This is a genomic window from Salinicoccus sp. RF5 (assembly GCF_020786625.1).
Taxonomy (GTDB): domain Bacteria; phylum Bacillota; class Bacilli; order Staphylococcales; family Salinicoccaceae; genus Salinicoccus.
In genome coordinates this window covers 1-230,686 of the sequence record NZ_JAJGRC010000004.1, presented here as the reverse complement: position 1 = coordinate 230,686, position 230,686 = coordinate 1, and the positions used below count along the sequence as shown (strand labels likewise).

At 47.8% G+C, this 230,686-nt stretch carries 226 protein-coding genes, 2 tRNA genes, 1 rRNA gene, 1 other RNA gene, 1 pseudogene and 3 riboswitches (1 of these 234 cut by a window edge); of the genes and pseudogenes, 108 read left to right on the top strand and 123 right to left on the bottom strand.

What is annotated here, in order from left to right; genetic code table 11:
* The 7 genes from rplB to LLU09_RS11985 all read right to left on the bottom strand — a co-directional run.
* On the bottom strand, window positions 1-832 hold the 5' portion of the coding sequence (gene rplB / locus LLU09_RS12015) for a 50S ribosomal protein L2 (protein WP_228311927.1). It extends 2 nt beyond the left edge of the window; the window shows 832 of its 834 coding nt (coding positions 1-832); its start codon is at window positions 830-832; only part of the stop codon is in view: it crosses the left edge, with 1 base visible at window position 1.
* Between the two features lie 30 nt (window positions 833-862).
* Window positions 863-1,135 carry a 50S ribosomal protein L23 gene (rplW, locus tag LLU09_RS12010; RefSeq protein WP_040105346.1) on the bottom strand — a complete coding sequence of 91 codons (273 nt, stop codon included), beginning with the start codon at window positions 1,133-1,135 and terminating at the stop codon, window positions 863-865.
* Window positions 1,135-1,758: a 50S ribosomal protein L4 gene (rplD, locus tag LLU09_RS12005; RefSeq protein ID WP_040105347.1), complete on the bottom strand. Its 624-nt coding sequence runs from the start codon at window positions 1,756-1,758 to the stop codon at window positions 1,135-1,137. Before rplD ends, rplW begins: the two co-directional genes overlap by 1 nt.
* 29 nt (window positions 1,759-1,787) lie before the next feature.
* Entirely contained in the window at window positions 1,788-2,450 is a 663-nt protein-coding gene (gene rplC, locus LLU09_RS12000) for a 50S ribosomal protein L3 (RefSeq protein WP_094907278.1), read from the bottom strand.
* A gap of 25 nt (window positions 2,451-2,475) precedes the next feature.
* Window positions 2,476-2,784 (bottom strand): 30S ribosomal protein S10, encoded by a 309-nt coding sequence (gene rpsJ / locus LLU09_RS11995; protein ID WP_031547042.1) that lies wholly within the window; start codon window positions 2,782-2,784, stop codon window positions 2,476-2,478.
* A gap of 317 nt (window positions 2,785-3,101) precedes the next feature.
* Window positions 3,102-4,436: an NCS2 family permease gene (locus LLU09_RS11990; protein ID WP_228311926.1), complete on the bottom strand. Its 1,335-nt coding sequence runs from the start codon at window positions 4,434-4,436 to the stop codon at window positions 3,102-3,104.
* 34 nt (window positions 4,437-4,470) lie between these two features.
* On the bottom strand, window positions 4,471-5,109 hold the full coding sequence (locus tag LLU09_RS11985) for a YczE/YyaS/YitT family protein (protein ID WP_228311925.1): 639 nt from the start codon (window positions 5,107-5,109) through the stop codon (window positions 4,471-4,473).
* 145 nt (window positions 5,110-5,254) lie between these two features.
* Here LLU09_RS11985 and LLU09_RS11980 point away from each other — a divergent pair, with 145 nt between their 5' ends.
* Window positions 5,255-5,878: a PepSY domain-containing protein gene (locus LLU09_RS11980; RefSeq protein ID WP_228311924.1), complete on the top strand. Its 624-nt coding sequence runs from the start codon at window positions 5,255-5,257 to the stop codon at window positions 5,876-5,878.
* A gap of 38 nt (window positions 5,879-5,916) precedes the next feature.
* Here LLU09_RS11980 and LLU09_RS11975 read toward each other — a convergent pair whose 3' ends face one another.
* On the bottom strand, window positions 5,917-6,594 hold the full coding sequence (locus tag LLU09_RS11975) for a phosphotransferase (RefSeq protein ID WP_228311923.1): 678 nt from the start codon (window positions 6,592-6,594) through the stop codon (window positions 5,917-5,919).
* A gap of 119 nt (window positions 6,595-6,713) precedes the next feature.
* Here LLU09_RS11975 and LLU09_RS11970 point away from each other — a divergent pair, with 119 nt between their 5' ends.
* From LLU09_RS11970 to LLU09_RS11955, 4 genes are read left to right on the top strand one after another with little or no spacing between them, the layout of a single operon-like run.
* Window positions 6,714-6,884 (top strand): SE1832 family protein, encoded by a 171-nt coding sequence (locus LLU09_RS11970; RefSeq protein WP_175288171.1) that lies wholly within the window; start codon window positions 6,714-6,716, stop codon window positions 6,882-6,884.
* A gap of 12 nt (window positions 6,885-6,896) precedes the next feature.
* Window positions 6,897-8,048 (top strand): MFS transporter, encoded by a 1,152-nt coding sequence (locus tag LLU09_RS11965; RefSeq protein ID WP_228311922.1) that lies wholly within the window; start codon window positions 6,897-6,899, stop codon window positions 8,046-8,048.
* Window positions 8,045-8,359, top strand: coding sequence for a membrane stabilizing protein MspA (gene mspA, locus LLU09_RS11960; RefSeq protein WP_040105354.1), 315 nt, complete (start codon window positions 8,045-8,047; stop codon window positions 8,357-8,359). The genes LLU09_RS11965 and mspA overlap by 4 nt, the downstream gene beginning before the upstream one ends.
* Before the next feature lie 19 nt (window positions 8,360-8,378).
* On the top strand, window positions 8,379-8,654 hold the full coding sequence (locus LLU09_RS11955) for a hypothetical protein (protein ID WP_228311921.1): 276 nt from the start codon (window positions 8,379-8,381) through the stop codon (window positions 8,652-8,654).
* Between the two features lie 56 nt (window positions 8,655-8,710).
* Here LLU09_RS11955 and LLU09_RS11950 read toward each other — a convergent pair whose 3' ends face one another.
* Both LLU09_RS11950 and LLU09_RS11945 read right to left on the bottom strand, forming a co-directional pair.
* Entirely contained in the window at window positions 8,711-9,505 is a 795-nt protein-coding gene (locus LLU09_RS11950; protein ID WP_228311920.1) for a transporter substrate-binding domain-containing protein, read from the bottom strand.
* 176 nt (window positions 9,506-9,681) lie between these two features.
* Window positions 9,682-10,950 carry a lipid II:glycine glycyltransferase FemX gene (locus LLU09_RS11945; protein ID WP_228311919.1) on the bottom strand — a complete coding sequence of 423 codons (1,269 nt, stop codon included), beginning with the start codon at window positions 10,948-10,950 and terminating at the stop codon, window positions 9,682-9,684.
* A gap of 56 nt (window positions 10,951-11,006) precedes the next feature.
* Here LLU09_RS11945 and LLU09_RS11940 point away from each other — a divergent pair, with 56 nt between their 5' ends.
* Window positions 11,007-11,252: a hypothetical protein gene (locus LLU09_RS11940; RefSeq protein ID WP_228311918.1), complete on the top strand. Its 246-nt coding sequence runs from the start codon at window positions 11,007-11,009 to the stop codon at window positions 11,250-11,252.
* Here LLU09_RS11940 and LLU09_RS11935 read toward each other — a convergent pair.
* From LLU09_RS11935 to LLU09_RS11880, 12 genes are all read right to left on the bottom strand, one after another.
* Window positions 11,237-11,923, bottom strand: a complete 687-nt coding sequence (locus LLU09_RS11935; RefSeq protein ID WP_228311917.1) for a VOC family protein — start codon at window positions 11,921-11,923, stop codon at window positions 11,237-11,239. The genes LLU09_RS11940 and LLU09_RS11935 overlap by 16 nt on opposite strands.
* A gap of 90 nt (window positions 11,924-12,013) precedes the next feature.
* Window positions 12,014-13,180 (bottom strand): ABC transporter ATP-binding protein, encoded by a 1,167-nt coding sequence (locus LLU09_RS11930; protein WP_228311916.1) that lies wholly within the window; start codon window positions 13,178-13,180, stop codon window positions 12,014-12,016.
* Window positions 13,181-13,192: 12 nt separating this feature from the next.
* Window positions 13,193-14,161: a sugar phosphate isomerase/epimerase family protein gene (locus LLU09_RS11925; protein WP_228311915.1), complete on the bottom strand. Its 969-nt coding sequence runs from the start codon at window positions 14,159-14,161 to the stop codon at window positions 13,193-13,195.
* Between the two features lie 11 nt (window positions 14,162-14,172).
* Window positions 14,173-15,204 carry a Gfo/Idh/MocA family protein gene (locus tag LLU09_RS11920; RefSeq protein WP_228311914.1) on the bottom strand — a complete coding sequence of 344 codons (1,032 nt, stop codon included), beginning with the start codon at window positions 15,202-15,204 and terminating at the stop codon, window positions 14,173-14,175.
* 9 nt (window positions 15,205-15,213) lie between these two features.
* The gene (locus tag LLU09_RS11915; RefSeq protein WP_228312039.1) at window positions 15,214-16,245 is read right to left on the bottom strand and encodes a Gfo/Idh/MocA family protein; all 1,032 of its coding nucleotides are present in this window, start codon (window positions 16,243-16,245) and stop codon (window positions 15,214-15,216) included.
* Window positions 16,242-16,955, bottom strand: coding sequence for a ThuA domain-containing protein (locus LLU09_RS11910; protein ID WP_228311913.1), 714 nt, complete (start codon window positions 16,953-16,955; stop codon window positions 16,242-16,244). Before LLU09_RS11910 ends, LLU09_RS11915 begins: the two co-directional genes overlap by 4 nt.
* A complete protein-coding gene (locus LLU09_RS11905) occupies window positions 16,952-17,971 on the bottom strand; it encodes a LacI family DNA-binding transcriptional regulator (protein ID WP_228311912.1) in 1,020 nt (339 codons plus the stop codon). Before LLU09_RS11905 ends, LLU09_RS11910 begins: the two co-directional genes overlap by 4 nt.
* 13 nt (window positions 17,972-17,984) lie before the next feature.
* The gene (locus tag LLU09_RS11900; protein ID WP_094907383.1) at window positions 17,985-18,827 is read right to left on the bottom strand and encodes a sugar ABC transporter permease; all 843 of its coding nucleotides are present in this window, start codon (window positions 18,825-18,827) and stop codon (window positions 17,985-17,987) included.
* A complete protein-coding gene (locus LLU09_RS11895) occupies window positions 18,827-20,089 on the bottom strand; it encodes a sugar ABC transporter permease (protein WP_094907381.1) in 1,263 nt (420 codons plus the stop codon). Before LLU09_RS11895 ends, LLU09_RS11900 begins: the two co-directional genes overlap by 1 nt.
* 25 nt (window positions 20,090-20,114) lie before the next feature.
* Complete coding sequence (locus LLU09_RS11890) at window positions 20,115-21,404, bottom strand: extracellular solute-binding protein (protein ID WP_228311911.1); 1,290 nt, start codon at window positions 21,402-21,404, stop codon at window positions 20,115-20,117.
* Window positions 21,405-21,607: 203 nt separating this feature from the next.
* Entirely contained in the window at window positions 21,608-22,639 is a 1,032-nt protein-coding gene (locus LLU09_RS11885) for a GTPase domain-containing protein (protein WP_228311910.1), read from the bottom strand.
* Window positions 22,640-22,653: 14 nt separating this feature from the next.
* Window positions 22,654-23,496: a DUF368 domain-containing protein gene (locus LLU09_RS11880; protein ID WP_228311909.1), complete on the bottom strand. Its 843-nt coding sequence runs from the start codon at window positions 23,494-23,496 to the stop codon at window positions 22,654-22,656.
* A gap of 146 nt (window positions 23,497-23,642) precedes the next feature.
* Here LLU09_RS11880 and LLU09_RS12720 point away from each other — a divergent pair, with 146 nt between their 5' ends.
* The 3 genes from LLU09_RS12720 to serA all read left to right on the top strand — a co-directional run bounded on the left by LLU09_RS12720 (window position 23,643) and on the right by serA (window position 27,564).
* Window positions 23,643-24,719, top strand: a complete 1,077-nt coding sequence (locus tag LLU09_RS12720) for an AAA family ATPase (protein ID WP_228311908.1) — start codon at window positions 23,643-23,645, stop codon at window positions 24,717-24,719.
* A 111-nt stretch (window positions 24,720-24,830) separates the two neighbouring features.
* Window positions 24,831-25,985, top strand: a complete 1,155-nt coding sequence (locus tag LLU09_RS11870) for a pyridoxal-phosphate-dependent aminotransferase family protein (protein ID WP_370632522.1) — start codon at window positions 24,831-24,833, stop codon at window positions 25,983-25,985.
* Window positions 25,972-27,564 carry a phosphoglycerate dehydrogenase gene (gene serA / locus LLU09_RS11865; RefSeq protein WP_228311906.1) on the top strand — a complete coding sequence of 531 codons (1,593 nt, stop codon included), beginning with the start codon at window positions 25,972-25,974 and terminating at the stop codon, window positions 27,562-27,564. Before LLU09_RS11870 ends, serA begins: the two co-directional genes overlap by 14 nt.
* Before the next feature lie 30 nt (window positions 27,565-27,594).
* On the opposite strand, the gene LLU09_RS12715 is transcribed toward serA, so the two are convergent.
* Window positions 27,595-28,704 carry an HAD family hydrolase gene (locus LLU09_RS12715; protein ID WP_228311905.1) on the bottom strand — a complete coding sequence of 370 codons (1,110 nt, stop codon included), beginning with the start codon at window positions 28,702-28,704 and terminating at the stop codon, window positions 27,595-27,597.
* A 372-nt stretch (window positions 28,705-29,076) separates the two neighbouring features.
* On the opposite strand from LLU09_RS12715, the gene LLU09_RS11855 reads away from it, so the two are divergent.
* Window positions 29,077-30,744, top strand: a complete 1,668-nt coding sequence (locus LLU09_RS11855; protein ID WP_228311904.1) for a Na/Pi cotransporter family protein — start codon at window positions 29,077-29,079, stop codon at window positions 30,742-30,744.
* A 37-nt stretch (window positions 30,745-30,781) separates the two neighbouring features.
* Here LLU09_RS11855 and LLU09_RS11850 read toward each other — a convergent pair whose 3' ends face one another.
* A complete protein-coding gene (locus tag LLU09_RS11850; protein ID WP_228311903.1) occupies window positions 30,782-31,996 on the bottom strand; it encodes an NAD(P)/FAD-dependent oxidoreductase in 1,215 nt (404 codons plus the stop codon).
* Between the two features lie 83 nt (window positions 31,997-32,079).
* On the opposite strand from LLU09_RS11850, the gene LLU09_RS11845 reads away from it, so the two are divergent.
* From LLU09_RS11845 to LLU09_RS11835, 3 genes are read left to right on the top strand one after another with little or no spacing between them, the layout of a single operon-like run.
* Entirely contained in the window at window positions 32,080-33,039 is a 960-nt protein-coding gene (locus tag LLU09_RS11845) for an AAA family ATPase (RefSeq protein WP_094907203.1), read from the top strand.
* Window positions 33,029-34,237 carry a DUF58 domain-containing protein gene (locus LLU09_RS11840; protein WP_228311902.1) on the top strand — a complete coding sequence of 403 codons (1,209 nt, stop codon included), beginning with the start codon at window positions 33,029-33,031 and terminating at the stop codon, window positions 34,235-34,237. Before LLU09_RS11845 ends, LLU09_RS11840 begins: the two co-directional genes overlap by 11 nt.
* On the top strand, window positions 34,224-35,423 hold the full coding sequence (locus tag LLU09_RS11835) for a DUF4129 domain-containing protein (protein WP_228311901.1): 1,200 nt from the start codon (window positions 34,224-34,226) through the stop codon (window positions 35,421-35,423). Before LLU09_RS11840 ends, LLU09_RS11835 begins: the two co-directional genes overlap by 14 nt.
* A gap of 25 nt (window positions 35,424-35,448) precedes the next feature.
* Here the strand turns inward: LLU09_RS11835 and glnA are convergent, their stop codons facing one another.
* From glnA to LLU09_RS11810, 5 genes are all read right to left on the bottom strand, one after another.
* Complete coding sequence (glnA, locus tag LLU09_RS11830; RefSeq protein WP_228311900.1) at window positions 35,449-36,783, bottom strand: type I glutamate--ammonia ligase; 1,335 nt, start codon at window positions 36,781-36,783, stop codon at window positions 35,449-35,451.
* A gap of 18 nt (window positions 36,784-36,801) precedes the next feature.
* Window positions 36,802-37,119: a MerR family transcriptional regulator gene (locus LLU09_RS11825; RefSeq protein ID WP_255620966.1), complete on the bottom strand. Its 318-nt coding sequence runs from the start codon at window positions 37,117-37,119 to the stop codon at window positions 36,802-36,804.
* Between the two features lie 236 nt (window positions 37,120-37,355).
* The gene (locus tag LLU09_RS11820) at window positions 37,356-38,696 is read right to left on the bottom strand and encodes a sodium-dependent transporter (RefSeq protein WP_228311899.1); all 1,341 of its coding nucleotides are present in this window, start codon (window positions 38,694-38,696) and stop codon (window positions 37,356-37,358) included.
* Window positions 38,697-38,857: 161 nt separating this feature from the next.
* The gene (locus LLU09_RS11815; protein ID WP_228311898.1) at window positions 38,858-41,215 is read right to left on the bottom strand and encodes an FdhF/YdeP family oxidoreductase; all 2,358 of its coding nucleotides are present in this window, start codon (window positions 41,213-41,215) and stop codon (window positions 38,858-38,860) included.
* Between the two features lie 235 nt (window positions 41,216-41,450).
* Entirely contained in the window at window positions 41,451-42,716 is a 1,266-nt protein-coding gene (locus LLU09_RS11810) for an L-lactate MFS transporter (protein ID WP_228311897.1), read from the bottom strand.
* A 144-nt stretch (window positions 42,717-42,860) separates the two neighbouring features.
* Between LLU09_RS11810 and fdhD the strand changes: the two genes are divergently transcribed.
* Window positions 42,861-43,655, top strand: coding sequence for a formate dehydrogenase accessory sulfurtransferase FdhD (fdhD, locus tag LLU09_RS11805; protein ID WP_255620934.1), 795 nt, complete (start codon window positions 42,861-42,863; stop codon window positions 43,653-43,655).
* 14 nt (window positions 43,656-43,669) lie between these two features.
* Here fdhD and LLU09_RS11800 read toward each other — a convergent pair whose 3' ends face one another.
* The 4 genes from LLU09_RS11800 to LLU09_RS11785 all read right to left on the bottom strand — a co-directional run bounded on the left by LLU09_RS11800 (window position 43,670) and on the right by LLU09_RS11785 (window position 45,661).
* Window positions 43,670-44,452 carry an N-acetylglucosaminidase gene (locus LLU09_RS11800; protein ID WP_228311896.1) on the bottom strand — a complete coding sequence of 261 codons (783 nt, stop codon included), beginning with the start codon at window positions 44,450-44,452 and terminating at the stop codon, window positions 43,670-43,672.
* Window positions 44,453-44,513: 61 nt separating this feature from the next.
* Complete coding sequence (locus tag LLU09_RS11795) at window positions 44,514-45,047, bottom strand: NADPH-dependent FMN reductase (RefSeq protein ID WP_228311895.1); 534 nt, start codon at window positions 45,045-45,047, stop codon at window positions 44,514-44,516.
* Between the two features lie 115 nt (window positions 45,048-45,162).
* Window positions 45,163-45,345: a hypothetical protein gene (locus LLU09_RS11790; protein WP_228311894.1), complete on the bottom strand. Its 183-nt coding sequence runs from the start codon at window positions 45,343-45,345 to the stop codon at window positions 45,163-45,165.
* A 136-nt stretch (window positions 45,346-45,481) separates the two neighbouring features.
* Window positions 45,482-45,661: a hypothetical protein gene (locus tag LLU09_RS11785; protein ID WP_228311893.1), complete on the bottom strand. Its 180-nt coding sequence runs from the start codon at window positions 45,659-45,661 to the stop codon at window positions 45,482-45,484.
* A gap of 218 nt (window positions 45,662-45,879) precedes the next feature.
* Between LLU09_RS11785 and LLU09_RS11780 the strand changes: the two genes are divergently transcribed.
* Window positions 45,880-47,238, top strand: a complete 1,359-nt coding sequence (locus tag LLU09_RS11780; RefSeq protein ID WP_228311892.1) for an aldehyde dehydrogenase — start codon at window positions 45,880-45,882, stop codon at window positions 47,236-47,238.
* Window positions 47,239-47,306: 68 nt separating this feature from the next.
* On the opposite strand, the gene LLU09_RS11775 is transcribed toward LLU09_RS11780, so the two are convergent.
* The 3 genes from LLU09_RS11775 to LLU09_RS11765 form a co-directional block, all read right to left on the bottom strand.
* The gene (locus tag LLU09_RS11775; protein ID WP_228311891.1) at window positions 47,307-48,194 is read right to left on the bottom strand and encodes an SDR family oxidoreductase; all 888 of its coding nucleotides are present in this window, start codon (window positions 48,192-48,194) and stop codon (window positions 47,307-47,309) included.
* 34 nt (window positions 48,195-48,228) lie between these two features.
* Window positions 48,229-49,599 (bottom strand): MATE family efflux transporter, encoded by a 1,371-nt coding sequence (locus LLU09_RS11770; RefSeq protein ID WP_228311890.1) that lies wholly within the window; start codon window positions 49,597-49,599, stop codon window positions 48,229-48,231.
* 64 nt (window positions 49,600-49,663) lie between these two features.
* A complete protein-coding gene (locus LLU09_RS11765) occupies window positions 49,664-50,974 on the bottom strand; it encodes a Na+/H+ antiporter family protein (protein ID WP_228311889.1) in 1,311 nt (436 codons plus the stop codon).
* A 153-nt stretch (window positions 50,975-51,127) separates the two neighbouring features.
* Here LLU09_RS11765 and LLU09_RS11760 point away from each other — a divergent pair, with 153 nt between their 5' ends.
* Window positions 51,128-51,478, top strand: coding sequence for a YflT domain-containing protein (locus tag LLU09_RS11760; protein WP_228311888.1), 351 nt, complete (start codon window positions 51,128-51,130; stop codon window positions 51,476-51,478).
* Between the two features lie 28 nt (window positions 51,479-51,506).
* Here the strand turns inward: LLU09_RS11760 and LLU09_RS11755 are convergent, their stop codons facing one another.
* Complete coding sequence (locus LLU09_RS11755) at window positions 51,507-52,496, bottom strand: YeiH family protein (RefSeq protein WP_228311887.1); 990 nt, start codon at window positions 52,494-52,496, stop codon at window positions 51,507-51,509.
* A gap of 99 nt (window positions 52,497-52,595) precedes the next feature.
* Here LLU09_RS11755 and LLU09_RS11750 point away from each other — a divergent pair, with 99 nt between their 5' ends.
* On the top strand, window positions 52,596-53,480 hold the full coding sequence (locus LLU09_RS11750; protein WP_094907191.1) for a LysR family transcriptional regulator: 885 nt from the start codon (window positions 52,596-52,598) through the stop codon (window positions 53,478-53,480).
* A 6-nt stretch (window positions 53,481-53,486) separates the two neighbouring features.
* Here LLU09_RS11750 and LLU09_RS11745 read toward each other — a convergent pair whose 3' ends face one another.
* Both LLU09_RS11745 and LLU09_RS11740 read right to left on the bottom strand, forming a co-directional pair.
* Window positions 53,487-53,801: a DMT family transporter gene (locus LLU09_RS11745; RefSeq protein ID WP_040105387.1), complete on the bottom strand. Its 315-nt coding sequence runs from the start codon at window positions 53,799-53,801 to the stop codon at window positions 53,487-53,489.
* Between the two features lie 2 nt (window positions 53,802-53,803).
* On the bottom strand, window positions 53,804-54,142 hold the full coding sequence (locus LLU09_RS11740; RefSeq protein ID WP_040105388.1) for a DMT family transporter: 339 nt from the start codon (window positions 54,140-54,142) through the stop codon (window positions 53,804-53,806).
* Window positions 54,143-54,187: 45 nt separating this feature from the next.
* Window positions 54,188-54,287: riboswitch (guanidine-I (ykkC/yxkD leader) on the bottom strand.
* 113 nt (window positions 54,288-54,400) lie between these two features.
* Between LLU09_RS11740 and LLU09_RS11735 the strand changes: the two genes are divergently transcribed.
* The gene (locus LLU09_RS11735; RefSeq protein ID WP_094907190.1) at window positions 54,401-54,931 is read left to right on the top strand and encodes a cysteine hydrolase family protein; all 531 of its coding nucleotides are present in this window, start codon (window positions 54,401-54,403) and stop codon (window positions 54,929-54,931) included.
* Window positions 54,932-54,944: 13 nt separating this feature from the next.
* On the opposite strand, the gene LLU09_RS11730 is transcribed toward LLU09_RS11735, so the two are convergent.
* The 3 genes from LLU09_RS11730 to LLU09_RS11720 all read right to left on the bottom strand — a co-directional run bounded on the left by LLU09_RS11730 (window position 54,945) and on the right by LLU09_RS11720 (window position 57,131).
* Window positions 54,945-55,994: a YkvI family membrane protein gene (locus LLU09_RS11730; RefSeq protein ID WP_228311886.1), complete on the bottom strand. Its 1,050-nt coding sequence runs from the start codon at window positions 55,992-55,994 to the stop codon at window positions 54,945-54,947.
* Window positions 55,995-56,124: 130 nt separating this feature from the next.
* On the bottom strand, window positions 56,125-56,868 hold the full coding sequence (locus LLU09_RS11725; RefSeq protein ID WP_094907188.1) for an alpha/beta hydrolase: 744 nt from the start codon (window positions 56,866-56,868) through the stop codon (window positions 56,125-56,127).
* Window positions 56,865-57,131: a hypothetical protein gene (locus tag LLU09_RS11720; RefSeq protein ID WP_228311885.1), complete on the bottom strand. Its 267-nt coding sequence runs from the start codon at window positions 57,129-57,131 to the stop codon at window positions 56,865-56,867. The genes LLU09_RS11725 and LLU09_RS11720 overlap by 4 nt, the downstream gene beginning before the upstream one ends.
* An 88-nt stretch (window positions 57,132-57,219) precedes the next feature.
* Window positions 57,220-57,316: riboswitch (SAM riboswitch) on the top strand.
* A gap of 67 nt (window positions 57,317-57,383) precedes the next feature.
* Between LLU09_RS11720 and LLU09_RS11715 the strand changes: the two genes are divergently transcribed.
* Together LLU09_RS11715 and LLU09_RS11710 are read left to right on the top strand one after the other, a co-directional pair.
* A complete protein-coding gene (locus LLU09_RS11715) occupies window positions 57,384-58,661 on the top strand; it encodes an O-acetylhomoserine aminocarboxypropyltransferase/cysteine synthase family protein (protein ID WP_228311884.1) in 1,278 nt (425 codons plus the stop codon).
* Window positions 58,662-59,576: a homoserine O-succinyltransferase gene (locus LLU09_RS11710; protein WP_228311883.1), complete on the top strand. Its 915-nt coding sequence runs from the start codon at window positions 58,662-58,664 to the stop codon at window positions 59,574-59,576. It begins immediately after the preceding gene.
* Between the two features lie 26 nt (window positions 59,577-59,602).
* Here LLU09_RS11710 and LLU09_RS11705 read toward each other — a convergent pair whose 3' ends face one another.
* Both LLU09_RS11705 and aroF read right to left on the bottom strand, forming a co-directional pair.
* Window positions 59,603-59,896 (bottom strand): chorismate mutase, encoded by a 294-nt coding sequence (locus LLU09_RS11705; RefSeq protein WP_228311882.1) that lies wholly within the window; start codon window positions 59,894-59,896, stop codon window positions 59,603-59,605.
* A 23-nt stretch (window positions 59,897-59,919) separates the two neighbouring features.
* Window positions 59,920-60,957, bottom strand: coding sequence for a 3-deoxy-7-phosphoheptulonate synthase (gene aroF / locus LLU09_RS11700; protein WP_228311881.1), 1,038 nt, complete (start codon window positions 60,955-60,957; stop codon window positions 59,920-59,922).
* Window positions 60,958-61,360: 403 nt separating this feature from the next.
* On the opposite strand from aroF, the gene LLU09_RS11695 reads away from it, so the two are divergent.
* Window positions 61,361-62,224 carry a prephenate dehydrogenase gene (locus LLU09_RS11695; RefSeq protein WP_040105396.1) on the top strand — a complete coding sequence of 288 codons (864 nt, stop codon included), beginning with the start codon at window positions 61,361-61,363 and terminating at the stop codon, window positions 62,222-62,224.
* Between the two features lie 82 nt (window positions 62,225-62,306).
* Here LLU09_RS11695 and guaC read toward each other — a convergent pair whose 3' ends face one another.
* Window positions 62,307-63,290: a GMP reductase gene (gene guaC, locus LLU09_RS11690; protein WP_228311880.1), complete on the bottom strand. Its 984-nt coding sequence runs from the start codon at window positions 63,288-63,290 to the stop codon at window positions 62,307-62,309.
* A 243-nt stretch (window positions 63,291-63,533) separates the two neighbouring features.
* Here guaC and argF point away from each other — a divergent pair, with 243 nt between their 5' ends.
* From argF to LLU09_RS11665, 5 genes are all read left to right on the top strand, one after another.
* Entirely contained in the window at window positions 63,534-64,529 is a 996-nt protein-coding gene (gene argF / locus LLU09_RS11685) for an ornithine carbamoyltransferase (RefSeq protein WP_228312035.1), read from the top strand.
* 160 nt (window positions 64,530-64,689) lie between these two features.
* Complete coding sequence (locus LLU09_RS11680) at window positions 64,690-64,974, top strand: metal-sensitive transcriptional regulator (RefSeq protein ID WP_228311879.1); 285 nt, start codon at window positions 64,690-64,692, stop codon at window positions 64,972-64,974.
* A gap of 113 nt (window positions 64,975-65,087) precedes the next feature.
* Window positions 65,088-66,185 carry a DsrE/DsrF/DrsH-like family protein gene (locus LLU09_RS11675; protein ID WP_228311878.1) on the top strand — a complete coding sequence of 366 codons (1,098 nt, stop codon included), beginning with the start codon at window positions 65,088-65,090 and terminating at the stop codon, window positions 66,183-66,185.
* Window positions 66,186-66,245: 60 nt separating this feature from the next.
* The gene (locus LLU09_RS11670; protein WP_228311877.1) at window positions 66,246-67,607 is read left to right on the top strand and encodes an MBL fold metallo-hydrolase; all 1,362 of its coding nucleotides are present in this window, start codon (window positions 66,246-66,248) and stop codon (window positions 67,605-67,607) included.
* On the top strand, window positions 67,607-68,386 hold the full coding sequence (locus LLU09_RS11665) for a sulfite exporter TauE/SafE family protein (protein ID WP_228311876.1): 780 nt from the start codon (window positions 67,607-67,609) through the stop codon (window positions 68,384-68,386). Before LLU09_RS11670 ends, LLU09_RS11665 begins: the two co-directional genes overlap by 1 nt.
* 50 nt (window positions 68,387-68,436) lie before the next feature.
* Here LLU09_RS11665 and LLU09_RS11660 read toward each other — a convergent pair whose 3' ends face one another.
* From LLU09_RS11660 to LLU09_RS11645, 4 genes are all read right to left on the bottom strand, one after another.
* Window positions 68,437-68,982 carry a redoxin domain-containing protein gene (locus LLU09_RS11660; RefSeq protein WP_228311875.1) on the bottom strand — a complete coding sequence of 182 codons (546 nt, stop codon included), beginning with the start codon at window positions 68,980-68,982 and terminating at the stop codon, window positions 68,437-68,439.
* Window positions 68,975-69,598, bottom strand: a complete 624-nt coding sequence (locus tag LLU09_RS11655) for a hypothetical protein (protein WP_228311874.1) — start codon at window positions 69,596-69,598, stop codon at window positions 68,975-68,977. Before LLU09_RS11655 ends, LLU09_RS11660 begins: the two co-directional genes overlap by 8 nt.
* A 108-nt stretch (window positions 69,599-69,706) precedes the next feature.
* On the bottom strand, window positions 69,707-70,531 hold the full coding sequence (locus LLU09_RS11650; protein WP_228311873.1) for an SDR family NAD(P)-dependent oxidoreductase: 825 nt from the start codon (window positions 70,529-70,531) through the stop codon (window positions 69,707-69,709).
* A 30-nt stretch (window positions 70,532-70,561) separates the two neighbouring features.
* Window positions 70,562-71,326 (bottom strand): MerR family transcriptional regulator, encoded by a 765-nt coding sequence (locus LLU09_RS11645; RefSeq protein ID WP_228311872.1) that lies wholly within the window; start codon window positions 71,324-71,326, stop codon window positions 70,562-70,564.
* Between the two features lie 650 nt (window positions 71,327-71,976).
* Here LLU09_RS11645 and LLU09_RS11640 point away from each other — a divergent pair.
* The gene (locus LLU09_RS11640; RefSeq protein ID WP_228311871.1) at window positions 71,977-73,071 is read left to right on the top strand and encodes an aminotransferase class I/II-fold pyridoxal phosphate-dependent enzyme; all 1,095 of its coding nucleotides are present in this window, start codon (window positions 71,977-71,979) and stop codon (window positions 73,069-73,071) included.
* Window positions 73,072-73,194: 123 nt separating this feature from the next.
* Here LLU09_RS11640 and ssuE read toward each other — a convergent pair whose 3' ends face one another.
* The 7 genes from ssuE to proC form a co-directional block, all read right to left on the bottom strand.
* Complete coding sequence (gene ssuE / locus LLU09_RS11635) at window positions 73,195-73,734, bottom strand: NADPH-dependent FMN reductase (RefSeq protein ID WP_040105406.1); 540 nt, start codon at window positions 73,732-73,734, stop codon at window positions 73,195-73,197.
* Between the two features lie 13 nt (window positions 73,735-73,747).
* Window positions 73,748-74,017 (bottom strand): glutaredoxin family protein, encoded by a 270-nt coding sequence (locus LLU09_RS11630; protein ID WP_040105407.1) that lies wholly within the window; start codon window positions 74,015-74,017, stop codon window positions 73,748-73,750.
* On the bottom strand, window positions 74,014-75,360 hold the full coding sequence (locus LLU09_RS11625) for an LLM class flavin-dependent oxidoreductase (protein WP_228311870.1): 1,347 nt from the start codon (window positions 75,358-75,360) through the stop codon (window positions 74,014-74,016). The genes LLU09_RS11630 and LLU09_RS11625 overlap by 4 nt, the downstream gene beginning before the upstream one ends.
* Window positions 75,361-75,524: 164 nt before the next feature.
* Window positions 75,525-76,196, bottom strand: a complete 672-nt coding sequence (locus LLU09_RS11620; protein WP_040105409.1) for an amino acid ABC transporter permease — start codon at window positions 76,194-76,196, stop codon at window positions 75,525-75,527.
* Window positions 76,197-76,219: 23 nt separating this feature from the next.
* Complete coding sequence (locus LLU09_RS11615) at window positions 76,220-77,002, bottom strand: amino acid ABC transporter ATP-binding protein (protein WP_228311869.1); 783 nt, start codon at window positions 77,000-77,002, stop codon at window positions 76,220-76,222.
* A gap of 119 nt (window positions 77,003-77,121) precedes the next feature.
* The gene (locus LLU09_RS11610; protein WP_228311868.1) at window positions 77,122-78,057 is read right to left on the bottom strand and encodes a LysR family transcriptional regulator; all 936 of its coding nucleotides are present in this window, start codon (window positions 78,055-78,057) and stop codon (window positions 77,122-77,124) included.
* Window positions 78,058-78,205: 148 nt separating this feature from the next.
* Window positions 78,206-78,994: a pyrroline-5-carboxylate reductase gene (proC, locus tag LLU09_RS11605; protein ID WP_228311867.1), complete on the bottom strand. Its 789-nt coding sequence runs from the start codon at window positions 78,992-78,994 to the stop codon at window positions 78,206-78,208.
* A gap of 134 nt (window positions 78,995-79,128) precedes the next feature.
* Between proC and LLU09_RS11600 the strand changes: the two genes are divergently transcribed.
* Window positions 79,129-79,800 (top strand): DUF1129 domain-containing protein, encoded by a 672-nt coding sequence (locus tag LLU09_RS11600; RefSeq protein ID WP_040105412.1) that lies wholly within the window; start codon window positions 79,129-79,131, stop codon window positions 79,798-79,800.
* Window positions 79,801-79,951: 151 nt separating this feature from the next.
* Here LLU09_RS11600 and LLU09_RS11595 read toward each other — a convergent pair whose 3' ends face one another.
* The gene (locus LLU09_RS11595) at window positions 79,952-81,460 is read right to left on the bottom strand and encodes a malate:quinone oxidoreductase (RefSeq protein WP_228311866.1); all 1,509 of its coding nucleotides are present in this window, start codon (window positions 81,458-81,460) and stop codon (window positions 79,952-79,954) included.
* A 253-nt stretch (window positions 81,461-81,713) separates the two neighbouring features.
* Here LLU09_RS11595 and LLU09_RS11590 point away from each other — a divergent pair, with 253 nt between their 5' ends.
* Window positions 81,714-81,896: a hypothetical protein gene (locus tag LLU09_RS11590; RefSeq protein WP_228311865.1), complete on the top strand. Its 183-nt coding sequence runs from the start codon at window positions 81,714-81,716 to the stop codon at window positions 81,894-81,896.
* A 20-nt stretch (window positions 81,897-81,916) separates the two neighbouring features.
* Here the strand turns inward: LLU09_RS11590 and LLU09_RS11585 are convergent, their stop codons facing one another.
* The 3 genes from LLU09_RS11585 to LLU09_RS11575 form a co-directional block, all read right to left on the bottom strand.
* Window positions 81,917-82,246, bottom strand: coding sequence for a hypothetical protein (locus tag LLU09_RS11585; RefSeq protein WP_228311864.1), 330 nt, complete (start codon window positions 82,244-82,246; stop codon window positions 81,917-81,919).
* A gap of 72 nt (window positions 82,247-82,318) precedes the next feature.
* Entirely contained in the window at window positions 82,319-82,984 is a 666-nt protein-coding gene (locus LLU09_RS11580) for an HAD family hydrolase (protein WP_228311863.1), read from the bottom strand.
* A 101-nt stretch (window positions 82,985-83,085) separates the two neighbouring features.
* On the bottom strand, window positions 83,086-83,994 hold the full coding sequence (locus LLU09_RS11575; protein WP_228311862.1) for a LysR family transcriptional regulator: 909 nt from the start codon (window positions 83,992-83,994) through the stop codon (window positions 83,086-83,088).
* Between the two features lie 114 nt (window positions 83,995-84,108).
* Here LLU09_RS11575 and LLU09_RS11570 point away from each other — a divergent pair, with 114 nt between their 5' ends.
* Complete coding sequence (locus LLU09_RS11570; protein ID WP_228311861.1) at window positions 84,109-85,212, top strand: 5-methyltetrahydropteroyltriglutamate--homocysteine S-methyltransferase; 1,104 nt, start codon at window positions 84,109-84,111, stop codon at window positions 85,210-85,212.
* A 22-nt stretch (window positions 85,213-85,234) separates the two neighbouring features.
* Entirely contained in the window at window positions 85,235-86,596 is a 1,362-nt protein-coding gene (locus LLU09_RS11565) for an MFS transporter (RefSeq protein ID WP_228311860.1), read from the top strand.
* 59 nt (window positions 86,597-86,655) lie between these two features.
* On the opposite strand, the gene LLU09_RS11560 is transcribed toward LLU09_RS11565, so the two are convergent.
* The 10 genes from LLU09_RS11560 to LLU09_RS11515 form a co-directional block, all read right to left on the bottom strand.
* Window positions 86,656-88,005 (bottom strand): alanine/glycine:cation symporter family protein, encoded by a 1,350-nt coding sequence (locus LLU09_RS11560; protein WP_228311859.1) that lies wholly within the window; start codon window positions 88,003-88,005, stop codon window positions 86,656-86,658.
* Between the two features lie 113 nt (window positions 88,006-88,118).
* On the bottom strand, window positions 88,119-89,180 hold the full coding sequence (locus tag LLU09_RS11555) for a PTS sugar transporter subunit IIC (protein WP_228311858.1): 1,062 nt from the start codon (window positions 89,178-89,180) through the stop codon (window positions 88,119-88,121).
* 297 nt (window positions 89,181-89,477) lie between these two features.
* On the bottom strand, window positions 89,478-90,326 hold the full coding sequence (locus LLU09_RS11550; protein WP_228311857.1) for a MetQ/NlpA family ABC transporter substrate-binding protein: 849 nt from the start codon (window positions 90,324-90,326) through the stop codon (window positions 89,478-89,480).
* Window positions 90,327-90,350: 24 nt separating this feature from the next.
* On the bottom strand, window positions 90,351-91,025 hold the full coding sequence (locus LLU09_RS11545; protein WP_255620964.1) for a methionine ABC transporter permease: 675 nt from the start codon (window positions 91,023-91,025) through the stop codon (window positions 90,351-90,353).
* Between the two features lies 1 nt (window position 91,026).
* Window positions 91,027-91,755 (bottom strand): methionine ABC transporter ATP-binding protein, encoded by a 729-nt coding sequence (locus tag LLU09_RS11540; RefSeq protein ID WP_228312034.1) that lies wholly within the window; start codon window positions 91,753-91,755, stop codon window positions 91,027-91,029.
* Between the two features lie 145 nt (window positions 91,756-91,900).
* Entirely contained in the window at window positions 91,901-92,539 is a 639-nt protein-coding gene (locus LLU09_RS11535; RefSeq protein WP_228311855.1) for a hypothetical protein, read from the bottom strand.
* A complete protein-coding gene (locus tag LLU09_RS11530; RefSeq protein ID WP_228311854.1) occupies window positions 92,523-93,896 on the bottom strand; it encodes a sensor histidine kinase in 1,374 nt (457 codons plus the stop codon). The genes LLU09_RS11535 and LLU09_RS11530 overlap by 17 nt, the downstream gene beginning before the upstream one ends.
* A gap of 4 nt (window positions 93,897-93,900) precedes the next feature.
* Window positions 93,901-94,578: a response regulator transcription factor gene (locus LLU09_RS11525; protein WP_040105425.1), complete on the bottom strand. Its 678-nt coding sequence runs from the start codon at window positions 94,576-94,578 to the stop codon at window positions 93,901-93,903.
* 141 nt (window positions 94,579-94,719) lie between these two features.
* Window positions 94,720-95,361, bottom strand: coding sequence for a PepSY domain-containing protein (locus tag LLU09_RS11520; RefSeq protein WP_228311853.1), 642 nt, complete (start codon window positions 95,359-95,361; stop codon window positions 94,720-94,722).
* A 126-nt stretch (window positions 95,362-95,487) separates the two neighbouring features.
* The gene (locus LLU09_RS11515; RefSeq protein ID WP_175288236.1) at window positions 95,488-96,060 is read right to left on the bottom strand and encodes a thymidine kinase; all 573 of its coding nucleotides are present in this window, start codon (window positions 96,058-96,060) and stop codon (window positions 95,488-95,490) included.
* Window positions 96,061-96,179: 119 nt separating this feature from the next.
* Between LLU09_RS11515 and LLU09_RS11510 the strand changes: the two genes are divergently transcribed.
* The 6 genes from LLU09_RS11510 to dhaM all read left to right on the top strand — a co-directional run bounded on the left by LLU09_RS11510 (window position 96,180) and on the right by dhaM (window position 102,095).
* Window positions 96,180-97,184: an MsnO8 family LLM class oxidoreductase gene (locus tag LLU09_RS11510; RefSeq protein ID WP_228311852.1), complete on the top strand. Its 1,005-nt coding sequence runs from the start codon at window positions 96,180-96,182 to the stop codon at window positions 97,182-97,184.
* A gap of 112 nt (window positions 97,185-97,296) precedes the next feature.
* Window positions 97,297-98,550: a YeeE/YedE family protein gene (locus tag LLU09_RS11505; RefSeq protein WP_094907151.1), complete on the top strand. Its 1,254-nt coding sequence runs from the start codon at window positions 97,297-97,299 to the stop codon at window positions 98,548-98,550.
* A 126-nt stretch (window positions 98,551-98,676) separates the two neighbouring features.
* Window positions 98,677-100,104 (top strand): aldehyde dehydrogenase family protein, encoded by a 1,428-nt coding sequence (locus LLU09_RS11500; protein WP_228311851.1) that lies wholly within the window; start codon window positions 98,677-98,679, stop codon window positions 100,102-100,104.
* A gap of 72 nt (window positions 100,105-100,176) precedes the next feature.
* Window positions 100,177-101,139, top strand: a complete 963-nt coding sequence (gene dhaK / locus LLU09_RS11495; RefSeq protein WP_228311850.1) for a dihydroxyacetone kinase subunit DhaK — start codon at window positions 100,177-100,179, stop codon at window positions 101,137-101,139.
* A gap of 15 nt (window positions 101,140-101,154) precedes the next feature.
* Window positions 101,155-101,736, top strand: a complete 582-nt coding sequence (dhaL, locus tag LLU09_RS11490; protein ID WP_124011343.1) for a dihydroxyacetone kinase subunit DhaL — start codon at window positions 101,155-101,157, stop codon at window positions 101,734-101,736.
* Window positions 101,733-102,095 carry a dihydroxyacetone kinase phosphoryl donor subunit DhaM gene (gene dhaM / locus LLU09_RS11485; protein WP_228311849.1) on the top strand — a complete coding sequence of 121 codons (363 nt, stop codon included), beginning with the start codon at window positions 101,733-101,735 and terminating at the stop codon, window positions 102,093-102,095. Before dhaL ends, dhaM begins: the two co-directional genes overlap by 4 nt.
* A gap of 36 nt (window positions 102,096-102,131) precedes the next feature.
* Here dhaM and LLU09_RS11480 read toward each other — a convergent pair whose 3' ends face one another.
* The 4 genes from LLU09_RS11480 to LLU09_RS11470 all read right to left on the bottom strand — a co-directional run bounded on the left by LLU09_RS11480 (window position 102,132) and on the right by LLU09_RS11470 (window position 106,537).
* Window positions 102,132-103,253 carry an iron-containing alcohol dehydrogenase gene (locus LLU09_RS11480; RefSeq protein WP_370632520.1) on the bottom strand — a complete coding sequence of 374 codons (1,122 nt, stop codon included), beginning with the start codon at window positions 103,251-103,253 and terminating at the stop codon, window positions 102,132-102,134.
* A 223-nt stretch (window positions 103,254-103,476) separates the two neighbouring features.
* Window positions 103,477-104,970, bottom strand: coding sequence for an FAD-dependent oxidoreductase (locus LLU09_RS11475; RefSeq protein ID WP_370632518.1), 1,494 nt, complete (start codon window positions 104,968-104,970; stop codon window positions 103,477-103,479).
* Entirely contained in the window at window positions 104,967-105,167 is a 201-nt protein-coding gene (locus tag LLU09_RS12710) for an FAD-dependent oxidoreductase (protein ID WP_370632516.1), read from the bottom strand. The genes LLU09_RS11475 and LLU09_RS12710 overlap by 4 nt, the downstream gene beginning before the upstream one ends.
* Before the next feature lie 134 nt (window positions 105,168-105,301).
* Window positions 105,302-106,537, bottom strand: a complete 1,236-nt coding sequence (locus tag LLU09_RS11470; RefSeq protein ID WP_228311847.1) for an MFS transporter — start codon at window positions 106,535-106,537, stop codon at window positions 105,302-105,304.
* A 250-nt stretch (window positions 106,538-106,787) separates the two neighbouring features.
* Between LLU09_RS11470 and LLU09_RS11465 the strand changes: the two genes are divergently transcribed.
* The 6 genes from LLU09_RS11465 (at window position 106,788) to LLU09_RS11440 (ending at window position 114,852) form a co-directional block, all read left to right on the top strand.
* Window positions 106,788-108,407, top strand: a complete 1,620-nt coding sequence (locus LLU09_RS11465; RefSeq protein ID WP_228311846.1) for a BCCT family transporter — start codon at window positions 106,788-106,790, stop codon at window positions 108,405-108,407.
* A 354-nt stretch (window positions 108,408-108,761) separates the two neighbouring features.
* Window positions 108,762-109,811, top strand: a complete 1,050-nt coding sequence (fni, locus tag LLU09_RS11460; protein WP_228311845.1) for a type 2 isopentenyl-diphosphate Delta-isomerase — start codon at window positions 108,762-108,764, stop codon at window positions 109,809-109,811.
* 10 nt (window positions 109,812-109,821) lie between these two features.
* A complete protein-coding gene (locus tag LLU09_RS11455; RefSeq protein ID WP_228311844.1) occupies window positions 109,822-111,324 on the top strand; it encodes a phytoene desaturase family protein in 1,503 nt (500 codons plus the stop codon).
* 11 nt (window positions 111,325-111,335) lie between these two features.
* The gene (locus LLU09_RS11450) at window positions 111,336-112,223 is read left to right on the top strand and encodes a phytoene/squalene synthase family protein (RefSeq protein WP_228311843.1); all 888 of its coding nucleotides are present in this window, start codon (window positions 111,336-111,338) and stop codon (window positions 112,221-112,223) included.
* 15 nt (window positions 112,224-112,238) lie between these two features.
* On the top strand, window positions 112,239-113,738 hold the full coding sequence (locus LLU09_RS11445; RefSeq protein ID WP_228311842.1) for a phytoene desaturase family protein: 1,500 nt from the start codon (window positions 112,239-112,241) through the stop codon (window positions 113,736-113,738).
* Window position 113,739: 1 nt separating this feature from the next.
* Entirely contained in the window at window positions 113,740-114,852 is a 1,113-nt protein-coding gene (locus tag LLU09_RS11440) for a glycosyltransferase family 2 protein (RefSeq protein WP_228311841.1), read from the top strand.
* Window positions 114,853-114,882: 30 nt separating this feature from the next.
* Here LLU09_RS11440 and LLU09_RS11435 read toward each other — a convergent pair whose 3' ends face one another.
* The 3 genes from LLU09_RS11435 to LLU09_RS11425 form a co-directional block, all read right to left on the bottom strand.
* On the bottom strand, window positions 114,883-116,697 hold the full coding sequence (locus tag LLU09_RS11435) for a cation:proton antiporter (protein WP_228311840.1): 1,815 nt from the start codon (window positions 116,695-116,697) through the stop codon (window positions 114,883-114,885).
* Window positions 116,698-116,819: 122 nt separating this feature from the next.
* Window positions 116,820-117,233: a universal stress protein gene (locus LLU09_RS11430; RefSeq protein WP_228311839.1), complete on the bottom strand. Its 414-nt coding sequence runs from the start codon at window positions 117,231-117,233 to the stop codon at window positions 116,820-116,822.
* A 12-nt stretch (window positions 117,234-117,245) separates the two neighbouring features.
* A complete protein-coding gene (locus tag LLU09_RS11425) occupies window positions 117,246-118,697 on the bottom strand; it encodes a SulP family inorganic anion transporter (protein WP_228311838.1) in 1,452 nt (483 codons plus the stop codon).
* 112 nt (window positions 118,698-118,809) lie between these two features.
* On the opposite strand from LLU09_RS11425, the gene LLU09_RS11420 reads away from it, so the two are divergent.
* Window positions 118,810-119,349 carry a recombinase family protein gene (locus LLU09_RS11420; protein WP_228311837.1) on the top strand — a complete coding sequence of 180 codons (540 nt, stop codon included), beginning with the start codon at window positions 118,810-118,812 and terminating at the stop codon, window positions 119,347-119,349.
* 33 nt (window positions 119,350-119,382) lie between these two features.
* Here the strand turns inward: LLU09_RS11420 and LLU09_RS11415 are convergent, their stop codons facing one another.
* Complete coding sequence (locus tag LLU09_RS11415) at window positions 119,383-119,985, bottom strand: class I SAM-dependent methyltransferase (RefSeq protein WP_228311836.1); 603 nt, start codon at window positions 119,983-119,985, stop codon at window positions 119,383-119,385.
* A 175-nt stretch (window positions 119,986-120,160) separates the two neighbouring features.
* Here LLU09_RS11415 and LLU09_RS11410 point away from each other — a divergent pair, with 175 nt between their 5' ends.
* Window positions 120,161-121,162 (top strand): NADP-dependent oxidoreductase, encoded by a 1,002-nt coding sequence (locus LLU09_RS11410; RefSeq protein WP_228311835.1) that lies wholly within the window; start codon window positions 120,161-120,163, stop codon window positions 121,160-121,162.
* A gap of 38 nt (window positions 121,163-121,200) precedes the next feature.
* Here LLU09_RS11410 and nrdG read toward each other — a convergent pair whose 3' ends face one another.
* The 5 genes from nrdG to pflB form a co-directional block, all read right to left on the bottom strand.
* The gene (nrdG, locus tag LLU09_RS11405) at window positions 121,201-121,728 is read right to left on the bottom strand and encodes an anaerobic ribonucleoside-triphosphate reductase activating protein (RefSeq protein ID WP_228312033.1); all 528 of its coding nucleotides are present in this window, start codon (window positions 121,726-121,728) and stop codon (window positions 121,201-121,203) included.
* Window positions 121,728-123,572 (bottom strand): anaerobic ribonucleoside-triphosphate reductase, encoded by a 1,845-nt coding sequence (nrdD, locus tag LLU09_RS11400; protein ID WP_228311834.1) that lies wholly within the window; start codon window positions 123,570-123,572, stop codon window positions 121,728-121,730. Before nrdD ends, nrdG begins: the two co-directional genes overlap by 1 nt.
* A 162-nt stretch (window positions 123,573-123,734) precedes the next feature.
* Window positions 123,735-124,667, bottom strand: a complete 933-nt coding sequence (locus tag LLU09_RS11395; protein ID WP_228311833.1) for an aldo/keto reductase — start codon at window positions 124,665-124,667, stop codon at window positions 123,735-123,737.
* 114 nt (window positions 124,668-124,781) lie between these two features.
* Window positions 124,782-125,537: a pyruvate formate-lyase-activating protein gene (gene pflA / locus LLU09_RS11390; RefSeq protein ID WP_228311832.1), complete on the bottom strand. Its 756-nt coding sequence runs from the start codon at window positions 125,535-125,537 to the stop codon at window positions 124,782-124,784.
* 28 nt (window positions 125,538-125,565) lie between these two features.
* On the bottom strand, window positions 125,566-127,815 hold the full coding sequence (gene pflB, locus LLU09_RS11385) for a formate C-acetyltransferase (protein WP_228311831.1): 2,250 nt from the start codon (window positions 127,813-127,815) through the stop codon (window positions 125,566-125,568).
* A 177-nt stretch (window positions 127,816-127,992) separates the two neighbouring features.
* On the opposite strand from pflB, the gene LLU09_RS12705 reads away from it, so the two are divergent.
* Entirely contained in the window at window positions 127,993-128,301 is a 309-nt protein-coding gene (locus tag LLU09_RS12705; RefSeq protein ID WP_370632514.1) for a TIGR04104 family putative zinc finger protein, read from the top strand.
* 56 nt (window positions 128,302-128,357) lie between these two features.
* Here LLU09_RS12705 and LLU09_RS11375 read toward each other — a convergent pair whose 3' ends face one another.
* From LLU09_RS11375 to LLU09_RS11365, 3 genes are all read right to left on the bottom strand, one after another.
* Entirely contained in the window at window positions 128,358-129,704 is a 1,347-nt protein-coding gene (locus tag LLU09_RS11375; RefSeq protein ID WP_228311829.1) for an MATE family efflux transporter, read from the bottom strand.
* Between the two features lie 45 nt (window positions 129,705-129,749).
* Window positions 129,750-130,367, bottom strand: a complete 618-nt coding sequence (locus LLU09_RS11370; RefSeq protein WP_228311828.1) for a LysE/ArgO family amino acid transporter — start codon at window positions 130,365-130,367, stop codon at window positions 129,750-129,752.
* Window positions 130,368-130,468: 101 nt separating this feature from the next.
* Window positions 130,469-130,795, bottom strand: a complete 327-nt coding sequence (locus tag LLU09_RS11365) for an antibiotic biosynthesis monooxygenase (RefSeq protein ID WP_124011364.1) — start codon at window positions 130,793-130,795, stop codon at window positions 130,469-130,471.
* A gap of 152 nt (window positions 130,796-130,947) precedes the next feature.
* Here LLU09_RS11365 and LLU09_RS11360 point away from each other — a divergent pair, with 152 nt between their 5' ends.
* The 3 genes from LLU09_RS11360 to LLU09_RS11350 all read left to right on the top strand — a co-directional run bounded on the left by LLU09_RS11360 (window position 130,948) and on the right by LLU09_RS11350 (window position 132,691).
* A complete protein-coding gene (locus tag LLU09_RS11360) occupies window positions 130,948-131,136 on the top strand; it encodes a glycine zipper domain-containing protein (RefSeq protein ID WP_228311827.1) in 189 nt (62 codons plus the stop codon).
* 34 nt (window positions 131,137-131,170) lie between these two features.
* Window positions 131,171-131,608: an antibiotic biosynthesis monooxygenase family protein gene (locus tag LLU09_RS11355; RefSeq protein ID WP_228311826.1), complete on the top strand. Its 438-nt coding sequence runs from the start codon at window positions 131,171-131,173 to the stop codon at window positions 131,606-131,608.
* Between the two features lie 132 nt (window positions 131,609-131,740).
* Window positions 131,741-132,691, top strand: coding sequence for a TDT family transporter (locus LLU09_RS11350; RefSeq protein WP_228311825.1), 951 nt, complete (start codon window positions 131,741-131,743; stop codon window positions 132,689-132,691).
* Window positions 132,692-132,735: 44 nt separating this feature from the next.
* On the opposite strand, the gene LLU09_RS11345 is transcribed toward LLU09_RS11350, so the two are convergent.
* Window positions 132,736-133,371 carry a hypothetical protein gene (locus LLU09_RS11345; RefSeq protein ID WP_228311824.1) on the bottom strand — a complete coding sequence of 212 codons (636 nt, stop codon included), beginning with the start codon at window positions 133,369-133,371 and terminating at the stop codon, window positions 132,736-132,738.
* A 91-nt stretch (window positions 133,372-133,462) separates the two neighbouring features.
* Between LLU09_RS11345 and paiA the strand changes: the two genes are divergently transcribed.
* From paiA to LLU09_RS11305, 8 genes are all read left to right on the top strand, one after another.
* Complete coding sequence (gene paiA, locus LLU09_RS11340; protein ID WP_228311823.1) at window positions 133,463-133,984, top strand: spermidine/spermine N(1)-acetyltransferase; 522 nt, start codon at window positions 133,463-133,465, stop codon at window positions 133,982-133,984.
* A gap of 21 nt (window positions 133,985-134,005) precedes the next feature.
* Window positions 134,006-134,623: an FMN-binding negative transcriptional regulator gene (locus tag LLU09_RS11335; protein WP_228311822.1), complete on the top strand. Its 618-nt coding sequence runs from the start codon at window positions 134,006-134,008 to the stop codon at window positions 134,621-134,623.
* Window positions 134,624-134,734: 111 nt separating this feature from the next.
* Window positions 134,735-135,163, top strand: a complete 429-nt coding sequence (locus LLU09_RS11330) for an Hsp20/alpha crystallin family protein (RefSeq protein WP_228311821.1) — start codon at window positions 134,735-134,737, stop codon at window positions 135,161-135,163.
* 80 nt (window positions 135,164-135,243) lie between these two features.
* Window positions 135,244-135,891 carry a class I SAM-dependent methyltransferase gene (locus LLU09_RS11325; RefSeq protein WP_228311820.1) on the top strand — a complete coding sequence of 216 codons (648 nt, stop codon included), beginning with the start codon at window positions 135,244-135,246 and terminating at the stop codon, window positions 135,889-135,891.
* Window positions 135,892-136,061: 170 nt separating this feature from the next.
* The gene (locus LLU09_RS11320; RefSeq protein ID WP_228312032.1) at window positions 136,062-137,993 is read left to right on the top strand and encodes a fructose-1,6-bisphosphatase; all 1,932 of its coding nucleotides are present in this window, start codon (window positions 136,062-136,064) and stop codon (window positions 137,991-137,993) included.
* A gap of 84 nt (window positions 137,994-138,077) precedes the next feature.
* Window positions 138,078-138,428, top strand: coding sequence for a hypothetical protein (locus tag LLU09_RS11315; RefSeq protein WP_040105460.1), 351 nt, complete (start codon window positions 138,078-138,080; stop codon window positions 138,426-138,428).
* A 123-nt stretch (window positions 138,429-138,551) separates the two neighbouring features.
* The gene (locus LLU09_RS11310; RefSeq protein ID WP_228311819.1) at window positions 138,552-139,055 is read left to right on the top strand and encodes a CHAP domain-containing protein; all 504 of its coding nucleotides are present in this window, start codon (window positions 138,552-138,554) and stop codon (window positions 139,053-139,055) included.
* Window positions 139,056-139,291: 236 nt separating this feature from the next.
* On the top strand, window positions 139,292-140,035 hold the full coding sequence (locus tag LLU09_RS11305; protein ID WP_124011372.1) for an NADPH-dependent oxidoreductase: 744 nt from the start codon (window positions 139,292-139,294) through the stop codon (window positions 140,033-140,035).
* 193 nt (window positions 140,036-140,228) lie between these two features.
* Here LLU09_RS11305 and LLU09_RS11300 read toward each other — a convergent pair whose 3' ends face one another.
* Window positions 140,229-141,440, bottom strand: a complete 1,212-nt coding sequence (locus tag LLU09_RS11300; protein WP_228311818.1) for an NADH:flavin oxidoreductase/NADH oxidase family protein — start codon at window positions 141,438-141,440, stop codon at window positions 140,229-140,231.
* A 195-nt stretch (window positions 141,441-141,635) separates the two neighbouring features.
* On the opposite strand from LLU09_RS11300, the gene LLU09_RS11295 reads away from it, so the two are divergent.
* From LLU09_RS11295 to LLU09_RS11280, 4 genes are all read left to right on the top strand, one after another.
* Window positions 141,636-142,502, top strand: a complete 867-nt coding sequence (locus LLU09_RS11295) for an AraC family transcriptional regulator (protein WP_228312031.1) — start codon at window positions 141,636-141,638, stop codon at window positions 142,500-142,502.
* A gap of 143 nt (window positions 142,503-142,645) precedes the next feature.
* Window positions 142,646-145,597 carry a formate dehydrogenase subunit alpha gene (gene fdhF / locus LLU09_RS11290; protein ID WP_228311817.1) on the top strand — a complete coding sequence of 984 codons (2,952 nt, stop codon included), beginning with the start codon at window positions 142,646-142,648 and terminating at the stop codon, window positions 145,595-145,597.
* Entirely contained in the window at window positions 145,597-146,301 is a 705-nt protein-coding gene (locus tag LLU09_RS11285; RefSeq protein WP_228311816.1) for a helical membrane plugin domain-containing protein, read from the top strand. Before fdhF ends, LLU09_RS11285 begins: the two co-directional genes overlap by 1 nt.
* 52 nt (window positions 146,302-146,353) lie before the next feature.
* Window positions 146,354-146,914 carry a DUF488 domain-containing protein gene (locus tag LLU09_RS11280; protein ID WP_306438689.1) on the top strand — a complete coding sequence of 187 codons (561 nt, stop codon included), beginning with the start codon at window positions 146,354-146,356 and terminating at the stop codon, window positions 146,912-146,914.
* Window position 146,915: 1 nt separating this feature from the next.
* Here the strand turns inward: LLU09_RS11280 and LLU09_RS11275 are convergent, their stop codons facing one another.
* The gene (locus LLU09_RS11275; RefSeq protein ID WP_124011379.1) at window positions 146,916-147,407 is read right to left on the bottom strand and encodes a nucleoside deaminase; all 492 of its coding nucleotides are present in this window, start codon (window positions 147,405-147,407) and stop codon (window positions 146,916-146,918) included.
* A 157-nt stretch (window positions 147,408-147,564) separates the two neighbouring features.
* Here LLU09_RS11275 and LLU09_RS11270 point away from each other — a divergent pair, with 157 nt between their 5' ends.
* The 10 genes and pseudogenes from LLU09_RS11270 (at window position 147,565) to LLU09_RS11225 (ending at window position 158,662) form a co-directional block, all read left to right on the top strand.
* On the top strand, window positions 147,565-148,518 hold the full coding sequence (locus LLU09_RS11270) for an ABC transporter ATP-binding protein (RefSeq protein WP_228311815.1): 954 nt from the start codon (window positions 147,565-147,567) through the stop codon (window positions 148,516-148,518).
* Window positions 148,518-150,032 carry an ABC transporter permease/substrate-binding protein gene (locus LLU09_RS11265; RefSeq protein ID WP_228311814.1) on the top strand — a complete coding sequence of 505 codons (1,515 nt, stop codon included), beginning with the start codon at window positions 148,518-148,520 and terminating at the stop codon, window positions 150,030-150,032. Before LLU09_RS11270 ends, LLU09_RS11265 begins: the two co-directional genes overlap by 1 nt.
* Before the next feature lie 251 nt (window positions 150,033-150,283).
* Window positions 150,284-151,816, top strand: coding sequence for a BCCT family transporter (locus LLU09_RS11260; RefSeq protein ID WP_228311813.1), 1,533 nt, complete (start codon window positions 150,284-150,286; stop codon window positions 151,814-151,816).
* Window positions 151,817-151,924: 108 nt separating this feature from the next.
* Window positions 151,925-152,212 (top strand): 4a-hydroxytetrahydrobiopterin dehydratase, encoded by a 288-nt coding sequence (locus tag LLU09_RS11255; RefSeq protein WP_228311812.1) that lies wholly within the window; start codon window positions 151,925-151,927, stop codon window positions 152,210-152,212.
* Between the two features lie 263 nt (window positions 152,213-152,475).
* Window positions 152,476-152,900 (top strand): annotated as a pseudogene (locus tag LLU09_RS12700) (BCCT family transporter).
* 32 nt (window positions 152,901-152,932) lie between these two features.
* Window positions 152,933-153,112, top strand: a complete 180-nt coding sequence (locus LLU09_RS11245; protein ID WP_255620915.1) for a hypothetical protein — start codon at window positions 152,933-152,935, stop codon at window positions 153,110-153,112.
* 273 nt (window positions 153,113-153,385) lie between these two features.
* On the top strand, window positions 153,386-154,162 hold the full coding sequence (locus LLU09_RS11240) for a gluconate 2-dehydrogenase subunit 3 family protein (RefSeq protein ID WP_094907107.1): 777 nt from the start codon (window positions 153,386-153,388) through the stop codon (window positions 154,160-154,162).
* A complete protein-coding gene (locus tag LLU09_RS11235) occupies window positions 154,163-155,914 on the top strand; it encodes a GMC family oxidoreductase (protein ID WP_228311811.1) in 1,752 nt (583 codons plus the stop codon). It abuts the gene before it with no gap.
* 292 nt (window positions 155,915-156,206) lie between these two features.
* Window positions 156,207-156,920 carry an aggregation-promoting factor C-terminal-like domain-containing protein gene (locus tag LLU09_RS11230; RefSeq protein WP_228311810.1) on the top strand — a complete coding sequence of 238 codons (714 nt, stop codon included), beginning with the start codon at window positions 156,207-156,209 and terminating at the stop codon, window positions 156,918-156,920.
* Between the two features lie 299 nt (window positions 156,921-157,219).
* Window positions 157,220-158,662 carry a flotillin family protein gene (locus LLU09_RS11225; protein ID WP_228311809.1) on the top strand — a complete coding sequence of 481 codons (1,443 nt, stop codon included), beginning with the start codon at window positions 157,220-157,222 and terminating at the stop codon, window positions 158,660-158,662.
* A gap of 108 nt (window positions 158,663-158,770) precedes the next feature.
* On the opposite strand, the gene LLU09_RS11220 is transcribed toward LLU09_RS11225, so the two are convergent.
* Window positions 158,771-159,658, bottom strand: coding sequence for an RluA family pseudouridine synthase (locus LLU09_RS11220; RefSeq protein WP_228311808.1), 888 nt, complete (start codon window positions 159,656-159,658; stop codon window positions 158,771-158,773).
* Between the two features lie 243 nt (window positions 159,659-159,901).
* A complete protein-coding gene (locus LLU09_RS11215) occupies window positions 159,902-161,350 on the bottom strand; it encodes a bifunctional metallophosphatase/5'-nucleotidase (RefSeq protein ID WP_228311807.1) in 1,449 nt (482 codons plus the stop codon).
* 199 nt (window positions 161,351-161,549) lie between these two features.
* Between LLU09_RS11215 and LLU09_RS11210 the strand changes: the two genes are divergently transcribed.
* The 6 genes from LLU09_RS11210 to LLU09_RS11185 all read left to right on the top strand — a co-directional run bounded on the left by LLU09_RS11210 (window position 161,550) and on the right by LLU09_RS11185 (window position 166,491).
* On the top strand, window positions 161,550-162,200 hold the full coding sequence (locus tag LLU09_RS11210) for a hypothetical protein (protein WP_228311806.1): 651 nt from the start codon (window positions 161,550-161,552) through the stop codon (window positions 162,198-162,200).
* Window positions 162,197-162,955, top strand: coding sequence for a cytochrome c biogenesis CcdA family protein (locus tag LLU09_RS11205; RefSeq protein ID WP_228311805.1), 759 nt, complete (start codon window positions 162,197-162,199; stop codon window positions 162,953-162,955). The genes LLU09_RS11210 and LLU09_RS11205 overlap by 4 nt, the downstream gene beginning before the upstream one ends.
* A gap of 15 nt (window positions 162,956-162,970) precedes the next feature.
* Window positions 162,971-163,510 (top strand): TlpA family protein disulfide reductase, encoded by a 540-nt coding sequence (locus LLU09_RS11200; protein ID WP_228311804.1) that lies wholly within the window; start codon window positions 162,971-162,973, stop codon window positions 163,508-163,510.
* Between the two features lie 38 nt (window positions 163,511-163,548).
* Window positions 163,549-164,232: a response regulator transcription factor gene (locus LLU09_RS11195; protein WP_228311803.1), complete on the top strand. Its 684-nt coding sequence runs from the start codon at window positions 163,549-163,551 to the stop codon at window positions 164,230-164,232.
* Complete coding sequence (locus tag LLU09_RS11190) at window positions 164,219-165,304, top strand: sensor histidine kinase (protein WP_228311802.1); 1,086 nt, start codon at window positions 164,219-164,221, stop codon at window positions 165,302-165,304. Before LLU09_RS11195 ends, LLU09_RS11190 begins: the two co-directional genes overlap by 14 nt.
* A gap of 143 nt (window positions 165,305-165,447) precedes the next feature.
* Entirely contained in the window at window positions 165,448-166,491 is a 1,044-nt protein-coding gene (locus tag LLU09_RS11185; RefSeq protein ID WP_228311801.1) for a C45 family autoproteolytic acyltransferase/hydrolase, read from the top strand.
* 507 nt (window positions 166,492-166,998) lie between these two features.
* Here LLU09_RS11185 and LLU09_RS11180 read toward each other — a convergent pair.
* From LLU09_RS11180 to rlmH, 3 genes are all read right to left on the bottom strand, one after another.
* Window positions 166,999-167,625: a hypothetical protein gene (locus tag LLU09_RS11180; protein ID WP_228311800.1), complete on the bottom strand. Its 627-nt coding sequence runs from the start codon at window positions 167,623-167,625 to the stop codon at window positions 166,999-167,001.
* Window positions 167,626-167,924: 299 nt separating this feature from the next.
* A complete protein-coding gene (locus LLU09_RS11175; RefSeq protein WP_228311799.1) occupies window positions 167,925-168,560 on the bottom strand; it encodes a TVP38/TMEM64 family protein in 636 nt (211 codons plus the stop codon).
* 134 nt (window positions 168,561-168,694) lie between these two features.
* Complete coding sequence (gene rlmH, locus LLU09_RS11170; RefSeq protein ID WP_094907306.1) at window positions 168,695-169,174, bottom strand: 23S rRNA (pseudouridine(1915)-N(3))-methyltransferase RlmH; 480 nt, start codon at window positions 169,172-169,174, stop codon at window positions 168,695-168,697.
* Window positions 169,175-169,278: 104 nt separating this feature from the next.
* Between rlmH and LLU09_RS11165 the strand changes: the two genes are divergently transcribed.
* The gene (locus LLU09_RS11165) at window positions 169,279-169,923 is read left to right on the top strand and encodes a hypothetical protein (RefSeq protein WP_228311798.1); all 645 of its coding nucleotides are present in this window, start codon (window positions 169,279-169,281) and stop codon (window positions 169,921-169,923) included.
* A 286-nt stretch (window positions 169,924-170,209) separates the two neighbouring features.
* Here the strand turns inward: LLU09_RS11165 and LLU09_RS11160 are convergent, their stop codons facing one another.
* The 23 genes from LLU09_RS11160 to dnaA form a co-directional block, all read right to left on the bottom strand.
* Window positions 170,210-170,998 carry an MBL fold metallo-hydrolase gene (locus tag LLU09_RS11160; protein WP_483314033.1) on the bottom strand — a complete coding sequence of 263 codons (789 nt, stop codon included), beginning with the start codon at window positions 170,996-170,998 and terminating at the stop codon, window positions 170,210-170,212.
* A 5-nt stretch (window positions 170,999-171,003) separates the two neighbouring features.
* The gene (gene yycI, locus LLU09_RS11155; protein ID WP_228311797.1) at window positions 171,004-171,780 is read right to left on the bottom strand and encodes a two-component system regulatory protein YycI; all 777 of its coding nucleotides are present in this window, start codon (window positions 171,778-171,780) and stop codon (window positions 171,004-171,006) included.
* Window positions 171,780-173,093: a YycH family regulatory protein gene (locus tag LLU09_RS11150; RefSeq protein ID WP_228311796.1), complete on the bottom strand. Its 1,314-nt coding sequence runs from the start codon at window positions 173,091-173,093 to the stop codon at window positions 171,780-171,782. The genes yycI and LLU09_RS11150 overlap by 1 nt, the downstream gene beginning before the upstream one ends.
* Window positions 173,086-174,927, bottom strand: a complete 1,842-nt coding sequence (walK, locus tag LLU09_RS11145; RefSeq protein ID WP_228311795.1) for a cell wall metabolism sensor histidine kinase WalK — start codon at window positions 174,925-174,927, stop codon at window positions 173,086-173,088. The genes LLU09_RS11150 and walK overlap by 8 nt, the downstream gene beginning before the upstream one ends.
* A 15-nt stretch (window positions 174,928-174,942) precedes the next feature.
* On the bottom strand, window positions 174,943-175,644 hold the full coding sequence (gene yycF / locus LLU09_RS11140; RefSeq protein WP_040106977.1) for a response regulator YycF: 702 nt from the start codon (window positions 175,642-175,644) through the stop codon (window positions 174,943-174,945).
* Between the two features lie 135 nt (window positions 175,645-175,779).
* Window positions 175,780-175,852 (bottom strand) — tRNA-Asp (locus LLU09_RS11135).
* 16 nt (window positions 175,853-175,868) lie between these two features.
* Window positions 175,869-175,940: transfer RNA gene (locus tag LLU09_RS11130), tRNA-Glu, on the bottom strand.
* Window positions 175,941-176,060: 120 nt separating this feature from the next.
* Window positions 176,061-177,347 carry an adenylosuccinate synthase gene (locus tag LLU09_RS11125; RefSeq protein WP_228311794.1) on the bottom strand — a complete coding sequence of 429 codons (1,287 nt, stop codon included), beginning with the start codon at window positions 177,345-177,347 and terminating at the stop codon, window positions 176,061-176,063.
* A gap of 115 nt (window positions 177,348-177,462) precedes the next feature.
* Window positions 177,463-178,833, bottom strand: coding sequence for a replicative DNA helicase (gene dnaB / locus LLU09_RS11120; protein WP_052443799.1), 1,371 nt, complete (start codon window positions 178,831-178,833; stop codon window positions 177,463-177,465).
* A gap of 39 nt (window positions 178,834-178,872) precedes the next feature.
* A complete protein-coding gene (gene rplI / locus LLU09_RS11115) occupies window positions 178,873-179,319 on the bottom strand; it encodes a 50S ribosomal protein L9 (RefSeq protein WP_040106974.1) in 447 nt (148 codons plus the stop codon).
* Window positions 179,316-181,292, bottom strand: coding sequence for a DHH family phosphoesterase (locus LLU09_RS11110; protein ID WP_040106973.1), 1,977 nt, complete (start codon window positions 181,290-181,292; stop codon window positions 179,316-179,318). Before LLU09_RS11110 ends, rplI begins: the two co-directional genes overlap by 4 nt.
* A gap of 5 nt (window positions 181,293-181,297) precedes the next feature.
* Window positions 181,298-182,218, bottom strand: a complete 921-nt coding sequence (locus tag LLU09_RS11105) for a DUF2232 domain-containing protein (RefSeq protein ID WP_228311793.1) — start codon at window positions 182,216-182,218, stop codon at window positions 181,298-181,300.
* 63 nt (window positions 182,219-182,281) lie between these two features.
* Window positions 182,282-183,559 carry a serine--tRNA ligase gene (gene serS / locus LLU09_RS11100; protein ID WP_228311792.1) on the bottom strand — a complete coding sequence of 426 codons (1,278 nt, stop codon included), beginning with the start codon at window positions 183,557-183,559 and terminating at the stop codon, window positions 182,282-182,284.
* A 286-nt stretch (window positions 183,560-183,845) separates the two neighbouring features.
* Window positions 183,846-185,078, bottom strand: a complete 1,233-nt coding sequence (gene hutI, locus LLU09_RS11095; protein ID WP_228311791.1) for an imidazolonepropionase — start codon at window positions 185,076-185,078, stop codon at window positions 183,846-183,848.
* A complete protein-coding gene (gene hutU, locus LLU09_RS11090; RefSeq protein ID WP_228311790.1) occupies window positions 185,075-186,751 on the bottom strand; it encodes a urocanate hydratase in 1,677 nt (558 codons plus the stop codon). The genes hutI and hutU overlap by 4 nt, the downstream gene beginning before the upstream one ends.
* A complete protein-coding gene (gene hutH / locus LLU09_RS11085; protein WP_228311789.1) occupies window positions 186,744-188,252 on the bottom strand; it encodes a histidine ammonia-lyase in 1,509 nt (502 codons plus the stop codon). Before hutH ends, hutU begins: the two co-directional genes overlap by 8 nt.
* Window positions 188,253-188,354: 102 nt before the next feature.
* Window positions 188,355-188,798: a histidine utilization transcription antiterminator HutP gene (gene hutP, locus LLU09_RS11080; RefSeq protein WP_040106968.1), complete on the bottom strand. Its 444-nt coding sequence runs from the start codon at window positions 188,796-188,798 to the stop codon at window positions 188,355-188,357.
* A gap of 137 nt (window positions 188,799-188,935) precedes the next feature.
* Window positions 188,936-191,440: a DNA gyrase subunit A gene (gene gyrA / locus LLU09_RS11075; protein WP_228311788.1), complete on the bottom strand. Its 2,505-nt coding sequence runs from the start codon at window positions 191,438-191,440 to the stop codon at window positions 188,936-188,938.
* A 19-nt stretch (window positions 191,441-191,459) separates the two neighbouring features.
* Entirely contained in the window at window positions 191,460-193,379 is a 1,920-nt protein-coding gene (gene gyrB / locus LLU09_RS11070) for a DNA topoisomerase (ATP-hydrolyzing) subunit B (RefSeq protein WP_040106988.1), read from the bottom strand.
* Window positions 193,380-193,393: 14 nt separating this feature from the next.
* Complete coding sequence (gene recF / locus LLU09_RS11065) at window positions 193,394-194,491, bottom strand: DNA replication/repair protein RecF (protein ID WP_040106966.1); 1,098 nt, start codon at window positions 194,489-194,491, stop codon at window positions 193,394-193,396.
* Complete coding sequence (yaaA, locus tag LLU09_RS11060) at window positions 194,488-194,703, bottom strand: S4 domain-containing protein YaaA (RefSeq protein ID WP_040106965.1); 216 nt, start codon at window positions 194,701-194,703, stop codon at window positions 194,488-194,490. The genes recF and yaaA overlap by 4 nt, the downstream gene beginning before the upstream one ends.
* 188 nt (window positions 194,704-194,891) lie before the next feature.
* A complete protein-coding gene (gene dnaN, locus LLU09_RS11055) occupies window positions 194,892-196,025 on the bottom strand; it encodes a DNA polymerase III subunit beta (RefSeq protein ID WP_040106964.1) in 1,134 nt (377 codons plus the stop codon).
* A 162-nt stretch (window positions 196,026-196,187) separates the two neighbouring features.
* Window positions 196,188-197,510, bottom strand: a complete 1,323-nt coding sequence (gene dnaA, locus LLU09_RS11050) for a chromosomal replication initiator protein DnaA (protein WP_228311787.1) — start codon at window positions 197,508-197,510, stop codon at window positions 196,188-196,190.
* A 448-nt stretch (window positions 197,511-197,958) separates the two neighbouring features.
* Here dnaA and rpmH point away from each other — a divergent pair, with 448 nt between their 5' ends.
* From rpmH to rpsR, 16 genes are all read left to right on the top strand, one after another.
* Entirely contained in the window at window positions 197,959-198,096 is a 138-nt protein-coding gene (gene rpmH, locus LLU09_RS11045; RefSeq protein ID WP_000240855.1) for a 50S ribosomal protein L34, read from the top strand.
* 196 nt (window positions 198,097-198,292) lie between these two features.
* Window positions 198,293-198,628: a ribonuclease P protein component gene (gene rnpA, locus LLU09_RS11040; RefSeq protein WP_228312023.1), complete on the top strand. Its 336-nt coding sequence runs from the start codon at window positions 198,293-198,295 to the stop codon at window positions 198,626-198,628.
* Between the two features lie 15 nt (window positions 198,629-198,643).
* Window positions 198,644-199,510, top strand: coding sequence for an RNA-binding cell elongation regulator Jag/EloR (jag, locus tag LLU09_RS11035; RefSeq protein ID WP_228311786.1), 867 nt, complete (start codon window positions 198,644-198,646; stop codon window positions 199,508-199,510).
* Between the two features lie 14 nt (window positions 199,511-199,524).
* Window positions 199,525-200,904: a tRNA uridine-5-carboxymethylaminomethyl(34) synthesis GTPase MnmE gene (gene mnmE / locus LLU09_RS11030; RefSeq protein ID WP_228311785.1), complete on the top strand. Its 1,380-nt coding sequence runs from the start codon at window positions 199,525-199,527 to the stop codon at window positions 200,902-200,904.
* 13 nt (window positions 200,905-200,917) lie between these two features.
* Window positions 200,918-202,801, top strand: a complete 1,884-nt coding sequence (mnmG, locus tag LLU09_RS11025; RefSeq protein ID WP_228311784.1) for a tRNA uridine-5-carboxymethylaminomethyl(34) synthesis enzyme MnmG — start codon at window positions 200,918-200,920, stop codon at window positions 202,799-202,801.
* Entirely contained in the window at window positions 202,798-203,514 is a 717-nt protein-coding gene (rsmG, locus tag LLU09_RS11020; protein ID WP_228311783.1) for a 16S rRNA (guanine(527)-N(7))-methyltransferase RsmG, read from the top strand. The genes mnmG and rsmG overlap by 4 nt, the downstream gene beginning before the upstream one ends.
* A gap of 13 nt (window positions 203,515-203,527) precedes the next feature.
* Entirely contained in the window at window positions 203,528-204,340 is an 813-nt protein-coding gene (locus tag LLU09_RS11015; RefSeq protein ID WP_040106957.1) for a ParB/RepB/Spo0J family partition protein, read from the top strand.
* 109 nt (window positions 204,341-204,449) lie between these two features.
* Window positions 204,450-205,301 (top strand): ParB/RepB/Spo0J family partition protein, encoded by an 852-nt coding sequence (locus tag LLU09_RS11010; protein WP_228311782.1) that lies wholly within the window; start codon window positions 204,450-204,452, stop codon window positions 205,299-205,301.
* A gap of 23 nt (window positions 205,302-205,324) precedes the next feature.
* Complete coding sequence (locus LLU09_RS11005) at window positions 205,325-206,251, top strand: mechanosensitive ion channel family protein (protein ID WP_228311781.1); 927 nt, start codon at window positions 205,325-205,327, stop codon at window positions 206,249-206,251.
* A gap of 2 nt (window positions 206,252-206,253) precedes the next feature.
* On the top strand, window positions 206,254-206,448 hold the full coding sequence (locus LLU09_RS11000) for a DUF951 domain-containing protein (protein ID WP_031546760.1): 195 nt from the start codon (window positions 206,254-206,256) through the stop codon (window positions 206,446-206,448).
* Between the two features lie 12 nt (window positions 206,449-206,460).
* The gene (gene ychF / locus LLU09_RS10995) at window positions 206,461-207,561 is read left to right on the top strand and encodes a redox-regulated ATPase YchF (RefSeq protein WP_228311780.1); all 1,101 of its coding nucleotides are present in this window, start codon (window positions 206,461-206,463) and stop codon (window positions 207,559-207,561) included.
* A gap of 116 nt (window positions 207,562-207,677) precedes the next feature.
* Window positions 207,678-207,977 (top strand): 30S ribosomal protein S6, encoded by a 300-nt coding sequence (gene rpsF, locus LLU09_RS10990; RefSeq protein ID WP_040106954.1) that lies wholly within the window; start codon window positions 207,678-207,680, stop codon window positions 207,975-207,977.
* A 21-nt stretch (window positions 207,978-207,998) separates the two neighbouring features.
* On the top strand, window positions 207,999-208,502 hold the full coding sequence (gene ssb, locus LLU09_RS10985; RefSeq protein ID WP_040106953.1) for a single-stranded DNA-binding protein: 504 nt from the start codon (window positions 207,999-208,001) through the stop codon (window positions 208,500-208,502).
* 207 nt (window positions 208,503-208,709) lie between these two features.
* Window positions 208,710-209,477: a molybdate ABC transporter substrate-binding protein gene (gene modA / locus LLU09_RS10980; RefSeq protein WP_370632508.1), complete on the top strand. Its 768-nt coding sequence runs from the start codon at window positions 208,710-208,712 to the stop codon at window positions 209,475-209,477.
* The gene (modB, locus tag LLU09_RS10975; protein WP_094907333.1) at window positions 209,458-210,144 is read left to right on the top strand and encodes a molybdate ABC transporter permease subunit; all 687 of its coding nucleotides are present in this window, start codon (window positions 209,458-209,460) and stop codon (window positions 210,142-210,144) included. Before modA ends, modB begins: the two co-directional genes overlap by 20 nt.
* Before the next feature lie 194 nt (window positions 210,145-210,338).
* On the top strand, window positions 210,339-210,578 hold the full coding sequence (gene rpsR, locus LLU09_RS10970; RefSeq protein WP_031546752.1) for a 30S ribosomal protein S18: 240 nt from the start codon (window positions 210,339-210,341) through the stop codon (window positions 210,576-210,578).
* An 89-nt stretch (window positions 210,579-210,667) separates the two neighbouring features.
* Here rpsR and LLU09_RS10965 read toward each other — a convergent pair whose 3' ends face one another.
* Window positions 210,668-211,942: a DUF2382 domain-containing protein gene (locus LLU09_RS10965; protein WP_228311778.1), complete on the bottom strand. Its 1,275-nt coding sequence runs from the start codon at window positions 211,940-211,942 to the stop codon at window positions 210,668-210,670.
* 193 nt (window positions 211,943-212,135) lie between these two features.
* On the opposite strand from LLU09_RS10965, the gene LLU09_RS10960 reads away from it, so the two are divergent.
* Both LLU09_RS10960 and LLU09_RS10955 read left to right on the top strand, forming a co-directional pair.
* Window positions 212,136-212,981, top strand: a complete 846-nt coding sequence (locus LLU09_RS10960) for a helix-turn-helix domain-containing protein (RefSeq protein ID WP_228311777.1) — start codon at window positions 212,136-212,138, stop codon at window positions 212,979-212,981.
* Between the two features lie 210 nt (window positions 212,982-213,191).
* Window positions 213,192-213,830: a YfbU family protein gene (locus LLU09_RS10955; protein ID WP_228311776.1), complete on the top strand. Its 639-nt coding sequence runs from the start codon at window positions 213,192-213,194 to the stop codon at window positions 213,828-213,830.
* Window positions 213,831-213,894: 64 nt separating this feature from the next.
* Here the strand turns inward: LLU09_RS10955 and LLU09_RS10950 are convergent, their stop codons facing one another.
* Window positions 213,895-214,290 carry a general stress protein gene (locus LLU09_RS10950; RefSeq protein WP_040106948.1) on the bottom strand — a complete coding sequence of 132 codons (396 nt, stop codon included), beginning with the start codon at window positions 214,288-214,290 and terminating at the stop codon, window positions 213,895-213,897.
* Window positions 214,291-214,440: 150 nt separating this feature from the next.
* A riboswitch (purine riboswitch) is annotated at window positions 214,441-214,541 on the top strand.
* 77 nt (window positions 214,542-214,618) lie between these two features.
* Between LLU09_RS10950 and guaB the strand changes: the two genes are divergently transcribed.
* Together guaB and guaA are read left to right on the top strand one after the other, a co-directional pair.
* Window positions 214,619-216,088: an IMP dehydrogenase gene (gene guaB, locus LLU09_RS10945; RefSeq protein ID WP_040106947.1), complete on the top strand. Its 1,470-nt coding sequence runs from the start codon at window positions 214,619-214,621 to the stop codon at window positions 216,086-216,088.
* A 20-nt stretch (window positions 216,089-216,108) separates the two neighbouring features.
* On the top strand, window positions 216,109-217,653 hold the full coding sequence (gene guaA, locus LLU09_RS10940; protein ID WP_228311775.1) for a glutamine-hydrolyzing GMP synthase: 1,545 nt from the start codon (window positions 216,109-216,111) through the stop codon (window positions 217,651-217,653).
* A 191-nt stretch (window positions 217,654-217,844) separates the two neighbouring features.
* On the opposite strand, the gene LLU09_RS10935 is transcribed toward guaA, so the two are convergent.
* The 4 genes from LLU09_RS10935 to LLU09_RS10925 form a co-directional block, all read right to left on the bottom strand.
* Entirely contained in the window at window positions 217,845-218,207 is a 363-nt protein-coding gene (locus tag LLU09_RS10935; RefSeq protein WP_228311774.1) for a transposase, read from the bottom strand.
* On the bottom strand, window positions 218,167-218,301 hold the full coding sequence (locus LLU09_RS12615) for a hypothetical protein (protein ID WP_255620975.1): 135 nt from the start codon (window positions 218,299-218,301) through the stop codon (window positions 218,167-218,169). Before LLU09_RS12615 ends, LLU09_RS10935 begins: the two co-directional genes overlap by 41 nt.
* A 589-nt stretch (window positions 218,302-218,890) precedes the next feature.
* A complete protein-coding gene (locus LLU09_RS10930; protein ID WP_228311773.1) occupies window positions 218,891-219,445 on the bottom strand; it encodes a hypothetical protein in 555 nt (184 codons plus the stop codon).
* 47 nt (window positions 219,446-219,492) lie between these two features.
* Complete coding sequence (locus tag LLU09_RS10925; protein ID WP_228311772.1) at window positions 219,493-220,452, bottom strand: IS30 family transposase; 960 nt, start codon at window positions 220,450-220,452, stop codon at window positions 219,493-219,495.
* 428 nt (window positions 220,453-220,880) lie between these two features.
* On the opposite strand from LLU09_RS10925, the gene LLU09_RS10920 reads away from it, so the two are divergent.
* The 10 genes from LLU09_RS10920 to LLU09_RS10875 all read left to right on the top strand — a co-directional run.
* A complete protein-coding gene (locus LLU09_RS10920) occupies window positions 220,881-221,741 on the top strand; it encodes an SdrD B-like domain-containing protein (protein ID WP_228311771.1) in 861 nt (286 codons plus the stop codon).
* 96 nt (window positions 221,742-221,837) lie between these two features.
* Complete coding sequence (locus tag LLU09_RS10915) at window positions 221,838-223,058, top strand: ammonium transporter (protein ID WP_228311770.1); 1,221 nt, start codon at window positions 221,838-221,840, stop codon at window positions 223,056-223,058.
* A gap of 240 nt (window positions 223,059-223,298) precedes the next feature.
* A complete protein-coding gene (gene treP, locus LLU09_RS10910; protein WP_228311769.1) occupies window positions 223,299-224,747 on the top strand; it encodes a PTS system trehalose-specific EIIBC component in 1,449 nt (482 codons plus the stop codon).
* Window positions 224,748-224,771: 24 nt separating this feature from the next.
* Window positions 224,772-226,415, top strand: a complete 1,644-nt coding sequence (gene treC, locus LLU09_RS10905) for an alpha,alpha-phosphotrehalase (protein ID WP_228311768.1) — start codon at window positions 224,772-224,774, stop codon at window positions 226,413-226,415.
* 57 nt (window positions 226,416-226,472) lie between these two features.
* Window positions 226,473-227,201 (top strand): trehalose operon repressor, encoded by a 729-nt coding sequence (gene treR / locus LLU09_RS10900; protein WP_228311767.1) that lies wholly within the window; start codon window positions 226,473-226,475, stop codon window positions 227,199-227,201.
* Between the two features lie 47 nt (window positions 227,202-227,248).
* Window positions 227,249-227,514, top strand: an RNA gene (gene ffs / locus LLU09_RS10895) — signal recognition particle sRNA large type.
* A 120-nt stretch (window positions 227,515-227,634) separates the two neighbouring features.
* The gene (gene dnaX, locus LLU09_RS10890; protein WP_228311766.1) at window positions 227,635-229,287 is read left to right on the top strand and encodes a DNA polymerase III subunit gamma/tau; all 1,653 of its coding nucleotides are present in this window, start codon (window positions 227,635-227,637) and stop codon (window positions 229,285-229,287) included.
* A gap of 76 nt (window positions 229,288-229,363) precedes the next feature.
* Entirely contained in the window at window positions 229,364-229,687 is a 324-nt protein-coding gene (locus tag LLU09_RS10885; protein ID WP_040106938.1) for a YbaB/EbfC family nucleoid-associated protein, read from the top strand.
* A gap of 1 nt (window position 229,688) precedes the next feature.
* Window positions 229,689-230,285, top strand: a complete 597-nt coding sequence (recR, locus tag LLU09_RS10880) for a recombination mediator RecR (RefSeq protein ID WP_228311765.1) — start codon at window positions 229,689-229,691, stop codon at window positions 230,283-230,285.
* Between the two features lie 319 nt (window positions 230,286-230,604).
* Window positions 230,605-230,686, top strand: a 16S ribosomal RNA gene (locus LLU09_RS10875); the annotation flags it as partial.

Below are 230,686 nucleotides of genomic sequence, written 5' to 3'. Positions count from 1 at the left end.
ATTTCTTCTTGCGTCCTCTTACGATGAGCTTATCAGAACGGTTCTTGCCTTTACGTGTCTTCTTGCCGAGGGTCGGTTTACCCCAAGGAGACATTGGTGATGGACGTCCGATTGGCGCACGGCCTTCACCACCACCGTGTGGGTGATCGTTAGGGTTCATGACAGAACCACGAACTGTAGGGCGCTGCCTCTTCCATCTGGAACGACCGGCTTTACCGATATTGATGAGTTCGTGCTGCTCGTTGCCGACAGCACCGATTGTTGCACGGCAAGTTGCAAGGATCATGCGCACTTCGCCAGAGCGGAGTCTGACCAGTACATATTTGCCTTCCTTACCGAGTACCTGTGCACGCGCACCTGCTGATCTTACCAGCTGGCCGCCTCTACCTGGTTTCAATTCGATGTTATGGATTGTTGTACCTACAGGAATATCAGTGAGTGCCATAGCGTTACCCACTTTGATGTCCGCATCTGGGCCACTCATGATTTCATGTCCTACTGTTACACCTTTAGGTGCCAGGATATAGCTTTTCTCTCCGTCTTCATAAACGACAAGAGCGATGTTTGCTGAACGGTTTGGATCGTATTCAATCTGTGTCACGCGCGCAGGCACACCATCTTTGATGCGCTTGAAGTCGATGACCCTGTATTGGCGCTTGTGTCCGCCGCCTTTATGACGAACAGTGATCCTGCCCTGGTTGTTGCGCCCCGCTTTTTTCGGAAGCGGCTGTAACAATGACCGTTCTGGTGTCGTGGATGTGATTTCTGAGAAGTCGGAACCAGTCATATTACGACGAGCGTTTGTGGTCGGCTTATATTTTTTAATCGCCATCTCGTTTTACCTCCTTATTGGTAAGTGCCCTTAGAATATTTCGATAGAGCCTTCTTTAAGTGTTACGATTGCTTTTCTTCTTTTTCTTGTATAGCCGCTGTAACGTCCCATACGTTTTTTCTTCGGCTTATAGTTCATTATGTTCACTTTGTCGACTTTTACGTCAAAGATTTCTTCAACTGCATATTTAACTTGTGTTTTGTTTGCTTTTACATCCACATCAAAAGTGTATTTATCCATGGACATCAAGTCAGCAGAACGCTCAGTGATTACCGGGCGTTTAATGATATCGCGTGCATCCATTACAGAAGCACCTCCTCTGCTTTATTGATTGCGCCTTCAGTGAAAATAACACGGTTTGCAGCAAGGATATCGAGTACATTGAGCTCTTCCAGCGTCAGCACTGTGACACCTTGGAGGTTACGGGATGAAAGTTCAACGTTTACATCTTCGTTCTCAAGTACGAGAAGAACCTTTTTGTCTGCATTCAGATTTTCAAGGATCGCCGTGAAGTCTTTTGTCTTCGGAGTGTCGAGCGCAAGGTTGTCCACTACTGTCAATGCTTCTTCATTGACTTTTGCAGAGAGCGCTGAGCGAAGAGCCAGACGGCGCATTTTTCTAGGCATTTTGTAAGAGTAGCTTCTTGGCGTAGGACCGAATACCACTCCACCTCCACGATAGTGAGGTGCACGGATTGTACCTTGACGTGCATTACCTGTTCCTTTTTGTCTGAATGGCTTCTTGCCGCCACCGCTGACTGCAGAACGGTTTTTTACTGAGTGTGTACCGCGGCGCAGTGACGCGCGTTGCAGGTTCACAGCCTCAAACAGCACATGCTGGTTTGGCTCGATGCCAAAGATATCCTGGTTAAGTTCTATAGAATTAACTTTGCTTCCTTCTTTAGTTAATACATCTACGCTTGCCATGTGTTAAATCCTCCCTTCCTAAATTGCTATTATTTAACACTATTTTTAATTGCTGATGCGATTTTTACATATCCTTTACGTGGGCCAGGAACGTTGCCTTTTACAAGGATCACGTTGCGCTCAGCGTCCACTTTTACGATTTCAAGATTCTGCAATGTGACAGTTTCTCCGCCCATGCGCCCCGGCAATGCTTTGCCTTTGAATACGCGGGATGGGTCGGCACCCTGTCCCATTGAACCAGGTCTTCTGTGGTAACGGGAACCGTGGGACATAGGTCCGCGGCTCTGGTTGTGGCGCTTGATTGCACCCTGGAAACCTTTACCTTTGGATGTCGCTGTCACGTCCACCAAGTCGCCTGCTTCAAATGTATCTACAGTGACTTCTTGACCGACTTCGAATTCATCTGCTGCGAGATTTTTGAATTCGCGTACGAAGCGCTTAGGAGCTTTGCCGGATGCTTTTGCATGGCCGGTTTCAGCCTTGTTTGCGTATTTGTTTGTTCTTGCACCTTCAAAGAACTCACGTTTGTCGTCGAAACCGATTTGTACTGCACTGTATCCATCAGTTTCTTCCGTCTTCTTCTGCAGCACTACGTTGCCCGCTGCTTCTACTACTGTTACAGGGATGAGCTCGCCGTTTTCTCCGAAAACTTGAGTCATTCCCACTTTTTTACCTAAGATTCCTTTGGTCATCGAAAGTCGCACCTCCTGCTATAATTTATAATTTGATTTCGATGTCCACACCAGATGGCAGGTTGAGTCCCATGAGGGCATCTACCGTTTTCGGTGTAGGGTTTACAATGTCGATAAGACGCTTGTGCGTACGCTGTTCAAATTGTTCACGGGAATCCTTGTACTTGTGTACTGCACGGATGATCGTGTAAACAGTCTTCTCTGTAGGAAGTGGGATCGGGCCGGAAACATCCGCACCAGAACGCTTTGCTGTTTCAACAATTTTCTCTGCTGATTGATCCAATACTCTGTGATCGTACGCTTTCAAACGAATACGAATTTTTTGTTTTGCCATTATTTAACCTCCTTTTGGTCGTCATCATTGATTGATAGACTTCTCCACGAAAATTCTCTTGCACGCTGCCATGGCAAAGCGGCCGGGCGTGTCAGTAACCTCTCGCTTCATCGATTCAAAACGCGCACCCCTTTATGTAAGGCGGTGTGTTTTTATATATGGACGGTAGACCATCCATTTCAGTCCAACGTTAGATATATTACACGAAAAAAGTGAAAAAATCAATAGGTTGCCCAAGATTTTTTCACTTTTTCCCGAAGGACTTGCAATACGGTGTCCTATTATACAGTTTTCTGTTACAAATTACAAGGTATTTTTTATTCCGCCATGAAGATGAAATATAATATGAAGACTACAAAGAGCCCATACATTATCGGATGGATCTCTTTCCTTCTTCCCGCCATGATCATCGTAATCGGATAGAACACGAAGCCGATTGCAATACCTGTCGCAATACTGTACGTCAGCGGCATCATGAACATGGTCAGGAATGCCGGAACCGCCACTTCGAACTGGTCCCATCTCACCTTGGAGAGGTTCGACACCATCAGTGCCCCGACGATGATCAGCGCCGGAGCTGTAACTTCCGAAGTGAAAGTGACGATGAGCGGTGACAGGAAGATGGCTGATAGGAACAGCACGCCGGTCACTACACTCGCAAAGCCTGTCCTGGCCCCTGCAGCGACCCCAGCAGTCGACTCCACATACGAGGTCGTGGTCGAGGTGCCGAAGATCGAACCGGCTATGGTTGCAATGGAATCGGACAGCAGTGCGCGTCCGCCCCTCGGCAATTTATTATCCTTGATCAGGTTCGCCTGGCTGGCAACACCGACAAGTGTGCCCGCTGTATCGAAGAAGTCAACGAACAGGAAGGTCAACACAACAATCAGGAATTGGATGTTGAATATTTCCGAAGGATTCGAGAACGCCTCGAATGCAGCACCGAAAGTCGGCTCCATGCTCGGCACTGAACCGAAGAAGCTTTCCGGCCGTGGCACCAGGCCAAATAGAAGCCCGAGGATTGCTGTAATGATCATGCCGAAGAAAATTGCACCCGGAACCCTTCTTGCCATGAGTATGGCCGTAATGAACAGGCCTGCTACAGCAAGCAGTACTTTCGGGTCATGCAAAACACCCAGGCCGACAAGTGTCGCATCATTTGTAACGATGATGCCTGCACCCTGCAGACCGACGAAGGTGATGAAGAAGCCGATTCCGGCACTGACCGCCATCTTCATCTCCATTGGTATCGAGTTGATGACATATTCCCTCAGGCCACTGATGGTCAGAATGGCGAATATCACTCCAGAGAACAGCACACCGGTCAGTGCGGTCTGCCATGGAATGCCCATGGTCAGAACAACAGTAAAAGCGAAGAATGCATTCAGGCCCATACCAGGCGCAAGCGCTATTGGGTATCTTGCATAGAGCCCCATGATCAGACAGCCGATGAAGGCGGCCAGGGCCGTTGCCACGAATACGGCGTCCATGTCCATCCTCATGGATTCGGGGATGCCTTCTATCCCCTGGAGGGACAGCACGGAAGGGTTGACGGCAAGTATGTATGCCATGGATAGGAATGTCGTCAATCCCCCGATGGTTTCACGTCGATAATTGGTACCATTGGCCTCAAAGTCGAAAAACTTTTTCATAACCTACTCCATTTCTTCATTAAATTATTCAAAGCTATATGATTCTGATGATTTCCTTGTCTTCTCCGCCCAGAAAGCTGACGAGCAGACGACGGGTCAATGGGAGCCACATTTCTATGAGCTTGCCCAATCCGACTATGATGATGACTGTACCGATGAACACCGGACCCCCCAGGAGATATCCAGCGACAGCAGCACCCAGCTCCATGATATTCCTTGCCATGGAAATTTTCAATCCGAACTTTTCGACAAGCAGCAGCATCAATGTATCCCGTGGTCCCGCGCCGAGGTTCGGTGTTATGTAGAATGCCACTCCGAACGCCATGACAAGGAGGCCGAGCGTAAAAATGACAATATGCTGCGTCCAGCCTTCAAACTCCGGAATCAGCCAGTTGAATACATCAATGAAGACTCCGATTGAGATCATATTGATGTAGACCCCAAGTTTAGGAAGGCTGCGGGTGATGACAGAAGTGAAGATGACGATTGCGGCTCCGGCTATGATTGCCCAACTCCCTATCGTCAGCCCGAAAGTCTGCCATAAGCCATAATGCAGTACATCCCATGAACCCAATCCAAGAAGACGGCCTTTTATCGTCAATGAGATTCCAAGAGCCAGAATCATCAGGCCCACAATATAGAACAGCCAGCGCTTTGCGAGATTAGTTGTCACATGGCACCTCCTTCTCTTATTATTTAAACCAGTTTACGCTTCTGTGAAGAAAAACGCAATATCATTTGAAGAGGCCTGGGAACGTTTGAAATACGTATGGAAGGGAAAGTTTGAAATAATTGAAGAAAAAATAGGAGGATGCAAAATGGAAAAAAGATATAAACTCGCAAGCGCGTTGCTCTCTGCATCACTCGTTATGGCTGCCTGTGGCGGAGCCGATGAAAATCCTGATTCATCAGAAGTCGATGAAGTCGTCGAAGAAAATGAGGAGTTTGCCTCAACCGAAGAATCCACTGAAGAATCCAGTGGCCAATCTTCAGGCAGCACCGGTGATACGATTGCTCCCGAAGACATCAATCATGATGCCGAAGAGGCTGTGAATGCTGCCTCAGAAAACTTCGATGGAGAACTTGTGGAGGTCGAACTCGACAACGAGGATGGCCAATGGTTATACAAAGTAGATATGGAGAGTGAATCTGAAGAATACGAGGCGAAATTGTCTGTAGATGACCTTTCTGTCGTAGAGGAACAGACGGAGAGCGATGATGATTTCGATACGGACGAACACTTCAGCTATGGCGATGCCGTGCCTGCAGAAGAAGCAGTGCAGACTGCCATGGATGAGACCAATGGTGAACTGGAAGGCTGGACCTTGGATAAGGATGACGACCAGCTGCAATATGAAGTGGATATGAAAAATGGCGATAATGAAGATTCTGACGTGACCATCAACGCCGAAAACGGCGAGATAGTGGAAACGGATGATTGATGAAAAAAGGCGTAACCATTTTATTGGTTACGCCTTTTCTATGCCTCCACCAGCTGAATGAACTGGTTCATCTTTTTCTGATCGACGTGATCCTTGATCCGATACCCCTCATAAAAGTATTCCAGGTATTCGCGCCCTAAGACCCTTTCAATATCAAGGGCCATGGCGGCAAGGTCGAAATACCGGTCCCTCACCCCTATTCCTATCATATCCACACTGCCGGTAATATAATTCTCGTTCACTATTACATTGGAGAGTCTAAAGTCCCCATGGCTGAAAACCAGGTCCGTATGGACGGCATCTTCAGAATAGACGAACGGACATTCTTCAATCTTCTGCTTATGCAGGAAGCTCAAGTACCGCCCAATCTGCTTCAGTGTTGAAACGATGACTTCAGGCGGCTGTCCCTGCAAGAACTTCTCGGCTTCCATGCCCGGAAGCGCCAGATAGAACATGTAGGCACCCGCTTCTTCATATAATGTCACCGGCTTCGGCACACCATTGATCTTGTTCAATTCCATCCAAAGGAGCCGCTTGTACTCCCGCCGCGTCCGCTTCACATCATTAATATAGGACTTTGCAATCAGCGGTTCCTGCGGCTGGTACATATTGGGCGGGTCCTCCCCGCCGTATGTAAGCAAATGCACCCGGGCTTCCGAATCCCCTTCAAGAGGTGCCCAATCATAATATTCTTCATATATTTCAAAAGTGTGCATCCAATGTCCCTCCATTCCCTTTCATTCTACTTCAATCATCCTTAAAATGTCATTAGAGATTCCCCTAATATCGATTGCATTATGATATGATACAAATATAATTCAAGGTGGTGAAAGCAATGGACCTGGAGTACAGACTCAAGGAACTTAAAAATGAATATGTACAGATCCAAGGAGATCTGGAGAAGCTCGAATCTACAGGACACAGCACTTCCAAAATGGAAGAGCGCCTCAGCCAGATAGAAAAGGAAATTGCACATACAAAAAAGGAAATCAGAAATAACCAATAGGAAGTGCCAACAATGAAAAAAATGATCCTATTCATTATGATCATACAATTTCTCATATATTTCGGCTTCAGTATGATCATCCCGGTCATTCCGGAACTTATAACGGAACTCGGCGTGTCCACCCTGCACATGGGCGGGCTGCTTGCCGTCTATTCCATCGCCAGCTTCATTTCCGCGCCCTATTTCGGCAGATTGAGCGACCGCAATGGCCGTCGGCCGATTCTTCTGTATGGACTGCTCGCCTTCAGCCTCAGCTTCCTCCTGTTCGGCATGTTCATCGATGTACTGTGGGTGCTGTACCTGACACGTCTGCTTGGAGGCGCCGCTTCAGGAGCCCTCTATACAGCAACGACCAGCATGGTGGCGGACTTGACGACGCGTGAAGAGCGAACGCGTTTCATGGGACTGATCGGCATGTCCATCGGCCTCGGATTCATTTTCGGACCGGGAGTGGGCGGACTGCTTTCCCAGATCAGCCTGAGCTTTGCCTACTACATGACGACTATCGTCATTGTGGGCGCACTGATATTCAGCCTCTTCAAAATTGAGGAGACGTATCGTCCAGGCGTCAGCGCAGGTAAAGACATCACTCTGCCAAGCGAATATTTCCTTAAGCCTGTTGGCATCCTTCTCGTCACCACATTCTTCGTCATACTGACGATGAGTGGGATGGAAAGTACCTTCCAGCTACTCGGCATAGAGAAGATCGACATTACCCCTACAGAGATGGGCATCCTCTTTGTAGTCGGGGGCATTTTCAACGCTGCCGTCCAAGGCGGCTTCATCGGGCGCCTCAAGGACGGGCAGGAGTACCCGGTGATGATTGCCGGACAGGTCATGACACTGATCGCTTTCATCCTGCTGCCTTTCATGTCCAGCCTGTTGTTTGCCGGGGTATGCATTATCCTGCTGATGACGGGGAATGCCCTCGTCAAGACGCTGCTCACCTCCCAGATTACAAAAGAAGCGCATCAAGACGAAATGGGCCGTATGACCGCTGCTACATATTCCCTGGATAGCCTGGGCAGAATATTCGGACCGCTTGTCTTCAATCTGCTGTTCGTTCTGACTGCAGGATTGCCATTCTGGTTCGGTGCGGTGATGACCCTGCTGTCCACATACTTCATTTTCCAATACTTCAGGAAAAGGAGGACCCTCGCATGATTCTGACAGTCCTTATGCTGCTCATTTATCTCATCATCAGTGCAATCACCATATTGCTGATGAGAAACAGAGCCCTGGATATTCTGAGGGTCATCGCAGGCGTCGCCCTGCTGCTCATGATGACCCTGATTTCCCTGGAAGCACCCAATCCCGACGGCCTGCTGATCTTTTCACTGGCCATCTCCCTCTTCATAGCAGTTGAAATCACTGCCTTCAAAGAAGCGAAGGGGGACCATGCACGCCTGTTCATGATACATGTCTTCACCCTCATGATTTCGGCCGTGCTCATCATCATGCTGCTGACACTGTAAAAGGAAGAGAGGTGGACATATGCGCCGGGTCATACTTATTCTGCTCATACTGATGCAAATCATGTTTTATATAAACTATATAGTCAATGACGGAATCATCTTCTTCAACATCTATGTATGGGCCCTGCTCAATCTGATCTCCCTTACGGCAGGATGGAAGGCCGCAAAATCGGAACCAAACCTGTACGAAAACCGGCACATACACTTTGCTCTGTCGGTGACGCTGCTGCTCATGTCGGTGATGTCGCTGATCTTCATACTGCTGATCATCCTGACCCGGCCCTACTTCCTATAGACAGAGTACAAATAAAGCCAGCTTCCACAAGGAGGCTGGCTTTATTTATGTCCGCATCATTCTGTCTCTTCTTCATATATGTCCATGCCATACCATTTTTCGGATATCTCAGCCAGAGTGCCATCTCTCCTCAATTCAGCAAGCACATCATTGATATCAGAAATCAACTCCTGGTTCTCCGGTGTATCCTTGAATGGCAGGGCGACAGGCTGAACTCCGAAAGGCTCTCCTGCTATTTCAAGCGCTATATCACGATCATTGATCATTGCCAGCAGCTGTTCCCGTCCATAAAGATATGCATCAATCTTGCCGGCAATCACATCGTTATAGACCACCTCGTTATTCTCGTAGTCGATGATCTCGCCCCCATGATCCGGGTATTCCTCATTCAGTACATTCTGGAAGTTCGTGCCCAGTATCGTTCCGACATCGGCCCCCTCCAGATCACTGACGGATTGGATGGTTTCATTATCCTCGGCCACCGCCACCGCTGCCTTCGAATTATAGTAGGGGTCGGAGAAGGTATACTTTTCAGCCCTTTCCGGAGTCATGGCAAAATTGCTGGCCGTATCCACATTCCCCGTATCAAGATTGGCCAGCACACCTGTCCAGTCTGTCATCACCCATTCTATCTCATAGTTCAGTTCATCGAATATCGCGTTGTAGATATCTGCATTGAATCCCTTCACTTCCCCGTCTTCCTGGAAAGAGAGCGGATAGCCATCAGGTGACGAACCGATTTTGATGATATTTTCCCCTTCCGTCTCTTCCACACTCCCGCTTTCCGCTTCATTTCCGCATCCTGTAATCAAGAGCAGGACGAATGCCAACGGTAAAATCCATTTCTTCATAAGAATCCCCCTGTATGTAAGTTGTCATATAAGCACAGATCCATAAAACATAGTTTTTTACTATGGATTAATGGATATAAGTCTATCATGACAGTAACTCTTTAACAAGAGGATCTCATATAGGGAATTCATGGACTCCATATAAGAAATTTCTATAAGAAAGAGCGCCGTGTATTTCAACGGCGCTCTTTCAGTGCTTTGAGGGTCTGATTCAATTTTACTTTGCCCTTTTGGAACATCGGCACGCCGACTTCGGCAAGGGTGTACAGCGGGCGGTGGAGAACATAGTCGAACTCTCCTATTTTCTCACTCACTTCCGTCCCCCATACCTTCTTGAACTGCCACAGGCCGAAATGTGGGGAATCCTCAGCTGGAGAAACGCTGACACCGCCAAAGTCATATGTCTTGGCAGCATTATCCCGTGCATATCTCATCATTTCATACTGCATATGATGGTTCGGCAAGTATTCACGGTACTGGTCGGAAGATGCCCCATAGAGATAGTATGCCTTATGTCCAGACTGGGCAAGCAGCGCGCCGGAAAGGATGACGCCTTCAGGATACTCTTTCTTGATTTCTTCAATCTCCTGCTGCTGTTTCTGAAGTTTTTCCATCCGGTTGTTGAGATCCTTGATCTGGTTCTCCTTCTTGCTGCCATCCTTCTTCTTCATGGCTTTTTCCAGATCCTTCCCGACCTTATCCAGGTCCGCCTCCAGGGAAGCCTCGACTTCAGCAGGCATCAGTTTCACCAGGAACAATTCCATGTGCCCATTTTCGTGGAGATTATCATAGAGGGATTCGAAATAGGTGATATCACGGGTGAGGAACCCATCCCGCTGTCCGGTCTCCTTCATGAGCCTGACGAAGGTCGGGAGATCCCCACGCTCCGCCCTATAGACTTTGGTCCCCCGGCGGATGGCATTGCGTACTTTTGTACGGTTGTTCCGCTCAAAGCTCTGCAGCAGTTCCTTGTCATCCTTATCGATCGGGGCCACCATGGTCTGCCTCGGCTGTATATTATCCTTGCTCATGCCATCTTTCAGGCCACGGTGCCTGAAACCGATCGATTCAAGGAATCCTATCGTCTCCCTATGGGTTTCGAGCGGGAGATCCGGGTCTATCTTTATGGCATAGGCCTTTTCGTCCCGGGCTATCTTCAACGCCTCTTTCAGCATGAATTCCACCAGGACCGGGTCATGGTAGTCACAGACAAAGCCCCTCGATATATAGCATAGTGTATGGTTCAGTTTCGGTACCTTTTTGAACAGCAGAAGGGCAGCACCAAGTGTTTCACCCGCATCGTTTCCTACGGCAAACCGTCTGGAGTACCATCCGGTCAGTTGCTTGGAGCGCGCCCAGTCCGTCAACTGCAGCAGGTCTCCATGGGGGTGCCCTTCAATAAACTGATCATGTTCGTCTTCAGTCAGGTTCAACAATTTAAGCATAACGGTCTCCATTCAATTAAAATCTGATATAATATTCCATGAAAGGTGGTCCTATCATGAGACAAGCTATTCTAATCATTCTTCTGATCATCAACGTCATCAGCATGGTTCAATTGAGCCAATACGATAGCGGGGACCTCATCGCACTGATGAGCCTTAGAATCATCCTCAGTGTAGTCACCATCATGCTGAGCATTGCGTATATCCTTGTGAAAGGCACAAAGTCAATCGTCCTGATCAGCATCATCACAGCACTTTCTGCACTTCTGCACCTTGGACTCATCATCTATATAAATTTGTAGACTGCTCCTCTATAAATCGCCGGTTCCCCGTCCATCCCCAATTCCAGGGTGATCGACGGGTCTTTATTTTCTGAGATGGTGAGCGTCGTATGTGCATCGACTTCACCTTTCCAAACACCGATTACATCAAAGAAAGCGTCCCACACCTTCACATTCCTCACTTCATGATGAATATTCATTTCCGGGGAAATGAACGTCCCCCTCAAGTTTCTGATCCTCTCCAGACGCGCCGATTCCTCTTCCTCCCATTGTATGAAGAAGGGCAGCACCTCTTCATCATCCAAAACGTAGAGCAGCTTCCAGCGTATCGTTTCGCCATTCGTCGTCCGCTCCATATCCACCGGGCCTACAGTTCTGAACCCTTTCGCCCGGTATCGGTCGGCAAGCTGGTGTATTTCTTCTGTGGCAAGTGCATAGCGTAGGAAGCCTTCTTCGTACTCCATGCGGTCAATCGTGCCGGCAAACGAATCCTCCGACTCTTCCAGATGGCGTTTGAATCTTTCTTCGTCGTCGATGGCGAGATATTCCACATATCTCTGATCGAAATAGGACAACAGGTTCGCAGTACCCAGATGTTCATGTTTTCCGCCCGAATGGATGGGCAGCAGGCCATCTTCCTCTACCGGTTCCAGCTTGTTGACATAATGTATGATGTGATCGAATTTAACCATGCAATTCACCTCTTTCCAACTATATCATATTACCATTAAATCGTCCCAGACATTAAAAATACAGCCTGTCCATATGGACAGGCTGTATCTCTATGCCTTGATGACACCGGATGTATCCTGCTGTTCCAGGCTTTCCTTCTCCTTCTTGCGCTCTTCTTTCGTGACGATGCGTTTATGTGTGTCATTATCGAAGAAATGCCCCTTGTTCATGTCGAACGCAAACTTCACAATGTCCCCCGGTTCGAGCTCATTGCGTGCGTCGACACGCGAGATGAATTCCTGCCCTTCGAGGTCTGAGTAGAGCATGATTTCAGAACCGAGAAGCTCACTTACTTTGACTTCCGCATTGAAGGCGGAAGCAAGCTCCGATTCGACGAAGACCGCTTCCTCCCTGACATCCTCCGGACGGATGCCGAACTTGATCGGCTTGTTGTCATATCCCTCATTCAAAAGCATGCGACGCTTGAATTCAGGAATCTTGATTGTCGTCTCCCCAATTACAAGATCTCCATTCCTGATCTCTGCATCAAATACGTTCATGGCTGGCGAGCCGATGAACTGCGCAACAAACACATTCTCAGGAAAATCATACACTTCCTTCGGCGAACCGACCTGCATGATATCTCCTTTATCGAGTATTACGATACGTGAGGCCATCGTCAGTGCTTCAGTCTGGTCATGTGTCACGTATACCGTGGTCGTCTTCAGACGCTTGTGCAGTTTGGTGATTTCAGCCCGCATCTGCACCCTCAGCTTCGCATCCAGGTTGGACAGCGGTTCGTCCATCAGGAAGACGCTCGCCTCCCTGACGATTGCCCGGCCCAGTGCCACACGCTGCCTCTGTCCACCGGAGAGTGCCTTCGGCTTGCGGTCCAGGTAGTCCGTCAGGCCGAGAATTTCAGCTGCATGTTCAACTCGCTCTTTGATTTCCGCTTTCGGCGTCTTTCTCAGCTTGAGGCCGAATGCCATGTTATCGTACACGCTCATATGCGGATACAGGGCATAGTTCTGGAAGACCATTGCGATGTCCCTGTTCTTCGGCTCCACATCATTCACCAGCTTGTCGTTGATGTACAGTTCACCGCCTGTGATCTCTTCAAGCCCGGCGATCATCCGTAAAGTCGTCGATTTCCCACACCCGGAAGGACCAACCAATACGATGAACTCCCCATCATGTATTTCAAGATTGAAATCATCTACGACCGTCGGCCCCTTTTCATATGTCTTCTTTATATTCTTCAGCTTTAGCTCAGCCATAAGACCACTCCTTTAAGCCCACCACATGTCAGTCGGCTGTTCTTTTATTATGACACCCTGCAGATTTCTTACAGCGGTCTGGAAGCCTTCTTCTATGGACATCAGACCATCTTCATGTTCAATCGACACGACATAATCATAGTCGTAGGTTCTGAGCGCACTCATCATGTTCGCCCATTCATCCATACTGTGGCCCAGGCCAACGCTTCTGAACGTCCAGCTCCGTTCCCTGATGCTGCCATAGGGGTTCATATCGAGATAGCCGTGCATATTAAGGTTATCCTGATCGATATACGTATCCTTTGCATGGAAGTGATGGAGCGCATCTTCACGTCCCAGAATCTTGATTGCTGCAACGGGATCGATCCCCTGCCACCACATATGGCTTGGATCGAGGTTGGCACCGATGTATGCGTTCGTCGCCTTCCTCAGTTCAAGCATCGTATGCGGGGAGTGGACGAGAAATCCGCCATGAAGTTCCAACCCGATTTTCACATCATTCTCTTTCGCGAGTTCAGCGATGTCCTGCCAATATGGAATCAGTCTGTTCTTCCATTGCCATTCCTTTATCTCCGAATATTCCTCCGGCCAGGGGGTCACCGGCCAGTTGACTGCCGTGTCCGTCTCATTCCCGGCAGGCGTACCGCTGAATGTGTTGACTACAGGAACATCCATCAAGTTTGCCAGCCTGATCGACTTCCTCAATATTTCATCCGATTCCTGGCGGAAAGCTTCGTCCGGAGAGATCGGGTTTCCATGGCAGCTGAAGGCGCTGATGATGAGTCCCCGTGATGTAAACTTCTCCAGGTATGCTTCTCTTGCATCTTTCGATTCAAGCAGTTCATCGACATTGCAGTGCTTGTCTCCAGGATAGCCGCCTGTGCCGATCTCCACTGCATCCAGCCCGGATGCTTTGATATAATCCAGCATTTCTTCCAGTTTCATGTTCTGGAATAGCGGATTGAATACTCCCAGTTTCATCTGTCTACCTCCTAAAGTCTGATGCTTCTCTGTTCTTTCGAACTTAAGTATATTGCCTCGATGATCTTCGATACCTCTTTCGCTTCTGTTGATTTCACAGTCAGCGGGGTGTTGTATTTGATTGCTGATATGAAGTTTTCAGCCTGAAGTCTGCTGTAGGGCTCATCCACTTTTATATAGTCGATGCGCATCGTCGTCATCAAGTCCTCATCAGCCTGGTTCACTTTCATATCGAACACATCAAGGCCCGCTTTGGCACCTGAGATGCTGATGTGGTTTTCATCTTCCGGGATATTTGCGGCCCAGCTCGTTTCAAACAGCATCGAGGCCCCATTATTGAACCGTATGAATGCACTGACATGGTCTTCCACTTCAAAGGAATCCCGGTTGAAGTGGCCCCATTCGTTGACCGTATTTGTACGACTCAGCTGATTGTAGGTCGAACTTGATACTTCCACAGGTCTCACGTCTCCCATGAGATACATTGCCAGGTCGAGTAGATGGCAGCCATAATCGATCAATGCGCCGCCCCCCTGAAGCTCCTGGTTGGTGAATACGCCCCACCCCGGGACCTTCCTGCGCCTGAGCCCTTTCACGCGGACCACGAGAGGATCGCCGATCGTGCCACGTTCTATGATCTTCTTCGCAGCGATGGCCTCCTTCATGAAGCGGTAATGATAGGCGATGTGAAGCTTTACGCCATTGCGCTCCTCCGCTTCAATCATTGCATTGCACTCTTCTGTACTCATGGCCATCGGCTTTTCACAGAGCACATGCTTCCCATTGTTCATCGCATCGATGCTGATTGATGCGTGGAATTTATTAGGTGTGGAAACCACCACCGCATCGACATGGGGGTACATGTCCTCAATTGTAGAACATACTTCCGGAATGTTGAGCTCGTTCGCCACCTTCATTGCACGCTCCACATTGACATCCTGTATGGCTGTAATCTCCACATCATCGAAGGTCCTGAACGTGGGAATGTGCCGTCCTGTCGCTATTCCCCCAACACCAATGAAACCCAGTCTTATTTTAGCCATCTGCAACACCTATTCTCCAGTAATGATCTTCTTCGTGCGATCGGATTCTAAAGCATTCAGTATGATTTCCACGGATTTTTTCGCATCTTCTGCCGTCACCGGTACCCGCTCTTCATTCACAAGGGCATTGATGAATGCATCCATGACCAGCGACTTCTTCTTCTGGCCCGCTTCATCATTCGTCTGGATGCCGCCGTAGTTCTCCTTGACGACTTCACCGTCTCTGCCTGTGAAAATGAAGGAATGATCGGAATCTGCAAGCAGGCTGAGCACACCCTTTTCACCATAGATGACGGTGGAGTTGTCCTCTTCCCCATAGAATGACCAACTCGCCTGCAATGTGCCGACGATATTCGATTCGGTGCGCAGAATGCATACCGCATTGTCATCCACATCGGAAAATTCCTTCGCTTCCTTGGAAATGAAGCTGCCTACATCCAGAACCTCTTCCCCGAGGAGATAACGCATGAGGTCTGCCTTATGCACACCAAGGTCCCCCATTGCGCCCATTACCGCTTCCTCCTTCTTGAAGAACCAGCTGTCCTTGCCGTCGACACTCCAGCCTTCTGGGCCGGGATGTCCGAACGCTGTACGGAAGGAATAGATCTTTCCGAGTCTGCCTTCATTGATGTAATCACGTGCCACCTGGTGCTCTTTGATGAGACGCTGGTTATGACCGACCATCAGCTGCTTGCCGGATTTCCTTTCCGCTTCAATCATGCGATCCATCTCATCCATCGCAACACCCATCGGCTTCTCGCACAGTACATGCTTGCCAGCTTCCAGTGCCGCTATCGATATTTCTGCATGCAGGTAGTTCGGTGTACATACACTGACTGCATCGACATTGCTGTCCATAAGCAGATCTTTATAGCTTTTGTAGGCCTCGCCGCCATATATCTTCTGCTGTGCTTCAGCCCGTTCTATCACCGGGTCGCAGAAAGCGACCAGGTTCACGTTTTCATTCTCTTCATATTCGGCAATGTGCCGCTTCACTCCGATGCTGCCGCATCCTATAATACCAACGTTGATCATGATTATTTCTCCTTTATCTCTTCCAGTGGTTCGTGATTTCCGTAGTAGTGTTTCTTGCCATGGACACTCCCTGCCCAGTTCACACCATTATTGATGACCTTCTGGACGTTCTCATCATAGTATGTCGGATGTGTCTCATGACCCGGACGGAAGTAGAATATCTTGCCGTTGCCCCGTTTGAATGTACATGCACTCCTGAACACTTCGCCGCCTTCAAACCAGCTGAGCATGATCAGCTCATCCGGCACGGGAATGTCGAAATGCTCGCCGTACATCTCCTCTTCAGGCAGCTCGAAGTATTCACCGAGACCATCAACAATCGGATGCGTCGGATCGACCACCCAGAGGCGTTCCTTTTCATTCGCTTCACGCCACTTGAGGTCGCAGGATGTGCCCATCAGCAGTTTGAACGGCTTGGAGAAGTGCGCTGAATGCAGGATCACCAGGCCCATGCCGTCCCAGACACGCTGACGCACCTTTTCTGCAATTTCGTCAGCGACCTCATCGTGGGCTTTGTGCCCCCACCATATCAGGACATCTGTATTATCCAGCACTTCATCACTCAAGCCATGCTCCGCTTCATCCAGAGTTGCCGTCGTCACTTCATGCCCTTCAAGGAAACTCGCAATTTGACCGTGGATGCCTTCAGGATATATTTCACCCACCACTTCTGATTCCTTCTCATGCCTGTATTCGTTCCAGACTGTCACTTTCATCCGCCTTCCTCCTTCTGTGTTGATCTGCGTTCTATAATGCTTACAGGTACTGTGATGTTCCTCTTTAACCTTTGAGGGTTTCTGACCAGGTTTATAATCTCACGCCCTGCCTCCCTGCCCAATTCCTGAGGATGAATATCCACTGTAGTTTGAGGTGGCGCAGCCAATTCAGTCATTGGGGAATCATTGAAGGTTGCAGTGGCAACGTCTTCCGGAATTCTTACTTTCATACAATATAGACAGGAGAGCACCAATGCATTGATTACACCATCCAATGTGAGTATCGCATCAACCGACTCCTTCTCCAAGAGTTCCTCAAGGGTCTTCCTTATGGAAACCTCATTGCTACTGCAATTGACAACCCTGCCTTCCACTTCAATCCCTCTTTTTTCAAGAGCACGGGTAAATCCTTTAATCCGGTCTTTTGCCACAGCAAATACATCGTTATCAGTAATCATTGTAATATTCCTATATCCCAAATCCAATAGATGATCGGTAATTAGATGTGCCGCATACACATTATCGTTATCTACATAGATTGCGTCCTGAATATTAGAAATATCTTTTCCAATAACAACGAATGGGAAGCCTATACTGGTCAGATAATTTGTCACCGGGTCATCTTCTTTTGAATAGAGTAGAATAAAGCCATCAACCCTTCTTGAATTGATGAGGTCCTTTATTTCAAGAAAGAGGCTGTCATCATCTTGGGCTGCAGTCATGAGAGTCGAAAAACCTTCATTCCTGCACGCTTCCGATACTCCGAAATTAACTTCTGTAAAAAATGGATTCAATACAGCTTCATGTACTGCACTTTTTACTATGAGACCAATAGTATACGACTTGTTTGTAACAAGATTTCTTGCAGCAACATTGGGCGTATACCCCATCTCCTGCATTATTTTGCGTATTTTTCTTTTGGTATCTGAACTGATTCCTGGATGATCCTTTACAACTCTTGAAACCGTTGAAGGGGACACGCCAGCAGCTTTTGCTACATCTTTAATTGTAACCATCAGATCACCCTATCTAACCTTTAGTCGATCCGGACATCAAGCCGGAAATCAAATACCTCTGCAGGAAAAGGAACACGATTGCTATAGGTACTGCAATCAGGATCGACCCTGCGGCAAATCTTGTGAATGTATTGGCAAATTGATCATTGACCATATTGTAAAGCCCTAATGCCAAGGTGAAGTTTTCTGGACTTCTTAAAACGATACGCGGCAAGATAAAGTCCATGAACGGTGCCATGAAATTAAACAATGCAACTACTGCAATAATCGGTTTGGCCAAAGGAATCATTATTGTAAAGAATATACGAAAATGCCCTGCACCATCCATTTTTGCAGATTCATCCAACTCTCTTGGGATGGTATCAAAATAACCTTTAACCAAGAACGCATTCATCGGGATCGAGCCACCTACATATACAAGAACCAGTCCCCAGAGGGAATCCAGCAGTCCTATTGTATTGAGGAGGATATAGATTGCCACCATGGCCATCAATACCGGGAACATCTGCAGGATAAGAAAGGCATACAAACCGTATTTTCGTCCGACAAACCGATATCGTGAGAAGGCATAGGCAGTCAAAGTAACGAAAACCACTGATAAGAAAGAGGAGGCTGCTGCTACAATCAAGGTGTTCTTATACCATGTCAGATACATGCTCTGCGGGTCTGTAAACAACCATTTATAATGGGTGAATGACCAGTTTTCAGGAATCATATTCGCCCCGTACAAATTGTTCCCCGGGTTTAATGAAATTCCAAAAGTCCAAAGGAGAGGATAGAAGATTGCCACCGTCATAATGAACAATATGGTATACATGACAATCTGCTTTAAGAGATTTTTTCTTTTTTTAGTCATCATATCTCACCTTCCTCTTGAACTGCTCTAGTACGACTGAACTGGAATGCGGCGACCGAAGCTACAATAAGACCAATGATGATGGAAATTGCGGCGGCCATATTATAGTTCTGGGTCTCGAAAGTCAGTTTATATACCCATGAAATCAGAATGTCGGTGCCGCCAGCATTTTGTTCTCTTATAGCAGGCCCACCAGCATTGAATAGATAAATGATGTTGAAGTTGTTGAAATTCCCTGCATATTGCATTATGAGAAGCGGTGCTGTAGCAAACATGATGTGCGGGAAAGTTATTTCAGTGAACTTCTGCCACCCTGACGCACCATCCATATCAGCTGCTTCATACCAATCGTCGGATATACTTTGAAGGACGCCCGTGAACAAGGCAAAGACAAATGGGAATCCTAACCATGTCTGAATCATTATCAGAGCAACTTTTGCCCAGAAGGGATCCGACAGCCACGGAATTGAAAGGCCGAACAACGGTTGCAGAATATCATTGTTGATCGCCCCGAACTGGTTATTGAATAGTGCAGAGAAAATAAGAATCGTCACAAATGCCGGCACTGCCCATGGCAAGATAAGTATGGTACGTATCAGCCTTTTGAACTTTATCAAAGGATGATTGACGATGATTGCAAGAAGTAGGGCCAGGGCAATCTGTAATGTTGTTGCTACCAGTGTCCATACGATCGTCCATGTAAAGACGCTGAAGAAAGTATTCCTCCAGATGTCCACTTCAATCAAAGCCTTAAAGTTCTCGAAACCAATATAATCCAGAACATTTCTGGGCGGTGCATTATAGAGATTATAGTTTGTGAATGCCAGGAAGAACATATACAGCAATGGGAATACCACTATAAAAATGAGTAAGAAAAGCCCAGGAGCAACGATTGCATAAGGGAAACTCTTATCCCATGCATCCCTGAATTGCTGCCTCATCGTCCTGAAGTCCCCGCTGTTGATCAGTTTGGCATCTTTGTACGCATCTATGATATTAGCAATATAGAAGGTAATTGCTATTACGACTACAAGAAGGGATATGATCCCCTGTGCCAGTAAAATTCTTGAATCATCTACACGTGGAATTTCACCAAGAGTAAAAAGTCCCCAGAATCCAATATTCAAGAAGTTATAGAAAACTGCAAAAAATGATATAAAAAGAATAAAGAGGCCACCTGCTTTGGCGTACCTCTTATTGTATAATTGGCCCAGTCCAGGAAGGATGGACAGGACTGCAGCCAATTTCGGATTTTTCTTCATAGCCCTTTCCTCCTAACCTTCGATACTACTCTTCAGAATCCTGTCCACCTGAAGCTGAGTCTATATCAGTTTGTATTTGTGATTTTGCTTCTTCCAAAACTTCGCGAGGATCGTCCCCATTAGATATGAAGATCAACGCATCTCCCATTGGTTCCCAAACTTGTGCCATTTCCGGAATATTAGGCATTGGGTTTGCGTTCTCGGCCTGCTCATTAAACACCCTCAACAGTTCATTGGAGTTTTCAACATCTGAGCGTGGCACTGTTTCCCTGAGGCCCTCAGTGACCAATTTGCTGTTATCAGCATTAGTCATAAACTTCAAGAGGTCTTTTGACCAGTATTCGTTCTCCGTATATTCGGAAATCATCCATCCCTTGACTCCCATAAATGGTGTCATTGTTTCTCCATCAAGTTCAGGTAGTGTTGCTGTACCCAGTGAATCTCCAAGTGCATCAGAATAGTCTGAGAGTTTCCATGGGCCTGTCATTGCAACAGGTGCCTTTCCATCTGTAAACAATCCATCAAGCACATCACCGGTCACATTCTCACTAAGGTATCCGGCCTGGAACCACTCTTGCATACGTGTTGCTTGCTCAACTACACCATCTGTAGCGACTTGAAGATCTTCAGAGTTGTAGCTTCCATCCTCTTCTTGGCCGAAAATCTGCTCACCTCCAGAGAACAGCAGTGGATATGAGAAGTAGAAGTTGGTTGCTTCCATCAGGAATCCGTATTCATTATTACTTTCATCCGTATACTCTTCCATGATTGCTTCGAGTTCTTCAACTGTTTGAGGCGCTTCGTCTATAATATCCTTATTATAATAGAGAGCAGCCGCTTCAACAGCAAATGGTACGCCCATCAATGAGCCTTCGTAAGTGAATGCTTCAAGTGCATTTTCGTTGAATGCATCGAGTTCGAATTCAGAGGGGTCGAGTTCCATTCCAAGGCCTTGGAGATAAGCACTACCAATCATATCGTGTGGCTGTTGATAGAGGTCTGGACCCTGTCCTGCCGGAGCATCCAATGATAATTGTTCCAATTGGTCAGTCATGCCTACTTCTGTAAATTCAACAGCAATACCTGTTTCTTCTTCATACTTCTCAAAAATTTCACCGTATACTTCCATCTGATTTTCTCCATCAAGCCAAACATTCAGCACTTCAGGCTTTTCTGGTTCAGAGCCTTCTTCACCTGAGCCGTTGGCTCCTTCACCAGCAGCTTCTTCCCCACTCTCTGGTCTGTCCGGCCCACAGGCTGCCAACATCAGAACTAATGCAAACATCATCAATAGAAACCATTTGTTGCTCTTCATTATAATCCTCCTCTAGATATGTAATCCATTTCATACTCTTATAATAAAACGCTTTCATATAAAAAGTCAACACTTTTTTGCAAACGATTGCATAAATTTATCCCCTTTATATATAGGCTTCTTTATAATGATTTATCATATTCAAGTGCAAACGATTGCCCCCAAAAGGAAAAACACCCCGGCAAGAGCCGGGGTGCTTTGGTCTAACGGTGGTATTTGATGACTTCGCGGGCAAAGTCATTCATATCACCGACGTATTCAAATGTTCCCTTCAATACGGGGTAGATGCTTTTCACGCTGACTTCGCCGAGCGAAGAAACGATGAAAGTGACGACATTCAACTTCCGCATTTTGAACACTGCGCTGAAGAGCGTCGCCAGGTGGTTGATGTAGTCCGCCGGCTTCTTAGTGTCCTTCTCCGTATTCTTCACGCGGTTGATGTAGTCCGGAGCCCTTGGGATGTCCTGGCCGATTACTTTTCCATCCTCCTCAGTGACGTCGTAGTGCGATTCTGTCATTTCCTCGATCGATTTGTAGGAACGGCTGAGTATGATGTCCTTGAAGCTTGGGGACAGCAGTTTGGCAGCCAGGCTGTTCATTTTCCTGGTCAGGAATTTCTCAAGGTACTGGGCACTCTTGGCCCTCTTGTCGAACAGGGCGTCCTTCTCTTCAAATATATCATCCAGCTTCCTTCTCAGCTCATCGATTCCCGCATCATCCTTCACACTGGCAAAATGATAGTACAGCGGCTGATCGAGATGCTTCTTGAAGGTCACATGGAGCTCCGTTTCCTTGTCGTTCATCAGTATCTTCTGTGCACGCTCTCCAGAAACGTCCACAAGTGTATCGGTCTTGTTGTAGACGAATGTGATATGGACGCCTTTTTTAGCAAGATACCGGATGATCGTTTCATCCGCGTCCCGTATTTTGGATGAGAAGACGTACAATACGTGTTTGACGCCTGTCTTGGCTATCAGTTTCCTGTATTGTTTCGGTGAATATTCCGTTGTTCCGACACCTGGAAAATCGAGGATCTTTCCCCTTTTTCCGTAGGGGTGCTCGGTAATTGTGCGTGTGGCATCAGTCTGTGTGGAAATAAAGGAATCGGCATCCGCCAACCGGTTGACAAGGGCGCTTTTGCCTGCGTCAACCTGTCCCAGCACAGCAATCCGGTAATCGATCGTAGATTCTATATATTCATGATAGGCCATGACCAAAGGATGGCTCTGTTCCATATCCTCACCTCCATTCAGATTGCACCTTCATTGTCAGCACCCATGTACCAGCTGATTGCAAACCCCAGTATGGCGGACAGCACAGTCACTGTCCAGGACACGGCTGTATCCGGAAGACCCGGATAGATGGCAAAGACGGATCCGATGACAAGCCCCAGTATCAGGGCATATGTTAAATAAGTGTAGTGTCTCAGCAAGTACTGGATGATGCGGCTCGCAACAAGCAGACCCAGGACGATGCCGGAACCGACGGCAATCAAAATCGGCAGTATTCCAAGATTGAAGCTTGTCAGCTCACTGACTGCATAGATGACGATGGAATACGAACCGAGGATCAGGAGCACCAGCGACCCTGATATTCCCGGAAGAAGCATCGTCGTTGAAGCGAGTATACCACTGAAGAACAGTTTGACGAGCAGCGGGAATGTGATGGCGACATCATTGATCACCTGCTCCTCTCCCCTGCTCATTCCCATAACAAAGAGTAGCGCCACCGCCATGAAAAGGATGATGTAGTGGCCTGCCCTGAATTCCACTCTATAATTCGAAATCCTCAGCATCATTGGAACGACGCCGATCACCAGACCGATGAAGAACCAATGCGTCGGCACCATATGATTCCGCAGCAGATAGTCTATCAGATTGGATAATGTAAGTATCGCAATCCCCATCCCGACGACCAGCGGCAGCAGGAACAGGATCGCCTTCCTGTAGTGTTTTGATACGATCTTACTGATGGCCCCGAGGAACTGGTCATAGATGCCGAGGAGCAGTGCCATCGTGCCGCTGCTGACTCCAGGAATCAATTCACATATGCCCATCAGAAACCCTTTAAATATATTTACCCATTTAACCATTTATTTTATCCCTCAACTTTAATTTTTACCATCTGATTGTAGCATACCTTTGCATGGTAGTTGCCAAAGAACATGTATATTGATTTGATAAACCGCTTTTATACTGATATAACTGTCTTAATACCATTTGATTAGGAGCTGTCATAGTGAGAGATCTAGGAATTTATTTCGGTACCTTCGCCCCCTGTCATGTAGGGCACTTTGAACAGATCATCCGTGCGAAACGGGAGAACAGGCATGCCTTCGTGATTGTCAGCGGTTATCAGGGGGACCGGGGCGACACCTACGGCATGACACTCGACAACCGGGTCAAATCCATGCGTCGGCTGCTTGGTCCTGATGACAACGTCACCATACTCAAGCTCGATGAAACGCATATTCCGAGATATCCGCATGGCTGGGGGCCCTGGCTCAAAATGCTTGCAGACACCATCCTCGAAGAAAAGGATTCGCTGCCCTTTCCCGTCGAGAGTATGACCTATTATGTCGGAGAGGAGGAGTATATCGAACCGCTCAAGGACTTCTTTTCTGATGAGTGGCCCCACATCGATGCATCCATTACGATGGTCGACCGCAAAATACTCGGAATCAGCGGCACAAGCATCAGGGAAGAACCCATACTGAACTGGGATTACGTCATGCGGACCTTCAGGAAGTTCTTTGTCCAGAATGTACTCATCATCGGAGCCCCGGGGACAGGCCGCACTTCGATGGTACAGGATCTGGCAAGGCGCTATTCCACAAGCTACTCCGTGGAGTACGCAAAAACATACTGCCGTGAACACCGGATCGCCGATGATGAGCTTGACGTCAAGGACTTCCACGCAATAGGCATCGGACAGTTCGAGAACAACAGGCGCCATATCCACTCCCCCGGCACACGCAAAGTCTTCTTTGCGGACACTGATGTCATGACTACAAAAGTCAATATGAAGCGGTACGCAGATGGGGAGGAATTCAACCGCCTGAAATCAGTTTTCGACTATTATATACATCTCCAGCACTGGTCCCTCATACTGGTCCTCCCTCCGGAAGCACCGAAGGATGAGGCTGCTGTGCATGTTGGAGATAAAAATGAGGTTCATCAAATGATCATGGAGGAACTGGAGCTGCATGATCTGATGTCCATCACCCATATCCTCGACGGCGATTCCTATCGGGACAGGTATCAGGAAGCCCATAGATTGGTCGATGAAATCCTGAAAGACGGCAAGGACAACTGATGAAAACGTTTTATTGGATAATATTACACTTTATAAAATATTGAACCCTTATAATTATGGAAAATACAGAAAACTTTGATATTATGGTGTACATCTATTCTATGGAGGCAGATATATATGGAACCTAACTTGTTACTTACGCCCGGACCAACCCCAATCCCCCCTCAAGTGAATCGTGCGATGTCGGATGGGATGATCGGACACCGTTCTTCCGACTTCACTTCCCTCATGGAAAATGTGCAGTCCAATATAAAAACATTATTCGGTACAGAAGAACCTGTAGCCATACTTACTTCAAGCGGTACAAGTGCATTGGAGACATCCATGGTCAATCTTGTAGAACCCGACGAATCCATTGTCGTCATCGTCAGCGGTGCATTCGGTGAGCGTTTTAAAAGTATCGCCCAGACATACCCATACGATGTCCATGTTTATGAAGTACCCTGGGGCGAAGGAGTGGATCTCCAAAGCTTCAAGTCGTTCCTTTACGGTAAAGAGAATATCAAGGCTGTATTCTCACAAGCCTGTGAGACCTCTACAGCCGTAGTGCATCCCATCCATTCATTGGGGGAACTCGTCAAGAATTACAATAAAGATACCCTGTTCATCGTCGATGGCGTAAGTGCAGTGGGCGGTATGCAGTTCGATATGGCCCGTGATTCCATCGACTGCCTCGTTACAGGGAGCCAAAAGGCATTGATGCTCCCGCCGGGCATCGCTTTCGTGGCAATGAACAAGCAGGCGAGAGAACGTGCCAGTCAAAATGAAATATCGAGATTCTACCTTGATATCAACAAATACTTCAAATCCCTGGAAGAAAACTCCACACCGTTCACACCAGCCGTATCCCTGATCCAGGGACTGGACCAAGTGCTTGCACTCTATAAGGAGGAAGGAGTGGAGCAGGTCTACGACCGCCACCTCAAGATGCGCAATATGCTTAGAGCGGGCCTTAAGGCACTTGATTTTGAACTTCTTGTGGAGGATGACCATGCTTCTCCGACCGTCACTGCATTCAAGTCCGATGAAGATGAACTTTCCCATATCAAAGATGCCCTTAAGAAAAAATACGGCATCACAATTGCAGGCGGCCAGAAACAGCTTAAAGGAAAGATTTTGCGCATTGGGCACATGGGTTATATGTTCCCGAAGGATATGTTGACAGTTCTGTCTGGACTTGAAGCCATCGTAAGCGATTATCGCGGCAAGAAATATTATGGCAGCGCATTGACTGCTGCCCAGGAGGCATATTATGAATCAATATAAAGTACTTGTACTGGATCCAATCAGTGAAGACGGCATCAAAGAACTGCTCGACCATCCAAATTACGAAGTCGACATCAAAACCGGCCTCTCTGAAGCGGAAATTCTGAATATCGTCCATGATTACCATGCCATGATCGTCAGAAGCCAGACGACCATCACAGAGGAGATCATCCAATATGCACGTTCCTTGAAGGTGATCGCCCGGGCAGGCGTCGGTGTGGACAATATTGATATCGATGCCGCCACCAAATATGGCGTCATCGTCATCAATGCCCCTGATGGTAATACCATATCCGCAACCGAACATACGATGGCGATGATGCTTGCCCTGACGAGGGAAATTCCTGCAGCCCACAAGGAACTTTCGGAAGGTGTCTGGAACCGCAAAGCCTATAAAGGTACAGAAATGTACGGTAAGACCCTCGGCATCATCGGAGTCGGCAAAATCGGCTTCGGTGTCGCCCGTCGGGCCCAGAGTTTCGGCATGAAGATTGTTGCGTTCGATCCCTACCTGTCGGAGGACAAGGCGAAAGAAGCGGATATAGAAAAGATGGAAGTCGAAGATATTGCAAAGCACGCCGATTTCGTTACGGTCCATACTCCCCTTACACCACAGACAAGAGGAATTGTAGGAAAGGAATTCTTCGAGACCGCCAAATCGGAACTTAAAATAGTCAACGTCGCGAGAGGCGGCATCATTGATGAGACAGCGTTGCTGGAGGCACTGGATGAGGGCCAGATAAGTGGCGCAGCCCTCGATGTATTTGAAGAGGAGCCGCCAACCAATCAGAAGCTTCTGAACCACCCCCGCATCGTAGTGACACCGCACCTTGGTGCTTCGACTGTCGAAGCACAGGAAAAGGTGGCCATCAGCGTTTCCCGGGAAATAATCAATATCCTTGAGAACAACACGATCGTCCATGCGGTGAATGCACCGCGGATGAGCGAAAACATCAACGAGGAACTGAAGCCTTTCATAAATATATCCAGCCATATGGGTGAAGTGGCGATACAGCTGATGAACCGACCGCCCCTGGAAATCAAGCTCAAGTATCATGGAGACCTGGCATTGGATGACACAAGCATACTCACCCGGTCATTTGTTGCAAATATGCTGAAGCCCCACCTTGGAGAGAACGTCAATATCATCAATGCCCTCTACCTGCTCCAGGAGCAGGATGTCACATACAAAGTGGAGAAGAAGGGACAGACACATGGCTACAGCAACTATCTTGAAGCAGAGTTGGTCAACAACGATGAAACACTGACGATCGGCGCCAGCGTTTTGAACGGCTATGGGGAACGCATTGTAAAGATAAATGGCTTCCAGGTCGATATCAAACCGACAAAGCACCTGCTCTTCATCAACCACCTCGACCGTCCCGGCATCATTGGAGAGATGGGCCACACGCTCGGCAAATATGACATCAATATTGCCAGCATGCAGCTGGGCAGAAAGGACGAAGGCGGCGCAGCACTATTGTCCCTGAGACTCGACCAGAGTGTAAATGATGAAGCGATTGAAGAACTCACAAAAATAGAAGGCTTCGATAAGGTGAAGCAGGTGGACTTGTCCTGAGAGGAATAGGACAATCTAAAAAACCATCACTCATGAGTGATGGTTTTTTAATATGATTTCCTCTACACCAAGAACATCTTCCACCATGTCGGTGACGCCCAGTGCTTCAAAATTTGGAATGATCGCCCGTCCGGTCAACCCGGTCAATGTAGCAATGAATTCAGCCCCGATTGCTTCTGCACAATAATAGTCGGCTACCGAATCCCCTACAATGACAACCTTGTCATCGGATATGTTCCTTTGATTCAATGCATCCTCGAAATGCACTTCGTCATGTTCATACAGACTCCACAGGTAGCTATATGGGTGAGGCTTGGCAAGAGAGCCTTCAGCCTGATCTGTTGCTTCTGCCGCAAGCACTTCTGATGCCGTTGAGATCCTGTTGTTCCTGAATATGTCCATGAGACGTTCCTGATGGAATGGAATCAGCGTCTCCTGTCTCGGCCGTCCTGTGGCGACGCCGATCTCGACTCCTGCATCAAGCAGGCGCTTCAGCATCCCCCTGATGTCTTCAGGGGCAACAATCCATTCTTCATCATGAATGAATCCAGGCTTGTCCAGCTCTTCCGCTTCAATGCCTGTAGAGGTCTTGACGTCACTGCTGCCAAGATACCATTCCTGATATTTATACTGCCCCTTCTCCCATATGGGACCTGCCATCTCAAAGGCCGATGCATCTTCAATGTTCAGCTTCTCCCTGGCATATGCCATGAGCGCATCATATATGGAATCTTTTGTGTAGGTATCACCCTTCAGGAATTCGACCACCTTTCCGTAATCCACTTCCTGAGTGTTAATCATACCGCCAACGCCTTGGATGTCGGCGAGATCCATTCCTTCCATCTTCAGGTCCGCATTTCTCAGCAATTCTATATACAGGATGGAAAATGTCACAAAAAGCATATCCCAATTGGAGTTCAGACCCATCTGCTTAAAACGGTCAAGCACCTCATCGTTGCTGAACACTTCCGCCCTGATTTCCTTTATTTCCTGATTGCTGTAATCCGTACGGAACTGATATGTATCCAGGTTCAGATATCTTGGACTATAGAGCATCTCGTGCACCGCCAGGGCGGATACATCGAAACACCTTTCCTCACTTAAAAAAACGCCATCCACATCAAATAGTACGACCGTCACACGCTTGTCCTCCCCATCTACACTATGTATTATAATCTCAATTTTCTCATATCGTGCGGGAATTGTCGATATTGATTTTGATAATTTGAAATCTTGCGAATTCATCTTTCCATTTGGAAGTAATATTATACTATACCATTCGTTATACACCAGAATTGGCGGGGTTTGAAACGCTTTTATCTAGGGAACAACAAGTTATGAAATAAAGCGTTTCACGCCAAATATAAGAATTTAACCCGGGTTAATTTTTTTATTCTGATGCAATTTCATTTTTTTCATCCTATAATGTAAGTCGTAATATGAATGGTAAATATTGCGTAAAAATTATTAATATAATATTAAGGTACGCTGTACCTGGGTGGAGGAATATTTATGGAACTCAGTCCGATGGAAGTCATCTTTCTATTTCTCGGAGGACTTGGTATTTTTCTTTATGGTATCAAACAGATGGGGGATGGCCTCCAGGCTTCTGCAGGAGACCGGTTGCGCGAAATTCTGAACCGGATGACATCCAACCCGCTTAAAGGTGTCCTTGCCGGTATTGTCGTTACAATACTGCTGCAGACCAGTACAGGAACAACAGTACTGACTATTGGACTCGTTTCCGCAGGCTTTATGACACTGCGTCAATCCATTGGGGTCATTATGGGTGCCAACATAGGTACTACAGTCACTGCCTTCATCATCGGACTGAAGATTGGCGACTATGCACTGCCGATTCTGGCCCTTGGTGCATTCCTCATATTCTTTCTGAAGAACAGCCCAAAATCCTATAACATCGGTCGCATACTCTTCGGTTTCGGCGCCCTGTTCTATGGACTTGACCTGATGGGTCAGGGGATGAAACCTTTGGCAGATTACCAATGGTTTACAGATCTGATGCTGGACATGTCTACCAACTCTCTTCTTGGAGTTACTGTCGGTACAGTACTTACGGTCATAGTCCAAAGCTCGAGTGCTACCATCGGTATCCTCCAGAGTCTTTATAGTAATGGACTGCTCGACCTTAGCGCCGGTTTGCCATTACTGCTCGGGGATAATATAGGAACAACAATTACTGCTGTCCTTGCAGCGCTTGTAGGCTCCATCGCAGCCAAGAGGGCAGCTGCCGTCCATGTCATCTTTAACGTAATCGGTGCAACGATCTTCATGATCATCATGCCGTTGTTCGTAAATCTCATTTCATATCTGCAGTCTGCAATGGATCTCAACCCCGAAATGACGATTGCTTTTGCACATGGTTTCTTTAATATCACAAATACACTTATCCACTTGCCGTTCATTGCCGCTCTTGCATGGATTGTAACCCGTATAGTCCCAGGAAGAGACTTCTCCGAGGACTATAAGCCAAACCATCTGGATCCTCATCTTCTTAAGCGCTCGCCTGGCCTTGCCCTGCAGGGTGCGCAAAAAGAAGTGAAGAACCTTGGCAATCTTACACTCAGCATTCTTGATGATGCGAAAGAGTACAGTGAAACGAACAATCCTAAACTGTATAAGCAGATCAAAGAGAAGGTGAATGTCGTCGATACCCTCCAGGATACTTTAAGATCCTATATCATCGATGCTTCCAAGTATGACATCTCTCCAGAAGATGCAGAGAGGCAGTCGACATTGCTTGAAGTGACACGCATCTTCTATAAAGTCAGCGGACAGATTAATGAATATGCAGATCTCTTCAATAAGAAGCACCGCGAGAACATCGACCTTTCGGAACCAGCGCAGGAGGGGCTTGAGGACCTGTTCAACCATGTCTACAAGTCCTTCAGAAAATCGATAGAATCCCTCGATATATACAATCCTCAAGATCTGGAGGAAGTCATCCGACTCAGCCAGAAATCATACAAGATCGAGAACAAATTAAGAAAACAGCATGTCAAACGTCTGAATAAAGGCATCTGTTCCACAGATGGCGGCCTGCTTTACGTAGACCTCATCAGCACGCTCGAGCGCATCGGCTATAATGCAAGAAACATTTCCGAAACGAACTTGAGTGATGAAATCGATGACCTCGCTGAAGACTTTACAATCTATGAATAACCAATAAAAAACTGGACCAGATGACTGGTCCAGTTTTTTATACTTTCCCTTTCAATAATGCATACCAGTACATGATTGGCAGCATGTTTTTCTTGAACTGATAGAAAAACCATTTATCATCCGACTGGTTGAGGAATGTCGATTCCTTTGGAATATTATCATATCCGAATTCCGCCAGTATCAGGTGGCCATATTCTGTAGCTATCGGACAGGCTGTCTTTCCATCATATTCGTGAGATGGTTCCTTATCATCCATACGCTCCAGAAGGTTTTTGACGAGGATGGGCATCTGTTCTTTTACTGCGCTGCCCATTTTGACTGTCGGGAGGCTTGAGGCATCCCCCAATGAAAACACTGTAGTGTACGTGTTGTGCATCATCGTGTGCGGGTCTACACTGACCCATCCTTCCGGATCCAGAAGGCCGGAATCCTGAAGCACTGAAGGACCACTCATGGGAGGGGTGATGACGAGCATTTCGAAAGGCACCACATGACGTTCCCCCGTATCGAGGTTTTTGAATACGGCCTCCTTATGCTCACCTCGGACTTCTACAAGCTCCTCCTTCATTTTATAGTCGATCCCTTTTTCCTCCAAGCGTTTTACAATCTTGTCGCTGTATTTCTTCACCTTGAATACTTCATCACGGCCGCTGCGGAATACGATATTCGCATCCCGGTCGTTATCTTTTATATACTCATCCATTGTGAAGACGGAGTTTTCAGCAGAGACACCGCCTTTTATCCTGGACTGGGGTTTCGTGATCACAATATTGCCCTCTTTGACCTTCTGGAGGGTCTCGTAGGTGTAATTGACATGCTCGTATATATAGTTCGTACATACACCATTCGATCCAAGTGCCTCCGTGGCGCCTTCAATCGCATCGTAGTTGAGCTCTATGCCAAGGGCTACAACCAGGAAGTCATACTTGATTCTGTACCCGCCTGCCTTTACCTCACGTTTGACGGGGTCCACACTCTCCACTGTTTCCTGCAGCCACTCAGCTCCTTTTGGCATCACCTTATCCATGGGCTTCTTAGTGGACTCAAGACTCATTTCTCCACTGCCTACCAGCGGCCAGCCCGGCTGGAAGTAATGGTGTTCGGATGGCTCTATGATAAGCACATCCTTCTCCAGACTTTTGTCTTCGCTTAAAATCCGGCTTGCTGTGGAAACACCGGCAGTGCCTCCACCCAATATGACCAGTCGATAATGCTTTTTCATTCTTTCGACACCTCCATTTTTAAGTATCATTCCCCTTTCTCCTTCATTTATTCAAGAAATGACTGGCAAATCTTTCCTGTTTTTTATACTATGTAATAAAGGAGGATAATAATTTGAATATTGAGACGCATTTGACAAACTTCAAACGAGAAATAGGAAAAGTTATTGTCGGCCAGGATGAAGTGCTCGACCTTCTATTCATCAGCATACTTCAGAAAGGACATGTATTGTTCGAGAGTGTTCCCGGAACGGGCAAGACATCATTATCCAAAGCTTTGGCAAAGACAATTGATGGCTCCTTCAGAAGAATCCAGTTCACACCAGATCTGCTTCCAACCGATATTACGGGATTAAACATATACAGCCCGAAAACCCATGAGTTTGAATTGCAGATGGGGCCAATAGCTACCAATGTCCTGCTGGCAGACGAGATCAACAGGGCTACCCCCCGTACTCAATCCGCCCTCCTCGAAGTCATGGAAGAGCGACAAGTGACGATCGATGGCCAGAAAATAGAAATCGACGATCCATTCATTGTAATAGCCACGCAGAACCCGATTGAATCCACTCAGGGGACCTTCAGTCTTCCGGAGGCCCAGATGGACCGATTTCTGATGCGGATAGATCTCGGATATCCTTCACGGGAAGAAGAACTGAATATGATGGCATTGTATAATGGCCACTATCCCACTGAAGAAATCCACACTGTATTCAGCAAGGAAATGATTACCGAATTACAATCCCGTTGCTCGGCCATTACTGTGAACCACTCCACTATGGAGTACATGCTTGATATGATCCACCTCACGAGGCAGCACCCCCATGTGGATATTGGTGTATCGCCACGCGGTACACTCGCCCTGATGCATGCTGCGCAAGGAGTTGCACTGATTCAAGATAGGGATTATGTAACGCCGGAGGACGTGAAATATATCGCTCCATACATATTGGGCCACCGTATTGTTTTAAGCATTGAGGGCCTGACCCTTTCGGATCAGAAAACTGTCATACGGGAAATCATTGAGGGGACAGAAGTGCCAGTCGAATATGGAGTTCCAAGAAATGAATTATAAGGTTGATTATCAGCCTTCCAATGTGATGACATTTTTCATCGGGGCTGTCGCCATCCTTTTTGTATTGGACGTTTTCTATGGTATGCAGCTGAACCGGTGGATGACTTTATCCCTTGGCCTCTTCATGTCTTTTTTCCTGCTCAATCTCATCTATGAAAAAATGGTGCCTGATAAGATCACAGTCTCCATTTTGGAAAGGGATATACGTTTGTTCAATAATCAGGAGGGAACACTCCTGCTCAGAATTCATAATGATGGATGGCTGCCTGTTCTGAATGGTTCGATTATCCTGGTTGCAGGTGATGACATTGAATTCTTCAACGATACATCATTAAAAATAAGACACCAGACCGAAACCCGTGCCGTGTTTACGGTCATGGCGAAAAGTGATATCACCATAGAGATCCCTTTCAGGGCCAGGAAGCGCGGAATAGTCAAAGTAATGGATACAAGAATCGAAGTGCCTAAAATATTTGGTTTTGATTCACTCAAGCTTACACAAAAAGGCAGGTTCCTTCATGAAATCCTGGTCTACCCTGGACAGCTCGACATACCACCTTTCGATATGAGAAGTAAAACCTTGCAGGGGCTCTTCATACAGAAACGGGCCCTGTATAATGATCCAATGCTCACCATTGGAACAAGAAGCTACCAGCAGACGGACAGCATGAAGGACATACACTGGAAAGCGAGCGCCAAGGCCGGGGGACTCCAGACACGCATCTATGAAAAAACGACCCATGTCTCCTGGCTGATTGCCATTAATCTTCGATCGGAAAAGACTTATGCCCCTCCTTCCAATATCGAAGAGAATATTGAAAAGATTGCGTACCTCACCCGCATGGCGAGTGAAGCATCCATCCCCTATAGTCTGTTTACGAATCTGTCCACCTTCGATTCCCGCACATTTCTCAAGTTGGAAGAGGGGACCGGGAAACTGCATTACAGAAAAACATTGGAGACACTCGCACGGATAGATGCATTATCCTATACATTGAGTTTCGACCGCCTGTTGAAACATATCCATACTCATGAGGCTCTCCCCTCCCACCTGCTATTTACAGGTAGAACAGATCCGGCGATTGAAGATATGCTCAAGTCCCTCCGGGGCCGGGGCATCGAAGTATTCCAGATGGATGAAGACGATGTACAACCGTATGCTTTTCCGATAAGGAGTGACTATGATGAACCGAATTAATTATTATTTATCTTTCTTCCATGGCTACACAACCAATATGTTCCTCCTTTACTTCATCATACTCTTTCTGAATATCCATAACGGAAAACAGCCACTTCTACTGCCTTATATGATGGTCGTCCTGGGCGTTTTGACAGCTGGCTGGATCATCGTCCATTATTTCAGACTGCGATATATATACATTATACTGCCATTTGTTCTGGTCACTGCCACAATGCTTGGTTTCCACTGGTTATCGGCACTGGCTCTGAGCTTTGTCCCGATTCTGCGCTTCGAATATCTTTATGACGATATTGAAGATACGTTGGCAGCGCCTTCCATCATCATTACATTCCTGCTCCTCTTAGGCGTCAATATTTTGGGAAGCGGAGCCGATTCCTCCTTCCAGACGGAATACCACCTATTGTTCATCAGCCAGGTCCTGTTCTATTTCATCGGTCGGATAGTGCTTCTGCTGCTTGGAAGTCCTTATGTCCACAGAGGAAAATTCACTGTATTCCTTTCACTCTCAGGCATTTTTATAACGCTTGGCGTTATCCTCGCTATCGCTTACAGATACGCTGTTTTCTCCCTTAAGTATATCGTCATCGTATTGCTGGGTGGCATGGTCCAAATACTGAAGCCCTTTTTTGCATTCCTGGAAGATGTCGAGTTTGAACCGCCCCAGCTATCGGACAGTGAGAGGCTGGATCAGACAGAAGGGGAGGAGAGCGCTGAAATGGTCCAGGCGGAATCCACAGCTTCACACATACCGGTCGATACAATCATGTCACTCCTGCTCCTGTTGATAATCGGTATCGGCATTTACTATTTCTATAAAAGAAGAGAGGCCCCGGCTGGACAAAAGACAGAAAAAAATGAGAAGGAGGGAATGGCGATTGCTCATTCCTCCGTAAAGAAGAATTATGGAAAACCTGAAGTACCAAAAAATAAAGTAAGAAAGTTATATTACGGTTTTGAAAAATGGCTGGCTTCAAAGGGGCTGGGAAGATACAGGAATGAAACCATCGAAGAGTGGATCCGTCGATGTCGTCTGGAAGAGATTGTCGATTCCGACAAACTCGAGATATACCGCAGGACAAGGTATATGGATCAGGAAACTTCAGATGCTGATTACCAGAAGTATAAGTACGCAATAGATCATATGAAACAGGTAATTATGCAACACATGAAAAAACAGGAGTGAGACCGGGGTCTCACTCCTGTTGCCTTTAGTACTGGTTCAAGTATTGTTTAAGCTCCCAATCGGAAACCTGTGAACGGTACATGTCCCATTCGACGCTCTTATTGCCGTGGAACTGTCTGTATATATGAGTGCCGAGGGCATCTATGACCACTCTGTCTTCCCTCATCGCCTTGAGTGCTGTATAGAGTGTGGATGGCAGATCCTCTACTCCTACAGCTTCCCTCTCCTCGCGGGACATCTCATAGATGTTTTCATTTACCGGCTCAGGCAGATCCGTCTTGTTCTTGATGCCTTCAAGACCGGCTTTCAGGATGACCGCCAGTGCAAGGTACGGATTAGCTGCCGGATCGACCGACCTTACTTCAGCACGTGTGGACAGGCCACGGGAGGAAGGGATACGGAGCAGTGGTGAACGGTTCTTCCCACTCCATGCGATATAGCTTGGAGCTTCATATCCTGGCACGAGACGCTTGTACGAGTTGACGAGCGGGTTGCATACTGCCGTGAACCCACGTGCATGCTTAAGTATCCCGGCCATGAAATATCTCATGTCCTGACTTAGGCCTATGTCGTCATTTTCATCGTAGAAGGCATTCTCTTCACCCTTGAACAGGGAAACGTTGAAGTGCATACCATTTCCATTCAGACCGAACAACGGCTTCGGCATGAATGTGGCGTGCAGGTTATGCTTGCGGGCGACCGTCTTGACAACGAGCTTGAATGTTTGAATGTTATCACAAGCTGCAATTGCATCCGCATATTTGAAGTCAATTTCATGCTGACCGGGAGCTACTTCGTGGTGGGAAGCTTCTATTTCAAAGCCCATGTCTTCGAGCTCAAGCACAATATCCCTCCGGCAGTTTTCACCTAGATCTGTCGGTGCAAGATCGAAGTAGCCGCCCTGATCATTGAGTTCGGTTGTAGGCTGGCCTTTTTCATCAAGCTTGAAAAGAAAGAACTCAGGCTCAGGTCCAAGGTTGAATGCAGAGTAGCCCATATCTTCCATTTCCTTGAGCACACGTTTCAGATTCGATCTCGGATCGCCATCGAAAGGCTCTCCATCAACATTGTAGATGTCGCAGATGAGTCTGGCGACCTTCCCTTTACCTGCTGTCCATGGGAATATTGTCCATGTGTCAAAATCAGGTTTCAGGTACATATCGGATTCTTCGATGCGGACAAACCCTTCGATTGAAGAGCCATCAAACATCATCTCTCCATCCAACGCCTTATTCAACTGGCTGATCGGCACCTCGACGTTTTTAATCGTTCCCAAAATATCAGAGAACTGGAGACGCAGATACCTAACATTCTCTTCTTCTGCAATACGGATGATATCTTCTCTTGTGTATTCGCTCATTGTTCACTCTCCTGTAGATTATTGGAAAAATCTTGATAAATCTCCGCGATTCAATAAAGGGCGTTGATATTCGTTATACTTGAGTATTTCAGGTGTATCGACTTTTTGAGGTTCATTTAGGATTTCCCCTATCCTTTTCATGGTAAAACCTTTTTCCATATAGTTTTGAATGGAAAGAAGAACGTCCAGGTCATTCATCGAAAAGATTCTATGGTTCCCTGGTGTTCTCTCAGGAGAAATAAGGGAGAGGGACTCATAATATCTGATTTGACGCGCTGTAAGCCCAGTCAGCTTCATTGCTGATGACATTGGAAAAATGGCTGTGTTACGTCTCATCTGATCCTTATCCAAAATGTTCACCCCTCGTCATATTCATAATATTAGCACAACATTTTTTAAAAATCTAATCCATGTAAGATATTCTTACATGTTCCTAATCTATAATAATTTTCTTGGTAGAACAAGGATTTTTCATAATGGCCAACCAATTACTGGCACGTTATACAGATTGCTATATAGGCTTTGTCTTCCCAAAATAAAAGGAACTCCCGGCCTATGCCGGAAGTTCCCACCTAACCTATTATGCTTACTGCGAATACAATCAATATCACTACCGGGAGTACAAATCTCAGCATCAATATCCAGAATTTGTACAGTCCATACATTTTGCTGCCTTCATCCACATTCAACTGGTTCATCGTCACACGCCTGTCGATGATGAAACCGACAAACAGTGTCGATACAAGGGCGCCGATCGGAAGCATGATATTGGAGACGAGAAAGTCCACATTATCAAAAATCGATCTGCCGAAAATGATGACATCACTCAGAACCCCATAGGATAGCGCGGATGGAATGCCCGCCAGGAATACGAAGAACCCGAAGATGTATGCTCTGCTTCGACGTTTGCTCTCATTGCCCTTTATCGCATTGGCCACATTGATTTCAATCATTGAAATCGAAGAAGTCAATGTAGCAAACAGGAAGGCGCCAAGGAACAGGATGTAGAACAGCATTCCGAGCGGAATCTCTCCAAACACCTGTGGCAGGACGATGAATACAAGACCCGGACCTTCAGCCGCTTCCATTCCAAGCGATGCAATTGCAGGGAAGATGGCAAATCCGGCCATGATGGAAATGACGACATTCATGATTACGATGGATAACGCCGACTGTGTGAGGTTGTGCTCTTCACCCAGGTATGATGAATATGTAATCATCGTTGTCGCACCGATACTCAATGCAAAGAAGGATTGGCCCAACGCATACAGCAGTGCCGTAGAATCAATTTCGCTGATATTCGGCGTCAGGAAGAATGCGATGCCTTCCATTGCTCCGGGAAGCGTCACAGAACGGATGATTACAATCAGGAAAAGAACGAACAGCAGGGGCATCATCACTTTAGATGCACGTTCGAGTCCTTGCTGTACACCTTTGGCGACGATGAAGGCCGTCAGCAGGATAAAGAGTCCCTGCGCCACAACAACATAGAGGGGATTGGCGATGATGCCTTCAAAAGCAGCCCCGTAATTATCAATCTGGATCAGATTGACGGCATCGCCGAGGGCGACAATGAGATAGATCAATATCCAGCCCCCGATGACACTGTAGAAGGAAAGCAGTAGGAACACGGCTATATTCCCAAGCCAGCCAAATACCCTATAGAACTTCTTTCCACCAAGATATTCGAAACCTTCAATCGGATTGCGCTGACTTGACCGTCCAATAACGAACTCGGAGAGCAGGAGCGGCATCCCGACAAATAAAGTCATTACAAGAAATACAAGAAGAAATGCGCCGCCGCCATGCTCTGCGGTCATATAAGGGAAACGCCACAGCGCGCCGAGCCCAATTGCTGAACCTGCAGCTGCCAGGACGAATCCGATTTTGGAGCCCCATCTCACACTATTCATAAACTAACCTCTCTTTACTATTTATTCACTTTATACATTTTTGATAGAGTTCCTAATATAGTAGCATACCTGTTATACATTTGAACACTCCGTGCCGGAAATTCCCTAAGTAAATAACGCAAAAGGGGCGTCCCCATGAAAGGAACACCCCTCTTAAGATGTTAGTTTGGATTGTCTTCAAGATCCGGCACCGGCTTTTCGTAGTACTGCCTGTCCTTGTTGGCATTGAAGTGATCCGCCTTCTCCAGTTTCACGTCGACTGTATAGTCGGGCATCTTGGCAAAGTTCTCGTAGATTCCTTTAGGCACAAGATAGTTGCCCTCCGGGAACTGGATGCCAAGATTCCCAGATCTGATATCCGCACTTCTTGCAAACCCCTGGAAAACGCCGTTCTTGTTATAGAGTACGATCGCTTCACCATCCTGGATGCCTTCACGTTTCGCATCTTCCCTGCTGATGAGCACATCATATCTGCCCATCGCATTGAATGCATCCGTATCACCATAAACCATGGAGTTGAACTGTTTGCCCCTTCTCATCAGAAGCCTGAACTCCCCGGCCTTCTTATTGTTATCCGGTATGTCGATGCCGATGAGATTTGCTCTGCCATCCGGCGTTGGACACACGCCTCCCTCACAAAGCCAGGCACCTCCGTATTGATAGACGTCCCCCGCCTTCTTGAGGTACTGTACTCCGTCATACTGCGGATTGGCTTTGGCAATCTCTTCCCTGATCTCCTGTCCGGAGGCAAAGTCGATGAGTTCTGCAGATTCCGGCTTCACGCGTTTGGCGAGATCCACATAAATCTGCCATTCACTTCGTGCTTCCTCGATGCGGTTCCGGTTCCCCTCGATTTCCGGGGAGAAATAGACCATCCGCTCTGTTGATGTCGACAGTCCGCCACCGTCCTGCTCATACCGCGTCTTGGCTGGAAGGACAATCACCGTCTCTTTCGCATCAAGCAATGTTGAAGTATTCAGGATGATGTCCTGGTGCACACGGACTTCAAGATTGGAAAGTGCTTCTGCTACAAAATCAGGATCCGGCATCGTCTCAAGGAAGTTCCCGCCTGACATATAATACAGCTTCAGCTTTCTTTCATTGTCTTCCGGCAGCATGGCATTTTCAATCGTGACTCCAACGGAATCCCCCGGCCATTTTGGCAATTCAAAGTTCCATATCTTTTCGATACGTTCCCTATTCGCATCATCATAGTCGCCTCCAGGCAGAACGAATGGGTCCGCACCCATTTCACCTGAACCCTGGACGCTGGAATGTCCACGCAGAGGCATGAGTCCACAGTTTTTTCTTCCAAGCCAGCCGCGCAGAAGTGCGAGGTTGGCGACTTGTGAGATGTTATCCGTCGCATGCTTATGCATAGTCAGTCCGAGTGCCCACACCATTACTCCACTGTTCGACTTCGCCAGCAGTTCCGCAAGTTCCGCAATGCGTTCCCGGCTGATGCCGGAAGATTCGACGATGTGTTCCCATGTTTGGTTTTCTACAGTTTTCTTCAGCTCATCGTAGTTGTTCACGTGTTCCTCTACAAACTGATGGTTGACCGCCGAGCCGGAGTTTTCTTCTTCCATTTTGAACCAGTGCTTCATGACACCATGCATCATTGCAATATCTCCACCGATGTTCACTTCGTAGAAGTCATCTGCAATCTTTGTGCCGAACAGTGCGGACTCCGTCACGGACGGCACCCAGTAGTTCTCCATTGCAGGTTCCTTATATGGGTTGATGACGATGATTTTGGTACCACGCTTCTTCGCTTCCATCATATACTTTGTGGATACCGGACTCGAGTTTGAAGCCACACTGCCCCAGAATACCAGTACATCGGTACCAAGCCAATCCTGATAGTTGCAGGTCGAAGCCCCGACACCGATGGAACGCTTCATGGCCGTCTTACTTGGTGAATGACAGATGCGGGAGGCATTATCTATATTGTTTGTACCAAGGAACCTCGATACTTTGGCTGCAGTATAATAGGATTCGTTGGTGATGCCACGGCTTGTCAGATAGAAGGCATACTGTTTTGGATCCAGGGCCTTCATCTTATCCGCCACCGTATCCATCGCCTCATCCCATGAAATGCGGATGAACTTCCGGTCTCCCTTGCGGCGCATCATCGGATACGGGATGCGCCCCAGTTCCCTGAGTTCTGCACTCGTCATCTTCCTCAGTTCATCGATATCCTGGTGCAGAATTTCAGGCTTGATCGGAGGCGCTGTATTAAGACGGAGAACGTTGAAACGGGTCGTGCACATATGTGGTCCTTTCAATGTCTGGTCCTGAAGGCCGGACACCCCGAGGGCACATCCATCGCATACTCCTTTAGTGATTATATTTTTGGCATAATTGAGGTTATCTTTATTCTTCCACGCAACTTTGGCCGTATCCCTTATATGGTGCGGTTTCAATTTGGTCAGTCCAAATGGCACCGGGCTCACCCATAGGTTCGGATCCCATTTTTTCGTCTTGCTTATCGGACCTTGATGCAAAGTTTTTCCCATTACTACACTTCCTCCAAAAAATTATCTTTTCCTATAGTTATTGTATCCCAATTTTCAGTTTAATCAATTCTCTTCTGTTGATTTATTCTCAAAGAATTCACAACTTCATGGAACTATGACAAATTGGACAAAATTCAAAGACATGCGCTTGAAGGTCAAGTCGCATGTCTTTGGAAATCGTAGGTTATTAATTTTTCGATCTGTGATTAGCTACAATGGGAAGCTTACCTTGATACTAGTTTTCCATAGCAAGTTCCGAATTCTCCCCGTTCTTCGCCTCTCTATTGATTTTCTTGATATCCACCCTGATGAGCAGGGAGATCAGCAGAGCTACTACGAACATGCCTGCAAAAATGTACAGTGTCAGCGTGTAGCTCTGTGTGGCCTCGTAGACGTTGGAGGAAATGAAGGGGCCGACCAGACCGGCGGCCGCCCAGGCAGTCAGTATATACCCGTGGATTGCGCCCAGCTGTTTTGTGCCGAAGATATCCCCTATATAGGCTGGAATCGAAGCAAAGCCTCCACCGTAGCATGAAATGATGATGAACAGCAGGGCTTGGAAGAGCAGGGCTTGTGTAACTGAAGGAAGAATCAGGAACAATGCAATTTGTATGACAAAGAACATCGTGTAGACATTGGGACGCCCCAGATAGTCGGACACCGTCGCCCACGCGAGTCTTCCTCCACCATTAAACACGCCCATAATCCCAACCATCAGTGCAGCTGCACCTGCGGAAAGACCGGCGATTTCTTGGGCCATCGGGCTCGCTACAGCAAGAATTGCGATGCCGCATGTCACATTTATGAAGAGCATGATCCATAGGAAATAGAATCTCCTTGTTTTAATGGCCTCGTTGGCCGTAAGCTGTACTGCATCCTTTTTCGCAGTCTTATCTTCTTCCAAGTCCGCGCCTTCAGGATGATAGCCTTCCGGCGGCTTCTCCAAATACAGGCTTGAGAGCAGCATGATTACAAAGTAGACCACTGCAAGAACATAGAATGTCATTGCGATGCTGAAGGTTTCAATCATGAATTCCATTGCCGGACTTGCCAGCATGGCAGCAAAGCCGAATCCCATGATGGCAAGCCCGGTCGCCATCCCCCTGCGGTCAGGGAACCATTTGACAAGCGTCGATACAGGAGTGATATATCCTATTCCGAGCCCGATCCCCCCAAAAACACCGTATCCTAGATATAATAGCCAAAGGCTCTCAATCTGCACCGCGAATCCGGCAATCGCCAGTCCCGATGCAAAGAAGCTTGTTGAAACAAGTCCCGAGATGCGCGGTCCCTTCGCTTCTACGAAATGGCCCATGAAGGCTGCGGACAGTCCGAGGAACAGAATGGCCAGGCTGAACGTAAACGAAACATTACTCAAACTCCATCCCAATTCGGCCTGGAGTGGTGAAGTGAATACGCTCCACGCATAGACCGATCCTATCGAAATATGTATTCCCACACCTGCCAATGCGATGAGCCAACGATTTTTCTTTGTTTCCAATTTGAAGCACCCCTTTATTTTCATTGTTTACAAAAAAAACTTTAAACTATAGAATATATTTGGCATCCTATAAAGTAATTTGCATTATAATATACCCATATATAACCGGAAAACGGTTTCATAAAATTGAAAGGAGGGATATTATTGAAAACCACGACCAATAAAAATATTCTACGCTACAGCGATAACGAACTAGTCGAAATTGAGGATGCTGTAGCAGAGGAATTCCCTCTTACAATCTACTTGAACGATGTAGAATTTGCAACGATGGTATGTTCTCCAGAACATCTTGAAGAGCTGGTCATCGGCTTTCTTGCCTCTGAAGGGGCGATAAAACGGTTCAGCGATATAGAATCCATGAACCTGGACGACCATGGCGGTTTCTGCCACATCCGCCTGAACAAGGAAATCCCAACCGATCATTTCATATATTCCAAGCGCATCCTCGGCTCCTGCTGTGGAAAGAGCCGGCAGTTCTATTTCCAGAATGATGTCGACACTGCGAAGGTCTCAATGTCTAAGACGACTCTGACACCTGCCCAGTGCATAGAATTGATGAAGGGTATGCAGGAGCAGAGCACCATCTTCAAGGAAACGGGCGGCATACATAACGCAAGCCTGGGTACACCCGATGATGTCATTGTCCACAGAGGAGATATCGGGAGGCATAACGCATTGGATAAACTGTATGGCCATTGTCTCCAGAACCGCATTCCCGTACGGGATAAAGTCCTCGTATTCAGCGGACGTATCTCTTCTGAAGTCTTGACGAAAGCTGCTAAAATCGGTGTTGGCATCGTACTGAGCAAATCGGCTCCGACAAACCTGGCCATCCAACTGGCTGAGGACCTGAACATCACTGCCGTGGGCTTTATCCGCGGCGATTCCTTCAACGTATACAGCCATCCGTGGCGCATTAAAGAAGATTCCGACCTTTAGAGGGCGGAATCTTTTCAGTTCATATAGTAATCCTTCTCGAAATCTTTCCCTTCAATGCCAAGGCTCCGGTAATGTGATTCGAGGATTTGACCGATTTTCAGTGCCCATTCTATATCTGTTGCATAAAGGTGGGAGCCTGGGGAAGACGGATTCCAGCGCATTGCGTACAATGTCTGCTGCCCCTGGTCGAGATAGTTTTCGCTGATGAATTCCGCTCCTCCAAGAATGGCCGTTTCCGGAGTCGACCATCCGGCACGGGCTGCGTAGGCTGAGCCTTCTTCAACCGCCTCGCGATCAAAAGCACCGATTCCGAAGAAATTATAGTATGCTGCATCTTCAAGCTGGATGCCCTGCGCAAGACGCGATTCTCCATTGCCCGTTTCAAGCTGGGCGTGGCTGATCAGATACAGCACATTGACCCCGTGCCTCTTTTGGGCTTCAAGAAAAATATCTCCGCGGCCCTCGAGGATTCCTTTGCCCTTCAACAGCCGGTTCACCTCTTCAGCTGCGACATCCACTTTTTCAGTGAGGTCCAAAAATTGGTATGGAGCGTCACTGCCTTCAATTTGCATCGCATTTCTGATTTCTTCATTTTCTGCCGGCCGTGTCCTGCCATCATTCAGCTTCATGGCCACCGTACCACTGTCAACTTGCCGCTTCACTGCTTCCTCGAAATTATGAATGTTGTCCTCCTCCTTGAACAGTGAAGTTTCAGACACCATGAATGCCATAAAGAATATGGCCATAAGACCGAGCAGCAACAGGACAGTCATATTTTCTTTTTCCTTTTTGTTCATCCGTCCACTTTTTCCCATCCATTTAAATTCGTGACGATAATAAAAATAAGCATCTGAGACCTCAGATGCTTATTGTCTCGGAATGCGACTGCCTTACCAGCCCGTCGATCATGACACTCAGGCGTTCCCTCAGCGCATCATTGACCAGCCTGTATCCGTCGCTAGTCTTTTCGAAGTCTTCATCACATGTACAGACCTGAAGCGGCAGCACCATCGCATGGACTCCCCGCATCACCATCCTCAGCTGTGTCAGAGGATCTGAATTCCTCATGCCACCGCTGTTGCAGAAGAGTCCAACTGGTTTCATTTCAAATTCATCTATCGACAGGTGGTCCAATGCATTCTTCAACAGACCGGAAAATGAAGTATGGTAATTCGGCGTACCTATGATGATGGCATCTGCATTTTCTGCATGCCGTTTCAAAGACTCGATATCCTCCGTCTTCCCCTGCCCGAATATGGGGATATCCATTTCCCTGAGATCTATATGGGTCACTTCATGTTCAGGCTGTTCCACGAGAGATTCTATCAGCCTCGCAATCGAATGTGTGTGAGAATCCGGAAAAGCACTTCCTGAAAGTATCAACAGCTTCATTGGAAAGGCTCCTTTATACATAAATTTAAGCGTGTATAATATGTTATCATCTGGATCTTTCGAATTAAACCGCCAAAAGTCGTATAAAATAAACTGAGATCGGCCTCTGCCTACCTCAGTTCATCAATTTATCATTCAAATTTCTAAGCTTGTCCACCGTCTCTTGGTCCAGGTCTTCAATATCAACCTGTCCGTCTATAATTGATTGAGCCTGATCAATGGAGATATCCACAGCTCTGCTTATCTGGTAAGCTGTCAGCTTTTCAGTCATCAATTCAAAATTCAAACCAATATCCATGCATTCACCTTCCTCAACCAATTAATCGCACTGAAGTTAATTATATCACAAGAAATCCATTAAACAATAAATGTGAATTGCATTTAAACAGTTTCTTATGAAATGAAAGGGACATGTATAGTGAAGCATTACAACTTTATTGGTTGAATAGGGCCGTTTCCAGGCCGTTGATCTTTGCTTTGACCGTTTCATCAAGCTGCTCTACTGTCATTTCTTCGTTTAGGAGATTCTGCGCCATTTCCATCGGTATGCCCAGAGCTTCACTCAATTGGTAGGCGGTCAGCCTGCCTTCCAATATTTTTAATTTCGTCTCCATATGATCACCTTTTTCATGTAGTAAATTAAGTATAGTCTCATCTGGATAAAAAGCAATCATTTTTACACAAACAATATAAATTTTATCATTTTGTAAAATAGTATTAATTAGAGGAAAAATTCAAAAATATTGGGAAGTATACAACTTTCAATACCTGGTAAAGAGAAGACATATTCTATATTTATCCGGGTAGATATATAAAATGAGGAGTGATATAAATGTATGAATCATTATTCAATAGACAGAGGCAGTTTTACCAGTCTGAAAGAACAAGAAGCCTCCCATTCAGGATCAGCGCCCTCAAACAGCTCAAAAGAAGCATTCAATACTACGAGGCGGCTCTCCTGGATGCCATGAAGGAAGACTTCAACAAAGGCGAGGCTGAAGCATATCTTACAGAAATCGGTTACGCCTATAACGATATCAACTTTACTATAAAGTACTTGAAAGAGTGGGCAGAAACAGAAAAGGTGAAGACACCGGCCACACATATCGGTTCCACATCCAGAATCTATAAGGAACCTTACGGCGTTACGCTCATCATTGCGCCTTGGAACTATCCCTTCAACCTGACGGTTGCACCTCTGATCGGAGCGATCAGTGCAGGGAACACCGCCATACTCAAGCCTTCGGAACATACGCCGGCTGTAAGCCGTGTAATCAGCGACATCATATCTTTTGCTTTTCCCGAAGAATTTGTCACTGCTGTAGAGGGAGGCATCGAGACCAACCAGAACCTCCTCAGTCTCCCCTTCAACTATATATTCTATACAGGCAGCTCCCATGTGGGAAAGATCGTCATGGAGAGTGCTGCGCAGCACCTCACTCCCGTCACCCTTGAGCTCGGAGGAAAGTCACCTGCCATAGTGACGAAAAATGCTGATGTAAAACTGGCAGCCAAACGGATTGTCTGGGGCAAGTTCATCAATGCCGGACAGACTTGTGTCGCACCCGATTTCGTCTATGCAGACGCCTCCATAAATAAGGAATTGATCCACCATATGAAGTACTATGCCCATAAATTCTATGATGAGGATTTTAGGAATGGCAGATATATGAGCATAGTCAACAAAAAGCATTTTGAACGTGTCAGAGATCTGATCCAGGGGGACGTGGTCCATGGCGGCCATACAGATCCCACCACCCTCACTATAGAGCCGACCATCATCGATAATGTGGATTTCGGCCATGACGCGATGCAGGAGGAAATATTCGGTCCTGTACTTCCCGTACTCAGCTTCACTTCCTTGGACAAGGCAGTACTGGACGTCAGAGACCTGCCTGACCCGCTGGCGCTCTATGTATTTACAGATAAAAAATCCGAAGCCGCCAGTGTCATCAAGGCAGTACCATTCGGTGGCGGGGCTGTAAATGATACCATTTTCCATCTCGCAAATCCCCACCTCCCCTTCGGTGGCCGCGGCAACAGCGGGATGGGGAAATACCACGGCAAATATTCATTCGATACCTTCACCCATGAAAAGAGTATCCTCCATCAGACCACCTGCTTCGACTTTCCCTTCAGATACCCGAATGCAAAGCTTTTCGGTAAGATGCTTAAATACCTTTGGAAGTAATCCAAAAAGCCCCCATTGGGACGTTAACGTCCCAATGGGGGCTGGTTTTTTCTTCAGTGTATTACCATCTACATATTGATCGGCATGCCACCGGTCACACCGAATACCTGTCCGGTGATATAGCTGCCACTATCTGAAGCGAGCAATACATAGGTGTCCGACAATTCAACCGGCTGACCTGCACGCTGAAGCGGCGTATTCTGACCAAATTCCGGGATGTTTTCCGGCGGCTGGCCGCCTGAAATCTGCAGGGCCGTCCATACCGGTCCCGGCGCTACACCATTTACACGGATACCCTTCTCTCCAAGCTCCTGAGCCATTGAAACGATGAATGATACCTGCGCACTCTTCGTCATTGCATAGTCGGCCAGTATCGAAGCTGGACTGAAGGCCTGTACGGAAGTAGTGATGATTACACTCCCGCCTTCAGGAAGGTGATCCAATGCTTCCTGGAGCATCCATACGTTCGAGAATACATTGATTGTGAAGGTATCCTGAAGCTGCTTTGTCTCCAAGCCGTTTATATCATTTATATATTGTTGCATACCCGCATTCATGACCAGGGTATCCAGTCCACCCAGTTGCTTTGCTGCGTCATGTACGAGCTGTCTGGCAAACGATTCATCACGCAGATCCCCAGGCAGAAGCACAGCCTTCCTTCCTGCAGCCTCAATCACCTCTTTGACTTCCTGGGCGTCGGACTCTTCATCAGGCAGATAGCTGATCGCAACATCCGAGCCTTCTTTAGCATACGCAATCGCTGCTGCCCGTCCGATCCCGGAATCCCCTCCGGTGACCAGTGCCTTTCTTCCTGTCAGCTTGCCGCTGCCTTTATAGGACTCTTCTCCACAATCCGGTACCGGCGTCATTTTATTCTGGACACCCGGGTATTCCTGTTCCTGTCTACTGAATTTATCTTCAAAGTATTTACGCTTTGGATTATTTAAATCTGCCACGGTCATATTCCCCTTCCTTGCTACTTTTGTATAACTATTGCGCACTTCGGAAGGTCTTAAACATATTTTTGCTTTCAATATGCTTCAATCGCATATGGAACCCGATGGCCGCAGACGTAAGGCCGATGGAAATGCCGATCCAGAAGCCATAAACATCGAGGTCTGTCTGGGAGGCCAGAAGATATCCTGAAACCATGCCGATGAGCCAGTAGGAAACGATGGCGATTACTGAAGGGACTACTACATCCTTGTACCCCCTCAGTATCCCTTGGAACGTAGCCTGCAGGGCATCGGAGAACTGGTAGATGATGGCGAAAAGGAATAATGGCATTGTAACGGCAACCACTTCAGGATCATCCGTATACAAATACGAAATCGGCTCCCTGAAAAAGAACAGGAAGATGGATGCGATGCCCACAAGGCCCAGACTTGAAATGGTCCCCATCATTTTATAACGCCTTGCATCTTCATGCCTGCCGCCTCCGTCACTGAAACCAATCACAATCGTCATTGCCATGGATATGCTCAATGGCAGCATGAAAAGCATGGTCGTAAAATTGAGTACCACCTGGTTGGCTGCGATGACATTTGTTGTAAACATCACTCCAACGAGGAGGGTCATCATAGAAAAGATGCTTGTTTCTACAAATATGAGTACACCGATTGGAACCCCTACAGCCAAATGATGCCGCAGGGTGCGCAACAAAGGCCGGGACCACCCTCTGAATATGTAGAACGCCTTCAATGGTGCCACCCGCAAGACCATGAGGGAGATGAGGAGGAACATGAGCCAGTAGGTGATGGCTGTCGCATAGCCTGCACCGATACCTCCAAGTTCAGGAAAGCCGAAATTCCCGAAAATCAACGTATAGTTGAAGAATATATTCAGGGGCAACGACGTTGTTATAACGTATAGCGATATCCTTGTGAACCCTTGTGCATCAATGAAGTTGCGCAATACGCTGAACATGAATAACGGCAATATACCGGTTGCTAGTCCAACAAGGTAGTGATAAGCGATATGGTGGACCGAGTTCTCCAGCCCCATGAAATTAAGCAGGTCATCCAGGAAAAACATGCCAAGCAATAGGATCAGGACAGTGAGTGCTGCTGCGATATAGATGGCCTGCTGTACATTATGGCGCACAGCGTCTTTCCGCTCTGCCCCAAGAAGCTGGGCAATGATGGCCGTGACTGCCAGAAGGACGCCGTTGATGCCTGTCGAAACCGGTGCCCAGAAACTCGATCCGATGGCCACACCAGCCAGATCCTCCACTCCCGCCCTCCCGGACATCATGGTATCGATCAGATTCATTGAGTATAGAAGTACCTGGGTGATCATGATCGGCCACAGTATTCTGATGAACTGTTTGTACATTTCACGTTTTGAATCTGTATGATACATAAACTCACCTTTTCTTGATGATATAAATCCATCCGGAGCTATGGCTCCGGATGGATTTTAAATGTTATAGGATCATCCCTGCAAAGAAACCTGCAATCAGTACGGGGATGTTCAGGAATATGAAAGTTGGAACACAAGTATCCCATATATGGTTATGCTGCCCGTCTGCGGCAAGACCGGCCGTGGGACCAAGTGTCGAGTCGGAAGCAGGTGAGCCGGCATCACCCAATGCACCTGCAGTGCCGATGATCGCAATGATGGCAGGTATCGACAGACCAAGCTCCATTCCCATTGGTATGAATATGCTCGCAATAATCGGAATGGTTGCGAAGGAGGAGCCTATCCCCATAGTCACCACCAGACCTACAAACAGCATGGAGACGACTACAAGTATCTTCTGGTCCGATAGGATGTTCGCAATGCCATCGACAAGCGGACTGACATGTCCAGTTTCTGAAATGACGGCAGCAAAACCATTTGCAGCCAGCATGACGATGCCGATATATGCCATCATCTTGATGCCGTTGACCAATTCATTATCCAGCCTGCTCCACTTGAACTGGAAGGAGAGGAAGAATACCATGATGCCCGCCAACGCACCGAAAATCATCGAATCCGTCAAGATCTGGACCCCGAATGTCGCAATGATTGCAACCACTGCAATGGAGACTGTCTTAACACTTACCTCTGCAGCACCTTCAGAGGCGATATCCCTCGTTTCATAACGGCGGTTCTTCCTATAGTAGAATAATGCCAGGAAAAGGCCGACAACAAATCCACTTGCAGGAATGATGAGTGCAGGCGCCACTTCTCCGAAAACAATCTCCATCCCTGCGGATTCGAATCCCGTCACAATCGTATTTTGGAATATCTGTCCAAAACCGATCGGAAAGAGGACGTAGGGGAAAGTCAGTCCGAAAGTCAATACCACTGCAATGAGGCGCCGGTCGAAACCAAGTTCATTCATCAGGCTGAGCAGTGGTGGAATGAGTATCGGAATGAATGCAATATGTACCGGAATGAGGTTCTGACTCATGATTGATACCGCAAGAAGAGCGATGACGATCGAGACTTTCGCAATGATTCTTGCCTTTTTGGACTGCTCCTTCTTCAGTGCCTTGATGATGAATCCCACAAGCACTTCTGTAATGCCGCTGTAGGCGATCAGTGCAGCAAATCCACCGAGCAGCGCATAACTGAGTGCAATTTCCGCTCCCCCTACGATACCTTCTGTAAATACGGTGATGACCCCACCATATCCCATACCTGCAACCAAACCACCAGCCAGGGCGCCGATGAATAGTGCCAATACTACATTCAATCTGAAGAGACTTAATAAAATCATTACAAAAACCGCTATCAGGACCGCATTCAAATAGAGTCACCTTCCGAACATTATAGTTTTACAACATCGCAATACTAAATACTTTGAGAGCATTTGTCAATACGGCTATGTTTAATTGCATCAACAAAGGGTAATGTTTTTGTGGATTGTTATTATCATTACATTCAGGAGGAATCATATATTATGAAACCATTCATTAAACCTTATACGAATGATGAAGCACTCCAAGATGATATTGCGAAACTCACTTCCAAAGATGTTAAAGCAGACGATATCTATGTCATCTCCCACGACGATGACCGTACTGAACGCATTGCAGACAACTCTGGTGCCAGCACAGTGGGGCTAAGTGAAATGGGCGTTGGGGAAGCAGTGAAATCAACCTTCGAGAAAAAAGGCGACCTGCTCCGTAAACAGCTACAGAACCTTGGCTTTTCAGAGTCCGAAGCGGAAAACTTTGAAAGCGAGATGGATGAAGGAAAAGTTTTCCTGATCGTTACAAATAATGATAGTGTTGAACAATATCTTTCCTAAAATAAAGCCGTTTCCTCGGGAAACGGCTTTATTTTATAATGTATACCATTAATGAAATCAATATGGAAACAAAGAAGATGATGGCGAAGGGGCTCAGCGTACGGCCTGCCATATCCTTCATATTGATGTTCAGCCCAAGTGCAATCATCGCCATCGTCAGGAGCAGTGTGGTCAGGTTGGAAATAAGATCCATAGTGCCTTCCGGCAGTACCACTGCATTTCCAAGTACATAGCTGTTCAGCAGACTCATCAGAATGAAGCCGATAAGAAAATATGGAAAAGCCACCTTGGCTTCTCCTGTCCTGCTCTGTTTTCTTCTCATATACCAGATGAAGATGAAGCATAGGGGTACGAGCAAAAACACCCTCGAAAGCTTTGCAAGGAGTGCAAATGCCAATGCTTCTTCACCTGCTGGCTCTGCAGCAAGCGCGACATGTGCAAGTTCGTGCAGGCTGAGCCCAGACCATACCCCATATGCAACATCACCGATGGGCAGATAAGGACGGATGATGAGATAAAATATGGAGAACACCGTACCCAGCAGGGCAATGATGCCTACACTGACCGCCGTATCCTCATCCTTCGCTTTGATTATCGGCGCAACCGCAGCAATGGCAGCAGCTCCGCAAACCCCCGTCCCCACACCAAGCAGCATGGACAGGGTCATGTCGGCTTTGAATATTTTCGCCAATGCATATGATAGAAGGATTGCCAGAGCAATGACGATTGCTGATTTCATCAAAAGCGGCAGACCTTCGGTGAACACCGTATCTATATTGAGTTTGAGCCCATATAGAATGATTGCAGCGCGCAACAGCACTTTCGCTGAAAATTGGATACCTGACCTCAGCCTATCTGGGTATCCGAAAATTTGTCTGTATATGAATGCAAGAATGATTGCCGTCGCCAGCGGACCAATGTAGGTGAACCCCGGCAACTGGGCGATTCCAAAGCTGATGACTGCTATGAATAATGTAAAAAGAATACCGTACCAGAATTGCAGCTTTTCAGCTCTCATATTATTCGCCTCCCACCTCAATGATAGAATGGTGGGAGACATAAGTGAAATAGTATATAATTATGTTAATTATAACCAATAGGTTATGGAGGATTAAATATGATCACTCAAGTAGCGAAGGTATTCGTATCAGTCGTGGAGGAAGGCAGCTTCACACGGGCAGCGCATATGCTCCATATGACACAGCCCGCAGTATCAGGATATATCAAGCAACTCGAAGAGGAGCTTGATATCACTTTAATTGAACGCTCCACCCGCGGGATACGTCTGAACCCAGCTGGAGAGATATATTATCATCATGCCAAAGAAGCTTTATCCATCGAGTCGAGGATGCACCATCTCATACATGACCTCCAGGAAGAAACGAAAGGTCCTGTGAAGATCGGTGCAAGCTACACTTATGGAGAGTACATACTCCCCGCCATACTCGCAAAGCTCGTAGAAAAATATCCGGGGGTGGTACCTGAAGTGCAGATCAGCAATTCAGCATCCATCATGGAAGGCATAAACAGTTCCAACCTTGATATAGGAATCATCGAAGATGAAATTGCCGACTCCAGGGTCAATGTCACCCATCTTCTCAAGGATTCCATGTATATTGTCGCCAACGCTGCCTTTCCCGACACCTCCCTGAAAAAACCGGATGCGGCAACCTGGCTGATCCGTGAAGAAGGCTCCGGTACCCGGCATTACCAGGAACAGGTTTTCAAACGTCTTGATATACAGCCTAAAACAATCACTTTAAGCAGTACCCAGGCAATAAAGAACGCCGTAGGAAGCGGCATCGGCCTTTCAGTGCTGTCAAGACACACCGTCCAGCATGAACTTGAAACAGGACGTTTACAGCGCATCGATTACAATGACATGAACCTCGACAGATACTTCTATCTGCTCACACCGGAAGTGCGCTTCCATTCAGCCAGCACACTTGCCCTTCTCAGCCTGCTCAATGAAACGGCCATTGAGCCACACGAAGTTTCATGATGAGTATCAGGAAACCAACTTCAGACCGACTACGGCAAAAATGATGAGCATGATGAAGAAGATCCGCTTCCAGTCTTTCGATTCCCCGAAGAAAACCATTCCGAGCAACGCTCCTCCAGAAGCTCCGATGCCTGTCCATACTGCATAGGTCGTACCCATCGGCAGCACTTCAAGCGCAAGCGACAGAAAAAAGAAGGATAGGCCGAAAAATATCAGCAGCTGTACGAGGGAGAATAGAGATTTGTCCCGATGCAGCCTATTTATCGAAAGCACGCCGCACACTTCGAACAGCCCTGCTACAATAAGCGAAATCCATGCCATAGTCATCGTGCCTCCCCATCAGTATTTTCATCGGTAACCACTTTCAATCCGATCACTCCAAAAAGTATAAGCGAAATCAGAACGATCTTTATAGGTACAAATGGTTCACCAAAAAGAATGATCTCAGAAAAAACGGTACCGAATGCCCCCAGACCGACAAAGACCGCATAAACGGTGCCTACCGGCAGATATTTACCTGCATCAATCATCAGATAGAAACTTAAAAATATGGCGATCAGGGTGGCTCCCCATTCATACCACGTCGTCGAATGGGTGAGACCGACAACCCAGCCCACTTCAAAAACACTGGCGATTACAACTTTAATCCATTGCCTAGTCATTTCCTACCTCCTGTAATATAAAAAAGCCTGAAAGAGAATGGTATCTTCTCCCAGGCTTTTATCCTTCCGTGTCATGAATAAACTTCATGCGCCGCCTCTCGGACCAGGCCCATCGTCAGATGGCGGAACCCTAGGCGACTTTTATATGATTACCTGCATGGTAACTAAAATGAGGGGGATTTTCAAGGGAGAGGGTATGAAGCAGTGGTAAATGGGTAAATGAATATCATGAACCTTCATTATAAAGGAGTAGATTGAATGCTCATTGCAATAGATCTTCAAAATGATATATTTGATGAAAATGGCACAGGGTACGCAGAATCCACTAAAGAAGTGCGGGATGGCATCGAAGCGCGTATACGACAGGCTATAGATGAGGGCGAGTCCGTCCTCTATACCCGCAATCTCTATCCGGAATTTGAACAGGAGAAGCGGAGCCTGGAAAGCATCCGCTTCGATGAGGAAATCTTTCCGCAGTTCCGCCAGCCGCTCGAAGACCACGGAGATGAATATGTAAAGACATTCTACGGCATCCCTCCTGAAGAAGCGCGGAAAATCCAGAAGAAGTATGGCGATGAAGTAGAGACCAACCGCACCGTGGAATTTGTCGGTGCAGAGACGAATGTCTGCGTACTTGCAAACATCATGGTCATCCAGAATATTTTTCCCCAGGCAGACATCACACTCAACAAAGATCTATCAGCCAGTACTGATAGGACACTTCATGATAAGACAATTGATGTCCTCTCCAATATGAATGTCTTCATCATAGGAAAGGATGGAAAATGAAGAAAGCTCCTCATCATTGAGGAGCTTTCTTTGCCATCATAAGTTTGATCCATTTGAAGAACATCGCCAAACCGAGCAGTAATCCCACATAGCCCATCACCGGATAGACAGTCCCCACAAGGTCGGCAAAACCTACGAAGCTGAGGAAGTAGCCGAGAACCAGCGCACTCGGCAGCAGGATATTGTAGCGACGGCTCTTCGGCTGGCTGAACCTGACAAGAAACGGGTACAGCATGCCGACAGCTGTATTGTAGATGACAAGCAGCATCGCTATCGAGAGCAGGAAGCCGAGTATCGGATGGATTTCGTTGGCCAGAAGCAGCATCGGCAGTTCAAATTCATTCACCTGGTCCATACGGGCCAACAGGCCATTATTAATGAGGAACATGAGCAGAATGATGATGATGCTCCCTATCATGCCGCCCCAGCCAGCTACTTTCCTTGAACTTGAATCAGAACCCATCATCGTAAGGAAGCTGAAGGCTACCGCAATCGTAAAGCCGCTATATGTAATGGCATCCCACCACCACGGCCCGAACGTCGTTTCAGAAGGTTGGGCATGTTGATCCACTTCACCAAGTGATACAGCTGGACTCAGGAAATTGACGACAGCAATGATCACCACAAGTGCAAGCAAGTACGGCGTGATGGCTCCGAGAGCCAGGACAATCCGGTTGAAGCCCATATTCAATGTGATATAGACGCCGATAATCAGTATGAGCGACCCGATCCATGGTGCTACACCAAAACTTTCATAGAAGGTCGAGCCTGCGCCGGCAAACATGATGACGGCTACTCCATACAGGAAGAACGCAAGCACAATGTCGATGATCCGTCCGAATATATTCCCGAACATGTTCAGGAGGGAATCCACATGGGACTCCGCCTTGATGTCGAAACCGACATCCGCTGTCCATTTACCAGTAAAAAGTATCAAAAGACCTGACAATAATATCGCAAAGATGCTCACTGCACCATTATTTGTGAAAAACTGGAGTATCTCCTGTCCGGTGGAGAACCCCGCTCCAACTACTACACCTGTATAGGCAAAGCCTATCTTCAAGGCTTGTCTGAAATTCTGCAATTTGACCACTCCGAATTATCTTAATATTTTAAAAACAATAACTTCATATTAAACTTATTGAAGAAGGTTGGCAAATGAAGAAAGACCTTCTCCCATCATTTTATCTTCGTCACTGCCAGTCGAGCGAATCGAAGAACTTCCGGGTATCCTCAAAAAGCGCTTGCTGATCTCCGCCCCTCGTCATCAGGTGGCCGGTGTCCGCATAGGACTGCAATGTCTTTTCATTATGGCTAATGCCATCATATATATGTTTCGCACTGTCCATGTATGCTTCCGCATCCTTCCCTCCATACTTGACTGCTGCCGGAACACCAATATCTCCAAGATTCCCATGTACTTCGTCGATCAGCTTCCGGAAGTCATCCAGACTTTCCATCGGATTGTCCTTGTAGTACTGGACCCTCTCCATGATCTTTTCATCATCTTCTCCAGTAAACTTCAGGAAGTTCTTCGTATAGTTCAGGACTCTTCTGTTTATATCCCCAACATCTCTGCCCTGGGGCACAGACATGGCCACAATGCCATTGATGCTGTCGAGTTCCTCGGCTGCCCTGAGGGCGAGCACACCGCCCAGGGAAACACCGCCGACTGCTATGCTTTCATGCCCTTGATCCTTGAGCTGATCATATCCATCCAATACATTTTTCCACCAATCTTCAGGGCTGCTCTGTACAAGTGCCTCCGGTCCCATGCCATGTCCCTCGAAGCTTGGTACATGGACGGTATATTCGTGCTGCTCAAGGTGCTGGGCCAACGGCTTCATGTCCCTGACCGTTCCGGTGAAGGAATGGAGCAGCATGACTGCCCTGGGGCCACTTCCATAGTTCAACGCTTCAGGCTTTACGATTTTCATGATTTATCCTCCTTCTGGATATCTGGTGTCCGATGATATATGTATTCCGCTTCATCCTCATCGAGCCTATAGTCCTTCTTCATCATTGTAATTATCTCCTCTTTCGTCTTCCCCGCCCCATGCGCTTTTGAAACCCGGCTATACAATTCTTCAATGTAATTATGTTCAGACATGCTTTTTTTGGTCCTGTCCAATTGATGACGGCTCAAAACGAAAAGCACAAGAGCTATGACCATCAGAATGATGACCAGGAAATCGATCATATCCTCTCCTCCTCTCCATTATTTAAATTTTTAAAAGTGTTTGACAAATTGTCCTCCATTATAGTAACATAGTCTCTAATCAAATATTTGCTTATCCAGAGTGGTGGAGGGATTGGCCCTGCGAAGCCCGGCAACCTTTTAAGTAAGGTGCTAAATCCAACAGGTACGTTCCTGAAAGATGAGTGACTCGAGAGTCTCCCTTAATCTTTGGGCAGGCTCTTTTTTATAATATATTACTGGAGGAATGAAACAATGACAGAGAATCATCGCTTCGAAACTAAACAGCTTCATGCCGGACAAGAAGTGGACCCTACCACAAATTCACGCGCGCTTCCCATCTATCAGACGACTTCCTATGTATTCGACGATACTAAGCATGCTGCAGAACTATTCGGCCTGCAAGATGTAGGCAACATCTATACCCGTATCATGAATCCAACGACTGCCGCTTTGGAGACGCGTGTTGCAGAACTCGAAGGTGGAGTTGCCGGCCTTGGCGTTGCATCCGGCATGGCTGCCATTACATACGCCATACAGGTTATAGCAAACGCCGGAGATCACATCGTCTCCTCCGCCAGCCTGTATGGGGGAACTCACACACTGTTCACCCATACATTCAAAAAGTTCGGTATCGAGACCAGTCTTGTCGATGCGAAAGATCCTGAGAACGTTTCACGTGAAATCAAGGAAAACACTAAAGCGATCTTTGTAGAGACCATCGGCAATCCGGAAGGCAACGTGGAAGATTTGGAGGCATTAGCGAAAATCGCAGAGGATAATGGTATACCACTTATCGTGGATAACACATTCGCCACTCCGTACCTCTGCCGTCCAATCGAGCACGGCGCACACGTAGTCGTCCATTCGGCCACAAAATTCCTTGGCGGCCATGGCACTTCCATCGGGGGCGTAATCGTTGATGGCGGAAACTTCAACTGGGATAACGGAAAATTCCCTGGACTGACGGAGCCGGATGCGTCCTATCATGACCTTGTCTTCACTGATGCGTTCGGACCTGCTGCCTATGCATTCAAGATCCGTACTACCCTGCTCAGGGATACCGGAGCTGCACTTTCTCCATTCAATGCATTCCTGCTCACACAAGGAATCGAAACATTGTCACTCCGGATGGAAAGGCACGTGGAGAATGCAAAGGCCGTTGCAGAATTCCTGGAAAACCACGATAAAGTGGAATGGGTCGACTATGCTGGCCTCGAATCCAGCGAGTATCATGAGCTCCAGAAGAAATACCTGCCGAAAGGTGCTTCTTCCATATTTACATTCGGTGTCAAAGGCGGATATGAAGCCGGAAAGACGTTCATAGAATCCCTCGAACTCTTCTCACTGCTTGCGAATGTCGGGGATGCCAAGTCACTCGTCATCCATCCCGCTTCCACCACCCATTCCCAGCTTAAGGAAGATGAGCAGTTGGCAGGGGGGGTAAGACCGGAAATGATCCGTCTGTCTGTCGGATTGGAGCATGTGGATGACATCATAGACGATCTAAAAAAAGGTCTGGATGCGATTTAGATGCCTATAAAAATCATTGAAGGCCTCCCGGTACGGGAGCGCCTCCATAAAGAAAATGTATATACAATAGAAGCGACCCGTGCGCATACACAGGATATACGTCCGCTGCGTATGTTGATTTTGAACCTGATGCCTAAAAAAGAGGAAACGGAACTTCATCTTTTGCGCCTTCTGGGCAATACACCGTTGCAGATAGATATCGATTTTATGTATATGACCACACACCACAGCAAAAATACGCCGACCAGCCACCTTCAGAAGTACTACCACAACTTGGACGAAGTGCGCAATCGGCGTTATGATGGCATGATCGTCACAGGTGCACCAGTGGAGAAGCTCGATTTTGATCAAGTCGATTACATCGAAGAACTGCGTGACATCATCGAGTGGTCAAGAACCCACGTCTTCTCCAGGTTCTTCATCTGTTGGGGCGCCCAATTCGCCTTGAACCACTACTTTGGCATACAGAAATCAATTTTGCCCACCAAGTTGTTCGGCGTCTTCGACTATAATAACCTGATGCCGACCCATCCCCTTCTCAGAGGGTTTGATGATGTGTATCAGGTGCCCCAGTCACGTCACACCCAGGTAGATATGGATGCGATAGATGGCACTGAGGAATTGAAAGTCCTCACCTCACATCCGCAATTCGGCCCGGACATCCTGAGTACAGAGGATCAGCGGGATCTGTTCATATTTGGCCATCTGGAATATGAAAGGGATACACTAAAGAATGAATATGACCGCGATCTGGCCAGCGGCCGTGAGATTGCCATCCCACACAACTACTTCCCTGAAGACAATCCGACGGCGGCTCCAATATTCAGCTGGAAAAGCCATGGCCATCTCCTTTTCAGCAACTGGATCAACGAAACTTATCAGAATACCTACTATGACCTGACAGAATTAAAATAGCCTGCGATAGGATCGCAGGCTATTTTTTATAGTTTATGGGAGAGTGGGTAATTCTTCAGGTTTTCATGTTGCCGCTTTCTGGAGAGTGCCATGAGGTGGCTGAAAAATGAAGCGGCATAAACCTCCAAGCTCTGATCCTGTAATCTTCCTACATTTTTACAAATGACCTGCTCTTCCCGCGCTTCATCAAATACGGGAATGTCATTTTCCATCTTGTATTCTGCAATACGGCCTGCAACTTCCATTCTTGCTTCAAATATCGCAATCAGTTCTGCATCCAGCTCGTCGATTCTACGCCTCAATTTTTCATGTTCATTCATGGTCATCCCTCCTTAACCTGGATTTATTGCTGGACGATCTGCTTTCCTGTCGCTGTCTTCTTTTCTATCTCAAGCAGCATATCGATCGTCTGCATCAGTTCTGCAAACTCATCAGGAGTCAGGCACTGCTGTCCATCACTCCATGCATTTTCAGGGTCTTCGTGTACTTCTATCTGGAGGCCGTTCGCTCCAGACATTACTGCCGCTTTGGCCATGGACGGGATGATGTGCCTAACACCTGCTGCGTGACTTGGATCGATGACTATAGGCAGGTGGGACTCCTTCTGGATGACCGGTACAGCTTGAAGATCGAGTGTATTGCGGGTGGCAGTCTCGAAAGTGCGGACGCCCCTTTCACAGAAGATGACGTTGTCATTGCCCCCGGCCATGACGTATTCTGCAGACATCAACCATTCTTTCATCGTTGCAGACATGCCACGCTTGAGAAGTACCGGTTTATCCGTTTCACCGATTGCTTTGAGCAGATCGAAGTTCTGCATGTTACGGGCGCCCACCTGGATGACATCGACAGATTCGACGAATTCATCGAGGTAGTCTGTAGACATCAGCTCGGATACGATTGGAAGACCTGTTTCTTCCTTTACTACATTAAGGATGCGCAGCCCCTCGAGACCGAGCCCCTGGAAAGCGTATGGAGATGTTCTTGGCTTGAAAGCACCGCCGCGGAAAGTGTTTGCACCTGCGGCTTTAAGCTTCTTGCCGAGCGCCACCATATCGTCCTCGTTTTCAACAGAACATGGCCCTGCACATACCAGGAAGTTTTCTGCGCCTACTTTGACACCATCGATGTCAATCACACTATCGTCCTCGTGGAACTGCCTGTTCGCCTTTTTGTAGGGTGCCTGGATGCGGTGTACGCCATCCACTATCTTGTATTTCGCGAAATCGTTCTCAGTCACTCTTGAAGTATCACCGATCAACCCGATCACAGTCCGGTTCTTGCCATCCGAACGGTTCACCCCGAAACCAGCTGCTTCTATATTATTGACCAGCTCCTGAATCTCCTTCTCTTTTGAACCATGCGCAACATGAATTATCATAATAAAGACCTCCCAATAGAATTTGTATAAATAAAACCGCCACTCATTGTATAAATAAGTGACGGTGGAATTTGATAAAATGATATACCTGAACCCTAGCCACTTATTTATATAAATGGCTAGACATCACAAAATGCTTTAGCCATCACTGATACAAACAAATTTGTTTTACGTTTGTACGCAATGATGGGTACAAACGGTATCAAAAATAGCTAAAGTAAAATCGATTATGCTGTTGTTGTTTAATGTGTAACATATAATCGCCTCTTTTGAGATGTGTTGAGAGTCATTATATCCCCCTAATATTATTTTGTCAATACAGAATTATCAGAAATGTCTATATTGCTTAAACATTTATTTCCGTTTATACTACTCTAATATGAATGAAAGTGGAGGTATAGGAATGAACATTGTCATAGTAGGCCTCGGAAACATTGGCGGCTCGTTCGCATTATCCTTGAGGGAAAACGCCCGCGAACACACTGTATACGCAATTGACGTAGACGAAGATACACTGGAGCATGCCGAACATGAAGGCATCATCCGGCAGGGGTTCACCGATCCGGAGAAAATAATTCCCCGCGCAGACCTGATTATTTTTTCAGTATATCCACTCATACTGAAATCATTAGTGGAAAAATACATACCTCTTCTGAAGGAGAACGTCATCCTGACGGATGTCACCGGAGTAAAACGTTCGATAATAGGACAGATCGAACCGCTTCTGCCTGAATCTGCAGACTTCGTCTTCGGTCATCCGATGGCCGGCAGAGAAAACAGGGGACTGAAATATTCCAGCGCTGAAGTGTTCAAGGGCGCAAATTATCTATTTACATTGACAGACAGGAACAGGGACGACAATGTCGAACTTATGACTTCCCTCATCAAAAGGATGGGTTTCAAAAATGTCTCCTCTGTAACTCCCGAATTCCACGATGACGTCATCGGGTTTACAAGCCAGTTGACACACGTCATCGCCCTCTCCCTCATCAACAGCGATGATGTAGAGAGGAATACAAAACAGTATACAGGCGACAGTTACAGGGATTTGACGCGCATCACCAACATCAATGAAAATTTGTGGCCGGAACTATTTGTAATGAATAAGGACTATCTGATTGACCACATCGACCGCTTCAAGTCACAGATGGATCTTTTGAAAGATGCAATAGAAACGGAGGATGTGGAAACAATGCAGGAAATGATGGTGGAAGCCAGGCGCAGATATCATGATCTCCACAACCTCGAAATGCCGGAATCAGAATAACCTTCATACTAAAAATCACCCCCAATCGTTGAGTACTGACCAACGATCGGGGGTGATTCAAATAGTTGTGAGATTTTAAAAATCAGTAAACATTATCACCATTGAAGATTGAATTTTTGACCATTACATAATCGACGGTACGGATTGCATCCAACCGATCACCTCCAGCATAGGAGATGGAGGATTGCAGATCCTGCTCCATTTCCTTCAATGTATGGTGCAGCGGTCCTTTGTACTCGACATACATCTTCTTGCCTTCCACATTCTTCTTCTCGCCCTTCTGGAACTCTGAAGCGGAACCGAAATATTCCTTATATTTCTTGCCGTCCTTCTCCACAGTTTCCCCCGGTGACTCCTCATGTCCCGCAAACAGCGAACCGATCATCACCATGGAGGCGCCAAAGCGCACGGATTTTGCAATGTCACCATGCGTCCTTATGCCGCCGTCGGCAATGATGGGTTTTGAAGCTGCTTTTGCACACCATCTCAAAGCCGCCAGCTGCCAGCCTCCTGTGCCAAATCCTGTTTTTATCTTCGTAATGCATACCTTCCCGGGTCCGATGCCTACTTTTGTAGCATCTGCCCCTGCGTGCTCAAGTTCTCGAACTGCTTCAGGTGTACCTACATTACCAGCAATCAGGAAGGTTCCAGGCAGGTGCTCCTTGATATACTGGATCATCCTGATGACGCTGTTGGAATGCCCATGGGCGATGTCGATTGTAATGTAGTCAGGAACAAGCGCTTCATTTTTCAACTGATCGACAAAATCAAACTCTTCTTCCTTGACGCCGACACTGATGGAAGTGATCAATCCTTGCTCTTTCATCATTCTGACGAAGTCCATGCGTTTCTCTGGATTGAACCGGTGCATAATATAGAAATAACCTTCCTGCGCCAATTTGAGTGCAATTTTCTCATCAATAATTGTCTGCATGTTGGCAGGAACGACAGGCAGTTTAAATGAATGCCTTCCGAGCGTTACGGATGTATCACATTCTGATCGGCTATCTACTATGCATTTATTCGGAATCAACTGGATATCTTCATAATCAAATACATTTTCCATTGGAATTCTCCTCATAATACGAATATTTTCTCAAAATAACTTTATTAAGTTCGCCATTCGGTAGTTTATGATATTTGCAGCCTAAAGTCAAGGTACATATCATATATAACATACAATGAATATTTGTATGTATTTATGCATTATTTTAAATAATTATTTGATTTTTGCTTATATTCATGTATAATTGTCGTTAAATACTTTTCAGGGAGATGATTACTTGGGGCGGCGAAGCAATTAAAACTCATCAATTTTTATGGTAAGAATTTTTTGAAGGAATATGACTTCGATAAAGACCAGCTGGAGACATTGATCGACTTTGCGGAACACTTGAAGACAAAGGAAAAGCATGGCATTCCTCAGCGTTTCATGAGCGGCAAGCACATCGCACTCATCTTCGAGAAGCAGTCGACGCGTACGCGCTCCGCATTTACGGTGGCAGCGAGCAAACTTGGTGCCAACGTGGAATACTTAAGCAAGAACGACATGCAGCTCGGGGCCAAGGAATCCGTGGAGGATACGGCAAAAGTACTGGGATCGATGTTTGACGGCATCGCCTTCAGGGGGTTTGAACAGTCAACCGTCGAGGAGCTCGGTGAGCATGCCGGCGTCCCCGTATGGAACGCCCTCACAAACGAGTGGCACCCCACCCAGATGCTGGCTGACTTTCTGACGATAAAGGAACACCTCGGCACATACCATGGAAAAACAGTCACTTTTGTAGGGGATGGCAGAAACAACATGTCCCATTCTCTTCTCGTGACGGGTGCCATCCTTGGAGTGAACATCAATATCGTGGCGCCCGAGTCCCTGCAGCCTGCACTTTCAGTGCAGAAGTTGGCTAAAGAGCTTCAGCAGCAGTCGGGAAGCCGGTCTCTGATCACTTCAGACGTTGAAAAGGGCGTCTATGGAAGTGACGTCATATACACCGATGTCTGGTGTTCCATGGGAGAAGAAGATGCACTGGAGGAACGCTATGAACTTCTCCATCCATACCAGGTCAACCAGCAGATGATGGATATGACTGGAAAGGAAAATACCATTTTCCTCCATTGTCTGCCTGCAATTCATGATACAACCACCGATGTGGGCAAACTTGCCTATGAAAAATTCGGGGTGGATGGACTAGAGGTGACCGACGAAGTATTCAGGAGCAGCTATTCGAAGGTCTTCGATCAGGCTGAGAACAGAATGCATACAATTAAAGCACTGCTCGCTGTAACCTGCGGCGACGTCTATTAGGAGAGCAACTTCACAGTTGCTCTTTTTTGATGTGTAATCTATACGTGCCCGGGTATATAAGGAAGAGATAAAACTTAAGCTCATATACCTATAGGGGTATTTGACAAATGCAATTTCACCCTTTATAATGTTCATATATCAAATAAAGAAGGTGATGTTGTTGGCTACATTAGAAGAACAGACGGTCTACGATAAAGCTGTAATCAATCGCATTAATCGTCTTCAGGGCCAAATCAACGGTGCACTGAAAATGATTGAGGAAGGCAAGGACTGCAAAGATGTCGTCACCCAATTGAGCGCAGCGAAAAGTGCACTCAATCGTACAATGAACGTCATCGTCAGTGAAAATCTTGTCCAGTGCGTGAGGGAAACCATGAACAATCCGGATGAAGATACAGACGAACTTGTCAAAGAAGCAGTTGAATTACTTAATAAGAGCAGATGATTCCATCTGTTTTTATTTATTTAAAAAAATACCCCTATAGGTATTTGACAAATTGAAAAAGCATTGTTATTATACCCCTATAGGTATTAAAAACAGGAGGATGATTTAGCAATATGAGTAACACGCAAACAAAGTACCACATCAATGACGCCGACCAGGTGGTCGAAGCAAATGAATATCTATTGGATGTAAGGGAACCTTTCGAATATGAAATGGGACACATTGCTGAGGCAGACAATGTATCCGTAAATGAAATTGAAGAACGCCTCGAAGAACTTCCAAAGGACAGAAAGATCCATGTATACTGCCAGCGCGGAAAACGCGGTGCAAATGCAGTTGAAATACTGAAACGCAATGGTTTCGACGCAGTGAACCTTGAAGAGGGCTATTCAGCATATACAGGGAAATACGACAGTGCAGACAAAGCAGGCGAAACTTCAGAGGCATCAACTGCAAATGTTGAAATTGATCCAAACCGGGTAAAGGTCGAAGCAAGTGGGCTCCAATGTCCAGGCCCTCTCCTTAAGGTTAATGAAGTGATGGGAGAGCTGGAGCCGGGACAGCAGATGGAAATCACGGTTACAGACTTCGGATTCTGCACAGATGTCGAAGCATGGGCACGCAAGACTGGAAATTCCATTCTTAAAAATGAAAAATCAGAAGATAAGGTTGTAGTAGTGATGCAGAAGAATGCACCACAGGCCAAGGCTGCCGGAGAAGGTCATCAGATGGTCGAAACGAAAGATGGCGCAACGATGGTCGTATTCAGCGGGGATATGGATAAGGCACTAGCTTCATTCATCATCGCCACCGGTGCAAAAAGCATGGGCAAAGATGTCACTATGTTCTTCACTTTCTGGGGCCTCAATGTCATCAAGGACCCGAATGCACCGAAAAAGAATAAATCCGGTCTGGATAAGGCGTTCAGCATGATGATGCCAAAATCCGCCTCTAAACTTCCGATTTCCAACATGAACATGTTCGGTCTCGGATCCAAAATGATCCAATATGTAATGAAGAAGAAAAAGGTAGACGCGCTTACTGAAATGATTGAAAAGGCAGATAAACTCGGCGTCAAAATGGTAGCCTGCACAATGAGCATGGATATCATGGCCATTGACGAAGATGAGCTTCTTCCTAACGTCAATTTCGGCGGCGTAGGCACCTACCTCGGCGATGCAGAAAACGGCAACTTGAACCTGTTCATATAATTGGACAGGTTGCCCTAAGCATCCACACTAACCAATCAAAATTTCAAGGAGTGTATTCAAATGTTCTTTAAACAATTCTTCGATAAAAAACTTGCACAGACTTCTTATATGGTAGCTTGTCAAAAGACACAGGAAGCAATCATCATCGATCCAAAAAGAGTGATTGATGAGTATGAAGAAGTGGCTGAAGCAGAAGGTTTCAATATTACTCAAGTGACGGAAACGCATATCCACGCGGACTTCGCTTCCGGTCTTCGCGATGCTGCAAAACACTTCAATGCGACAGCATACGTATCTGATGAAGGTGACGAAAACTGGAAATACGAAAATATGCCAGGAGATACCGTCTACCTCAAAGACGGCGACATCATCAATGTCGGCAATGTCGAGCTGAAAGTCATCCACACACCAGGTCATACTCCAGAAAGCATTTCATTTGTCCTGACCGATCGTGGAGGCGGCAGTGATGAGCCTATGGGCATCTTCACTGGTGACTTCATCTTCGTTGGTGACATCGGCCGGCCAGACCTGCTCGAAGAAGCTGCAAAAATGGAAGGTACAACCGAAGAAGGCGCGAATGCGATGTTCGATTCCCTCAAGAAGATGAATGACTATCCTGACTATATGCAAGTGTGGCCTGGCCACGGTGCAGGCAGTGCTTGCGGTAAATCCCTTGGCGCAGTACCATTGTCCACTCTTGGATATGAGCGCAAAAACAACTGGGTGTTCGAATACGAAGACAAAGATGCCTTCATCAAGGAACTGACAAGTGACCAGCCAGTGCCGCCAAGCTACTTTGCACAGATGAAGAAGGTCAATAAGGAAGGCTTGCCTGAATTCAAGGTGAAGGAAGTCGAAGTCGGTACACCTGATACGCTTCCAGGCCAACTGTTCGACCTCAGAAGCAAGGAAGAATTCAAAAAAGGATTCAAAAAAGGCGCAATCAACATCCCATACAATGACAAATTCCTTCAATTTGCCGGATGGTATGTAGATTATGATCAGCCGATGACAGTAATCGCCAATCCTGAACACAGCAAGACCCTCCAGGAAGATCTTGCATCCATCGGTTTCGACAACCTTAAGCTGATCGTCCCTGAGGATAAAGCAGACAAGTACTTCGATGATTCCTACGAAAATGTAACACCTGAAGAACTGGTCGAGAACCATGAAGATAAGCATATCCTGGACGTCCGTTCCACTTCCGAGTATAAGGAAGGCAACCTTGATAATGCTCATCATGTCCACTTTGGTCATCTCGATGAGAAAGAAGTGCCATTCAACACAGACGACACGATCTATGTCCACTGTCAATCCGGTGTACGTTCAGCCATCGCGATGAGTGCACTTAAAGCACGCGGCTTCGATAATGTCGTCAATATAGAAAAAGGTTATGCCGGCATTAAAGAAGCGATGAACTAATGGACATTACTTTTATAATCATTATATTTCTGATCGGATTCATCGGTTCCTTCATCTCCGGGATGGTAGGAATCGGTGGCTCCATCATAAAGTATCCAATGCTGCTTTATATTCCATCCATGCTTGGAATCGCTGCATTCACTTCCCATGAGGTGGCAGGCATCAGTGCCGTACAGGTTTTCTTTGCAACGATTGCCGGTGTATGGGCATACAAAGGCAGTGGTTATTTGAACATGAGATTGATTGCCTATATGGGTGGAGCCATCCTGATCGGCAGTCTTCTTGGTGGATACGGATCAGAATTTCTCACCGAGACCCAGATAGACATCGTATATGCAGTACTTGCAACAATTGCTGTAGTCATGATGTTCCTTCCAAAAAAGGAAGTGCCATTCAATCCAGGTGATAACCTCGATTTCAATGGTCCTCTGGCAGCTGCACTTGCATTCATCACTGGGGCTGCAGCAGGTATCGTTGGTGCTGCGGGTGCGTTCATACTCGTACCGATTATGCTTGTAGTGCTTAAGATACCCACCAGGGTAACCATTGCCACAAGCCTTGCCGTCACATTCATTTCTTCCATTGGTACCACAATCGGTAAAGTTGTGACGGATCAGGTACTCTATGGACCCGCAGTCATCATGATCATAGCCAGTCTCATTGCTGCACCTCTGGGTGCCAAGGCAGGCCAGAACATGAATACGAAGATTCTTCAATGGATACTTGCACTACTCATTTTGGGTACAGCAATAAAGATATGGACCGAAATCTTCATGTAGATATACCATTACAGACTAAAAGGCACAGTGCATTTTCTGCACTGTGCCTTTTAGTTTATCTTATCGAAAGCTGAGTTGATTGACCGTTCTGTCATCGGGCCGATGTATTTGGACTCGATGTATCCCTCTGCATTGACGAAGTACGAGGTTGGTATGCTCTTCACCTGGTACATGCCTGTCACAGTTCCGTCCTCATCAAGTGGTACAGGGAAATTCAATTGATAGTCATCATGGAATGCTTTCATGTCTTCCACGCTGCTTTCCTGATGCATCATATTTACTGCAATGATTTCCACATCATCACTGCGGGACTCATAAAAATTGACCATATGAGGCATTTCAGCTTTGCATGGTGGACACCAGGAAGCCCAAAAATTCAACATGACAGGCTTTCCCACCTCACTCAGCGTAATCTCTTCCCCCTCAAGTGTTTCGAGGGTGAAATCAGGTGCCTTCGCCCCGATTTCAAGACCAGTTTCCGGGTCTGACTCAAGATTCCCGCTCACCTCTATACTGTCCGATAGAGCTTCATAGAGTGTAAACCCAATCACTCCAAGTAGTATGGTGATGAGGATGACATGGCGCATCCTACTCATCATCATTCCCCTTATTAACGGATAGCAATACATAAATCAGGCTTATTATGATCCACCATTGGATAATGCTTATACCCAAAACTTCAGGACCACTGTAGATGAAGAACCTTCCCAATAACTGCATTATAAATACCGTTGCAGTAATGGCCAATATCGCCCTGAAACGCCTCCACATGAAGTAGATCAGAACCAATGCGGCAAGCGTTATTATTGCCATGGCGATATAAGGCCATTGGGGGAGCGTCCTCAATTCCAGAACACCATAGAATGCAAGCAGCGCCACGGAGAAGATGCAATAGGCTTCTACATAGAATAAACCTCGGGAACGGTAGAAGAGGTAGAAGAAAGTCACTGTCAGAGCCAGCAGAAGGCCTTCAGCCCCGCCATCGAAGTAGAGCACACCCATTGGATTATTTATAAACTCAGACCAGTTGAATGGTATGTATGTCAGTTTATAGACCAAAAACAGGAGGATGATAGCATTCGTCCATTCATTGAACAGTCTTTTCTTATCCTCAGACTCCCACAGCATCAGGTAGGTAACTATAAAGGATAATATGATGGCCATATAGACCGAAGGTATGGAGATGCTACCGATATCAAACGTTTCAAACATGCTATCAATCCAATTCCAATAGATTTAAAGACGCTTATAATGATGCCATGAATTTCGATACATTAAAAGCTAATTGCACTTCCCACCTTCAGAAATTTCATCGATCATCTAATGCAGCCTGTCGATTGCCTGCTTCACGATGGCATCATACATCCTTGCAGGAATCAACCTGCTCATGAAACCTAAAGCAAGCGATCCCCGAGTAGTCCGATAGACTGGCTTTACACGCTCTTCAATCAGAGCTTTTATCATAATATCCCGGGTATGGTCGACTTCCGGTGCCCGTTCGAAGGCTTTCAGCATAAAAGTCTTCAGATCATCCATCTGGTTCTGATAGTCAGGAACTTTCGGTGCCATATAGTTTTCTTCAAGCGCCACTTGCCCAAAAGCGGTTTTCACAACCCCAGGCTCGACCATGACTACATCAATCCCCAATTCCCCGACTTCCTGTCTCAATGCCGTCCCTATAGCTTTGATACTGTGCTTTGTAGCAGCGTAATAGCCCATTCCTGCACTTGAAACATGCGCAGCTGAGGAACTGGTCAGCACGATGCGTCCTCTCTTCTCCCGACGCATTGATGGCAGGACTGAACGGACCGTTTCCACAGCTCCAAATACATTGACTTCAAACTGGCGCCTGACTGCTTCTTCAGGCACTTCTTCAATAGGTCCATACTCTCCGAAGCCGGCATTCACCAGTACTGCATCAATTGGGCCATGATCCGCTTCGATAGCCTCCTGTACCTTTCCTATGTCAGCTGTCTCAGTGATGTCAAGCGGGTAGGCGTGTGCACCCTTTCTGACAAGCACCTCCAAGAGGTGAGCACGCCTGGCACTTACGCAAACGACGTGTTTTCTTTGCTTCAACAGTTGTAAAGCTACTGCCATGCCAAAACCGCTTGAAGCTCCTGTAATCCAAATCACTTTAGCCATGGTCCAACCCCAATCGCATCCTGTCGGATTCTATTTTTTAAACATGCTGAACAACTTGCTGAAGTAACCACCTTTTTCTTCTTCGTCCTGTCTATTCGACTGGGCGGCACTACCAGTTTCTTCTCTTTCGGAATCATCTTCCGCAGCATCATAATTGCTCATATCCACGTTTGAGGCACTACTTTTCTCCTGGTCCCCGATATCGCTTGTATAGATCATTCTTTCGCCAGCATCTTCTTTTTCTCCATCATCTGTCCGAGGCGTTTCCTCATACTGTACGTCTTCATATACTTCCGCATCCTCTGATCCAGCAGAGTGATTCCACTCTTCATTCTTATCTTCATCTTTATATTGAAGTGACAGTGTTTGAGAGTATTTACCATACTCATCAAGCTTTTCAACCAGCCTATGTACATTGTTCTTGAGCTCCCTGTTTTCCTGCTGCATCGCTTCCAGTTTATCCATGACAACTCCAAGCATTTGATTGATATCGCTATTGGTAACGTTGGCAGGAACATTCTGGGAAGTTTCCGTAACAATGCTCGGTACCTCTTCGATGATTTCGTCTGCCGCTGTCTCCAATGTATAACCTGGCTGTTTTGCAAGTTTGATGAAAGCTTTCAGGACCTCTACATCCCCTTGTGAAAACAGTCTTCTATTATGTTCATCTTTAGCAACTTCGTACTTCCTGTCTTCAAGCAGCCTAACGTACTTTCGAACGTTCTGATCTGACAGTTCCACTTTATCTTTTACTTGAGCAGTAGTATAGTATATCGCCTGATTCATTTCCTTCATAGATTTACCTTCTTCCTTATAATTGTTACCATAATTATAACATTATTCATATACCTGTCCACAACTCAATGAAATGCTTCCTCATAATCTGATGTATCGCTTATGAAACGATGGTGCGAACTGCGTTATAAAAATGCAAAAAAACCTTTTACTGATAGTAATTAACAAGCATAATAGACCTGTTATTTGTCGTTAATAAAGTATCGCTTAATATTGATGGCATTTGATGTTCCATACCCCATTCTACCATATTATTATAACGATAATAAATCATGATATTGAAAATACGCAAAGATCAAACTATTTATATATATCAGATAATGATATTGACTTTATCTCAATAAATCTGTATATTAGTTTAAACTGAATTTTATAGGGCGACATAATGAAGAGAAGAGTAGATTCTAAGGCATTTACAGAGAGCTCCGGCAGGTGGAAAGGAGTAATGGATGATGAATTGAACATGGGCTCGGAGTGTCAATGGCATCTTCCCATTACAGAAGAACAGTATGTAAATACTGGATGAGGTGGAAATAGTGATATTTCCATAAAAAAGGGTGGTACCACGTGAGCTTGGGCTTTCGTCCTTCTGACAGATCAATTCTGCAGATGGATGGAGGCCTTTTTTATTATATTTTAGGAGGAATACCATGGACACTAAACTCGCACAGATAGGAATGACGGGGGATAGTACCGGGGCGACAACAAGTCCGATCTATACAGCTACCGCCTATGAACACGAAGGGCTGGGCATGTCGACCGGCTACGATTATACAAGGACGGCAAATCCCACACGCTCACATTTTGAAGAAGCGTTTTCAGAACTGGAGGGCGGTGCCCGTACTTTTGCCACTTCCAGTGGTATGGCTGCAATCCAGCTTGTCTGCAACCTATTCAAGCCAGGGGATGAGGTGCTTGTAAGCTTTGATCTCTATGGCGGTACCTTCAGAATATTTGAGTTCTACGAAGCGCAGTACGATATAAGGTTCAAATATGTGGATTTCGATGACTTGGAAGATGTGAAAAAAAATCTCAACAGTTCAACAAAGGCATTCTTCATCGAACCGATCACAAATCCTTCAATGATAGAAGTGTCCCTCGAGGAAGTCTACGAATTGGCCCGCGAATACGGAATAATGACCATAATTGACAATACATTCCTCACTCCATACTATTATACGCCTATATCAGATGGGGCAGATATCGTCCTTCATTCAGCGACGAAATACATTGGCGGACACAATGATGTCTTGGCCGGAGTCGTTACGGTAAAAGATGAATCATTGGGGGACACTCTGTCCATACACCATAATATGATCGGTGCTACGCTTTCTCCTTTTGACGGCTACCTGCTTCTAAGAGGATTGAAGACCCTGCACCTCAGAATGGATCGTGCAACAGAAAATGCAAAGCAACTCTCGGAATACTTCACCGGACACGAGGCGATTGATGAAGTCCTTTATTCCGGACGGACAGGCATGCTGAGTCTAAGGCTGCATAAGACCTATGATGTCGGTGCACTGCTTCAGAACATAGAGATCTGCACCTTTGCAGAAAGCCTGGGGGGTACCGAAACTTTCATAACCTTCCCATTTACGCAGACCCATGCAGATATGCCGGACGAAGAACGGATAAAGAGAGGCATTGATGATCATCTGATCCGGCTTTCCATAGGTATAGAAGACGTCAAAGACATCCGGGATGACTTGACCCAGGCGCTTGCCAAATCAAAAAGAGAAGTATGACGCTCCAGAACTGATAGCCGAAACTTTAATCTTCAATGAATGAGAGCTTGGAGGTAAGTATCGGACAACTCCATTCGGAACTATGTGGACAGTATAAAGAGCACGCTCGATCGAGCGTGCTCTTTATCTGTAGGTTTGTTCGATATTCATCTTATCAATCAGGTAGTCTATCTGTTTTTCGGTCCTTGATATGAGTGCACTATCCAGAATGGGTTCGGTGCTTTCCTTGTCAATCTGATTATCCAGGTAATAGACACCTTTAAGGGGAACACCCTTCAACGTAGAGAGCAGGGGTTTCAATGTATATTCCATCGCAAGCAAGTGGGAGATACTCCCTCCTGACATTATAGGCAGCACAGGAGTATCTCTTAATACATCCTGCGGAAGTATATCGAAGAGGCTTTTCAACACCCCAGAATAAGCAGCTTTGTATACTGGAGAACCTACAATGACACCTCTTGCATTATGGATGTCTTCAGCAATATCAGTGACTGCTGGACTATTGAAGTTACCGAACATCAAATCTTTGGCTGGCACGTCCCGCACGGATACATGGCGGACGGATAGGCCACGTTCCGCCAATATAACGCCGATATATTTCAAGACACTTTCAGACCTGGAGAACTGCGAGGGACTGCCTGAGACAATCACAACATCGTACATATGACCACCCTTTCTAGACCGACAGCCTGTAATGTTTGAGTGTGTCTTCCAACGCGTCTATCCCCACTTCTGTAACGGCATCATACCGGTTGCCGAAGCCTACTTCCACCACAGGCACATGGCGTATCCCATATTTTACATCAAGGATATCCCTTAGATGGTCGTTTTCTGTTACATCTATAGCCTGATAATCGAAATGATTTTCTTCCAAATACTGCTTCACTTCTTCACAGTAGGAGCAGCCCTGCTTAGACCAGACCAGCACATTCACTTTTTTATTCATTTTACTTCCTCCTTATCCCTTTTATGGACCTCTCTTGTGTAACGGTTCTCCTTGAACCCGAGTCCCAGATTTTCTCTCAGTGTATCGCCGATATATTGACGTTCATAATATCCTCTATCTTCCAGTATGGGAAGCACATTTTCTATAAATTCGTCGAACTGCCCGTCAAATACTTGTGGGTTCAGCATAAAACCGTCAGCGGCTCCTTCTTCTATCCACTCAATCATACGGGAAGCGACATCTTCGTAGCTTCCATAGAACGGATCTTTTGGAGAAGCCACCTGCAAAGCAACTTCCCGAAGCGTCAATGCTTCTTTTTCCGCCTTCTCTTTAATATTATCAGTCGTTGACCTGAAACTGTTCTTTCCAACCTCTCCAATATCCGGGAAAGGTTCATCGAGGGGGTGGGCAGAAAAATCATAATGATCAAAGAACCTTCCGAGCACTTCCAACGCCTTATCGATGGATATCAAATTCTTAATCTGTTCATACCTTTGTTCAGCTTCCTGCTCTGTCGGGGCAATAATCGGAGAAAGTGATGGGAAGATGAGAATATCTTCTGCTTTCCTTCCTGCTTCTATCGCCTTATTTTTTAACGTGCTGTAGTATTCCCGATTTTTTTCAATACTGTTGGCGTGGGTGAAAATTGCTTCTCCATACTTCGCCGCAAAATCTTGGCCCGTCTTGGACGCTCCGGCCTGAAAGATGACAGGCTGCCCCTGCGGGGAGCGCTGGATATTCAACGGACCCTTCACTTTAAAGAATTCTCCTTCATATCCCAGCGTATGAAGTTTTGTTTCATCCAGAAACTCGCCTGATTCGCGATTCCTGACAAACGCATCATCTTCATAGGAATCCCAAAGGCCCTGCACCACTTCCACATACTCGCTGGCCATTCGATATCTTAGAGAGTGTTCCGGATGATTGCCCTTGTTGAAATTGTCCGCGCTGCCTTCCAATGGCGATGTAACGACGTTCCATCCGGCCCTGCCGCCACTTATATTGTCAATACTCGCAAGCTGTCGCGCCACATTATACGGCTCACTGTATGTAGTCGATACAGTACCGGCGAGCCCGATCTTCGAAGTCACAGGCGCCAATGCCGAGAGCAGGGTCATTGGTTCAAAGCGATTGAGAAAATGGGGTATGGAATGTTTGTTGATATGAAGACCATCTGCGATGAACATGAAAGCAAACCCTGCATCTTCTGCCTTTTGTGTCACATTCAAATAATGTTTGAAATTGATACTGCCATCTATAACAGCATCCTCTGACCTCCAGGACGTCGGATGTGATCCCGGCCCCTGTATCAGCACACCCAGCTTTATTTTTTTCTTTGTCATGCAATCACCACTTTCATATTTTTGTTTCTCTGTCTGCAGACTATTAAAGGAAATCATCCATATGAGGCAAGAGTTCCTTGATGAATTTAAAACGACGTTATAGTGTCATTATAAAAATTGATTCTTCATGACAGTTAAGACCGAGATTGACCGTAATGCCATGCTCAGACTTCATAAGGCCTGTTGATCCTCGCCTCATACCATCGTTGCACCCAACTGTATATGATCGTCATACCCCAGTAGATGATTCCGACTGCAAGATAGGCTTCAAAGAACTGCAGTGTCGCTGTAGCGAGCAGTTTCCCTTGTGCGAGCAACTCGGTTACACCGATTGTGAAGGCCAAAGAGGAGTTCTTTATCAATCCGATAAACATGTTTCCTGTAGCCGGCACTGCATTTCTTACTGCCTGCGGCAGAACAATGCCCCATACTGCCTGGCGATATGTTAGGCCAGTTGATATCGCCGCTTCCGTCTGGCCCTTGTCCACGGATATCAATGCAGCCCTGAATATTTCCGCCAGATATGCTGAAGTATTAAGGCTGAAGGCAATGATGGCTGCATTCACAGCTGATAATGAATTCAGCCAGGGGAACAACTGGGGCAGGCCGAAGTAGATCATCAACAACTGCACGAGCACAGGAGTTCCTCGGAAGAAAGAAATGTAAAGTTTGGAGAGTTGCAGTAACACGGGAGTTTTGTTGACGAGAAGCAGCGAAAGCACCACACCTATGGCCACTGCAATGATCATCGATACAATTGCCAAGTATAATGTGATTGGTATGTATACCAGCAGTTCCGGAATGATTTCAAGCATATAGGCTAAATCAAAATTCATTATGGTTCCTCCCTTCCATCCAGTTAAGCCATCACCAGTGCAGGCTCTTCTTTATTATTCTCTGTAGAAACCTGTCTGCCATACTTGCTGAGGAATCTTCTCGTCCGTTCATGCTGCGGGTTGTCGAATATATCTTCCGGTTTGCCTTCTTCGACAATATAGCCGTCTGCCATGAAAATGACTCGATCTGCGATATCTCTTGCAAAATTCATTTCGTGTGTAACAATCAACATCGTCTTATCCTTTTGAGCAATATCCGAGATGACATTGAGTACCTCTCCAACCCATTCGGGGTCAAGGGAGGAAGTTGGTTCATCGAAAAGGATGGCATGCGGATCTACAGCTAATGCCCGGGCAATACCGACCCGCTGCTGCTGCCCGCCTGATAGGGATATCGGATATGCTTCCTGTTTATCAAGAATGCCCACCTGTTCCAAAAGATTTTGTCCAACAGTCTCCGCCTCTCCTCTGCGATACTTTTTTGTGGCCGTCAGCGGATAAGTGATATTCTCCAGCACAGTTTTATTTTTAAACAGATTATAATGTTGAAAAACCATGGAGGTCTGCATCCTCAACTGGTTAACCACGGCCTTCTTCGGTTTTTCTGCATCAATGGCTACTTCTCCCACTTCAATACTTCCTGCCTCCGGCCTCTCAAGGTAATTCAGACACCTGAGCAACGTTGATTTACCTGAGCCTGAAGGACCGATGATGGCCACGGTTTCTCCTTCGTCTACTTGAAAACTTATACCCTTCAATACTTCGTTGTTATTGAATGACTTCTTCAATCCAGAAACTCTGATCATATGGCAACCTCCAAATCCATACCTTTTTAATATGATTAATGTTTTTAAGTATAGCACCCTGCTACAGGTGCTTCAAGATAATACTTATAGTTATTCTCCTCTCCTCTTATAGAGGGTTTCTATATGTAAGAGAGGGGGGATACTCCAGGCTTCTGGGAAGCCGCTTTCCTGATGATGGCGACCATCTCATCAAAGTCGTCAATGTGGATGTCATTATGATGAATCAGATCAGTTTTTAACGAAACATGTGACAGAGCCGGAACATCGATTGCTGCAAGGGAGCCTTCTTCCAGTTCCCTATACACACTGAGTTCCGGAAGAAAGCCAATAGCTGCCCTGTTCAGAATAATCCCTTTAGCAGATTCCATACTATCTACTTCGTACTGTATATCCGGCTGTTCCTTCAGGCTCAAAAACAGATTATGGACCATTGTCCAGTCGAGGGAGCCACATTCAAAAAACACGATGGGTGTTTCAACCAGCCGTTCAATATCGATCGCCCCTCCGTCAGCAAAAGGATGATCCGAAGGAACAATGAGTCGTATAGGGCTCTCAATCACCCTTTCCGCATTCAATTTCGTCTGGGAAACATTGCTGGCAAAACCATAATCAGCCTCCCCATCCGACACCATCCGTGCAACCGTTTCACTTGTCTCTGTCATAATTCTAAACTTCTGGTCGGGAAAACGTTCTTTGAACATCGCCATCAGTCTTGGAACCAGATAGAAAGAGACAAGGCCGGAACATGCGATGGTTATTTCGTTCTTCTCTTCCATATTCTGAAGATGTGCCTTCCCTTTTTTCATCGTGCGTATGATATTTTCCGCAAATGGCAGAAACTCCATTCCTTTATCGGTAATGGTCAGTTGTCTCCCGACACGTCTGAACAGTTCTGCATCCAGTTCCCGTTCAAGGGATTTGATCCTTGATGTGACAGATGGTTGGGAAAGAAATAATGCCTTGGATGCTTTATTTATACTTCCAAAATGATTAACAAAAACAAATGCTTCTATATTATCAATATTCATAGCACCACTCTTTTCACAAGAAATCACAATTGTTCGATATTTAATATCCTATTATATAGATATGATTTAAAAAAGTAAACAGCACAATTGATTATCCATACAGACAAAAAACCTCCTAAGTTTACAGATTTTATATTTCATCTGTAAACTTAGGAGGTAGCAGGTCAAAGTTCTGCTATTTTTTATTTGCATTATTTATCGCTTCCATTGCCTGAATAACACTTTTTCTGAAGCCGTTATTCTCAAGTTCCATAACACCCTGTATGGTGGATCCTCCTGATGTAGTAATCTGATCCTTCAGAACTGCTGGATGGGATTCTGTTTCCAGCACAAGTTTCCCTGCCCCCACCACAGCTTGGGCTGCCAGCATATAGGCCTGCTGGCGTGGAAAGCCTGCGCTCACCGCCTTGTCCGCCATTGCCTCTATCATCAGGAAAGTATAGGTAGGAGAAGACCCCGTAAGCGAAGGTGCATATTTCATCAAAGGTTCCTCCACCCATGCCACCGCAGCAATCCGGTTAAATATTTCATCAAGGGTTTCCTTATCTTCATCCGAAATATGGGCGTTGGCCGCCATTACTATCACGCCCTCCTGGACAGATACAGCGATATTAGGCATATTCCTTACAATCTTATGCTGTGGGAGGATCGTCTCCATTTCATCAATTGATACACCTGCTGCGATGGAGATATGGATTGCATCTTCTCTTGTGTAAGCTCTCACTTCGTTGAAAACATGAAGTGTCTGGTCCGAACTTACACCATTGACGATAATATCGCATTCAGACAGCAGACTATAATCGGTACTTACTTCTATTCCTTTTCCTTCATTGAATTTATCAAGTTTCTGCTGGTTTCTGCCGGTGACGATGATATCATCTTTCATCTCCGGACTTTTCAACAGACCTTTGACAATGTGATTGACCATCTTACCGGCGCCGATGAATCCAATTCTATAACTCATATGCACTTCATCCCCTTAGACTTTATTGAACATTTTAACACGCCTGACTCCCGATGGCTTATAATTTATATAAAATGTTCCAGGTGATATAATTGTCCCCAAATGGGCACACATCCAACAGGAGGGGCACAGATATGGCAGAAAAGAATCTCACCAAAGAAAATAGAAAGCTGCACGAAAAACTTGATCCGAGATACAAAAAAGTTTATGAAGATATCCTCATATATATACGGGTGAATACTAGCTCAGAAAGCCATGAAACAGAAGCAGCACTCAATACATTACTGAAGAAGATCATTCAAACCCAAAGAGAGGGAGGGAGTATAACTTCCGTTACTGGAGAGGACTATCGCGCATACGCCGACAGCCTCATCGAAAAGCTTCCTCAAAGGAACATATTAAGACTGGCAAGCTTCCTGGCTCTCATACTAGTCGGTTTGAACTTAATATTCGATTATCTGATCCAGATATTTTTCAGACTGATTGACAGTGCGGCATTGAGCACTACACTCGTCGTCATTCAATTCACTCTCGAAATGATTATTACAGCAGCTCTGGTAATAGGATTCATATACGCTATATTTCATACCTTCCGTCAAATTGCTTTCAAGGCATGGCCTGCCTGGAAAGAGTATGGGCTGTACTTTCTGATCGGATTCGGCTTCTTCCTCCTTTATATGTTCCTCAATATCCTCCTCACTTCTATAGATTCGGGGCCATCATTCGAAGTGAATATGTTTTTGATAGTATTGCTTGGCATTATCCTACTAGCCCTTGGTATACTAGGGTTTTATAGAAAGAAATAACGCCATGCGATATGAAATTTTGTATCGCATGGCGTTATATTGTTACCCCATAAAGACTTTCTTGAACTTGATGCATGAACTTTAATATTTGTTCCATGAGAAACAGCAGGACCAGAAAAGCCCTGGACCTTATAAGATCCAGGGCTTTTCTCTAGCTGAGCAGTGCGCCTTCTTCTTGAGGTTTCAAATCCAGTTTGTCAGAAACCATTTCATTCAGTTCCTTGAACTTCTCCGGCTGTTCGGAGAGGTTGATTCCATAGGAAGGCACCATTTCTTTTATTTTATCCTCCCACTCAGGAAATTCCTGAGGGAAGCAACGCTGCATTACATCGAGCATGACATCTACAGAGACAGAAGCGCCTGGTGAGGCACCAAGCAGGGCTGCGACAGAACCGTCTTCTGCAGTAATGACTTCAGTGCCGAACTGAAGTGTACCCTTACCGCCTTTATCCGTATCCTTGATGACCTGTACACGCTGTCCGGCCACTACGATATCCCAGTCCTCACTTTTGGCCGATGGGATGAATTCCCTTAAGTCCTCCATCCTGTCTTCATTCGACTGCATGACCTGCTGGATCAGATATTTCGTCAGACCCATCTCTTTGGCCCCTGCAGACAGCATGGTAAATACATTATTCGGCTTCACAGACCCAATGAGGTCGAAATAGGAGCCGGTTTTGAGGAACTTGGGTGAAAAGCCTGCAAACGGTCCGAAGAGCAGCGATTTCTTCCCTTCAATGTAGCGTGTATCCAAATGGGGGACTGACATTGGAGGTGCTCCAACTTTCGCTTTCCCATATACTTTCGCATTGTGCTTCTCCACGACTTCAGGATTCTGGCACACCATAAAAAGACCACTGACCGGGAAGCCGCCTATATTCTTCGACTCCGGTATGCCTGTTTTTTGAAGCAGTGGGAGGCTGCCTCCCCCGGCACCGATAAAGATGAACTTCGAAGTATGGTATTCGACTTTGTCTGTTGCGAGGTTCCTGACTTTGACCTGCCATTCTCCGCCTTTTGTTCGTCTGATATCTTCGACTTCATGACCGAGATTAAGCGATACACCCTTTTCCTCGAGGAGGTCGAACAGTTTGCGTGTCAGATTACCGAAGTTGATATCAGTACCGGTTTCGATACGGGTTGCGGCAATCGGCTCTTTGGAAGCACGGTCCTCCATCATCAAAGGAATCCATCTATTCAGTGTTTCCTCATCATCCGCAAATTCCATTCCCTCGAACAGGGGGTTTTTGGATAACGCTTCCACACGCTTTTGTAGAAATTGGACATTCTTCTCCCCTTCTACAAAGCTGAGATGTGGGACTGGCATAATGAAGTCCTGGGGTTTCTCCATCATTCCCTTTTCAACAAGATGGGACCAGAACTGCTTGGACAATTGGAACTGTTCATTGATGCGGATTGCCTTGGTGACATCCAAGGAGCCGTCCGCCTGCTCAGGTGTGTAATTCAATTCGCACAGAGCCGAGTGTCCGGTTCCAGCATTATTCCACGCATCAGAACTCTCCTGGGCTGTTGAATCAAGCTTTTCAAACACTTCAATGTCCCATTCAGGTGCAACTTCCTTTAGAAGCGTACCTAAAGTCGCACTCATGATTCCGCCACCAATAAGGATGACGTCAGTTTTGTTCATTACACTGTTCATAATAACTTCAAAGCTCCTTATCAAATTCAAGTATGTAGATGTTCCCAAAAAAGCTAGTCTAAAGTCCTTCAGGCGCATCTTGATTCATTAACGCGACCATCTTTATACAAGATGTTATAATGTTATTCAGTTGTAGAAATATTTATTATTATTTGTTAATTATACTCCTTTTTCTACGAATATAAAAGGATAATATATTAATATGACACGCTACAAAAATAATGTGACATACCATTAAAGTTAGGAGCCCCGAATGAAGTATCTACCTGTATTTCTAATTGCACCTCTGCTGCTGTTTCTCTTTCTGATCCTGATCACTGATCTCGCAAACGCCGTCGGCGGCGTATTCATCTACATGCTTGTCATGGGCGCACGATTCCTCCTGGACAAGTTCAAAAAAAGAAAAGGCAACGATACTAAAGGCTCTGGAAACTGATGTTGCAGAGCCTTTGGCAGTTAGCCCACTTTTTGATTTACATACTCTACAAATTCATTGATGTCCCCTTCGGTTACATCAATCATCGCCACTTTCCCCATTCCTTGCGGAAATTCTATGAAAAGGGTGTTGTTCTCGATGATGGCTCTTACAATATCCTGATAGCTGAATACACGCTTGTATGATTCACCATTCATATCAACATTCATGATCATACGCTCGCTCGTCGTAATGTAGGCGCCCTTGAAATGGGTCTGCTCTCCAACCTTATAGATGATGGTGCCTTCTACAGCGGGACCCAGTTTTTCTGTTGGATACAGTTCATCGGTATCTATTCTCGTCAAACTCACTTTATCACACTCCATTTATTTCTCTTCCATCCATTTTACCACTCTACATGCCCAGCCTGCCAATTTTAGAGACTAGTCGGTATGGATCTGCCAACGGTTTCTCGAGGCAACTGCCATGAGCCTCTCATCCGGCTTCACCGCAACCGGCCTCCCTACAAGCTCGAGCATCTTAAGATCTGCATAGCTGTCACTGTAGGCCTCACTATTCTTCCAATCTACATCTTTACCTGCAAAATGCTGTCTGATGATATCAATTTTACGATCGGCATAGACGCGTTCAAAGCGGGACTTGGAATCCAGCTTCTCGCCAGCATAGTTTATTTTCGATCCGACTATGCAGTCTATGTCATGCCCCTGGAATACCGCTTCAAGTAAAGGGATGAAGGCGCCGGAAATCAGCATGACATAATAGTTGTCCCTTTTCAGCTGCTTCATCTTCCTTATCAGAGGCGTCCTCAGATCATCTATCATGTCGCCGGCAACCTCTTTGAAGAAAGACTCTATCTCTCCCCGGGAATTCTTTTTGAAAGAGCGGATGTAGTATTCCATCGCTTTGCTCTGCATCGTTGCTTTATTGACCAATTTGAGTTTGTAGAAGAAATATATGGGGGCAAACCTCCTCACAAACCTTTTGTAGTTTCTATTGTATCTGGGATGACGCTTAAGGCGCTCCATCAGAATATTGAATGTTTCATACGGATACAGGGTCCCATCAAAATCAAACAAGGCCACTTTCATATCATATATCCTTCCTTACTGGAATGTCTCTTCTTGATTCTTCATAGTCCATTCTAACACATTCATCTGTCAATTGTTTACCGGTTGTTTCACGGGAAACATTATAGCATGTGCCGGGTTGTGGCACTCAATTCTTCAAGGTAGATCTTGGCCATACGGCTGAGCTCTACCTTTTTGTTGACGACCCAGCCGACTTTGATTTTATCTTCCACTTCCAGGGGCACCTGTACAATTTCAGAGCTGTCCAGGTCTTCGCTCAATATTCCTGTAGAAATGGTATATCCATCCAGTCCGATTAGGAGATTGAATAAAGTCGCACGGTCGCTCACCTGAATGCTTTTTGGACTCGGTATGGTACTGAACACCTCTTCCGAATAGTAGAAGGAATTGTATTCCCCCTGCTCGAAGGCGAGGCGTGGGTAGGGATCGAGATCCTCCAGTGTTACAGAGTCCCTCTTCGCAAGTGGGTTGGTCTTGCTGATGAATATATGGGGATGGGCTTCAAACAATTGGGTGAATTTCAATCCTTTTTCCTTTATCAACTGCAGGAGCACCTTTTCATTGAACGCACTGATGTATAGGACGCCTATTTCACTTGTCAAATTCTTCACATCATCAATTATTTCATATGTTCTTGTCTCCCTGATCGTAAATTGATACTTGTCGCCACCATATTTACGGATCATCTCCACGAAAGCATCCACTACGAATGAATAATGTTGGGAAGAGACCGAGAACAATTGCTGGGAAGGTTCGGTATCGAAATATCGTCTTTCGAGCAGTTCCACCTGTTCATTTATTTGTCGTGCATAACTCAGAAATTCTGCCCCGTCCGGAGAGAGGGAGATGCCTGTAGAAGTTCGGGTGAAGAGGACGATGCCCAAGTCATTTTCCAGTTCCTTGATTGCCTTGGAAAGTGTCGGCTGTGATATATAAAGTCTTCTGGCTGCCTCGTTGATGGAACCACTCAGTACAACTTCAATGAAGTATTTCAATTGGTGCAGCTTCATACAATTCTCCTCCGATATAGCTTATGGTTATAACAGATTATAAAGATAAACCGTTACTCTATATCTTATACGCATGATAGTATTTAAACAATATCAATTTGAAAGAGGGATTAGATGAGTACACTGAAGAAACAGAAAATATATAGGGCGGACCATGTCGGAAGTCTGCTGCGATCTGAAAAGGTCAAGGATGCGAGAAGAAAGTTCTCGGAAGGTGTATTGGATGCGGAAGAACTGAAACGCATTGAAGATGAAGAGATCGCACGCATTGTCGAAAAACAGAAGGCCCTTGGCCTAGAGGCTGTTACAGACGGGGAATTCCGCCGTTCGTGGTGGCATTTCGACTTTCTTGAAGGCCTTACAGGTGTAGAGGGCTACTGGTCTGGCGATGGCATCGCCTTCAAAGAGAAGACGACTAAATCAAGAGCGATCAAAGTTATAGGCAAACTGGACTTCAATGACCATCCGATGCTGCGTGATTTCGAATATCTTAAGGGGAAGGCAGGGGAGCACACAGCCAAATTCACAATCCCAAGCCCAAGTATGCTTCATTTCCGGGGTGAAATCGATCCCGCTGTATATCCTGATGAAGAAGTTTTCTTCGAAGATCTGGCGAACGCCTATAAAAAAGCATTGGATGCCTTCTACAAGGCTGGATGCCGCTATCTCCAGCTCGATGATACTGCATGGGCTTACCTGTGTTCCGACGAGCAGAAAGAACAGATGAAGAACAAAGGACTCGATCCGGACCATCTTATCAGGAAATACCTGGAAACCATCAACAAAGCTGTAGCTGACCGTCCAGACGACTTCAAGATCACAATGCACATATGCCGTGGGAATTTCCGCTCCACCTGGATTTCTTCCGGCGGCTATGAGCCTGTTGCGAAAGAAATCTTCGGAGAGCTCGACATTGATGGTTTCTTCCTCGAATACGACAGTGACCGTGCGGGTGATTTCAAACCCCTCCGTCATGTGAACCGTGATGACCTATTCATCGTCCTCGGACTGATCACTTCCAAACATGGAGAACTCGAAGATAAAGATGAAATCAAGAAAAGGATTCAGGAAGCAACTGAATATGTCCCGCTTGAACAATTGGCCCTGAGCCCCCAATGCGGATTTGCTTCCACTGAAGAAGGCAACCTGCTGACCGAAGAGGAGCAATGGAACAAGCTGAAGCATGTAGTTGAGATTTCCAGGGAAGTCTGGTCCTGATAAAAGAGGAGGGAAGAAGTCCATGCGTACAGTACAGGTAGAAAAAGTCATCGATCAGAGCAGGTTCAATAAATTTCATCTGCTCGTTTTCTTTTGGTGTTTCTTTGCGATTTCATTCGACGGTTTCGACATCGCACTTTATGGCATCGGACTGCCGTTGATGATGGATGATTTTGGCCTCAGTTCGGCAGAAGGCGGGGCAATCGGCAGCTATGCACTCATCGGGATGATGCTTGGCACATTCATACTCGGCTCCTTTTCCGATATGCTTGGAAGAAAAAGAGTGCTTGCGCTCTGTCTGGCACTCATCAGCATCTTTAATATGCTTGCGGGATTTGCACCAAATGCCACCTTCTTCATCATCATGCGCTTCATCGCCTCCATGGGGATGGGCGGGCTGATGCCGGTCGTCATTTCTCTGATGACCGAATATTCACCTAAGAAGAACAGGGCGATGACGGTCGCTGTGATGTATTGCGGCTATTCCATTGGAGCCATTCTGGCTTCCCTCATCGCCATGGGTCTTCTGGAGACGCTTGGATGGCGGTTCATGTACTGGCTTGGTGTGCTTCCCCTATTCACACTTCCTTTCTTCCTGAAGCAGTTCCCGGAATCCCTCCCATATTACATAGCGAGGGGGAGGGGCGATCAGGTGGCACATATACTGAACCAGGCTGATCCCAAAGGGGACTACAGCGCTGCAGACCGTTTCGAATATACAAGAGCGGCGAAAGCGGCCAAGGGTGTTCCTGCAGGCAGATTGTTCAGGGATGGCCGTGGACGCACTACAGTAGCCTTCTGGATCATGGTGTTCAGCTGTCTCATGATGATCTATGGCCTCAATACATGGCTGCCGGCCATCATGCAGGAGTCCGGTTTCGGCATCGCCTCAAGCCTTTCATTCGTCATGATACTGGCAGTAGGGCAAATCGTCGGATCATTGACAGGAGGCTACCTGGTCGACCGGGTTGGCCACCGCAACGTACTTCTATCAATGTATCTCATCGGTGCGCTGACTTTCGTGGCATTGAGCCTCACACATGCGCCTGTGCTGTTATATGTACTCATCGCAATCGGCGGTGCATGTACAGGGGGTACCCAGAACCTTGTCAACCCGTACATCAGTTCATTCTATCCTGCAGATATCAGAGGTACCGGTCTGAGCATGGCTGTAGGCATTGGACGCCTGGGCTCCATCTCTGCACCTCTTCTGATCGGGTTTGTACTGATGACTAATATCGCACCCCAGACCGCCTTCATCGCTTTTGCAGTACCGAGTCTGATTGGCGGCGTTGCTCTATTGCTCGTCCAGGAACGTCATGCTAATCATGTCCAGCAAAGACAGAAAAAAGCAGTACATAATATCCCGGAGACAAGCGTATAGCTGCAGTGAATTGAAAAAGTGCCCATCGGCTGAATCAGCCGATGGGCACTTTTTCATTGTCATCCAATCTCCTGTTTTTCCCTCTTTCTAAGGTGGATGAATTCTTTCGTCTCAGCAGCGACCACTCCGGACAGAAGCAGCAGGCCGATCAGGTTCGGCACCGCCATCAGACCATTGAAGATGTCTCCAAGGTTCCACACGGTCCCAAGTGACATCGTCGCACCCGGGATGATGGCCAAGACGAATATGACCCTATAGAGCAATGTGAAATTATCCCCGACCAGATAAGTAAAGCATTTTTCACCAAAGTAGCCCCAGCCAAGTATCGTGGAAAAGATGAAAGTGAGCAGTGTAACAGCGACGATTATATCCCCGAAGCCTGGAAGCAGCTGATCGAAGGATTGTGCTGTCAATGCAGCTCCTTCTGTTCCACTTGTGTAGAGTCCGGCCATCGTCAGAGACACACCTGTAATCGTACATACGATGATGGTGTCGATGAAGACCTGCGTCATGGATACCAGTGCCTGACGCGGCGGTACATCTGTACGTGCCGCCGCTGCCGCAATTCCACCGGTACCAAGACCCGCCTCGTTCGAGAAGAGCCCGCGTGCAACACCCATTCTTATGACCGTACCAAGGGCACCGCCTGCTACGGCGTTTCCGCTGAAGGCATCCGAAAAGATCAGACCAAAGGCAGCAGGCACCTGATCGATATGCAGCATAAGTATAAGGACTCCAGCTATCAGATAGAGGGCCACCATGAATGGCACGAGTATACTCGCCGTCTTTCCGATGCTCTTTACCCCACCAATAAGAACCAGCCCGATGAGGACTGCGAACACGATCCCTGTGACCCATACCGGTATGTTGAACACATCCAGTGCAACACCTGAAGCCGCATTTGCCTGAATCATGTTTCCGATTCCGAATATGGCAGCAAACACGGCAAAGAATGCAAAGAGCACCCCGAGCCATTTCTGGCCGAGGCCATACTCAAGATAATACATCGGACCGCCGGACATTTCTCCTTTGGCATTCTTCTGACGATATTTGACCCCAAGCACACCCTCGGAATATTTCGTCGCCATACCGACCAGTGCAGTGATCCACATCCAGAAGACCGCTCCCGGCCCTCCGATGACTACAGCAGTCGCAACCCCGACCACGTTACCTGTGCCGACAGTCGCAGCAAGGGCCGTCATCAGCGCCTGAAAATGGGTGATATCCCCCTCGCTTTTCGTATCGGCCTTAGTGAATACGAGCTTCAATGAATAAGGCAGCATCCGGAATGAAAAAAGTGCAAGTCTGACCGTCAAATAGAGGCCTGTACCCACCAGAAGGATAATCAGAGGCAGACCCCAGACAAAACCGCTGATATCGGCCGTGAAATTCTCGAACCTTTCTCCCATAATGATTCCTCCCCCTTAATGTCCATCACCTATAATCTATAAGAATATTCAGATAATGTCAATGGACCTGTATTTATAATAAAAAGCCACCCCGAAAGGTGACTTCTCATAAACTATATATCCGCCGGCTTTTTGAAATTATCCGCTTCTTCCACCTCATCCACAACTTTGCCGAAGTCGCTGTTATAGACAGGGAAGTTCCTGAAGAAGTAGGCACCTGCAAGACCTACAATGCCCGAAACGACTGCCACGATGCCTGCATAGAGTATAACCTGCATTGCCGGATTATAACCAAACAGCACAAGCAGCCCGGCTGTCGGCGTTGCAGTACCGGGGGCGTTGTTGACGAGTCCTGAAAAGGCGATGATCACACCGCTCAGGCCGCCTCCAATGAAGTTGGTCAAGTAGATCGGAAGGGGGTTAGCGGCAATGACGTCAGCTTTGGACAGTGGTTCTATCGCTACCGATAATACTGACTTTGCATTTCCTATCTTCAGCTTATGGAAAAGGGTGCTGTTTATGAATGCTGATCCGAATGCGGCAAGACTACCCACAGCCATCGGTATACCTGTAAGGCCAAGCAGGGCTGTCAATGCCATGGAACTGAGTGGTGAAGTACCTACAACGGTAATGATGCCACCGAGCAGCAGACCCATGATGATCGGGCTCGACGCTGTAGCCACCTCAATGATTGCTCCGATTTTGAGCAGGGAGGCATCGACCAACGGTGTCAGACCCGCACCGATCAACCGGGTGAGCGGCACAACCGCTATGACCACAATGATGAAGTCCAGACCATTCGGAATCTTCTTCTCTAAGTATTTGACGCCGAAGGATATGATATAGGCTGCAAAGAAGCTCGGTATGAGTCCGAGACCCCCACATGAAACTGCAATGATGGCAGAGTTCAGTGGATTCACACCCATTGTCAAAGCAACAAGGAATGCAACGATAACCCCGCTCAGGAGCCCGGCTTCAGTCCCTGCCTCTTGGAAGAAGCCAAGACTGAATATATCACCGATGACGAAGGACTGCAGCGCTTCAACCAGGAAAGTTGCGATGGCAGCTGCAGCGAGTGCGCCCATTGCTTTATCCCCATAGGGGGCGTAGTAGGTGAATAATGTGAAAAACGCGAGTAAAAGTATGAGTAACCCAATACCAATAATCTGTTCCATTGTTCCTCTCCTCTGATCCACTCGATGCCTGCGGCAGAATGAATATTTTCCTTTTGGTTTATGTACAACTCATCGTTTCATCAGAAAGTTCATTGAAGCGCTACGAGCTGTCTGCGCTTCACTTTTTGGAATCCATATACCCATTGGATATACTTCTACTTTACACCCAGTCAGTGTACCGATTCAATTGAATATTCAAATTATATAAAAATTTATACGAAATAGTTACAGAATTGTTAACGCTTTCAACAATATAGGTAAGAAAACCGGAATGGGAAGTTCCGGTTTTCCAAAAATTTACTCGCCCGCTTCAAATGCAGGCTCCAAATGTCCTTCTTCACTCAATTCCATGAGGAAATCATGAACTTCCTGGGAAGTGAATGCCTCTTCTACAGCCTGAATCTCCTCGGAATCCTGATTGTCTTCACGCGCTACGAGCTGGATGGCGAACGTATTGTCCTCATCCTCCTCAAGCAGTACAGCATCTTCCGGTGTCAGATCGATGCTTGAAATGTACGTCGGATAGTTGAATACAAGCGGTACTCCGTCTTCATATGCACCAGTCAGGTTGAGCAGGTCGATATGTGTAAACTCAAGGTTCTTCGGGTTCTCTTCGATATCTTCCACTGTTGCGGTATGTTCTGCATCAGAAGCCAGGGTGATGATCCCCTGCTGATCGAGTATCATGAGCGCACGTGCTTCATTTGTGGCATCAGAAGGGATTGCCACCTCTGCGCCATCCTCCAGTTCCTCTATGGAATCATAGACAGGCGAATAGAAGCCGACGATTGCATTATATACGGGCTGAAGCGCAACGAGATTGCCATCGCGTTCTTCATTGAAGATTTCCATGAACGGTTCATGCTGTGCGAAGTTCGCATCGACTTCTTCATTCAGCAGAGCTTCGTTATACTGGATGTTGTCCGATACTTCAACCAGTTCTATTTCATACGGTTCTTCAATGACGTCGCCTGCAATTTCAACGACATCCGTCATCGGGGGCAGGTGGGAAGCCACCTGTACGACAGTCTTCTCCTCTGAACCATCGGAGCCGTTATCCTGCGACTCCTCTGTACCACTTTCTTCTCCTCCACACCCTGCAAGAATAAGGGCAAGGCCACTTAACAATAATCCTTTTTTAAACATATTGCTTCATCTCCTCTAGATTTTTCATTTTTTATCAAGTTGCCTGGCAATTCGGAGCCCAAACCATTGGGCCAGAATGACAAATATGATGATTACGACAATTGCGGTATACATGACATCCGTCTCATAGCGCTGATACCCATATCGGATCGCAAAGTCCCCGATGCCACCGCCTCCGACGACACCCATTATCGTGGAGTAGGATATGAAACTGACGAAAGCCGTGGTGAATCCGATGATGAGGGAACTTCGGGCTTCAACATAAAGGAACTTCCATACAAGCTGGGTCGTAGTCGCCCCCATCGATTCTGCCGTCTCCATCACACCTTTCGGCACATCGTGGAGGGACTGTTCGACAAAGCGTGCATACAGCGCAATCGCAATCAGCATCATCGGGAAGGATGCGGCTACAGGGTCTCCTGTTGCACGTCCATAGAAAAAGCGGATCAGCGGCTGCATGACGACGACAAGCAAAAGGAACGGGAAGGAGCGGACGATATTGACGAATACGCTCGCGACCTGATACAGGATTTTGTTATCCATGGGCTTGTTCCTGGATGTCAGGAACAGGAGTGTGCCGAGGGGCAGCCCCAGAAGGATTGCAGCCACCATGGCGAATACCATCATGATTCCGGTCTCATAAAGGCTTTCAAACAATCTTGGCGCATATTCGATGACACGATCGATATAGAGGCTCAGACTAATCACCTTTCAACACTTCCAATACACGTTCATGATAGGACTTGCCGGATCGTCCATCCTTCTCATGAACCACATCGATCGTATCGATCAGCCTGCCCTGGTCCAGTACAGCAGCACGATGGCACAGCGTTTTGATGACATTGAGCTCATGCGTGACGATGACGACGGTCATGCCATATTCATGCTGTGCCTTATGCAGTACGTCGACGATTTCATAGGTGGTATTCTCGTCCAGGGCGGAGGTTGGCTCATCACACAAAAGGATCTTGGGACGTGTAATCAGTGCCCGGGCGATGCCCACACGCTGCTTCTGACCGCCCGAGAGTTCGGCAGGGTAGCTGGATCTTTTATCGGCAAGGCCGGTGAAATCGAGCACTTCATCTAATGATAATGGGGTTTTATATTTATGTAATGTCAAAGGCAGCCGGATATTATCTTCGACCGTCCTGTTGCCCAATAGATTGAAGTGCTGGAAAATCATCCCGATGTCCTTCTGGTGGGTTCTCAGACGTTTCCCAGTCAGTTTCCCGACTTCCACACCGTCGACATATACGTCTCCCGAGTCCGGTGTCTCCAATGCATTGATGAAACGCATCAGTGTAGACTTGCCGGCACCGCTCTCGCCGATGATGCCGAATATCTCCTTCTCCTTGATGGAAAGGGTCACACCATCGACAGCTTTGAAGGAGCCGTCTTTACCTGTAAATGATTTTGATACCTCTGTCATTTCTATCAACTTAAGGACCTCCGTAATACAACCAACACAGGCATCATATCTGTCCAGATACCTCAAAAGCCAATGATATCATACCTCTGCATCCAAAGTGTCAGTCTATTGAAAATACCCCTCTAGAATAACATGTCCAAAGGGGTTAATCATCATAATAATCGTCGAATTCTATATAATAGTCGTCCTGATACTGCCTGTTATACTCCTGCAGTTCCTGTGCGAAAGCTTCTATGTCTGGAATATCTTCGAAATCGATGGAGAACCACAGCACTTTATCTACCGAGGCTGATTGTGCATCGATGGTGACGAGTGCACCTTCGTCATCATCCTCCACAAGTTGGATGACCTGATATTCGACAGGGCGGGCGCCTTCACTCGTCGTAACATGTATGAACTGACCGCCGACTTCAGCTGCAGCAAGGGCCTTGGCCTCCTCTTCTGTCATGAGCGCCTTTTCCCCGGAATCTTCAGGGCTTTCTTCAGCCTGCTCTTCAGCAACTTCCTCCCGGGGAAGTTCCCTTGATTTCATATCCGTGATACTGCCATCTTCTCGTTCCATCGTAATCTCATACTCGAAATTTTCATCTGATACCCGGACGATGTAGTGGTGATCCTTGATCTCGACCGCTTCAACCTCACCGCCATACCGCTCCATGACCATCGCTCTGACCTCATCTTCTCCAATGTCATCGGGCTTGGCCTGCAAAACTGCCGCCACAATGATCAGTATGACCAGTACAACTGCTCCAGCAGCAATTACCAGCCTAGTTTTCTTCCTCATCATTTCCCCCGCTTTCCATAGTCAGTCTGAAGGTCGTGCCAACGTCCACCTGGCTGTCGACGGAAATGTCAATGCCATTCAACTTTGCGAGTTCACGGGCTATCGACAGGCCGAGACCCGAGCCGCCGGTTTTTCTTGCCCGGGCCTTATCCACACGATAGAAGCGTGTGAAGATGTGATCGATATCCTCCTCGGGGATTCCGATGCCCCTGTCTTTTATCGTCACTTCAACCGACTGTCCATGATCTTGCACTTCGACTGCAATTGCATCCGAACTGTACTTATAGGCATTATCCATAAATATCTTCACTAGCTGGTCGAATGTATTCACATCAACATGGGCGAGGACCGATTCATTATCTGTACGTACATCAATCTCCCGCTGATAGACCGTCTCCAGCCGTGCCGCGATATCGCGGATCAGCTTGACGATGCGCGTCGGCTGCCGGGCTATCTCCTCTCTGCCTGTATTCACCTTGGCAAAGCTCAACAGCTGTTCCGTCAGATACTTCATCCTTCTTGCTTCATCACTGATGGCATGGATACTCTCGTCCAGCACATCCTCTCTGGTCTTGCCGAAACGTTTGAGCATTTCACTGTATGAGCTGATGACAGTAATCGGCGTCTTCAGCTCATGGGAGGCATTCATGATGAAGGCCTGCTGATTCTCATCATGGATCTTCAGCTCCTCCATCATATTATTGAAGGCTGCAGACAGTTCCTGAAGCTCCTTCGTGTCCTTTTGGTCGACTTCCAGCATTGAATACTTCGATGTGGTCTCTGTCCTGTTCATCCTGTCGACCAGCTTGTTGATCGGCCGGGTTATGAAGTTCGTGATGATCCTGTTCAACAGGAATATGACGATGAATATGATCGCCGTCGAGAGCAGCAGAATCCATCGCAGGATTTCAAAAGTTTCATGCAGGAACTGGACATTTTCATAGATCTGCAGGTCATATACCTCACCATTCTCCCAAATGATGGGCAGGGAGACCATCACAAAATGATGTGCCTCATGGTTCATCGCTTCTGCATACTGTGAGGTACTGTATGGCATGGATATGTTGGCATACTCCGCTTCCGTCGCAATCCTCACCACCGGATTGTTTTCGCTGTTGATGACCGTCATATAGCCATCCGAAAGCAGATGTGCCTGAAGTACAGCTTCAGCATTGATATCGTTATCATTGGCATTCTGGATTTCCTGCATGATGTTGAAGCCACGGTTTTCAAGCTGACCCATTTCTGCATTCAGCGAAAACTGCTTATATGAGTAATAGACGAACAGGTTGATGATGATGACCACAATAAGGGTCATGACGGTTGTATACAACTGGATTTTAGTTCCGAGTTTCATCACTTCAGTCCTTCACTATATAGCCAATACCCCTGACACTTGAAATGATGGAAGGGGATTCGCGATCGAGTTTCTTGCGCAAGTATCTGACATAGACATCGACAGTATTCGTATCACCATAATAGTCATAACCCCACACCGCCTCGATGATCTGCTCCCGTGATAATGCCTGGTTTTTATGTTCGACCAGAAAATGAAGCAGATCGTATTCCCTCTGGGTCAGATAGATCAGTTCATCATCTATATACACTTCACGGGCCATCGGCAGAATCTTCAGGTGCCTGTACTTCATTTCCTGGAAGTCGGCATTATTTGACAGGCTCCTCTGCTTCAGCTGCGCCCGGATGCGTGCAAGCAGTTCCTCGATTTCAAAAGGCTTGGTGACATAGTCGTTTGCCCCGGAGTCGAGACCACTCACTTTGTCCATCACTGCATCCCTTGCCGTAAGCATGATGATGCGTATTTCATCGTCCTTCTGACGGACACGGCGGAGCACTTCAAGCCCATTCAGTTCGGGAATCATGACATCCAGAAGAATCATGTCAAAAGATTCCGCTCCGTACTTTTCCATCGCCTCTTTTCCCGTGTAGGCGATTGCGACTTCGTACCCTTCATATTCCAGCTCCAACTGGATGACACGGGCAATCTTGTCATCGTCTTCGACAATCAGAATCTTTTCCATAACAGCACTCCCCATTACTTTGATGCACGATGATTACTATTACACCAAGTATAAAGCAAAATGTACTTATTTTCGTTATAGAATTATTAAAATTCAATTAAAAAACCCGGGAGAAGTCCTCCCGGGCCATCTGCCCTTCAATCACTCATCGATTTCGGTTACTTTCCCAGTACGTGCATCGATTTCCACTTCATACTCTTTTCCCTCTGTTTCCAGTTCCACTTCATATTCCTTGTCATCTTCATCAAAATCCCATTCCTTCACTTCACCGCCGACTTCATTCTGGGCGATCTTCAATGCCTCTGTGGAAGAAATGAGTCCATTTTCGGCAGACTGCTTAGGCTGGTCCTTTGCGGATTCTGAAGATGTTCCTTCGCCTCTGTCGTCATCATCCTCCCGGCCGTTGTCGTCACTATCGTCGTCCCGGTCATCATCATCCCGATCGAATGACTCTTCAAGAACTGTCAGATCGTTGGCATCGATATCGACGTCATATTCCTCATTGCCGTTTTCCAGCTCTATTTCATAGTAGTAGATGCCATCATCCTCTTCAAGCTCCACTCCCTGCACCTTGCCGTCAAAATTCTTCTTCGCCGCATCGACCGCTTCCTGCGTGCTCTTCTTTACATTGCCTTCAGCTTCAGTACTCATCACAGCAGTCGTACCTTCCGTATGATTGTCTTCCCAGTTCATATCCGTTTCCGCATTTGCACTTGAACACGCACCCAGTACGAGCGCCGATGCGATACTTCCAATCAGCAGATGATTTTTTTTGATTATCATTCATAACGCCTCCTTAATGTTTGTAACCTCATTATAGGAAGCCATCAATAGAGGACGGTTAACGAAAAATTAAAAGATGATTAAAGCACTCCTGGATTTCTTTTAATGAAACACTCCACCAGACATTTATACAAGCTCCAGCCTTTCCTTGTAGCATTTCCTGCAGACGGGCACATACTCCTCGTCTCCAATCTGTATCGTTTCGCCGATGTTGGTCGGCACGCCATTCAAAAGCCGCATATTGAGCGTCGCCTTCTTGTTGCAGAACTGGCAGATGGTCTTCAGTTCATCGATGGCATCACAGAGTTCCAGCAACACCTGGCTGCCTTCGAACAGCTGATTGCGGAAGTCCGTCTTCAGTCCGAAGCAGATGACTGGTATGTCCAGGTCGTCAGCGATGTCGCTCAGCCTATGGACATCGGCCCGGGAGAGGAACTGTGCCTCGTCCACTACTACCGCATGCACCTTATCCTGCTCGTGGATGGCTTTCACCTCTTCATAAACGGTGTCGGTAATATACTCGCATACCAGTTCAAGACCGATCCTCGATCTGATCCTTTTATGACCGCTCCGTGTATCTATAGGCGTGGAGTAGGCCAGGCACTGCTTGCCCTGGGTCGTATATTGGTGGTGTGTAGTGATGATCTGGTTGCTTTTGTTGCTCTGCATCGTTCCGTATCGATAATATAGTTTTGCCATGTGGATTCCAACTCCCTATATGTATTCCTACTATTTGAGTATGAATGGTTGACTTTAATCCTTTTCCTCTATAGTATTACTAATTATATTCTGACAATTAACCCCCTAGGAGTGATGAGATGGATTTCAGTATTCTGAACCAGAGCCCTGTGCTCGATGGCCATACAGTCGCAGCTTCCCTGAAGGATACCGTAGACCTTGCCATCCGGGCGGACAGCCTCGGATATCGGCGTTATTTTGTCGCCGAGCACCACAATGATGAGAACCTTGCGGGCACAGCACCGGAAATTATGATATCACACCTGCTCGCCCATACAGAACAGATGCATATCGGTTCCGGTGGAGTGATGCTTCAACATTATAACCCCTTTAAAGTCGCAGAACAATTCCAGCTTATGCAGCATTTGGGCTCCGGCCGTGTAGACCTGGGAGTCGGAAAAGCACCTGGCGGACTGCCGTTATCGACCCAGGCATTGCAGCATGGACTGCGCGAAGAGGCAATCTCCTTCGACAGGAAGTTCAAAGACCTCAAGCGCTTCCTGTCCCAGGAACCTCCGGAGGGATGGGACGGGTTGAAGACCTCTCCGGACACCTCCCATCCGCCGGATCTTTTTCTGCTCGGCTCGAGCCCCTCTTCAGCGAGGTTTGCAGCTGAGGAGGGCGCCCATTTCATCTATGCCCATTTCATCACCAATAACGAACGGCTGCTCGAAGAAAGCATCAGAGCTTTCCGGGAGTACAATGGAAGAGGCAGGTTCGTCGTCGCACTTTCCGTCCTCGTTACGGACGACCCCCACACACAGGAGAAAATCATCAGCCGGAACAGAATCTTCAAATTGACCTTCGAGGACGGTAGGGTGCTCCGCGTGGGGAGCGAGGACAAAGCGGATGAACTGCTTTCGACGACTTCTGGACAGGTGGATGTGGAAATCATCGAACCGCATATCGTCGCCGGAACTGCAGTGGAAGTACTCTCGACACTCGATGAAATGGCGTCCAAAACGGGAATCGGTGAACTGATGTTCCACCTGCCGACGCATGATGCAGCCCTACGGCATGAGACGGTTCAAGCACTGGCGCCCGTACATACAATACATGCTGCACAAAAATCCAATACACTTTAGACCCCCTCATGAACAGACGGCCTTGTCGGCCGTCTTTTATTTTTGACTAAAGAACTATGATATTCTATAATGTTCTAATCCTATCAATTCAATAAGAAAAGGAGTCTTATAGATGACCACAAGAGTTCAACCCGTAAATGAAGCAAGGGATCCGGTAAGACGTGATTCACTTGCTTTGAGTCCGCCCCAAAAAGCATTGGTTGGCGGCGGTATTGCAGTCAGTTTCATCTTATTTCTATACTTGGCGGCCACACAGTCGATGATGCAGCCCATGCTGATGATCATTGGCCTGCTGCTCGGTTTCACATTGTTCCATGCCCGATTCGGTTTCACTTCGGCCTTCAGGCGCATGATGTCGGTGGGCAATGGGCAGGCGATGCGTGCCCATATGCTGATGCTAGCTGTGGCCGTGACATTATTTGCACCCATTCTGGCCTTCGGCACCACCTTTTTCGGCGAGGCGGTTTCTGGCTATGTCTCCCCGGTCGGTGTAAGTCTGATCGTCGGCGCATTCATCTTCGGCATCGGCATGCAGCTCGGCGGCGGATGTGCCTCAGGCACGCTCTATGCCATCGGCGGCGGCCGTACCGTCATGTTCATCACGCTGATATTCTTTATTGTCGGTGCAACAGTGGGCGCATATCACCTGCCATTCTGGACAGAGGAGATGCCTTCTTTCGAACCCGTTTCACTCGCAACATCGACCGGTCTCGGCTACGGGGGCGCATGGATTGTATCCCTCATAATATTCGGCTTGATTGCACTGGCCACAATCATCATCGAAAAGAAGAGGAATGCACCAAAAATGGCACCCCTTCCTACTTCACGCGGATGGAAGCGTCTGGTCAGGGGCTCATGGCCACTGTTCGCTGCGGCCATCGCGCTTGCGGTACTCAACGCCCTGACACTGATGACACGGGGCCAGCCTTGGGGCATCACTTCAGCATTTGCACTTTGGGGCTCGAAGGTCGCCGGCTTCTTCGGCATCGATGTTGCAGAATGGGGATACTGGCAGGGAGCGAATGCAGCCGCACTCGAATCCTCCATATTCGCCGACACCACGACCGTACTCAACTTCGGCGTCATCCTGGGTGCATTCATTGCATCTGCAGCAGGCGGCCTGTTCAAATTCACGAAAATCACCTTGGGCAACTTTTCAGCCTCCGTCATTGGTGGGCTGTTGATGGGTTATGGTGCCCGTCTTGCATTCGGATGCAACATAGGCGCCTATTTCGGGGGCATCGCCTCCTTCAGCATGCATGGATACATCTGGGGCATACTGGCGCTTGCCGGTACATTCCTGGCGCTCTATCTTCGTCCACTTTTCGGACTTTCCGTGCCAAAATCCAATGATTCCGTATGCTGATATGAAGGCTGGGTGCGTCTTTAAAGATGCACCTTTTTTTTATCACATTCAACGTCTCCTGATGATTAGAAACAGCGCATTTAGGATAAAGTATATGGGATAATAACAATAAAGGGGAATGTCATAATGAGAAATCACACGCAACAGTATATAAACGGCGAATGGGTTGAAAGCGCAAGTGGAGAAACAATCGATGTCATAAATCCAGCAACCGGTGAAGCCTTCGGCAAGATCGCCAAGGGTAATGCTGAAGATGTAGATAAGGCCGTAGAAGCCGCGCACTCCGTCTACCTTGAATTCCGCCATACACCAGTGGAGGAAAGACGTGAAATGCTGGACAGGATTGTCGAGGAATACGAAAATCGTAAGGAAGACTTGATCGAGGCGATTACAGATGAGCTTGGTTCCCCGCTCGAGATGTCGGAAAAGACGCATTATCAGGCTGGACTCAACCACTTCACAGCCGCAAGGGATGCGCTTGATACATTCGAATTTGAAGAGCAGCGTGGTGATCATCTCGTAGTCAAGGAAGCGATCGGGGTTTCAGGACTCATCACTCCCTGGAACTTCCCGACGAACCAGACCGCATTGAAGCTGGCTGCTGCCTTTGCAGCAGGCAGCCCTGTAGTGATGAAACCTTCAGAGGAAACACCTTTTGCAGCCATCATCCTCGCTGAAATCTTCGAGGCTGCCGAGGTGCCGAAAGGCGTATTCAACCTCGTGAATGGAGATGGTGAAGGTGTAGGGAACCCGCTCAGTGAACATCCGAAAGTCCGTATGATGTCATTCACCGGCTCCGGTCCTACAGGCTCCAAAATTATGGAGAAGGCAAGCAGGGACTTCAAGAAGGTCTCCCTGGAACTCGGTGGAAAATCGCCGCTCATCATCCTCGAGGATGCGGATGTCGAAGAGGCTGCCAAAATCGCCGTCAAAAAGGTCGTCCATAATACCGGACAGGTATGCACGGCGGGCACCCGGACCCTGGTCCCGGAATCCATGAAGGAAGCATTCCTGGAAGCGGCCAAGAAGGAAATGGAACAGGTGAAAGTCGGAGACCCGCGTAAAGAGGGGACTGCTGTCGGCCCTCTCGTCAGCCGGAAACAGTTTGATACTGTGCAGTCCTATATTGAGAAGGGGACAGAGGAAGGTGCAACACTCTCCCATGGCGGCGCTGGTCAGCCGGATGGCCTCGACAAAGGGTTCTTCGTCAGACCGACCATCTTCTCTGATGTCAAAAATGACATGGTCATCGCCCAAGAGGAGATTTTCGGCCCTGTGATGTCCGTCATCACCTATAGGAATCTTGATGAAGCAATTGAGATTGCGAACGATACCAAATACGGTCTTGCCGGCTATGTCTTCGGTGAAGACATGGATACCCTTAAAGATGTCGCCCGCCGCATTGAAGCAGGTACAGTCGAAATCAATGGTGCAGGCGGACGTAAAGATCTGCCGTTTGGCGGCTATAAACAGTCAGGAATCGGACGCGAGTGGGGAGATTACGGCATCGAGGAGTTCCTCGAAGTCAAAGCGATCAAAGGCTATTTCAAATAAATTTTCAAAAGTACCCCAATCCTTCCCCGGATTGGGGTATACGTATATATAGAGGAAAAGGGGGAATATACTGTGAAAAAACTGATCAATGACAAAGAACGCTTCCTCTCGGATATGCTAGACGGTCTGAAACATCGTGATCCGGCAATCGAGGTGATTGAAGGAACGGTAGTCGTCAGGAAAGACAGGAAGAAGAAAGGGGTCGCTCTTGTTTCCGGGGGCGGTAGCGGTCATGAGCCCGCCCATGCCGGATATGTGGCGCAAGGTATGCTTGATGCTGCAGTCTGCGGCGAAGTATTCACCTCGCCGACGCCGGATAAGGTGCTTTCAGCAATAAAAGCCGTGGATAATGGTGATGGTGTCCTGCTCGTCATCAAGAACTACAGCGGTGATGTCATGAACTTCGAGATGGCCCAGGAAATGGCGGAAGCAGAAGGACACCGCGTCGCTTCAGTAGTTGTCAGGGATGATGTTGCGATCGATAATGAAGAGCAAAGACGGGGAGTGGCAGGGACTGTACTCGTCCATAAATACGCAGGATATCTCGCAGAGCAGGGTGTTCCACTCGATGACATCGTAAAGAAAGTACAGGAAATGATGACTTCACTCTATTCCATAGGTATGGCGCTCCACCCATGCCTTGTGCCGACGACCGGGGAGTATGGGTTTGACCTGTCGGAAGATGAAATGGAAATAGGAATCGGCATCCATGGGGAAAAAGGTATTTCCCGGGAAAAGTCCAAGACTGTCGACAAAATCGTCGATCGACTGCTCGATGAGCTGTTCAAGTACACCGACAGTTCCCAAATGATCCTTATGATCAATGGAATGGGAGCCACGCCGGAGAGCGAACTCAGCATCGTCACGAAGTATGTGATGGAGGCGATGAATCAGCGTGGGGTCAAAGTCTCCAAACTGCTGGTCGGTGACTATATGACAGCACTCGACATGCAGGGGTTCTCCCTGACCGTGCTTGAGGGAGAGGACGAAGTCATCACAGCAATCGAGGCAGATACAGGATCCAAGTATTTCTAATGGGAGGCGACCGAAATGAATGCCGAAAAGCTGCTTGAACAGATGCATGGGTTAAAATCCGTGTTTGATGAAAAGGAAGGCGAACTGACAGGACTGGATCGTGAAATCGGCGACGGGGACCACGGGGTCAATATGAAGCGTGGATTTTCAGCCGTAAATGAAAAGGTTGGGTCCGGTTCGACACAGGAAATACTGAAACAGACCGGGATGACGCTGATGAGCTCCATAGGTGGTGCAAGTGGACCACTCTATGGATTCAGCTTCGTTAAAATGAGTGAAGTGGCTAAAGAGGAAATTAATGGTGACAACCTGATTGAAATGTTGGAGGTGTTTGATAGGACCGTGGCTGAGAAGGGCAAGGTCGAAGGCGGCGAAAAGACGATGTATGATGTCATTTCAAAATCCGCGGACCTGCTCCGTGATAAAGGGTCACTCAGCCTGGAAGACCTCCAGCAACTGGCAGAGGAGACGAAGGATATGATTGCGACTAAAGGGCGTGCCGCCTACTTCAAGGAGAAGTCCAAAGGGACGATCGACCCCGGTGCGCAAAGTGCCGTCTATATCATCCATGCACTGGGAGCAGGTGTTGAAAAATGACCGAGATTCTTATCATCAGCCATAGCAGCGAAATTGCACAAGGTACCCGTGCGCTGGTTTCCCAGATGGCAGGGGACACCATCATCCACGCCTCCGGCGGGGTAGACGGGGGCATCGGCACCAATATCGACCAGATCAATGACATGATTGGAAAAGTAGGGGCGGATACCATCTGCTTCTACGATATCGGCTCCAGCAGAATGAACCTGGAAATGGCGGTTGAAATGTATGATGGAGAGCATAAATTGCACATATCGGAAGCTCCCATAGTCGAAGGTGCCTTTTTGGCTGCTGTTGAAAACAGTGTAGGCTCCTCTACGGAAGCTATCCTTGAAAAACTCGATACGATGAAGAAATGATCATGTAACCTCCTGCTTATTTAAAGCGGGAGGTTTTCATTTTCTGATCTCGTTAAAGATATGCTCAAAGTCCGATCTGTCAAAAATGACAGGCACAGGATACAGCGGGTTCGCTTCCCGATATGCTTTTTCTATCATACCTGGGATATCCTCATCTTTTATACCTTCCACTTTTTCAGGTATGCCCATCTTTTCACTCATTCTTCTGATTGCCGCAATGAACGCAGCAGCCTTAACCGCCTCTGTTTCTGTAGGGTGCCCGATTCCTGCAACATCCGCCAGGTCCGAGAGGGGCTTATACACTGCTGACCCGTAGTATTCAAGCACGTGGGGCATTATAACGGCGTTAGCCCACCCATGCGGCACGTTATAATGACCGCCCAGTGTATGGGCGACGGCATGGATGTTCCCTACATATCCACGGGTGAACGCCAGTCCCGCCTTAAAGGCTGCCTGCTGCATCTCACGCCTCGCCTTCAGGTCATGTCCGTTATTATGGGAGGCTTCAAGATTATTGAAGATGAGTCTCACCGCCTCCTTGGCATAGGATGCTGTTTCCTCCGTATTGCTTCTGCCGATATATGCTTCCACTGCATGAGTGAGCGCATCCATACCGGTCATTGCTGTAACTCCTTGAGGCAGATCCAGTGTCAGATAGGGATCGAGTACAGCCACATGAGGAATGAGGGAGGTGTCCATCAGGGCATATTTTTCATGGGTCTCCCTATCGGAGATGACCGCAGCCAATGTACCTTCACTTCCCGTTCCGGAAGTTGTCGGTACTGCAAAGAAAGGGGGCATATTTCTCCTCACCCTAAACGCGCCCCGCATGGCGGATATGCTTTTATCAGGCCTCGCGATCCTCGCACCCACACATTTCGCACAGTCCATCGCCGAACCGCCCCCAAAAGCTACTATCCCTTCAGATTTCGCTTCATTGTATTGCACGACGGCCGCTTCCACATTCTGAATGGTGGGATTGGCAAAAGTACCACTATAGACGGTACAGTGGATCCCCCTCATCTCCAACTGTTCCAGTATGACATCTGTGAGCCCCGCCTCCAATATACCCTTATCGGTGACCATAAACAGCCTGCTTATTCCAGCTGCACTGACGAGTGCCGGCAAACGGTCCAGGCTATGCACTCCTTCAACCACGAGGGGGGTCCTCCAAGATATATTTTTCATCGCGGCCTTCATGATTTTCTGATATCCCCTGTAGTAGAGCTCGCGCATATACTCTTCCTCCCCTTATTTTTCGAGATTCAATTTCACTCTGTTTTCCACATTATATCATCTGGATTTTGCATTCCTTCAAGCTTCTCTCTTCAAAAAAATAAAAAACACCCTATAGACGTTTTGTCTGCAGAGTGCCTGACATTTAATTGAAGTTATATTCTGTAACGATTGGCGCACGTTCCCCGGACAGGTCATTGAAGTATTCGAAGAAGCTGATGCCCAGGTAGCTGCCACTAATATTCATGACATTTCCAAAGCCATTGTTCTTCAGGATCCTAACGGCATTATAACTGCGTTGTCCTGTACGGCAATGCAGATATACCGGGATATCCTGGGGTATTTCGTCCATCCTGTTCCTGAGTTCCGACAGCGGGATGTTATGGGAGCCTTTCAGGTGCCCTGTTTCATATTCATTGGTTTCCCTCACATCTATGATATAGGCGTCTGCCTCGACAAGTTCACGCACCTTTGAAACAGGAACTTGTTCAAGATCGCCATTCAGGATGTTTTCCGCTGCGAGCCCAGCAACGTTGACGACGTCCTTGGCTGTACCGTGCATAGGGGAGTAGGCAAGTTCGAGGTTTTTGAGATCTTCGATCGTTCCATCCATTTTTATGAGTGTTGCGATGACATCAATCCGCTTGTCTACATTTCCTTTTCCGACAGCCTGGGCGCCAAGTACTTTTTTTGACTGCTTATCGAACAGAAGTTTGAAATGCATCGGGTGACTGTTCGGCATGAGACCAACCTTATCCTGTGGAATGACATAGACCGTACCGTAGTCTACTCCGAAAGCGACCGCCAGCTTTTCATTCAGGCCGGTGGACGCTGCATTGTAATCGAACACCTTGACTACACTGGTGCCGATGACCGGCGTTTCTGCGCCACCCCTGCCGAAGATGTCATTCGCTACAGTGCGTGCCTGCCTCTGTGCCGGGCCGGCGAGAGCCAGCCGCGTCGCTGCACCGGTAATTTTGTGGGTGACTTCGATGGCATCACCGATGGCATATATATTTTCATCTGAAGTACGGTAGTGGGTATCCACTTTGATGCCCCCCGTTTTTCCGATTTCAAGGCCTGCCTGTGAAACAAGCTTCGTTTCAGGTGCAACGCCGATGGCCATGATAACCATATCGGTATCCAGGGCATTGCCGTCACTGAATTTGATGCTGGCATCTTCTATTCCTGCAACGGCAGTATTCACTCTCAAGTCCACCCCATTGTCATGCAGTGATTTATGGATGATCTGGACCATATCGTAATCGAATGGGGCCATGACCTGGTTCTGTGCTTCGATCAGCGATACTTTAGTGCCCCGTTCTACAAGATTCTCTGCAACTTCCAGACCGATGAATCCACCTCCGACGATCGACACATGTTCTACGTCGTTCTCACCGATGTATGAATCTATCTTTCTTATGTCTGCGACATTGCGCAGGGAGAATACATGGGCCTTTTCGATGCCAGTGATGCTTGGTGGCATAATCGGCTTTGCCCCAGGGGAGAGTATCAGCTTATCGTATGATTCTTCATACGTTTCACCGCTGCTCAGATCCTTCACAACAACTTTGCTGTTTTCCCTATCAATCTCCATCACTTCATTCAATGTTCTGACATCTATATTATATTGGTTCAAAATTTCTCTTCAGACATGACAAGCAGTTTGTTGCTGTCATCCACTACATCGCTCAAATAGTAGGGCAGGGAGCAGTTCGAATAGGAGACATGTTCTCCACGCTCAAACATGATGATTTCTGCAGACTCGTCCATCCTTCTGATTCGTGTAGCGGCTGTGGCGCCTCCGGCTACTCCTCCAACAATTGCAATTTTCATTCAATCGTCCTCCTATGCTTTGTTGACTTAATTTTATACCCCTCAGGGTATATAGTCAATGTGAAAATTTTAACATTTATGAACAAATAGTGACACGAGGCATGCGTTAAAAAAGCCAACCCCCGAGGGATTGGCTACTGTTTAACGTTATTCATCTTCAAAGTTTCCTCAAGACGGAATCGGGCAAGCAGTCCTGCTATGAATGGTATCAACGCCACCAGTCCGATCGCCCATGTCACACCCATGAAGTCTGCAATCACACCAGCAAGGAGCGCACCGAAAGCGTATCCGCTGTCCCTCCAGAAGCGGTATACACCCATCGACGATGCCCGCCATCCTGGAGCGGCAACATCACTGATGGCTGCCTGCAGGGTGGGGTAGACCATGGCCGTACCGATTCCGAGTACTATGGCACCTGCCATCCATAGGGGATAGCTTCCCACAGCCAGAATGAACCACAACGCGGCTGCCTGAGTCCACATCCCATAGGTGATGAGCTTCTTGCGTCCCAGCTTGTCGCTCAATGCCCCGGTAAAAAGCTGGAAAATGCCCCAGGCGGCAGGATATACAGCTACTATCGTCCCGATCTGTGTGACACTCAAGCCAACAGTCGTGAAGTAGAGGGGGAAGAGCCCCCATGCCATACCATCCTTCAGGTTGGTGGACATGCCTGCAAAACTTGCAGTTGAAAGATTGCGGTCCTGCCAGGTAGTCTTCTGGAAGACTTCTTTGGCCGACAGGTCGTTCTTTTCCCCCTTGGCGGCCGCCATCTGCACTTTCAGATGTCCCTCCGTATCTTTTATGATCAAGGACAGGAGCAGACCGATGATGCCAATTGCAATGCCGATATAGAAAGGTTCAGGCCGCAGTGAATAGGTGGACGCTACGTAGCCGGAGACCGCCGCCAGTACAGCCACCCCGGAATATCCTGCAAATTCATTCAGCCCTACCGCCGTGCCCCTCTGGTCTGCCTTAGACAAATCGATCTTCATGTTCACTGTCATCGACCAGGCGAGCCCCTGATTGATGCCGAGCAGGACATTGGCCAGCACAATCACCCACCAGGCGTGTGCAAAGATGATCAGTACCGGCACGAACAGGCCGATTACCCATCCTGCCAGCAGCATTTTCTTCCTTCCATATCTGTCTGCTATGCTCCCGGCAAAATAATTGATGACCGCCTTGGAAAAGCCGAAGCTGATGATGAAGCTCAGTGCAGCGCTTGTGGAGGCAAGCCCGAACTCCTCTTCCCCAAGGAGGGGCAGCACTGTCCTTTCTATCCCCACCATGGAACCGACGAACAGATTCGCCACTACAAGGAGTATAAATTGGGCAAGATTGTTTTGTATGCCTACTTTTGGCTGGTTCATCCCGTCTTCTCCCCCAACTACAAAATTTTATGCCTAATTATGATGAAAATTATTATCATCTTCAGCAGTTCATGTAAAAGATGCTGACTCAAGGAATCCTGCATCGGAAAAGACCGCCTTTTGTGAAGTTGTAATCATCCTATTAATTTGTTATTATAAATAACGTTGTGCTCAAAATCACTTTTTACACTGCACCTGCAAAAAATACTTACTATACAAATTATACATTTCAAAGGAGGACTTTTGTCCGATGGAAAATCCTACACAACCAAGCGGTAGAAAATTATCAAAAGTATTCATCTATGCTTCCATAATCGTGGGAATCATGGTGGTCCTCGGTGCCGTTTTCCCGGACCGGTTTGGCCAGGTCACCGGCAATGTCGGTTCATGGGTCATTGAATACTTCGGCTGGTACTATCTGATCATCACCACATTGATGGTCTTCTTCTGCATCTTCCTCGTCTTCAGCCCGATCGGTAAATTGAAACTCGGCAAACCGTACCATAAGCCGGAATTCCGGACCATCTCATGGCTCGCCATGCTGTTCAGTGCCGGAATGGGGATTGGTCTCGTATTCTACGGTGCAGCGGAACCGATCCAGCACTATATGGGGCCGCCGACGGCCGACCCTGAAACGGATGCCGCCATGGTGGAGGCGTTGCGTTCAACCTTCTTCCACTACGGTTTCCACGCATGGGCGATGTACGGCGTCGTTGCCCTCGCCCTCGCATATTCACAGTTCAGGAAAGGCGAGGTCGGTCTTCTTTCCAAGACGCTTCGACCGATACTTGGTGATCGTGTCGATGGTCCGATCGGCATTGCTGTCGACGTACTTTCCGTGTTCGCAACCATCATCGGTGTCGCCGTATCCCTTGGTGTCGGCACACTGCAGATCAATGGTGGATTGAACTACCTCTTTGGTCTGCCCATCAACATCATGGTCCAGGGCATCATCATAGCAGTCGTTACATTCCTGTTCCTGATCAGTGCGTGGAGCGGACTGAGCAAGGGAATCCAGTACTTGAGCAACCTGAACATGGGGCTTGCAGGTATTCTTCTCATTGCTGTACTCATCCTCGGTCCGACGATGATGATCCTCAACATGATGAATACATCGACAGGTGCCATGCTCGATACATTCCTTTATAACAGCCTTGATGTCGCGCCCCTGAACCAGCAGAAGAGCGAGTGGCTCGAAGTATGGACCATCTACTACTGGGGCTGGTGGATGAGCTGGAGTCCTTTCGTCGGTATATTCATAGCAAGGGTCTCCCGTGGTCGTTCAGTGCGTGAATTCGTACTGGCGGTACTGCTTGTACCGACACTCGTCAGCATCGTATGGTTCAGCGTCTTCGGTGTCACAGGCATCGAAGTCGGGAAGACTGTACCAGCCATCTTCGACATGAATGCGGAAACGATGCTGTTCGGTATATTCAATGAGCTGCCGCTGAGCATGGTGCTCTCAGTCATTGCACTGCTGCTCGTTTCATCATTCTTTGTGACTTCCGCCGACTCAGCTACGTATGTACTCGGCATGCAGACGGCATTCGGTTCCCTGCAGCCATCCAACAAGATAAAGATCGTATGGGGAATCGCCCTGTCTTCCATCGCCTTCGTACTGCTGCTGTCAGGCGGAGATACAGGACTTGCCGCACTCCAATCGGCAGCGATCATTTCAGCCTTCCCGTTCAGTTTCATCATCATCTCGATGATGGTGTCCTTCTATAAGGATGCGAATGAAGAGCGTAAATACCTCGGTCTTTCCATAACACCGAACAGGCAGCGCATGAAGGACTATATAGAGAAGTCCAAGCGTGAACGCGCGGAAGAGATAAAAGCCGAGCAGGAAGCCGGCCATGAGCATCAATAGCTTCCTGAACCAGCACCGGATATCCATCCGGTGCTTTTTGTCTATCTGCACCTTATCATTTTACAAACCATGTCATCATAACTGATAATGGTATACAATCAAGTGATATAATGTAACATTTTTTTCACAGAAACCTGAATGGATTCCAGCACCCCGCAATGCGGGGCCCAAAGGATGGTCACCGCCCCCTTCCCTCACATTTATGGCCGGCATCGCCAATTGCTCTGGGAATTTAAAGCTGTATGCCCTTTTCAGTGATGTCCTCTTCATCATCATCCAAATTTTTAATCACCCCCTGCTGAAGAATCTGCACTGGCTAAGAATGGAGAGGGCCCAAAAGAAAGGAGCAGAGGAATGAACGAAAAAATAGACTTAAGAAGCCAACGGAAAAATGAACACGTCAGACATGCCCTCGACCAGCCGTCACAGCCAGGCATGTCCGACTTCGAAAAAATCCGCTTCGTCCACCAGTCCATCCCCTCCGTAAATATGGAAGAGGTTGACCTTTCCACCCGTATCGGCCCTTTTGAGGTTTCACGCCCCCTCTACATTAATGCAATGACCGGGGGAAGTGAATGGACCCGCGAAATCAACCGGAAACTGGCGGAAGTAGCCCGGGCTACCGGACTCCCCATGGCAGTTGGATCCATTCACGCAGCCTTGAAGCACCCTGAGCTTTCGGATTCCTTTACCATTGTCCGGGACAGACATCCCGATGGCATCGTCTTCGCCAACGTGGGTGCAGATGTCTCTTTGGAAGGGGCAAAACGCGCCGTGGAGATGCTCCGGGCGGATGCTCTGCAGATACACATCAATGCACCCCAGGAGCTCATCATGCCTGAAGGCGACCGCAACTTCAAATCATGGCGGGCCAATATCGAAAGTATCGTTGAACATGCCGGGGTACCTGTAATAGTGAAGGAAGTCGGCTTCGGCATGAGCAGTGAGACACTCCAGATACTGAAGGATATTGGTGTAAAATATGCCGATGTGAGCGGCAGGGGCGGCACCAATTTCGCTTCCATAGAAAATACCCGACGTGAGAAGGCTGACATGGCCTACATGAGCGACTGGGGCCTTTCCACGCCCATTTCCCTCCTTGAAGCACAGCCTTTTCTTGAAGATATGGATATCCTGGCAAGCGGAGGCATCAAAACGCCCCTCGATGCCATGAAATGTCTGGCACTCGGGGCGAAAGCCATCGGCATGTCGCGCCTTATGCTGGAACAGGTGGAACACCATGGCATCGAAGCAGCCATCGAACATGTCGAGCAGTTCCACCATCAGATGTGTAAGATATCCATAATGATCAATGCGCAGAATATCGAAGAAATTTCCAGCCGGCCCATTGTCCTGAGTCCAGAGATCATATCATGGCAGAGACAGCGTTCGCTGGATAAGTGAGGAATAGAAAATGACAAAAAAAATTACAGTAATAGGAGCGGGCGTTGCCGGCCTCGCCAGTGCAATACGCCTGCAGAATGAAGGCTACGAAGTCACCATCCTGGAAAAAGGTACAGCGCCGGGAGGCAAGATGAACCGCATCGACCTCGATGGCTATAAATTCGACCTCGGACCGACCATCGTCATGATGCCGGAGTTGTACAGGGAAGTCTTTGAACTTGCAGGACGCGACCCGGAAGACTACATCCCAATGCAGCGTCTCGATCCGATGTACAGCGGTTACTTTGATAACGGTCAAAAGCAGTATCAGGTGACGAATGACCTTGTCAGGAACATAGAAATGTTCGAGGAGATCAGTGATGAGGATGCTGAAGGTTTCATGAGATACTTGAGCGACCTTTACCATCGCTTCAATATCGCCAAAAAGCACTTTCTCCAGCGCCCCTTCAGGAATAAGAAAGACTTCTATAATCCCTTCATGATCGGACAGGGCATGAAGCTCAAAACATTGAACAATGCTGAGAATCTGATGAAGAAATACATCAAGGACAAGCGCATGAGACAGATGATCAGCTTCCAGACCCTCTATATCGGCATCTCCCCCTTCAAAGGGCCTTCGCTCTATACGATCATTCCAATGATAGAGTTCCTCTATGGCGTGTGGTTCATCAAAGGCGGCATGCGTACGATGGCCTCCGGCATGGAGCGCCTATTCAAGGAGATGGGCGGTAAAATCGAATATGGGACCAGCGTGGACCATATCGTCATAGAAGACAAAGAGGCAGTGGGTGTATCGGCAGAGGGGCGCTTCATGCCTTCAGACTATGTCATGTGCAATGCCGATTTCCCCTATGCAATGAAGCACCTGGTCAGGGAACCGGAGCATAAAGGGAAGTATCAGGATGAGAAAATCGATAGGATGGACTACTCCTGCTCCTGTTTCGTACTCTACCTGGGTATGGACAGGAAGTACCCCGAAATCGACAATGTACACAACTTCGTATTTTCTGAAGATCTTGATGCAAACATCAACGGCATCTTTGACGGGGAAATGCTCGAGGATCCTTCCCTCTATATGTATATCGCTTCAAAAATGGATGAATCCCTTGCACCGGAAGGTAAAGACGGCCTCTACATCCTCATGCCCGTCTCAGACACATCCACGATGGAATATGAATGGACCGATGAAGTATCCAGAATGTACCGGGACAAGATCATCCGTAAGATCAGTATGCTGCCGGGCATGGAGAATTTCGAGCAGGAGATCATTTCCGAAACGATGATGACACCCTTGGAGTTCGAAGGGCGCTTCAATGCATATAACGGAGCAACATTCGGCCTCAGGCCTACACTCACACAGAGCAATCATCTGAGACCGCAAAGCAAGGCGACACATTGCGAGAATCTTTATTTCACTGGAAGCAGTACACACCCGGGTGCAGGTGTGCCGATTGTTCTCCTGTCTTCCAAGATTGCGGTCGAAGAGCTGCTGAAAGACGATAACCACCGATAGGAGATGTCGATATGACCAATGATTACACCTTCTCGCTCGAGAATGACTACAAACATTGCCAATCTTTGATCAGACAGCACTCCAAAAGTTTCTATTACGCCTTTTCCAGCCTGCCTGAACCGGATGCCAACGCCGTATACGCCATCTATGCTTTCTGCAGGATCGCCGATGACGCAATAGATCAGGCAGAGGACATGAAGGCCCGGGTCGCCAATCTCAGAAGACTCGAGGCGGAGCTTGATGCATTTGTTGCAGGAGACACCCCCGAGGCTTCAATGTGGCGTGCACTCAAGGATGTGACCGCCCGTTATGAAATTGATTCCTCCATGCTCTATGCCCAGATCAAAGGCCAGGAGATGGACATCCACTTCGAACAGCCCGAAAGCATGGACGACCTCATTCACTACAGCAATCATGTTGCAGGTTCTGTCGGGAGGCTGCTGCTTCCGATTTTAAGTGATGACCTGTCCCAGGATCGGAAGCGGAGTGCAGAGAAACTTGGTGTCGCCATGCAGATCACCAACATCCTCCGGGACATTGGTGAGGATATCAGGGAACATGGACGCATATATGTACCCGAAACCCTTCTTGACCGGTATGGTTGTCCCGTGTCACAACTCGAAAAAGGGACGATCGACGATGCCTTCATAAATATGTGGGAGCATCTCGCAGTTGAGGCGGAAACGCTCTATGACGACTTCAGGGAGGAAGTCATACATTACAAGCAGGAGGCGAGGCTCCCGCTTCTCGTCTCACTCTCAGTCTATCGCGAAATACTGAATGAGGTGAGGAGCAACGGTTATGACTGCTTCACAAAACGCAATGCCGTGCCCATGACACGTAAAATGAAGATCAGGAATGAGGAAAGCCGGTTTCTCAAAAATCTTAAGGATATATAGGAAGGGAGGGACAGCATGTCTGAAAATAAAACAGCACTAGTCATCGGTGGAGGGCTCGGCGGCCTGTCCGCAGCAATCACATTGAAGCAGAAGGGGTTCGATGTGTCGCTCTACGAAAAGAATGATCATCTCGGCGGCAAGCTGAACCGCCATGAACAGGATGGATTCGGATTTGACTTGGGCCCATCGCTCCTTACCATGCCCTATATTTTCGAGCGTCTTTTTTCAGGCAGTGGTAAAAGTATGAAGGACTATGTCGAAATCAGTGAAGTCCCAATGCAGTGGCGGTCATTTTTCACAGATGGCACCCACATCGATCTTTATGCGGACCTTGAAAAGATGGCACAGAAAAACCCCCAACTCACCAATGAAGATATTGCAGAGTACAGTGATTTTCTCGCCTATGCCGGTAAGATCGATCGTCTGACCCTGCCCGGATACTTCGAAAAAGGCTTTGACGATATCCGCTCCATCATCCGTTTCCACGGACCGCTCACGGCTCTCCGCGGCTTTGATTATTTCTCCAGCATGCAGCAGGGCATCAACAGGCATGTCAGTCATCCTCATATGCGCGATATGCTCGGTTATTTCATCAAGTATGTCGGTTCAAGCGCCTATCGTGCACCAGCTGTCCTCAATATGATGGCACACATGCAGCATGAACAGGGCGTATGGTATGTCAAAGGCGGCCTGCACAGACTTGCCGAAGGGATTGCCCGGCTGGCGCGAGATATCGGCGTAGATATACATACCGGCCACTCGATCAGGACCGCCATAACCGATGGGAGTGGACATATCCAATATATCGTGCTCTCAGATGGCAGCAGGAGAAGTGCCGATTACATCATCTCCAATATGGAAGTATTGCCGTTCTATCGCCATGTGCTGGATCAACCTCCGCGTAATATGGCGAAACTGGAGAATAAATTTGAGCCGGCAAGCTCAGGACTTGTACTCCACCTTGGCATAGACCGGACCTATCCACAGCTTGGTCACCACAACTTCTTCTTCTCGGCAGACTCCAGGAAGAACTATAGGGAAGTGTTCGAGGAAAAGGTTCTGCCGACGGACCCGACCATATACCTCGTCAACACAAATAAGACCGATGCCGAACAGGCACCGGCCGGGCATGAAAACCTGAAAATACTCCCCCATATCCCTCCGCTCCAGAAAAAGGAATACACCAAGGCCGACTATCTTGCATTCAGGGAGATCGTACTTGAAAAACTGGAGAAGATGGGGCTCGATGGCCTACGTGATCATATCGTTTCAGAGTATATGCTCACACCCCACGATATCGAATCCCTCTATTTTTCAGATCACGGGGCAATCTACGGAACGGTCTCCGACCGAAGAAAGAACAAGGGATTCAAGCATCCGAAGCAGTCAAAACATATTGATAACCTTTATTTCGTCGGTGGAACTGTGAATCCTGGAGGCGGCATGCCGATGGTCACATTAAGCGGCCAGCAGGTCGGGGCGATGATTTCAGAAAAAGAAAGAAGCGGCAGATAGCATGATCTGGCATCTCATCTGGATTCTTCTCCTTACAATATGCCTCATCTCTGGCTTCCTCATCTATAGAAACCCCCGTTTCATCGGCAGCAGCCGCTCGACTGAAGAAAATATCAGCATCATCATCCCCGCCCGGAATGAAGCCCATAACCTCACGGCGCTGCTCGACAGCATCCATATGCAGACGTATAAAAATTGGGAAGTCATCATCGCAGACGACGGATCGACGGATGGCACACGCAGAGTAGGCGAAGCATCCGGTGCAACAGTGATCGATGTGCCGGAGGATGAATGGCGGGGCAAGAGTCATGCCTGCCACTATGCGGCCAGGCATGCCCGATATGGGATCCTCATCTTCATGGATGCGGATACTGCATTTACCGATGCCGATTCACTCTCCCGCATCAGGAGGCAATATCATCTGCAGGAGGATAGGGGGGTCCTGTCGATACAGCCGTTCCATCAGACGGTACGGTTCTACGAAACTTTGTCGGCAATCTTCAATATCGTCACCATCACAGGAATGAACATCTTCTCGGCTTTTGGTGAAAGGATGCAGACCAGTACGGTATTTGGCCCCTTCCTCATGACAAATAGAAGAGACTACGCGGCCACTGGCGGCCATATGAATGCAAAGGAAACACTGATAGAGGGCATGGGCATCTACAGAGGATACCATGATGTGGATCTGCCGATCACCCTCTACATGGGGCACGGCGTATTGCAGTTCAGAATGTATCCGGAAGGGCTGCACTCCGTGGTCAAAGGGTGGCAGAAGCATATTGCCTCGGGCGCCGAAAATACCGAAGCTTCAGTTATGGCTCTGATCATGCTGTGGCTCAGTGGAACAATCATTGCGCCTATCTATCTGGTGACTACAGCCATATGGCATATCGAGACCCTCCTCCTGCCTTCTGCATTCTATATATTCTATGCACTGCAGTTCATGTGGATGGCAAGAAAGGTGATACGCCTCCCATGGTACAGCCACATTCTCTATCCCTTGTATTCACTATTCTTTTTCCATGTATATGCACGGTCTTTCATACAGACTCATATAACGAAGAAAGTGGAGTGGAAGGACCGAAAGATCGATTTGAAAAAGCGGAAATGATATTCCCCGGGAAATAATAAATGGAGAGTCCTAGGACTCTCCATTTTTCTTCTTCTCTTTAAAACTATGCGCTCCCTTAAGAATGCCGATGACACCTTCAGTACTGTAGTTCAGATCTTCGGTGATCGTTTTGAAGCCGACATTCTTGTTTCCGTCTATATGATAGAGGACGACATCATCATCCGTAATGGAATCCGATTCGGAAGCATCTACTTCAGTAATTTCATGATCGTCTATGAACAGGTTGAACCAGTAGTATGTGTAGTTTTCGTCAAATAGTATATGGTGCTTGATCTCAGGTTCAACACGACGTCTCTTCTTGTCACTGTCGATCGGGTATGGGAACATCTTTACATTCTTGAGCCCGAATTCCTGTGACATTTCATTGAAGGCCAGGTGGTTGAAAGTATATGACCGCGTTGTCAGCAGACACTGATTATATGGTGTCAGGTCTGTCTGTATGCGCTCATCTTCAGAGAGCAGGTTACCATCAAACGTCTCCAACCCGCGTTCCTTGGCCCGTTTTGGATTGGAATTGAGAAGATCCGATATGAGTACAGGAATCTCATGATCCTGCAGACGTTCTGCGAGTTCAAGAGAAAATCTGTTTTCCCCGATGATGATGACGCCTGGAGCTTCTGTACTTGAAAGTTTGAGGAATTTGCTCAACGGTTTGAAGCTGAAGCCATAGATGACCACTGTTACAAAGACGAATCCAAATGTCACCGGCACAATATGATCTGCCATCTCGACCTCCTGGGCGATGAAAAGTCCCGCAAAGAACTCCGCCACTGCCAGGGCAACGATGCCCCTCGGCGCTACAAAAGAAACGAATGCACGCTCCTTGAAGGCAATCCCTGAGTTTATTGTCGATAGAAGGATGTATGCCGGGCGTATTATGAGGATCATGACAATACAGAAGATGACCAGCTGCCAGCTGATGACTTCATTGAGCACTTCCCTGGTCAATGACGAAGTGATCAGTATGAAGACTGTGGAAACCAGTATGAGTGTCATCTCATCAATGAAATGATCTGATTCCTTGTAGATCAGACTATGATTTTTGAGTCTTGCCATCACAAGCCCGAATATCGTGACAGCGAGCAGTCCGGATTCATGAAGCACTGCATCACTGAGGCTGAAGATGAGCAGTATGAAGACGAATTGGACCGGGGCCATCAGGTTCTGTGGGACGAAATCCCATTTTATCAGCCATCTGAAAAGATAGGATGCACCAAAGCCAAGGACGAAGGCCACCGCAAATCCGAGGATATACTCCATGAAATATCCCAGCCCGAATCCTTGATCTATCATCTGGAAAACATAAAAAGCAAATAGGGCAAATAACGGACCCACAGGGTCCAGAATGATGCTTTCCCATTTCAATATCGAGTTTACGGAGTTCTTCACCTTCGCTTGCTTGAGCAATGGCTGGATGACAGTGGGGCCTGTCACAATGAACAGTCCGCCGAGTACAAATGAAATGGATAACGGCAAGTCCAATATGAAGTACATGGCCAGTGCGCCCATTACCCAGGCCAGTACAGCACCGATGGTGATGATCCTCGCAATCGCCTTGGAAACACCAGGAAGCTCCCGGTAATCCAGGTTGCTGCTGCCTTCAAACAAGATGATGGCGACCGCAAGCGATACGATTGTGCTGAAGAGTTCGCTCCCCATCATCTGCTCCGGGTTGACCAGCTGGAATATTGGACCGACGAGCAGTCCTGCGATGGACATGACCACAATCGCCGGCCATTTGATCATTGCCGCCACCCACTGGCTCAGTATGCCGAGACCGATGAACAATACGATCAGCAGCATTAATGGCACTTCTATATTCATTGCACTCACCCTTTCTCCCGTTGAGCAAAATATCATCTAATGTAAAAGTACAGCAAAAGCATAAAAAAAGACAGATACAAAGCCTGTAGAGGATTTTGTATCTGTTCTTTACCCTATTATTTCTATTTTACAATCATAACAGGAATATTCGCACGTTTTGCCACTTTGTGGCTGACGCTTCCAAGCACCATTTCCTGGAGGCTGTTCAGTCCTCTTGTACCAAGTACGACTACATCGTAATCCCCGGAGTTTGCGACTTTCACTACTGCTTCCTTCGGTTCTCCATGTTCGAATGCCGTCTCATAATTGATGCCGTTTTCTTCGAAAAAGTTTGTTATATCCGAAATTTTCTCCAGACGCTCACGCTCCAGGCTCTTGCTGTTGGAGCCGTGCAGCACATCAGATTTGGAATCCGAATATCCGATTACATTTAAGATCGTGACTGTTGCCCCTTCATTGTAGAACTTCCTGATTTCCTGTGCTGCCCTGAAGCTGTTCTCGGAGCCATCTGCAGCGAGTAATATTGATTTGTACATCATTGACCCTCCCTATACCAGTTCTTCTTTATTAATCATACTGAGTTCGTTGATGATTTTACGGCTGTCCTTATTCAAGTTTCTAATGTATACCTGATTATCCTTCCGCCTCATTTTGGTGATCATCGTATCGATCGCATCGACACCAGAGTCATCCCAGATATGTGCATTTGTAAAATCGAGTTCAATCATCCTGTGCTCATCATCGAGATCGATCTGGTTCATCATCGTGTCTACAGAGGCGAAGAAGACCTGACCATCGATGTGGTAGTTCACTTCATTCCCCGACTCAGTCTTCTCCACTTCAACATTGGAAATCTTCGTCGCAAAGAAGAGGGCACTGAGTATGACCCCGGCGACCACACCGATGGCCAGGTTGTGTGTCATCAGCACGATTGAAACGGTCACGACCATGACGACGACATCCGTCCTCGGGGCTCTCGTCATATACTTGAATGAACCCCAATCGAACGTTCCGATCGACACCATGACCATGATGCCTGCCAGAATCGGCATCGGCACCTGAACGACGAGGTCGCCAAGGACGATGATGAGGAAGATCAGCACCATCCCCGCAGTAAAGGTGGACAAACGTGTCGTTGCACCAGACCTTACGTTGATGATGGACTGGCCGATCATTGCACATCCTCCCATGCCGCCGAAGAAGCCGGCGATGATGTTGGATATACCCTGACCACGGGATTCACGGTTCTTGCTGCTGTAGGAGTCTGTGGCATCATCGACGATCTTCGCGGTAAGCAGACTTTCCACCAGACCAACGATTGCCATTGAAATCGAGAATGGCAGGATGATCCGGAGTGTTTCCAATGTGTACGGAACATCCGGAATGATGAAACTTGGGAGTGAACGCTCGATGGCTCCAAGGTCTCCTACAGTCCTGACATCGGCACCCATGTACAGATATAGCGCCGTCAGCACGACAATGGCGATGAGTGGTGCCGGTACCGCCTTGAAGAAACGCGGAACAACATAGACGATGAGCAGTGTTACGCCTACATAGAGGTAAGTGGAAATTGAAATCCCAAAGATGTGTTCGATCTGTGACATGAATATCATGATGGCAAGTGCATTGACGAAGCCGAGCATCACCGATTTCGGTATGAACTTCATCAGTTTCCCAATCTTAAGTATACCGAGGATCAGCTGGATCAGTCCCATGAGCAGCGTTGCAGCCAGCAGATATTCGACTCCATATTCCCTGACCAGTGGGGTTACCAGCAGGGCGATTGCCCCCGTTGCGGCGGATATCATGGCTGGGCGGCCGCCCAGTATCGAAATGGATACCGCTATGATGAATGAGGCATACAATCCGACCATCGGATCGACCCCTGCGATGATCGAGAAGGCGATCGCTTCCGGAATAAGGGCAAGCGCCACTACAATACCGGCCAGAATATTCGTTTTTGGATCAGTGAGCCATTCTTTCTTTAAAGTCTCTATCATTTTTTACGCTCCTATTTTATAATCATAGAGCCTATTATAATCACTGAAGTTTCAAATGTATACCCCTTTTTGAAATTATAAGTGATATAGTTGAAATCTAGGAGTGTGTAATATGAACTATGGATATGCCCGGCCAGTGGAACTCATCGACTCCATGGACGCGCAGGAGCAGAAATTGGCAGAACATGCCGAAAAACTGTACCTGGAAGACCATAATGACAATAAAAAACGGACACAGCTCAATGCCCTGCTGTCAGCAATGAAGGCTGGCGACACCCTTTATGTGACAGATCTTTTCATATTGGCGGATTCCACAAAACAGCTCGTCGACCTGGTCAATACAGCGTCTGCCAAGGAAACAGCCATCATTATACTGAACAAGGGACTCTCCATAGATTCGGAGACCTCCCTCACCTTCAGCGCTTCACTCAACCTCATCTCCGAATTCCAGAGTGACATCGTCAAGTTCAGAACCCGTCTCGGCATGACCGAGGCATCATCCAAAGGCAAGCCGCTTGGCCGTCCGAAACGCAGTGATGATAACATTAAAAAAGCGATAGAGATGTACATGTCGAAAAAGTTCACACTTGATGAAATCAAGAAAGAGACGAATATCAGTCGTGCGACACTCTACCGCCACCTCGACCTGTAGATGAATATGGAGGAAGGACATTATGTCCTTCCTCTATACTTTTCTCATGTGCCCCTGTATCACCGCACTCTTGCCCTGATGCATCCTGCCCTCGTTGCGTCGGAGGATCTCTTCCTTGAGAGTCACGATTTCGACGTTGTATTTTTCAAGCTCCCGTCTAAGACCCTCCACATCATAGAGCATATGGATGTCCTTTGGCCCGCCTGTCTGGAATTCTATCTGCCGCTTCGAATACAGTTCAAAGACGATCTCTCCACCCGGCTTCACTGTCCCCACCAAATTTTTGATCATTTCTTCCTTGCCGTCCGATGGCACATGTCCGAAGACATTGATGCTGATGTCATACTCACCCTGAGGCAGTGCATCCGTCTCCGTAATATCGACAAGATGGGTTGTGACAACAACTCCCGCCTCCTGTGCCAATCTCCGGGTTTTATCTAGACCCACCCGTGAGTAGTCAAAGGCAGTGACATCATATCCAAGGTTCGCCATATATACAGCATTGCGTCCCTCACCTTCAGCGAGCATTGCAACTTTTCCATGTCCCTCTTTATCAAAGATGGACTTTATCCATTCATTCGGTTCCTTCCCATAGATGTATTCCTCTTCGTCAAACTTCTCGTCCCAATGATTCATGCAGATCCTTCTCCTTTCTTTCTTCCCTTACTCCATCAATCCTCTTCTACCCTGATGTCACCTATAATAATTGAGCAAAGGGCTGTAGAAAAGAGAGCAATCAATATCTTTGAATACACTTCCGGAGACCTCTAGAATATTAACCGTGAAAGTATTTCAATTGGAGGAATATCATATGAAGAATGAACAGATTGTTCTCGCAAAAAGGCCTGAAGGTGTGCCCGGGGATGATGTATTCAGATTTGAAGATATCGATGTGAGGGAGCCATCCGATGGAGAAGTGATGATCAGACCAATATATGTATCCGTCGACCCGTATATGCGTGGACGCATGTCCGATGCCAAGTCGTATGTCGCACCATTCGAAATCGACAAGCCGTTCCACGGCCATGTAGTCGGTGAAATAATGAAATCGAAGAATGATGCATTCGAAAAAGGTGATCATGTTGTCGGCGTACTGCCATGGCAGCGTTATATCACCGTTACACCGGATAATGTATCAAAAATCCAGAATACGGATGTACCGCTTCACCTCTACTTGAGCACCCTCGGCATGACCGGCCAGACAGCCTACCATGGCCTGCTGAAAATCGGCCAGCCTAAAGAGGGGGAAACGGTCGTCGTCTCTGCCGCTTCAGGTGCTGTCGGGTCCGCCGTTGGCCAGATTGCCAAAATAAAAGGCGCACGTGTCGTAGGCATCGCCGGCGGAGAAGAGAAGGTCAACTATCTGACTGAGACCCTCGGTTTTGATGCCGGTGTCGATTATAAGGCGGATGATTTTGCTGAGACATTTGAAGCTGCAGTGCCTGACGGTGTCGACGTCTACTTTGAGAACGTCGGCGGAGAGGTCTCTGATGTCGTGCTCGAGCACCTGAACACATTTGCCCGTGTACCGGTATGCGGTACCATCTCCAGCTACAACAACAGGGAGGATGACATCGGACCGCGCATCCAATGGATCCTCGTCAAGACGCAGGCGTTGATGCAGGGATTCATCGTCGGCAATTATGCAGATGACTTCGAGTCTGCAGGCAGACAGCTTGCCGAATGGGTGCAGGAAGGCAGAATCCACACGGAAGTGACTGTGGAAGAAGGATTCGAAAACATTCCGGGTGCCTTCAGGAATCTCTTCGAAGGCAAGAACCTGGGCAAACAGGTAGTGAAAATAGAAGGATAGACAAAGAAGACGCACCCCTCGGTGCGTCTTCTTTTGCTTTAACCATAATCCATTACTGTCCCACTTTCCAAAGAGTGGGGGACATCGATGACCCTTTGATTGAGTGACCCGCGAAAAGGGATGTTAGGCCGGTAGAGCCGGTCTACGAAAGGGCCGTCGACCAGTACATCCACCTCTTTAAGCATCAGGTGCCGCCTTGGATCATTTACCAGATATTCGAACATGAACCCGCTCCAGACCCAAATCGACTTTGTCCTTTCAAAACGGGCACGGAACCGGCTGATGATTTCAGTCGCAAGGGCCATATTGCAGAAAGGCTCGCCGCCCAAGATGCTGAGCCCCTCAATATAGTCCGCTTCGCAGTATGCAAGGATGTCTTCTATCGCATCTTCCGTACATAATTCACCGTACGTGAACCTTTGGGCGTGAAGGTTATAGCATCCCGGGCAGCTGAAAGGGCAGCCTGAGAGATAGATGCTGCATCGCACCCCCTCACCATCGACGAAGCTGCGCGGCTCCACTTTGGCAAGATGATGACGTCCTTCATAGATCTTCAAAGCCTGCATCATGAATCACTCATATGCTTGACACGGGCCTTGATTTCCTTATGCCGCCCCTCGATCGTCGGTCGGTTTACAGGATTGCCCAGGTAGCCGCATGTGCGTTTGACGACATCAACGGTATCAGGATCCTGATTGCCGCAGTTCGGGCATCTGAATCCATTTTCCGTCGTTTCGAAGTCACCATCATAGTGGCATTCATAGCAGTGGTCGATCGGTGTATTGGTGCCCAGGTATCCTACTTTGTCATAGGAATAATCCCAAACCGCTTCCAGAGCTTTGAGGTTATGCGTCATCTTCGGATACTCGCAGTAGTGGATGAAGCCGCCACTCGCAATTTCAGGGTAGTCCTTTTCAAATTCGATCTTCTCAAACGGCGTTATATCCTTACGGACATCATAGTGGAATGAGTTCTGGTAGTATCCCTTATCCGTTATATGCTCGATATCGCCAAACCGCTTCTGATCCAGGCGGCAGAAACGATCTGTCAGAGATTCACTCGGTGTACCGTACACGCTGAAGAATATATCATAATCCTCTGTCCATTCCAGCTGGTACTGTTTCATCTCCTTCAGTATTTCAATTGTGAACGCCTTGGCCCGTGGGTCGCTCTCCCAATCCGGCCCGTAGAATACCGTCGCCGCTTCATAAAGGCCTATATATCCCATCGACAGTGTACAACGCTTATTTCTAAAAACATCCATCACATCCTCACCCGGTTCAAGCCGGATGCCGAAAGCGCCGCTCTTATAAAGGATCGGAGCGTTGTCGCTGACTACCGATTTGAGACGTTCGACCCTGCTCAGTAGGGCATCATGCATCAGCCACATCTTCTCATGGAAAATCTCCCAGAAGGTGGCTTCATCCCCGCCAGATTCAATCGCGATCCTTGGTACATTGAGCGTGACGACACCCAGGTTTGCGCGTCCACTGTTGATGAAGGTGCCGGACGCATCCTGCCAGCTCGGGAGGAATGAACGGCAGCCCATCGGTGCCTTGAAATCACCGAGCAGCTCCACAGTCCTGTCATAGTTCAGGATATCCGGATACATCCGTTTCGCAGAGCATTCCAGGGCCAGCTGTTTGATGTCGTAATTCGGATCCTCCGGAAAGAAGTTGACACCCTTTCGGATGGAGAAGACCAATTTCGGGAAGATCGCCGTGAACTTCTGATCACCGATGCCTTCGATACGCGTATTGAGTATCGCACGCTGGATATACCTGCTGTATTTGTCGGTACCAAGGCCGAAACCGATTGTGACGAAAGGCGTCTGCCCATTTGACGTGTAGAGGGTATTGATCTCATACTCAAGGCTCTGTATGGCATCTTTTACGTCTTTCTTCACACGTGCTTCCACATATGCTTCAATCTTGTCCTCCTGCACGTATTCCTGCGCTACAGCACGATGATGCACTTCGTTCTTCTCTGCATAGGCGCTCAACACTTCATCTATCCGGTCTACTGTACAGCCTCCATATTGGCTGCTGGAGACATTCGCGATGATCTGTACAATCTGTGCTGTTGCCGTCTGTATCGACTTTGGGGAGACCACTTTCGCATTGCCCATCTGGAATCCCTTCGCAAGCATTCCCTTTATATCGATCAGGCAGCAGTTCGTCATCGGCTGGAAGGGATGGTAGTCAAGGTCATGAAAATGTATATCCCCTTCAGCGTGTGCTTTTGCGACATGTTCCGGCAGCATCCGCTCCAATGCAAATGATTTGGCGACGACACCGGCGATCAAATCCCTGAAAGTGTTGAAGGTTCTGCTGTCCTTGTTCGCATTCTCATGCACAATCGATGGGTCGAACTCCAGCAGTTGTGCAATGTCATTATCCAATGTATTCATAAGATCACTCCAGACGCTATATATTGTGCTTCATACAGAAAGCTAACACAATATATTGTCTTTTTAGATCTTTCGAATGCATTGTCTAATTTCCGACAAAAAGATATGAAGGATTATTGAAACATAAAAAATACGTCTTCCCATCGGAAGACGCATTTTTCATTAGGCAAATATACCGTCTATTTTTTCTATATCAGATTGCGTCAGTTCAACTTCCGCCGCTTTGATGTTGGACCTGATCTGTTCACCATTCTTGGCTCCCGGAATGAGGACATCGACAGAAGGGCGGGTCAAATAGAAGGCCAGGACGATATGGGCGACTTCTTCCCCTTTTTCAGCCGCAATTTCCTTGAGCTGATCGACTTTCTTCAAGTTTTCCCTGAACTGGTCCTCCTTATAGAAGGGCAGGTTCGCCCGGAGATCCTCGAACTTCGTATTCTCGTCATATTTGCCTGCGAGGAGCCCTGCAGCCAGCGGGAAGTATGGAATGAAGGTAATCTGATGCTCTGCCGTATATTTCAGCAGATCCTCCTCGGCAGAGCGGTCGAGCAGGTTGTACTGACCCTGATAGACATCCACATGACCGTCCTTATCGGCTTCCTTCAGCTGTTCAAAGGAGAAGTTGGAGACACCGATGGCACGTATCTTGCCCGCTTCCTTCAATTCCGCAAGTGCCTGAACCGCTTTATCCTTCGGCGTCTCCTCATCCGGAGAATGGATGTAGAAGAGATCGATGTAGTCCGTCTGCAGACGCTCTAATGCTTCATCCACCGCCTGCTTGAGGAACTCCGGTGAATTGTCGAGGGTCGTATTGCCATCTTCATCCATCCGATGGGCAGCCTTTGTCGCCACCACGACATCCTCACGCCTGTATTCCTTCAGCACCTCACCAATCAGCTCCTCGGAACGTTTCGGCCCATACATATGGGCTGTATCAATCAGAGTGACACCGGCATCGATGGCGTCCCTGACCACCTGGCGGCCTTCCTCTTCATCGAGGTTCTTATACAGGTTGTGTCCACCGACTGCATTGGCACCAAGCGCAATCGGATGTACTTTGATTCCTGATTTTCCAAGCTCAACATGCTGTGTCATTACAAACACTCCTTTAATGGGTTTCCACCCCAATCATAGTCATCAGGTATGCCTTATTCAACTCCAGTGCTCAGAAAAAAGCCGGAACACTGGGTTCCGGCTTTCTGGATCTTGTCATGCAGTTACGGGTGTCAGTCCCTTGAAGTCCACAAGCTGGTAGGCCGCCTCGACATCCACATCACTTGGAGGGTCTACATCATTCAATTCATAGGGGACGCCGAGTGCCTGCCATTTGTGGACACCGAGCTGATGATAAGGGAGGATTTCGAACTTCTCGACATTATCCAGTGAATTGATGAATCTGCCGAGATTGATGAGGTCCTCCGCATCATCTGTCAGGCCCGGAACGAGGACATGCCTGATCCAGACAGGCTGATGATGCGCCGCCAGCATTTCTGCAAATTTGAGTATATGGGTATTCGGGCGCTTCGTCAGGCGGATATGCTTTTCATTGTCTATATGCTTCAAGTCGAGGAGTATGAGGTCAGTGTATTTGAGGAGCGCCTCCATGCCTTCCATGAAAGTTTTCGAATCATTTGCGCATCCTGCTGAAGTATCGATGCATGTATGGATCCCTTCAGCCTTCAGCAGTTTGAACAGTTCGGTCAGAAAAGGCAGCTGGAGAAGCGGTTCTCCCCCGCTTACTGTAACGCCCCCGCCTGAAGCTTTGAAGTAGGGGATATAGGGTCTGATCTCCTCGACCATCTCCTCTGCCGTCACCACTCTTGCGGCGCCCCGTGTCTTCCAAGTATCCGGATTATGGCAGAACAGGCACCTGAGCACACATCCCTGTGTAAACAATACGTAGCGCAGACCAGGTCCGTCGAGCGTGCCGAGACTTTCTACAGAATGAAGATTCCCTTTGATCATAATAAACCCCTGCCTCTTTTAATGATTTCTACATTCTTTCGTGGAATGTACGTGCGATGACATCGAGCTGCTGCTCGCGCGTCAGTTTGATGAAGTTCACGGCATATCCGGATACCCGGATGGTCAGCTGTGGATATTCTTCCGGGTGATCCATGGCATCAATCAGCGTCTCCCTGTTGAACACGTTGATGTTCAGGTGGTGGCCGTGCTGCATGGCGTAGCCATCAAGGATGCCGACCAGGTTCAGTTCCTGTATCCGCTCTTCCTTGCCAAGGGATTTAGGTACGATGCTGAATGTGTTTGAGATGCCGTCCCTGCAGCTGTCGTACGGCAGTTTGGCGACGGAAGAGAGGGAAGCGAGCGCCCCTTTCTGATCCCGCCCATGCATCGGGTTCGCACCCGGCGCAAAAGGTTCACCGGCTTTTCGTCCATCCGGTGTATTGCCGGTCTTCTTGCCGTAGACGACATTTGAGGTGATGGTGAGGACGCTCATGGTATGCTCCGAGTCGCGGTATGTCCTATGCTTCCTCAGTTTCGTCATGAAGCGTTCCACGAGTTCGATTGCGATGTCGTCGACCCGCGCATCATTATTGCCGTACTTCGGATAATCGCCTTCAACTTCAAAGTCGACGGCGACACCTTCTTCATTGCGGATCGGTTTCACTGTGGCGTACTTGATGGCCGACAGTGAATCGGCAACGACCGACAGTCCTGCGATGCCTGTCGCCATCGTACGGTGGACATCTGTATCATGCAGCGCCATCTCAATCCTTTCGTAGCTGTACTTATCGTGCATATAGTGGATGACATTCAGGGAATTGATGTAGACTCCAGCGAGCCATTCCATCATTTCGTCGAATTTCCTATCCACTTCACCATAATCAAGCACTTCAGAAGTGACAGGCGAGAACCCAGGAGCGACCTGGACGCCGGATTTTTCATCCCTTCCGCCATTGATTGCGTAGAGCAGGGTCTTGGCCAGGTTCGCACGGGCGCCGAAGAACTGCATCTGCTTCCCGATTCTCATTGCGGACACACAGCATGCGATGCCGTAGTCATCACCATAGCTCTCCCGCATCAGATCATCATTCTCGTATTGGATGGAGCTTGTCTTGATGCTCATTTTTGCACAATAGGTCTTGAAGTTCGCCGGCAGCTGTTCCGACCACAGTACTGTGAGGTTCGGCTCCGGTGCCGGTCCAAGATTGTCGAGTGAATGCAGGAAACGGAATGAGTTTTTCGTCACAAGTGCCCGGCCGTCGATGCCGACGCCGCCAATGGATTCCGTCACCCATGTCGGATCTCCCGAGAACAGCTCGTTATAGTCCGGTGTACGGGCGAACTTTACAAGACGGAGCTTCATGATGAAGTGATCGATGATCTCCTGCACCTCTTCTTCAGTCGCAACACCCGCTGCAAGATCGCGTTCTGCGTAGATGTCGAGGAAAGTCGACGTACGGCCCAGACTCATAGCAGCACCGTTCTGTTCTTTGACCGCTGCAAGATAGGCAAGATATGTCCACTGGACCGCTTCCCTGAAATCTTGTGCCGGACGGCTGAGGTCGAAGCCATATATTTCCCCGAGTGCTTTCAATTCACCCAGTGCACGATACTGTTCCGACATCTCCTCACGCAGACGGATGACATCTTCCGTCATGACGGTCGTCATGCTGTCGAATTCATCCTTCTTCTCCTTCATGAGGAAATCTATGCCGTAAAGCGCCACTCTCCGGTAATCTCCGATGATGCGTCCGCGGCCGTATGCATCAGGCAGTCCTGTAATGATGCCCGCCTTGCGGCATGCCAGCATCTCCTTCGAATAGGCATCGAATACACCCTGGTTATGCGTCTTGCGGTAGTCGGTGAATATGCTCTCCGTCTCCTTGTCGAGCTCATAGCCATAAGCTTCGCATGCCGCTTTCGCCATACGGATGCCGCCGAATGGCTGCATGGAGCGTTTGAATGGGGCATCCGTCTGCACCCCTACAATCGTTTCCAGCTTCTCATCCAGGTAACCCGCATCATGGGAAGTGATCGTCGATACGGTCTTCGTATCCATGTCCCACATGCCGCCACGTTCGCGTTCTTCTTTGGACAATTCCAGCACCTGCTTCCACAGGCGTTCCGTCGCTTCCGTCGGGCCTGACAGAAATTCATCCGTTCCTTCATACAATGTATAGTTCAGCTGGATGAATTCCCTGACATCCACTTTCCTGTTCCAGCGTCCTTCTCTGAAACCTTCCCATGCATCTGTTCTTTGAACTTTTTCCTTCAACATGAACATCCCTCCAAATGATTGTTCAATATATCACAAGTAAAGTATATCATTATCGTGAATTAATTCACATATAATTATAAAAAAGTTGTGTCGATTCTGCGTCGATATTGATTTATCCATTTGTAGAGCTTTCTGGAAATATGAGACAATCAATTAAAATCCACAGGAGGCCTCGTTATGACACGATGCACAAATTGCGGCACACAATGGACTTTCAAAGAGAAGTTGAGGAAATCTTTCTCATTGGATAGGGGGATGCCATGCCCCCATTGTGGGGAAGCACAGTACCTGACCAACAGTTACAGGAAGAAAAGCAGCCTGATTACCTTTCTCATGCTTCTGTTATTTTTCCTGCCCAGCTTCTTTAATGCATCCTGGATTGTATTTCTGGCTGTCTTCACCATAACGTTCGCAGCCGGACTGTTCTTGCAGATCCACACCTTTGAACTCACCGATAAGGATGATGAGGATTTTTGGAATGTATAATTTTAAGAGAACAAAAAAGCTGCCCCTGGAGGCAGCTTTCTGTATATCCATGAACACTATCCACTTTCTCCAAACAGCTGCTTGTGCCTCCAGCCGCCGAAATTGTAGTAGGCGAATGCAAATGCGCTGCTGAGTATGAAACTCATGCCCATGCCGATACCGATGCCCACCTCTCCAAACTGGGAGGCGAACAGGGCGGTCAATGGGTACCGCAATATCCAGAAGGAAATGATGTTCAGTGCAAGCACCTGGTACATCGCTCCGGAAGCACGCACGATGCCATTGAGGACGAAGTTCAGTCCAAGGAATGGATAGCAGAGCGCGACGATACGCAAGTACCGGGCCCCAAACTGCACCGCTTCCTCATCCTCTATGAAGAGGCGCATGCCGAATTCCGCAAAGATGATGACGAAGACTGCGACGGCCACCATGAGTCCGAAATTATAGAGGGCGGCATTTTTCGCGATCTGCCTGACACGTGCCCAGTCGTTGATTCCGATGTTCTGCCCGGCCATGCTGTTCACTGCAGTACCGAGTGCCATTGCAGGCAGCATGATCAGACTGTCGAGTCGCTGGGCGGCACTGAAGCCCGCCACCGTCTGCCCGCCGAACTGGGTGACCACACTGAGGATGGCGGCGACACCCGCATGGATGACGGCCATCTGCAACCCGGCAGGAACACCAAGATTGAAGATCAGGCGGACTTCCTTACTGGAAGGCAGCTTTGGCTTTGTGAAAGGAATCAGGTTGTGCTTCACCGAGTAGTAGACGCTGTAGAGGAAAGCGATGCCCTGGGAGGCGACCGTCGATACTGCGGCACCCTCTATACCCATCCCGAAGCCGATCAGGAAGACCGGGGCCAGCGCCGCATTCAGTATGACGGCAACAAGTACGACACGAAGAGGTGTCTTGCTGTCACCGACTGCCCTGAGGACTGTATTCATGAAGTTGTATGCAAAAAGAAAGAACATGCTCAGGAAGCTGATCTGCAGGTAGATTCTTGCCTGACCGAGCAGGTCTTCCGGTGTTCCGATCAGCAGCAGCAACTGTTCCGCGAAGACGAAACCGATGATTCCGAATACCAGCGCCATGCTTGTCATCGTAACGATGAATGCATTGAGATAGGACCTGAATCCCGCTTCATTCTTTTTGCCGTACTGCTGGGAGAGTATGGTGAGTGCAGCGTTGTTGAGCCCCAGTATGAATGATAGGACCGTAATCAGTATCGTCGTTGCAACAGCGACCGCCCCGAGTGCCGATGCACCAAGTATGTTCCCGACCCAAAGGCTGTCCACAATCTGGAAGGAGGTCTGCAGCAGGTTTGTCAGCATGATCGGTCCGGAAAATATGATTAGCGACTTGAGTATCGGTCCACGTGTGAAATCCTGCTGGTTATGTGCCATTATTACACCTTCTATTTATATGATGATAAGTAATTGATGTGTCGTTTATATGCCATTATACAGTTGTATCGCCAAGTATAACGCCACACCCCATATGATGACTGCAGAAATCTTATTGAGGGCATTCAAGAAGACACCCTTTGTATCGAAGTTTCCCACCGCCCTTCCCACTACAGCAAGCCCGATGAACCACATCCAGGAAATGACGATGCAGGCTGTGGTGAAAGCCATCTTCTCCAGCCCTTCATAACTGAGTGAGCTTGTACCGATGACGCCAATTGTATCTATGATGGCATGTGGATTGAGCAGTGAAACGGACATGGCGAACAGGATCTGCTTCTGCATGGACATCGCCGCCTCCTTCTGATTGAGGCTCGCCGGATCGCTCTTCCAGATCGACCATCCCATATACAGCAGGAAGATGATGCCAAGAGAGAAGATGACCGTCTGCAGGACCGGCATTGTCAGGACTATGACCGAAACGCCCAGTACAGCAAGCAGAATCAGCAGTGTATCACACAATCCTGCAGTAATGATGACCGGAATCGCTCCCCGCAGTCTCGGCTGAGATGCACCCTGATTGAAGACAAATACGTTCTGTGCCCCGAGGGGGAGTATCAGTCCAAATGCCAGTATAATGCCATGAAGCAGTGCAGCAGTCATATCCATTCTCCTTCACTTCTGATTATTATTGCCCAGGAAATTGAAAAAAGCCATTCCATTATATCGTGGAATGGCTCTCATGACCATATTTCAATCTCTACCTACTTTTCCGGATGATGCTGAACGAACACTTCATAAATGGAAAGTTCAGCTCCAAGGATCGGGTTGTCTTCCGATTTTTCTTCAGATCCGCCGGAGGCATGCGCCTTCTTCGTCGCACGGCTTTCCCTCCAGGCATCGAAGCTCGCATGGTCTTCCCATGTCGTACATACTTCGATGACATCATATTCACCCGTATTCTCCTTTATCAATACTTCCATGAGGATGAACCCATCGAAAGTATGGACCGATTTGGCCGTCGAGAACCTGGGTGCCACTTCATCCACCCTTCCCTTTTTGACACGTATCTCATTCACTGCTTTGATCATAAGATTATAGACCTCCTTGTGATTTGAACCATCTCTTCCCATCAAATATATCATGGATGCCCGGGGCGCTTACAGAATAAACCTTCATTGAAATATGGTATGATCAGTATGAACAGCACGCTTTATATCTGGAATCGAAGGGGATGATTTCCATGAATAAAAAGCCGGAAGAAGAAAAGAAGAATGCATCCTACGTAGGGGTCGGTATTGCACTCGGTGCAGGTATCGGCACCGCCGTTGGTGTTGCGATGGATGAAGCTGCGATGGGCGTCGCTTTCGGCAGTGCATTCGGTGTAGTTCTCGGAGCTGTACTTACGAACATGAACCACGGGAAGAAATAGCACAAAAAACTAATGAGAATACAGAGGTGGCAGCATGATCCTTAAAGATGCAGAAGGAAAATATCAAATCATTCTGGAAGAGGAAAAGGCAGCAGTCCAGCATGGGTCTGAAGAAACCCATTATACTGTCATTGAAAGCAGTGGGGCAGTGGAGAACAAGGGGTACTGTGTACTGAATAACATCTATGTCAACGACGGCATGGAATCGCCCTTTGAAGCACGCTTCCTGAATCGGCAATCGAATTTGTCCACAGTCGATGGCTTCAAGGCCATTCGTGTAATGAAGGCATCATCCAGTCCCTATTATGTCATTCTGACCTTATGGGAGGATGAAGAGGCATTCCATGGCTGGCAGGAGTCAAAACAGTATGGGGAGACACACAGGAAGAGGGGCACACAGTCCGGGCTCGACCGCGAAGTTGTCGACCGGGAACAATCTTTCAATGTAAGGTTCCAACTGGAAGATATATAGGCATACCAAGCAGTGATGCAGCCCATCACTGCTTTTTCATATTGAAAGCATAGGCCTACTTATGTAGACTTGTTTATTATAATCATTTTGCTGATAACAAATTTCCCATCAACAGAAAAGAAGTGTCCTATCATGAAACGTTTCCTAAACCAGATACCTGTATCGATCTGCGGACTGATACTCGGTCTCGTATCGCTCGGCCATCTCTTCTTCTCCATCCAGCGCACTGCCATCGGATTGGCGTTCACAGGCATCGGCATACTGCTGATGCTACTGTTCTTCATGAAGATTACCGTTACGGGCAAAGACACCCTGAAAACACTCGATAATCCAGTCGTGGCAGCCATATCACCGACATTCCCCATGTCACTCATGGTCCTCTGCAATACCCTCGGCCATTTTACTGTAAATGCTCCACTTATATTCGTTGTATGGTGGCTTGCCATCATTCTCCACTTTGGACTGATGGCTTTCTTCACCCTCACCTTCGTCGCGCCGAACAGGTTGAAGTCCGAATATATCAATCCCGGCTGGTTCGTCACTTTTGTCGGCATCGGCGTCATACCAACCACTTCAAGCAACTTCGGAGTGGAATTCGGCCAAATTGTGATCTGGATCGCTCTCACGTTCTACCTCATCCTGCTGCCGCTTGTCATCATACAGCTGATAAAGCAGCGTATTACGCGTACCACATTGCCACTCGTTGCCATCGTCGCGGCACCGGGTTCGTTATGCCTGACCGGCTACATCTCCGTCATGGAACATCCTTCTGAAATGCTCGTCTATTTGCTGCTCATCCTGTCCCAGGCAGTATATTTCCTGATTGTCATGATGCTCCCCAGGATTATGCGTTTCAGGTTCCACCCAAGCTATGCCGCCCTGACATTTCCAGTCGTCATTTCTGCTACGGCAATCGTCTATACACTGCAGATGACGGATGGCAGCAGCCTGCTGAACAGCATACTCGGATTCCTTTCCACCATCGAACTGGCACTGGCTGTCATCATCGTCACCTATGTACTGATCCGCTATTCGATTTTCATCGTGCAATGCTATGCAGACAACGGGAAGTCATATAACTAGGACCGCTGCCCTCGCACAGCGCTCCTTTAATCTTCAATATATAATCATGTCCGGGGTTCTGATGAGAACTGGGCCTTGATCAAATAGGAGACGGGGTTTTCTTCAAAAAGGGCTTCTGCACGGACATTCCCACCATTCAGCGCCTCAGGTACAACACCCCGTACTGTAGACGCGTTGTCAGTATACTGCATAACACCGATGACCACTTCCGCTTCATCACTGAAATCAACGGACTCGCCAAGTTCAGTGCTGTATGTCCTGCTCATGCGCTCCATATCAACCTCCTTACCAAATTCAGCGTCAAATTCACTTGTAGTATAACCACCGTTATCCATATGTATGATGGTGATTGATTTTCTATTATTGTCTCCAGCTTGCCCCTGAATGGATAAATAAAGCCTCCCATCCTCTGGACCACTTCCAGTTCCCTCCGTCCTTTCCGTACTATGCATCATCAGATGCTCTTCCTGCTTTTCTCCATACACATACTCTTCAATCCAAATATTCAAATAGGGTTTCTCCAGATTTTCATGCTCAATTCCGTAAACGAATGTCTCCTCGGACAGTGCCGATATCAGCTGATTTTCATTTTCAGAGACTTCAGCTGTCTTCATCGTATTGACTGCACCTCCACATCCAGCCAGTACCATCACGACCATTCCAACCAGTATATGCTTCATCCTCATCAAGTACTCCTTTCAACTTGTTATGTCCTATGCTCCCGGCATGGTAAAATACTAATGAGAATATTCTATCATTGGAGTGAAACGGATGGAAATGATGATTACAAGATGCACGGAAAATGAATGGAAACAGCTGCAGGAGATCAGCCACATCACATTTGACGAAACCTTCAGGGCACAGAACAAATCTGAGAACATGGAAGCCTATCTATCCCAGGCTTTCACTGAAGAGAAAATTAAAAAGGAACTGTCCGATGAAAACTCCCAGTTCTTCTTCGTATATGCAGGAGATGAGTCCGCTGGCTACTTGAAAGTAAACATCGCAGACGCCCAGACTGAAGAGATGGGCAATGAAGCTTTGGAAATCGAGCGGATCTACATACTGAAGGCTTTCCAAAGCCAAGGTCTCGGCCGTGTTCTATTCGATAAGGCCATGGATATCGCCGATGAAATGCAGGCCTCGAAAATATGGCTGGGTGTATGGGAAAAGAATGATAAGGCGATAGCCTTCTACAAAAATCTGGGTTTCTCCGAGCACGGCAGCCATTCCTTCTACATGGGGGACGAAGAGCAGACTGACATCATTATGATGAAGCCGCTCATATCATAAATTCGAAAAAGGGGTGCTCTGATGTATATACCAAAGTACTATGAAGTCACTGATCTGGCCGAAATCGAAGACTTTGTCAGAAACCATCCATTCGGCACAATCATATCGAATGATGACGGCCGGCCAATGGCCACTCACATTCCCATGGAAATGAGGCGGGAGGGCGATGGACATGTCATTACCGGACACCTCGCAATGGGCAATCCCCAATGGAAGACCATTGACGATAACGCCGATATACTGCTCATATTCCAGGGACCCCATGCCTATGTTTCCGCTTCCTGGTATGAAAAAGAAGAGGTATCGACATGGAATTATCAATCCGTCCATATCTATGGTCGGGGAACATTGCTTTCAGAGGACGAATTGGAGAATGACCTGATCCATCTGCTGGACCGTTACGAAGGACATCGGGATAGGGGCAGGACATGGGACAACCTTTCAGACAAAAGCAAAGCCCAGATGAAAGGCATTGTCGGATTCAAAATAGAAGTCGAGGAAGTCCAGGCAGCGTACAAGATGAACCAGAACAAGAGTGGAAAAGACTATAACAGCGTAGTGGAACACTTGTCTGGAAAGAATGACCAGAATGCCAATCAGATTGCCGAAAAGATGAAAAGGCGGAAAAGTGAAAAATGAACATTTATTATTTGACCATTATTGACCTTATTGTTATAATGTAATTGCAAAGTTGGCAGGGCAAGAAAAGATCTGGACTCTGCAAAATTATCATTAAGGGAGAGATGTGAAATGGCTTTTGAAATGAAACCTTTCAACAACAGCTTCTTTGATATGAATCCGAGCGATATGTTCAGAGATGTTGGCAGACAGCTCTTTACGCAATTTCCTGAAAGCACCATGAAGTCGGATATTCGCGAGTATGACCACTCCTATGTTCTTGAAGCCGAACTTCCGGGCATCGAGAAGGAAAACATCAATATTGAATACAATAATGGGGTACTGTCGATTTCAGGAGAACAATCCATCGACAATGAAGCCAAGGATGACCAAGGACGCGTCGTTCATCGTGAACGCAGCTACAGCACCATCAAACGCCAGTTTGCCTTCGACAATATCCAACAAGATGGAATTTCAGCCGACTTCAATAACGGGGTGTTGAAGATCACACTCCCAAAAACAAATAGAGACAACAGTTCGAAACGCATTGAAATCAATTAGTCTATGGATGAGGCATGAACCCTTTGGTTCATGCCTTTTTTATTGGTATATTAAGGAAAACGTATAGATGAAAAGGGGGAATGGATATCGGATGTAAACTATGCCACTCGGACACCAGCCGTTTCAGCCATCCAAAGCTCGGCGACTACCATTTCTGTCCTTTCTGCGAATATATCTCAAAGGATGAGGCAAGCATCATCTCTGAGGAGGAGGAACTCAAGATCTACAATGCCCATAACAATTCAATCGATGACGCAGGGTACGTGGATTTCCTGTATGCTTTTCTGAACGATGCAGTCTTCCCCTATGTCTCCAGTGATGTCCAAGGCCTTGATTTCGGCAGTGGTCCAGCACCCGTACTTGCCCAGATACTCGATCAGAACCACGATTTCCATATGGACATTTACGACCTGTTCTATGTTCCGGACAGAATCTATGAAGGGAAAAAATACGACCTGGTCACCACTACTGAAGTGGTCGAACATCTGGAAGACCCCCTCGCGTACTTCCACCGGTTTTCAGAACTTCTGAGGCCCGATAGCGTCCTTGCAGTCATGACCCTCTTCCATCACAATGACATGGATCATTTCAACAACTGGCACTACATGCGGGATCGCAGCCACATTTCATTCTATACACCAAAAACCATGCGTTATATCGCCAATAGGACTGGCTTGAAGGTGATACACACCGACAATATCAGACATACGACCTTCATGTTGGACTGAGCAATATTCAGGCGATGAAAATGGATGTAAATGCAATGAATCCAAAAGGACTCCGCCAATTCTCATGAATTTCAAGTATAATGGGAAGTAATATCTGAACAGGAGTGTGTGTTATGGTAAAGACTTTTGATAACGATTTCAAAACTGGAGCCGTCGATAAGCGACGAGATATGGAAGCAAAGTATCTCAACTTGCTGTCTGAGAAGTTCGACAGCGAAGAAAAAGTAGTCACGGAAATCATCAATCTCGAATCCATACTGGATCTTCCGAAGGGGACGGAACACTTCGTCAGCGACCTTCATGGAGAATTCCAGGCCTTTCAGCACGTACTCAGGAATGGATCCGGCAACGTGCGGGTAAAAATCCGGGATGTTTTCAAGGATAGGATGACAGAGGAGGAGATCAGTGAGTTTGCCGCCCTCGTCTATTATCCTGAAGAAAAATTAAAACTGATCAAGAATCAGATCGGGTCGAAAGATGCGATGAACGAATGGTATAAGATTAAGATCCATCATATGATCGAACTGATATCTTTCGCCTCTTCAAAGTATACACGCTCAAAATTGAGAAAGGCTTTGCCGAAACAGTTTGTGTACATCATCGAAGAACTCCTCTATAAGAGCGATGAAGATACGAACAAGAAGCCCTATTATGAAAAGATCGTCGATAAGATCATCACACTCGGCCAGGCTGAAAAGCTCATCATTGGCCTCTCCTATACTACACAGCGCCTGGTCGTCGACCATCTCCATGTAGTGGGAGATATCTATGACCGTGGACCCGAGCCGGATAAGATCATGGATACGCTGATCGACTACCATTCCCTTGATATCCAGTGGGGGAATCATGATGTGCTCTGGATTGGGGCCTATGCGGGATCCAAGGTATGTCTTGCGAACATCCTCAGAATCTGTGCACGCTACGACAATCTGGATATCATCGAGGATGCCTACGGAATCAACCTGCGTCCTCTTCTGAACCTGGCGGAAAAATACTATGGGGACAACCCAGCCTTCCACCCAAAACAGCATTCCGAAAAGGCACTTACAGAGCAGGAGAAACTCCAGATTACAAAAATACATCAGGCCATCGCCATCATCCAGTTCAAACTCGAGAGTCCCATCATCAAACGGCGTCCATACTTCGAGATGGAAGAGCGTCTCGTCCTTGAAAAGGTAGATTACGATAAACAGGAGATTACGGTCTATGGAGAGACCTATCCATTGGAGAACACCTGCTTCTCGACTGTCGATCCAGAGGATCCAGCGAAACTGCTCGAAGAGGAAGAAGAAGTCATAGACAAACTCCTGCTTTCCCTCCAGCAATCCGAAAAATTGAAGCGCCATATGAACTTCCTGATGAAAAAAGGCAGCCTCTACCTGAAATATAACGGCAATCTGCTGATCCATGGCTGCATTCCCGTAGATGAAGATGGAAATATGGAAGAGATGGAAATTGACGGTAATGTATATGCAGGGCGCGAACTGCTCGACCAGTTTGAACTTCACCTCCGCAAAGCCTTCGAAGATGTCGAATCTACGGATGACCTGTCGACGGATCTTGTATGGTACCTCTGGACCGGCAAGCATTCCTCCCTGTTCGGCAAACGGGCGATGACGACATTTGAACGCTACTTCATCAAGGACAAGACTTCCCATAAAGAAGAAAAGAATCCTTACTATCATCTGAGGGAAGATGTGAACGTATGCCGGAAGATGCTTGAAGAGTTCGATCTCGATCCTGAGCAAGGGCATATCATCAATGGACATACCCCCGTAAAGGAGATCGACGGTGAAAATCCGATCAAGGCAGACGGCAAAATGATCGTCATCGATGGCGGGTTCTCCAAGGCCTATCAGAAGACTACCGGCATCGCAGGCTATACACTCCTCTACAATTCATATGGCATGCAGCTTGTGGCCCATCAACACTTCAATTCAAAGAGGAATGTACTCTTGAATGGTGCAGATGCACTCTCTGTACGTCGCATAGTCGATGAGGAGCTCCAAAGGAAGAAGATACGCGATACCAACATCGGTGCCAGACTGCAGGAAGAGATCGAAATGCTGCAGGCACTGATGTCTTATCGTTACATTAATTAAATAAATTACATTTTGTAAGCATATCAGGTGACAACTGACTCCATTTTTGAGAAACTTGCAAAATAAGAAAAGGAGATGATTCATATGATCCATTATCTATTCAATGCCTACATCGGTAAAAATATGATTGAAGGCGGTCTGACAAAAGTTGAGAACGAAGGGCAGATGGGAGAGGATTTCGAAAAGGAATTCAATGTAGAGCCTTCCCAGATGAAACTGGCCGGCTACTTTGAAGCCATTGGTTCCCTGTTCCTGCTTGCATCCTTCCTGGGCAAGTCATTCACACGGATTGGTTCACTTATGATCAGTTCCGTACTTGGCGTCGCCATCTTCAAACACCTGAAAGCTGGCCATGGCTACGAAGGAAGTAAGAATGCCCTCAAGTTCTTCAGTTTGAGCCTTCTCAGCTTCATCGAAACTTTCAAAAAGAAATAGCTTCATCATATTTGAACGAAAAGCCGGCCCTCAGCCGGCTTTTTTGGTGAGCATTATTATTTTATACGTTGGCGCCGGCCTGTATAATATATCATGCTTTAAAATGAAAAGTATGGGGAGGGGATGTTTCACGTGAAAAAAGGATTAACTGCCCTTATTTTCATCGGCCTTGCTGCGGCCGGGCTTTATTGGGCGGACGGCCAGAGTGAAGATGGTCTATGGGAAACGCTGGAATACCACCTGCTCCCCGATCCGATGGCAAACAACACTTATGATGATGGAGAATGTACCTACCATGTATTCGAAAAGGTGAAAGCACAGGGGAACATGATAGAAACCAGTTGGCGGGATGCCGATCAATGGGCAGAAAATGCAGAGGGTGATGGTTACTCAGTCAATGGTGAACCGAAAACAGGTGCCATCCTTCAAACTGAAAGAGGGGAACTTGGACATGTCGCCTATATTGAATCCATCAATGAAGATGGTTCGATCAACATTTCCGAAATGAATTACACCGAGCCTTATGAAGTGACTGAGCGTACAATCGCAGCGGATAATATAGACCGCTATTCCTATATCCATCCAAAGGAAAATCCGCGACCGAAGGACCTGGAGGAGCAGGCGTAAATCCAAGAACACTCTTTATATAACGCCATGTGTTATAACTTTTCATAACACATGGCGTTACAAATAAATGTTAAACCATTGAAATGAAGCCATTGCACTGTGTTATCCTATCGATATTTCTATCGACTCATAACATCGCCATTATATATTGAGATAGCCTGCTCAAATTATTCCCTTCCTCTTTAAAGGTTGCTATACTTCCATTGTACTTGGAATTAAACAGGAGGTTTTTATAGGTGAATGAAGTCATAGAGACACTACAGAATCACCGTTCCTTCCGTTCATATAAAAATGAGACGGTCGACGAACGCCACTTGGATGAAATAATTGACGCCGTACAGGCTTCCCCAAATTGGATCAATGGCCAGCAGTATTCCATCATTGCTGTAAAAGATCCTGCTCGAAAGAGGAAGCTGGCAGAAATGTGCGGGAATCAGAAACACATTGAGGAAGCGCCTGTATTCCTGATATTCTGTGCGGATTTCTACCGCACATCCATTGCCAGCGAGATGGAGGGGCAGCCTTTGAACATATCTGACGATATCGACTCCCTCATTGTAGGAACAACGGATGTCGGCATCGCTCTCGGAACCGCCGTCACGGCTGCTGAATCACTCGGACTCGGTACTGTGGCTATCGGAGGAATACGCAGGAAATCCGCCGAAGTGATTGAAATGCTTGAACTTCCGGAGTATGTCATTCCAATATCGGGCCTGTGCATCGGACATCCTGCTGAAGACCCTGACCAGAAACCACGCCTTCCGAGAGCGGCTGTGTATCATGAAGAACGTTATAATCATGAGCTGAAGCCACTGCTTGAGAAATACAACAGCATGTATACACAATATCTCCAATCAAGATCAGACAACAACAGGATTGGTACGTGGACGGAGTTCGTCGCCATGTTCTTCAGTAGACCATATTACCAGGGCATTGATGAAATGCTCAACAGACAGAAGTTCCCTGGTGGAAAGAAATAATTCCATGATATATTCTCTAATTGGAAAGCCTGAGCGATGCTCAGGCTTTATTGTTGTCTTAATGGAGACCTCTGGTCCTCATAATTTGGAGATAAATCTTATGTTACTACCGTAAACCTATATTTTGATGGAACTGGAAAGTCCCTTCTTGATATCGTTACTCCCATTATACAGGCATTAGCTACATCTTTTTTCATTTCCGCCGTTTCGGTTTCAATGCCTGCGGTCCATGGGTTGCGATAAGGTGCAGGAGCGGGCGCCATGCATTGGTGTGCTGCTGTGCTTCCTTCCCTTCAGCAATCCGCTTGAGCTGCATGGCATAATAGACGTTTCCTACAGCCGGCCCCACCTTTTCATCCAGCCCCTTTATGCCTGTAGTGAGGCGTCTTGTCGTTATCCTCTTATAGTCGCCTGACATGATCCGGTTTGGAAGGTGGGGATCCAGAACCATGGGCCTGGCGATGCCGATCATATCTGTATGTCCCTTTTCAAGAGCGGCCTCCATACTTTCTTTGGACCTGAAGCCTCCTGTAACGACTACGGGAATATCGACCTTCTCCTTCAATTTTTGGGCATAGTCCAGGAAGAACACTTCCGAATCCGTACCCGTCGACATTTTCGGTTGTTCATAATTTCCTCCGGATATTTCAATCAGGTCCAGACCCATTTCGGCCATCTTCTCGACAACCGCGAATGATTCCGCTTCGGTGAAACCCTCCTTGTTGAAGTCGGAAGAATTGAGCTTCAAAGAGATGGGGAATGTTTCTCCCAAAACCCTGCGCATCCCTTTATAGATTTCCATCAGGAAACGCATGCGGTTTTCAAGATCGCCGCCATACTCATCACCCCGACGGTTATCATGGGGAGAGAGGAACTGGTTGACCAGATAGCCATGGGCACCGTGGATCTGGACGCCGGTGAATCCTGCTTTTTTGGCAACCTCTGCAGTCTTCACATATCTTTCAACAATTTTTTTTATTTCGCCATTCTCCAGTGTGCGCGGCGGATTGAAAGCACCCTTTAACGCCTCGCCCATCGGAATGGCGCTTGGCGCCACGGGCTCTTTGGACATGGTCTTGGGCGACTGCTTGCCGGGGTGGTTGATCTGCATCCAGAGATGGGTGTCGTATTCTGTACCTTTTTCTGCCCATCTCTTCAGCATATCCATATCTTTCTCATCCTCGATGACGACATTTCCAGGCTCTCCAAGTGCATTGCGGTCGACCATCACATTTCCTGTGACGACTACGCCAGCACCACCTTTGGCCCATTCATGATAGAGTCTGACATGTTTCTCCCCCGGCTGATTGCGACCGTTGGCCATCGTTTCACTCATGGCCGACTTGAAGAAGCGGTTTTTCAGTGTGATGCCATTACGCAGTTCCAATGATTCTGATACCTTCATATTAATCCCCGGCTTTCCATTCTTATTATTTCATTTGTGTCATGTATTCATACTTAACTATACTTGGATACATAGGATACTTTCCCCATTCCATACCTCATAACCCAAATGTCATACGACAATTCCCATATTAAAAATATCGGGTCGAACTTCCAATGAAAATGTAACATCAGCAGTGAAAGGAACGTGGAAATGATGATTGGAAAATTGAATGATGTAATCGACTATATAGAGAAGAACCTTTCCAATGACCTGCAACTCAGCGATGTTGCACGCTATGTCGGGGAGTCGGATTATCACTTCAGAAAGCTTTTCTTGTACATCACGGGCATGCCACTCAGCGAATACATCAAGAAAAGAAAGCTGTCCATGGCGAATCAGGACCTGGTTCAGGGGCATAGTGTAACTGAAGTCGCCTTCAAATACGGCTATAACTCTGTCGAGGGCTTTTCAAGAGCATTCAAATCCTGGAGTGGCATGCTGCCCTCCGAAGCCTGCAGGAAAGGTGCCATCACATCATTTCCCAAGCTTTCATTCTATATCGATGTCAGAGGAGGAGAAAATATGGAAGTGAAACTAGTAGAAATGCCTGCTTTTACAATAGCTGGGGTGGAAAAGAGGGTACCAATGCAGTTTGAAGGGGTCAACGACTCCATCATGGAACTTGCGAAAAGCATTACAGAGGCACAAAGGAATGAAATGCGACGATTACAGAACATTGATCCTCAGGAAATCGTCAATGCATCATATGATGCCGACGAGAAATTCATGAAGGAAGAAGGGGAACTGACCCATATGATTGGCGTACTGACGACTGAAACAGATATCAGCGACAATCTGGATAGGAAGCATGTAGAGGCCTGCACATGGGCTGTGTTCCCCAACGAAGGAAAATTCCCCGGGACAATGCAGGAGACTATGGCGCGGACCCATTCCGAATGGCTGCCTTCTTCCAACTATGAACTGATCGAGGCACCGACATTCTCGTTCACCCAAATGAGTACAGAAAAAAAGGACCACGCATACAGTGAAATATGGCTGCCGGTAAGAGAAGTTCAATAAACTGGAAGGAGGGACCATCTGAAGAGGTGGTCTCTTTTTACAATGCAGAATTCTTTTATTCTATGTTTATATAATTATAAATGTTTGAATTTTACAATATCAGGGAAACAGCATATAAAACTGAATTCGAAAGGGGTATTGGAATGCCAGATTCTTTTGAAATAACATTGAATGGTCGGAAACAGCAGGCTGCGGCAGACAAGACTGTGCTCAATCACCTGAAGGAGAACAACGTTGAACCGCCGAATCTCTGCTACCACCCCAGCCTCGGCGCCATCGAAACATGTGATACATGCATCGTCAAAGTGAATGGTGAATTTGTACGTTCCTGTTCTACGGAACTGAACCCGGGAGATGTAGTGGAAACATTTGGCGAGGAAGTCCACGAAGCTCAGCTTATAGCAATGGACCGTATTCTGGGAAATCATGAACTCTACTGTACAGTGTGTGATTTCAACAACGGCAACTGTGAGATACATAACACGGTCAAGGAAATGAGGATCAGCCACCAGGAGACGCCCCATGAGACTAAAGGCGCCGAAGTGATGCGCAATGCATTCTACAGGTACGACCCCGATCAGTGCATCCTGTGCGGACGCTGTGTAGAGGCCTGCCAGGATCTTCAGGTGAATGAAACGCTGCTGATCGACTGGGAACTCGAGAAGCCGCGTGTCATTTGGGATAATGATACGACGATCGACGAATCTTCATGCGTCAACTGCGGACATTGTTCAACAGTCTGCCCATGTAACGCCATGATGGAAGTGGGCATGGAAGGCGAAGCCGGATTCCTCACAAGTATGGCAGAAGAGAACTTCAGGCCGATGGTCAATATTACAAAGAACGTGGAGACCGGATACGAATCCCTAATGGCAATATCAGATGTTGAAGCGCAGATGAGGGAGGACCGCATCGAGAAGACGAAGACTGTGTGTACGTACTGTGGTGTCGGCTGCTCATTCGATGTCTGGACGAAAGGACGCGAGATTCTGAAAGTCGAGCCTCAGGTGGAAGCACCTGCAAACGGAGTTTCCACATGCATCAAGGGGAAATTCGGCTGGGACTTTGTAAACAGTGAAGAACGTCTCACCAAGCCCCTCATCCGTGAAGGCGATGCCTTCAGGGAAGCAGAATGGGAGGAAGCGCTGGATCTCATTGAAGGAAAATTCAAGGAAACCATAAAAGAGAAGGGGTCAGATGCCCTGGCCTTCATCTCATCCTCGAAATGTACCAATGAGGAATCGTACTTGATGCAGAAGCTTGGACGCGGTGTCATAGGTACGAACAATATCGACAACTGCTCCAGATACTGCCAGTCCCCTGCTACGATGGGACTGTGGCGTACAGTCGGATACGGCGGCGACTCTGGAAGCATTACCGATATTGCACAGGCGGAACTCGTCATTTCGATCGGTTCCAATACCGCAGAATCCCATCCGGTACTCGCAACGCGCGTCAAACGTGCGCAGAAGCTGCATGGACAGAAAGTGATCGTTGCCGACTTGCGTGAACATGAACTTGCCAACCGTGCCGACCTATTCGTCAGACCAGCACCAGGCAGTGACCTTATATGGCTTTCTGCAGTGACCAAATACATCATAGACCAGGGCTGGCATGATGAGTCATTCCTCCGCGACCATGTAAACGATGTTGAAGAATACTTTGCAAGCCTCGATAAATATACACTGGACTATGCTTCCGAAGTGACGGGCATGTCCAAGGAGCATCTGATTGAAATTGCCACTTCCATACATGAAGCAAAAACGACTTCAATCCTTTGGGCCATGGGTGTTACACAGCATGGAGGAGGCAGTGATACAAGTACAGCAATTTCCAACCTCCTGCTCGTAACCGGCAACTACATGAAACCGGGCGCAGGCGCCTATCCGCTCCGGGGCCACAACAACGTACAGGGAGCAAGCGATTTTGGCAGCATGCCCGACCGCTTCCCAGGTTACCAGTTCGTATCGGATGATGAAGTCCGTGCACGTTTCGAAGAAGGTTGGGGAACGGAAATACCGACAAGCAAAGGTCTCAATAACCATGAAATGGTTGAAGCCATACATGAAGGTGATCTGGAAGTCCTCTATCTTAAAGGGGAGGACATGGGCATCGTCGATTCAAACCTCAACCATGTCCATTCTGCATATGAAAAACTGAAGTTCTTCGTAGTTCAGGATATATTCTTCTCCAAAACATGTGAGTATGCAGATGTAGTGCTCCCGGCCAGCCCAAGCCTGGAGAAGGACGGCACATTCGTAAATACGGAACGCCGCTTCCAACGCCTCTATAAGGTCATGGATCCGCTCGGCGACTCCAAGCCGGATTGGCAGATCATCATGGAAATCGCCAACCGCATGGGAGCTGGATGGAACTACACGCATCCAAGTGAAATCATGGATGAGGCAGCTGCCCTCACACCAATGTTTGCAGGAGTCAGCTACGACCGCCTTGAAGGATATGACAGTCTCCAATGGCCGGTGGCAGCAGATGGTACAGATACACCTCTGCTTTTCGAAAAGGAATTCCCACTTCCTGGAGGCAAAGCCCGACTGTGGCCGGTGGAATGGACGAAACCGCTGGAATTCAAGGAAGAGTATGATCTTCATGTCAACAATGGACGACTGCTTGAACACTTCCATGAAGGCAACATGACATACAAATCCGAAGGCATCACCGAGAGGACACCTGAAGTATTCCTCGAAGTATCGACAGATCTTGCCAAGGAACGCGGTCTCGAAGACGGTACAAAAGTACGCCTCACATCGCCATACGGAAGCGTCAAAGTACGTTGTGTCGTCACTGACAGGGTCTTCGGCAACCAGCTGTACCTGCCGATGAACTCGAACGGTGAGGGTGCCATCAACTACTTGACGAGCTCCCATTCCGACAAGGATACCGATACACCTGCCTACAAGGAAGTTTCTGTGAAGATGGAAGTGCTCGAACCGAAGGGTGATAACCCACTGCCGAGGATCAACCATCGAAACGGCAATCGTCAGCCGCAGATCGGCGTTCGTGTCGAAGAAAAATGGGCAAGGGATGACTATATATTCCCAGGTGACCTTGTCAAAGAAAGAAGGGCGAATAAATAATGGCTAAAGCGACAAAAGTCATCCATAAGATGAAAATCGACCCGGAAGTGAAGCATCAGCAGGAACTCAGGGAACTTGAGAACCTGCTCCTTGAACACAAGGACACACTGCAGGATGTACTCGATATTGCAGATAAGATGAAAGATCGTGAAGTACTCAATATGGTGAACAGCGCCCTCGGTCAGAGTGATAAGGTCATCAATCGGATCGTCACAGCGATAGATGAGTCAGACACGCCCCAGTCCATGAAGAATATGCTGCTGATGTTCCAGCTGCTTGGTACGATCAATATGGAACAGATCGAGCCCATCGTACTTAAATTCAACAGCGGGATTGCCAGAGCGGCCGAGTATGAACATGAAAAGAAGCCTGCCGGCTATAGCGGGCTTCTCGGTGCACTGAAAGATCCCCACATCATAGAAGGGCTGAACGTGCTTCTCAAAATCGTCAAAGGCATGGGTGAAGAAAAAGAAGATGAAGAAAGGGTCGAACCCCAGAAGGACCGTATTGAAAATCCGGGAAAGGAAATGGATGATGAATCAAGCGAGGTCGGGGAAAGACGGTCCTCGACTTCCAGAAAGAATAGAAGTGCTTCGTCCAGATCCGCGACAAAATGGTATGCCCTTGCGGCAGGCGCTGGTGCACTTGCAATTCCACTGCTCATGAAAGGTCAAAGAATCAAAAATAATTCCCCTGTCGAATGACAGGGGAATCGTTTTTGCAGCCTGTAAGCAATGGACAACACTAAAGATTGGAATGGTACAGATGAAGATATACACCATAGGTCATTCAAGCAATACGAAAGAACAATTCCTTGATATGCTGAAAATGGCTGAAATCCAGTATGTATCAGATGTACGCGCCTTTCCCTACAGCAGGAAATATCCACATTTCAATGGTGACCAGATGAAGGAATGGCTCGGCAAGGAAAAGATTGAGTATATACATTTTCCCATGCTTGGCGGACGGAGGGGCACATCTGGAGTTGTGGGCAGTGATTTGAACAGCGGCTGGAATAACCGTTCCTTCCACAACTATGCAGACTACACGCTTACAGAAGAATTCAAAGAAGGGATTGAAGTGCTGAAAGCCCAAGCCAAGGAAAAAACCACTGTCTACATGTGTTCAGAAAGGCACCCTGCACGCTGCCACCGCCTGATCATAAGCAACTGGCTCGCTGCAAATGATTGGGATGTGCAGCACATCATCACCAACTCCAGAGATGACCATGATGTGATCGGCCATGAACTGGGGAAATGGGGGGCAGTGCCGATCATCGAAGCCGACGGCACTGTAGTCTATCCCAAAGACATATGATCTACCTGGATTCTTTCTGAGACTCAAGATAGGCGAACTGCAATTCCTTCACTTCTTCAGACAGGAATTCGTCCGGTCCATCCACTTCAATATCATTCACCACTTCCTGAATCGAAAGTCCTTTCAACCGGCCCGGGGCAGCATCCATTTCTTCCTGCCATTCCTTCAACTGTCTGGTTGAACTGGCATAGACGATGCGGCCCAGACCTGCCAAAGCGTGGGCGGAAGCGCACATGGAGCAATGCTCGCCTGAAGTGTACACGGTCGCATGAAGACGATCCGTTTCCTGCATGTTATTGGCAGTCCACCGGGCAATCGCGAATTCCGGGTGCTGTGTATTGTCCCCTCCAGAAGTACGGTTGTGATCTTCAAAGAGCACTTCACCATTTTGTGATACAAGTATGGAGCCGAACGGTGCATTTCCTTTTTCCAATGCTTCCCGAGCCAATTCGATGCACCTTTTCAAATATTTACGATCCTTTTCTGTAATCATGAACCCACCCTTTCAAATAATGTTTCGTCTGATCACTTCAATCTTAAGCCGAAGGCCGGGTGTCGTCAAACAAGCGCACCTTTAAAATTGAAAGTGTTTTCATTGCCTGATTCTTTCTCTATAATTACAGTTAATACATCCAACTAGGAGATTAAATATGATCAAATTCAAGAATGTGACAAAACGCTATGGTGATAAGGTTGCCGTGGATGATGTGAGCTTTGAAATCAAAGAAGGGGAGATCTTCGTCCTCATCGGCCCTTCAGGGTGCGGCAAGACGACGACGTTGAAGATGATCAACCGCCTCATTCCACTGAGTGAAGGCTATATCTACTTCAAGGACAGACCGATCAGCGACTACCCTGTATATGAAATGCGCTGGGATATCGGCTATGTCCTCCAGCAGATTGCACTCTTTCCGCATATGAGCATCAAAGAGAATATTGCACAAGTGCCGCAGATGAAGAAATGGGCGGATGGGGATATCGACGAACGGGTCGATGAACTCCTTACTATGGTGGGACTGGAACCGGACCAGTATAAGAACCGCGTGCCCGCCGAACTTTCCGGAGGACAACAGCAGCGTATCGGCGTTATACGGGCACTTGCTGCCGACCCGCCCGTCATACTCATGGATGAACCATTCAGTGCACTCGATCCAATCAGCCGCGAGAGGCTCCAGGACGATCTCGCAGACCTTCAGAAAAAGATACAGAAGACGATTGTATTCGTGACACATGACATACAGGAGGCACTGAAGCTTGGAGACCGCATCTGCCTCCTCAAGGAAGGCCATGTCGAACAGATTGATACGCCTGAAGGATTCATGACCAATCCGAAGAACGATTTTGTCAGGGAATTCATCGGTGATCTTGAATCATACAGAATGCAGCAGGTGACGGTTGGAGACATCGTCAAAGACCATCCTGCCCTTCAGCCTGGTGAACAGGTCGACTACCCTCAAGTCTCCCATGAGGCTTCCATACAGGACATCTATAAATACTTATCGGAACACGAAGGCATCATCATCAATGAGAACGGCGAGCGAAAGGTATTGAAGCATGCGGATGTCTTCAAATACCTGGATACCAGTCAGCGGGGTGATGCGTGATGAATACATTCTTCGAAACTTTGAATGCAAGAAAGGGCGAACTGCTCACCACACTGATTGAACATATTCAGATCTCCTTCATCGCATTGCTTATCGCGGTCATCATCGGTGTGCCCCTCGGCATCATGCTGACCAAAACTAAAAAGTTATCCGAGATTGTCATAAATATAGCAGCAGTGCTCCAGACCATCCCTTCACTTGCGCTGCTCGGTCTGATGATTCCGTTGTTCGGCATCGGCAAGGTACCTGCCATCATCGCATTGATCATCTATGCACTGCTGCCGATTTTGAGGAACACCTTTACCGGCATAGACGAAGTTGATGATTCACTCGTTGAAGCTGCCAGAGGAATCGGCATGAAACCGATGCGTCGATTGACCAAAGTCGAGCTGCCGATTGCGATGCCCGTCATCATGGCCGGCATACGCACAGCGATGGTACTGATCATCGGTACCGCGACACTTGCTGCACTCATCGGAGCCGGGGGCCTCGGCGACCTGATTCTTCTTGGAATCGACCGGAATAATACATCACTCATCATCCTGGGTGCCATACCGGCAGCATTGCTCGCCATCTTCTTCGATATAGCGCTCCGGGTGATACAGAACCTTTCATATAAGAAAATCATATTCACCCTCGGCACCATACTCGTGGCGATGCTGGTGATTTCGGCCGCTCCACTCCTCACACAGAGGGATGATACGATAACAATCGCAGGAAAGCTTGGAACCGAACCTTCCATCATTACGAACATGTATAAAATCCTCATCGAAGAGGAGACTGATTATTCGGTGGAAGTCGAAGATGGCCTTGGCAAAACATCCTTCCTGTTCAATGCACTGAGGTCTGACGACATAGACGGATACCTAGAATTTACAGGAACGGTCATCGGCGAACTGACAAAAGAGGAGCTGGATTCCAAAGAGGAAGAAACTGTGTACGAACAGGCCAACAGCAGTCTTGAAGAACAGTTCGACATGACGCTGCTCGAACCGATGGAATACAACAACACCTATACACTTGCAGTGAAGCGTGAATTCGCAGAAGAGAATAATCTTGAAACCATTGGAGATCTTCGGAGCATCGAAGATGAGATCGATCCTGGATTCACTTTGGAATTCAACGACCGTGAAGACGGCTGGCCAGCGATCCAGGAAGCCTATAACCTGGATTTTGACAATATCAGGACTATGGAACCGAGCCTTCGTTACCAGGCAGTAGAAGGCGGGGACATCAATCTGGTAGATGCCTATTCCACTGATGCGGAACTGAGGCAGTTCGACATGGTCATCCTGGAAGACGATCGGAATGTCTTCCCTCCTTATCAGGGTGCACCACTCTTCAAAGAGTCATTCCTTGATGAACACCCTGAAATCGTCGAACCATTGAATAAGCTCGGCGGTATGATCAGCAATGAGGAAATGCAGGAGATGAACTACAGGGTAGGCGTTGAAGGGGAAGACCCTTATGTCGTGGCAGAAGATTACTTGGAGGAAGCCGGACTGATAGAATAATCGAAAGACCTACAGCACTTATATGCTGTAGGTCTTCTTCATTTCCCGGGAAATTCACTGCGTAATCCACAACATTAAAGCAAGTGATGAATTTCTATTATTACTGTATAAGGGGTGGGGGAAATCTCCCATCTATAGTATCATTTACAGCCGGCATCATTATAATCACAGCTGCATTTGAAGCTGTGTAATCTTATGCCCTGAATTGGGTATAGGTAATTCATATCACGTTTTATATAGGAGTGGTCACTATGCAAGCAAAAAAATCCATCACACTGGTGTTCTGGTTGGCTCTCGCTTTCTGCATCCTGTTTGTAGGGGTCGGAGCGATAATCCCCGAAAGTATGGAAGCATCCACGCAGTACATAACTACCCTCATTTCCAAGAATTTCAGCTGGTATTATCTGTTGCTGATACTGGCAATACTATTCGTCTGCATCTATCTGCTCTTCTCCAGGTTCAGCAGCATCACATTGGGCAAGGAAGGGGAAGACCCGGAATTTTCATTGCATTCCTGGTTTGCGATGCTCTTCAGTGCAGGTATGGGGATCGGCCTTGTCTTCTGGACGACAGCCGAGCCGATCAGTCATGCATTCAGTGCTTCCCCAATAGCGGAACCTGGCACCCAGGATGCAATCGACCAGGCAATGCAATTCTCTTTCTTCCACTGGGGTATCCACGCGTGGGCAGTCTACGGCATTGTAGCCCTGGTGTTCGCCTACTTCAACTTCCATAAAGGATATAAAGGGCTGGTAAGTTCAACTTTGACGCCGTTGTTTGGCGAAAAACGGATGAGGGGCCCTCTTGGCATCCTCATCGATGTCCTGGCAGTCATCGCGACCGTCACGGGCGTCGCTGCGACACTCGGTTTCGGGGCGCTCCAGATCAATCAGGGCTTCAACTTCCTGTTCGGTGTGCCTGCAAACTTTCTGATCCAGTTCCTCATCATTGCAGTGGCCACTCTGCTTTTCACATGGTCCACATGGTCTGGCATCAACAGAGGCATCAAGATGCTCAGCAACTTCAACATGGTCATCGCCGTCATCGTCCTGGTCGGCCTTTTCCTGGTCGGTCCGACGCTCTATATCCTTAATATGTTTACCAGTTCTCTCGGAAGCTATATTGCAAACTTCTTTGATATGAGTCTGCGTCTGCCCATGAATGATACGGAGGCTTTTTCCTGGATTCAGGGATGGACAATCTTCTACTGGGCATGGTGGGTCTCCTGGGCTCCATTCGTCGGCATCTTCATCGCCCGGGTATCCAAAGGGAGGACGATCAAGGAGTTCATTCTGGGCGTGCTTTTTGCGCCCACACTCGTATGCTTCATATTCTTCGCGGTATTTGGTGCCTCTGCGATAAACCTGCAGGTCGAAGGTGTTGCGGACATCGCTTCATATGCCACAGAAACTGCCACATTTGCCATGCTTGAACAGTATCCATTGGGCTTCATATTAAGCTTGCTGACACTCGTTGTCATTGCGGTATTCTTCATTACTTCTGCCGACTCGGCAACATATGTCATTGGAATGCTCACCACAAACGGCAGCAACCTGCCAAGCGGCGTTGTGAAAATCATCTGGGGAATCATCCTTTCAGCATTCGCCCTGATTATGATCTATACCGGAGGTACACAAGCGATACAGAACCTGCTGATCATCGCCGCCCTGCCTTTCTCGCTCATCATCATATTCATGATATGGTCGCTTTTCCTTGCGTTGACGAAGGACCACCCGCGTTCCAGCAGTGCACATGGAGTCGTACATGAAGAGGATATAAATTGAAGGAATGACCGGAAGCTCCCGCTAATGGGAAGAACTTCTACTCTGGATTGGCAACAGCCATTTCCGGGTAAAGGAATACCACTATGCAATATTGAAGGGGGTGGAGGTATGTCAGATGTAAAATCCGAAGTGGAGAAACTGGATGGCTGGACACTCGAAGAAGAAAAGATAAGCAAGAAATATAAATTTGCCAAGTATTTGGATGGCATCGATTTCACAGAAAAAATAAGCATCTATGCTGAAGGGGTTCAGCATCATCCAGGAATAACAATCAACCACACTACAGTCACAGTATCCTGGACGACTTTCTCCAAAAAGGAACTGACCGAAAAGGATATTGCTGGAGCCAAAGCCTGTGAAAACCTATATCGTCTATTTGATCAACCGAAGAAATAATGGTCAGCATTATGCCCATGGGGGACTTTCCCGTGGGCATAATATCTTTGAAAGGCCCTTTCCCATTTTAATTTATAACTCCATGCGTTACTCTATAAACCCCTTCATATGAGTATCTATAAATAAAGTGTAACGCTTAAATAACGCGTCATGAGATAGCACATATCTTCAATGAGTGGAAATCCAAATTGTGCTTCCCCCTTCAACCTGACGATGCAGGGCGTCCCCATAGCTGTGGGCACGGTCTTGTTCCTCGCCAGTATATGCGCGATCTAACTAAAGGAATCAGGTATTTGAGCAACCTTAATATGGTACTTGCGGCTGTATTTCTTTTGGCAGCCCTCATATTGGAACCAACAATACTGATATTGAACATGCTGCCGGCGAGTACATCAATACATTTGTCTCACGGATCCTTGATGCCGCACCTTTGAGCGAGCATAAGAATAACTGGCTGCAAGACTGGACAATCTACTATTGGGTTTGCTGGTTGAGCTGGAGTCCCTTCTTGGGAATCTTCATGGCCCAGATGTCAAAAGGAAGAACAGTACGTGAATTCATCATGGCACTTCTTATCGTTCCGACTACCATCGGCCTCATCTGGTTTACCGTATTTGGTGTCACTGGCATCGAAATTGCCGATAAGGCCCCTTCAATAGTGGAGCTCGGCCCGGAGACACAGGGCTAGAGGCCCTTCAGTCTGCAGCCATCATAGCAGCCTTGCCTTTCAGCTTCGTCATCATCATGATGATTTCATTCTATAAGGAGGTCAATGAAGAGAGAAAATATCTTGGCCTCACAATCACACCCAATAAACATCACATGAGGGAATATATCAACAGGAAAGAGCGGGAGTATCAGGAGCAGAAGAAAGCAGGCATGGACGAAAGGGATCTATAGTAAAGAACAGCAGCATGTACCATAAAACCAGCAGAACCTAATGACAGTCCCGGCAGTAGAATGTATTCTACTGCCGTTTTTTTGAATTCAACTTGATTAAGAACACTTTACTTTCCTTACTCAAAAAGTTCTGCTTCCATTGCCATTCACAAGAGCATATACAAATAATTTCCTTCCTTGCAAACAATATAATGTTATCTTCCATAAATATTTGACTAAATTTTCTAAAAAGTTAAAATTGTATTTATACCTTATATTATTGGAGGGGAGATAATGGCTGATATTGGAGAAGAGAAACAGTTCTCAAGGCGTGATTTTCTGAAAACCACCGGTGTTTTCACTGGCGGTATTCTCGGAGGCTCTTTATTGGGCGGCGTATTCATGAACCAGTCACAGATGCTTACTGACGATGATCCGGAAGTTTCAGAGGAGTCTACTTCAGAAGACGAGGCTCAAAACGAAAGTATGGAAGCACGGACCTTCTTTAGCCGGAGTGAGGATTTTGAAACATTGGCGGCTGCTACAGAACGTATCTATCCTGAAGATGATAACGGCCCGGGCGCCATCGCACTGGGTGTGCCCTATTTCATCGATCGACAGATGTACGGGTTCTGGGGACAGAACAGCCAGGACTATTCCTACGGGCCTTTCGAGCCCACTTCAGACACACACGGATTTCAGGCAAAACTGAATAGGGGAGAAGTCTTTCTTGCCGGCCTGCGTCGTCTACAGGAACTCAGCATGGAGGAGCATGATACAGCATTCGCCGACCTGGATGGCGGAGCCCAGGATGAGCTTCTCCGAAGTTTTGAATCCGGAGATGTGGAGATTAGAGGAGTAAGACCCGAAACCTTCTTTTCATTGCTCAGAAACGCAACAATTGAAGGTGTCTACTCAGACCCTGCGTATGGCGGCAATAAAGATATGCAGGGATGGAAGATGATAGAGTATCCCGGCCCACGTATGGGGTGGGCGGAAGACATTGAATCTGAAGAGTTCATGTCGCTGGACCCGGAAGGGTTGAGATCTTATCAGGGAGGCGGAATATAGATGGCTGAAGAATTGGATAAGGTGGACGTTGTTGTTGTAGGCATGGGGTGGGCCGGTGGCATCATCAGTGCCGAGATGGCCAAAGCCGGAAAAAGCGTCGTCGGTCTCGAAAAGGGGATTGATAAGAACAGGAGTGACTATGTAGGGGTGAAGGATGAACTGCGTTTTGACAACCGTTATCAGATCATGCAGAACCTTACCGGACACACCGTGACCTCAAGAAACGAAATCGACGAAACGGCGCTGCCTGTCAGAACAATGCAGAACATGCAGCTTGGCACGGATGTGGGGGGCGCCAGCGTACACTGGGCCGGGGCCACTTATCGTTATTGGCCCTATGAGTTTGAAATACGCAGCCAAACCATAGACCGCTATGGTGAGGATAAGATACCTGAAGATATGAATCTTCAGGACTGGGGAATCACATATGATGAAATGGAAGAATACTACGAGAAATGGGAATACACGGCAGGTATCTCTGGGGAACAGGATCCATTAGCCCCTGAAAGGAACAGGGAGTGGCCGAATCCACCGTTGAAGGAGACACCCTCACTGAGGCTATTCAAGGATGCGACAGAAAGGCTCGGGCTTCATCCCTTCCAGATTGCGGCAGGCAACCTTTCCCAAAATTACGAGAATCCAGATGGTGAACAGCTCAACGCCTGCATGTACTGTTCCTTCTGTACGAGACATGGATGTGATTTCAGTGCAAAATCAGATCCGCTTGCCACTGTTATCCCGACTGCAATGAAACATGATAACTTTGAGCTCAGGACCCGCGCCAATGTCAGACGGGTACTTTATGACGAAGATAGTGGCAAAGCAACCGGCGTCATGTATGTTGATGAAAATACTGGTGAAGAATATGAACAGCCGGCTGATGTAGTTGTCTTGGCAGCATTCGCATTCGCGAATAACCGCCTGCTGATGCTCTCGGACATAGGAGAACAATATGATCCGGAAACACGGGAGGGTGTCATTGGCCGGAACTTCAACGGACAGTACAATTCAGCCTTTCATGGGGCTACCGGCTTTTTCGAAAATGAACAATTCAACCTCTATATGGGGGCTGGTGCCCTCGGTGCTGCAGTAAATGATTATGCTGCAGACAACTTTGACCACTCGGACCTCGATTTCATCGGGGGAGGAGCGATAGAGTTGAGGCAATATGGGTTCGGGGCCATTTCAAGCAGCGGCAATGTTCCTGGAGACACACCAAACTGGGGACAGGAGTTCAAAGATAAATCCCTCCACTATGCCTACCGGACCTTGACCATATGGTATACATCCATAGCTATGTCCTACTGGCACAACTATCTCGACCTTGACCCGACCTATACGGATGAGTATGGAGATCCCCTACTGCGGGCCACCTACAAGTTTGGCGACCAGGAAAGGAATATCGCCCAATTTGGTATAGAGCGATGCCACGAAATCATGGAAGAGATGGGCGCTGATATCATTGAAGATGGTAATGTGCCTGAAGAATTCAATCATGTCTATTCCGGTGGCCATTATACTGGAGGCGTCGTCATGGGAGATGACCCGGAAACTTCCGCCGTAAACAGCTACTTGCAGATGTGGGATGTGGACAACCTTTTCGTCGTAGGAGGTTCAGCCTTCCCACAATTTGGGGGCCATCACCCAACTCCGACCATCGGGGCTTTGGCCTATCGGGCAGCAGAAGGCATCGAACGCTACTTGGAGGACGAAGAACAGCTTGTAAAAGCACCCGGCAGGAAATTTATCTGATTTCAAATTAAAGACTGCAATCCATCCCAATCAGGTGGATTGCAGTTTTTTTGTTTTTATTCATGTCTATTACCAGAAGTATTGCGAAATATTACAGTCATATCTCCATGTTACAGACATCGGTGTCATTTGTAACCTCATTATTATTCTACTGTAACCACAGGCGGGAATACACGTGTTATAGTGTGTCTTGTCTTGAAAAAAGAAAGACATCAAAACGTGATGCACCTTAAAGATTAAAAACAACCGATTGATAAATAATATACCCATTCATGGAGGATGAGACTTTTTTATGAAGAAAACAATACTGACGACGACACTCGCACTTGGACTTGGCGTATCCGGCATCGCAGCCGACCAGAATGCAGAAGCTTCAGAAATCAATAAAGATGAACTTGCACAGATGGCGCAGAACAACTCAAGCACACTGAACAATGCACCGATCCACGAAGGTGAATACAGCTACAACTTCACTGTTGATGGTGTCAACTACAACTTCGAATCCGATGGTACGTACTACACATGGTCCTATGGCGGCTACAGCGTAGAAACACCGGAAGTGGCAGAGGCAGCACCACAAGAGGCGCCTCAACAAGCGGCACCGCAGGTGACTGAAGAAGAAACGCAGGAAGCTGCGCCACAACAGCCAGCTGAAACGGAAACTCAAGAAGAGGCACCACAGGTCGTTGAAGAAGAGCCGGTACAACAGACACAACAGGTTGAAGATGTACAGGCAGCAGCACCAGCAGCGAACGGTTCCACTAAGGAGCAGTTCCTTGCAGCAGGCGGTTCAGAAGCAATGTGGCAGCACATCGTAATGCCTGAATCCAGCGGTAACCCGCAGGCCGTCAATGAGCTTGGCTACAGAGGCCTTGGTCAGACGAAGGAATATTGGGGCACTGGTTCTGTAGAAACACAGACTGAAGGCATGCTCGACTATGCTGTTGAACGCTACGGTTCTGTAGAAGCAGCGATTGAATTCCGTCAAGCGAACAACTGGTGGTAAGAGCTTCACCCATATCAACTCCCTTATGAATTGGTAATCCAATTCATAAGGGAGCTTTTTTATTAAATTATCCAATAATTTTTTATTGAATATAACAAATATTATTAAAAATGGTACCATGGATATATAACCATTTTCAGCTTCTTCTTTTCTAAGGAAATTGAGAGCCTGATTATGTATATATGTCGGGTGATTCGAATCACATAATTTTACAGGAGGAGGATAATTGCAATCTACACCTGCCTTTTGGAACTTGCCCCCTGCACATGACGTAAAATCATAAAGATGGGAGAATACATATGGAACTTACAGGAACATTGATCGTTATACTCGTAATTGCCGCACTGCTCATCGCCGGTGCTGTTGGATGGTATCTGTTCATGAAGGCCAGATACCGTACCGTCCCTTCCAACGAAGCGCTCATCGTCACAGGACCGAATCTTGGGGATGAAACTAAAGAGACGAATATATATAAAGATGATCAGGGCCGTTATATGAAGGTCATCCGCGGTGGCGGCCACAGGCTCAAACTCTTCCAGACTGGTACGAGAGTATCCCTGAAATCATTCCAGCTGCAGATTTCAACACCAAAGGTCTACACACTTGAAGGTGTGGGGATCTACGGTCAGGCTGTTGCAACTGTAAAAGTGGCCGATGACCTGGATGGCATCGTGAAGTATGCAGAACAGTTCCTCGGGAAGGACCAGGAGGATATCGAGCATGAAATATCTGAAGTCCTGAATTCGAATCTGCGAGCGATCCTGTCCAAGATGACAGTGGAGCAGATCAATAAGGATCGTGAGAGCTTCAACGAACAAGTGCGTGAAATCGCCCAGGACCAGCTGAACAGGATGGGATTCAAAATCACTTCCCTGGGCCTATCGGATTTGAAGGATGATGAAAATTATCTTGAAAACCTTGGCCGACCGCAGATTGCCAGGGTGAAGAAGGAAGCAGAAATTGCAGAATCCGAGAATAGGCGCGAAACAGAAATCCAACAGGCTAAAGATAACGAAGACATTTCCAACGAACAGTACAAGAGGGAAATGAATATCGCCGACAGCCGCAAGGAAAAGGACTTAAAGGACGCCAAAATACTTGCTGAAACCGAGAAGGAAAATGCAGCTGCAAGAGCCGCCGGCCAGCTTGAAGAGGAAGAGAGACGCTTGGAAGTGGAGCGTCAACGTCTGGAGATCCGCGAGCAGGAGAAGCAGAACGAGTTGAAGCTCCGCCAGATGGAACGTGAAAATGATGTGGCCCTGGAGAAGCAGCAGGTGGAGGTCCGCAGACAGCAGGCTGAAGCCGACTACTATGCACGCACCAAGGAAGCTGAAGCAAGAGCCGAGGCACGCATGGCCGAAGGTAAGGCTGAAGCGGAAGTCATCAGGGAGAAGAGCATGGCTGAGGCCGAGGCCATCGAACGCCGCGCCAAAGCAATGGCCGAGCATAAGGACGTCATCATTCTCGAACAGCTTATTGAAATCATGCCTGAATTCGCCAGAGCCGTCAGTGAATCACTCGGCAATGTAGAATCCATACGTATCCTCGATGGAGGCAGTGGAGACCAGTTGAACTCATTGCCGAACACAGTGACAGGAACCATGGCCAAGCTTCAGGAAAGCATGGGCCAGATGACCGGCTTCGATCTCGAAAATTTCCTCGGGAACCTATCCAATGAGGAGGAAAAGAATCAGGATCCTGATGACAAGACTGAACAGGATAGTGACGATTATTCGAGCTAATAGCACGTGCATCCTCCATATCAAGGATTAAAAGAGAGCCTGACCATCATAAGTGATGGTCAGGCTCTCTTTGATGGTCGGGAGACTGTTTCTCCGACCGGCTTCCGTTCAATTGAAGCTGCGCATGAATGCACTTGGAACTTCCGACTCGAACCTCAGGGATTCTCCGCTCTTCGGATGTCTGAATGCAAGCACATGGGCATGCAGACCCATCCTCCGGATGGGATTGCTGCGGGAACCATATTTTTTATCCCCCACGATGGGATGACCGAGTTCCTGCATGTGAACGCGAATCTGATTTTTACGTCCCGTCTCCAGATTGACTTTCAATAATGATGAATTTTTATTGGATTTCAACACTTTATAATGGGTTACAGCTTTCTTTCCGTGATTTGGATTTTTACTCGATCGCACAGTAAGCGTCTTATCTTCAGTCAACCAGGAACTGATGGTCCCATCCTCCTGCACCCTTCCTTCGACGAGTGCGATATAGGTGCGCTCGGAGACGGTATCCTTCCAGGCATTCTGCAATTTCTGCTGCACATCTTTACTTTTCGCAAACATCATCACTCCGGAAGTATCACGGTCCAGACGGTGCACGACAAAGATCCGGTTTCTGGGATGGCTGCGCTGTACATGGTCTGAGAGCTGACGGTAGGCAGTCATCTGATTCTCCTTATCCGACGCAATCGACAGCATCCCCGCTTCCTTTTCAACCACAATCACATCATCGTCTTCATGCAGTATCTTGATTCCCTTCACCTTCACATTCCTTGCCCCGAAACGGGAATTGATTTCAACACGGTCTCCGGGCTGCAGCACCGCATTGAATTGGGTGGTCGCTTCGCCGTTCACATGGATCTGGCCACGGCCTAAGATCCCCTTCACTGACTTACGGCTGCGCGAAGGCATCTTTTCAAATAGGAACTTCAGCAGCTCTGTCGATTCTTCAACGATCCATTCGGCATCCGGGCCATTCGATTTCTTGCTTGTCATTATATTATACTCCTTCTACTTCACTTCATTTTGTTCTTCCTTAATGAACATTATAGCATTTCTGGACAGGCTTAAATATCGCTGGGGGCTACACATGGTCGTGAAGAGGGCGGGATGGTCCAGAGATTCTGAAATCCGATTCTATAAGGAAACATATGAAAGAAGTGCCCATGGCTCTCCAAAGGTACTTCAACTCAAATGAATATTTTTGTCGGCGTGGTTTTCATTCAACCGATGATTGGATCAGATGACCTGCACTGTGCCCACCAGACCTGAAGATACCGTACCCGATTTTCCTATATATCCTCTCAGGGCATCCAATGCACTGACATCCAGATTTCGGCGGTCCTTTCCATATTTTTTGGGCACACCCTGAACAGTGACGAAGGAGGCGAGATACTCCCGCTCCTGATCCAATGGTTCACCATTGATGTAGATATCCTGGATACGCAACCCTGCAGGGTTTTCGATCTTTATATACATCTTCAGGCCAAGACAGCGCTTCAAATATCCACCTTTCTGATCATAAGGGTCTTTAGCGAATGTGTTTTCCAGATTCTCTTCCAGCATATCGAGTATCTCACGGCCGCTCAGCCGTGTCGTCGAAACCGGTGGATTGGTCGGAATGATATTCCATAAATCGTTCATCGTCACCGGTCCGACGGGGACTGGTGCACCATACCGCCACCCATTCGAGAATGCAACTTCTGCACCTGAAACATCGAGGAGTGAACTGAGGAGCAGGTTGTCGGCAGTAGATTCCAGCTGATTATAGCGGTGGAGTGCTGTGTCTGTATGGCCGACCACTTCCTCCATTGTTTCCCTGTAGGGCGCAACAGCATCATCAATGATGCGCTGGATATCACCATCAGGCTCCACCCCTTCCGCGACCTCGATCAGGCGGTGGGAGTAGTCGATGACTCCACCTTTCCCGACTTCGAGATCAAGTCTTCCGATATGTGCACCATGACAGCCGGACTGGATGATCAGGGTGCCATCCACCTCTGCAGGCTGTCTTAGCGTATTATGGGTGTGGCCGCTCAGTATGATATCTATGCCTTCGGTTTCAGAAGCAAGCTTCACATCCTGTGGAAACCCGAAATGAGAAAGCACGATGACCAGGTCGACCTGTTCCTCCCGTCTGAGCTGATCGGCTGTTTTCTGGACCTCTTCGTTCCCTAGCGTAAAGTAGATCCCTTCGGAAAAATGCTCCGGCATCATCTTATCGACAATATGCTCGGCAACACCGATGACCCCGATCTTCAGACCGGCACGTTCACTGATGATGTAGGGAGTGAAGGCAGGTTCATCTGTTTCCTTATCGTAGATGTTGCATGCAAGCATCGGATAATCCAGTTTGGACATCAGGCTTTCAAGCTGGTCAGGGCCATAGGCGAAATCCCAATGGGAAGTCATTGCATCAAACTGCAGTGCCTTCAGAATCGGCACAAGCATTTCCCCCTTCGTTGACACGACAGGGTAGGTACCATGAAATGTATCTCCATTATCGAAGGCCAGGACACCTTGTGGGTTATCTTTCCTCGCCTCCTTAAAGATCGTGGCAATGCGGGCGTATCCCCCTGCATTCCGATAGCGCTCCTCCCCTTTTTCTATAAACATTTCGGGATGAAGATCATAATAGCCGTGGGTATCGTTCATCTGCAGAATCGTCAACTGTTTATTATGGTCCAATGACCGCCCCTCCATTCATACGTTTTATTTTTACTAAAGAATACATATCCAAGCATAGAATAGAATTGTGAAGATTCTATGAAATTACATCACAAATTCCATTTGAAAGAAATCCGACTTAAAAATTAAGGCATTTTCATCATATCTTCACATTCATACTTCAACATTGTATTGGAAAACCAAATGGAGGAGGGAAGAGATGGTAGTCACCAATGTCATGCTGTCGATGATCATCATCCTTATAAGCTTTATTGCAGGCTTTGCGATTTATTACATATTCACTGAAGAGGACCATAGGGAAAAAATGAAGACCCTCGAAGATATTTCATCTGTGCTGATCAATTTCGTGCTGTTCATCTGGCTTTCAAAAGTGATCTTGAATTTTCCTGCATTCATCAGTGAGCCTTTGACCATATTGGCGTATCCCGGTTCTGCCGAAACTTTCTACCTGGCATTCATCTTCAGTTCAGTGCTGTTCATGTATCAGCATAAAAGAAGGAAGGCAGACCGCGGTGGCTTTATAAAGGCATTTACAATGGTCTTCCTGCTCTCCTCCATGGTATATGAGCTGATCCAGTTCCTGTGGAACAATGATGATGGTTCTTTTGGATACCTATTATTGCTTTCAGGGCTTCTGATCATATTTCTGGTTTTGGAGAAGCGGACAGGCCTCAGGATGCTGACCCTCTTACTGATCACCTTATGGTCGGGTGGCATGATGCTGCTTATTCTCCTCTATCCGGTAGTTACGGTATTCGGCTACATCATGCAGCCCGGGTTTATAGCGCTGTTTTTCGCAATCAGCAGTCTCATCATATTCATTACAGTTGGAAAGGAAGGTAGGATATGACAGGTATAGAAGCCGATACGATGATATTAGTGGGGGCCGTCTGGGCAGTAGCTGCAGGGGCGCTGTCGTTCCTGTCCCCATGCGTACTACCACTTTTCCCTGCGTTTGTATCATATATCACCGGCGTCAGCGTGAAGGAACTCCAGGGGGGCAAGACCACAAAATTACGGAGCCATATACTCAGCCACTCATTGATTTTCCTGTTCGGCGTCTCCTTTGTATTCATCAGTCTGGGTGCCGGCGCCTCATTCTTGGGGAAATGGATACAGGATCTTCTCCTCGGAGACTCCGGCCTGCTGCTCCAGAGGATTGCAGGGGTCTTCATCATCGTCATGGGATTGTTTGTGGCCGGGTGGATCAACATCCCCTCTTTAATGCAGGAAAGAAGGTTGCAGTACTCCAAAAAATCAGCAGGCTATATAGGCACATTTTTCGTCGGCCTTGGATTTGCAGCCGGATGGACGCCCTGCATCGGACCCATCTTCGGTTCGATACTGCTGCTCGCTGCGAGCAGCCCGGGGCAGGGGATGGTCTACACCGTCATGTATGTCATCGGATTTGCCCTGCCGTTTATCGTGTTGAGTTTCTTTCTTGGATCGACGCGTTGGATCGTCCGCTATTCAGGGACCATCATGAAAATCGGAGGCGCTGTGATGATCGTGATGGGGATTGTACTCTTCCTTGGCCTGATGCCTAGGATTACAGAATATCTACTCGACCTTGTCGATGGAACATGGTTGTCAAAATTGGGTTAACAGGAGGATTTTTTAATGAAGAAGATTATACTTATCATTTTGGTTGTAGGAATGGTCGGATGGGCAGTCTATGAATATATCGGAGGCGCTTCCGAGGAAACGGAAATAAGCGAGCAGAACGAATCTGAGGATGTCGGACTTGAAGAAGGACAGACTGCACCCGACTTTCTGCTGACGACGCTCGAAGGGGAGGAAGCCAGATTGTCTGAATTCAGGGGGCAGCCGGTGATCATCAATTTCTGGGCCACCTGGTGTCCACCGTGCCGGGCGGAAATGCCCGACTTTCAAAAGCTCTATGAAGCTGAGGATGTAGAGATTCTGGCTGTGAATCTGACTGAATCCGAGCAGAGCGAGGAAGGTGTACAGGACTTCATTGATGAACTGGGACTGACGTTCCCGGTACCGATGGATCAGAACTCAATCGTCTCCGAAATGTACGAAGTACAGGCATACCCGACTTCTTATATCGTCGATTCCGATGGGAAAATACAGTTCACAGCAAGAGGCGCCATCAATTATGATATTATGCAGAGAGAGCTATCCAATATAAATTGACCATTCCTCTGCTGTGGAATGATTATGAGGTGTCCAATATGAAACAGAGGATTCTCGTTGTCGAAGATGACGATATGATCAGAAGACTCATCAAGATCAACCTTGAAAAGCATCACTATGATGTAGTGGAGGCAGCTGACGGGGAAGAGGCAAAACAGGTTTTCCTGAATACACATCCCTGCCTTGTGATCCTCGACCTGATGCTCCCGAAAGTGAGCGGGGAAGCATTCTTCCAATGGGTGCGCGCCCAGGAGCGCAATGAAGTGTCCGTCATCATGCTTTCTGCAAAATCCCGGACCAGCGATAAGATCGAAGGTCTCAAAATGGGGGCAGACGACTATATCACCAAGCCTTTCGAACCGGAGGAACTCGTCGCCCATGTCGAAGCGGTTTTGAGACGCACCGGCCAGTTCTGTCAAAAGATTGTGCACGGTGGATTGTGCATTAAACCGCGCAAGGGGGAAGTGCAGCTCTATGATGCTGACATCCCCTTGACGAAACATGAATTCAATCTGCTGTATTTCTTCATGCAGCACCCGAATGTCATCCATGACAGGGAGACGTTGATTTCACACTTGTACCCAAATGCGGAAACTTCCGTGATGGACCGCACAGTCGACGCCCACATCAAGAAGCTGCGCGAAAAGATCGAAGAGGACACTTCCAATCCGCAGCGCATACAGACCGTGCGGGGAATGGGGTATAAATTTGTCACTCAGTAGCATCCTCAAGAAAATCATACCGCAGGATTTTCTGTGGAGACTGTCCACGCTGAACATCATTGTAATCACTTCGGCGATACTGCTGAGCGGGCTGGCCATCTATAATACAGCCTGTGCCCTGGTCGGCTCGATGGGAGACCTGAATGACATGCAGCAGGCACGGTTCAACTCCGTCCTCTTCAACTACCTGCTCATCTTTATTTCAACAACAATCTTTGCCGGCAGCCTTCTCCAGTACTATGTCACGAAGAAACTGGTCAATCCTGTCCAAAGGCTCATTGAATCCACCAAGCAGATGAAGAGGGGAGAATATCCGGAACCCGTATCCCTCACTGCCAGAGGGGAGATAGGAGAGCTTGCGGAACATTTCAACGGCCTAGTCGAGCAGCTTAAATCAAATGATGCAGACCGCAATAAACTGGTCTCTGATCTATCCCATGAACTCCGGACGCCGCTGACAAACCTGAACGGCTATCTGAAGGCGCTCAGGGACGGCGTGATGGACGGCGATGCCGAATTGTACGATGCCCTGCTCAATGAATCAAGAAGGATAACCGAGATGACTGAGCAGATGGAATTATTGAAGGAATGGGGCGAAATCACTTCAAACCATTACGCCGATCATGAAGTCAGAAACATTGCCGAACTGATGGAGCAATGTACCAACATGTTCCGACTGCAGGTGGAGCGGAGAAACATCTCATTGATAACAGAAGCTGAGGACTGCACATTCAGGCTCAACGCTGATGGTGTGCAGCAGGTGATGACCAACTTGATCGACAACGCATTGAACCATCATCAAGGCAGCTCACCAATAAAAGTGAGGGGCCGAATACAGGAAACCGTCTATCACGTATCAGTCAGCAGTCCTGGACCCCACATCCCCGAGGAAGAAAAAGAACGCATATTTGAACGCCTGTACCGTCTTGATACTTCCAGGAGCCGCCAGACGGGCGGCAGCGGCCTTGGCCTCGCAATCGTCAAAGAGATCATCGACAAATACAATGGCCGGGTCGGAGTCCATTCAGAAAAGGGCATCAATACTTTCTGGTTTACACTGCCTATAGAATAGTTAAAGAAGCCTCCGTGGAGGCTTCTTTTTAGTAATGCATCGTATTGGGTAGATATAATTATGTACTTCAACACTATCCATCATTTCATCATGCATTGACGCGTGAAGTGAATAAATCGGATATTTATAAAGGCGGAGAGACAATGAAGAAATTCTACAGTGATGTCATTCAATATAGAGGGAGCCATTATGACTTCGGCTTCTTCCAAGGCGAACAGCTTAGAGAGTCGTCGATTCTGCCCAATCGTGAAAAGCAGTGGGCATCCCGGAGAAACCGTCATTTCCTGATCAACCCAGAGGCATTCATATCAGTCATCTCAGAAGTTGCGCCAGCCATACTGGAAGAAATAGATGGCCTTGCCGATGCACTGGAAATGGATATGGATGAGGCCTTCCGTCTGTTCGGCGGCTATTATCGGGAATACATCCGCAGCGGCTGTTCAATCTTCACCGATTCCGACTTCATGGTCCGAAACTACGACAGCCATCCACGTGGATACGAAGGGCGGTATACATTTTATGATCCGACCGATGAAGGCTATGCCGTAATTGGACCGTCCATGCAGATAACCGGACGGATAGACGGTATGAATGAAAAGGGTCTCGTGATGGGATACAACTTCACCCATAGTAAGAATTCCGGCGATGGTTTCATATGCAATATGATCGGCCGGCTCATACTGGAAACATGCGCAGACGCTGAGGAGGCCATTTCCCTATTGGAAAAGCTCCCGCATAGGCATTCCTTCAGCTATATCCTTCTCGATGCTGAAGGGGCGTCCTACGTTGTTGAAGCCTCTCCAAGGAAAGTCGCCGTCAGGCAATCCAATGTATGTACGAACCATTTCCATCTGCTCGATGAGGAGAACCGATACCGCCAGGAAGAAACACGCCAGCGGGAGCAGACCATCCAAAATGAGCAGCAGCGTGCCGCCAATCCCTATGAAGCCTTCAAAGTTATGAACGATCCGGCACATGGGGTATTCTCCAACAAATATGATGCTTCAGCAGGAACGATACACACTTCCGTCTATTTTCCAAAGGAGCTGAAAGCATGGTATGTGATAGGTCCCGATAAGGAACCGGTCATCTTTGACTTCAACAAATGGCTAGAAGGGGAGAACGTCAACGTCAGGCAGATCAAAGGGATGCTCGACTACCACCGGCCGTTCGTCAATATGGGGTAGAGGGAGGACCTTCAGCTATGAATTTTCGGTCATCATTACTAATATGATAAGCTCAATACCTAATTTCCATTATCTTAATAGGTCCGCCATGTAACAATACGAATGTGCCCTCAATTGAAAAATTCCATTTTATGTATACACAATTTCTCCTGAAGATCTAGGCCAAATCATGGCACCATTGAGAACGAGCGTGGTCAAGTATAGAGAACACTCGGTTCATATGGTTATGGAAGTTGAAAATCCATCTATTATTTATTTACTTATGAGTTTTAGCATTTATAGGTTAGAAAACCTATGACAAAATGAAATTTATCTTTGAAACCATCTAAGGGTAATATGTTTCTGTTACTAATAATATGAAAAACCTTTCATGATATCTTCTATACTTGAATTTATAAGATAAATTCAAGCTTCTACGTATATTAGTAATACTAGAAACTTTAGTTAATTATTAATCGTAAAAGCTTCTCTATAACATTATTCGATAAGAAAGTTTTTATACTCAGTTCACTTTTTTGAGTATTTAAAAGATTTCACACTTTTCTCTAACCATGTTAAATCCATAGTATTAACCTTACTTTTTTCAAATACCGGCTTTTGACCGAACAAGATTTCATAATCTTTAATAGCTAACTCCAGAACCATTTTAGCTTTATTGATTTCACTCCAGTTGTGTTGAATTAAGCTAAAGTATACATTATAATCTACAAATTTAGGTTCTGATATAATTATTTTGTGATGATTAAAGTATTCAGGATCTATTTCTAATTCTGCTTCAAACTCTGCATTTGAAAAATGGAGTGCCCAGTTTCTTTGGTTTTTAAAACTATTAATATAAGAGTTCTCAGTTTCAGTTGTTTTTGTAAGAATATAATCAGTATTTTTATTAATTTTATTTCTTAGAAGTTTATATGAAACACTTTTACCTTGCATATCACCAATTATGTTATACAATTTAGAAGCTCTGTATAAAGATTGGACTCTGAACTCCTCATATAATTTATATTTAAATTTTTTCCTTTTAATTTCAGCATGAATTCGATATTTATTATTCACTCTTCTGTACATATTTAGCTCTTTATATAAATGATGTATCATAAATTTATATTGCTTCTTTAATTTTTCAATATCCATACTATCCCCCCTTAATCGTTCCGATAATTTAACATTATCTTTTATTAAAACTGTGGTGTGTCCTACGGTAATGATATTTATCTCTTGCGAAAATTAGGTTCGATATTCTCATATATTTAATAAGTATGATTAAATCCTGTTTAAACTTACAAAAAGAGAACTTAAATCACGTTTACCTATGACTTATAGCTGTTTTTATTCATTATTTTGCATATGACTTGAGACCCCACTACCTTAGTTTAGAAGGTGATCACTTCTCTGCATCCTATTACAACTACGATTAATGACTAAAATGTCATTCATCTATTGCTATGACGCTTTGTACGGCTCCAATAACGGTAGGAGACCCAGGTTAGAGCCACTACCGCAATCCACGCTACAATCACTATCGCGCCGCGGAATATCGACGGATTGGTCGCAAAGGCACCTAAAGCCACAAGGGAAACCTGCCCGGGGATGGAAGCCAGAAGAGTAGCGGATATGAATGCATACTGTTTTATACCCAAAGCTCCAGCACCATAATTCACCGGCCAGTATGGCAGGCCAGGCATAAGCCTCACAGTACACATTGCCCAGAATCCCGCATTGCGGAGATAACTCTCTACAAGGGAACCATGGCTCCCCAGGAGCTGGAAGGTGAGGCGTTGACCCAGGGCACGTGCCAGCCAGTAGCCGATCCAGGAACCGAGCATCACTCCAGAAACTGAGAGCAGTGTTCCTATGATCAGACCATAAAGTGAGCCGGCCACCAGGGCAGGCACCGTTATGGGGATGGGGGTGATGGCAATTGCTGCTGTAATACCCAGGAATACCAAAAAGCCGGCCCAGCCATAGCCAAGGATGATCTCCCGCATCTCCTCTGGTTCAGGCAGGTCCAGGTTGAAAACCGCCCATAACAAAAATGCACCCAATACGATCAGGATAATCAACGACACAATCGAACGTAAACGTAAGATGACGGTGCGATTTTTGTCCAAAGCCATAGATTCTCCCCCTTTGGCTCAGATTTGAAACATGTCTGGTGTTCATTCAATATTATTCTTCAATTCTAATATCATATGATGAGTCTTTATTTATGATAACTCTCATTCCTGATGATCTTATTCACCCTGAATATCTGTTCAAGCAGCATGACTTTCATCATCTGATGTGGGTAGGTGAGGGCGCCGAAACTGATTGCCTGGTCGGAACGCCTGCGCACGGTTTCCCCGAGGCCATTGCTCCCGCCGATTATGAATACGAGATCGCTCCTTCCGGTGTTCATCCATTTCTGATACTCTTCTGCGAGTCCTTCACTGGTAAACGCTTTGCCTTTTATTTCGAGCGTGATGACATGCTGGCCGTCCTTGATTTTGGAAAGGATCTTTTCAGCTTCCTTCTCCTTGATGATTTCGATATCCTTTGCACTTGCATTGTTTGGTTCCTTTTCATCCGGTATCTCGATGAGTTCGAGCTTTGCATAGCCGCTGATGCGCTTTCTATATTCCTCGACTGCCTGTTTCCAGTACTTTTCCTTCAATTTTCCAACACTAATCAATGTGACTTTCATTTCAAATCATCCTTTTGTACGAGCCATAATAACTTGACTATAATTCTGAATTGTTAAATAATTAAAGTAACTTTATATCCATAAAGTGAGAAGGGAGTGATCATATGGCAAACACAACCTACAGTATACTGAAATTCCGAAGCCAGGACGATCTCCGTAAAATCGTCGACTACGCGATTAAAGATGGAAGGGACTTTGACTTCAATTCGATTGAACCTATACCGGACGCCTTGAAGGTGGAGCATATCCCCTATCAGGATGCGGCAATCGGTTCTTACTATAATACCCTCGATAGGGACGATCAGGCGGCGCTTATTGAGAATCTTGAGGATAAGCACTACACGAACGTCGAGGATATCATTGAACAGGCTGCTGCCCAGGAGAAGGAACAGATTCTGGTGGCGGAGGAACGCATCGACCTGGGCCAGAAATATTATGAGAATATCATGGAACATGGCTACCCTGATTTCTTCGAGTGGGCGAATGCGCACTGGAATACAAAGGGGAATGCGATAGATACTGTCGTTGACGAGGAAAAACTGGAAATTTCATTTTCGACCTCATCAAGTGTGGTTGCAGACTTGATGAAGAATCTCTACGAGAAGACCGGCGTGCCTTTCGTCTACCAATATACCGATGACACGTTCACTGTTTATGGTGAGATGTGCTGCGATGAAGAAGGAATCAGGAACAGCGAAATTGATGAGAAGTGGGTCAAAGACATTTTTGCTGAAAGGACGGCTGGCTGATCCGGCTTATCCACAATATCAAAGGTGAACTGCAGTGAAGTTATTCACAGTGGTTCATCTATTTTTATGCATGCATTTATAGTTATCCACAAGATTTCAACATATCCACGGATAATTACGCATAAATCGTGCATATTACTTTTCTTTACTCATTATAATCACATAAATATAAATAAAACAGCCAGTTTTACACGACTGACTGCTTGCTTATCCACAATTTTTATACTTTACTAACATTTATGACTATTTATCCACAGAGTTTTCACACATTTATGTGGATAACTTTTTATATCTGATATATCTTCGTTGGTATGGCCCTATCAGTATCACTGATCGTTACATGGTTATCCGTATCGATGTCATACTGGTTCAACACCTGTTCCACACTCATCTTTGCCAGTTCCTTTATATTGTTGTCTGTACTCAGATGGCTGAGATATATACGTTTTGTACGGTCGGTTATAACGTCACGCATGGCATGGGCAGCATCCTCGTTTGAAACGTGGCCGACGTCTGACAGTATCCTCTGCTTGGTCACCCATGGATATCTGCCCATCCTGAGCATATCGACATCATGGTTGCTTTCGAACACGAGACAGTCGCTTTCCTTGATGATGCCCTTCATCTGGTCGGATACATAACCTGTATCCGTGATGATCGACAGCTTCCTGTTGTCTTTCATGAATGTATAGAATTGCGGATCGATGGCATCATGGGAGACGTTGAAGGATTGTACATCCATACCGAGCAGTTCCTTCTCCTCCAATGGATTGAAGTGGAACTTCTTGTCGCTGTGGACTTCTATGTCTTTGGCCTCTATACGCTGCCATGTCTTCTCATTGGCATAGATGGGGATGCCATAGCGCTTCGAGATCACCTTGAGGCCTTTTATATGATCGCTGTGCTCATGGGTGATGAGGATGGCATCGATGTTCTTCAGGGAAGTATCCAATGTGTTCAGCGACTCCTCTATACGTTTGCAGGAGAGGCCCACATCTATGAGCAGGCTGCCTTTTTCAGTTTCTATATACGTGCTGTTCCCGGTGGAACCGCTGGCTAACACGCTCATCTTCATTACTGTCACTCACTTTCGATAATATCTTCTGTTTCACTGATGGCATCGACATAAATCATCTTTTCGACACCCTGGTCTGTAATCTTGAGCTCCCATTTCGGTCTTAAGAGCACCTGCTCATCATCGCTCAGGATGATGTAGTATCCGAGTCTTGCATTCTCTATCACCGCTTCTCCGGATATCCTTTGGCGTCCATAGAGATCAGAGACCACCTGTCTTGGATTCCTGACGGCGATCGGGGAAGTATAGCTGTTCTCACGCAGATTGGTGATGTATCCCTGCTCATACTCCATGGCTTCAGTGCCGTCCCCCCTGTATATCACACGGGCCCCTTCGTAGTTGAAGATGGGGTATTCACCGTAGTATTGGTTGAAGAGCGCAGAAGTGCCGTTACTCATTACATCATCATACTTATAATTTCCGCCTCTGTAAACCTGTTCGTTCTTATGCCTTTGGAGGGCATCGACCCTCATCTCGGGTGGATCGTCCCCGGCGTCGAATTCCTCATGGATGATATGGCCGCTGTTGGTGATTTCAACCTCATCATCAGAAATTTCGTCGACTTCATTGAAGTCCAATTTTTCTCCAGTGAGTATATTCAGCTTTTCGGGCTGATGTTCGGGAAGCTGGCTCATATCAATATCCGTCTCTTCAAGCACCCCAGGAGTATTCTCAATCTCTTCGATGTCCTCCTGCTGCTTATTGTAGTACATCATCAGAAGGGCGACATTGATGAGCAGGAAGACAAGGATGTATAACGACTTGGTCAGTTTCCAATCCACTACTCCAGCCCCCCTTCATTGAACCGCAGCCATTCGCCATCATATTTCACATACCACTCGGGTACGAATTCCACCACGTTGAGCTCCGTCTGGGAGTCCGAGAAGCGCATATCGTAGCCGATGGTGATTTTCGACACCTTCTGCAGATCGATCTCCTCATTCAAGGCAATCTGATACCGTACATCCTCAAGGCGGGTGAGTGCCTTCGATTCCTCACTCGGGACCTGCGCGTTGATGTAGAGCAGGGGACGCTCGTATTCGAACAGGGCATTGCTGCCATATTTGGTGGTGATGGTATGTGAAATCTCATCACTGAACACGGCATAGCCGTTCAGCGTGTACCGGTAGGTTGACTCGCTTCCTTCTTCATCATAGTCGAATAGCATATGGTCCTGGGAGAGTCCTATATGCGAATTGAGGAAATCGAAGCTGCGCTGTATGGTCTGATGGGGATTGCGATCGGATGTCTGTGATTCATCCAGGTTCGTATATACGTAATTATAGGTTTCCGTATTGTAGGTTGCGAGGTTATTTTCACCCTCATATACATAGACATCTTCATTTTGGGATACGCTGGCTTCATCTTCCATGAAGAGCAGTGAGTTGACGTTGTCTATACTGATCTGGGTGGAAAGGAAGGTCTCTATGCTCACTTCCCCCGGATCATCCGGACCATATATCGCTGTCTTGTTATTCGATGTCTGCTGGTTGGTGATGATGGGTGTGTAGGCTTCGAAGGATGTCTCGTACTCATCGACGATGGAGAGCAGGTAGGCGCTGTCTATATCAGTCTGGGCGACTGCCACCCGGTCGAGTGCCTCATTCAACAGATAGAAGGTCACCTGCGGGGAGGCGATGTCCACTACAATCCGGTCGAAACTGTAGTCGGGCAGGGTACCTTCATATGTGAAGCCAAGCACCTGGAAAAGGGATTTGGAGGGCATTTCCGATGGATAGTCGACGATCAGGAATTCCTCATCGCCGTTCTCCTTCACAGCTGGATCCAGACGGTCCATATTATTGTAGACATCTATGCCTTCAATTTCGGTGCCGTCGAGGAACTCCCTGACGCCTACTACAGCGTTTTCCTCTATCGTCCCCCTGACATTGTCCCCATCCACCCAGATGAGCTGATAGGCGCGCATGACGCTGTTGAATGGCACAGGCTCGCCCTGACCGATATTGGAAGTGGAGTCGATGCTTGTATCGACCTGTGAAAATTCCGGCTGGTAGCTCCACACCATGTAGGTCAGTACTGCACTGCTGATGACAAGAAGGAAGAGGATGATGGATTTGGCTGTTTCCCTATACATCCCAATCATCCTCCTCAAGCGTTTCACACGGCAGGTTGATGAATATCGTCGTGCCGTGGTTCTCAACGCTGTTTGCCCATATCCTGCCATCATGCGCTTCCACTATTTCCTTAGAGATGGCGAGGCCGAGGCCGGTGCCGCCCATTTTGCGGGCACGCCCCTTGTCCACGCGGTAGAAACGCTCGAAAATGCGCTCGACCTTGCTCGCCGGTATGCCGAGTCCATTGTCTTTGATCTGGACCGTCATCCTGTTGTAGAGGCGGTTCTGTTTCACATGGAACTCCACTTTCTTATGGTCCCTGCTCGAGTACTTGATGGCGTTTGAGATGACATTATCGAGCACCTGGCCCATCTTATCCATGGCAATCTCAGTAAATATCGGCGTATCCGGGATGTTCCGTACAAATTCCACGTCATCCTTATGCGTCATCTCGAAACGGTCGATGATCCGGTTCAGGAACTGGTTGAAGTCGACGATTTCACGTTCCAATTCCTCCGCTTCATTATCCATTCTGGAGAGCTGCAGCAGGTCCTCGACGAGACGGATCATCCGGTCCGTCTCCTCACGTGTCACACCCAGGAACTTCGGTGCAAGCTTTTCATTTTTCCAGGCCCCTTCCTGGAGGGCTTCGATATAGCTCCTCATCGAAGTGAGCGGAGTCCTGAGTTCATGGGAAACGTTGGCGACGAATTCCCTGCGCTCATTATCTACACGTTCCTGTTCGGTCACATCATGAAGTACTGCTATATAGCCATTGATGAATCCGGTGTCTTTTACGATGGTCGAGAAGCTCACACGGATTGTCGTCTCCTCGTCATCATGATCAAGGAACAGCAGCTGGCTTTCATTCGTCTCCTGGATATCTTCAAGGGTCATCTCCTCATCCAGCTTCAGAAGCGCCAGCATATCCTCTCCGTGGAGATCCTTCCCGGACATGCCGATCATATCGAGCGCCATCTCATTGACGACGCGGATCCGTCCTCTGCGGTCTGTGGCGATGATGCCGTCAGACATATGGGTGATGACTGAATCCAGGCGCTTCTTCTCACTTTCAGTATTCGCCTGCGCTTCCTGGACGCGCTTCGAGAGAATGTTGAAGGAGCCTGCAAGTTCGCCGATTTCATCGCTGCTGTATATTTTTACGCGCGATGTATAGTCCCCCTCAGACATGAGGAGCGCCTGGTTGCGCATGTCCGTGATGGGCTTCGTGATGGTCCGTGCAATGAATATGCCGAGGATGCTCGTGATGATCAGTGAGATCAGCGTGGCAATGATGAAGGTATTGTTGATCGCCTCCAGCTGCTGGTAGACGGTTTCGATGTTGGAAGCCGTATATATGGCACCGAGGATCTGATTGTCCTGTATGACCGGCTGGTTGAGCAGCCAGACACGCTGGTGGTTCTGCTCGACATCGACATAGATTTCCTCGTTGCGTGTGCCGGTGGTGATAGCTTCTTCGGTGAGCGGTGCATTGATTCTTGAACCGATGTTCGATTCGTTGGAGATACGGCTTGTGGCCACAAGTACATTATCGGAATTCACATATCTGACTTCCTCGATCTCAGGTCTGTTTCCATAGTCGGAAAGCAGATTCTGTATCTCTTCACGGAACTGTTCGCCATCATCTCCATACTCTGTGTAGAGCTCATTGATTCTGGTATCTATGAGGCTCACCTGGGTCTCGATGTTGTCCTGGAAGTTTCCGGTGAGTTCCTTCTCAAGCGTATTCGTAAAATATAGACCGATGATCTGCATTCCGATGACGATGAGGAGTACATATATGATCACAAGCTTTATATGAAGAGACTGCAGGTTTTTTAAAAACTGCTTCATCAAAAGTTAACTCCTTTATTCGTCACCTTGAATATAATAGCCGACACCTCTTCTTGTCATGAGGTATTCAGGATGGGAGGGATCTGCCTCGATTTTCTCCCTGAGGCGTCTTACAGTCACGTCGACTGTCCGGACATCCCCGAAATAGTCATAGCCCCACACAGTCTCGAGCAGGTGCTCCCGGGTCATGACCTGGGAGAGGTGCTGTGCCAGATAGTTGAACAGCTCGAATTCTCTGTGCGTGAGTTCAATATCCTTTCCATGCTTCTTAATGGCGAAGGAATCGGGGATTATAGTGATATCCTTTATCTGGATATTATTGTTCTCCGGCTCCTTCTCTTTTGTCCCGGCATCGCTCTTCCTTCTCAGGTTGGCCTTAACCCGGGCGATCAGTTCACGTGTGGAAAAGGGTTTCGTCACGTAATCATCGGCACCGAGTTCCAGACCGAGCACCTTGTCTATCTCAGAATCCTTCGCCGTAAGCATTATGATGGGCATATCATGCGTCTTACGGACTTCGCGGCACACTTCCATGCCGTCCATGCCCGGCAGCATGATGTCGAGCAATACAATATCCGGTTCGACTTCAAGTATCATTTCCAGTGCATCATTCCCGTCATAGGCACAATGCACCTCATATCCTTCCTTCTCGAGGTTGAATTCCAGTATATCCGCTATGGGTCTTTCATCATCCACTACGACAATCTTCTTAGGCATTGCATTCCCTCACTTTCATTAGGTGCCAGTTTCCATACTCATATCCATTATAAATGTATCACTTTTCCAATTCCATTTCCATTCAACCATAACAAAAAAGCCACCAGCATAGTATGCTGACAGCTTCTCGATGTACGGTCCCGACGGGAATCGAACCCGCGATCTCCTGCGTGACAGGCAGGCATGTTAACCGCTACACCACGGGACCATAATAATATTGAAAGTGACCCGTACGGGATTCGAACCCGTGTTACCGCCGTGAAAGGGCGGTGTCTTAACCACTTGACCAACGGGCCGTGTTGGGTGGTGACTCTGAACACAAAGGTTATTATAGCATGATATAAATTTCATTTTCAACTGAAATTTTGATTTTATACAAAATAAATATCCTGCGGCAGATCGCCGCAGGATATTTGCTAGCTCCAGAAATCTTTCAGCAGATTCGTCTGGTTACGGTCCGGTCCCACAGAAAAGATGGAGACGCTGACGCCTGTCAGGCGTTCAATCTCTTCAAGGTAGTTCCGCGCATTTTCCGGAAGGTCTTCCATGCGTTTCACGCCTGTGATGTCTTCCTTCCAGCCGGGCAGTTCCTTGAAGATCGGCTTGGCGCGCTCCAGCGCATCCAATGTTGCCGGATATTCGGTGATTTCCTTGCCGTCTATTTCATAGGCTGTACAGATCTTGACCGTATCGAGTCCGCTCAATACGTCGATGGAGTTGAGGGACAGGTCGGTGATGCCGCTCACACGTCTTGAGTGGCGGACGACGACGCTGTCGAACCAGCCCACACGACGTGCACGGCCGGTCGTCGTACCGTACTCCCGGCCGACTTCCCTGATGTGGTCGCCGCTTTCGTCGAACAGTTCCGTCGGGAATGGACCGTCCCCGACTCTTGAAGTATATGCTTTGCATACACCGACGATGCTGTTGACGGATGTCGGGCCGACGCCGCAGCCGACTGTGACGTTGCCGGCGACCGGGTTGCTGGATGTGACGAACGGGTACGTTCCATGGTCGATATCGAGCATGACGCCCTGTGCACCTTCAAAAAGGACTTTCTGTTTGTTCTGGAAGGCGTCATCGAGCACTTTCGCCGTATCCGTCACATAAGGTGCCAGGCGCTCCGCGGCCTTACGGTAGCTGTCGAAGATTTCATCGAAAGTGAATCCTTCACGGCCATACAGCGCCTTGAACATATGGTTTTTGATCTCAAGGTTCTCTTCGAGCCTCTTTCTGAACACGGATTCATCTATAAGATCCGCCATCCGGATGCCGATCCGCTGCACCTTGTCCACATAGCATGGCCCGATGCCGCGTTTCGTCGTACCGATCTTGTTGTCCCCACGGGCTTCCTCTTCCAATTCATCTTGCAGGAGGTGGTAGGGGAGGATGACCTGTGCTCGGTTCGAAATCCTCAGATTGTCCACCGATATGCCACGCTCGATCAGTCCATCAAGCTCCTTGATGATGGAAATCGGATCGATGACCACGCCATTGCCGATCAATGAAATCTTGTCATCATAGAATATACCTGAAGGTACGAGATGCAGCTTATATGTTTCGCCACCGAACTGGATGGTGTGTCCTGCATTATTTCCCCCGGAGAAGCGTGCAATGATATCCGCGTCTTCTGACAGGAAGTCCGTAATCTTACCTTTTCCTTCGTCGCCCCATTGCGTTCCGACTACTACTGTTCCAGACATATGTTTGCCCCCAATTTTTTCATTGAAATACCGTAATCATTTTACCAATAAGAATGGAGGAATGCAATAAAAATACGAACGTTTTTATAATGGTCATATAAAAACATTCGTAAATTTAGTTGGGTGGGATATAACCATCGTCATAACCCCTGTTGTCCTGGTCGAAGAAGCTGCTGTAGGATTTGTTGAATATCAGTTTGACAGTCCCCGTCGGACCATTCCTGTGCTTGGCCAGGATGATTTCTATCTCGTCCTGTTCCCTCTGGGCGCCTTCTGCATCCTCTTCGCCATCTCCCCGGACATAGTAGTCCTCGCGGTAGAGGAAGGCGACGATGTCCGCATCCTGCTCGATCGATCCGGATTCCCGCAGGTCACTCATCATCGGCCGCTTGTCCTGGCGTGTCTCCACACTCCTTGAAAGCTGGCTCAGGGCGATGACCGGGCATTCCATCTCACGTGCCAATGCCTTGAGCATACGGGAAATTTCGGAAACTTCCTGCTGGCGGTTGTCGCTCCGCTTGTTGCTCGACCCCTGGATCAGCTGGAGATAGTCGATGATCACCATATCAAGCCCATGCTCCTGCTTCAGGCGCATGCATTTGGAGCGGATATCGTTGACCCGGATGCCCGGAGCATCATCGATGAATATCTTCGATTCCGCAAGGCTCCCGATCGCCGTCGTAAAGTTGTCCCAGTCGTCATGATTGAGATTCCCCTGACGCAGTTTCGTCGCGTCGATCATGCCCTGGCTTGAAATCATACGCGATACCAGCTGATCGGCCCCCATCTCCAGCGAGAAGATCGCTACAGTATGCTTTTCAGCAGAGGTGCCGACATGCCCTGCAATATTCAGGGCAAAGGCCGTCTTACCCATGGAAGGGCGGGCGGCCAGTATGATGAGGTCATTCCTGTTGAAGCCCGAGGTCATGAAGTCGAGATCACGGTAGCCTGTCGGTATACCGGTCGTCGTATCCGTCTGCCCGGCCCGTGCCTCGACCTGTTCATACACTTCATGTACGACGGATTTCATCGATTTGAAGCCTTCATTGCGCCGTCCTTCCGAGATGGACATGATCCTTGATTCGGCTTCCGTCAGAAGGTCTTCGATATCCGCCTCTTCGGAAAACCCTTCATTCGCAATCTCTTCAGCCGTCTGGATGAGCTTCCGTTTGAGGGCATATCTGGCTACGATGTCCACATAGAAACTGACGTTCCGGCTGGTCGGCACAACATTGGAGAGTTCAGCAAGGTATCTGGGGCCGCCGACTGAATTGAGCACTTCCATGCTTTTCAGCTGGTTGATCAGCGTGACTACATCGATGTTCTGGTGATTTTCACTCAGTATGCCCATTGCCCGATAGATGTGCTGGTGCTCTGAACGGTAGAAATCTTCCGGCTCCAGCGTTTCTGCTGTAGAAATGAAAATTTCGGGATTGATCAGAATGGCACCAAGGACAGACTGCTCCGCTTCCATGTTATGCGGCATCTGCTGATGTATATCCAAAATCAATCCCTCCCCGGACTTCTATTGCTCAATAACATGCACCTTGATTTCTGCATGGACTTCGGGATGAAGCTTCACGTTCATCTTATGATATCCAAGGCTCTTCAATGGCTGGGACATGTCGATCTTCCTCTTATCCAGCTTGATGCCATGCTGCTTCTCATATGCTTCCACCACTTGTTTTGAACTGATTGAACCGAACAGGCGGCCGTCTTCACCAGACTTCGTCTTGACTTCGACTTCCTTCTGCTCCAGATCTTCCTTGAGCGCCTTCGCTTCTTCCAGCTCCTGCTGGGCCTTTTCCGCTTCTTGGTCCTGCTGTTCCTTGAGCTTCTTCAGGTTTCCCGGTGTCGCTTCTTCTGCGAGCCCCTTCTTGAGCAGGAAATTCTGTGCATAGCCTGTAGCGACTTCCTTCACTTCGCCTTTTTTGCCTTTATTCTTGACGTCACTCAGAAAAATTACCTTCATTCCGCTTCACTCCTGTTATAAAGTATTTCTTCTATCGCATCGACGAGCTCATCGTAGAGCTCATCCATTGTCTTGTCAGTTACACGCGTCGCTGCATTGGAGAGGTGGCCGCCCCCGCCGAGGGCTTCCATCACAAGCTGTACATTCATCTCACCGAATGAGCGCGCAGAAATGCCGATGGATTCGTCTTCCCGTATGGCCATCACGAAGGAGGCCTGGACGCCCTCGATCTGCAGCAGCTGGTCGGCCGCCTGGGCGACGGTGACGGGGTGGTAGGTCATGGACTGGTCGGCCTTGACGATGGCGATGCCGTTATCCCTGATTTCAGCCGACTTGATCAGGTCGCTCCTCGCAATGTACGTATCGATGTCATCCTTCAGGAAGGTCTGTGCAAGGACCGGATCGGCCCCATTGCTTCTCAGGAAGCTTGCAGCATCGAATGTCCGTGATCCCGTACGGAGCGTGTAGTTCCGTGTATCCACGATGATGCCTGTAAGCATGATCGTCGCTTCCAGACGGGAGAGCTTCTTCTCCTTATTCTGATACTCAAGCAGTTCTGCCACAAGCTCGCTTGCACTGGAGGCATAAGGCTCCATGTAGACGAGCAGGGGATTGGATATGAAATCGTCGGAACGCCTGTGGTGGTCGATGATGACTTTCCGCGTCGCCTTGTTCAGTATGACTTCGTCGAGCACCATGCTCGGCCGGTGGGTATCCACTACGACGACGGTAGTCTTCGGATTCATCTTCTCCCAAGCGTCCTCTGAAGTCACGAACATCTCCATCAGGTCTTCACGTTCATGCAGTTCCTTCATCATGCGCTGCAGTGTTTCATCTATATCTTCCTCATTCAATACGATGTGCGCCTCGATGCCGTTCATCGAAGCGATCTTCGCGACACCGATGGCCGAGCCCAAAGAATCCATATCCGGATGCTTGTGCCCCATGATGAGCACATTGTCCCCTTCCAGCAGGATGTCGCGGAGGGCGTGCGAGATGACACGCGCCTTCACACGTGTACGCTTCTCCATCGGATCCGTCTTTCCGCCGTAGAACCTGGCATTGCCGTTCATCGCCTTGATGGCCACCTGGTCGCCGCCGCGGCCAAGCGCGAGGTCGAGGCTCGACTGGGCCAGTTCACCGACTTCTATATAGTCGTCGGAGCCTTCCCCGATGCCGATGCTCAGGGTGATCTGAGCCCCAAGTTCCTGCGAACGGTCCCGCACTTCATCGAGCAGGTTGAAGCGTGTCGACTCGATGTCCTTCAAGCTCCTCGAATTCAGCAGGATGATGAAGCGGTCCTGTGAAAATCGGCGGATATATATATGATGACGGGTGGCCCATTCATTGAGCGTGTTCGTGATGCTGTTGTTGAGTTCGCTCTTAAGCGCTTCACTCATGTTCTGCGTCACTTCATCGTAGTTGTCGAGGAAAAGGATGCCGAGGACGGGCTGCTTGTCTTCAAGCTCCGTCTCGCGGTTCCGCTGGTTCGTGATATCTATGAGATGAAGCGCCTGGTGCTTTTCATCCCAATAGATTTTATAATATTTGTCATTATATGTCGATTCTGTCGTACTGATGTTATTCGCCTTCAGTGTCGTCATGATGTTCGGGAAAAGACGGTTGATTGGTGCATTCATATTATCTCTCGAGATTTCATTGCACATATAGTCGTTCATCCACTCGATTTCATCATCATCATTCAATATGATGAGGCCCATCGGCAATTCATCAATGGCATACTGCTTGCTTCCCGCAATATCCACCACCATCTGGCGGAATCTGTTTTCATTGATGCCAAAAGAGCGGTAGAGGTACATGAATAGAAGTGTCATGAGAATGGTACTTACGATCAGGAAGAGCAGGCCGATCCTGAAATGGTTCGTCAGCACAAATATATTCATCACCAGAATATGAAATGCTGCGATGGCAAACGGTATGAAGACCATTTTCTTGTCCAGCACATTATACATTCCCGTCACTTCCTTTTCATGAGTAGTAGGGTCCTTAGCCTGAAGATCATTTCAAATATGCCGATCAGCAGGGTGAGCGGCCTCAGTATCGCCAATGGAATCAGCAGGAGTATGGAAAGCACCATATTCAGGTTCTTCTCCCTGAAGAAGAAGTAGCTGAAGCTGAGACCGTGGAGGTAGAGCGCCCACTCAAGCACCAACAGAACGTTGCCTATCGTGGATTGGGTAGCGGTCCCCTCAGTTGTAAGAAATGATACTATAAACAGAATCAAAAATAAATATAGGATGAAGCGTGGAAAGGCCCAATCCTTGAATGAACGATAGTTCCACAGCTTGATTGATGATGATTTGAGCAGCACACGCTGCATCAGCACAGTGTAGAGCGCAAGCATGAACGAAATCACCGTGACATAGGCCGGCAGATTGATGAATATCTGGTCCATGGACGCCCGCATGAGATCAGCATCGAATGTGGATGAAGCAAGCGTGCCGTACATTTCAATCTGTTCCATGTACCAGTTGCGGAAGTCCAGGTAGATGTTCGAGAGGGGCTGGATGAATCCGAGCCCCTGCAGCAGGTTCAATCCGCCAATGATGCCGAGCATCAGTGCAGATGTCACATAGAAGATCGTGAGCTCCTGCGACACCTCTTTTTTCAGCGTGCCATGCACTACTGCAGTCACTATATATAATACCACAAACCATAGCCATGCATCCGGTGCCAGGAGCAGGACTGCAGGTATGAGGAAACTGATGAACGTCAGCCAGAAATGATAATTCGACCGGTGTTTCAGGTCGACAAGGAAATACACGGCGAACGGCAGCAATACCGCACCGAAAATCAGGCTGATGTCGGTAAGTGTGATGAAGAGGAACACCACAAGCAATACGAGCATCAGTTGAAGCATTGATACTTTTTTATCCAATTTTCCACTCCTCCAACCATAAAATAAAGCTCCTAAACGAATAGGAGCATCCAGTACTGTTTATTATAACGCTTCAAGCTTTTCCTGACCACTCATATACGGTCTGAGCACTTCAGGGATTGTCACTGAGCCGTCTGCGTTCTGATAGTTTTCAAGCAGGGCGGCCATCGTCCGGCCGACAGCAAGTCCACTGCCGTTCAGCGTGTGCAGGAACTCGGGCTTTGCCCCTTTTTCACGTTTGAATTTGATGTTGCCGCGACGGGCCTGGAAATCCGTCATGTTGGAGACTGAGCTGATTTCCTTATAGTCGTCATAGCTCGGCAGCCATACTTCCACATCATACGTCTTGGAAGAGCCAAAACCGATATCCCCTGTACACAGCAGCACTGTACGGTGCGGTATCTCGAGCAGATTCAATATGTTTTCAGCATGGGTGGTCATCTCTTCGAGCGCCTCCCAGGAATCTTCCGGGCGCTCCACACGCACCATCTCCACTTTATTGAACTGGTGGAGGCGGATCAGGCCGCGTGTATCCCTTCCAGCGGAACCGGCTTCGCTTCTGAAGCAGGCAGTCTGGGCAGTGAATTTCACCGGCAGCTGTGCATCTTCCAGCGTCTCGTCCTTATAGAAGTTCGTCAGGGTGACTTCTGAAGTCGGGATCGTGTACATCTCCATGCCATCGATCTTGAAGAGGTCCTCTTCGAACTTCGGCAGCTGGCCTGTGGAATACATCGCTTCGGCACGGACGATCTGCGGCGTCATCATCTCCCTGTAGCCATTTTTATTGTGCACATCGAGCATGAAGTTCATCAGGGCGCGTTCCAGGCGGGCGCCGTCACCGGTATGGTAGACGAAGCGGGCACCGGATACTTTCGCTGCCCGTTCGAAATCGGCAAGCTCCAGATCCTCAAGGATGTCCCAGTGGGCCTTCGGTTCAAAATCGAACTGGCGCGGGTCCCCCGTCCTGCGTATTTCAACATTCTCCGTATCGTCCGCACCTTCAGGCACATCATCATGTATCAGGTTCGGCACACGGCTCATCCTGTCTTCGAAATCCGTTTTGACGGCATTGAGACGTGCATCGATGTCCTTGATGTCCTCCCCGACCTGGCGCATGGCCTGGATGGCCTCATCTGCATTTTCCTTGTTGCGCTTCTTCTGGGCGATCTCCTCGGAAACCCTGTTGCGCTCCTTCTTGAGCTCCTCAGTATCCTGGATCAGCTTTCTCCTGGACTCATCGAGCTCCAGTATCTCATCTATTATTGCAGGATCCACCCCACGCTTCTGCGTCTTTTCCTTTACCTTCTCAACCTCATTGCGAATCAGTTTGATATCCAGCATAAGCCTAACCTCCATGTTTATAGAAATAAAAGATACCACGCCCCGGAAAGGGACGTGGTATACGCGTTGCCACCCTAATTTGATGCATGAAGCATCATCTCATCAATTTAACGGTACAGGGTACCGGCCACTCTTGTCGAAGGATGGAAATTCATATTCCCCTGTGGCCATTTTCACCATCCATGGCCTCTCTGGAGACAGGTGGAACACTACTGTTTCCTTCAAGCGGCTGATATTCAGCTTGCTACCATTCTATTATGAATATCCTGAAAATGCAAGGTTTCGCCTATAGGGTGAGGCCCGGACGTTCATATACGACCCTGCCTTCAGCGATTACCGTATGTGCGTGGTTGACGCCATAGTGGTAGGGGATGTATTCATGGTTCGGCGCATCCCAAAGTACTATGTCCGCGCGGTCACCCGCCTCCAGTGTGCCAGACTCTGCATCGATGGCGTGGGCCGCATTCACCGTCACGGCGTTCCAGATTTCGTTCGGTGTCATCTTCAACTTCAGGCTCGCGATCGCCATGATCATCTGGAGGTTGTCCGTCACACAGCTGCCCGGGTTGTAGTCGGTCGCCAGGCTTACAGCGCCGCCCTGTTCAATCATGCCTCGGGCATCGGCATACTGGTCCTTTCCAAGGTAGAAGGTCGTGCCCGGCAGCAATACCGCTACCGTGCCACTGTCCTGAAGCATGCTTTTTCCAGCATCGCTTGCGGCGACAAGGTGGTCTGCACTGATGGCACCCTGCTCTATGGCCAGCTCGAGGCCGCCGAGCGGATCGATCTCGTCCGCATGGATCTTGACCCGCATCCCTTTCTCATTCGCGGCTTCCATATACCTCCTCGACTGCTCGATCGTAAAGACGCCCGTCTCGCAGAAGATGTCCGCAAAATCGGCATAATCCTTCGCCTCGTCCAGCAGATCGATCATCTCATCCAGGAATGCTTCCCCATCAGCACCTTTCGGAATCGCATGCGGTCCCAGGAAGGTGTGGCGCATTGTAATGGGGAATTTCTTGGATATTTCCCGGGAAACTTCAAGCTGCTTCAATTCGTTTTCACGGTCCAGTCCGTAGCCGCTCTTGCTTTCGACAGTGAGTACACCATGCTGGATCATGCGTGTGATGTTCTTGGATGCCTTGTCCAGCAGCTCCTGATGTGTCGCTTTCCGCGTCTGCTCTACGGTATTCAGTATGCCACCGCCCTGTTCAAGGATCTTCAGATAGTCGACACCCTGGCGCTTGAGCGCCATTTCATGTTCCCGTGACCCGCCGTGCACCACATGTGTATGCGGGTCGACGAGGGCAGGGGAGGCGATCATGCCACCGGCATCGATGATCTCCGATGCCTCATGCTCATCATTTTCTTTTCCTCTGTAGACGATCGCGCCATCCTTGATGACGATCATCGCCTGATCGACGATTTCCAGTTCATCCATCTCCCTGCCTTTGAGTGGCCCATCGCTTTTCTTCGGCAGGATGAGTGACTTGATGTTTCTGATGATGATATCGTTCATGACTGATTCTCCTTTAGCATTGGAATGTTGACGCCTTTCTCTTTGGCTGTATCGATCGCAATGTCGTATCCCGCATCGGCATGCCTTGCGACGCCCATGCCTGGATCGCTCGTCAGCACCCGTTCAAGGCGGCGCTGTGCATTTTCTGTACCATCCGCAACGACCACCATGCCTGCATGCAGGGAATAGCCCATCCCGACACCGCCGCCGTGGTGGACGCTGATCCAGGACCCGCCTGCTGCCGTATTGACGAGCGCATTCAGTATCGCCCAGTCACCGACCGCGTCACTGCCGTCCTTCATGCTTTCCGTCTCCCGATTCGGGCTGGCTACCGAACCGCTGTCGAGATGATCACGCCCGATGACGACCGGTGCCGATATTTCGCCGTTCGCAACCATTTCATTCAGGGCGAGCCCCATTTTCGCGCGCTCACCATAGCCGAGCCATGCGATCCGCGCCGGCAATCCCTGGAAGGCGATCCTCTCCTGGGCCATATCGAGCCAACGGAGCAGCTTTTCATTTTCCGGGAACAGTTCCCGCATCTTCCGGTCCGCCGCTTCGATATCCTTCGGATCTCCGCTCAATGCAACAAACCGGAAAGGCCCTTTGCCTTCACAGAAGAGGGGACGGATATATGCCGGGACGAATCCAGGGAAGTCGAAGGCGTCCGCCACCCCTTCATCAAATGCGACCTGCCGGATGTTGTTGCCGTAGTCGAAGACTATGGAGCCGTTCTTCTGGAACTCGAGCATCGCCTCCACATGATTCGCCATAGAACGGGATGAGCGTTTGACATACTCGATCGGGTCGGATTCCCTGAGGGCCGCCGCTTCTTCCAGACTGTATCCCTCAGGGACGTAGCCGTTCAATGGATCGTGGGCGGACGTCTGGTCGGTCACCACATCTATTTTGAACTTGCGCCTCAAAATTTCATGATGGACCTCAGCAGCATTGCCAAGGAGTCCGATGGAGAGCGCCTCCCCCTTATCCCGTGCTTCCTCGGCCATCTTCAGAGCCTCATCCAGCGAATCCGTCTGTGTATCAAGGTAACGTGTATCGATGCGTTTCTGTATACGCGTCGGGTCGACTTCCACGCATATCGCGACCCCTTCGTTCATCGTCACGGCAAGCGGCTGGGCGCCCCCCATGCCGCCGAGTCCGGCAGTGAGGGTAATCGTCCCGCGCAGCGTGCCATCATAGTTCTGGTTCGCAAGCTCGGCGAATGTCTCATATGTCCCCTGGACGATACCCTGTGAACCGATATAGATCCAGCTGCCGGCGGTCATCTGACCGTACATCATCAGACCTTTCTTATCCAGTTCGTTGAAATGGTCCCAGTTGGCCCATTTCGGCACAAGCACCGAGTTCGACAGAAGGACGCGCGGCGCCTCCTCATGCGTCCGGAAGACCGCCACCGGCTTACCGGACTGGATCAGCATCGTCTCATCCTTCTCGAGAGTACGCAGTGTCTCCTCAATGGCTTCAAACGCCTCCCAGTTCCTTGCCGCCTTACCGATGCCGCCATAGACGACCAGATCCTCGGGCCGCTCGGCCACCTCAGGATCCAGGTTGTTGTAGAGCATCCGGAGGGCAGCCTCCTGCTCCCACCCTTTGCATTCCAGTTCCAATCCTTTTTTTGCAGTGATTTTTCTAGCAGTGATCTTTTTAGACATATTCTGCCACCCCTTTGATTTGTTTGAGTTCATCCGATAGTATTTCTATATCTTTGCTGAAATTGCGGTCCTGGCTGATGAAGGCGACATGCCCCCTGTATGTGTCGAATTTCTCCCGTGTCTCCGGGGACAGCTTGTCCTCTCCCTTGATCTCGACGGCCGTCAATGCGATGAACAGTTCAATCGCCAGCACATTCCTGACATTCTCGATGATGTCCCGTGCATGCCGGGCACCGATGGTCCCCATGGAGACGTGGTCTTCCTGGTTGGCAGACGACGGTATGGAGTCGACGCTCGCCGGGTGGGCGAGTGTCTTGTTTTCGGATACTAGGCTCGCTGCTGCATACTGCAGGATCATCGCCCCGGACTGAAGCCCCTCCTGCGGGCTGAGGAAGGCCGGGAGGTCTCCATTGAGCGCAGGATTCACGAGCCGTTCGATACGCCGTTCGGATATGTTCGCCATTTCGCTGACGCCGATCTTGAGCAGATCCATCGCAATCGCAATCGGCTGGCCGTGGAAATTCCCGCCTGAAATCACTTCTTCCTCCCCGAAGATCAGTGGATTGTCATTGGCGGCATTCATTTCGATTTCAAGCTTGTCCTTCACATAGGCGAGTGTCTGCAGTGAGGCCCCATGAACTTGCGGGATGCATCTGAGTGAATAGGCATCCTGGACCCGGACCTCCCCCTGGCGTGTCGTCAGCTGGGATCCTTCGAGCAGCTCCCGCATCCTCTCGGCCACTTCCACCTGTTCCTTGTAGCCCCGGGACAGATGCACCTTTTCATTGAACGCATCCGTAATGCCATTCAGTGCCTGATGGGTGAGGGCGGCGATCCACATGCTGTCGTCCATGATCTTTTCGGCCTCGATATAATTGATCAGGCCCTGGGCCGTCATCGGCTGGGTACCATTGATCAGTGCCAGCCCCTCCTTCGCCGCCAGCGTCAGCGGTTGGATATTGAGCGCCTCCAGCACTTCGGATGAGGGCCGCAGACGCCCTTCGTAAAATACTTCCCCTTCACCGATGAGCGCGATCGCCAGATGGGCGAGTGGGGCAAGATCACCTGAAGCGCCGAGTGATCCCTGTTCCGGCACTTTCGGAATGATGCGGCGGTTGATGAAGGTCTTCAACTGGTCGACCAGTGCGACCGTGACGCCGGAGTGTCCTTTAAGCAGGGTATTGAGCCTCAGCACCATCATCGTCAGCACCGTCTTTTCCGCAAAAGGCCTGCCTACGCCGCATGAGTGGGAACGGATGAGGTTGACCTGCAGCTCGGTCGTCCTATCCCCTGAAATCCTTACATCACTGAACAGGCCGAATCCTGTTGTGATGCCATAGATCGTCTTTTCCTGATCTATTATATTTTCAACGGTCCTTCTTGATTCACGCACTTTCTGATAAGCTGCCTCTGAAATTTCGACCTTACTCCTGTCATCGCCAAGGAATGCCTTCATCCTGTCGATTGTCAGGTTCTCACCGGTCAGTGTTAGAACTGTCATAATTTACGCCTCCTTTGAGCATTAAAAAAAGACACAGCCATCCCTTCGGGATGTTCAGTGTCTCTAATAGCTGATGTCTGTGACATGATTATTCGATTATTTCTAGATATGGTTGATGCCAAGGCCGAGCGTCTCGTGCTCCTTGCCTTTTATGGGTGCACCGATGGTGCCATAGAAGCATACGGCGATCCATTCGCCCTCCTCATGCTCGGGGTACGGACGTCCCCTGACGACCGAGAAGGAGAGGCCTACAGTGCGCATGACTTCACCCACACTCAGTTTGCCGCGCGTCACACCTTCAGCCGCTTCGATGATGGCGTGGTAGAGCGCATGTGTTTCGCGGTACATCTCCCCATCGATCAGCTGGTTGCGTTTTGCCGCCGTCTCCACAGAGGAGATGACCTTCTTCAGATCCATCGATCCGACTTTCCCTGTAGTCACTTTGAAGGACGCGTACTCCGGCATCAGTTCACCTGCTGTACCGGCGCCCAATAAAGCGACGAGTGTCGCATACTTTCCAAATTCACGCTGTTGATTCGGATTCATTGATCTACCTCTTTAAAAATCCATCTATGGTTATTTATCTGATTCACTAATGACTACTCATATTATAGCGCTTTCATTTAAAAAGCGCAATAAACCCCCGGCCTTTTGGTCGGGGGTTTATTGCGCAGAGACTGTCGCTATTCTTCTGCATCTTCCGTCGGTTCAGCATCTGCCGCTTCCGCCGTGTCCTGGTCGAGTGCTTCTTCTTCAAGCTCTTCCTTGACTTTGGCGACGGTCGCCACCTGCTGGTCTTCAGTCATCTTGATGAGTCTGACTCCTTGGGTATTCCTGCCGGTCGTCGAGACTTCCTCCATGACCAGACGGATGATGACTCCGTGATTCGTAACGATCATCAGGTCTTCATCGCCATCGATGGCGGCGATATAGACGAGTTTGCCGATGCGTTCGGTGAGGTTGGCCGTCTTCACGCCCATGCCTCCGCGCCTTGTAATCCGGTATTCCGCTTCAGGTGTGCACTTTCCGTAGCCGTTCTCGGTTACGACGAGGATGGACTGGTCTTCGGAGAGGACATCGAGGCCGATTACATAGTCGTCCTCACGCAGTTTGATCCCTTTGACCCCTGCAGCCGTCCGGCCCATCGTACGGATCTGATCTTCAGGGAACCGGATGAGGTTGGCATTCCGTGTTCCAAGTATCACTTCCTTGGAACCATCCGTAAGGCGGACCGCAAGCAGCTCATCGTCGCCTCTGAAGGAGATCGCAATCTTGCCGTTCTTGTTGATGCGTTCGAAGTTATCCAAGGTGGAGCGCTTCACAAGACCATTCTTCGTAGCGAAAACCAGGAATTTGTCTTCCGTATCCTCATCCTTCACCCCGATCATGGTGCTGATCACTTCACCTTTGTCGATCTCCAGCATATTGACGATCGGGATGCCTTTCGACTGGCGGGAGAGTTCTGGGATTTCGTAGCCTTTCAGACGGTAGACCCGACCCTTGTTCGTAAAGAACATGATGTAGTCGTGGGTGCTCATCGTCACAATCTGGCTGACGAAGTCATCCTCGACCGTATTCATCCCCTGCACACCTCGGCCGCCCCGGTGCTGCGCACGGTAGGTGGAGGAAGGCAGGCGCTTAATGTAGTTGTTGTGGCTCAGGGTGACGACGATCTGCTCTTCAGGGATGAGGTCTTCATCCTCGATGTCGGACAGATTGCCGAGCGTAATCTCGGTCTTCCGTTCGTCACCGTATTTATCCCTGATTTCAGTCAGTTCCTCCCGGATGATTTCAAGCAGCTTTTCGTCATCTGCGAGAATCTCCTTCAAATACTGGATCGTCTTCAGTATTTCATTGTACTCGTCCTCGATCTTGCCCCGTTCAAGTCCCGTAAGGCGCCTAAGGCGCATATCAAGGATGGCCTGGGACTGGCGTTCCGACAGGTTGAACTCTTCCATCAGACCCGTCTTTGCCGCTTCATCGTTCTGTGATCCGCGGATGAGTGCGATAATCTCATCGATGTTATCGAGTGCAATCTTGAGGCCCTCCAAAATATGGGCGCGGTCTTCTGCACGCTTCAGGTCGAACTTCGTCCGTCTCGTGATGATGACCTTCTGGTGTTCAAGATAGTGGGCGAGGATCTCCTTCAGACCCATGATCTTCGGCTGTCCTTTGACGAGTGCCAGCATGTTGATGCCGAAGCTTGTCTGCAGCGGTGTCTGCTTATAGAGGTTGTTCAGGATGACGTTGGCATTCTTGTCCTTGCGGATTTCTATGATGATCTTGACGCCTGCCGACAGGCTCGTCTCATCCCGCAGATCGGTGATACCTTCAATCTTCTTCTCCCGTGCAAGTTCGGCAATCTTTTCGACAAGCCTTGCCTTGTTTACCTGGTAGGGGATTTCAGAGACCACAATGCGCTCCTTGCCGTTGCTCATCGTTTCTATTTCACAGCGTGAGCGCATGATGACGGAACCGCGTCCCGTCTCGTATGCCTGCCTGATGCCGCTTTTTCCGACGATCAGGCCGGCAGTAGGGAAGTCCGGACCCTTCACATGCTCCATCAGTTCGGGCAGGGTGACTTCACCGTCTTCAGCGTATGCAAGCACCGCATCGATGACTTCCCTCATGTTGTGCGGAGGGATGTTCGTCGCCATGCCGACTGCGATGCCGCTGGTGCCGTTGACGAGCAGGTTCGGGAATCTTGACGGGAGTACCACAGGTTCCCGTTCATTGCCGTCATAGTTGTCCTGGAAGTCGATGGTATCCTTGTTGATATCGCGCATCAGCTCCATGGAGATCCTGCTCATCTTCGCCTCGGTGTAACGCATTGCTGCAGCGCTGTCGCCGTCCATGGAACCGAAGTTCCCCTGACCATCGACGAGCGGATAGCGGTAGCTGAAGTCCTGTGCCATACGCACCATCGCGTCATAGATCGAGGAGTCGCCATGGGGGTGGTATTTACCCATGACGTCCCCGACGATCCTTGCGGACTTCTTATATGGCTTTTCCGATGTCATCCCGTTGTCATGCATACCGTACAGTATCCTGCGGTGGACCGGCTTCATGCCATCCCGTACATCCGGCAGCGCCCGGGATACGATGACGCTCATCGCATAGTCCAGGAAGGAGGTGCGCATCTCTTTGCTTATATTGGTTGATTTCAATCTATCCGTTCTGTCACTCATTCAAAATAACCTCCACTGATTAAACGTCTAGATTTTGGACGTATAATGCATTTTCTTCAATAAAGTTCCTTCTGTTCTCGACGATGTCCCCCATGAGCATTTCGAATGTCTGGTCTGCGTCGACCGCATCTTCAAGTGTCACCTGGAGCAGCGTCCTGAAGCTTGGATCCATCGTCGTTTCCCACAGCTGATCTGCATTCATTTCACCAAGACCCTTATATCGTGCCAGGGAAATCTTCGGTGTATCGCTGAGTTCATTGCGCAGGGAGTCCAGCTCCCTGTCATCGAAGACATAATATTTGTTCTTGCCCTGGGTGACTTTATAGAGTGGCGGCTGGGCGATATATACATAGCCTGCTTCGATCAGTGGTTTCATGAACCGGTAGAAGAAGGTCAGAAGCAGTGTGCGGATGTGTGCACCGTCGACATCGGCATCGGTCATGATGACGATCTTATGGTAGCGGGCCTTGGACAGGTCGAATTCTTCACCGATGCCTGTACCGAGTGCCGTGATCATGGAACGGATCTCGTTGTTGTTCAAGATCTTGTCGAGGCGCGCCTTTTCGACGTTAAGGATCTTGCCTCGGAGCGGCAGGATGGCCTGAGTGGTGGAATTCCTTCCGGCTTTCGCGGAACCGCCGGCGGAATCCCCCTCGACGATGAACAGCTCACTTTTTGAAGGATCCTTGCTTGAACAGTCGGCAAGCTTGCCTGGCAGGCTGGAGACTTCAAGTGCAGATTTTCTGCGCGTCATTTCACGCGCCTTCTTCGCTGCGACCCTCGCGCGCTGGGCGGTGAGGCCTTTTTCAACGATGACCTTTGCAGGTGCTGGATTTTCGAGCAGGAAGCGCTCGAATCCTTCACTGAAGAGCTGGTCTGTGATTAGCCGTGCTTCCGAGTTGCCGAATTTCGTCTTCGTCTGGCCTTCGAACTGCGGATCCGTATGCTTGATCGAGACGACTGCCGTCATGCCTTCGCGCACATCTTCGCCGCTCAGCCGGTCTTCGCCCTCCCGGATGATCCGGTTCTTGAAGCCGTAGTTGTTGATGACCTTCGTCAATGCACGCTTGAAGCCGTCTTCATGTGTCCCGCCTTCATACGTATGGATGTTGTTGGCATAGGACATGAGGGTGGAGTTGTAGCCATTGTTGTACTGCAGGGCGATCTCAACTTCCACTTCGTCCTTTTCACTGTGCATGTAGATGACTTCATCATGCAGCACATCGCGCGTCTCGTTCATCTGCTCGACGTATGACTTGATGCCGCCCTCATAATAGTACTGGAAGGAAACGTCTTCCTCACCCCGTTCATCGAACAGGTTGATCTCGAGCCCCTTGTTCAGGAAGGCGAGCTCCTTGATGCGTTTCTGCAGCACTTCGATATCGTATTCCGTCGTCTCTGTAAAAATCTCGGCGTCCGCCTTGAAACGGATTTCCGTACCGGTCTTGTCCGTCTCGCCGATGACCTTCAGGTCAAAATCGGGGACGCCCCTTGTGTAGCTCTGATGATGGATCTTGCCATCAAGGTGCACATAGACTTCAAGCGTCTTGCTCAGTGCATTGACGACGGAGGAACCGACACCGTGCAAGCCGCCGGAGACCTTATAGCCGCCGCCGCCGAACTTACCGCCGGCGTGGAGGACCGTCAGGATGACCTCGACCGCAGGGCGGCCCATCTTCTCCTGGATATCGACCGGGATGCCGCGGCCGTTGTCGGTCACCTTCACCCAGTTGTCCTCCTCGATCGTGATGTTGATGCGGTCGGCATGTCCTGCCATCGCCTCATCGATGCTGTTGTCTACAATTTCCCACACGAGATGGTGGAGTCCTTTTGAAGCTGTCGAACCGATGTACATCCCCGGGCGTTTACGGACCGCTTCCAGCCCCTCCAGGACCTGTATCTGCTCGGCGCCATACTGTTCCATATTCTTTTCAGCCATATTATCACCTTCCATTATACTTTCACCTTGCCATCTTCTATGCCAAGTGCCTGCATCTCATCCATGATTGCATGGTTGATGTCACTGATCGACGTTGTCGTGACGAACGTCTGGACCCTGTTGCGTATCGAAGTCAAAAGATGGGACTGCCGCGTCTCATCCAGTTCACTCAGTACGTCATCCAGGAGCAGTATGGGATATTCCCCGATTTCCTCATTGATCAGTTCGAGTTCGGCCAGTTTCACCGACAAGGCCGTCGTCCGCTGCTGCCCTTGCGAACCGTATGTCTGGACATCGAAATCGTTGATGTAGAATGCAATGTCATCCCTGTGCGGGCCGATCAGCGCCTGGCCCCGCTCGATCTCCCGCTCAAGCGTCTCCTGGAACAAGGCTTTCAGCTCCTGTTCGAGTGCACCCACTTCGGTCGCCTCGTACTTTATATTCGGCTTGTATCTGACAGCCAGGATTTCCTGTCCGTTCGATATATCTGCATGTATCTTCCGTGCATATTTTTCAATCGTATCCACGAATTGCTGTCTCTTTAAAATAATTAAACTTGCATAGTATGCAAGTTGTTCATTCAACACATCGATCATCACGCGATCGACATTCTTCTGTTTTAGATAGTTGTTCTTCTGGGCCAATACCTTCTGGTAGCCGCTCAGCATATTGATGTACACTTTCGAAATCTGGCCGCACTCCATATTGATGAATTTACGTCTGATCTGCGGGGATCCTTTGACGATGTTGAGGTCTTCCGGAGCGAACAGCACAACATTCAAGTGCCCGATATACTGGCTCAGCTTCGATACTTCCATATGATTGACCTTTGCCCGCTTCCCTTTGCCGCTGACACTCAAGGAGAGGGGCAGATTACTGTAGGAAGTCGTTATATTGCCATTTACGAATGCCTCGTCCTGGTTGAAGCGTATCAATTCCTTGTCCTTTGAAGTGCGGTGGCTTTTCGCCAGCGCAAGGAAATAGATCGATTCGAGCAGGTTCGTCTTGCCTTGGGCATTCCGGCCGATGAATATATTCAGTTTCGGATGAAATTCGAGGTCCAGTGTTTCATAATTCCTGAAATTCCCAAGGTGTATGCGGTTTAGGATCATTTGGAATATTCTATCCTAAACTGGCCGAATTCCCCCAGGTCCACTTCGTCACCTTCGTGCAGCTTCTTTCCTCTGCGGTTTTCCGGCTCTCCGTTCAGAAACACCTCATTCTCCTGCAGGAACCATTTGGCCTCTCCGCCGGTCCCGATGATGCCTTCGTGCTTCAGAAATTGTCCTAATGTAATGAGTTCGTCAAATTGGATACTTTCCATGCACTCATCCTCCTTAATCTCACTACTACATTATACTACATTTTCGGATAAATTTCACTCCAGAAGCCCAAATAAAGCCTTAGGAGCGTCGAAAGATATAAATGAGGTTTCCCCCCTGAAATTACAAAAAGCGACTGAGACCCCCCTTTTTTCAGGTTCTGGGCCTCAATCGCAGATTTCGTTGGCTATTAATATGTCCGGATCGGCAGGATCAGCTGTACGACTTCATCGGATTCAGCCGCCTTCAGCGTGAACGGGCGCATTGTACCAAAGAATTCGATGACGACTTCATCATCGTTGATCGCTTTAAGCGCATCCATCATATATTTGGAGTTGAAGGAGATCTTCAGATCTTCACCTTCGACTTTTCCAGTATTGATGTCTTCATGCACAGTACCGACTTCCGGCGAGTTGGATGACAGGGCCACACCGCCGTTTTCCACACTCATGCGGATGACGTTGTTGCCGCCTTCACGGGCGAGCAGCGATACCCGGTCGATTGCATGGTAGAACTCACCGTTATTCACAGTCACCTTCGTTTCATAATTCTCCGGGAAGAGACGGGAAGTATCCGGATAATTCCCTTCAAGGAGCCTGGAAATGAAGCGCATGTTGCCGTAGCTGAACAGCACCTGGTTCTGGGAGAAGTGGATTTCCACTTCATTATCGGAATCATTGATGATCTTGTTCAGTTCCGTCAGGGATTTTCCGGGAATGATCGCATGCATGCTGTCCATTCCAAACTGGTCACCCTCGAGTTTCCTGAGGGCAAGCCTATGGGAGTCGGTGGCAGTGAACTGGATGCCGCTGTCCTGGAACTGCCAGTTTACGCCTGTCAGTACCGGACGCGTTTCAGAGAGTGAAACGGCAAAGTTCGTCTGGTTGATGATGTTCTTCAGTACAGTGGAAGGAAGGATGATGCTTTCCTCGTCATTGACTTCAGGCAGCAGCGGATATTGATCCGGGTCATTGCCGCTCAAGTTGAACTCCGATTGGGAAGCTGAAATCTTCGTCTGGAAGGCATCATTCGTTTCAAGCTCTACGAAATTGCCGGAGAGCTTTTTGATGATATCCACAAAGAATCTTCCTGAAAGCACAACCGTGCCTGTTTCATGGATTTCAAGAATTTCTTCATTATCGATTTCAGTAGGGATGGTGATTTCAATAGAAATTTCAGAATCACTACCAGTAAGAAGCAGATGATCCTCTTTCACTTCAATTTTTATGCCATTGAGAATCGGCAATGTCGTCCGGGGAGAAATTGCCTTGAGGCAATGATTCAGCTGTTCGATGAAATACTGGCGGTTAATACTGATTTTCATAAGTTAATGACTCCTTATATATATTGATTAGTATTTTAAGTAATAACAGTAGTAAGGCCTGTGGATTTGTGGATAAGTCCATTCAGCCCACAGCAGGCAAGTTATCCACATGTTGGTAAACTGTTTGTTACAGTGTAACATTTATCCACAGTGTGCACATCTTTAATTGATACGGTTTTCTACCTCTTCCAGTTCCTGTTTGAAACGTTCATCTTCTGTAATCATCTTTGAGATCTTCTCATGGGCATGGATGACGGTGGAGTGGTCCCGGCCGCCAAATACTTCCCCGATCTTCGGCAGGGAATAGTCTGTGAGTTCCCGGGCGAGATACATCGCAATCTGCCGCGGAAAAGCAATGGATTTCGTCCGTTTCTTGGAAGCGAACGATTCGATCTGGATATCATAGAATGAGGCGACCGCTTCCTGGATGTCCGTAATCGTGATCTTCTTCGATTTGGACTGGGTGACGAGATCTTTGAGCGCTTCTGAGACCATTTCAGGAGTCAGGGGCTGGTTGACGAGCTTCGAATACGCGGCAACCCGTGTCAGGGCCCCTTCCAGCTCCCGTATGTTCGTGTGGATATGGTTGGCGATGTAGATCATCGCCTCATTGGGAATCTCCACTTTCTCCTCTTCACATTTCTTCCGGAGGATTGCTATCCGGGTCTCGAGGTCGGGTGGTGTGATGTCGGTGATCAATCCCCATTCGAACCGGGATCTGAGCCTGTCTTCAAGCGTTGGAATTTCCTTAGGCGTCCGGTCGCTTGAGATGACGATCTGCTTGTTATCCTCATGGAGAGCATTGAATGTATGGAAGAACTCCTCCTGCGTCGATTCCTTTCCGGCGAGAAACTGGATATCATCAATCAGGAGTACATCAACGTTCCGGTAGCGGTTGCGGAATTCCTCGGTCTTGTTGTCCCGGATTGAATTGATGAATTCGTTGGTGAACTTTTCACTCGACAAGTATGCCACCTTCGCATTTGGACGATGCTCCAGCACATAGTGCCCGATGGCATGCATGAGGTGGGTTTTGCCGAGCCCGACGCCTCCATAGATGAAGAGCGGATTGTAGGCTTTGGCCGGGGCTTCCGCCACGGCAAGTGATGCAGCATGGCTGAAGCGGTTTCCATTGCCGATGACGAATGTTTCAAATGTATTGTTTACATTGAGCTGGTTGTTCACTGGAACCTCGGGCTCTGGAGCGCTCCTTTCAGGGAGCTTCGCCGGGGTTTCCTCCTCTTCGGTGACAATTCTGATCTCAGGCTTTTCCCCCATGACTTCGAACAGCTGCTCCTGGATGAGTCCACTATAGTTCTTTTCAAGCCAATCCCTCTGAAACTGGGTATCCGCTTTGATTACAGCCGTCTCATTGTCCAGATGGATCATTGAAGTATCCTGGAACCATGTCTGGTAGCTTGCATTGGCGATGGTCCCTTTGATGCCTTTCAGCGTATTCTCCCAGATTTCCTTAATACTACTCATACGATTGTCCTCTTTTCCTATTCACATAATCACAGTGTGTGGATAATCATTTCCACAGCTTTGGATAACTATCCACAGGTTACACACATTCTGTGGACAAACTTCATTGCCAGGGTGCCTTTTCCACAAATTTATATTCAAAATTATAACGAAAAACATGAGTAATATCAACAATTACAAGAAGATATGCACAATATCCCAACTTATCCACAAGGTATCTATAAACATGTGTGAAACTGGGGATAACTCATGCAGAAGTATGTGAAAAAGAAATATCCACAATATAGTTACCCACAAAGGTTGTCAACAGCTGAAGTTATCCACACGCTGGATTTGCAGAATCCAAGTGAAAAATGTATTGAAATCTATAGGGCCATCTGTTATTCTTTAATAGTTACAATTCTAGAAGCTATACACAGGCAAAAGTATCATGGAGGTGTAATTTAATATGGTAAAACGTACTTATCAGCCAAATAAACGTAAGCACAGCAAAGTGCACGGTTTCCGTAAAAGAATGAGCACAAAGAACGGCCGTAAAGTATTGGCCCGTCGCAGAAGAAAAGGTAGAAAAGTTCTTTCAGCCTAATCCTCAAGATCATCTGAATAGGTGATCTTTTTTTGTGTAGCAAGGCAGCTTTACATTTTACCACTTTCAGGCAGCCCCGCCGGAGGAGCGCGCATGCCCGGCTTGAGCATGGCGGGTTCTTCCAGTGTATGTGGCATGCTATAATGACGATGGATTTTATATAATGAAATATCATATGTGAGAGAGCGTACCAATGATGAAAAAGAGATTCAGAATAAAAAAAGAACGTGATTTCCAGCTCGTTTTCAAAAAGGGCAGATCGTACGCAAACAGGCAGTTCGTCGTGTATCTGGCCGACCATCCGAAGACCGATCATATGAGGCTCGGCATCAGTGTGTCCAAGCGGCTTGGCAACGCTGTAAAGCGCAATAAGATCAAGCGGCGCATACGCGTCTTCTTCCATAAGCACCAGGAGCGGCTGAAGCCGAGGGAGTATGTCGTCATTGCCAGGCAGCCGGTCAGCGATATGGACTATCATCAGATGGAAAAATCATTACTGCACGTGCTGAAAATCGCAAAATGTCTAAAATGATATGGGGGTTACACCATGTACAGGGTTTACACAGATGAAACTGTTGATCGTGCAATCGCCAAAGGCCTTGAAGAGCTGAAAGTTTCCGAAGCGGATGTCAAAATTGATGTTGAAGAGGAAGGGAAGAAGGGGCTGTTCGGCTTCGGCAGGAAGGACGCCGTCGTCAGACTGACCGTCATAAATCCCGAACTCAAGATGTATGAATCGATTGACGCCCTGATTGCAAGGGATGCAGAACAGGCTGACAGCATCATTGCTGAAGAAGTACCCGAAGCGGCTGGGGCACCCGGCCCCGGTCCCGGGTCTTCGGATTCATCCGATTCAATGGAAGAAAGTGAAAATGAAGAAGCGGATGTCATCGAAGCGGAGGAACTGGCACATGTGCCAGCCCAGGATGAAGAAATCGATGAGGAAGTGCATGTCCAGATTTCCATCGAAGAAGCGGCGGAGCAGACCAGGGACTACGTGGAACGGATCATCCAGGATATGAATATAGAAAGAACCAGTGAAGTCGAAGTGCTTGAAAATGAGGTGCACATCGAGCTGTTCTCCCCGATGGCCGCCAAGCTGATCGGGAAACGCGGTATAACGCTCAACGCGCTGCAGGAAGTCGCCCAGCAGTTCTTCAATTCGATATACAGGAGCTATGGTGTGATCACCCTTGATGTCGAGAACTACCGGGAGAAGCGGCGTGAAACCCTCGAGAACCTCGCCGTCAACATGTCGAAGAAGGCGAAGCGTATAGAGGGGCCGGTAAAACTTGAGCCGATGCCTTCCTTTGAACGGAAGATCATGCACCATGTACTGAGCGGCATCGAAGGTATAGAAACCTATTCCGAAGGTGCAGAACCGAATCGTTATATTGTAATAGAAAAGAAGTAAAGGAGCATTGCATCATGCAATTAGAAACAATATCCAGCATCTCCACCCCGGTGGGCGAAGGTGCAATTGCAATCGTGCGCCTCTCCGGCGTGGATGCAGTGGAGATCGCAGACCGCCTCTATAAAGGTGCGAAGCCGCTGGAAGCGGTGGATTCGCATACGATCAACTACGGCCACATCTTGGATCCCGATAGCGGGGAGACTGTGGAAGAAGTCATGGTGGCAATCATGAGGGCGCCCCGCACCTACACGCGCGAGGATATCGTTGAAATCAATTGCCATGGTGGTGTCCACACGATTAACAGGGTGCTCCAGCTGACGCTGAAGCACGGTGCCCGCATGGCGGAGCCGGGAGAATTCACGAAACGCGCCTTCCTCAATGGCCGGATCGACCTGTCCCAGGCAGAAGGTGTCATGGATTTCATCAGATCCAAGACGACAGAAGCATCAAAAGTTGCGAATCAGCAGATGCAGGGTAGGCTGAAAGCACATGTTGAAGGCCTGCGCCAGAGCATCCTTAATATATTGGCCCAGGTGGAAGTGAACATCGATTATCCGGAATATGACGATGTCGAAGAGGCGACCACTTCCTTCCTCGAAGAGGAGGCCCAGAAGGTCAAGGATGAAATCAGGAAGCTGCTGAAGAGCAGTGCCCAGGGAAAAATCCTTCGGGAGGGGCTGAGCACCGTCATCGTCGGGAAGCCGAATGTCGGGAAAAGTTCATTGCTTAACTACCTGATTCAGGACAACAAGGCCATCGTGACCGACGTGGCAGGAACGACACGCGATATACTCGAAGAATACGTGAATGTCAACGGCATTCCACTCAAACTCATAGATACCGCAGGCATCAGGGACACCGATGACATCGTCGAGAAGATCGGTGTGGAACGCAGCCGCCAGGCGCTGAAGGAAGCGGAGCTCATCCTTTATGTATTGAACAATAACGAACCGCTGACGGATGAGGATATCGAAATCCTCGATTCGATGGCAGACCAGAATGTCATCAATATCGTCAACAAGCTGGACCTCGAACCGAAGCTTGATGTCGAAGATCTTCAAAAGAGATATCCGGATATGCCGGTGGTCAGAACATCCATCATCAACGGTACGGGTGTGGATGACCTCGAGGACCGGATCGCAAGCTTGTTCTTTGAAGGGGAAATCCAGTCCGTGGATTCCACCTATGTATCGAACAACCGCCATATCCACCTGCTTGAGCAGGCGGCCGATGCGATATCCGATGCGATAGAATCTGCCGGAATGGACGTGCCGGTGGATATAGTACAGATCGACCTTGTAAAAACGTGGGAACTGCTCGGAGAAGTGATTGGGGAAGATGTCAGTGAACAGCTGATCGACCAGCTCTTCAGCCAGTTCTGCCTTGGAAAATAAAAGGAGGAAAACTATGACAGATAATATTAAATATGATGTTGTTGTCATCGGTGCAGGCCATGCGGGCGTAGAAGCAGGACTCGCTTCTGCACGAAAAGGGCTGAAGACGCTGATGCTGACAATCAATTTGGATAATATAGCATTCATGCCCTGCAACCCTTCAGTAGGGGGACCAGCGAAAGGGATCGTCGTCCGTGAAGTGGATGCACTCGGTGGACAGATGGCAAAAGTGATCGACAGGACGCATATACAGATGCGCATGCTGAATACCGGCAAAGGACCGGCAGTCCGTGCCCTCAGGGCGCAGGCGGATAAAGTGCTCTATCAGCAGGAGATGAAGCGGGTGCTGGAGGATGAGCCGAACCTCGACATCCTTCAGGGCATGGTGGATGAAATGATCGTGGAAGACGGTGAAGTCAAGGGTGTCAAAACGAATATCGGCACCATTTACGAAGCGAGGGCCGTCATCGTCACGACAGGCACCTTCCTGCGCGGGGAAATCATCCTCGGCGACCTCAAATATTCCAGTGGGCCGAACCATCAGATGCCTTCAGTGCCGCTTGCAGACCAGATGAAGGAACTCGGCTTCGACATCGTCCGCTTCAAGACTGGAACACCGCCGCGGGTCAACTCGGACTCCATCGACTACTCCAAGACGGAGATACAGCCCGGGGACGATGTACCGCGCGCCTTCAGCTTCGAAACGACTGAATTCATCATGGATCAGCTGCCGTGCTGGCTGACCTACACTTCGGAAAATACGCATATGATCATCAATGACAACCTGCATCTATCCGCGATGTATTCCGGCATGGTCAAAGGTACAGGCCCACGCTACTGCCCATCCATCGAAGACAAGATCGTGCGCTTCAACGACAAGCCAAGGCACCAGATCTTCCTGGAACCGGAAGGCAGGAGTACAAAAGAGGTCTATGTACAGGGACTCTCCACAAGTATGCCCGAGAATGTACAGCGCGAGATGCTCACTTCCATCCCGGGACTTGAAAATGCCAGGATGATGCGTGCAGGCTACGCCATCGAATATGATGCACTCGTTCCGACGCAGCTGTGGCCGACACTTGAAACGAAGAAGATCACGAACCTCTACACTGCAGGCCAGATCAACGGTACCAGCGGGTATGAGGAAGCGGCCGGACAGGGGCTCATCGCAGGCATCAATGCAGCGAGCAAACTGCTCGGTGAAGAGGAACTTGTACTCAGCCGTTCCGATGCATATATCGGCGTCCTCATCGATGACCTTGTGACGAAAGGGACGAATGAACCATACAGGCTGCTGACTTCAAGGGCGGAACACCGTCTGCTGCTGCGTCACGACAATGCAGATATGCGCCTGACGGAAATCGGACATCGCATCGGGCTCATTTCAAACGAAAGGCTCGAAGCATTCGAGACCAAGAAACGGCATATCGAAGAGGAATTCGAGCGCCTGAAGAAGATCCGCATCAAGCCGAACGCCCATACGCAGGCCATCGTGGAGGAAAGGGGCGGAACACCGCTCAAAGATGGCATTCTGGCCATCGATCTGCTCAGACGTCCGGAGATGGACTATGCCTCCATCATGGAAATACTGGAAGAGGAAACGACGCTCACACAGGAAGAATATGAACAGGTGGAAATCCAGGTCAAGTATGACGGCTACATCAAGAAGTCGCTCATGCAGGTCGACAAGGTGAAGCGCATGGAGAAGAAGAAGATACCAGCGGATATCGACTATGATGCGATCCATTCCCTCGCAACAGAGGCAAGGGATAAGCTGAAGACCGTCAAACCGCTCGATATCGCCCAGGCTTCCAGAATTTCAGGGGTGAACCCTGCAGATATTTCCATCCTTCTCGTCTATATTGAACAGGGTAGCATCCAACGGGTGGAAGCATGAAGGAAGCACAGTTCATAGAGGCCCTGCGTCGCCAGGGAATCATCCTGGATGACGAGCAGCGCGCCAAATTCAGAAGATATTTCGAGATGCTTGTAGAATGGAACGGCCGGGTCAATCTGACGGCCGTGACCGACGAGGAAGGGGTTTATCTGAAGCATTTCTACGATTCGCTGACGCCGCTCTTCCATGTGGAGCTCCCGGAGAATGCAAGCATCTGCGATGTAGGAGCGGGGGCGGGTTTCCCAAGCATCCCGCTCAAGATCTTGAGGCCCGACCTCAAAGTGACCATAGTGGATTCGCTGAATAAACGCATCCTCTTCCTGAACGAACTGACGGCAGAACTCGATCTGGATAAGATTCATCTGGTCCATGACCGCGCCGAGACATTTGCACAAGGGCCGCAGCGTCATATGTTCGATATCGTGACGGCCCGTGCAGTCGCCCAGCTGAACGTGCTGGCCGAGCTCTGTCTGCCGCTTGTCCGTACAGGAGGTCGCTTCATTGTATTGAAGGGCAGAAAAGGCATGGAAGAATTGGAAGAAAGCCAATTCGCCCTGGATCTCTTGGGAGGCGAGCTTGTGGAAACCCACAGCTTCACCCTCCCGGAGGAAGACAGTGAACGCCATATCCTCGAAATCGCGAAGAGAAGAAAAACACCCAAGAAGTATCCGCGCAAGCCGGGTACCCCAAACAAATCCCCATTAAAACAATAGGCAGGTGTTGCATGTGAAAAAACCATTTTCAAGACTTTTCGGCTTGATAGACAAAAGTGAAGATCAGCAGGAGAATGTCTCCCTGCAGCACTTGCCGATGGAAAACATCGTCCCAAACCGCTATCAGCCAAGGACGGCATTCGACCGGGAACGGATCAGGGAACTGGCCGATTCCATCGCGGAGCATGGTCTCCTGCAGCCGATCACCGTCCGGCCGATAGAGGAGGGCATGTTTGAAATCATTGCAGGGGAGCGCAGGTTCAGGGCGCTGAAGATGCTCAACCGCGAAGAAGCGGAGGTCATCGTAAAATATCTGACGGATACGGAATCTGCGGCCATTGCACTGATAGAAAATATCCAGCGCGAGAACCTCTCCAGCATAGAAGAAGCGAAAGCCTATAAGAAGCTCCTCAAGATGGATGGCATCACCCAGAAGAACCTTGCACAGAATCTTGGCAAGAGCCAGTCATTCATCGCCAACAAGCTGCGTCTTCTTAAATTGTCCGATGAAGTCATTGAAGCGCTCCAGAAGCAGGAAATCACCGAGCGTCATGCAAGGTCGCTCCTCAGCCTGGAGGATTCAGGGCAGGAAGAGATGCTTGAAGACATCAGGAAGCAGAAGATGACGGTGAAGGAGACGGAGCATGCAGTCAGGAAGAAGCTGAAGCACGTCAATGATGAACTGGATTTTGATGAGGACATGTCCTTCATACTGAATGATCTCAACCGTGAAGTGGACAGGCTGAAGGACAAAGGATTCAACGTATCCTATGAGTCGGCTGATGAGGATGCTTTCCATGAAGTGACGATAAAGATCTATAGGTAGACACTCACTGTGTGGGTGTTTTTCTTATGTTACAATGGGCAGGTTGATTGATATAATGACAGCATGTGATTTTATACTTACGAAAACCCTGCACTGGAGGTAGTGGCGCATGGCAAGGCAAAAAGGACTGGGAAAGAGTCTCGGAAAGGGACTGGATGCTCTATTTTCCAGCGGCAAGGAAGGTGAGGCGATCATCGAACTCAAAATTTCCGAAATCAGAAGGAACCCCTATCAGCCCCGTATGGAGTTCAATGAGGATAAGCTCAGGGAACTGGCCGATTCCATTGAGACACATGGCGTAATCCAGCCCATCGTGGTGAGGAAAGCCGTCAAGGGCTACGATATCGTGGCAGGGGAGAGAAGATTCAGGGCGTGCAGAATGCTCGGCAGGGAAACCATACCGGCAATCGTCAAGGAGATGACGGATACCGAAATGATGGAGCTTGCCATCATTGAAAACCTGCAGCGTGAGAACCTCAATCCGTTGGAAGAGGCGATGAGCTATCGCCAACTGATGACGACTTTGAACATCACCCAGAATGAAGTGGCAGCGCGGCTGGGGAAATCACGGCCCTACATCGCTAATATGCTGAGGCTGCTCAATCTGCCGAATGCCATCAGACAGATGATCAATGACGATCTGCTCTCCGGTGCACACGGCAGGACACTTCTGGCGCTCAAGGACCCCATCCAGATGGAAGGTGCAGCAAAACGTGCCATCGATGAAGGAATGAGTGTCCGTACACTTGAGACCTATGTCAAAAGCCTGCAGGAAGCACCTGCCAAAAGAAAGAAGAAGCAGGACAAGCCGAAGTTCATAGAGAAGCATGAGACGATGCTCAAGGAACATTTCGGAACGGCAGTGGAAATAAGGAAGAAGCGCAAAAAGGGCACAATATCATTCGAGTTCAGGAATGAAGAAGAGTTCAAAAGGCTCATCTCCATGCTGGAAGACAAGTAAACTGGAAAGTGAAGGTGGAAGCAGTGTTAGCGAATATACTGATGACAACAACTGAGGAGCTGATAATGTTCATCGGTGAAATCATGGATAATCTGAGGGATCCCGAGCTATGGATGGGTATCGCTTCAAAGCTGATACAGGCCCTCATACTGATCATTGCAGCGATGATTCTCGTCAGGATCGCCAACAGGATGATCGATAATTTCTTCAAGGTCAAATCGAAATCCCGGTTGAAAGGAAGCAGCAAGCGCAACCAGACGCTGATCAACGTGCTGCAGAATGCTGCGACGGTGTTCATATGGTTCGTCGTCATCATGATGGTGCTTGAAACGTTCAGCCTGCCCGTAAGGACGCTCCTTGCCGGTGCCGGGGTCGTCGGTCTGGCAATTGGTTTCGGGGCACAGAGCCTTGTGAAGGATATGATAACAGGATTTTTCATCATTCTGGAGAACCAGTTCGATAAGGGGGATTTCGTCAGGGTAAATACTTCCGGTACGACGGTTGCCGAAGGTGAAGTGCTGTCCCTCGGCCTCCGCGCCTCCAAGATCCAGGGATGGGAGGGTGAGCTCTTCATCATCCCGAACGGCACCATCAACGAAGTCGTCAATTTCTCCCGCTATAATGCGATATCCATGCTGGACATGAATGTGTCGGTCGAGGAGGATCTCGACGCAGTCGAGGATATATTGGAGCAGTTCTTTGAAGCCCGTTGGCAGGAAGAGGAGATGCTCGTCTCCAAACCTGAAATCCTTGGCCTGCAGGGCATAGAGAACGGTGAAGCCATCATCCGGATAATGCTCGAGACGCAGCCGATGGAGCACTTCGGTGTGACACGCCGCATGAGAAAAGCGATCAAGAATCATCTTGAAGGCAAAGGCATCTATATTTCCGTACCTAAGATGGACATACAGGACTTTGATGATAAAATGGCTAAAGATGAAGGTGAGTAATCATGACAAAAGAATATGGTCTGAATGATATCGTCGAAATGAAGAAGCCGCATCCGTGCGGCAGCAGACTGTTCTCCATCACCCGCATGGGGGCAGACATCAAGATCAAGTGCAACCAATGTGACCGGGTCATCATGATGCCGCGTCGTGATTTCGAAAAGAGAATGAAAATGGTAAGAAAAAAATATGAAGCATAAAGGTGATTATAAATGGCTCTGACAGCAGGGATCGTCGGGTTGCCGAACGTCGGCAAATCGACACTATTCAATGCAATAACCAAAGCAGGTGCACTCGCGGCAAACTATCCGTTCGCCACAATCGATCCGAATGTCGGCATCGTTGAAGTGCCGGATGAAAGATTGAATGTACTGACGAAAATGGTGGAACCGAAAAAGACCGTTCCTACGGCATTTGAATTTACAGATATCGCAGGTATCGTAAAAGGTGCCTCCAAAGGTGAGGGGCTCGGCAACAAATTCCTCGCCCATATCCGTGAAGTCGATGCGATATGCCAGGTCGTGCGCGCATTCGATGATGAGAATGTCACACACGTATCCGGCAAGGTCGATCCGATCGATGATATTGAAATCATCAATATGGAACTGATCTTTGCGGACCTGGAAAGTGTGGAGAAGCGGATACCGCGCCTAGAGAAGATGGCCAAGCAGAAGGACAAGGATTCAATGGCCGAGCTGGAACTGCTCTCCAAGATCAAGGAGGGACTCGAGAACGACCGACCGGTCCGGGCGCTTGAATTTACAGCTGAAGAGGCGAAGCAGGTCAAGAACCTCCATCTGCTGACGCAGAAGCCGATGCTGTACGTCGCCAATGTGGCCGAAGATGAACTCGGCAACCTCGAACAGAATGAATACCTGAAATCCATCGAAGCATATGCAGAAAAAGAAGGATCTGAAGTCATCGTGATTTCCGCAAAAGTGGAAGAGGAGATTGCGGTGCTGGATGAGGATGAGAAGGAGATGTTCCTGGAAGACCTCGGCATAGAGGAATCCGGGCTGGATAAACTCATCAAGGCTGCATATAACCTCCTTGGGCTGGCGACCTACTTTACAGCAGGCGTCGAGGAAGTCCGGGCATGGACCTTCAGGGAAGGCATGTCCGCACCGGAATGTGCAGGCATCATCCATACCGATTTCCAAAAAGGCTTCATCCGTGCAGAGACGGTAAGCTATGATGATCTGGTCGAGAACGGCAACATGGTGAAGGCCAAAGAGGCGGGCAAGGTCCGTCTGGAAGGTAAAGACTATCTCATGAAGGATGGCGACGTCGTCCATTTCAGATTCAACGTTTAAAAATGGTTGTAAAAAGAGCCGATCACTGGTATAATATCGGATTGTGAGTAATGAAAATTATTCCTTGCTTATTTCTACGGAAATGGGCCGCTAAAGACCATAAGGAGGTGTAGAAGATGAGAGCATATGAAATACTATATGTAGTCCGCCCGAACATTGAAGAAGATGCGAAACAGGCGCTTGTTGAGCGTTTTGACAACGTTTTGACTTCAAAAGGTGCGGAAATCGTCGAATCAAAAGAGTGGGGTAAACGTCGTCTTGCTTATGAAATCGAAGATTTCAGCGAAGGCTTTTATCACATCATCAAAGTGAATGCTGATGTGGAAGCCACAGATGAATTCGAACGTTTGGCCAAAATCAACAATGATATCATTCGTCATATCATTGTCCGCGACGAACAAGCAGAGAAACAGTAATAATACAATGGAGTTGATTACATGCTGAACCGTGTTGTATTGGTAGGGCGTCTTACAAAAGACCCCGAACTGAAAGTCAGTCAAAGTAATATATCTGTAGCGACCTTCACTCTGGCAGTCAACCGTCCGTTCACAAGTGCGAACGGCGAACGTGGAGCTGACTTCATCAACTGTGTCGTTTTCCGCAAACAGGCGGAGAACGTCAACCAGTACTTGAAGAAGGGCAGTCTGGCGGGAGTAGACGGCAGATTGCAGAGTCGTTCCTATGAGAACAAAGAAGGTCAAAGAGTATATGTGACTGAAGTAGTGTGTGATAGTGTGCAGTTCCTGGAACCTAAAGGACAAGGGCAAGGCAGTAATCAACAGTACAATAATTCCGCAGACAGCTATCAGAATGCGTATGGTAACCAGTCCACTGGTTCAAGACCGGCACCTCAAAAATCCAGACAGGATACAAAAGAGGAGAATCCATTTGCAAACGCTGATGGACCGGTTGATATCAGTGATGACGATCTACCATTCTAAACCATATCCAAGATCGGATATGAAAGATGAAGTGTGAAAAGTGTGTGTGTGCATGTGCAGGATATAGTGTGTGTATCCTTCACCAGGGCATTCCGGTAACCCGGAATGCCTTTTTTATTTCACAATAATCATCCCCAGACATATTCTCTCCGAGGACAGAAGTGTTTATAATGGCAGTTAAGGATAAATTCAGATTGGAGAGTCTCTATGAAAAAGGGCGCTTTGATATGGGTAGGCATGATAGGCATATTTCTAATGATGGCCGGATGCGGCAGCAGTGCTACAGGAAACAGCGGGGAAACGATCACAATCTCCGCTGCTGCCAGTTTGAGCGAGGCGATGGAGGAAGTCGGCACGCTCTATGAAGAGGCACATCCGGATGTCGGACTGTCATTCAATTTCGGGGGATCCGGCTCCCTGCAGCAGCAGGTCTCCCAAGGTGCGCCAGTCGATCTGTTCGTCTCGGCTTCAGACGAAAAGTTCCAGACGCTGGTTGATGAAGGGACAATCGATTCTTCATCAAATACGGTACTTCTCGGCAACTCCCTGGTACTGATTATCCCGGAGGACGGAAAGGTCTCTTCCCCAGCTGACCTCAAAGAGGCAGGAAAAGTGGCGATTGGGACGCCGAGTGCAGTACCTGCAGGCATGTACGCCAAGGAAGCTCTGGGCGCATTGGATATATTCACGGAAATAGAAGAGGATATCGTCTATGCAAAGGATGTGCGGCAAGTGTTATCCTATGTAGAGACAGGGAATGTCGAAGCCGGCATCGTCTACCGCACCGATGCACTGTTGAGTGATAAGGTGGAAATCGTCCATGAATTTCCCCAATCCCTCCATACACCGGTAACATATCCCGCAGGTGTAATAGCAGATTCCCCAAACCATGAAACCGCCGTGGAATTCCAAGAATTCCTGCACTCCGAGACGGCCCAAAAGGTGTTTGAAGAATATGGATTCATTATTCAGTAACATCACATTTGAAGAATTTCTGGATCCCATCCGTTTGTCGGTCCGGGTTTCCATACTGGCATTCATCATTGTGCTCATTTTGGGGACGATCATCGGGAAATGGATGGTGGATATAAAATTTCCCGGGAAATCCATCGTTGAAACACTGATCATGCTGCCGCTTGTACTGCCACCGACAGTCATCGGGTTCCTGCTGATCGTCCTCTTGGGCAACAACAGCCTGATTGGAGGATGGATTGCCTTCATCTTCAACCAGCCCATCATATTCACCTGGTATGCTGCTGTTGTTGCAAGTGCTGTCGTAGCCTTTCCTCTTATGTATCAGTCAGCCAAGGCGGGGTTCCAGAATGTAGACAAGGATATTGAAGAAGCTGCCAAAGTGGATGGAGCGGGCCGTTTCCAGACATTCTTCACCATTTCGATCCCTCTTGCCTCAAAAGCCTTGATGGCAGGGGGCATATTGAGTTTCGCGCGGGCGCTTGGGGAGTTCGGTGCAACATTGATGTTTGCCGGTAATATACCGGGAAAGACACAGACTGTGCCGACCGCCATCTATATTGCACTCGATTCCGGTAAAATGACCCTGGCCTGGATGTGGGTCATCACCATCGTCATCATTTCATTCATCATGCTCTTCATCGTAAGGACAAGAAGCAGCAACATATAATTGTGTGGATATAGGCAACAACTTGTGCATCATCGATTGACAATGAGACACCCAATGTGTAAAATATACCTTGCACATACAAAAACACTTACACACGTTCATCACGAAATAACTAAAATTATAGATATGAATACGCAATTGCAGTACCACACACTACTGCATGGCGACATTCAATCTGTAGAGGAGGATAACTCATGGCAGGTCCAAGAAGAGGCGGTCGTCGCCGTAAAAAGGTTTGCTACTTCACAGCCAATGGCATTACGCACATTGACTACAAAGAAGTAGATCTCCTTAAAAAGTTCATTTCAGAACGTGGTAAAATTCTTCCAAGACGTGTAACAGGTACTTCTGCGAAGTATCAGCGCCAGCTTACAAAAGCAATCAAGCGTTCACGTCATATGGCATTGCTTCCATACGTGAAGGAAGAACAATAATAATGTGAGTGAAAGCCCCATCTATAGGATGGGGCTTTTTTCATGAAAAAAAATCCCACGGCGCAAGGCCATGGGAGTAAATTTGTAGACTATGGTCTATCTTTGTCTCTATCCAACCGGTCGTCATCAAGACGCCCTCTGTCATTTGTCGTTTCATCAATGTCCACATCTTCACGGCGGACATCCTCGGAAACATGTTCCGTGTCTCTGACTTTGTCTTTCTTGACGACCACTTCTTCACTTACCACGTCTTCTTTATCTACATTTACACGCTCTTCGTTTACCGATACATTGATGGAATCGCGGTCGTCCCCATCGATGTCACTTGCAGGACGATCGCCATCTACAGGGCGTCTTTCCACTGTAACTTCTTCACGTTCGACCGGTACATCAAATTCCTGGTGGTCCGTCTCGACATGTTTGTCAACATTCACTTCGCCTGTCTGGACGCGCTCCTTATCAACATTCAGACGCTCTTCACGAAGCTGGATCTTTTCTTCTTCGGTCAGGTCATCCCGGTCTGCAAACTCGTCATTGGCAGCACCAGCGCCAGTGGTGTTCAATGCACGATCATCAACACTGTAGCGTCCTTCCTTCTCATCCAATGGTGCATCCCGGTCTGTATTGACTACATTCTGGTCACGGCGTCCTTCGATCATGTCATCGTTGATGGCACGGTTGTCCTTGTCGCCATATTGATAATCTTCTTCGATTTCCGGCCGTTCAGCTCCATCGACATAGCGATTTTCATCTCGTCCGCCTACGCCGCCTTCCACTTCTGTTGTTCCTTCATTATGGGCACTGCCCGGCACGGAATCTGTTTCCCTGTCGATTTCCGGCCGCTCGGCGCCATCAACATAGCGGTTTTCGTCTTTTTCGTCAGAACCGATGCCACCAGCTGCTGCTGTAGCACCAGCCGCTCCAGTCACGCCAGGACTATGCGCACTGCCAGGAGTGGATCTTGGACGTTCTGCAGAGTCCCCTCTATCGACCCTGTCCTCATCGTCTTCGAGCAATGGATCTTTAGGATAGTCGGTAGTATCCCCTTCAATTTCATCGTTGACATAAAGAAGGATTTTCCCGCTATCCAGAGCTTCTTTATATTCTTCCTCTTCCTGTGGATTCAGGTTGAGTCCTGTCATTACCCGTTCCTCAGGGTCTTCTGCACTGAACCAGGATACAATCTTATCCCAAGCGCTTCCTTCAGAAGTCTTGTAGTTCACATCTGTGTAGTTCAAGGAAGATCCTTCAAGCTCCTCTCTGGAAACTACAGTAATCTGTTTTTCGGCTACACCTTCGGATTTCAGCTGTTCAATTCTTCCAAGCAATTCCTGTTCGCTCATGTATGATTCAATCTTACGCATAATTCATACCTCCATTTTGTTTGATGATTAGGCCTTGTTACATTTTCGAAAATGACTGATCATAGCGCATATCCATCATCCTAATACGTATTAGATTTATACCCATGTGCATTTTTAATAAACTCCCATAAAAGATTTAATGGACGCCATGGCGACGCTGTGGAATAATAATCTAAAAAAGAGGTGGAAATGATTGGAAGATATATCAGGGAAGATCAGAAAAAGAAGAAAGATGATGTCACTCTCGCAAGGAGAACTCGCTGAAGGAATCAGCTCCCAATCTTCCATATCCAGATTGGAGAATGGCAGCTTCACCATAAGTCTGGGTGAGTTTGTGAGGGTGATGGAACGTCTGAATCTGAGCATGCATGATGTATTCTGCAGTGGGGAGAAGACACCGGACATCATTGTGCGGGAACAGTTGGATATGGCCAGAAAAGAGCAGGATTACGATAGGATGGAAGAAATACTGGAAAGCGAGAGAAGCGGATTCTGGAAACAGTCGCCAGAGCTTGAAGGCTACAGGTCCTGGCACCATGGACTTATAAAACAGTCCAAAGGACAGTATAGGATGGCCCTGCGCTTGATCAATATAGCGATAGAGATGAACCAGAAGAATGAGTGGATGTATGAAGCGGTGTCAGAAATGCATCTGGCTAAAGGGAATATATACAGTATGACTGGATTAGGTGGTTTGGATTCCTACAAAGAGGCCTTGGCCTTTTATGAAGAATCCAAGAAGACGTCCCCGGTACTCGTAGTCAAAATATTATATAACTTGGCTGTGAGCCTGTGTGAAGGTGGAGAGCATGAAAAGTCATTGAAGTATTGCAATAAAGCCTTGGAGATACTCCACAAAAATGATTCTACATATCTGATTGTCCATATACTCTATATGAAGTTTTCCGCACTGATAAATCTTAAGCAGTATGAAGAATATGAAATTCTGAAAGAGAAGAATAAGGTCTTCTTTGAAAATTACGATGCACTTGAATTGTTTGATATATTAGAAAAATATTCAAAGAAGAATATTTCCTAAATAATGGTGATTATAGTCCTTTGAATATTTTATAATGAAATAGTTCCTGTATAGAAACAATAACTTAAAGGGTAAGGGGATATGAATTTGAAAAAGTATACAGTATATTTCATATTGGCAATGCTGTTGGCTGGGGGGAATAATGTTCAACTTAATGACGATGGAATGGAACAGGCAAGCAACTGTTGGTGTCTGGATCACATATTTTAGATGGGAGTGGCCTATAATGACGTGAAGGGTCTGGAGAATCCCCTGGCACGGTTGATGCTGCTGAACCAGTTCAAGATCATGAGCCTGCTTGATCCGGAAAACCATACTTCCTACTGCTACTACATGGACATCCTTACAGAAGGGGTACAGAAGAAATATCCGCATGTGATGGAGATGATCAGCGGGGAAGAGGTGACCATGGAGGTGGCCGGGGAAGTGGATATGATCCTTGCCATCTTCAGTAAGATTGAAAGGTCGATGGCCCAGTTGACCGAAGCGGCACGGGAGGAATTGTCTACGGGTTATCATATCCATTTTACCGGGTTTGACAGCAGCAGCAATATAGAATACCATCATTTCACCTATTGGAACTTTTTGGTGCGTCATCGGGAAACTGAGATGCAGAATACGGCAGATGATACTTACAACCTGTCGTTGCATCACTACAGGCAGATGATGCTGAACTATAAGCCATACGAATATATGGATCTTCTGTCTTTTGATGAAATCAGGAATGTCTGCATTGGGAAGGGGAATGAAATGGAGATGCTCAGGCCAAAGAATCTGAACATTGTTGAGGTGGGGAGCTTGCAGCCTCTGCAGGTGGTGAAGGAAAGCGGCCTCGGCATGAAGGAGTAGGGGTTAAGGAACATATGGAAATAAAAATGATCTGAAGCGGTTGCTTCAGATCATTTCTTCGAATCTATTCAGGGTCTTTGACTTCCCCTTTGAAATCCGCTTCTGCACTTTCTTCCCTCTCCTGCTGTTCCTCACGCCTTTCCATGAGAGCCAAATCTGCATAAAACATCAGGTAGTTCCCTTCGCTGATCTTGAATAAGTATCTTTCTATTTCATCTTCACTAAGCTCATAGTCGTGGAGAAATCGTTCTGCAGGCTCGTTTCTGGCCAATATCTCCTTCAGTCCTATATCATCCGCTACATGGATATGGTAGACCACGTCTGTATATTCAAGGGCTTCGAATTCTTTATCTTCCCTGCCCATAAGGTGTATATCCTCTTCATAATACCCTTCAGCTTTCAACTGTGTAATGCGGTCGAGTACGGCTTCCTGACTGTCATACAACTCAAAATAGTTCACGATGGCCCTCCTTTTCCTGAATCCTCTTCAATTTCAATTAATATTCCCTCTGATGCTCTTCTAAAACCTACATTATACATATGTTTAAATTTTCTGTATTATCCCCATTATCGAAAATACATTGTTTATACTGTGTTTTTTTGCTATCATAAGTAATTAAATATTTTATTTCATATAATCATAATAATATGGATTATGAGTTTCTAGGCTTTACCTTAAATAAGGCTACTATGGAATAACAATTGGATATCCGATCATCGGCTGTATCTTCATTGTTCCTATCTATGTTTTTTTAAGGTGCACTATTTAAAAATAGGAGGCAATAAGAATGTGGGAAAGAAAGTTTGAAAAAGAGGGTTTGACGTTTGATGATGTGCTGCTGGTACCGGCGCATTCAGAAGTATTGCCGAAGGAAGTGGACCTCTCCGTACAGTTGTCCAAAAGCATCAGGCTGAACATACCGGTTCTGAGTGCAGGTATGGATACTGTGACCGAATCTGCGATGGCAATCGCGATTGCACGTCAGGGCGGCCTTGGTGTCATTCATAAGAACATGTCCATTGAACGCCAGCGTGACGAGGTGGAGAAGGTAAAGCGTTCCGAAAATGGTGTCATCAAAGATCCATTCTTCCTGACGAAGGAGGAGCAGGTCTTCGCAGCAGAGCATCTGATGGGCAAATACCGTATTTCCGGAGTGCCGATCGTCAATAATCCAGAGGAGAAGAAGCTGATCGGCATCATTACAAACCGTGACCTGCGCTTCATAGAGGATTATTCAAAACCGATTGATGATGTAATGACTAAAGAGAACCTCATAACTGCTGAAGTAGGTACGACGTTGGATGAAGCGGCGCAGATTCTTCAGAAATACAGAATTGAAAAACTCCCACTTGTCGATGAAAACAATATATTAAAAGGCCTGATCACGATTAAGGACATCGAGAAGGTCATCGAATTCCCGGGTGCTGCGAAAGACAGCCAAGGACGTCTCCTTGTGGCGGGTGCCATCGGTATCGCCAAAGAGACTAAAAAACGTGCTGAAGAGCTCATCGCAGCAGGTGTGGATGCACTTGTCATCGATACGGCCCATGGCCACTCGGAAGGTGTGCTCAAAGCGATCCGTGATGTCCGTGATAACTTCCCTGACATCACATTGATTGCCGGAAACGTGGCAACTGCGGAAGGTACGAAAGCATTGATTGATGCAGGTGTCGATGTAGTCAAAGTCGGCATCGGCCCGGGTTCCATCTGCACTACACGTGTCGTTTCAGGAGTCGGTGTCCCTCAGATCACTGCAGTCTATGATGCAGCGAGCGAGGCAAGGAAGCATGGCAAGACGATCATTGCAGACGGCGGCATCAAGCTGTCCGGCGACATCGTCAAAGCACTTGCAGCCGGAGGCCATGCAGTCATGCTCGGCAGCCTGCTTGCAGGTACGAGCGAATCTCCAGGGGAGACTGAAATCTTCCAAGGAAGAAGATATAAGACATACCGTGGGATGGGTTCCCTCGGAGCGATGGAGAAAGGCTCGAAAGACCGCTACTTCCAGGAAGATTCGGAAGCGAAGAAATTTGTTCCTGAAGGCATTGAAGGGCGTACAGAGTATAAGGGTCCACTCAGCGATACAATCTATCAGCTGATGGGCGGACTAAGGTCCGGGATGGGCTATACAGGATCACAGAATCTCGAGGCTCTCAGGGAAGAGTCACAGTTCGTCAAGATTACAGGCGCTGGCCTGATTGAAAGCCACCCGCACAATGTCCAGATCACTAAAGAATCCCCGAACTACTCTAGATAAGATAGGAGCACGGTTGAAAGATGGAAATGGCTAAAGAGCAGGAACTCATACTGGTTATCGACTATGGTAGTCAATATAACCAACTCATTACACGGCGCATCAGGGACCTTGGAGTGTACAGTGAACTCCATAACCCGAGCATTACAATGGAAGAAATAAGGGAACTGAATCCACAGGGCATCATCCTCTCAGGCGGACCGCGTTCCGTCTATGCAGAAGATGCATTCACTGTAGACCCTGAAGTGTTTGAACTCGGCGTACCGGTGCTCGGCATCTGCTACGGCATGCAGCTCATCACACAGCTGAACGGCGGGGAAGTCGTCCCATCCAACGAAAAGGAATTCGGACCGACTGAAATCAGTCTGGATATCAACGCGCCCCTCTTCAAGGGACTGGCTGAAAGCGAAATCGTCCTGATGAGCCACAGTGACAAAGTCACGCACATACCGGATTCCTTCAAGCAGATCGCCTATACGCCGCTATGCCAGTATGCAGGCATCAAGCATGAAGAGAAGGAAATCTATGGTGTGCAGTTCCACCCGGAATCCAAACACTCAAAAAATGGAGATACATTCCTTAGGAATTTCATCCGTGATATTTGTGGATGCCACGGAGAATGGTCGATGGATAACTTCATCAACATTGAAATCGACAAGATCCGCCAGGAAGTCGGCGACAGGAAAGTGCTTTGTGCAATGAGCGGCGGAGTGGATTCATCTGTTACGGCTGTATTGATGCACCGGGCAATCGGTGACAACCTCACATGCATCTTCGTCGACCACGGTCTCCTCCGTAAGGGAGAGGCGGAAATGGTCATGGAACAGTTCGGCGAAGGCTTCAACATGAACATCATCAAAGTGGATGCGAAGGACCGCTTCCTGAATAAACTTAAAGGCGTGGCTGACCCGGAACAGAAGCGGAAAATCATCGGCAACGAATTCATCTATGTATTCGACGATGAAGCTTCCAAGCTTGAAGACGTGGACTTCCTTGCACAGGGCACGCTCTACACGGACATCATCGAGTCCGGTACAGAGACGGCAACGACGATCAAGTCGCACCATAATGTTGGCGGGCTGCCTGAAGACATGCAGTTCAAACTGCTTGAGCCGCTCAACACATTATTTAAGGATGAAGTGCGTGAGCTCGGCATAGAACTCGGCATCCCTGAGCACCTTGTTTGGAGACAGCCGTTCCCGGGTCCGGGCCTTGGCATCCGCATCCTTGGTGAAATCACAGAAGAGAAGCTGGAAATTGTGCGTGAAAGCGACTGGATTCTGCGGGATGAAATCAAGAAGGCAGGACTCGACCGTGAAATCTGGCAGTACTTCACCGTCCTTCCCGACATCCGCTCTGTCGGTGTCATGGGAGACTACCGTACTTACAGCCACACGATCGGCATCCGCGCCGTCACAAGTATCGACGGTATGACGAGTGAATTCGCCAAGATCGACTGGGACGTATTGGAACGCATATCAAAGCGCCTCGTCAATGAAAGCGAACAGATCAACCGCGTGGTCTACGATGTGACAAGCAAGCCGCCGGCTACGATCGAGTGGGAATAGTTTAATAAAAAGATAAAATCCTTTACCCTGTATGATTAAAGGGTTATTTCTTACGATTAGTCAATAGGTTTCAACCGAATATTCAATGTTTTTATCCCTCTCTAGCGGGGCGCCCGCTGAGAGAGATTTTCACATGTCAAATAGGCCCTGCGGTTTCAGTTTTTCTCAGCAGGGGCTATGGTATACTCGAGTTACCAATTGACGCAGTGGTAGGTGGCCACAGCGTAATCATATCGCTGTCCAGTGGTGACAAGATGGAAAAGGCACTTCAGAAACTTTTTCACACAGGCGATGCAGGCAACCTTATGGTGTTTACCATGGGGTTGCTTCTTTAATTTCTGATAGTAGTCCACCAGATGCTTATCCACGTACCACTGGATCCGAATCATATTCTCGATCATGTAGTACAGAATTTTCCACAGATGCCTGTTGTCTCGTCGATTGATCTTATCTTTAGACAAAAGAGTGGCGGACTGATGGCGCTGGATGTCGATACCAGTATAGGCATTCAGCTTATTGCCGTGTCGACCGTCTGATGTCTCCGGTTTCAGCAATGATATGGAACGCTGTAGTGTTTACGATGTCTGAAAAGCTCATCAGAATTTGGTATTCCGCCTTCTCCTGAGACATGGCGACCATTTGCTGCATGAGCCGAGCAGGGTCTGAAAGCGTGCGGTATAGTTTTTGAGCTGTTCAATTCGGACATCATCCGCAGATAGGGCTGGATAGACATCTGCAACCGCCAAAGTTAGCTGACCGGCTTTCTCTTCTGTGCGTTTTGGGATTGGCGCTTCCCAGGGCTGCCGAGGATCATAGATAACCATGGAGCTATGTCCCATACTGACATCAAATGTATGACACTTTTCATTTGGCTCTCCTCCTTTGTGTGATGTAGAAGTGACCACGTATCCCCCTCGACTCGCTTTTCTTATACTCGATCTCGAAGATTTCACATATTGAAGCTGATTCAGATAAGGACAGTGGAGGAGACTCGTTTTTATTCCGGATTCAAAATCCTAAAGCCCCGTCGGCCTGATCTCCACCTCTACTATATAAAAATAGTACCACAGGACCTGACCGGGTGCTGTGGTACTAATCTTAGTATGTTTTTATTGTCTCAATTAGATTAAAAGGACTGTTCGGTGAAAAATATTGAATACCCAATTAGATTTAGACAAAAAAGAGGAGACCATCTGGTATTTGGTTTGATTCTAGGGGTGTCTATCATAATCAAGCTCTAAATATAAAATAAAAGAATTAAGAGAAAAGATAGAGGTATAGGTGCTATTATTAATAATAAACTCTTGACAGTACTTACATTTGGTTCTTCGCTAACGTTATTATTTCCCTCATCGCTAGGCAAGGTGAATTTTATTTTCCTGATTTCTTTATTTTCACTTAATGACCACACATATACCCAAAGATAAATTATGATGATTATATATATGAATATTAAAAATAACAAAAAGACCAAAAGAGTAAAAGTTATTTCATTATTGAAGAACCCATAGCTGGGTACTAATAAAATAATTAGTAATAATCCTGCACTAATCTTAATAGTATTTTTTTCATTTTCGAATTTTTTATCAGGACGTTTAAATATTGACCTTTCTGTAACAGTAGTTATAAATAAGTTATAGATTGGTTCAATTAAAGAAAGAAAAATTATCTGCATTGCAAGAATCAAAAAATCATTAGATTCAGTGTTTGGGATGATAAATAACAAAATAACGTGGAAGGCAATATACAATATTAATAAAAACAAAATTATTATTAGACTTAAACTAGTCATTTAAATATTTTTTCTAGTCCTTTCCTTCTATTTGAATTTTTTGTTTGTCAAAATAAGCTAGACAGTTCCTTGTCACCCATGTAACTCAAAAAGACTTCCAACGGTGTACGGTAGTCCAATGATTTTCTTGGGATATGGTTTCTTCTGGCGGCAACCGATGAGGTAAAAGCTTGGTCGACCGTCTTGAAATCCATATCTTTAGGCAGGCCATCCCTTCTGAGCAATCCATTTGAATGTTCATTCAACCCTCGCTGTGATGGTGTGCCCGGATCGGCAAAGTAGATGGATAGATCATTTCGATTACTCATCGACTGCCAGTTGGAGAATTCTTTACCACAGTCGAAGGTGATTGACTTAAATAGATTTTTCGGTATTCGGGTACACCATGTGTTGATGGCAGTCTCGATTGCCTGTGCCGTCCGGCCTTCGGGCTTCAATGTGATGATGACCTTAGACAGGCGTTCAACCAGCGTGATGAGGGCACTCTTGTGACGGACACCGACAATGGTATCTCCCTCGAGATGGCCGAATTCTTTATTGAAAGTGGGATAATCATCCACTCTTTCAGAGATGTTGCGTCTGAAGGCCTGTCTGCCCCGGCGTTCCTTATGGCCATTTGGTTTTCTCTTGCCCTGCATCGGCAGTGTGGCCGCATCAAAGGTTTTTCGTTTGAACATTCGATACAGTGTACGGCCCGAACAGTCAATCGGCATTTCCTGTCGACCGACGATCACATCCGGTGTCCAGCCCTGAGCCACCTGCTTTTCAATATACTTCTGCTGATCGGTTGGCAGTACAATCCGTTTTCTACCACATCGTTTTTTGTTTTCCTTATAGCGCTGATAGTATTCGATGACGGTGTGCCCGGCCTTGAAATGTGTGATGAAATTGTGGACTGTCTGCCGGGCACGACCAAGTCGTTTCGCAATCTGAGAAACGGGGGTGCCGTGATGGAAATATGCTTCTATGAATACCAGTTCATCCGTGGTAATATGGGTGTAGGTCATGCATGATCACTCCTATGATTTCTTTTGTCGGAAAACCATTTTGAGTGTATCATGCGTGACCCTTTTTATGTGTCTAGCTTAATTTTACAATCGGCGATTATTAAATTATATCATGAATGAATTCAGAGAATGTAAACTAGTTTGTATATATATTAAAAAACCTCTTAGTAAAAAAATGAGCATCTTTGAAACTTTTCAAACTCATTTGACAACAGCGATTATTATACTCTTTGTGTTCTTAACTGAAGTATACATTTAGCTATAATAGACCTCCAATTAAGGCTAGAACTTTTAATTGGAGGTGTTTTTAATTTCACTTTATAGTATTATTTAACCTAGTATTACAGAAATTAGACGATTGGAATTTACACATCAATAAAAATATAGGACTATCATTGGAGGCCGACATGCGAAAGATTGCCTATTATATGGCTGTTATATTGTTCATCATGCTCATACCCGTGTCCCGGGTGGCTGCAGATACGGAGGAGGAAGCGACTCAGGAGGATCAACAGGAAACATCCATTGAGGAGCCAACGGAAGAGCCAGTGGAGAAGCCGACCTTCGAATCTTCTACAGAAGAAAATACCGATGAGTACTATGAGGAATGGACGGAAGAGACATATGATTACGTTCCCCCTCAAACTGAGGAGACATATGAAGAATGGACCGAGGAACCTTACGAAGATTCATATGAAGACTATGTGCCTGGACCGACTGTGGAACCGACTGTGGAACAGACGATAGAAATGACTGTTGAGGAATTCACTCAGGAAATGGTGGAGGAGCCGGTTGAGGCACAAACTGATGAGCCGGCTGCAGAATTGGAACCGGTTGAGGCTCCGGTGGAAGTGGCGGTCAGCCAATCTGAAGTGACTGAGTTCTCTATTGAAGGAAAAGTGATGGCAGACAGCCGAGGTGTAGAGGATGTCACAGTTTCACTATCGGGAGCAGAGACAGATGAAGTGACGACGGATGAAGAAGGGAATTTCCGATTCTCCCAAGTGTCCGCCGGTGAGTATAAGCTTGAAATAACGGTGCCTGAAGGGTATGAAGCGGAAGAAGCGGATAAAACGTTGACGATTGAAGATAAAGGCAAGAAAGGTCTCATCTTCGAAGTCTCTGAAAAGGAAGAGATGCAACCGGAGGATATGGAAGCTTCAGAAGAAGTGGCTGCAGAGAATGGTATGGATGCATCGGGAGTGAACGTAACTCTGGTGATCATAGGCAGTGTGCTCCTTATGCTTGGACTTCTGGTATATGCAATCCGGATCATTCGAAATAGATGATGTGAGAAAGTCTGACATGTGATGTCAGGCTTTTTTACATGGATTTTGAATATTCAAAAAGTGAGTATATAATACTCCCATACTTGAATTGGGGGAATGCTCATGGACACAATTTTTATATTTCTTTGTACACTGCTCGTATGGCTGATGACGCCTGGATTGGCTTTATTCTACGGGGGACTTGTGCAGTCCAAGAATGTGCTGAATACATCGATGCACAGCCTGGCTGCCATCGTCGTCGTAACCTTTGTGTGGGTGGGCCTTGGATTCTCCTTAAGTTTCGGAGGGAGCAACCTGTTCATAGGCGACCTTTCATATATCGGATTGACGGGAGTCGGCTATGAAGCGAACGCCGCATTTTCCGAAACGATTCCTTTCGCTCTATACATGCTGTTCCAACTGACATTTTGCACAATAGCTGTTTCAATTCTGACAGGGTCGGTTGCAGAACGCATGAAATTTGGACCATTTCTTTTATTCATGGCCCTATGGGTCATCCTTGTATACAGTCCGGTTGCACACTGGGTCTGGGGTGGCGGGTGGATCCACTCGATCGGGGCCATCGACTTCGCGGGAGGGACGGTGGTACACATATCATCGGGTGTTTCTGGGCTGGTGCTTGCCTTGATGCTCGGATCGAGGAAGCCGGACAATAAGAAGCCGCCGCACAATCTCGTCATCACGATGGTCGGTGCCATACTGGTCTGGTTCGGCTGGTTCGGGTTCAATGCAGGAAGTGCGCTGACTTTCGATGCCATTGCGATGAGCGCATTTACGAATACGGTTCTGGCGTCCACGGCAGGTATTGCCGGATGGGTGATGGTCGAAAGGTTTACAAAAGGGAAAGTATCTCTGATCGGCACACTCTCAGGGATGCTTGCCGGACTCGTGGCCATCACACCGGCGGCTGGATTCGTCACCTACGGCGGAGCGATGGCACTTGGCCTGTTGGGCGGGGCGATATGTTTCTTCGCAATTACAAAACTGAAAGTCCTGCTGAATTATGATGACGCGCTCGATGCGTTCGGACTCCATGGCATTGGGGGCATCGTCGGTGCCATCGGCACTGGAATTCTCCAGACAAGTGCCGTAAATCCGGGAATTGCAGATGGTCTCCTCTCGGGAGGCGGAGTCACGCCTGTAATGGCACAGCTTGCAGCGGTGAGCGCCACAATACTATTCAGTGCTGTAATGACGTATGGCATTGCAAAGGGCATCAGCCTGTTCACGACACTCCGCACGGATGAAAAAGAGGAACTCGATGGTCTCGATGTCGTCATCCATGGCGAGAAAGCGTATGAATATTCCAATTCATAATTATGTATCAACTATAAAATGGGAGAGAATTGTTTCATTAATACAGCAATGGGTAAGATATAATCAAGACTGATGGTAATATTTCCTTAACCTGATACTGTGCCGCTTTAAACAGCGGCTTTTTTATATGATATGGAGCTTATTGCATTTACATTTCTCAATTTATGAAAGCCTTTACATGGTTGTCTATACATGTTATAGTTATGGCGATAAATCAACATTAGAAGGAGTGTGGAATGAATGGCAGTGAACCGTGATGATGTCAAAGCCATTATTGACGCGGTTGGTGGCAAGGAAAACGTCAATGCAGCAACGCACTGTGTGACTAGACTGCGTCTTGCTCTTGAGGATGAATCCAAAGTGGACAAGGAAAAATTGGATTCGATCGATCTGGTCAAAGGCTCTTTTGCTGCGAACAACCAGTTCCAGGTAGTCATTGGCCAGGGGACTGTGAACGAAGCGTTTAAGATTTTCGAGGAGGAGACGGGCAAGGGCGGCGGCTCGAAGGATGAAGTCAAGGCGGCAGCGGCCCAGAAGATGAATCCGATACAGCGGTTCATTAAAATGCTTGGGGACATATTCATTCCAATCCTTCCTGCAATCGTTACAGCGGGTCTATTGCTCGGTATAAACAACCTGCTGACAGTCGAAGGGCTGTTCTGGGACAATGATTCGGTCATCACCCGCTTCCCGGGCATTGAAGGTATAGCGAGTATGATCAACTTCATTGCAGTTGCACCATTCATCTTCCTGCCGGTGCTGATCGGCTGGTCTGCGATGAAGGTGTTCGGCGGGAACCCATTGCTTGGTATTGCCCTCGGTGTGGCATTATGTCACCCGGACTTGGCGAGCCAGTATGGTTTGTTCGATGCTGAAGCCGGTGAACTGGCGGATATTCCAACATGGAACTTCTTCGGTCTGCAAATTGAACAGCTGAACTACCAGGGCCAGGTCCTACCTGTACTTGTAGCAGCGTGGCTCCTTGCTAAAGTGGAAAACTTCCTGGATAAACGCATACATGACATGTTCAAGCTGCTTCTGGTCGCACCGATTTCACTACTTGTAGTCGGCATACTTACCTTTACTCTGATCGGCCCTGTCACACTGTTCCTGAGCGGCATCATTTCTGACAGTGTAGTATGGTTGTTTGAATCAGCAGGCATCCTGGGCGGCGCGGTCTACGGACTGTTCTATGCACCACTTGTCATTACGGGGCTGCACCATATGTTCCTGGCGATGGACCTCCAGCTTATTGGGACCACCGGCGCAACATATCTGTGGCCGATACTTGCAATTTCAAATATTGCCCAGGGCTCCGCAGCTTTCGGTGCATGGGTGATCTATCGTCAACAGAAGAAGAAGAAAGAGGAAGGTCTGGCGATGACTTCTGGTATTTCCGGTTGGCTGGGCGTCACTGAGCCTGCAATGTTTGGTGTCAATCTGCCGCTTAAATATCCATTCCTTGCAGCCATCATTACTACATCATTCGTCGGCGGGCTTTTCGGAATGAATGGTCTGACCGCAGCGAGTGTTGGTGTCGGCGGGGTGCCGGGTGTCATCTCGATCACGGAAGGCTTCTGGTTGCTCTTCACCATAGGGATGGGTATCGCAATCGTCGTTCCGTTCCTGCTTACCCTCCTCTTCTCCAGGTTCGCAAAAGAGAAGACAAAAGATATGGTTAAAGATTAAATCAAGCAAAAGGAGTTTTTTAAGATGGCATCCAAAGACTGGAGAAAATCGGTGGTCTATCAGATTTATCCCAAGTCATTCAATGATACGACCGGAAGCGGCGAAGGGGACATCAGGGGCATCATAGATAAGCTTGATTATTTCACGACTTTGGGTGTGGATTACCTCTGGCTCACACCGGTCTATGAATCCCCTATGAATGACAACGGCTATGATATCAGCAACTATTATGAGGTGAATCCCCAGTTCGGTACAAAGGCGGATCTTGAGGAGCTGCTGGAGAAGGCGCATGCCAGAGGTCTTAAGATCATGATGGACATCGTCATCAATCACACATCAACGGAGCATCATTGGTTCGTCGAGTCCAGGAAATCCCGTGACAATGAATATCGCGACTACTATATATGGAAAGATGGCACCTATGATACGCCTCCAACCAACTGGGAATCGAAGTTCGGTGGAAATGCGTGGGCATATGATGAGGATACGAACCAATACTACCTCCGCCTCTTCGATATCACCCAGGCTGACCTGAATTGGGAAAACGAGGATATGCGCCGTGACATATATGAAATGATCAATTACTGGATAGATTTCGGCGTGGATGGTTTCCGGTTCGATGTGGTCAATCTGATATCCAAAGGAGAATTCAAGGACTCCGATGGCCCAGGGAAGGAATTCTACACCGACGGCCCCAAAGTCCATGAGTACATCAATGAATTGAACCGCAATACTTTTGGGGACAAGGACATCATGACTGTTGGGGAGATGTCTTCCACAACAATCGAGCACTGTCTGAAGTACACTAACCCTGAGCGCAACGAACTTAATTCCGTATTCAATTTCCACCATCTGAAGGTTGACTATCCGGGTGGGGAAAAATGGTCGCTTGCCAACTTCGATTTTCTTGAACTGAAAAAGATATTGATGGAATGGCAGGTGGCAATGGATGAGGGCGGCGGCTGGAATGCCATCTTCTGGTGCAATCATGACCAGCCGCGCGTCGTATCCAGGTTTGGCAATGATGAGACCGAAGAGAACCGGGTGCTGAGTGGAAAAATGCTGGCAATTGCCCTCCATGGACTGAAAGGCACCCCCTACATCTACCAGGGCGAAGAGATCGGAATGACCAATCCCGGTTTCAACCGGATCGATCAGTACCGTGATGTGGAGAGTCTCAATGCATATTCGATACTGAGGGAGGAAGGGATGGACGCTTCCCTCATATTGGATATACTGGCGACCAAATCGAGGGATAATTCGAGGACACCTGTGCAGTGGGATGATTCCAGGAATGCTGGATTTACAGAAGGCATGCCATGGATAGAAGTGTCGGACAAGTATGGAGAAATAAACGTTGCACGCGCCCTCGAAGACGGCGATTCCATTTTCTATACGTATCAGAAGCTGATCCAGTTGAGACATGAATTGGATGTTCTGACATACGGCAGCGTGAAGCCACATCTTATGAAGGATGATGACCTCTTTGTATATGAACGGCTGTATGAAGGGGAACGCATCACGGTCATGGCCAACTTCAGAAACAAGGAAGTACCGTATCCTGAAAACATCAACGCAGAGGGCGAAGTGCTCCTCTCCAATTATGCCGATAGGAAGAATGTCCTGAGGCCGTTTGAAGCCATGATGATATATGGACAAAACAACTGAAAAAGGATATGATGTATTAGATTTTAATACATCCGGGAAGACGGTAGGGTGAGTACAATGAATTTGAATAAATACAATCATATTTATCAGGTGGTGTCGAGCGACATTGCAGAAGGCACATACAAGAAGGGGGATGTTCTGCCTTCTGAGCATACACTTGTCAGCATGTTCGATGTATCCAGGGAAACAGTCAGAAAAGCTTTGAACCTGCTCCAGGAGAATGGCTATATCCAGAAGATGAAGGGCAAAGGTTCTGTGGTCATCTATAACCCTTCGATGGATTTCACCGTTTCCCACCTGACAAGCTTCAAGGAAATCCAGCAGCTGAAGACGAAACAGTATTCCACGAATGTAGTGGAACTGACACAGTATTCTGCTGAAGAGTTCCCCAGGGTAATGGAAGCATTGAAGCTTCAGCCCGAGGAGAAGATTTGGCGGCTCATCAGGCAGAGGCGTTTTGAGGATAGGACGCACATCGTGGATATAGATTACTTCATTGTGGAAATGATGCCTGGACTGAACGAAAAGATTGCAGCCGATTCAATCTATGAATATATTGAAAAGAGGATGGGTCTTACTATCGCCTATTCCCATAAGGAAATCACATTTGAACCGATGAACGAGCAGGATCTGGAGTTGTTCGGCAATGTCATTCCCCCATACACAGCGACTGTCCGTTCAATCGTTCATCTGAATGATGCCCGTCCGTTTCAGTTCAATGTTTCTAAGCACCTGGCCAATGAATTCAAGTTCGTGGACTTCTCCCGCCGCTTTCATGGCGAATAGTCGTTTAATCTTGCATTGGCCCATGGATTTTGGTATTATATACTGTGCCGTGCTAAGTGGGGAGGTAGCGGTGCCCTGTACCTGCAATCCGCTCCAGCAGGACCGAATTCCGCTTCCGAGGATACTCGGTGTGAGGACTGCCTTGATCTCACCAGTGTTGAGATCCCGGTCCTATGCAATAGAACGTCACGAACCATGTCAGGTCCGGAAGGAAGCAGCATTAAGTGGCCCATTCTATGTGCCGTAGGACAGCCGGGGTTGAGCTGGTGGATCGAGTAACGCTTGTGCCGGGTGTTCGAAGAGCGGTGCACGGTTACATATCAGATGACTGCATCTTAAGATGCAGTCATTTTTTGTTGCCCGGAATTAGGGACGAAAGTTTATATATGGTATAATAAACAGCATAAACGACTCAGTATGGAGGTGCCGCTGGATGGAATATCAAGCCTTGTATCGGGCGTTCCGGCCGCAGACATTTGAAGATGTGGTGGGGCAGAAGCATGTCACGAAAACGTTAAGAAACGCGATAATCAGAAATAAGGAATCCCACGCATACCTGTTCAGCGGACCCAGGGGAACAGGAAAGACAAGCATTGCGAAAATCTTTGCCAAGGCGCTGAACTGCCGTTTCGGTTCCGAAGGGGAACCATGCAACGAGTGCGATATCTGCATGAGCATCACCGAAGGCAGCGCGAATGATGTAATTGAGATTGATGCTGCCAGCAATAATGGTGTGGACGAGATCAGGAACATACGTGAAAAAGTCAAGTATGCACCGTCTGAAGCAATGTATAAAGTATATATCATCGATGAGGTGCACATGCTGACCACAGGGGCTTTCAACGCACTTTTGAAAACACTCGAGGAGCCGCCGGGCCATGCCATTTTTATTCTGGCGACGACGGAACCCCATAAGATTCCGGCGACCATAATCTCGAGATGTCAGCGTTTCGATTTCAAGGCGATAGAGCTGAATGAGATTGTCGAGAGGCTCGAGTATGTAGCACAGAGTGAATCGCTCGAATATGAATCGGATGCAATAGAATATATCGCAAGGACGTCGGAAGGCGGTATGCGGGACGCGCTCAGCATCATGGATCAGGTCATTGCCTACAGCAATGATGTAATTACACTGGATGATGCCATCATGATTACGGGAGGCATCAAATCCGAGGAGCTGAATGATTGGCTGAAGCTGATCGATCATCGGGATTCGAGGGAAGCATTCATCAAATATCACCAGTTCATCGAAGAGGGCAAGGACCCGACAAGGCTGAGCCATGAGCTCGTCTATTACATTAGGGATATCATTTTGATGAAGCATGATGGAGAGATCAATGAGGATGTCGCTTTTGCGCATACCGAGGACAAGGTGCTCTATGAAATGATCGATGTATTGAACGATGCCATGGTCATGATGCGCTTTTCAGTGAATACGAGCGTTCATCTTGAGGTGGTCATCGTCAAGCTGATCCAGGTGCTCAACCGAAACGATCAATCTGTAGAACCGCAAGCGGTGGATCTTTCACATATCGAGCAGAAGCTGGCGGAGCTTGATAAGAAGCTCTCCAACTATTCGCAGGCCCCGAACTCGCAGGCGCAGGAACCCCAGAAGCGGGAGGAAACCCAAAGCCGGTCTTCAAAAGGCTTCTCCTTGAGGCAGATTGAGAAAGTACTGGATAATGCCAATAAGGAAGATCTGGTGAAGCTCAAGGATGACTGGCCGAAAGTTTATCAGCATGTTGAGGAGAAGGGGTACCATGCCTTAAGGTCCCTGATCAAGGATTCGGAACCCGTGGCAGCAAGTGATACCCATGTTCTTCTCAAGTTCAAAAGTGATCTGCACAGCGACCTGATCAATAAGGATGAAAAGAAGCGCCAGGAGCTGGAAGCGGTCATCCCTTCCATCATCGGCAAGGATGTAAAAGTGGTGGGTGTGCCCGATTCGAGCTGGCTGCAGGTAAGGCATGACTATATACAGGAAAAGAAAGCAAATAAAGAAAAGAAGTCAGATGAGGATGGGAAGAAGCCTTCTGATGTGGCTAAAGAGATCTTTGGGAGTGACGTCGTAGAAACGCGCTCATGATAACTGTTTATAAAATAAGCAATTTCATATATACTATATAGAAGAAAAATGAAAACTGATTTGGAGGAGAATATATATGCGTGGCGGAATGAACAATATGCAAGGCATGATGAAACAGATGCAGAAGATGCAGAAGAAGATGCAGGAAGAGCAGGAAAAACTGAAAGAAGAGAAAGTTGAAGGCACTGCTGGTGGCGGGATGGTCAAAGTGACTGTTTCAGGCCACAAAGAAGTGCTGGATGTGGAAATCCAGGAAGAAGTAGTGGATCCGGACGACATCGAAATGCTCCAGGACCTGATCGTCGCTGCTACCAATGAAGCAATGACAAAAGCGGATGAGCTCTCAAGTGAAAGGCTCGGCCAACATACTAAAGGTATGAACATTCCGGGAATGATGTAACATGCATTATCCGGAACCCATATCAAAGCTGATCGACAGCTTCATGAAACTGCCGGGCATTGGGCCGAAGACTGCCCAACGTCTGGCATTTTATGTACTCAATATGAAAGAAGACGATGTCGTCAGCTTTTCACGCAGCCTGATGGAAGTAAAGAGAGACCTCCAATTCTGTTCGATATGCGGCCATATCACCGACATCGACCCTTGCTATATATGTCAGGACAAGAATAGAGATAGATCCATCGTCTGTGTAGTGCAGGATACTAAAGACGTCATTGCAATGGAGAAGATGCGTGAGTATAGGGGGATGTACCATGTTCTTCATGGTGCAATCAGTCCCATGGATGGAATCGGGCCGGAAGACATCAATGTGGCCACATTGATTGAAAGGCTGAAGGACGAGCAGATAAAAGAAATCATATTGGCAACGAACCCGAATATAGAAGGGGAGTCTACAGCAATGTACATCTCCCGTCTGGTCAAGCCGATCGGTGTAAAGATCACACGTCTTGCGCATGGGCTGCCTGTCGGGGGCGACTTGGAATATGCCGATGAAGTCACGCTTTCGAAAGCGATAGAGTATCGTACAGAACTATAGAAGAAACCAGGCCATTACAATGAAAAATGGTCTGGAAAACTTTTTTTGAAAAACCTCTTGCATTCTCTAATGAAACCCTGTATAGTTATTTCTTGTCGGACGAAACGCAAAACCGACACAACAAACGTTACTATTAAGTTAAAAAAGATATAAAAAAGTGTTGCATCGCTGAGATCAACATGCTATAATAGTAAAGCAGTCAAAACAGAGAACATTGAAAACTGAATGACAATATGTCAACGTTAATTCCGAAAAAACGAATGCTTCGGCATTCCACTTGGGCGACAAGTAAAACCGCAACGGAGTCAGAGAACTTCCAATTATGGAGAGTTTGATCCTGGCTCAGGATGAACGCTGGCGGCGTGCCTAATACATGCAAGTCGAACGCGCGGATCAGGAGC

What these genes read in the sequence shown, in the direction of transcription:
- LLU09_RS11770 (WP_228311890.1), bottom strand. Translation starts at nt 49,599, where the DNA reads ATGTATCATACAGATTCAAAACGTGAAATGTACAAACAGTTCATCAGA.
- LLU09_RS12615 (WP_255620975.1), bottom strand. Translation starts at nt 218,301, where the DNA reads ATGCAGCAAATGGTCGCCATGTCTCAGGAGAAGGCGGAATACCAAATT.
- LLU09_RS11600 (WP_040105412.1), top strand. Translation starts at nt 79,129, where the DNA reads ATGGCAGAAAAGAATCTCACCAAAGAAAATAGAAAGCTGCACGAAAAA.
- LLU09_RS11815 (WP_228311898.1), bottom strand. Translation starts at nt 41,215, where the DNA reads ATGGGAAAAACTTTGCATCAAGGTCCGATAAGCAAGACGAAAAAATGG.
- LLU09_RS11565 (WP_228311860.1), top strand. Translation starts at nt 85,235, where the DNA reads ATGCGTACAGTACAGGTAGAAAAAGTCATCGATCAGAGCAGGTTCAAT.
- LLU09_RS11740 (WP_040105388.1), bottom strand. Translation starts at nt 54,142, where the DNA reads ATGACTAGGCAATGGATTAAAGTTGTAATCGCCAGTGTTTTTGAAGTG.
- LLU09_RS11615 (WP_228311869.1), bottom strand. Translation starts at nt 77,002, where the DNA reads ATGATCAGAGTTTCTGGATTGAAGAAGTCATTCAATAACAACGAAGTA.
- dnaA (WP_228311787.1), bottom strand. Translation starts at nt 197,510, where the DNA reads ATGAGTAGTATTAAGGAAATCTGGGAGAATACGCTGAAAGGCATCAAA.
- LLU09_RS11470 (WP_228311847.1), bottom strand. Translation starts at nt 106,537, where the DNA reads ATGAACCAGCCAAAAGTAGGCATACAAAACAATCTTGCCCAATTTATA.
- LLU09_RS11275 (WP_124011379.1), bottom strand. Translation starts at nt 147,407, where the DNA reads ATGATTACAGAAAAGGATCGTAAATATTTGAAAAGGTGCATCGAATTG.
- LLU09_RS11975 (WP_228311923.1), bottom strand. Translation starts at nt 6,594, where the DNA reads ATGCACACTTTTGAAATATATGAAGAATATTATGATTGGGCACCTCTT.
- LLU09_RS11330 (WP_228311821.1), top strand. Translation starts at nt 134,735, where the DNA reads ATGGCTTTTGAAATGAAACCTTTCAACAACAGCTTCTTTGATATGAAT.
- dnaN (WP_040106964.1), bottom strand. Translation starts at nt 196,025, where the DNA reads ATGAAAATCAGTATTAACCGCCAGTATTTCATCGAACAGCTGAATCAT.
- dhaM (WP_228311849.1), top strand. Translation starts at nt 101,733, where the DNA reads ATGACCGAGATTCTTATCATCAGCCATAGCAGCGAAATTGCACAAGGT.
- LLU09_RS11645 (WP_228311872.1), bottom strand. Translation starts at nt 71,326, where the DNA reads ATGAAGGAAATGAATCAGGCGATATACTATACTACTGCTCAAGTAAAA.
- LLU09_RS11525 (WP_040105425.1), bottom strand. Translation starts at nt 94,578, where the DNA reads ATGGAAAAGATTCTGATTGTCGAAGACGATGACAAGATTGCCCGTGTC.
- LLU09_RS11125 (WP_228311794.1), bottom strand. Translation starts at nt 177,347, where the DNA reads ATGTCTGGAACAGTAGTAGTCGGAACGCAATGGGGCGACGAAGGAAAA.
- dnaX (WP_228311766.1), top strand. Translation starts at nt 227,635, where the DNA reads ATGGAATATCAAGCCTTGTATCGGGCGTTCCGGCCGCAGACATTTGAA.
- LLU09_RS11440 (WP_228311841.1), top strand. Translation starts at nt 113,740, where the DNA reads ATGATCTGGCATCTCATCTGGATTCTTCTCCTTACAATATGCCTCATC.
- LLU09_RS11850 (WP_228311903.1), bottom strand. Translation starts at nt 31,996, where the DNA reads ATGATACTTAAAAATGGAGGTGTCGAAAGAATGAAAAAGCATTATCGA.
- LLU09_RS11630 (WP_040105407.1), bottom strand. Translation starts at nt 74,017, where the DNA reads ATGAATAAAAAAGTGAATGTGCTGGTCTGGTCTAAGCAGGGCTGCTCC.
- LLU09_RS11415 (WP_228311836.1), bottom strand. Translation starts at nt 119,985, where the DNA reads ATGAATCATTGGGACGAGAAGTTTGACGAAGAGGAATACATCTATGGG.
- gyrA (WP_228311788.1), bottom strand. Translation starts at nt 191,440, where the DNA reads ATGAGTGACAGAACGGATAGATTGAAATCAACCAATATAAGCAAAGAG.
- LLU09_RS11980 (WP_228311924.1), top strand. Translation starts at nt 5,255, where the DNA reads ATGGAAAAAAGATATAAACTCGCAAGCGCGTTGCTCTCTGCATCACTC.
- hutH (WP_228311789.1), bottom strand. Translation starts at nt 188,252, where the DNA reads ATGACAGTTCTAACACTGACCGGTGAGAACCTGACAATCGACAGGATG.
- LLU09_RS11335 (WP_228311822.1), top strand. Translation starts at nt 134,006, where the DNA reads ATGTATATACCAAAGTACTATGAAGTCACTGATCTGGCCGAAATCGAA.
- LLU09_RS11285 (WP_228311816.1), top strand. Translation starts at nt 145,597, where the DNA reads ATGGCTAAAGCGACAAAAGTCATCCATAAGATGAAAATCGACCCGGAA.
- LLU09_RS11000 (WP_031546760.1), top strand. Translation starts at nt 206,254, where the DNA reads ATGACAAAAGAATATGGTCTGAATGATATCGTCGAAATGAAGAAGCCG.
- LLU09_RS11270 (WP_228311815.1), top strand. Translation starts at nt 147,565, where the DNA reads ATGATCAAATTCAAGAATGTGACAAAACGCTATGGTGATAAGGTTGCC.
- LLU09_RS11235 (WP_228311811.1), top strand. Translation starts at nt 154,163, where the DNA reads ATGGCTGAAGAATTGGATAAGGTGGACGTTGTTGTTGTAGGCATGGGG.
- LLU09_RS11445 (WP_228311842.1), top strand. Translation starts at nt 112,239, where the DNA reads ATGTCTGAAAATAAAACAGCACTAGTCATCGGTGGAGGGCTCGGCGGC.
- treR (WP_228311767.1), top strand. Translation starts at nt 226,473, where the DNA reads ATGAATTTGAATAAATACAATCATATTTATCAGGTGGTGTCGAGCGAC.
- LLU09_RS11210 (WP_228311806.1), top strand. Translation starts at nt 161,550, where the DNA reads ATGGTAGTCACCAATGTCATGCTGTCGATGATCATCATCCTTATAAGC.
- LLU09_RS12705 (WP_370632514.1), top strand. Translation starts at nt 127,993, where the DNA reads ATGACACGATGCACAAATTGCGGCACACAATGGACTTTCAAAGAGAAG.
- LLU09_RS11350 (WP_228311825.1), top strand. Translation starts at nt 131,741, where the DNA reads ATGAAACGTTTCCTAAACCAGATACCTGTATCGATCTGCGGACTGATA.
- LLU09_RS11420 (WP_228311837.1), top strand. Translation starts at nt 118,810, where the DNA reads ATGAACTATGGATATGCCCGGCCAGTGGAACTCATCGACTCCATGGAC.
- LLU09_RS11705 (WP_228311882.1), bottom strand. Translation starts at nt 59,896, where the DNA reads ATGAATGAACATGAAAAATTGAGGCGTAGAATCGACGAGCTGGATGCA.
- LLU09_RS11555 (WP_228311858.1), bottom strand. Translation starts at nt 89,180, where the DNA reads ATGGAACAGATTATTGGTATTGGGTTACTCATACTTTTACTCGCGTTT.
- LLU09_RS11715 (WP_228311884.1), top strand. Translation starts at nt 57,384, where the DNA reads ATGACAGAGAATCATCGCTTCGAAACTAAACAGCTTCATGCCGGACAA.
- LLU09_RS11925 (WP_228311915.1), bottom strand. Translation starts at nt 14,161, where the DNA reads ATGAAACTGGGAGTATTCAATCCGCTATTCCAGAACATGAAACTGGAA.
- LLU09_RS11150 (WP_228311796.1), bottom strand. Translation starts at nt 173,093, where the DNA reads ATGTATAGGGAAACAGCCAAATCCATCATCCTCTTCCTTCTTGTCATC.
- LLU09_RS11530 (WP_228311854.1), bottom strand. Translation starts at nt 93,896, where the DNA reads ATGAAACTCGGAACTAAAATCCAGTTGTATACAACCGTCATGACCCTT.
- LLU09_RS11395 (WP_228311833.1), bottom strand. Translation starts at nt 124,667, where the DNA reads ATGACACAGCATGTTGAGCTTGGAAAATCAGGAATCAAAGTACATCCG.
- modB (WP_094907333.1), top strand. Translation starts at nt 209,458, where the DNA reads ATGGATTCATTATTCAGTAACATCACATTTGAAGAATTTCTGGATCCC.
- rpsF (WP_040106954.1), top strand. Translation starts at nt 207,678, where the DNA reads ATGAGAGCATATGAAATACTATATGTAGTCCGCCCGAACATTGAAGAA.
- LLU09_RS11970 (WP_175288171.1), top strand. Translation starts at nt 6,714, where the DNA reads ATGGACCTGGAGTACAGACTCAAGGAACTTAAAAATGAATATGTACAG.
- hutP (WP_040106968.1), bottom strand. Translation starts at nt 188,798, where the DNA reads ATGAATCCGAATCAACAGCGTGAATTTGGAAAGTATGCGACACTCGTC.
- LLU09_RS11180 (WP_228311800.1), bottom strand. Translation starts at nt 167,625, where the DNA reads ATGGATATTGAAAAATTAAAGAAGCAATATAAATTTATGATACATCAT.
- LLU09_RS11695 (WP_040105396.1), top strand. Translation starts at nt 61,361, where the DNA reads ATGAACATTGTCATAGTAGGCCTCGGAAACATTGGCGGCTCGTTCGCA.
- nrdG (WP_228312033.1), bottom strand. Translation starts at nt 121,728, where the DNA reads ATGCAGGCTTTGAAGATCTATGAAGGACGTCATCATCTTGCCAAAGTG.
- LLU09_RS11655 (WP_228311874.1), bottom strand. Translation starts at nt 69,598, where the DNA reads ATGTTTGAAACGTTTGATATCGGTAGCATCTCCATACCTTCGGTCTAT.
- serS (WP_228311792.1), bottom strand. Translation starts at nt 183,559, where the DNA reads ATGCTGGATATCAAACTGATTCGCAATGAGGTTGAGAAGGTAAAGGAA.
- LLU09_RS11320 (WP_228312032.1), top strand. Translation starts at nt 136,062, where the DNA reads ATGGAAGCAAAGTATCTCAACTTGCTGTCTGAGAAGTTCGACAGCGAA.
- LLU09_RS11515 (WP_175288236.1), bottom strand. Translation starts at nt 96,060, where the DNA reads ATGGCAAAACTATATTATCGATACGGAACGATGCAGAGCAACAAAAGC.
- guaB (WP_040106947.1), top strand. Translation starts at nt 214,619, where the DNA reads ATGTGGGAAAGAAAGTTTGAAAAAGAGGGTTTGACGTTTGATGATGTG.
- LLU09_RS11010 (WP_228311782.1), top strand. Translation starts at nt 204,450, where the DNA reads ATGGCAAGGCAAAAAGGACTGGGAAAGAGTCTCGGAAAGGGACTGGAT.
- LLU09_RS11660 (WP_228311875.1), bottom strand. Translation starts at nt 68,982, where the DNA reads ATGAGTAGGATGCGCCATGTCATCCTCATCACCATACTACTTGGAGTG.
- LLU09_RS12710 (WP_370632516.1), bottom strand. Translation starts at nt 105,167, where the DNA reads ATGAAAATTGCAATTGTTGGAGGAGTAGCCGGAGGCGCCACAGCCGCT.
- dnaB (WP_052443799.1), bottom strand. Translation starts at nt 178,833, where the DNA reads ATGCCGCATAACATGGAAGCGGAGCAGTCTGTCCTTGGTGCCATTCTG.
- LLU09_RS11835 (WP_228311901.1), top strand. Translation starts at nt 34,224, where the DNA reads ATGAACCGAATTAATTATTATTTATCTTTCTTCCATGGCTACACAACC.
- LLU09_RS11575 (WP_228311862.1), bottom strand. Translation starts at nt 83,994, where the DNA reads ATGAAGCTGCACCAATTGAAATACTTCATTGAAGTTGTACTGAGTGGT.
- LLU09_RS11580 (WP_228311863.1), bottom strand. Translation starts at nt 82,984, where the DNA reads ATGAAAGTGGCCTTGTTTGATTTTGATGGGACCCTGTATCCGTATGAA.
- yaaA (WP_040106965.1), bottom strand. Translation starts at nt 194,703, where the DNA reads ATGGAAAGTATCCAATTTGACGAACTCATTACATTAGGACAATTTCTG.
- dhaL (WP_124011343.1), top strand. Translation starts at nt 101,155, where the DNA reads ATGAATGCCGAAAAGCTGCTTGAACAGATGCATGGGTTAAAATCCGTG.
- LLU09_RS11725 (WP_094907188.1), bottom strand. Translation starts at nt 56,868, where the DNA reads ATGAAAATCGTAAAGCCTGAAGCGTTGAACTATGGAAGTGGCCCCAGG.
- glnA (WP_228311900.1), bottom strand. Translation starts at nt 36,783, where the DNA reads ATGAGCGAATACACAAGAGAAGATATCATCCGTATTGCAGAAGAAGAG.
- LLU09_RS11760 (WP_228311888.1), top strand. Translation starts at nt 51,128, where the DNA reads ATGAAACCATTCATTAAACCTTATACGAATGATGAAGCACTCCAAGAT.
- LLU09_RS11670 (WP_228311877.1), top strand. Translation starts at nt 66,246, where the DNA reads ATGTTCTTTAAACAATTCTTCGATAAAAAACTTGCACAGACTTCTTAT.
- LLU09_RS11280 (WP_306438689.1), top strand. Translation starts at nt 146,354, where the DNA reads ATGGTACAGATGAAGATATACACCATAGGTCATTCAAGCAATACGAAA.
- LLU09_RS11255 (WP_228311812.1), top strand. Translation starts at nt 151,925, where the DNA reads ATGTCAGATGTAAAATCCGAAGTGGAGAAACTGGATGGCTGGACACTC.
- LLU09_RS11750 (WP_094907191.1), top strand. Translation starts at nt 52,596, where the DNA reads ATGATCACTCAAGTAGCGAAGGTATTCGTATCAGTCGTGGAGGAAGGC.
- LLU09_RS11375 (WP_228311829.1), bottom strand. Translation starts at nt 129,704, where the DNA reads ATGGCACATAACCAGCAGGATTTCACACGTGGACCGATACTCAAGTCG.
- fdhF (WP_228311817.1), top strand. Translation starts at nt 142,646, where the DNA reads ATGCCAGATTCTTTTGAAATAACATTGAATGGTCGGAAACAGCAGGCT.
- LLU09_RS11315 (WP_040105460.1), top strand. Translation starts at nt 138,078, where the DNA reads ATGATCCATTATCTATTCAATGCCTACATCGGTAAAAATATGATTGAA.
- pflB (WP_228311831.1), bottom strand. Translation starts at nt 127,815, where the DNA reads ATGTTGAAGGAAAAAGTTCAAAGAACAGATGCATGGGAAGGTTTCAGA.
- LLU09_RS10885 (WP_040106938.1), top strand. Translation starts at nt 229,364, where the DNA reads ATGCGTGGCGGAATGAACAATATGCAAGGCATGATGAAACAGATGCAG.
- LLU09_RS11620 (WP_040105409.1), bottom strand. Translation starts at nt 76,196, where the DNA reads ATGAATTTTGATTTAGCCTATATGCTTGAAATCATTCCGGAACTGCTG.
- LLU09_RS11935 (WP_228311917.1), bottom strand. Translation starts at nt 11,923, where the DNA reads ATGGTTAAATTCGATCACATCATACATTATGTCAACAAGCTGGAACCG.
- LLU09_RS11900 (WP_094907383.1), bottom strand. Translation starts at nt 18,827, where the DNA reads ATGACTAAAAAAAGAAAAAATCTCTTAAAGCAGATTGTCATGTATACC.
- LLU09_RS10925 (WP_228311772.1), bottom strand. Translation starts at nt 220,452, where the DNA reads ATGACCTACACCCATATTACCACGGATGAACTGGTATTCATAGAAGCA.
- LLU09_RS11265 (WP_228311814.1), top strand. Translation starts at nt 148,518, where the DNA reads ATGAATACATTCTTCGAAACTTTGAATGCAAGAAAGGGCGAACTGCTC.
- LLU09_RS11205 (WP_228311805.1), top strand. Translation starts at nt 162,197, where the DNA reads ATGACAGGTATAGAAGCCGATACGATGATATTAGTGGGGGCCGTCTGG.
- rplI (WP_040106974.1), bottom strand. Translation starts at nt 179,319, where the DNA reads ATGAAGGTAATTTTTCTGAGTGACGTCAAGAATAAAGGCAAAAAAGGC.
- yycF (WP_040106977.1), bottom strand. Translation starts at nt 175,644, where the DNA reads ATGCCTAAGAAGATTGTCGTAGTGGATGATGAAAGACCCATAGCGGAT.
- LLU09_RS11990 (WP_228311926.1), bottom strand. Translation starts at nt 4,436, where the DNA reads ATGAAAAAGTTTTTCGACTTTGAGGCCAATGGTACCAATTATCGACGT.
- ssb (WP_040106953.1), top strand. Translation starts at nt 207,999, where the DNA reads ATGCTGAACCGTGTTGTATTGGTAGGGCGTCTTACAAAAGACCCCGAA.
- LLU09_RS11300 (WP_228311818.1), bottom strand. Translation starts at nt 141,440, where the DNA reads ATGAAGGTATCAGAATCATTGGAACTGCGTAATGGCATCACACTGAAA.
- LLU09_RS11895 (WP_094907381.1), bottom strand. Translation starts at nt 20,089, where the DNA reads ATGAAGAAAAATCCGAAATTGGCTGCAGTCCTGTCCATCCTTCCTGGA.
- LLU09_RS11435 (WP_228311840.1), bottom strand. Translation starts at nt 116,697, where the DNA reads ATGAATATAGAAGTGCCATTAATGCTGCTGATCGTATTGTTCATCGGT.
- LLU09_RS11240 (WP_094907107.1), top strand. Translation starts at nt 153,386, where the DNA reads ATGGCTGATATTGGAGAAGAGAAACAGTTCTCAAGGCGTGATTTTCTG.
- LLU09_RS11365 (WP_124011364.1), bottom strand. Translation starts at nt 130,795, where the DNA reads ATGATCAAAGCAGTGAATGAGATACGTGTCAAAAAGGGAAGGGTGGAT.
- LLU09_RS11920 (WP_228311914.1), bottom strand. Translation starts at nt 15,204, where the DNA reads ATGGCTAAAATAAGACTGGGTTTCATTGGTGTTGGGGGAATAGCGACA.
- rpmH (WP_000240855.1), top strand. Translation starts at nt 197,959, where the DNA reads ATGGTAAAACGTACTTATCAGCCAAATAAACGTAAGCACAGCAAAGTG.
- LLU09_RS11430 (WP_228311839.1), bottom strand. Translation starts at nt 117,233, where the DNA reads ATGTACAAATCAATATTACTCGCTGCAGATGGCTCCGAGAACAGCTTC.
- LLU09_RS11185 (WP_228311801.1), top strand. Translation starts at nt 165,448, where the DNA reads ATGAAGAAATTCTACAGTGATGTCATTCAATATAGAGGGAGCCATTAT.
- LLU09_RS11930 (WP_228311916.1), bottom strand. Translation starts at nt 13,180, where the DNA reads ATGGCTGAGCTAAAGCTGAAGAATATAAAGAAGACATATGAAAAGGGG.
- LLU09_RS10955 (WP_228311776.1), top strand. Translation starts at nt 213,192, where the DNA reads ATGGGAGTGGCCTATAATGACGTGAAGGGTCTGGAGAATCCCCTGGCA.
- LLU09_RS11945 (WP_228311919.1), bottom strand. Translation starts at nt 10,950, where the DNA reads ATGCTTAAATTGTTGAACCTGACTGAAGACGAACATGATCAGTTTATT.
- LLU09_RS11720 (WP_228311885.1), bottom strand. Translation starts at nt 57,131, where the DNA reads ATGATCGATTTCCTGGTCATCATTCTGATGGTCATAGCTCTTGTGCTT.
- LLU09_RS11625 (WP_228311870.1), bottom strand. Translation starts at nt 75,360, where the DNA reads ATGACAAAGAAAAAAATAAAGCTGGGTGTGCTGATACAGGGGCCGGGA.
- LLU09_RS11360 (WP_228311827.1), top strand. Translation starts at nt 130,948, where the DNA reads ATGAATAAAAAGCCGGAAGAAGAAAAGAAGAATGCATCCTACGTAGGG.
- LLU09_RS11855 (WP_228311904.1), top strand. Translation starts at nt 29,077, where the DNA reads ATGGAACTCAGTCCGATGGAAGTCATCTTTCTATTTCTCGGAGGACTT.
- treP (WP_228311769.1), top strand. Translation starts at nt 223,299, where the DNA reads ATGGCAGTGAACCGTGATGATGTCAAAGCCATTATTGACGCGGTTGGT.
- LLU09_RS11220 (WP_228311808.1), bottom strand. Translation starts at nt 159,658, where the DNA reads ATGACAAGCAAGAAATCGAATGGCCCGGATGCCGAATGGATCGTTGAA.
- LLU09_RS10915 (WP_228311770.1), top strand. Translation starts at nt 221,838, where the DNA reads ATGCTCATGGACACAATTTTTATATTTCTTTGTACACTGCTCGTATGG.
- LLU09_RS11570 (WP_228311861.1), top strand. Translation starts at nt 84,109, where the DNA reads ATGAGTACACTGAAGAAACAGAAAATATATAGGGCGGACCATGTCGGA.
- LLU09_RS11885 (WP_228311910.1), bottom strand. Translation starts at nt 22,639, where the DNA reads ATGGAACAGAGCCATCCTTTGGTCATGGCCTATCATGAATATATAGAA.
- LLU09_RS11590 (WP_228311865.1), top strand. Translation starts at nt 81,714, where the DNA reads ATGAAGTATCTACCTGTATTTCTAATTGCACCTCTGCTGCTGTTTCTC.
- LLU09_RS11325 (WP_228311820.1), top strand. Translation starts at nt 135,244, where the DNA reads ATGGATATCGGATGTAAACTATGCCACTCGGACACCAGCCGTTTCAGC.
- nrdD (WP_228311834.1), bottom strand. Translation starts at nt 123,572, where the DNA reads ATGAATACATTGGATAATGACATTGCACAACTGCTGGAGTTCGACCCA.
- LLU09_RS11410 (WP_228311835.1), top strand. Translation starts at nt 120,161, where the DNA reads ATGAAGAATGAACAGATTGTTCTCGCAAAAAGGCCTGAAGGTGTGCCC.
- LLU09_RS10930 (WP_228311773.1), bottom strand. Translation starts at nt 219,445, where the DNA reads ATGACTAGTTTAAGTCTAATAATAATTTTGTTTTTATTAATATTGTAT.
- LLU09_RS11735 (WP_094907190.1), top strand. Translation starts at nt 54,401, where the DNA reads ATGCTCATTGCAATAGATCTTCAAAATGATATATTTGATGAAAATGGC.
- LLU09_RS11425 (WP_228311838.1), bottom strand. Translation starts at nt 118,697, where the DNA reads ATGATAGAGACTTTAAAGAAAGAATGGCTCACTGATCCAAAAACGAAT.
- LLU09_RS11535 (WP_228311855.1), bottom strand. Translation starts at nt 92,539, where the DNA reads ATGAGGAAGAAAACTAGGCTGGTAATTGCTGCTGGAGCAGTTGTACTG.
- mnmE (WP_228311785.1), top strand. Translation starts at nt 199,525, where the DNA reads ATGCAATTAGAAACAATATCCAGCATCTCCACCCCGGTGGGCGAAGGT.
- LLU09_RS11785 (WP_228311893.1), bottom strand. Translation starts at nt 45,661, where the DNA reads ATGGAGACGAAATTAAAAATATTGGAAGGCAGGCTGACCGCCTACCAA.
- LLU09_RS11195 (WP_228311803.1), top strand. Translation starts at nt 163,549, where the DNA reads ATGAAACAGAGGATTCTCGTTGTCGAAGATGACGATATGATCAGAAGA.
- fni (WP_228311845.1), top strand. Translation starts at nt 108,762, where the DNA reads ATGAACGAAAAAATAGACTTAAGAAGCCAACGGAAAAATGAACACGTC.
- LLU09_RS11345 (WP_228311824.1), bottom strand. Translation starts at nt 133,371, where the DNA reads ATGAAGCATATACTGGTTGGAATGGTCGTGATGGTACTGGCTGGATGT.
- LLU09_RS11665 (WP_228311876.1), top strand. Translation starts at nt 67,607, where the DNA reads ATGGACATTACTTTTATAATCATTATATTTCTGATCGGATTCATCGGT.
- gyrB (WP_040106988.1), bottom strand. Translation starts at nt 193,379, where the DNA reads ATGGCTGAAAAGAATATGGAACAGTATGGCGCCGAGCAGATACAGGTC.
- guaC (WP_228311880.1), bottom strand. Translation starts at nt 63,290, where the DNA reads ATGGAAAATGTATTTGATTATGAAGATATCCAGTTGATTCCGAATAAA.
- LLU09_RS11955 (WP_228311921.1), top strand. Translation starts at nt 8,379, where the DNA reads ATGCGCCGGGTCATACTTATTCTGCTCATACTGATGCAAATCATGTTT.
- LLU09_RS11910 (WP_228311913.1), bottom strand. Translation starts at nt 16,955, where the DNA reads ATGAAAGTGACAGTCTGGAACGAATACAGGCATGAGAAGGAATCAGAA.
- LLU09_RS11500 (WP_228311851.1), top strand. Translation starts at nt 98,677, where the DNA reads ATGAGAAATCACACGCAACAGTATATAAACGGCGAATGGGTTGAAAGC.
- LLU09_RS11160 (WP_483314033.1), bottom strand. Translation starts at nt 170,998, where the DNA reads ATGAAGATGAGCGTGTTAGCCAGCGGTTCCACCGGGAACAGCACGTAT.
- LLU09_RS11260 (WP_228311813.1), top strand. Translation starts at nt 150,284, where the DNA reads ATGCAAGCAAAAAAATCCATCACACTGGTGTTCTGGTTGGCTCTCGCT.
- hutU (WP_228311790.1), bottom strand. Translation starts at nt 186,751, where the DNA reads ATGTCTAAAAAGATCACTGCTAGAAAAATCACTGCAAAAAAAGGATTG.
- LLU09_RS11795 (WP_228311895.1), bottom strand. Translation starts at nt 45,047, where the DNA reads ATGAAGCTGTTGATACTTTCAGGAAGTGCTTTTCCGGATTCTCACACA.
- rpsJ (WP_031547042.1), bottom strand. Translation starts at nt 2,784, where the DNA reads ATGGCAAAACAAAAAATTCGTATTCGTTTGAAAGCGTACGATCACAGA.
- LLU09_RS11165 (WP_228311798.1), top strand. Translation starts at nt 169,279, where the DNA reads ATGGCAAACACAACCTACAGTATACTGAAATTCCGAAGCCAGGACGAT.
- LLU09_RS11540 (WP_228312034.1), bottom strand. Translation starts at nt 91,755, where the DNA reads ATGACAGAGGTATCAAAATCATTTACAGGTAAAGACGGCTCCTTCAAA.
- rplW (WP_040105346.1), bottom strand. Translation starts at nt 1,135, where the DNA reads ATGGATGCACGCGATATCATTAAACGCCCGGTAATCACTGAGCGTTCT.
- LLU09_RS11710 (WP_228311883.1), top strand. Translation starts at nt 58,662, where the DNA reads ATGCCTATAAAAATCATTGAAGGCCTCCCGGTACGGGAGCGCCTCCAT.
- recR (WP_228311765.1), top strand. Translation starts at nt 229,689, where the DNA reads ATGCATTATCCGGAACCCATATCAAAGCTGATCGACAGCTTCATGAAA.
- LLU09_RS11790 (WP_228311894.1), bottom strand. Translation starts at nt 45,345, where the DNA reads ATGGATATTGGTTTGAATTTTGAATTGATGACTGAAAAGCTGACAGCT.
- rpsR (WP_031546752.1), top strand. Translation starts at nt 210,339, where the DNA reads ATGGCAGGTCCAAGAAGAGGCGGTCGTCGCCGTAAAAAGGTTTGCTAC.
- mnmG (WP_228311784.1), top strand. Translation starts at nt 200,918, where the DNA reads ATGACAGATAATATTAAATATGATGTTGTTGTCATCGGTGCAGGCCAT.
- LLU09_RS11755 (WP_228311887.1), bottom strand. Translation starts at nt 52,496, where the DNA reads ATGAGAGCTGAAAAGCTGCAATTCTGGTACGGTATTCTTTTTACATTA.
- LLU09_RS11465 (WP_228311846.1), top strand. Translation starts at nt 106,788, where the DNA reads ATGGAAAATCCTACACAACCAAGCGGTAGAAAATTATCAAAAGTATTC.
- ychF (WP_228311780.1), top strand. Translation starts at nt 206,461, where the DNA reads ATGGCTCTGACAGCAGGGATCGTCGGGTTGCCGAACGTCGGCAAATCG.
- LLU09_RS11230 (WP_228311810.1), top strand. Translation starts at nt 156,207, where the DNA reads ATGAAGAAAACAATACTGACGACGACACTCGCACTTGGACTTGGCGTA.
- LLU09_RS11905 (WP_228311912.1), bottom strand. Translation starts at nt 17,971, where the DNA reads ATGGTTACAATTAAAGATGTAGCAAAAGCTGCTGGCGTGTCCCCTTCA.
- LLU09_RS11550 (WP_228311857.1), bottom strand. Translation starts at nt 90,326, where the DNA reads ATGTTTAAAAAAGGATTATTGTTAAGTGGCCTTGCCCTTATTCTTGCA.
- LLU09_RS11595 (WP_228311866.1), bottom strand. Translation starts at nt 81,460, where the DNA reads ATGAACAGTGTAATGAACAAAACTGACGTCATCCTTATTGGTGGCGGA.
- LLU09_RS11650 (WP_228311873.1), bottom strand. Translation starts at nt 70,531, where the DNA reads ATGGCTAAAGTGATTTGGATTACAGGAGCTTCAAGCGGTTTTGGCATG.
- LLU09_RS11940 (WP_228311918.1), top strand. Translation starts at nt 11,007, where the DNA reads ATGAGACAAGCTATTCTAATCATTCTTCTGATCATCAACGTCATCAGC.
- recF (WP_040106966.1), bottom strand. Translation starts at nt 194,491, where the DNA reads ATGATCCTAAACCGCATACACCTTGGGAATTTCAGGAATTATGAAACA.
- LLU09_RS11520 (WP_228311853.1), bottom strand. Translation starts at nt 95,361, where the DNA reads ATGATAATCAAAAAAAATCATCTGCTGATTGGAAGTATCGCATCGGCG.
- paiA (WP_228311823.1), top strand. Translation starts at nt 133,463, where the DNA reads ATGGAAATGATGATTACAAGATGCACGGAAAATGAATGGAAACAGCTG.
- ssuE (WP_040105406.1), bottom strand. Translation starts at nt 73,734, where the DNA reads ATGTACGATGTTGTGATTGTCTCAGGCAGTCCCTCGCAGTTCTCCAGG.
- modA (WP_370632508.1), top strand. Translation starts at nt 208,710, where the DNA reads ATGAAAAAGGGCGCTTTGATATGGGTAGGCATGATAGGCATATTTCTA.
- LLU09_RS11880 (WP_228311909.1), bottom strand. Translation starts at nt 23,496, where the DNA reads ATGGTTAAATGGGTAAATATATTTAAAGGGTTTCTGATGGGCATATGT.
- LLU09_RS11110 (WP_040106973.1), bottom strand. Translation starts at nt 181,292, where the DNA reads ATGTATAATGTGCTGGACAAGAAAATGGTCTTCATACCGTTTGCCATC.
- LLU09_RS11510 (WP_228311852.1), top strand. Translation starts at nt 96,180, where the DNA reads ATGGATTTCAGTATTCTGAACCAGAGCCCTGTGCTCGATGGCCATACA.
- aroF (WP_228311881.1), bottom strand. Translation starts at nt 60,957, where the DNA reads ATGATAATTCATGTTGCGCATGGTTCAAAAGAGAAGGAGATTCAGGAG.
- proC (WP_228311867.1), bottom strand. Translation starts at nt 78,994, where the DNA reads ATGAGTTATAGAATTGGATTCATCGGCGCCGGTAAGATGGTCAATCAC.
- LLU09_RS11800 (WP_228311896.1), bottom strand. Translation starts at nt 44,452, where the DNA reads ATGAACAAAAAGGAAAAAGAAAATATGACTGTCCTGTTGCTGCTCGGT.
- serA (WP_228311906.1), top strand. Translation starts at nt 25,972, where the DNA reads ATGAATCAATATAAAGTACTTGTACTGGATCCAATCAGTGAAGACGGC.
- LLU09_RS11780 (WP_228311892.1), top strand. Translation starts at nt 45,880, where the DNA reads ATGTATGAATCATTATTCAATAGACAGAGGCAGTTTTACCAGTCTGAA.
- pflA (WP_228311832.1), bottom strand. Translation starts at nt 125,537, where the DNA reads ATGATCAAAGGGAATCTTCATTCTGTAGAAAGTCTCGGCACGCTCGAC.
- mspA (WP_040105354.1), top strand. Translation starts at nt 8,045, where the DNA reads ATGATTCTGACAGTCCTTATGCTGCTCATTTATCTCATCATCAGTGCA.
- jag (WP_228311786.1), top strand. Translation starts at nt 198,644, where the DNA reads ATGTACAGGGTTTACACAGATGAAACTGTTGATCGTGCAATCGCCAAA.
- LLU09_RS11560 (WP_228311859.1), bottom strand. Translation starts at nt 88,005, where the DNA reads ATGGGAGAAAGGTTCGAGAATTTCACGGCCGATATCAGCGGTTTTGTC.
- rplD (WP_040105347.1), bottom strand. Translation starts at nt 1,758, where the DNA reads ATGGCAAGCGTAGATGTATTAACTAAAGAAGGAAGCAAAGTTAATTCT.
- LLU09_RS11355 (WP_228311826.1), top strand. Translation starts at nt 131,171, where the DNA reads ATGATCCTTAAAGATGCAGAAGGAAAATATCAAATCATTCTGGAAGAG.
- LLU09_RS11450 (WP_228311843.1), top strand. Translation starts at nt 111,336, where the DNA reads ATGACCAATGATTACACCTTCTCGCTCGAGAATGACTACAAACATTGC.
- rplC (WP_094907278.1), bottom strand. Translation starts at nt 2,450, where the DNA reads ATGACCAAAGGAATCTTAGGTAAAAAAGTGGGAATGACTCAAGTTTTC.
- LLU09_RS11200 (WP_228311804.1), top strand. Translation starts at nt 162,971, where the DNA reads ATGAAGAAGATTATACTTATCATTTTGGTTGTAGGAATGGTCGGATGG.
- LLU09_RS11965 (WP_228311922.1), top strand. Translation starts at nt 6,897, where the DNA reads ATGAAAAAAATGATCCTATTCATTATGATCATACAATTTCTCATATAT.
- rsmG (WP_228311783.1), top strand. Translation starts at nt 202,798, where the DNA reads ATGAAGGAAGCACAGTTCATAGAGGCCCTGCGTCGCCAGGGAATCATC.
- guaA (WP_228311775.1), top strand. Translation starts at nt 216,109, where the DNA reads ATGGAAATGGCTAAAGAGCAGGAACTCATACTGGTTATCGACTATGGT.
- LLU09_RS10920 (WP_228311771.1), top strand. Translation starts at nt 220,881, where the DNA reads ATGGCTGTTATATTGTTCATCATGCTCATACCCGTGTCCCGGGTGGCT.
- rlmH (WP_094907306.1), bottom strand. Translation starts at nt 169,174, where the DNA reads ATGAAAGTCACATTGATTAGTGTTGGAAAATTGAAGGAAAAGTACTGG.
- hutI (WP_228311791.1), bottom strand. Translation starts at nt 185,078, where the DNA reads ATGAACGATATCATCATCAGAAACATCAAGTCACTCATCCTGCCGAAG.
- LLU09_RS11370 (WP_228311828.1), bottom strand. Translation starts at nt 130,367, where the DNA reads ATGACTGCTGCACTGCTTCATGGCATTATACTGGCATTTGGACTGATA.
- LLU09_RS11820 (WP_228311899.1), bottom strand. Translation starts at nt 38,696, where the DNA reads ATGAATAGTGTGAGATGGGGCTCCAAAATCGGATTCGTCCTGGCAGCT.
- LLU09_RS11505 (WP_094907151.1), top strand. Translation starts at nt 97,297, where the DNA reads ATGACCACAAGAGTTCAACCCGTAAATGAAGCAAGGGATCCGGTAAGA.
- LLU09_RS11745 (WP_040105387.1), bottom strand. Translation starts at nt 53,801, where the DNA reads ATGGCATGGATTTCGCTTATTGTAGCAGGGCTGTTCGAAGTGTGCGGC.
- LLU09_RS11310 (WP_228311819.1), top strand. Translation starts at nt 138,552, where the DNA reads ATGTTTCACGTGAAAAAAGGATTAACTGCCCTTATTTTCATCGGCCTT.
- treC (WP_228311768.1), top strand. Translation starts at nt 224,772, where the DNA reads ATGGCATCCAAAGACTGGAGAAAATCGGTGGTCTATCAGATTTATCCC.
- LLU09_RS11825 (WP_255620966.1), bottom strand. Translation starts at nt 37,119, where the DNA reads ATGAGACGTAACACAGCCATTTTTCCAATGTCATCAGCAATGAAGCTG.
- LLU09_RS11950 (WP_228311920.1), bottom strand. Translation starts at nt 9,505, where the DNA reads ATGAAGAAATGGATTTTACCGTTGGCATTCGTCCTGCTCTTGATTACA.
- LLU09_RS11890 (WP_228311911.1), bottom strand. Translation starts at nt 21,404, where the DNA reads ATGAAGAGCAACAAATGGTTTCTATTGATGATGTTTGCATTAGTTCTG.
- LLU09_RS10965 (WP_228311778.1), bottom strand. Translation starts at nt 211,942, where the DNA reads ATGCGTAAGATTGAATCATACATGAGCGAACAGGAATTGCTTGGAAGA.
- LLU09_RS11225 (WP_228311809.1), top strand. Translation starts at nt 157,220, where the DNA reads ATGGAACTTACAGGAACATTGATCGTTATACTCGTAATTGCCGCACTG.
- rnpA (WP_228312023.1), top strand. Translation starts at nt 198,293, where the DNA reads ATGAAAAAGAGATTCAGAATAAAAAAAGAACGTGATTTCCAGCTCGTT.
- LLU09_RS11840 (WP_228311902.1), top strand. Translation starts at nt 33,029, where the DNA reads ATGAATTATAAGGTTGATTATCAGCCTTCCAATGTGATGACATTTTTC.
- LLU09_RS11675 (WP_228311878.1), top strand. Translation starts at nt 65,088, where the DNA reads ATGAGTAACACGCAAACAAAGTACCACATCAATGACGCCGACCAGGTG.
- LLU09_RS11295 (WP_228312031.1), top strand. Translation starts at nt 141,636, where the DNA reads ATGATTGGAAAATTGAATGATGTAATCGACTATATAGAGAAGAACCTT.
- LLU09_RS11455 (WP_228311844.1), top strand. Translation starts at nt 109,822, where the DNA reads ATGACAAAAAAAATTACAGTAATAGGAGCGGGCGTTGCCGGCCTCGCC.
- LLU09_RS11640 (WP_228311871.1), top strand. Translation starts at nt 71,977, where the DNA reads ATGGACACTAAACTCGCACAGATAGGAATGACGGGGGATAGTACCGGG.
- walK (WP_228311795.1), bottom strand. Translation starts at nt 174,927, where the DNA reads ATGAAGCAGTTTTTAAAAAACCTGCAGTCTCTTCATATAAAGCTTGTG.